The organism is Pseudomonas sp. RW3S2 (genome assembly GCF_014268955.1).
Taxonomy (GTDB): Bacteria; Pseudomonadota; Gammaproteobacteria; order Pseudomonadales; family Pseudomonadaceae; genus Aquipseudomonas; species Aquipseudomonas wayambapalatensis.
In genome coordinates, this window is sequence record NZ_JABWRM010000009.1 from 56,593 (window position 1) to 254,895 (window position 198,303).

Consider the following 198,303-nt stretch of genomic DNA (forward strand, 5'->3'; position numbering starts at 1 on the left):
CCGCGACGTTTGGGGAAACTGTCGAACCGCCCCTGCAGGTGGATGCTCTCGGTCGGGCACGACACGAAGTTGATACCCGACATCTTCAGCAGGCGGAACAGCTTGTAGCAGTAGGCGTTGTCGTAGGAGCCCATGGCCACGGTGTGGCTGGCGGTAACGCGCTCGCCCATGTTGCGCACCCGCGCCTCTTCGGCCAGCACTTCGAGGAAACGCGACTGCGGGTCGTCAGTCTCGTCGCAGTGCACGTCCACCAGGCAGCCGGTACGTTCGGCCAGGTCCATCAGGAACTTCACCGACGACACGCCCTGGTCACGGGTGTTCTCGAAGTGAGGGATGCCACCGACCACATCGGCGCCCAGAGCGACGGCTTCTGTCATCAGGGCGCGACCGTTGGCGTACGATTCGATCCCCTCCTGAGGGAAGGCGACGATCTGCAGGTCGACCAGGTGGCGGACCTCTTCACGCACCTCGACCATCGCCTTGAGCGCGACCAGCGTCGGGTCGGTGACATCGACGTGGGTGCGCACGTGCTGGATGCCGTGATCGACCAAGGCGCCGATGGTTTTCTTGGCACGGGCCTTGATGTCCTCGTGGGTGGTAATGGCCTTGCGCTCGGCCCAGCACTCGATCCCCTCGAACAGCGTGCCGCTCATGTTCCAGCGCGGCTCGCCGGCAGTCAGAGTGGCATCGAGGTGGATATGCGGTTCGATGAAGGGCGGGATCACCAGGTTCTGCGCCGCGTCGATGTCCTCGGCGTTGCCCAGTGCGATGGCCGCATCCTGGGGTTCGATGGCGGCAATGCGATCGCCCTCGAGCTCGATCCGGAACAGGCCGGTCTTGCCACGCAGGCGGGCGTTGATGATGTTCATGGGGTTACTCCTTGCCTTGGCTTTCGCTCATGCGCCAGATCAGCAGCGCGACGGAAGCGTTCATGCGGAAAAGCGTGTCATCGAGCGACTGTCCGCTCAACTGCTCGATGCGTTGAATACGCTGGATGATGGTGTTGCGGTGCACCCCCAGGCGTTGCGCGGCCTGGGCGCCGTTGCCGTTTTCCTTGAGCAGCACATCGAGGGTGTGCACCAGAGCGTAGGGATGCTTGCGCCCGGTCTCGATCAGCGGGCCGAGGGTCTGGGCAACGAAGTTGTCGATCAGCGAACGGTCGGTAATCCCCTGCAACAGGCGCAACACACCCAGTTCGCTGAAATCGCACAGGCCGGTTGCCGGGCGCATGTTCTGCGCCACTTCGAGGGCCTGGCGCGCTTCTCCCAGGGCCTGGCGGTAGTGGGCGCAGTCTTCGGCCAGGCACGATAGGCCCATGAACAGCGCCATCTCGCCGGTCACCTCGGACAGCTGCCGATACAAGGCTGCGAGCGCTGGGCGCAAATCTGGGGCGTCGGCCAACAGCAGCACGAAGAGGTCACCCGGCAATTGCGCCATGACCGCCCCGGCGACCGTGCGGCACCAGGCCTCCAGTTGTTCTTCGAGCGCCTGACGAGTGTTCTGCCACAGGCGCTCGGCCTGCTCCGGTCGATGCCGCTCGAACAGGCCATCGACTGCCGAGAGTCGCAGCGCGACCACACGGCGGGGCTCGTCCAGCGCCAGTTGCAGGTGTGCAGCCCGCTGGCGGGCAATGGCCAGGCTCGGGTAGTCGCCGGTCAACAGCTGGCCGAGGATGTCGTCACGCGAGCGCCGCACCTGCCCCATCTGCACCAGCGCCGTGCCGATCAGGTGGGTGACCACCACCATCTTCAAGGCGTAGGGCTGCTCGATCAGCGGCAGCCCCAGTTGCTCGGCACGCTCGACCACCGCCGCCGGAATATGCTGGATGAAGCTGCCGCCGGTGAGGATCACCAGGCCGGCAATACCGACAGCGTCGCCATCCTCCACCAGGCTCAGCAGGTTGGCCTCGCCACGCGGATGGTTGATACCGGTGACGAACACCAGCTCGCCCCCCATCACCCATTCGGCAATGCCTTCGTTCTCCGCCACATACGGCCAGCGCACCCGCCGCTGCAGGTTGCGTGCACCGGCTCGCACGGTCATCTCTTCGAGACCGGGCAGCCCCAGCAACTCATCGAGTGCCAGGCTCACGGCTTGGCCTGTGCCACGGGGCGCACGCGCGCACCGACTTCAAGCAGGACGATGTAGCACAGCGCCGAAGCACCGATACCCACCAGCGGGGCGACCCACGGCGAACTGTAGGCCAGCACCGCCCCCACTGCGTAGGCGAACAGACCGGCGCGGTTGTAGCGTGGCAGGCTGACCGAAGCCAGGGTCGGGTACTTGCCACGGTGGCGGTACCAGAAGTCGGCCATGATCACCCCGCCGACCGGCGGAATGATCGAGCCCAGCAGCACCAGGAACGGGATCAGCCATTCATACATGCCACCGATCGCCAGCACGATGCCCACGCCGGCCGCCACCAGCGTCGCAGTACGACGACGCTCGCTGCGCACCAGGTGGCAGGTCGCCGCGGCCACGTTGTAGATGGTCGGGCCCTGAATGGTCCAGAGGTTCAGGCACAGCATCACCACCGCCGCGAACGACAGGCCCTGCAGCATCATCACTTCGACGATGTCGGCCTGCTGGTAGACCATCGCGCACCAGGCGCCTGCCACTACCATCAGGCCGTTGCCCACCAGGAACGCCACCACGCTGGCCGTGACCGCCACCCGGCCACTGCGCGACAGGCGGGTCCAATTGGTGGCCTGGGTCGCGCCGCTGGCGAAAGTGCCGAAGACCATGGTCACCGCTGCCGAGAAGCTCATCGTCTCGTGCGGCACCACGGCCATCAGCCCTTCGAAGCCACCCACATAGCGGGTGGCGATGACCATCGAAATCACCAGCAGCACGAACATCAGCGGTACCGACAGCCGCGACAGCCAGTCCAGCCCTTTGAAGCCAATGATCGCGGTTATGCTGAAACCCAGCCCGAACAACACCATCAGGGGGATGGTCAGGCCTTCGGACAGCCCCAGCAGCTTGACCAGCACGATCGCCACCGTCGCCGTGCCCCAGGCGTACCAGCCCAGTTCCGCGAAGCCCAGCAGGAAATCGGAGAGCCGACTGCCCGACTCACCAAAACAGAAACGCCCCATCAGCACCGTGTTGAGGCCACTGCGCGAGGCGATGAAAGCCAGCGTTGCCGCATAGATCGCCAGCAAGGCGTTGCCGATGGTGGCGATCCACAGCATGTCGACGAAATTGAAGGCCATGCCCAGCTTGCCGCCAGCGAACATGGTGCCGGTGAAGAAGGTGAAGCTGAACAGGACCATGGCAATCGGCAGCAGGCCTTTGCGGGCGTGCTGGGGGGCTTCGATCAGGGGGAATTCGCCGGATGAGCTCATTTTTATAGTGTTCCAGTGTTAGGGGGTTGGCGCTGGCGGAGCAATAACTGGGCCGGATTCAGGGTAGACGATGATCAGGCTGGGAGTTGGGCTATAGCGATATCCATTCATGTGCTATGTGCACATAATTTATTGATTTCTGGAAAATTTTGTGGGCTTTATATCTCATTTTGACGCACGCGTGCACCTTTGGGTGGCGGACTTGCGCCAGCACGCCGGGGATTTCCAGCGCTTTGTGCCGACGAACACTCTGAGCATCACGGCTATCCTTCCTTGGCAGTACAATCATGGCCGCACCGCGCCAGGTCTCGGTGATACCTCTCGGTTCAGGACTTCTCCATGCCCTACCCCATCGAACAGAAACTTGTCGTCGGCGTTGCCTCCAGTGCGCTGTTCGACCTCGCTGAATCCGACGACATCTATCAAAGCGAAGGCGTCGAAGCCTATCGCCAGCATCATGAAGCGAACCTCGACAATCCGTTCCCCCGGGGCGTGGCCTTCCCGTTCATCCGCCGTTTCCTGAGCATCAACAAGGCCTTCCCCGGGCAACTGCCGGTGGAAGTGGTGCTGCTGTCGCGCAACTCGCCCGAAACCGGGCTGCGGGTCTTTCGCTCGATCACGCATTACGGTCTGGACATCACCCGCGCGGCATTCATGTCGGGCCGCTCGCCCTACGAATACATCCCGGCGTTCAACGCGTCGCTGTTTCTCAGCGCCAACGAAGAAGACGTGCAGCGCGCCATCGACGCCGACTATCCGGCCGGCCTGGTGCTGCCCACACGCATCTACGACGACGAGATCGACACCGAACTGCGCGTAGCCTTCGACTTCGACGGCGTGATCGCCGACGACGAAGCCGAGACGGTCTACAAGCAGCACAACAACCTCCACGACTTCCAGGCCCACGAGTTCGCCCGCAAGGCTATCCCGCATCAGCCGGGACCGCTGGCAGACCTGTACCGCAAGCTCTCGCACATCCGGACCCTGGAAGACCAGAAGCTTGCGCAAGACCCTGACTACAAGCGCATCCTGCGCATTGCCATCGTTACCGCGCGCAACGCACCGTCCCATGAGCGCGTGGTGACCACCTTGAAAAACTGGGGCGTTTCGCCAGATGAATCGTTCTTTCTGGGCGGGATGGAGAAGGGCCGCGTGCTGTCCATTCTCAAGCCGCACATGTTCTTCGATGACCAGCGCAGCCACCTGAGCTCGGCGGCGGGCAACCTGCCGATGGTTCATGTGCCGTTCGGGGTGGCCAACCGCAACGTCGCCAGCCAGCCTGCGCAGCTGGAGGTGATGACTCAGGGCACTGGCGAAGCTACGAGTGAACAGGCGACAGGCCGATAAAGGCCGCATGCCTAGCGCTTGTCCTGCAGCATTTGCCCACGTATTTGCTGCCAGCCCATTCGCCGGTCCGCCGCCTCTTGCCACTGCGCCCGTTGCGGCTCACGCTGCACGATTGGCAACAGCAGCGGCGGCAAGCGCTCCACCTGACTGCTGCGGGTGAAGATACACAGGCGGGTGTAGTCAGGCAGTTGGTGGAGCTTGGCCCCGAGCAGGCTGTGTGGACACAGCAACAGCAGGTCACCGAAGGCGAACAGCTGGTAGGCCCTGACCTGTACCTTGCCATCGTGACGCAGACGGCTGTGCCAGAGCAGCGGATCGATATCGGCCAGTGTCACCTGGCGATCGAGCACGTAGCGCTGGGAGAAACCCTGGCGTACTTCCAGGCTGCCGGCCACCGAATAGGTGATGCTCGACATCGCGCCCTTGGCGGTGGTGAGAAAGATCACGAAGAACAGCAAGGCGCCGCCGATGCCTGCGGCGACTTTGCGGTAGATATCGCCTTTGAACACGAAGTACAACATCGAAGGCAGCAGGCTCATCAGCAGCGTGAACAGTGAAAAGCCTGCCACGAACGACACCGCCGCCTCGTTATCCCGCCCGACGTAGGTGTCGATGATCAACAGCATCGACAACGAACTGGCGATGACGGCGAACACCAGGGTGAACGAAAGAAAGATCCCGAGAAACCAGCGATCGGCCTTGCCCTTGTTCTTCGGCGCCGCAAGAACGAACAACGACCTGAACGACCGGGAGAAGAACAGCGCGGCAAACGCCAGCAAGGTGGCTGCCGAGATCAACAGCACGGCAACGCCGGAGCCAAGCATTCGGTGGTAGAAGAAGCCGAGGACGATGAAGGCGGCGTAGCCCACCGCCAACGGAATCACCAGCCACAGCGCGACATGGCGGGTGAGCCAGCGCACCCTGCCGAACAGCGATACCGCCGTGCCGTAGAGCCACGACGAGCCCATCAGGATGATCAGGTGGGAGAACATCACCGCGACGACCACGAACATCCAGGCGGCGAGTGACGACTTGGAATCCAGCGCCGACATGAACAGGTCGGCGCGACCGATGGCGCGGGTATAGATGTAGAGGCTGAGGCTGCCGAGGAAGGTCCCGAAGAAGACCAGCGTCACGGTGAAGGGTGTCCAGTGCTCAAGCACACGCTTGAGATTCTTGCGAAATACCTGGGCGAAGGTCGGGCGCACACGATGTGCACGGGGAGTAGGTTGCGGGGTATTGCTCATTTCACTCGCCTGTCCATGGTCTGTAACACAAAGCCCGGGAATCTATCACGCCTGCGGGCGATAGTTCCCAGCTCGGGCCTCTGCGATGCACCCTGCATCCAATGCTGGGTTTGATAGCGCTCGCGACGAAAGCCCCTAGGTGTCACTCCCTTTATCGACCGCTACCTCCCCGCGAACGATCGCCAGTTGCCCGTCGATCATCGCCTTGCTCATGCCACTCAGGTAATACATGGCACGCATCAGGGGCTCGGCGTCGCGCGGCGTGTTGAGGGCGCGATGGGTGAGTTCGGTCACGCACCCCAGCATGCTCGAAACCTCCATCAGCGTTTCCTTTGGCGGCAGCCCGGGTATCGCCTGCACCCAGGCCAACCGCGGTGGGCGGCGGATGCGCGGTACTGCGCTGACCACTTTCAGGCCAGCGTTCCTGTTCGATTGATCGTCGTTATCCATGCGTCCCCCATCGAGAATCGGTAGCGCTTCCAGCGCTGGATTGAAAAGTGCCCGCCGCATCTCCCCCGCACGCCTGTAGCCCGACCCACGCGAACCCGGCGTGAGTCTCTGCCCGTAAGCTGAAAGCGTGAAGATGAAATGCGGCGGGCACGGGCAGATTAGAAGGCCAGACGGGCCTGCACAACAGCGCAACCCAGGGAAACGTGATCCCAAGAAATACCCTACGCGACAATAGGAAGTTTCACGATATTTGTGCACATTCGCCCCTTTCCACCTCGCTTATCTGATCTGTTCAGGCAACCGGAAACGGCTGGGCGATTGTCCGGCATGCTTGCTGAACGCCACGCTGAACGCGCTGGCCGAACCGTAGCCCACCCGCTCGGCGATCTCGGCGACAGACAACTGCCGGGCCCTGAGCAACTGCTTGGCGACCTCCATGCGCCAGGCCAGCAGATGCGCCATTGGCGCCACGCCCACCGTTCGCGTGAAGCGCTCGAAGAACGCCGAGCGGGAGAGCGCGGCAATGCTCGCCAACTGATCGACACTCCAAGGGTGATCGATACGTGCGTGCAACTGATTCAGCACCGGCGCCAGGCGCCCATCCGCCAGCCCCCGCAGCAACTCGACCGGGGCATTCTCGATCGCGACCAGGCGCATGGCTTCGATCAGCAACAACTCGACCAGGCGCGACAAGGCGAACTCGCTGCCTGGCTTCTGCTCCACGGACTCCTCGCTGACCATCTGCACCAACTGCGACAAGCGCACCGAGCTCCTGACATGCACGACGGTGGGCAGCAGGGCTATCAGTAACGCCGGATCGGTGTCGTCGAACGCGAAGGAGCCACCCAACGAGCACATGTCCGCTGGGCCTTGCGTCTGGCCATAGCGTACCTGTGAAACGTTGTGAAAATCACCCGATGGAACATCTGCCAGTCCTGGGCCTCCCACACTAACGCAGGGCGAAAGGCGCGCTGCCCATGAAGACCCGGAGGCATGTTCCGTATGAAAAAGATCCTGATGGTGCTGACATCCCACGACCAGCTCGGTAAAACCGGCAAGAAAACCGGCTTCTGGCTGGAGGAATTTGCCGCCCCTTACTACGTGTTCATCGACGCAGGCGCACAGATCACCCTCGCTTCACCCAAAGGCGGCCAACCACCGCTGGACCCGAAGAGCGACGAGCCCGACGCCCAGACCGACGCCACGCGCCGCTTCCAGCAAGACACAAAGGCGCAGATGGCCCTGGCCGACACAATTCCGTTGGGAGAGATCGACCCTTACGACTTCGACGCCGTGTTCTATCCAGGTGGTCATGGGCCGCTTTGGGACTTGGCCGAGGACACGGATTCGATCACCTTGCTCGAAGCCCTGTACGCCTCGAACAAACCCATCGCTGCGGTTTGTCATGCGCCGGGCGTGCTCAAGCAGGTCAAGGCGGCGGACGGCCAGCCGGTTGTGAAAGGCAAGCGCGTCACCGGTTTTACCAACAGCGAGGAAGAAGCTGTCGGGTTGACCGATGTGGTGCCGTTTCTGGTGGAGGATATGCTCAAGGACAACGGCGGTGAGTACTCAAAGGCAGCTGATTGGGCGAACTACGTGGTCGAAGATGGCCACCTGATTACCGGCCAGAATCCCGCTTCGTCCGAAGCAGCGGCGCAGGCGTTGCTCAAACGTCTGGCGCACGAGCCAGGCGCCTGAGACGAATGGCACAGGCGCGATCCGCTCCCGCAGATGACGATCCCTGTAGGAGCGGGCTCGTCCCGCGATCACCGGCAAAGCCGGTGCCGTCCCCCACAACCGATACAAACGGATTCACATCACCGCCACCCGGCGGCTGGCAACCCCACCCAGCATCGGTGACAATCGCCCCTCATGCCCAAGCCAGGACGCCCCGCATGCTCACCACCCTCGCCATCGGCAACTACCGCTCGATAAAGCACCTCGTCATGCCGCTAGGCCAACTCAACCTGGTGACTGGTGCAAACGGCAGCGGCAAATCCAACCTGTACAAAGCCCTACGCCTGCTGGCCGAAACCGCCCAAGGCGGCGTGATCGAAGCCCTCGCCCGCGAAGGCGGCCTCGACTCGACCTGGTGGGCCGGCCCGGAAACCAGCGCCCGCATGAAGCGCGGCGAAGTGCCCATTCAAGGCCAGCACCCGACCGACGTCAGACGCCTGCGCCTGGGCTTCGCCACCGAGGATTTCGGCTTCGCCATCTCCCTGGGCCTACCCATCCCGCTGCCCTACCCGAGCGCCTTCATGCTCGACCCCGAGATCAAGTGCGAAGCCATCTGGGGCGCCGGCGCCTACCGCCCCTCCTCCCTGCTGGTCGAACGCAAGAACGCCCTGGTACGTGCCCGCGAAGGCAACAGCTGGTCCGTGCTCGACCAGCATGCCGACAGCAGCGAAAGCTTCTTCAACATCGTCGGCCGCCCCCGCCAGGCCCCAGAGATCGGCGAGCTGCGCGCGTTCATCAACAGCTGGCGCTTCTACGATCACTTCCGCATCGACCGCGACGCCCCCTGTCGCCAGCCACAGCTAGGCACCCGCTCGCCCGTACTGCACCACGACGGCCGCAACCTCGCCTCGGCACTGCAGACCATCATCGAGATTGGTGACGTCGAAGACCTGGTTGCCGCGCTGGATGACGCATTTCCCGGCAGCCGCCTGGAGATCGATGCACCACCCGGCGGGCTGTTCAGCGTAAGGCTTCACCAGCACGGGCTGTTGCGCCCGCTGGGCGGGACGGAGCTGTCGGACGGCACCTTGCGTTACCTGTTGCTGGTCGCGGCCCTGCTGACGCCTCGACCACCGTCACTGATGGTGCTCAACGAACCGGAAACCAGCCTGCATGCCGACCTGCTGCCAGCGCTGGCGCGCTTGATCATCCGCGCCTCGCAACGCAGCCAGGTGTGGGTGGTGTCGCATAGCAGGCCGCTGATCGACGCGCTGACCGCGTGTGAGGGGTGCAATGTGCTGGAGCTTGAGAAGGATCAGGGGCAGACGCAGTTGCGTGGGGTCGGGTTGCTGGATGAGCCGCTGTGGCGGTGGGTGGATTGAGCCTTCGAAACACCACCGCTCCCAGTGCCGCTCTTCAACATTGCTAGCCCGCTCTCCAGACCATTGCACACCTGCTTCCCACGGGAAATCCGTGTTCATACTCTTCATTCAACAGTGTTGACAGCCTTTCATCGACGCATTGGTCGGATTCAATCTGAAAACCGAGACGAGCGTAGAATGGAGCATTCCACGGTACGTGTTTGAAAGTTGTGAGAGTCAGCGCATGCAGCTCATTGATCTCAACATAAGCCTGCGCCGCTTGAACGAGCTGTCGCCCTATGCCCTGCCCTTGCAGGGTGTGTCGAACGGAAAGTTCATGGATATGAAGGTCTGTACCGTAGATATCGGCACTGAGAAATCCTTGCGGACGATTTTCAGCATCGATGGCCACCCAGCACGTCGAGCGCTCGATGAGCTCAAGATGCCGTTCAACCGGCATAGGAGGAGAATCAGCGAGCCAGCTTAACCCTTCAAACACACGAAAGGCTTGCGCGGCAGAACGCTCGATTGAGAGTAAGAGGCTCGCATCCTCTGGCACAGCAACGCGGACAGTCGTAAACATAGCTACCCGAAATCTGGATCGCGGGATGAAAGCCTGGAGCCCCCTAGTATCAGCAAGGCTTTGACTATTTGCTGCGCCGCTTCGGAAGTGGCGCTGCCACTGGCGTTAGCATTCGATGCCAACGATCCATTGGGTCTTGGCCGCATTGCTGCGGTCCAGATCAGGGCGCCGCACGGCAGGCTGAGTGCAGCCCCGCGGTACGATATACGGCTGAGCGACCGCAGCCGCTTCGGCGAGCTCCATCGGCTTGCCATCGTCACGTTCGACGGTGATGAAGAACGGCTGGTAGAACGGAATGATGTAGGCGTCGAGGGTATAGCGCGCACCATTGGCCTCAAGGTTGGCGTGGTACTCATCGAAACGGGTCAGGCGACTGGTGTCGAGCTTGTCCTGCACCGCGCAACCGACCATGAAAAGCCCGAGCAAGGCACCGCCGCACAATGACATCGTGTTCATTACAACTCCTTTTGAGGTTTGCCCGGATGGACGCGCCGGGACATTAAAGGCGTGCGTGGTGGCCGTCAAGCGAGCGGCACTACTTGAGCAGCGGCATGTTAGGGATCACAATCACCGCGCTAAAAAAAGGATTAAGACAAAAGGATCATTGCCTTGAACAAGAAACAACGCGACGAACTCAGTAAGTATCTCAGCTATGTGCTACGCCATGCTCCGCACTCCATCGGCTTGACCCTGGACCGCGAAGGTTGGGCCGAGGTGGATACACTATTGCGTAATGCCGCTGAGCAAGGACGCAGTTTTGACCGCGCCGCCCTGCGCGACGTGGTTGAAACCAACGACAAGAAGCGCTTCACCCTTTCGGACGATGCGCGATATATCCGCGCCGCCCAAGGCCACAGCACGACTCAGGTCGCCCTCCAACATGTCGAAAAGACCCCACCCGCCCTGCTCTACCACGGAACCGCCAGCCGTTTCATGGCGTCCATCGAGGTACAGGGTCTGGTTGCCGGTTCTCGCCACCATGTGCACCTGAGTGAAGACCCAGAAACGGCGCTGGGCGTGGGTAGACGCTACGGAGAACCCGTATTGCTGGTGATAAATACATCGAAGATGCGCGAAGCCGGCGCGCGTTTCTACCAAGCGGACAATGGTGTGTGGTTGGTGAATGAGGTACCGGTGGGCTATTGGAGTCGAGGGTAGCAGGAGCGGTAAATGGCTTCACTCTGACAAAAAAGTTTCGAGGGAATGAAAAGCATCACGATTAATGGGATCAACTAAAGCCAGCTTACTCACATCCTATAACCCAGGCATCAGCAATTAAACTTCCGTAAAGTACATCATACTCGTCACCCCCTTGAAGCTTGTCCTGGCTCTTGCAGCATCCGAAAAACAATTCCCCTATCAACATGAACGCCACCTAGGCTAGCCCCTATGGCGGCGCCACATTTCATTCAAAATTATTAACAGTCGCGAATAAATGAGCAATGGCACACTCAGTACCAGCATTGCGTTCTGTGTGTGTATCTCCATAGGAACAAGGGTATCCACACGCTGACTCGCTGAAGCCTCAGAGAACACCTTTGCGGAAAGATGGCTCGTTATTTTCAGAACTCCTGAAATAACAACTTTCACTTGCACCATCCGACCATCAACCCTGAAACCATTTTCAAACAACTCTATATCGGATTCATTCAAGGGCAATTTGTACACGCTCGCCCCCAATAGTAAATCGCTTTGAGGCTCTGGATATTCGCCGTAGCCGGAGGCCTGCAGGCTCTGCAAATACTTCTCAATTGCCATAATTCCGCTCACTGCTCTAGCCCTTTTAAAAACTCGCGCAGTCCTTCTTTCGTTGCAGGGAAACTGAAGGAAAATTTTTCTCCTACTTTTCCCGCCCCCAGCGCGGCTCCCTCTTCCGATGCATAATAACCTCTGAGCGTGACAGTCTCCCCCCCTTTAGCTTGAGTGTAAGCTAAAAGCTCCTTAAGCGGCCCCACAAGCTCCGCAGCTCCATCGGAGCCATGACCTATAAAACCTTTCGATGTCCCAACAGCAAAATCGTCGAAAATAACTTCACCGGCCTTCAGAGTTACTTTTGGTGAATATATAGTTCCCACACCGTTAGCCGCATCAAATGAAATCTTCCCGAGGTCTTTAGCACCTGCACCGCTATCTCCAGCGCCCTCCGAATAAACGGCACCCGGATTCAGCTGATGCCCGGGAGTGACGTAGATCTCCCTCCCCGGCTGCCCATCAAGCTGATTGCCGCCTGTATGCGATGTGCTGGTCGGCTGCTCACCGCCAGCATAGCCCCCGCTGCCGGGATTCTGCTTACCCGCTTCGACCAGCAGACCGTCGTACTTCTTCAAACTCGGGTCAAGCACATGTATCGGCAAGCCGACGTTTTCAATGGCGACATCCACAATCAGCTTAACCATTTCGGCACGCTGATTCAGGTCGCGCACATTCGACTCGATCGAGTCAATGGCACTCGATACCGCCGCCTGCATCTCGGGCTGGCGCTCGGGAGGTAACTGAGTGGCAGTCAGCGTGGTCGCGAGTGCCCCCATCAGTACATAGCCGGCCCAAACGGCAGGGACGATGTTTTGCTGGCTTTGTTGCACAAGGTTGGCGCGATTCATCACGCTCAAGATGCCGAGCACTTTTTCCGGATCGTCTGCCCCGATGGCAGTCAGGCTTCGAGCGACGAGCTCAAAGTCCTGGGTCCGCTCGCCTGGTGCCACCTTGTCCAGAAGTGCATTGATGGTGGCGGCTCGGGTTTCCTCATTTCGGCTGCCGATCTGGCGGGTGAGTTCGCGTGCGACCAGCACACGATTAGCCTTGTCACTTCCCGCTCCAGTGCCTAGCACGGTCCCAACCACAAACAGGTCAGTGGCGGCCAGTACCGGCCTGATGACGTGGCCCTGGCCTTCGCGCTAAGCCTGCGCGTGCACGACAGCGCCGATCACCTCCGCAGGCTGGCGCGGCGCCTGGTCGACAAGGTCTGCCTCGAGCACCAGCCGAGCATGAAGCGCCTGGCCCGCGAGCCGGACGACGCGAAGGTGTTCGATGCCGCGCTCAAGATCATCAACCGGGTGTGCGACCTGCTGGAGTACGCCCCAGGCACCCGCTTTGTGCGCAATGGAGGCGATGATGGCTCTGACGCAGCAGCAGCGTGACGAAAAGCGCAGGGCCAAGGCCGAGCGCTTGCAGGAAGAAGACCTGCGCTTGAAGGTTCGACCAGGGACTAAACAGGCCCTGCTGTAACTGATGGAGTGGGCCGGGATCGAGGAACAGGGCGAGGCGATGACGCTGATGATTCATCACGTCGAAGCGCTTGGGCACTATGCACTGTTCAGGATCACGCGCCACGAAATCGAAGCTCACCGGAATGTGGCGCGCACCGAGTCGTTGCGGCTTTCGGCCAGGAAGCGAACAGGCCAGCACCTGCGAGCGATTTGCGGGTGGGCCGATGCTACCCACGGGCAGATCATCGAAGCGCTGGTTCACGGCATCCATGTCCTTGGCCGGCAGCACGCGACGAAGTTTCTGACCCCGCCGCGGCATGAGATCAGCATTTCGCCGCGCCTGGCCCTAGCCTTCGACCGGAAAAGCATGCTGATGATTCGGCATGATCCGGGCGACGAGATTATCGCACCTGGCTTAGTCCGCACTGTTGCCTTACAACTTGCCAGCGAAGATTCTGCCTATGACCGTGGCGTCCACAATGGGCGCGCTTTTCCCATGTGAACCGGGCAAGGCACAACTAGCCTCACTAAGCAACAACACCTGAGCTATCAACGACTACTTTTTGAGGGCGTCATCTAGGCGCAGTCTAGAGTCTGTAGAAAGCAAACTATATTGATGGAGACTTAAGAACCTCCCATCTTTGAATTCCACATCGCGCAAAGTCCCTTCAAGCTTGAATCCAAACTTCCTCAAAAGAGCGCAACTGGGCTCATTCTCCGGCTCAACATCTGCATGAATACGGTGCAAGCCCATTGTGTTGAATCCGTAGTCAATCATTGACGGCAGAGCCTCAGATAGTAGACCGCGACGCCAGTACTCCGGCATCAACCAGTACCCTATCTCTGCTTTTCGGTGGTCATGGCACACATTGTTAAAGCCGCAAGCCCCTATCAATGATTGGTTGTTGATTAGTGATATTCCCCACCATATGCCAGACCTCTCGGTGACGATTCGCTCAAACCACCGCATTTGCTCTTCAGTCTCGGCAAGGCTCGAATATGAAACACCATAGTGGGCGATCACTTGGGGGTTGGAAAGCGCCTTGTACACATCGCTTATGTGTGAAGGAAGTATCTTTCTAAGTGAAATTCTTCCTAACAAAAACTCGGGAAATACTGTGAGCACTTCGATAAGTCCGCTGACAATGTGTCGTTAAGTTAACACAGGCGCTGCCCATTTTTACCATCTAACCCATGCCGCATCCGGCCACGGAGGGCGGCGCATGCATGGAGTACCGCAATGCAAGTCGAGACCTCGACCGTCACCAAGCTGCTGATCACCGGCGCCGAAGGCCTGGACCCGATCAGCGTCTACCTCGAAGACTTCGAACCCTGCAAAGGCAAGATCACCGTCAGCTGCTACGACAAGACCTGGCACGCCTACTGGGGCGGCATGTGGGATGGCCTGACCATCGGCCAGTTCTTCTGCAAGCTGCACGACGCCTACATCATCGGCTACTTCGACCGGTCGCTGAGCTCTCGCCGGTTCAGCGCCGAGGCCCTGGCCGACAAAGCGCGGAAGGTGATCGTGCAAATGCGGCGTGACCGGGACGCAGAAGACGCCCGGAACATGCTCGACGAGGCCGAGGATGTTCGCCACACCAGCTCGCTTGATGAGTGCGGCGGCGCCCACCGCGAGTTCATGCACCGCGTGTTCGGTGACGACTGGTGGAACCTGCCGGCCGACGCCATGGACCCCAACCCGGACTGGGCCTACCTCTGCCGCATCATCGCGACAGTGCAGCTGGCCCTGGCCAAGCAGTACCCGATCGCCGCCTGACGCATCGATCAGGATTCATGACTTGAAGCACACCTTCGGTCGCCGACTGCGCGCCGCAGGCGTTACTGAAGAAGATCGGAAGTCACTGCTCGGGCACAAGAACGGCAGCATCACCAGCCACTATTCCGGCGCTGAGCTGGGCAAGCTGATTGAGGCTGCGAACATGGTATCAACAACTGACTCTCGCGGGCCGGTGTTGACGATCTTGAAGAGGAAAATCGGATGAAGTCCCGAAAAACTCCCCACACGCAGAAATGAAAAAGCCACCCTAAGGTGGCTAAGTCATTGGGATTATTGGTCGGGACGGAGTGATTCGAACACTCGACCCCTTGCACCCCATGCATGCCAAGCCAGCTAAAGGCATGATATCACAGCACTTTTCGGCGCGCTCGCTGCAACCGACCGTCCATAGGTGTCTGTGAGCATCCACAAGAGTCACGCATTTCTCACGCAGCTACGGCTGCCCATCCCGGCGTTCTGCCGACCGTTCCCCTTCCTTTATACAGCTACTCACAGAACAGGCCGAAAGCCCAGGCCTCCTCATGCTCGTTCAGAGCCCACAGCCTGCCTGCCTCGACGAACTCCAGCATCTCGGACAGTTCCTCATCGCCCACCTCACGACGCCTGCGCGCGGCGAGCGCCATTTCGGTCAGCACCGCAGCGCGCCCATCTGGGTCCACTATCAGCTCGAAGCTGTCATTGAGCTCGGCCACCCAGGCCTGCGGAAGCTCAGTTGCCATACTCACCCACCGCGCGGCACCACCACGACTGAGCGTACAGCACGCCGTCGATCTCCTCGACCCCGTTGATGTTGATGCCGAGCTGCGCCATTCCGTTGAGCTTTGCGTCGTGCAACCGAGGGATGATGTCGGGGCCGGGCGTCGGATTGAACACCCATGCCTGCGTGGCAACCCTGCCCAACGGTTCGCTTTGGTGGTCACCGATGTGGATATCGGCGCGCAGGGGTTGGATTTTCTTGAGCTGATCGGAAGGAATGGCCACGCCATTCACACGCCGCCGGACGATGAGGAAATACATGCTTCACCGAATACTGTATATGGATACAGTATTTGAGCATTGCATGCGCAGCCCGCGCCAGTACCGCCTGGCGGGCTATGCTTTGTGCTCGAGCAGGAGGGACGGGAAATGTGTGGACGGCTGACCCAATACCGGGGCATTCACGACTTCGTCGAAGTGCTCAGCATGCCGGATGTCTGGAGAAACAACGTCGGGGAGCATGCGCTGCAGCGGTACAACGTTGCGCCTACTACGCCCGTTGCTGTGCTGCGCGTTGATGAGGGAGGTCCGCGTGCGGACCTGGTGAGGTGGGGGTGGCGGCCGCACTGGGCGACCGATCGCGCCGCGCCGATCAACGCGCGCGTCGAGAAGGTGGCACACGGCCCGTTCTTCCGGGCCATCTGGCCACACCGTGCAATCACGCCCATCGACGGATGGTACGAGTGGGTTGATGAGGGCGGCCCGAAGAAACAGCCGTACTACATCCGGCGGCGCGACGGCCAGCCAGCGCTATGCGCCAGCATCGGCCAGTTCACCGGAAACGAGCACGACGGCTTCGTCATCATCACAGCCGACGCCCAGGGCGGGCTTGTTGACGTGCACGACCGCCGGCCAGTGGTGCTGGAGCCGGAACTGGCGCGAGAGTGGATTGCAGCCGAGATGCCCAGCGAGCACGCAGAACAGATGGTGCTGAACCTGGGGGAGCCGTCTGAGGCATTCGAGTGGTACAAGGTCAGCACAGCCGTAGGGAGCGTGCGGAACCAGGAGCCTGAGCTGATAGCGCCTCAGTGACGACTCAGCGGCGCTCGCCCCATGGCATCTGAGTGGTACTGATGAGCCGCCTTGATCTGCGATTCCAAGATCAGCCGCAAACGCTCCACCTCCTCCGCAGGCAGGCCGGTATCCTGCGCCTCAAGATAGTGCCTCATAGCCTCCTCAGCATCCTTGTAGACCTGATGGTCTGGCATCACGACTTCACGCTTGTCCTTCATGCTCGCCTCCCTGGCGGTCAGTGGATGATATGAGGTGCTTGCCGGTAGCGATGAGCTGATGCTCGGTCACCTGGCGGTAAAGCCGATCGGCCAATATTCGGTGCCGCTCGACATCCTCTGGGGGATCACCATCAGCCACGGCCTGCTGTAGGCGTCGATTGGCGTCGAGCGCTTGGCGAAGCAACTCTTCCCCTGCAGTAACCATTCCTTCAAGCGTTCGCTTCACTGACCTACCCCGATGGCTTTGTCAGGCCATTATAGGACGCTTCACAGGCCAGGCCGGCTATTCGGGCTTGGTCATAAGCTGCCGCCAGCTCTCCCGCTCGAGCATCAGCCCGTGCGAGCAGGTCGGAGAGCACCATTGCGGCGCGGGTGGCTGCCTTGCCTCGCTCGACAGCGGCGGTATCCGTGGGGGAGCAACTGACGGCGGCGGCGAGGTTTCTGGCTTCGTGGCGCAGCCGCTGGCCAGAAGCGTCAGCGCCAGCAGCATCGGTATCAGCAGTCGTTCGTTGTTCTTGAGCATGAGCCCTCGCCTCCTCTTGCGCCACGGCGCGCCGTTGTTCCTCTGCTCGAGCACCGCGCTCGCCCAGCACCTCAGCCAGGCGATCGCCGCTGTCTCGCTGCGCAGATCGTGCTGCAGCCTCGGCGCGCTCGACAGATCGCCCGTGCTCGTACACAAGCCAGTACGAGCCGACAACGGCTAGCAGAGCGATCACGCGTGCTCCCCAGCCGCTCACGCCAGTGCCCTACGCAGGCCCTCTGCGAAGATTGCAGGCGGGTATTCGTAGTTCGCGTTCTCGTGCTTGATGATCGCGTGCACCAGGCCGCCGAGGATCTTCTCGTCCTTGATGTTCTTGATCGGCTCGCTCGGCCCCAATCCACAGCGCTGGGCAACGGCGCGGACATAGGCGCTTGTGTCGTTCTCCACCTCCGGCGCCCAGCGCTTGATGATCGCCGTCACAGTGCGCAAACCGTGCTTGTTGTAATAGGTCTGCAGCAGCTTGCCCAGGGCGCGAATGCCGTTCTCCGGGGTGTCGAAGATGCAGAACCGACCGCCGGGCTCTTTCCCGATCTGGCCCACCCAGTTGTTTGCTGGACTGAAGTCGATGTTGCCAGGGTTGCGGTTGCGCACGCCCCGGGGCAGGGATTGGGTCATGGGTTTTCTCCAGGCAAAAAAATACCGCCATGCGGCGGTTGTCTGTCGGATGTGTAGATTTATGCCGGCGGCGCGGGCCAGTCGATGGTTTGCGGGTAGCCAGGCTGATCAGGCAGTCGATTGAGCGCCACACGGAAGCGCTTCCACTCTTTCAGCAGTGAAGCCTCTACCTCGGTCGCCTCCTCCAGATCGACCGCATCCTGCAGCGGCGCAATAGCGTCGTCGGCCAGCTTCCGTAGGCGCAAGGCTTCGACCTGAGCATGGGCCAGCACTTCGGCTGCTGCTTGGGCTGCCTTCATCTCGACGGTGATCATTTGCGTCCAGTCGATGTTCATTCCGCAATCCTCACATCGGTGCCGACTTGCTTGAGTTGATCTTTTGCAACAGCGTACTGTTCGCCTGTGGGGTTGTGAGTCATGATAAGTGCGCTATACGGCTCAGATTCGACCGCAGCTGCCGAACTCACCAGAATGTCGTAGATCGGAAGGGGCACGGCGCCATCGGCGGTCATGTACAGCGGCTGAGGGAACCTGGTGGACTCCGGCGCATTCGCCCCATGCGGAAGGCGAAGCGTGACGACGAGCTCACCCTCAATGCGCTCGGCTGGCCCACAGAACCAGTCAGACTTGATTGCCTCGCGCGGCAACGTGGCGCCATCGGTGAGCGGCGAGAAGTCGAAGATTTCACCATTTACCGTGAGCGTGTCGCCCTGCCGGGTGACTGTCAGGGCTTCATCCATGCGGACCGGGGAAAGAATGATTTTCATGATTAGAACTTCCTGCCGATGGCTATCCAGACGACGTTGAAAGCCTGCGCCGCTGCGTTGTTGCGGATGACTGCACCGATACTGCCTGCCAGCCGCGACGAGTAACCAATGATTCCGTAGTGATCGTTGGACGCCGTTGGCTGCGCGACTGCGCTGAAGCCATAGCTGTTGTCGAAGAACTGGACCGGGAAGGTGATGGTCTTACCGCTGTAGTCGCCGCTTGCAATCGCAGCCGTGGACATCGAACCCCATTGAATCAGGGTGCCGTCCGCATAGAGGGTATAGGCACCGTTCGAATTCTGCCCTCGCTCAATAATGGCAGTACCTCCCCCGCTGCCTACGCTACCCACCACATCAAAAATCGCCCCGTTTTTCAGGCCTAGTCCAGCACGTGCGGCCGCTGGTGTGTTGCCGCCAGTGCCTCCTTGAGCAACGCTGAGGGCGGTTGTCAGTCCGGTTATTGACGTGATGTCGCTGTTCGCGCCCCTGGTCGCCGCGCCAATGTTTACTCGAAGTTCAGCAACGTTGGCTGGCGTACCCAACATGGCCAATGTCCCGCCGAACTGGTCGACCAGTTGACGCAGCCGGTCAGCAGCTTCCTTGACGTACCCCTGCATCGGGGCCAGGCCGTAGGCCCCTGCGGCAACAGTTGCGCCCTGGTAGGCGGGCAAGATGCCCATCACCGTGGCACTGGCAATGTTGGCGACTTCGTACCATCGGCCATCAGGCCCCTGGAAGGCATCACCCACGCGGGCATTAAGTGAAAAGTTCGTGCCGGTACCGGTCACAGTCGTCTGCCCGGCGGTGATCGACACCGTTCCGGCTCTATACCAAGGCATGTTTTTTCCTTCAGAGTGGTTTCATCGGGCGCGAAGCGAACAACGTTCGGCCATTCGCGGTGATCGGGTTGATGCCCGAGAAGTTGTCGCAATACATCTGCAGTACAGAGCGATTGCCCGGCAGGAAGCCGCCAAAGTTCGCGCGGATCGGCTGCGTCGTGGCTGCAATGTTCACGCAAGAAAACAGCGCGTTCGCCAGCACGTAATCACCGAAGCTTCCGGTCCACGGCATTTGCTGGCTTGGTGCGTAATATCCGCCCGCCCCCGTTATCGGCGGTCCAGCGTTGACGAACTGGGTGGTGGCCGGTTGGCTGTTCAATAACGAAAGATTCGCTGTCGTGATGAACGTCCTATTGCCCGCAGCATCATGCACCGAAGCCCCATAATCTCCTGCTGGAGTGTTGGGCGTCATATAGCTCGCGCAGAACCAGCTGATCTGCATGTAGTCGTAGCCAGCGCTTCCGTGCGTGGCAGGCTGCGCATATTGCCGCAGACGAAACCCAGTCCAATTGCCTGGGCTGCCCTTCATCGAGAAGCTGCCGACCATCATGTAGTCTGCAGCGTTCAAGAAGATCAGTGGGCGTTCATAGGTGGTTACAGGTGCCGGGAAGGTGACATCTGCCCAACGAATCTCTTGTACTTGCATGCCGGGGCGCCAGTAGAACCCAATCTGGAAGGCTCCGCTGTAGCGAACCGAGAGGATACGGTTGATCGAGTCGATCTGGGTTCGCACGTTATCGTTGAACGCGCGAATCCCGTAGCTCCCGGCCGCCGAGAACGGCTCGCCGCCCTGGGAAAGGATCATCACCTGCCAGGTTAGATTCTGCGGCTGCCGAAGCTGCAACTGACCAGCGGAATACCAGGCTTGCGGGGACCACGTGTTTTCTCCCATGTCTTGAAGCGTGTCGACAACAACGAAGGATTGGGCCTGGATCTCAGGAATCGAGATGTACTGATCAAACGCCCCGTTTCCCGTGACCTGCATCATCTTCAGCGAGCGGATCGGCGTGACGGTCGTATCAAGTGAAACCGCTGCGGACGCATCCTTGGTCCGCAGGCCGTATTGCACAGCCATCAGGTTAGCCTCCCCGCCGCAACGCGCTCGACGCCGTTCGCGTCGTACACGTAGAGGCCGCCATTGTTGATGATCGTTTGGCCGTTTGCGTCCTGGCCGCGCAGGGTGAAAGCCCCTGTGACCATGTTCAGTTCGATCAACGGCAAGCCCTGGGCATTGACGGCCTGCGAGCGCAGGGTCATGCCAAGGATTATTTGCTGAATGAACGCCGTGTTGATGAACGCCTGGTTGATGAAGACCTGGCCGCCCTGAACAACGAACGGACTCGACAGAGTGCCGTTGATGCCGTTGACCACTGCGAAGCGATCTGCAGAGACAAGGAACTGGCTCTGCAAGCCTGCCGGCGTGTTCTCGATGCCGAGGCCAATGCCCGCCGCGACGTACTGCCCTTGGGAGTTGACCTGAAGTTTGACCTGCCATGATGCAGATGCCTTACCGTCCAAGGCTGCCTGAGCCTGGCTGACGGTCTGAACGGCTGCATTGGTCTCGCCCAGACTTGCTTCCAACGTCTCGGTCTTGCGCACGATCGCGGCTTCACGGGTCGCTGTTGCCTTCACCTCAGTGGCAAACGCTGCGGTCGAATCCCACTGCTGCAGCGCGCCAGCCAAGTCGCCGTCGGCGTTGTCGTCGCGGTACGACGCGCGCAAAGCTTGCAGGCTCTCGGCTGTAGCAGTGACCTTACCGCCAACCTCGGCGATGTTTGTCGTGTTGGTTGCCACCTGCTGAGCAAGGCCGTTCGCCGTCTCAACGGACTGCCCGACATCCACCCATAGGGCTGCGTTCGGCGGTGCATTCGCGCCCGAAGCATCGGCAGGCACCGGCACCTTGGCTTGGTAGATACGACCGTCAACGACGACCATCTGGTCTTTCGGATAGGCCTCGTCCTTGTTGTAGGCCTTGAGACCATCCAGGGCGTCGATCTGGTCTTGCAGTCCATCGATCTCATCATTGAGATCCTGGCCAAGCTGCGTGCGCTCTATCTTTCCTGCAAGAGCAGCAAGCTGCGTGCTCACGTCTGTCGAGGTTGATGCCGCGATTTTCAGGAACCCGCTCACCCCGTAGGCGTTCTTCGAGCGGATGAAGTAGTAGTAGTTAGTGAAGAAGGCCAGTCCGGTGTGAGTCAGGCTCAGGCCCTGCCCCAAGTACTCTGCCTGCGCCGCGGTTGCCTGCGGATCAAGGGTGAAGAAGTACTCGTATGTGCCACCGTTGAGGCCGTGCTGAACGTTGCTCGGCACCAGGTTGATGCTTTCGATTGTCGAGGTGACGGTGCAACCCTCGGGCACCGCTGGGCCGTTGATGTTGACCGTAATGCTCGCCTCGCCCGAGCGCGCTTGCGGCCCGAGAGCGGCAACACTCATCGTGTAGTTGCCCGACGGCAGGCCGGCCAGGGGCAACTGAAGCGTGGTCTCTGGCACCTGCTGGGCCTGCACGGCCACGCCGGCCTGGCGCACTGTCACTGCATAGCCAGTCACGATGCCGACCGGTGCATCCCAGCTCAGCACACCCTGAGTTACTTCGGCGGTATCGTCCACGGTCCAAGCCAAACCGGTCGGACTTCCCAGGCCTCCAGATGGCAGGTTGATGAATCCGATCGGGTTGTAGGGCTTGCCCACGGCGTCATCGAAAATAGCCGGGCCGTAGACCTGCAGGGACGCGGTGCAGCCCTCGCTCGTGCCCATGGACCAGCCGGTGACGATGAATTCGCCCAGGATGTTCAGCGATGGCAGGTTCGCGCGCACCGCGCGGCCCGGACGGCAGTTGTAGCCAAGCAGGTTGAGCGGGACGTTGATCACCCCGCCCGCGCGGCGTCGGCGTAGCTCGATATTGGCCAGGCGCTGGGCCTGGTACGGGTTGGTGACGTAGGAAAAGGTCAGCGTCTCCGCCGCCTCACCGCCATCCGCAACCACCCACTCTGCCACGCTGACTTCCGGGTAGTCGGTCTCGGTCCATGACTGGGTCGTGTCGGTGAAGGTGCCGCGGATCGTGTTGATGGCCGCGTCGTTCGTAGGCTCAGTGCTGCCGGTGATGGTGCCGATCACCATGTCCTCGGTGATCTCGAAGTCCCAAGGACCGTAGTAGGCGCCAGCCTGGAACATCCAGCGGCCGCCCACACGGATGACCTTGCCACCGCACGCCGCCTCCAGCTTCTGCAGCACGTTGGTACGCTGCTCGTCGGCGCCGATGACGCAGCTGCTGCGGTAGCGCGGGCTGGTGGTGCCGTCAGGATTGGCCACCGACTCATCGCACACGTTCGCGCCGCTGGCGAAGGTCTCGAACACGATCTCATCGTCCGGCACGCCGCAACGGGTGCGCAGGAACCACAGGATGTGCAGCGCGGTGTTCTCGCTGTACCCCGCCATGCCGGTGCGAGGGTCGTAGAGGTCATTACGCCCGCGCACGACAAAGCGCGCATCAGGAATGCCAGATGGGAATTTCTCGGCGTTGTACCGAAGGGACAGGCGCACGAACGACAGGCCGCGACCGATCTGCTCGTCCTTCCAGTCCGGGCAGTTGGCCTTGAGGAACGCATTCACCTGGGTTGGGTTCACCACCAGTTCATAGGTGGCGTCGGCTCCGTAGGTGTTGATGACCTCCTCGCCCAGGTAGATCTCCTCCAACGCGTCGACGGCACCCTCGCAGAGCACGTACACCAGGTGCAGCCACTCCCCGTCACGCTGCTCGCCTGCCTCCTCTTGCGCCCACACCAGAACCCCGCCGGTACTGACTTTTCCCAGGATGAAGCGCGCCGGGGCCTTGGACGAACGAACGGTCTGTGCTGAAGGCTCGTTGTCGCGCAGCGGCGACTTTGTGTTGAGCTTCTCCTGCTGCTCCGAGGCGTAGAACGCCAGACCCGCGCCGATCGCGGCACCGATCGGGCCGCCCTGAGCGAAGCCGATGACCGCACCTACGGCGATCTGTGCAATCTTCCTGACCCCGCCGCTCATTCAACTCTCCACACTGCTGTCGGTTCGCACACCACCCGCGCGGCGCCTTCTTCGGTCGCTGCCCAGAACTCACCCGCCCAGAACACGGCGATTGCCTTGCCTTGCGGGCCGTCGTACATGGCGATGTCGCCACGCTGGATGAACGCCGGCGCCACCCGGTTGAAGCACGCGTCCCAAGCCGCCTCAAGGCTGCCGTGGTTCTTCTTCAGCGCCCGCTTCGCCCCCGCCTCGGTCTTGTACTTGCCCCTGTACGCCGCCGCCGGATCAACCCCGCAGACCGCTACCGAGCAGTCAGCCGCGAACAAGCAGCAGTCGAATTCGCCCCATGAAAAAGGCCGCTCAGAGGCGGCCTTGATCACTTCGGTCAGACGTATCGTCCAGTCTCGATTGCGCATCGCTATTTCTCGTAGTTGAAGGTCGGCGCGTCCTTGCTGGAGCCCCAGTAGATCGGCCATTCGGACAGCTGAGCGACCGCGTAGAAGAAGCGGTCGCCCTGGTGCCGGGCGCGGTGGTTCTCATCGGTGAACCGCTCGGTTCCCGTGCGGCTCCACTCGGCCATGCGATCGACGATGGGCACCATGATCTTGTTGCCGTCCTCGCCATTGCCGGCGTAGGAGAAACTCGCCGCGTCCATGCGCCCGGAGAACAAGATGTCGACGGCGTAGTTGCCAGCCTCGTCGAACACCACGAACAGCAGCTTGCCCGAGCGCCCACGACAACCGCGGATGTTCGTCTCGGTGATGATGTAGCTGTCCAGGCCGTTCAGGCTCAGCTCCACGGACATGGGCGAGTTCGAATTGTCGCTCTCCTGCGACTGGCCGACCTCGCCGAACTGGCCGACACCCAGGTAAGTGATGCCGTCTATCACCAGGTCACCGGTGCCGGTGTGGGCGTACACCGGCCCGTCTTCGAAGTCCAACTGGCAGGCGTAAACCGTCAGGAAGCGGCCGGTTGCGATTATGTCGACCACGCTCTGGCTGAATGGAAACGATGAGGGCATCAGAAAGCCTCCCTGAACTGGTAGCTGCCGCTGGCCACGACCTGGCGCACGGTCATGGCCCAGGTGTCCTGGGTCATCCGCATCTCTGAGTAGGGGTTGAGGTACTCGATCGCAGCGCCTGCGGTCAGCGTTCGCCTGATCCGCTTGTTGAGCGGGACCACGGCCTGTCCCTGCGCATTCGCCGTAACCGGGCGCACCACCTCGAACATCTCGCCAGCCACCGTCAGGTAGTCGCCTGGGGCGAACACCTGAACACCCGGAGCAGCCCCTGCGACCAACATCGACCGCGATTGCGCCACGCCTGTGACCACAGTCAGACTCCCAACGCTGTTCGACCGCCGACGAGTGATCGCCGGCATGTTGAAGGTGCCGAACATCCCATCCAGATCACCAAGGAACGCCGAGAGCTGACGCTCCTGCGCCCTGGTGAGCAAGCCGAAGGTCAAGGTGCACTGCCAATACGCCCCAGGATGACCAACGATCTGTTGCGCGTTGGACAGCGAGGAAGTGAAGGCCCGGCTGTTGTTGACGATGCCCCACGTCATTTCGGACACGGGCAGGGATGCCGGCCATTCGAGTGCCATGCAGTGACTCCTTGATCTATCGGTTTCGGGCGATCAGCTGACGGGCCGGACCGTTGGTCTTCAGGTCACGCAGGACCAGGTTGTAACCGTCCTGGGCGCCCTTCTGTGCCGCCTGCTGGATGCGAGCCAGGGTCGCTTCGTCGGCGGTGCCTTGAACGCTGATGTGCTGAACAATCGATGGCAGACCTGCAGCGGAGGAAGGCGCACCTGGAGATGACGGCGCTGGCCCAGCAGCAGGCTCCACGTAGCCCCCGCTGGCGTACCCCTTCCTGTTCAGCTTGTCGAGGTGATCGCGCATGCCAGGCTGGCTAACGACTTCCTTGCGGACAACATACTCGCCGCCGTGCACGACACCCTTCGGCTCGAACTTGCCACCGTCGCCGGTGTAGCCGCCAGCCGCGAAGCCAGACCGCGAGATCGTCTCGCTGAACCCGGTCATGGTGCCGCTGCCGGCCGCTGCCGCGCCCCCTCCTCCGCCAAGGAATCCCAGCGCAGACCCCAGGAAGCCTGCCGCCGCCTGACGCACCTGAATACGGATCAGGTCGGCCACCACCTGGTCCGCGAAGTCCTTGAACGACAGCTTGCCGGTCTTCACGAAGTTGACCACGGCGTCTTCCATGTTGCCGAAGGCGTTGCTGAACAGGTTGCGAGTCTGCCCCGCCACGTCACGGGCACTGTCCATGTAATCCTGGAAGGCGCCGCGCGCACCGTTGCTCCAGTCAGCCTGTGCCTGGTCAATCTGCGCCCATCCCTCGCGCTGTGCGGCGACACGCTTCTGAAGGAACTCGCGCTCGATGTCGATCTGCGCCTGCAGATCCTGCCGCTGCTTCTCGCCCTGGGCGTTGGCCAACTCGGTCTGCAACTGCAGGATACGGTTGTTGGTGTCCTGCTCGATCCGCAGGCGCTCCTGCATCCGCGTAGCATCCTTCTGCCCCATGCCCACGGCGTCTGCCTGTGCGGCGTACTCCATGCGCTGGGTGGCCAGCTGTCGCTCCATCTGCGCCCGGTACTGCTCGGCCTGGGTCAGGCCCTGGGCGCCCTTGATCGCCGCCGCGTAGTTCGTCGAGGCCTGCGCCAGCGCCTTGCCGTACTCCTCCTGGCTGATCTTGCCCTTCTTGAAGGCCAGGTCCAGCTGTTGCTGTTCTTTGGTCAAGGCGCGGGCGGCCTGGGATGCAGGGTCGTACTGGGCGTAGAGGCGGGAGAAGGTGTTCTCGGCCTCGGCCACGCCACGGTTGTTCTCCCGAGCTGACTTTGGCCCATCCTTTTTGGCGTCTCGCTCCTTGATCTCGGCGATTTGCTTCTCGTACGCAGCCCGGGCCTTGGTGTATTCCGCTTGCTGCTTTTCACCAAACACGCCAACAGCAATCGCCTTCTCTCGATCCTTGTCCAGGTCTTTGATGGCGACATTTATGCGCTCCACCTGATCAAGGCTGGACTTGTATGACGATGCCAGCGAGTCGACAGCCCGGCGCCCATCCTCCTCAGCCCGACGACGCTTAGCCTCCTCCTCAAGCGTCCTCTGATTCACAGCTAGAATCTCGCGACGCTTCGCCAGTTCTTGCTCAATTTCGGCAATCCGGCCCCTGGTAGTATTGTCTTCTAAGCCGGTGTTCAAGATGCTTTTTCGGTAAGCCAAGTCCTGCTGCAAACGAGTAATAGCAGAGTTTTCGCTCTCTACGCTTTTACGGCCGATGCTGTCGAATGCGTCGATTACCTCGTTGGTTGCATCCTTGATGTTCAGCCAGCCGCGCTCAATACTGCCAAGATTCTCGCGAACTTTTGAGGTGCGCTCCCCCATTGCCTCTGCATAGGTTCGCTCCGCCAAGCTGGCGGCTCCAGTAGCGTTACCTTGATCAGCCAGGGCCTTTATCTGGGCGTACACCGACGCGGTCAGGAATCGATACTTCTCATCCAGTTCAACAATTCCGGCGACTGGGTCCTTGCCGAGCTTGATGAACTCAGCGACGGTATCCTCTACCGCTTTGCCGGTGATTCGCTGCATCTCGACCGCGGTCGTGGTGATCAGCTCCAGATTGCCGGCTGTGTTCGTGCCCGCGTAGGTCAACTGCGCCAAGGCAGCAGCAGCCTGGCCAAAAGTTCCAGTAACCTTATCCGCCGACTCGGCCAGCCCGATCAACTGCGCCTCTGAAGCCTTAGAGAAGTTTCCTGTCATGATCAGGCTGTTGCGCAAGGCATCCGATTGTTCAGATCCTCGGTAGTACGCAACACCCAGCGCACCCGCGGCGGCTGCAGCTACTGTGAACGGGTTGACCAGACCAAGGACATATCCACCGAGAGCCTTCGCTGCAGGGCCAATGCCGCCGAACATGTCTTTGAGCTGACCGCCTTGCTGAAGCAATACAGTCAGTGGTGCCTGGCCGCCCTGCAGGCTCACGGCGATGTCAGTGAACTGTGCGGGAACGCCGCGCAATGCTGCCTGATAGGCTTTGGCCGACATGCCAGCCTTGTTCATGCTGGCCGTGGACTCGCCAAGAGCATCACGCATGGTGTTTATGCGCTGCGTGTACTCGACAAAGGTGTCACTCTCTACCACCCCGGCCTTCTTGAATTTGGCCAGCTTTTCCTGCATGTCGTCCAGGCGGCCGAGAGCAGCAACGGTAGGGTTGATCTGCCCCAGCAGTTGAGAAAGCTCTTTCCGTTGATCATCCAGGCTACTGCTCACCCCATCAGCAGAGACTGCCGCTGCATCTCCCGCACGCTCCATGCGCTCAAGGGAGACAGTCAAGTCGTCAGCGTTGCGCTTAGCGCCCCGCGAGTCGATTGTTACCGCCAGACGGGATTCCTGCGCCATAGTATTCTCCGGGCAACAAAAAACCGCCCGGAGGCGGCTTTTAGGCATGTTCGCTGGTCAAAGTTCAGGCCATTAATTCACTGCTGAGTTTCGTACACCCAGCGATTGGTGGAAGGCTGTGGCTTTTTGAAAAGCACCTCCCAGTCTCGAGCCCAAGAAGGCATGTTTGAGACTTGAGCGATCCTCCATTTAGCACTTGAGTCTTTCCTCTCAAGCACATACTGGAACGCCTCTCCTTCCTCCTTGCGAGCTTTATCTTCCTCAGTAAGGACAGCTCCCTCATCCGGTGGTGTGGTATTCCGAATTCGGGCCATTACTACTGCGCGCGTGTCTGACTGCACGTCGACCTTGGTAATCTGCCGATCAAATGTGTCTGGTGTCCTGGAGCAATCTCGTCCGCTATAAATATCCGGAGTCGAGAGCTCTGACAGCTTCGCGAGATATGGCGCCTCAGTTTTCATGTAGCTCTTGCAGGCTTCGATGTACATTACCGCACCAGCGTCCTTCACACGCCACCATGACTTTACTGCTAGATCAGGGGAGTTCGTACTTATCTCGGTGCTTTCTATGCCACTGACCGCTTTTGCAAGACCGTCATCCTGCTGACCTTTTTCGAAACACCCAGAAATGGCCAGTGCCGCTACGGAAACTGCCAAATATCGCTTCATTACCACCCTCCTTGTCGATGAGGGAAATCTACCACCATCAACAGGAAGGGCCAAAAAAAACCGCGTTGGGCTGGGCTTCCGGTCGATGTAGGTGTCAGAGAGACCGCAACTCGGTGAGCGCCTTTGCGATGCAGTATGGAATGACAGCCCATGCCAGCCCCATAGCTGCAGCGGCGGCCTCCTGCGGCGCGCTAGTTGCCGCGTGCATCCCTGTGAAGCCGATGATCGCACCGATCAGCGACATAATGATGGTGACTACCCACATGAATTTTGCCACTTGCACTTTTCCTTTGCCGGTTCGGCCAATGCGGAACGCGTTGGGCCATGGTGAGGTGTTGAATCTAATGCCCACCTAGCGAAGCGTCAATTTGCCATCACGCAGCCTGTCCACCCATCCACCCTGGACGGAAAGCCAGTAGCAGGATTGGATCCAGGCGTAGTAGCGTTGTGCCTCCTCAATGCCAACGAAGAATCAACATGAGTCTGCTAGAAGATTTGAACGATGGTTTCGACATTCAACAGGGCCTGAATGCCGCAATGATCAACACTCTGGAAATTCTGACAATGATGGTTGTTGCAAAACTGCCAGCAGAAGATCGTGACGAGTTTGCAAGAATCATAGACTCTCTTGTCGACCATGAAGACTATACCGGCGACCTGACCGACCAGGGCAGACAAGCCTATAAGTCGGTGACAGAGCGCATATCCGCCCACGTCAGATTGACCAAGAAAATCTAAATCACCAAGCCCGATCCGTCGCCCGGAAAGCCCATGGATAGGAGACCAAATGTCAGATCAAAACGAATTGATTGCCCGGCTCGTTGCAGAGCTGAGCAGCCTAAAGGATGAGTTCCAGGCGTTGAAGGCAGGTAACGCGGCCGCTCTGGGAGCTATATCCGCTGCTTTACGTGAGATTCCTGGCTATTCACCACAGGTAATGGAGCAGATGCTGACTCACACGTTGAAGCACGGATGGCCGGTGTCTGGAATCCCCGATAACCAGGCTACAGAAACCGCGTTTTCGGCTCCGCTTCGGTTTCTCCTGAATGATCAGCAGGAGGCTCGATCGTTCTTCCGAGGTCAGTGATTTCGGGGAACGTAATCGTTCCTTTGCGCATATCAATACGCACACCATGAACCGAAACCATCACAAACGGTTCATGGCTTGCCTCTGTTGGCTGCTGCATGTCCCTCTCCTGCGGCCTGGCCGCGTCAGTCGTTGCTGTTCTGCTCCGCCCAGTTGGCGCGGAATTCTTCATCCAGGGCGAACAACACTGCCTCGAGCTCGTCTCGGTCAATGGCGCTCGGGTGCCGAGCCAGGTACTCGCTCACCATGCCTGCGGTGATCGGCGCCGGCGCGGCCATCATGCCGACGTACTGCCTTGACCTGCTGATCGCGTTGTAGGCGTAGAGCAGCTGGTCAGTGACCGGGTCAATCTCTGGGGCCTCCGGTACCGCGCCTACGCCGCTCAGTCGCTCGCGTTTCCAGCGCTTTTTCTCGTTCTCTTCGCCCGCCCAGTCGCGGCCCCATCGGTAGACGGCGAGGGCTTTCCCACCGATTCCTTGATGCGCTCCTCGACGCGGTTGGCGATATCGACGCCGGTGCGCAGGGCCAGGAAGTAGACGCTTGGCATCTGCTCGATCAGGGCCTTGCCCAGCTCCGGGGTGTACGGCGCCGGCTCGCCCGGGCGCTCGGCCACGTCGACACCCTGCCAGTCCTTGATCAGGTGGTGCGCCACCAGGTCCATGTATAGCTCGTCGTCCACCTCGATCTCGACCTGCGGGATCTGCGCGACACTGAACTGCTTGGTGCCGACGCCGGCCTGGGAGTCGATCGCCGCCAAGTGCCGGTTGATCAGCGCGCGGTGCGATCGGTATACGGGGTCGGCGGCGGAGCCGACCAGGATCTTGGCGCCCGGGGCGAACTCCACCCAGCGCTGGCCGTGGAGGTCCAGCTCGGGCTTGCGAGCAATGGTGAATCCCATGGTCTTCCTCTGCGGTAAAAGGCCCGACACGCACCGTATGGCGTGCCGGGCAATGATTACGCCGTGACGGTGATCGCCGCGGTGCCTTTCTTGGTGCCATCCACGGTGCTGGTTGCGGTGATGGTCGCACTGCCGGCGGCCACACCGGTCACGACGCCGGAGGCGCTGACAGTGGCCTTGGTCACATCGGAGCTGGACCAGGTAACGGTCTGGGTCGCGCCAGCCGGGGCTACGGTGGCAGCCAGATTGGTGGTCGCTGCCACTGCCACGCTGGCGGTCGATGGGGCCACGGTCACACCGGTAGGCGCAGGCGGTGCCGGACGGCGAGTGATGGTCGGCGACACGCGGCGGGCGGTGTAGGTCAGCTCCACTTGGATGATGTCGGTGGCGCCGCCATCCGGCCAGGACCCGCTGATCTCCATCTCCGGGATCAGGAAGTCGTAGGCGCCGTCGGCATTGCCCAGGGTGAACTCGAAGCTGATCGCGTCACCAGTCTGCTGCTTCTTCCACAGCTCATAGGCCGTCTTGGCCCAGCTCAGGGTGATGCTGCCCGACGGCGTGAAGGTGGTCGGGATGATGTTGCCGGCGAAGGGGTTGCCGTTACCGATGCAGCGCTGGGTCTGGACGGCGTTGTCGAACTGCAGGTTGAAGGTGTCGACGCAGACGTTGTTGTCGCCGACCTGCACCCCGTTCAGCTTGAGGCCGGAGACGTCCTTGAAGCCGTAGCGCCGCTGGAAGGCCTCGGCCACCGGCGTGAGGATGAAGTTGGTGTCGTCATCCTTGTCCTGCCAGCCGGTCGCGGCGAAGGTGGTGGTCACCTCGATCTCGCCGTCGTTCGGCACCTGGATGTTCATGGTGGCGACCTGGGCACCGGTGGCTTTGCCGGCGATGCCGACGTCCGCGGCGTAGTAGCCCAGGCTGAAGCTGATGCGGTCGTTACCCATGGTCAGGACGTTGTTGTCCCAGTCCTTGCCGAAGCAGGAGGCCATGAACTCGTCCAGCGCGCCGAAGCGCATCTTGGTGCCGATATCGCCTGCTACGTCCACGGTGGTCTGCGCGGTGCCCTGCGACATCCGGTCTTCGCCGATCTCGTTGTTCTCGGCAGTATTGTAGGTGGGCCCGACACCGAAGCTGGTCCGCGTCAGCACGTTCCAGGAGCCCGGTGGGGTGGTGCCTGGCGTGACTTCACGAATCCAGGCGGTTGCAACCTTGGCACCACTCGACATGGCGTGTTTCTCCTATCAATAGGCGTAAAAAAACCGCCATGGGCGGTGGGTGGCGGCCTCAGTAGGCCCGGTATGGAATGGACAGGTTGACCTGGTACCAGCCGTGACCATCGTCGCCGATAGTGCTGGCAGAGGCCGCGTAGCACTCGAATGGCCCGGTCGGGTCGCTGTAGAACTGGAAGTGCTCGACCAGAGCGTCGGCGGCCTTGGTGATGGCCAAGGTGCCCTTGTAGCTGGGCACGAACAGCTGAACGATGATGATGCCGGTACGGCGCACGCATGGACCGATGCCGATCTCCGGCGCGCTGGACAGCCCTGGCACATCCGCCAGCCTGGCCCAGATCGGCTTGCCGGCCGGGTCGAATGGCGCGCTGTTATTCGGGTAGTCCACTGCGTCAGCGGGAATACCTGCCCACTGCTGCATGCGCCCGATCACGATGGCGCGGATCTGTTCGAAGGTCATGAGCTGTACTTCTGCGCAACGCTATGGAATGAAACGCCGTAGATCCCGGCAGGGGCTTTCTTCGAGTGGCCATCTTCGAGCGGTACGGCGTATGGCAGATTGTTCTGTATGAACACCTGGGTAAACGGCGCCAATCCGCTCATGACCGACAACCCACGATCGAAGGTTTCGCCACTATCCGGGTCGACCGCGGCTGAAACTGTGTAGACCGGCGCGCCTATGCTGACGATGTTGTTGCCTCTGAACCTGCCGGTATCGACCGGAGAAGCCAGCAGAATAAGCTGAAGTATTTCAGCCGAGATCGTGCGCACACGTAGGGCTAGCTGATCCTCAACAACGCCAGCAAACAGGCTTGGCGGTGTGTTCCATCCCCTGCTCTTGGCCATGGCTACTTCCTCAGCTGCAATCGGTAGGTGGCTGAAGCCGGGTCGGGGCGCACCGATTTGACCAGGTAGACCACCTGCTTGGACCGGTCCATCAGATCGGGAGCGGTGATCTTGTGCCCCACATCCGGGGTATCAGTGACCTCGTTGGCAAGCGCAGTGAGGCGCAGGTCGCCGACCAAGATGTTCACGTTGTCGATCCGGCTATCTTCGTAGCGGGACAGCACACCACGGCCTGCGTATGTCACTGGCTGGGCGGTTGTGGTTTCGCTGACCGGATCCCACACGCCAGGCCCCATGTACTCGCCCGTGAAGGCCAGCACCGCGTCGGCAAGGTCCGTATTGAACGCCTCGGCCAGGTCGGCCTGCAGCTCATCGCGAAGTCCCATTTCAGCCCCTCACGATCTTGGTTTGGCCGCTTCCGGCCAGGTAATGCGCCAGCAACGCCAGGGCGAACGATTCGCCAGCGCTGATGGTGCGGGAGGATTCGGAGTAGGTTTTGCTGCTGGAAACCCCGTCAGCGTCGACCGACTTGCTCAGCACGCCGGTCTCCTTGCTGCCGTAGATGTTCCCTGCCGCAGCCTCCCGGGCAATCTCGGCGCCGGCCTGGATTACGTCGTCCGGTACCGGATCGAATTCAGGCAGGCCGAGATTGGTGAGCCAAGTGTTGGCCATCAGCACCGCCCGGGCCTTCTGGTCGTCGGGCGCCCAGGTCGACCCAAGCAGGGCGTCTACCTGCTCGACGGTGATGTAGATGGTCATTACTTGGCCTCGCCCAGCAGCTTCTGCAGGTCTTCCACGCTGGCATCAGTCGCGAACTGAACACCCTTTTCAGTCAGAGCGGCCTGCAGTTTGGTCTTCAGCTCGGCTTCTTCGGCTGCCTTCTTCTCGGCAGCAGACTTGCCAGCCTTCGAGCCTTTGGCCTCCTTCAGCGGCTCCGGGTGTTCATAGCCATCAGGCGCGAAGCGCGCATCGATGATCTTGTAGCCCTTCTGCCGCAGTTCGGCTTTACGCTCAGGGCTGACCGGGTGTTTCTCGTAAATCACTTTCTCGCTCATGGCGATCTCCTGGGGAATGCGCCCCGGAGGGCGCGGTACCTGTTACTTGGTAGCGTCACCGATGGTCAGCACGCCGGCCGAGGCCTTGATGCTGTTCGCCACCAGGTCCCAGTTGGTGCCGGTGGACAGCTCGGCGTTGGTCGGCGACTTGCCGCCGTTGGCGGTGTCCCAGGTGTAGCCCTTGAGGCCCAGGCCGAAGGTGTAGTCGGCCTGCATGGTGGTCTCGATACGCTCCTTGCCGTTGGAGGTCTCGATGTTGGTGATCAGGTCGGAACCATCCATTACCACCGCAGCGCCATCGGCCAGGCTGAGCACCTTCTGCTTGTTCGGGGTGCCAGCTTCATACAGCGCCGGGGCGTCGGTGATGATCACAGCCTTGCCCAAGATGTCGACCACCTGCACGCCGGAGAACTGGAACAGGCGCTCGGCGTTGGCGAGGTTCTGGCCGACCAGCTTGTGGTACATGGCGCCGGTCATGACCTGGGCCACCAGGCGCTGGGACGCGTCACCGAACAGCGCGTGGGCGTTGTTGATCGCGACGTAGGTCACGCCAGCGGTCGCCGAAACGTCGTTGGTGGCTCCCGGCTGGTTGCCGATAGCGCCGGCCAGGGCCGAGATGGCGGTGTTCAGCTGGTCCGCCATGATGGCTTCGGACAGGTTGCGGCTGATCACCTCCAGCGCTTCTTCCGGGTTCTTCTGGATCCAGGAGAGCTGGGAAGGCTCCCACAGGATCGGGCCGAAGCCACCGGCGATCTTCACCGAGTCGTACTGCTTCTGGGCCAGTGGGGTGGACGCCTGGGCGCCGTTGGCGGCGTAGCGGTCGACACGACGCTGGGCGCCGTGCAGCCCTGCCCAGAACGATTCCTGCAGGAAGTCGCCGTCGATGCCTTGGGTGGTCAGGCGGATGGCGCCGGCCGAGGATGCGTTGAACTTCTCGACGTCCTGGGCCAGGGTCTCGATGGTGGTGCGCTTGAGGTATTCGTTGAACACCTTCATGTTCGAAAGGGCCATTGGGCCTCCTTATTCGCTTGCGGTCAGGCCCTTGATAGCTTCCAGGCGCTCTGCCTTGGAGCCACCGAAGTTGCCCTTCGTGGTTTTGTGCTGGCCACCGCCGTTCGGCGCGCCGCCGCCATTGGCGCCGGAGCTCTTCAGGATGTGGTCGCGATGGGGGTACTGCGAGACGAGGGTTTCGAGCGCTTCGTTGAAGTCGGCCAGTTCACCCGGGCGAGCGCGGCTGAAGATCTTCTGGCCTTGGGTGTCGTAAGCGACGACCTTGCCTTCCTCGATCTTGAAGTTGCTGCCAAAGGCGGCCTGGACCATGTCAGCGGGAACAGCCATCTTCTCGGCGATGAACTGGGAGCGCGCGAAGCTGCCGCCGATCTTCTCGGCATACAGTTGCTGCTCGAAGGTCTGCGCCTTGCCGTTGGCTTCATCCAGCTGGGTTTGGAAGGCCTTGCTGATTTCGCCCTTCACCTTCTCGATCTCGCCGGCATCCACCAGCTTCTTGGCGTCGAGGTTGGCGACGATCTCCAGGGCTTTCTTGGCGGCCGCAGCATCTTCGATGCCTTCGAACGCCTTCGCAGTTTTCTCGAAGCTGTCCGCGCGCTCACGGTGCGACTTCGCCTCGGCATTCAGCCGGGTGATGGTGCTGCGAGTGCCGACCGCATCGAAGGCGACGTCCTTGCCGTCGTCATCGGTGTATACGGGCTTGCCATCTTCGATAACTGCGTACTGCTTGCCATCCACTTCAACGGTTTTGAGTTTCATCTCGTCTCTCTGGGCCATCCGGCCTGTTGGTGAGCCATCCGGCCCCAGGTCGCCCCGTCCATCCGAACCGCAGGCATGAAAAAGCCCCGCACTGGGCGAGGCTTTGCAATTGCGCGCCACGAAATGGCGCTTTGGTGTTTTGTGGTGCGGACTACAACAGTCGCTCCCGCAGCTCATCGAGCGTCAGGAACTTGCCCTTGTCGTTGTAGAAGTCCTGAAGCTTCAGCTTGTCATGGCGCAGCAGCTTCCCCCTCTCCGGGCCGAGGATCTCGTCCTGGCGGGCGGCAGGCTGGCGTGCGAGCCATTGCGCGTACGTGGTCTGCTGCGGCACCTGGCCGTCCATGCTCGCCCGGGTCGCCGCGTCGCTGATCCCCAGCGACAGAGCGCTCTTGAGGATCGGCAGCTTGGTCGAGCGGCAGCAGAAGTGGATACGGCCCGGTCCGGCTAGCCACGGCACCTTGTGCCCAATTGGCTTGTAGGTGCCCAACGTGTACGGCAGGCGGTCACGGATTCGACAGGTCGTCGATGTCCGGTTATCCAGCGTACTCAGCCATTCAACATGGCTGATGATGTCGCTGTTGGCCTCGAACGCCTTGTCGCTGGCCGTCTCTGCTGTGCTGGACACTGCCGACCGGACAACCGCCTCCACCTCCCGGCGAGACCTCTGCAGGATGCCGTCAGCGTACTTCTCGGCCTTGGTACCCATGATCTGCCGGACGATCTCCGGCGTCGTGCGGCCTTCAAGCACGCCAGAACGCACGGCATCGCGGATGGACGCAGCGCGGTCAGCCTCAATTCCGGCCATCCACTCGCTCAGTAGCCGCCCCTGGAACGGCCTTGCCAGCGCAATGGCGCGCACCTGACTGAACTGAGCCACGGCAACCGGGAATCGCGCCTGTACAAGCTCAGGAACAGCCGCTGTAAGCGCGCCAGCCTGGAAAGCGATCTCGTAGCTGGCTACGCCGTCGATGACGCCTGTGAGCGCCTGCTGCAGGCTAAAGAACGTCGATTGATTGATCCGCAGCACGGGCGCCAGGGCAGCATCGATCGCGGCAACGGACGCACCGGCATCCAGGCTGTCGATGGCAGCAATGAGCGCTGCCCTGAGTTCAGGGTCAGAACTGTTCAGGATCCTGATGATCGCCACGACCTGGCTGTTGCTCAGCCTGGAGAGATCAACTTCATGGCCGATCAGCTCGTCCAGTAGCTTCTCGTTGGCGGTCTTCATCACAGCGTACCGAGGGCCGGGCCCTGGGCCTCAATCTTCGCCAGTTCCTCTTCCCAGTCGTATTCGTCACTGATCACACCGCGCCGCTGCATCTCGGCGAACAGAGTCTCCTTGCTGATCATCCCGGCATTGGCCATGGATACCAGCGTCGGCAGCGACACCTCCGGCATGTAGTCGACATCGAAGTTTCCGCGCATCTCGACGGTTCCGCCGTCGCCGAGGCCGCGATAATCGGCCATGAACTGGAGCAGCTGCGCCAGACAGTCGGCGAAGTGGTGCGCCATGCGTGCCAGCGGGGAAAGCTCCTGCGCAGCTTCCTCCTCCGCCTGGGTAGCAGTCTTGGTGGCCGACTTATCCGGGGTCAGCAGCTTGGCCCCGGCCATGCGCATTTCACCGATCAGGTCTTGCAGCGCGGTCCGACCAGACTCAACGGCCTGGCCGGTGTGCTCGACGTACTTGAGGTCGCCATCCTTGGGCAGGTCGGTCAGTTGGCCAGTACCCACCTTGAACTCTGGCGGAACCACCTTCCCCTGATTGTCGTACTGTGTCTGGATGCCGATGCGCACCAGGATGGGCACGCGGATAACGTGGAGGATGTTGTCCTGGTCGCTCTGGCTCTGCCAGTGCTTCACGTTCAGGTGCGCCAGCTCAATCAGTGGCGGTTTGGCCGTCATGAAGCCGGTGCGGCCGGTGTAGAAGGTGACCCAAGGGATCGCGCCCAGGCTGTTGGTGCCCTTATCATACTGCTCCCAGGTACCTCCAGCTGCGGCCTGCTTGCCCCGTGCGGCCTTGGCCGACCTGCGATAGGTTCTCCAGGATCCAGGCTCCAGCACGCGAATCTGCTCGACGCACTTGGCGCCAAAGTCCCCGTCCTCCTCCTCGACCAACTCGATATAGCGGACCATGGTCAGCACGCCGCCCTTGGAGCGCCAGCCCAACACCTGCTCAGGCCTTACCAGCACGACGTAGGGGCGCACACCGGCGGCCTGCTCGTCAGCCTGGGTCTTCAGCTCACCCGCTGGCGGGTGATCGACGAAGGCATGGCACAGGCCATGGCTCAACCCCTCGGTGAAGAACCCGACCGACCAGGAGTTGAGGTCATTGCCGGCGTGGTCGATGTCCTTGGTCATCTCGACAATGGCCTCAGGCACATCGTCACCCACCTGCAGCGGCTCGGCGAACACGCGGGAGGTCATGTTGCCCACGGTCTCGGAGTACGCTGGCAGCAGGGTCGAGAGGCGCAGGCGCTCTTTGTAGGCCTCGTCGTCTTCGGCTGGGTACTGCGGCAGCAGGACCTTCCCCGCCGCCCGCATCGCCATGGTTCCGCCCATGAGTGGCGAGATCACGGCCCAGTAGGCGCGCATCGCGTCGACAGCGGGCAGCGTGATGCTCGGATTATCGCTCATGGTCACATTCTCAGGGATTGGCTTGTGGTCGTCGCCACGTTGATCGGGTATCGCTTGGCGATGAAGTAGCCGGCGGCGTCGTTCATGTGGTCATGGCCCTTCTTCGGGTCTTTGTCGGGTTCGCCATGCTTGTCGTAGGTCTGCCGCTCCAGGCAAAGCGTCAACTGTGGACACTGGTCCATGTTGACCTTCAATCGGCGCTCGCCGTAGCTGTTCAGCAGCATGGCATTGACCGAGTTCACCCGGTCTTTGACGCTCGGGTTCTGGGTATCCACGATCACCGTGAATCCGGCCTTGCGGAGCAAGGACAGGTCGGACTCGCTGGCGTTCTTGCTGCTGGTGTTCTGGCCGCTGGCGTCGGGATAGACCGCTATGCCGTGGCCCGGGAACCTGGCCTTGATCTTCTCGATCATCTCCGGCGTGTCGCGCACTGAGTGGAACTCATCCAGGGCCAGGGGCAGGCCATCGCGGACGACGTAGACCACCGCGGCCATCTTCATGACGTTGAAGTCCATGCCGATGTGCAGGGCCTCGCCCGGCTGTATACGCTCGCTGGTCCGGCTCTCGCTGCGGCTGAAGGTGTAGTAAACGACCCCGGCATAGTTCTCGAAGCTGGCTTCGTATTCTTGCCGGAACGTGCGCGGGTCCATCTTGCGGCGCGCTGCATCCAGCTCCTCAGCCGGAACATTACCGCCCTGCAGTGAGGTATAGAGCCAGCTCTTGTGGTCTGGCTCGCCGCCGGCCTGGCCGTCGCGGTATGTGTCGAAGCAGTGGTTGAAGCCCTTCGGAGTGCCGATTCGCAGCGCATGACCGCCCTTGCACTTGCCAACACCGGGCACGACGTATTCGCAGGTGGACAGCATCGGCCGCAGGACTTCTTCCCACGCTGCCCACTTGCAGTCCGCCCATTCATCCACCAGCACGAAGAACAGGCCGGAGCCGCGCAGGTCGTCGTAGTTCTCCAGACCCACACAGCGAATCAGGTGACCGCTCTTAAGCGTGATCAGCATGTCCGACTCGTTCGGCTTGCACTCCCGCCACTCTCGTGGGATGGCCTGCTTCAGTCGGCGCCAGAACACCCGACGGGCCTGCTTCTGCGTCGGGGCCGCGTACCAGATCTCGTCCTCAACGCTCACGCCCCACTCCGCAGCCAGTCGGGCCGCGCGACGCATCTCAGCCTTGCCGAGGAAGGTCTTGCCGAATCGCCGACCACAGACCGCATCCCGGAAGCGCGCATTACGCTGGAAGCCCCAGACGTAGATATTCGCCTGCTTGGGTGTCAGCTTGACCGGCGCCTCATAGGTAAGGGGTAGCGGGGACATTCTCGTCTGGCTCCAGCTTGTACTCAGCAACGGCGTGCTGCTGGTCCGCCTGGGAGCCCAGGGGCTTGTCGGGTTCGATCTTGCGGTTCACGTAGACGTCGCCAACCTCTTTGGCCGCTTGCTCCAGGATCTGGAGGGCCAGGCCATAGTTGCGCATGCCTTCGACCTTCTCGACCATCCTGCCCAGCGCCCGGAGGCGGTAGGCGCGGTTTGCGATCGGGATCTCTGCCGTCTCTTCACGAAAACGCGCTCGAGTATCTTCGAACAGGGTCACCCACCGCTTGGCCAGGTCCTTCCCAGAGCGCTTTGTGGGGTCGTGTGATTCGCACTGCTGCCGGGTCACCTCGATGCCGAATTCCTCTCGGACCGAGGCCGCAACTTGTGCTGGGGTATCGAAACAGGCCAAGGCCTGAACGATGAAGGCCTTCACCTCGCTGTTCAGGGCCGCCATAGGTTCAATTCCGTCTTAGGTCTGTCAAAGGTCAGGCAGACTTGAGCAGACAGGTTCCGCAGGCCCTCGAAATGTTGATCTTGGCCACCTCTGGCGGCCGGCTTGCAGCGTCGATCAGCTGCTGTACGTCGTGGCTGGCACCGTAACGCCTCACTACGCCGACGAACTCTTCGACGTCGTGGCCGCGAAGGTAGAGCTTGGGCATCCCGTCCTGCCTGAACTTGGGTGCGCCGAACTCATCGGTCGCTTGGGCGATGTGGTAGAGCTCGTGTTCGACCAGGGCGCAGAACTCAGCATCGGTGCACTGGGAGCAGTAGTCGGCGGCCAGGGTGATGAGGTAGTCCGGCTCCTCACCGAACCATTCCCGCATCTGCTGCTCTTGCCGAGCCTTCTGCCAGCCACCGGCCCGGAACATCAGCTGCTCGGCCTGGCCGAGAACCACGCGCCCCTGCTTGGCGAACCCAGTCGATGCCCACAGCACGCCGATGTTGGCGTCTATTAGATGGGCATGCTCCGGGTTATGAATGGTGCCGGTGTCGGCAAGGATCTCGCTCTGCACCCAATCCCACACACCGGTAGCCGGGCGTAGTGTGGGCCACATGGATTCGATCAGGTCTGCCGGTGGAAGTGGTCTAGCCAATGTGCTTAGCCTCCAGCCGCTTGTGGCGCCGACTATCAACATGAGGCAATCTTGCAGAGCACCATTGATCAGATAGGGAGTTCACTGATGCCATTTCCACCGAAGGAACGTGCTGCACTATTGGAACTCAAGGGCGTAGGCCCGACGGTCATCGTCAGACTTGAGCAGATGGGTATCGAATCATTAGCCGAACTGGGCAGAGCCGATGTTACCGACATCTTGGCGCGAGCATCTGCCGCATTGGGATCTACGTGCTGGAGAAATAGCCCTCAAGCAAGAGCAGCTATTACTGCCGCCGTCGATTTTGCGAAAGGTGCACTTAGCCAATAGCAGATCCTCACGTGATCACCATCCTGTGCGTCTCGGAATGAGCGTGGCCGTGCAGGATGGCAGCAGCAACCCCTGAGGAAGCCCAGCCTCCTTGGCAACATCAATCGCTTTCACCAGGGCAGCGTCGAGCTCTGCGACTGCGTGGGCGATATCCTTGCTTACCGGCAGCTCATGGCGAATGCGGGTGACGTTGCTCATGGATACTCCCGCGCCACGAAACGGCGCATGTCTATTTTGTGGCGCGCGACCTGCGCCTGGACTGATCGAACAACCTGGCCACATTGCCCTTCGAGCGCAGCGCCAGTATGAACAGGATTCCGAATATCAGGGTGCTGGGCAGTGATGTAGCCGGCCACTGCCCGTACAGCAGGATCGCGCCGATGATGCTCAGCCACTCCTGGCCGAACAGGGAGGCCAGGCAGAAGGCGCACAGGCTGGGCAGGAACTTGTAGCTCGAGCCTCCCCGCCGGTACATGAACGCGATGACGAAGCAGATACCGCCGCAGAACCCGGCGTGGGCCAGGGTGATGGTTTGGTCTAGGGTCATTGGCCCCCTCGCTTGGGGAACAGGCTGCCAATCGCTGCTGGCAGCTCGGTTACCCACTTCGGCAGTTTGCCGGTGTTGAACGACTCCAGAACGCTGATGCTCACCAGGACCGTGGCCAGGCCGCAGGCGAAGGCGGCAATGCCACTGGTCTTCGTCCAGGCCTGGGCCAGGATCTCAGCAGATCCGTAGTACCCGCCGATCCAGCCGACGAGCAAGTACCCGAGGCGCTGCCACAGGTTGATGTCCTTGGCCCAGAGGATGAAGAGCAGTGCGCCACCGAAGGCGCAGACAACAGCGTTGAGGTCGATCGTGGGGAGGCAGCTTGCGAGGGCAATGCCGCCCAACCCTACAACCGTGCAAGCTGCTGGGGTAGCGGCATCGGCCATGTTCAGTCCCTTAGTGTTTGTAGCGGAATGGCGCCGGACCGCGGGTGTCGAGGCCGGTGGCGAGCGCCCATAGCGCGAAAATGAGGATTCCAGCGCTCAGTGCGGCCGCCAGGAATGTGGCCCGGCGCTCTTGGGCCGAACCATCGGGCCTTTTGAGGCCCTGAATGATGAATACGCAGCCAAGGAAGACATTGGCGCTGATGTCGCGGTGTAGGGCGTAGCTGGCCAGGGCCAAGGCGAATGCCAGGAGGCTCCATGCAGTTGATGGCTTCATGCGCTTTCCTACCGGCAACAAAAAGCCCGACACGATGGCCGGGCTATGTTCGTCAATCCTCAACACGCGCAGGAATGACAGGATGAATAAATAATGTTGCATCGTTTCACGGGTGTCAAGCGGCATCTGCCATCAAAACGCCTTCCTCCTGAAGTATCTTGCTAGACGCGGCCAAGGCCTCGGCCACCATCTCGTCCAGCACCTTCTCGATGGCCTTCTTCCATCGCCAGTACGTAGTCCGGTTCAGGCCCTGGCCGTCCCAGGTATTGATGTCGTAGAACTCGGCCGGCAGCACGATCATGTCGGTGGAGCGCTTCACGTACTGCTCACGGCGCGCCTGACCGGCATCCTCGGGCATCTCGCCACCCGCCAGGTGCTTGACCACTCCAGCGTGCAACGAATCGAACTCAGCGCGCTCGCGGGCAGAACGGCTTGCCACCTCGTTGCCGGACTGCGCCTGCACGCCTTTCACCGGAGGGATGGCCCAGGCCGTCACCGCCTTGTAGCGGAACAGGTTCGGCGCCTGGGTGGCAATCAGCGGCACCAACTTGCCGATCGCCTCCACCTTCTTGGCCTTGTGGGTCGAGAACCTGGCCGTCAGCGCATTCCAGTGGCGAGGGATGAGCTTTCTGTGCAGGCGGGCGTGCACCCAGCAGTCCACCAGCATCGCCGCATCCTTCCCGGTGATCTCGCCCTTCAGCTTCGAGGCTTGGACCTTAGGTTCGAAGTCGCCGCCACCCACACCGCTCATGGTCTCTGCCGCAAGTGCACGGACCACTGCCGCCAACACGCTTTGATATTTCATCGTCCTTGCTCCTTCTTGCGGCGATTCGAGATGACCATGCCACGCACAAGCGCGTAGCCGGCGAAGATGACCATGGCCAGGATGAGCAGCTGGCCGCTGTCGGTTGGTGTCCAGCTCATGCTGCTGCCCCCTTCTGCGCTTCGATACGGACGCGCACGGCCCCGCCCTTTGTCGTTTCCTTGCTCACCCTGATCTGGGTGGCGAACACGTTGTCGTCGATGCCCAAGGCATCTGCCAGGCCGTCACGGCCAGCCTTGAACATCGCCAGCAGGTTGTCGTCGTCTCGGCGTCGGCGATCAGGCGGCACGAACTCGATCATGAGCAGCGCTTCACCCTCAGGCGCCTTGATACCTGCCTGCTTCGCAAGCAGGTGGCAGGCTGCCCGGTAGGACTTGGCCGCCCTGCTCTTCTTGCTCCAGTGGCCGCGCGAGTTCGGACTGCATGCGGCCGGTGGCCACGGTAGTGTCAGTTCCATCAGGCAGCCCCTTTCACGGTCAAAATGCCGGCCCGTATAAGGGCCTCATGAGTCTCAGCGATGGCCCGAGGCATGTCGGACCAGTCCACCTCGCCCTTCCCACGACCGTCGAGCACGTCATGGCAGGCGCTGCAGGCGTAGACCGCCACAGTGTCGAAGCCCTTCATGCCCATTCCCTTCTGCCCGCATGGCAGGTGGGCGAGCACGGTGGTTTCCGGGTTGAAGTTGCAGGTGCCAGGAATGCGGACGGTGCAGTCCTGGCCTCGGGCGCTTTCGCGGACCTTCTTGCTGACTACGCGCATGGCTCGGCCTCCTTGGCTTTCTGCTGCTCGGGCTCGAAGTCGCCGCGCAGGGGCATGAGGAATTGCTCTCTGCATGGCCCTTCGGAGGTCGTCACGCCGCGCTTGTCGGTGTACCGGCCCTCGGTCAGCCGAACGAGCCAGATACGGTTCTCCTCGACGTTGTCTACCCAGCCGCCAGCTTCCAGGAAAATCACCCGGTCATCGCCAAGGTATTCAATCAACTCCACCGTTTTGCCCAGCGTCTCGTATGCAGTGAGGGTGCCGACGATCAACGCAAGATCACCCGCCTTGAATTGATGTCTCATGCCGCTTCCTCGCTCAGCAGATCACTGAACACCACGCCCTGCGGCGCGAACTCGGCAACGATGCGGTCGGTGTACTGGCAGCCCTGGGCCCGGTCGAACAGGCGGGTCACCGGGAAGCCATCCGGCCCGAACATGGCGCACGGCCCCATCAGGCGCAGCTTCACCTCATACGGCAGGTGGATGAACGACTCCGCCCAGCCGGTGCGGAACTCAGCACAGCCAGCGCGCATGATCGGCACGCCGAAGTGCAGCTTGCAGTACCGGCGCACGTCTTCGATGTCGCCCATCTCGGTGCTCTTGGCGATTCGGTCGTACATCGCAAACCACAGGGCGTTCTGGTCAAGGGTGCGGTCCTTGCCTGGGCGCATGCTGACCACAACGAACTTGTTGTCGCGGAACAGGCGGGTGAGCATGGTTACGGCCTCGGACAGCTTGGCCTGGCTGTTAACGCTGATCTTCTCAGTCACGGTTCGCCTCCTTCACCCAGCGGCGCATGGACAGGTCGCAACCCATCGTGAGGCACACGCCATTGGCCATGCCACGGTGAGTGGCGCGCTGGCGGCAACCACAGCCGCAACGGCGGCGCGACTTCGAATCGACTGGCTCGTGGTAGTGGATCTGGCCAGGCAGGCCGCCGACCTGGCCCCAGCCATCCATGCCGCCACGCATTGCTGCGGAGCGGGCCGCAGGTGACATGCTGTTTAGGTTGGTCATGGCTTCACCTCACACTCAGGCCAGATCAACTGCGCCTCACGCAGCGCTCCGGCGTGATCCAGGCTCTGCTCCATCAGCACCATCTGGAAGGCCTTGGGGCCTACGATTACGGTCCATACGCGCTTCATGGAGTCACCTTCAGGCCTTGGGCCTCGATAGCAGCACGAAGCGATTCGCGCATGTCACGCTCCATGCTGGCCGGGTAGTCGTCGAACTTCGGAAGCTCCACCACCACGGCCTCGCGGCTGAGCCTCCACCCCTTTTGGAACGACTCCCAATCGGCCTGGGCCATCGGATCGATGTAGTTGTTTCCCTTCGGCGGCTGGCGGCGATGGTCGCGGGAGTTGGTGCGCTCGAAGGCTTCGCGCATTTCGCGCATCTTGTTGGTGTCCATCAGTGCTTCTCCTCAAAGCGGCAAACCAGCGCCTTGCCATCAACGTCAGCGCGAACCTGGCGCGCCTGATCCCGCTGGTAAAACGCCCCCATGGCAATTGCGCACATGATCCAGAACGCGACGAAGCAGATGATCGCCAACGGCTTCCAACCTTGGCTGGTATCCATCACACCCCCTCCCCGGCCGGCTGCCCGGCGCGCTTGATGTTTAACTTGGCCAGCAGGTGTGCGCGGCACGCGGCGGCGCTGGCTGGAATCTGTTGCAGGTCCAGCAGACGCGCCTGGCGTTGACTGGCGTACTCGTCGGCAAGCTGAGCGGCGCCCTTCTGGCTGTCGTGACCGATGCCGGTGGCGATGTCGCCCAGTGGCTCGCCGGCGACCAGCATGCGGATCGTGATGTCGTAGGCACGGGCGAACACCTTCTCGGCCCGCTCCACCTCCATCGATCCCAGGTTCTGTGCCTCACACTGCAGGGCTGCGTGGCGCACCGCTGCGTGCGACCAGACACGTGACCCTGCCCTGCTGGGGTGGAAGTTCTCCAGCGCCTCTGCCAGGGCCCTAGCAAGCGGCGGTATGCCCATCTCCTCCGGTGTCGGCTGGCACAGCTTGATGAACTTGCCGCTGCTCGGGGCGAAGTCGGTGCCCAGCACCCGGCACTTCTGGATGCCGAAGCGGATCTGCTCCAGGGTGTTGATTCCCGCGGCGACGAAGGACTTGATCCAGCTGCGCTTGGCAGCCTTCAGGGCCTCGTCATCCGGCCAGGCCTGCTTCCAAGCCGGGAAGATGGCCTGCAGCTCCTTGAACAGGGCGTTGACCACTTCGGTGGTGCCAGGGTCGAGCTGCTTGGCCGGGGCGTGCACCTCGGCGGGCAGGTTGCGGGCCGTGGCCATGATCTGCGTCACGCTGCGCAGTTTTGGTTGTGCGGTCATAAGCCCCCCAGGTCATCAGCCCAGCTGGTGTCGTTGAAGTCAGGGCCGCTGGCCTGGCGGCGGGATGCGAACGGGGCGACGCCTGCCGGCTGGGGCAGTTCGTCCTCCCAGCGCTTGCCGTTCAGCCAGGTGGCGGCGTGCGGGATGAACTGGCCGCCGTCCTTGGTCCATTCGGCCGATACGGTCCAGGCAGCCAAGGCCTTGGCCATCAGGTCCAACAGGTCGGCGGTGACCTTGATCTTGGCCCAGGCCTTCTTGGCGTCAGCCTTGCTCACCTTGCGCGGGTACAGCGACCAGAACCGCTCGAAGTCGACCAACTCGCTTTCGCGAGATTCAGTCCTTACTCCCTTCAGTCCTTGCTTACCTTCAATACTTACTAGTGTCGGATTTGCCGGATACGGCTGAGCCGGAAGCGGTTCAACCGGATACGGCAAAGCCGGAAGCGGTGTTTCCGACACGACGTAGTGGGTTTCGCCCAGCAAACCTGACTCGCCACGGTCCTGGCGGCGTTCGACGTAGCCGGCGGCGATCAGCTCCTGCAGCAGGCCGTACACACCATCGCGCCCGGTCGGTTTCGAGGACTTGGCGGTCTCATTGCGCAGGTGGGTCACGGATACGGCCCAGTGGTCAGGCTTGCCCAGCAGGAAGACCAGCAGGCCACGGGCAGCCCAGCTCAGGCGTCCGTCCTCGCTGATCGACTTGTTGAGCATGTAGAAGTTGGCCTCGGGGCGAGGTGCGCGGATGATGCTCATGCTGTGCGACTCCCTTGGCCACGAAAATCTACGGTCTTCGTGCCCTTCCAGCTGTTGCAGGGGGCACACAGGGTTTGCAGGTTTTCTTCCGTAGCTTCGCCGCCCTGCACCTCTGGAACGACGTGATCGGCACGCAGATCGGCCCGGCTACCGCAGCGCAGGCAGGCGTACCCGTCGCGCTCAAACACGGATAGCCGAACCCTCGGGCTGATCACCTTCTTCCGATAGGATGGTTTGGCGGGAGCGTCACCTTCGAAGGCCAGGATGAAGCGATCACGCCCCGCAACCTCGATCAGCCTCCGATCTTCAAGGCATTCAATGAGGCGCTTAACCTGGTCCTCTGGAATGCTGGTGTAGCGAGCGATAGAGGCGACACTGACGCTGGAGAACGGCTCCTGCGCGTTGTCGCAAATGCAGAGCAGCACGAACTTTTCGAGCGGATCGACCTCTTGCTGCCCCAGTGCCCACATCATGGATTGGACGCTCATTGGCCGCGCTCCTTGGCCATGACCGCATCTACAGCGGAGTCGTACTCGAATGCCGATTGAACGTCGAGGATCGCCCGCCCCAAGTCGGCGTGGGGGATATCGTCACGGATCGCGCGATATCGCTCGGCATCCTTGCGCAGGGCATCGTTCTCGACCTTGAGCTTTTCCGCTTCCTGGCGCGCAGACTGCACCGCTCGGAAATTCGGGTTCTCGTCTCGCCGCTCGATCTCCTCGATCAACCCCAGGATGGTGTGGCAGTGCATGTGCAACCAAAGCTCATCAGCAGCTTCGGCGTGCTCGTCCTCGCGTTCAGGCTGGTCCTCAAGCTCCGCAACCTTGCGTGCTAGCTTCTTCAGCAGCTTGATATCAATGCTCATGCTGCACCCCGCACGGCCTTGTCGTGGGTGTGCAGGCCGTCCCAGTTCTTCTTCATGGGCAGCTCGCCGGCCAGGTACAGCTCGTACAGGCGGACCGCGCCCTTGCGCAGGAGGATCGGCGTGTAGCTGATGAACGCCTCTTTCCCGTGCGGGGTGATCTCCTGTTGATGCTCGGTCATGTACTTGTCGCGGGCGTAGGCAGCCACACGGTAGCGGGTACCAGACTTGCTCTCGTTGTAGAGCCAGTTGCGGCGCTCGAGGAAATGGCCGACCTGCATCACGTTGACCCCATTCAGGCCCTTGCAGAACTGGACGTGGCTCATGCCTTCCTTGAACAGGTTCTCCAGGTGATCGATCTTCTTGGCCTGGGCCTCGACCTGGACGGTCAGCAGCACGCGGGCTTTCTCCGACTCCAGGGCCATCTGGAGGATTTCCAGCTTGCTGAGGTCGGCGGGCGCTGGCTTAGCTACCTGGGCCTCCAGCTGCTGCCAACGGTCCACCAGTGCAGCCGTGAATTCGGGCGACAACTGGGCGACGACCACGAAGCTGTCGCGCTTTCCGACCAGGTACTGCTTGATGCAAAGAGGACCAGGGCCCGGATTAGGGACTTCCTCAAATTGAGGGAGTCCAATGAGGCCTTTGGCGTGAAGGGATTCGATGGTCCGCCACACGTTGTCGTGGCGTTTTTGGGTGACCTCGGCAATTTCCCGAGACGACATCCGCGCCACAGAATCGTGCTTTGCGTTTTGTGGCGCGAGGGCCACGGTATTGCTTTGGGTGCTCAGGTGCATATATGATGACCTCACTCAAGTGTTACGAATGCAGTACAAGAAACCGGGCGGCCACCCGGTTTTTTTGCGCCTGCGTTTTCAGGTGTCACTTTTGAGGCCCTCTTTCGGGACCAATTGGACTACCTGTGCTTTGGGCCTGCCGAGACGACTCGGGCCACCCATGGCCAGGAACTCGATTGCTACCTCCTCAAGTACCTGGTCGATGCTCTGCCCCCGACTGAGGGCCCGAGCACTGATCTTTCTCTTCGCACCGTCACTCAGGTGCTCGTAGTCGATTTCAGCCACGTGACCTCCATAGGGCCTCTAGGCCGCGCTAGACTGCTTGTCGTCCTTGCTGAGCGCTTCGATGGCGCCGTTCTCGACCGCCCACTCGATCATTTCGTAGAGGTATGTGGCGTGCTGCATCTCTGCGCGCTCTGCTGCCCTGGCCAGGATTCGGTCCAGGGTCTTGTTGAAACGGACCTTCCGAGGCGTATCACGCTTGTGGGATTGGTCGGCGTACATACGGGTACTGCTCCTTATGCGGCTTCAGATGGGTAAAGGTCTGGGCGAAGCTCATGGCGCGAAACGCCAGTGGCTTTCTCGATAGGAAGTGCTTGGCGGGCCGGCACGCCTCTGGTTTTCCAATAGGAAACAGCCATAGGCGTAACGCCCAGCAGATCGGCAAGGGCTTTGCCCGAGCCGGCGGCATGGATTGCGCGTTCCAGAGGTGTGGGGTTCATAAACATTCCGCCTTGGGCGAGTAAACACAACTCAACGATACGTTTATTTTATAAACATAGCAAGAGCGGTAAACTTGGTGTTTATGACTACTCAACATTCAGGCGATCGCCTCCGGGCTCAGATGCAGCAGCAGCGCATCTCAAACACGGATCTGGCAGCCAAGCTCGACACCAAGCTGCAGAACATCAACAACTGGTTTTCGCGCGGAATCCCGGCCGGGAAGATGATGGCGGTTGCCCGCGCGCTCGGCGTACGCTATGAATGGCTTGAAACCGGCGAAGGAGCCGCCAAGGCGACGGACCCCACCGAACATCCCGATGCAGAGCCCATGAAGCTCTGGGATGACGAAACCCCCATGGAAGATGATGAGGTGGCCGTGCCATTTCTGCGTGAGGTCGAATTAGCGGCTGGTTCCGGCCGCTTTGCGATCGAGGAAAGCCAGACGGCGACCTTGCGGTTTGGAAAGCGAAGCCTGCGGAACAACGGGGTCCAGTATGAACACGCCAGGTGCGTGACAGTCCGCGGCAACAGCATGCTGCCGATACTGCGCGATGGCGCGACCGTGGGCGTAAACACGGGCCGAACCTCATTTGCCGACATCGTCGACGGCGACCTGTACGTGATCAACCACAATGGGCAGCTCCGAGTAAAGCAGCTGTACCGGCTGCCAAACGGGATCAGACTGCGCAGCTTCAACCGCGAAGAGCATCCGGACGAGGATTACACCTACCGGGAAATGCAGGATGAAAACATGGTGATCCTCGGCCACGTGTTTTGGTGGGGCATGTATGCCAGGTGAGGCTCCGGCGCCTGGCGCGCTGAGCCGGGCGTGCGGCTGGGCCTTCATTGCTGGCATCGTCATGCTGGCAGTAGAGCTGCTCTCCTACATGCTTGGCATCAGCACATCAGGGATGGTGTTCGCATCGGGCATGGCACTCCTGCTTGCCAGCGCTTTGGTTGGCGCATTCGCCGACCGCAGCAAGCCTAAGCTTGAGGACCTCGTGACCATTGGCATCGGGGTCTGCTTCTTCATCTGGCTCGCCTGGAAAGCATGAGATAGACCGCTCCACAAGCAAATAGCCCGCCCTGTGCGGGCTTTTTTGTGCCTGCCGAATAAACAAAAATAAACATTAGGTGTTGACGTGTTTATAAACATGGCGTTTACTGTGCACATCGAGGCGCTACTGAGGCCCTCGCCGAGGCCCTCAAGCCTCACCGCTCTTTAACAGCCAGCGCCATGCCCGACTACCCGGCCCAGCCGGTTAGGTCACTCCCGGCTCCATCGGTGGGAGGTCAGTAAACCGATGAACAAAACCGCACTTGCCTCTACCGGCGACCGGCGATCCGACAGGCCCGAAAGCCTGCCCACGCGCAGCTCACTGCGACGGCGGACGAGGTGTTGACCGAACTGAGTGAATGACCTGGTAAGCGGGTGCGGAGAAACACCAAGAGATTCACTGAAGCACCTGGGCGACCGGGTGCTTTGGGAATCCACTGGAGGAACACGACATGAACCGCAAGCAATTCCGCAAAGCCCGCGTCGCCGTGAAGTCCGACCGCATCAACAACACCTGCAACTGCCTCGTTCCCGGTTACGAGAAGGCGCTGATCCTTGAGCTGATGCACCGCGACCGCGCCTGACGATTTCACTGGCTGGCCTTGGCGACAGGGCCAGACGGAAAAAAACCGCCCTGGAGGGCAAGACGATGATGGGCCAATTTGAAGTGGTTGATATGTGGAACTACCACGCCGCCCAATACCAACCAACCCTGATTTGCCGCAGCTTCGACAGGGGCTGCGCCCACATCACCATTATGCGCCGCCTGTAAGGAGTGCTCTGCTATGGCTGTCTGCATGTACAGGGAGCATGAGCGACAGGAGCGCGAAGCCGCGCATGCCTCCTATCTTGCCGATCCCCAGTTCCCTGCTTTTCAGGCAGAGGCGAAAAAACGCGGCTACCGGAAGGCGACCATCAGCGAGGTCAACGCCAGCGCCGAGCGGGTGCAATGGGCGCCAGATCTGTACTGCTGGAAAGGCGGCCTCTGGGTCGTAGTCAATTAACCAACCCCTGCACCCACACGCCCCTTAACTGGGGGCTTTGACAGTAAATCCCTGACAGCCGGAAAGACGGCCCGATGCCCTGCTCCCCATCGCAGGCTGCATCGGTTCTGAATTCAATCTGGAGATATCCCGTGGACAAGGACTACTTGAACGCGTGCCTTTCCTATTGCCCCGAGACTGGGGAGCTGACCTGGCGCCAAAGACCGGTTGGTCACTTCGTCAGCGAGGCTGCTTGTAAGGCGTGGAACGCAAAACACGCTGGTCGACCAGCTGGATCTGAACGTACTAGGGTCGGGCGCTACCGTATTTGTAGCGTCAACCGGAAGCGCATTTTCGCTCACCGCTTGATCATGCTCATGCTCGGGCGGGATATCGACGGAAAAGAGGTTGATCACCTTAATGGAAACGGCCTGGACAACAGACTCTGCAACCTTCGCGTTGTTTCTCGCCGCGAGAACAACATGAACATCAGGAAGCAGGCTCGAAACTCCTCTGGCGTGACCGGCGTTCGCCTGCATCGCTGCGGCAATAGCTACGGCGCGTTCATCATCAGGCACTCCAAGCGCGAATGGCTTGGCAGCTTCGACAACATTTTCGACGCGGCAGCCGCAAGGAAATCCGCAGAGAACAGGTATGGGTTCGGGCCATCCCACGGCCTGGCTATGAACCAGTAACAGCATCCCGATCGCACTGAGCTGATCAGTGAGGCCGCTCCGCCATAAGCGGCCTGTTCTCTAGCCCTAATCCCGGCGGGTATCAGCAACGGGAATAGCACTGCTGCAACAGTGCGTACGGCGACCGCTGGTGGAACAGCGGTTCTGAATCACCTGCCTGCAGTGAGCCCAAAGCAGGCCCGATGTTCCCTTGGCGGGGTTCATCGGTCAGAACCATCCCAGCAACTGCCTTGCTGGTAGCGCCCGACCTGACTTGGTCGTGCCCGAATCCGCCTTGAACAAGCGGCCTTAGGGTTTGTTCCCGCCTGAGCAGCAGGCAGGACTGCCGATGGTTCTGACCGATGCCCCCCGCATCCCCTTCCCTTCACATTGACCGCATTGGCAGGCGCCAGGCCACCTTTCACGGTGGGTTTGGTCACCCGCGCCTGGCTCCTGGCCAATGCGGTTGCCGAGGATCACAAAATGCATCACTGCACCGATACCCAGGCCGTGTGCCGGGGCTGCGGCCTCAAGCTGCGTGGATCTCCTTCGTGGAAAGGCGGGCTGGCCTATCACCCCGACCCGAAAGGCGAAGTGCATAGCTGCCACTACGGTGGTTGGGTCTGCTCGCGGCGCTGTGACATCAAAGCCTGCGTCGAATTGGAAGGAACGATGCCCGGATGTGGCGGAGTGAACAGCTTCGAGCGCCTTTCGCCCTACGCCAAAGAGAGCATCAACCGCCATTGGCCGGAGGCAGCATGAGCGGCTGGATCAAGTGCTCTGAGCGCATGCCTGGGCTGCCCAGGGGTGGCGGAAAGGCCTGGGTAATCGCCTACACACCAGCTCGAAAAGCGCAAAGCGCCTTCAACGGCACCCGCTTCCTCTACTGGAATGGCATCGACTGGCGTTACGGCGATGGCTCGCGCTTCGAGCATCGCGTGACCCACTGGCAGCCACACCTCACTCCACCCACCGAGTAACCCACCACCTGGAGGCGACCATGGGCGACCCAATCAAGGCGCTGGCCAAGCGCGAGCGACGCATAGCGCGCATCACAGCTGAGCGTCTCGCTGAGTCCAGAGAGAAATCTGATCGTGCCGCCTACCGAGAATCTCAGGCAGGCGGCTCAGAAGATCTGATCCGAATCTCCGACATCCCTTACACGCCCTTTAAGGGCTGATCATTCTGGAGGCGACCATGGGCGCACTTCGAGCAGCACAGTTTGAGTACGACAACCGGATGCCGCCGGCGGTGAGCGATCAGGCCGGGGCCGCCGAGATCTGGATTCAGGACATGTTCCATCAGCTTCTGCGTGGCGCCGATGCGACGTTCCAGGTTGATAGCGAGATCCGCGGTGTCACCTACGAGCGCTTCGCCCAGGCCGTTGACGAGCACGCATCGCCAGGCATCACCAGTCCCAGCGCCGTGGGCAGACTGCTGCTGGCCGCACGGCGCCGCGACGCGAGCGATTCGCACAACGTGTACCACGAGGTTATGGCCGCGCCCTGCCCTGACGCAGTACTAGAGCGGCTGGCGCGCGATCTGCTGACGCCATTCGCCGCCGCCGGAGTACAGGCCCAGGCCTACGAGGCATGCGAGCCATGAGTCCGCACGTCTTGATTGATCAGCAGCTTGATGCCTTGGTGCACCCGGGTACGCCAATCAGCTACTCAACAATCATCAGCCATCAGCTGACGGAAATGCTCCGCGACGGACGCATCACCATCGAAGAGTTCAACCACTACTGCGGGCGCCTCAACAAGATCGTTGATGGGCGCAAGGAGGTTGCATGAATACGCCGATCTTCCCGTCGATAATCGACGACCAGGTGGCCGAGGCCGCTCAGGCCGTGCCCGACGATCGCATCCTGATGGTGTTCAAGGGCCTGACCCTGGAGGACGCCATGAATCAGGCGCGCATGGCTCACATCGAGAACCCGGCGGCTTGGTCTGGCCGGGCCTACCTCTGTGGCATTTGCACGCTGGCCTATGAGGTGCGGACATGAGCTACTCACGCACCGACTACTACGCCGAAGGCCTGTCAGAGGCATTGGATGAGCATGGCGTAACCGCAACCGCTGAGCAGATCCGCGCAATCGCAAGTGACATTGTTGGCTGGTCCGAGTGCATCGGCATGGCCTTCCATGTTCCGGCTGGAGATCCGCGCGACAGCGAGCTTGCCGAACTCCGCAAACAACTTGATCGCGAGCGAAACAAGGTTTCGTGCGGAGTATGCAAAGGCTCTGGTCTTTTGCGCTTTCAAGGCCCGTACCACGGATCAACATCCACCTGCCACAAATGCAATGGCGCAGGGAGGCACGACCCATGACCAGCTACCAGCACGCCCGACGCATGGTCATCTGGCGCGGCTCCTTCTCTGCCCTCTTCGCCTGTACCGCCTTCATGCTCGCCAGCGCACTGGCTGGCTCCATCACCAACTAGGACAACCACATGCCAATCGATCCTCGGGCAAACGCCCCCGAGCGCATTGCTGCACCTGCTCCGCTGCCTCACGTCAGCCGCAGAGCACTAAAACGCGTAAAGAACCCAATCCCCGCTCCATGCGAATGCCGCTATTGCGGCGATCAGGTTGATCTGGTCTGTAACTCGGAAATCTACAACGGGCGCAGCTACGGCGACTGGCCGTATGCCTATCTCTGCTCCGGCTGCTACGCCTATGTAGGCCTGCATCCTGATACAGACATTCCTCTCGGGACGCTGGCCGATAGCGCTCTGCGCGCCGTCCGTAATCGGTGCAAGGCTGTCTTCCACAAGCACATCACCGACACCGGCATGGGCCGCACGCAGGCTTATCGCTGGCTGGCTGAGCAGATGCAAATCGATGTCGGCGTCTGCCACTTCGGCTGGTTCGAGCAAGCCGACTGCGAGCGCGCTGAGGCCATCGTCAAGTCGTCCGTACCACAAACAGCCATGGCGATGGCGTTTGCCAAAGCAGCTTCCTGATTCACGTAGCCGAGCACGGCGGCCCTTCGGGATAACCGTACCCCTTCGGGAGCGTAAGCGGCGAGAGCGCGCACCCATCCACCGCAGCCAGGGCCTGGAGCGTACCTCCGTGCCTGGGTGACCTGGCATTCCCCTTTCAACTGACGGCGCCGGCCTGGCGCGAGGTTTTCCAATGTCCGCAGAACAGAAACTGATCGCGATCGAAGAGATCAGCGAGGCGAACGCCCCGGCCATCTACGTGGCCGGCGGCCTGCAGCAATTCATCGACCTGGTGAAGGCCGAGATCGAGGGCGAAGTTCCCGACCTCACCACTCGCAAGGGCCGCGAGCGGATCGCCAGCTTGGCCGCCAAGGTCAGCAAGTCGAAGACCGCTGTCGAGAAGCCGGGCCGCGACTACCTGCGCCGGCTCAAGGAAATGCCGAAGGTGGTCGAAGCCGAGCTGCGCGATTTCGTGACCAAGATGGACGCGCTGCGGGACGAGACGCGCCGACCGCTCACCGAGTGGGAGCAGGCAGAAGCCGCCCGTGTCGCCAAGCATGAGCAGGGCATTGCAGCAATCAAAGCGGAAGGCGCCGAACTCGGCCTGCTGACCTCCGAGGACCTTCTGGCCCGGATCGGAAGGGTTGAAGGCGTTGCCCTGGACGGCACCTGGGAAGAATTCACCGCTGAGGCCGGACAGGTGAAAGACCAAGTGTTATCCGTGCTTCGTGAAGCGCTGGAGGCCAGGCAGAAATATGACGCGGAGCAAGCCGAGCTGTCCCGCCTGCGCCGCGAAGCAGAAGAGCGCGCTGAGCAGGACCGCATCAGGCTGGCACAAGAGGCTGCTGTTGAGGCCGAGCGCCAGCGCGTGGCCCAGGAACAACAGGCCGCGCGCGATGCTGCAGCACGCCGCGAGCAGGAGCTGATCGAACAGGCCGCTGCGCGGGAGCGCGAAGCCGAGAACCAGCGCCTGCAGCTCAAGTTGCAGGCCGAGCAGGCCGAGCGCGCCCGTGTTCAGGCTGAGGCCGACCGCGTTGCCGCAGAGCAGCGTGCTGAGCAAGAGCGCCAGGCTGCCGTCCGCCGGGCTGAAGAAGCTGCCGAGCAGGCACGCCAGGAAGAACGCCGCCGCTCCGATGCCGCCGCCGCCGAGATCCTTCGCCAGCAAGAAGCCCGCGAGCGCGACAAGAACCACCGCCGCAACATCAACCGCGCCGCCCTGGACGCCTTCGTCGCCGGCGGCATGACCGAGGAATGCGCCAAGCAGGCCATCACGCTGATCGCTGAGCGCAAAATCCCGAACATCAATATTTCCTACTGAGGTAAGCCATGAGCCAGGCAGTAGCCATTATCTCGCAGGACATTTACGCTCAGCGGAATCAGTTCGCCAACGTGCTGACCGACCGCTCGCTGAACTTCGAGCGCGAGGCCGAATTCGCCATCCAGGTCATCACCTCGAGCGAGTACGCCACCAAGGTGGCCATGCAGAACCGGCAGTCGGTGGCCAACGCGATCACCAACATCGCCGCCATCGGCATCAGTCTGAACCCGGCCAAGAAGCAGGCATACCTGGTGCCGCGCGATGGCCGCATCTGCCTGGATATCAGCTACATCGGCTTGATGGACCTGGCCATGTCGACCGGTGCCATTCGCTGGGCGCAGGCCGAGTTGGTCTACGCCGCCGATGCGTTCAGCCTGAACGGCTTCGACAAGCCTCCGACCCATTCCTACAACCCGTTCGCCAAGGATCGCGGCGAAGTGATCGGCGTTTACGTGGTAGTCAAGACTGCAGATGGCGATTACCTGACCGAAACCATGAGCATCGAGGATGTGAACGCCATCCGTGACCGCTCCAGCGCATGGAAAGCTTGGGTCAGCAAGAACAAATCCTGCCCATGGGTCACTGACCCGGGCGAGATGGCCAAGAAGACCGTAGTGAAGCGCGGTTACAAGTACTGGCCGAAGACTGAGCGCCTGGAGCAGGCGATTCATCACTTGAACACAGACGGTGGCGAGGGGCTGGCCAGCGTGTCCGGCTCTGCACCCACCGACCCCGAGATGGTGAACAGCTGGATTGCACTGGCACAGAAGGCCGGCAGCCTGGAAGCATTGACCGATGTCTATCAGCAGGCAACCGCCGCCATGAAACAGGCAAAGGATGCTACCGGCCATGCTCGCTTCAAGGCCGAGGTCACCAAGCGTGCCGACGCTATCAAGGCAGAGACGGCGCCCATCGAAGGCGAATCTGAGGAGGTGTTAGATGGAGCAGCGTAGCGCTGAATGGTTCGCGGCACGCCTTGGGTGCGTGACCGCCAGCCGAGTGAAGGACGTTATGGCGAGCGGCCGAGGCGGCGCGCCGTCTGCCACCCGGAAAAACTACATGATGGAGCTTCTGTGCGAGCGCCTCACCGGCCAGTCTGGCGGCGCTGACCTTTCCCGCAATGCTGCCGTGCAGCGCGGCGTCGAGCTTGAACCGTTTGCCTGCATGGCCTACGAGGCCGACAAAGGCCTGATGGTGGTCGAAACCGGCCTGGTCATGCACCCGACGATTGCTGGCTTTGGTGCGTCACCAGATGGGCTGGTAGGCGACGATGGCGTGCTGGAGATTAAGTGCCCAAACACTGCGACCCACATCGCCACCATGCAGTCTGGGCGCCACGACCCGCAGTACGAGTGGCAGATGCTGGCCCAGATGGCCTGCACCGGCAGGGCCTGGGCAGACTTCGTCAGCTACGACGACCGCTTGCCTGAGCCGCTTCAGTACGTTTGCCACCGCTTCGAGCGCGACTTCAAGCGCATCCGCGAGATGGAGGCCGAGATCAAGGCGTTTATGGAAGAGCTCAGCGACCTGGAGAAGGAGATGCGCGAGCGAATGAAGGAGGCAGCATGAACCAATCAATCGACCTGGAGGCCGCACAAGCGGCCTTCTTTGCATCTGGCGGACAGATCGTCGTGCTGGAGGGGTTCCAGTACGTTCCCCACCGGCAGCGCCATCACCCTGAGCCGAAGCCAAAGCGGATCAGGCCAGTCAAGCAGGAGCGCGGCGGCGAGCGTAAAAGTCGCGCCATGGCTCGCACAGCTCAGATCGAAGAGCTCGCCAAGACCATGACCTGTGGCGAGGTCGCAAAGCTCCTTGGCGAAACCAAGACCGCCCTATGGGGCGTGGCGGCGCGAGGTGGATTCAGGTTCTTCAGCCCGCAGAGGCAGGCAAGGCCGGAGAAGGTGAAGGCTGAACCGAGCCAGCAGGATCGCGATATGGCAGAAAAGATCATCGCGTTGCGCGATGCGGGAAAATCTCGGTGCGCGGTTACCGTCGAGCTTGGGATCGGCAACTGCAGGCTCGTGCGACTGCTTGCGCTGTTCGATATCGACTTCCCGATCCGACGTGACAGGGGAAGACGATGAGCGATTGCGGCGAGCATCCCAGCGTCTACTACCTTGGCCGGGAATGTCGCCGCAACGGAGGCGGCAAACTGGCCAACCCATTCGCCTCTCACACGTTCCACGGCTCATGGTTCCTTGCCGGTTGGAACGACATGGACATGGAAATTGAGCAGAAAAATCCGAAGCGCGCTGCAAAGAACAAGGCGGCGTGAGCAGTTCAACCTACCGCCCAGCGGATTGAAGGAGGTGCCGTATGGCGATGTCTCAGAAGTACCGCGACGAGAAGCGCCGCGCCAAGGCCGCCAAGTTGCAGGAAGAAGACCTGCGCTTGAAGGTTCGACCAGGGACTAAGCAGGCCCTGCTGGAGCTGATGGAGTGGGCCGGTATCGAGGAACAGGGCGAGGCGATGACGCTGATGATTCATCACATCGAGGCGCTCGGGCATCACGCATTGCTCAGGATCGCGCGCCACGAAATCGAAGCTCACCGAAATGTGGCGCGAAATGAGCCGCTGCGGCTGTCAGCCAGGAAGCTAACCGGCCAGCACCTGCGGGCGATCTGCGGCTGGGCCGATGCCACCTACAGCCAGATGATCGAGGCGCTGATCCACGGCATCCACGCCCTGGGCAGGATGCACGCGGCGAAGTTTCTCACCCCGCCGCGACATGAAATCAGCATATCGCCCCGCTTGGCCCTGGCTTTCGACCGGAAGAGCATGCTGATGATTCAGCAGGATCCGGGGGATGAGATAATCACACCGTAACAGCAGCCTGCGACAGTAGTGCGAGCAAGGCTGTTCCGTTATCGTGGGGTGACATCCGCGACTCTCTGTAAAGCTGTTCCGCCGTAATCCCCCTGCTCTCGTCGTCAATGTCGAGCCCAATAATCATTAGCTTCAGGCAAAGCAATAGTAAGGATTCAGTCGAGAGCTTATGCTGGAGCATGGTCTCGGCTGTGAGGGTGTCAACATCAGCGTGAGCGAAGTACTTATTTCTGTACCCATCGATCTCAAGCGTTTCATAGATGGAGCGCGCATCTGAAGCGGCAGCCCTTCCGCTGTCGGACAACACCGTGGCGTACGTTTTTTCGATGTACGGCACGCTCAGATTCTTATTGCCCCGGCGATCGGCAGCAGGATCAAAGAAGGAGCAGACGTTCAAAACAATATTCTTCAGTAGCGAATACTGGAGAATCTTGAACGTTTCAGGGTACATCGATATGAAGATATCGGATTGAGGAGATGCGAATAACCGCGCAAAAAGCTCTATCTCACGACTTGTTGATACAGCCGAAGAAATAAATACCTCAACGTCCTTTCGCTTCACCGTGCGACTCCTTTTTCGGTCCGGCCCCATGCCGGTCACCCGTAATACCCCATCCCCAACCAAATTGCCACCATGCCGCCACCAGCACGGAGGGCGGCGCATGCATGGAGATCACCATGAGTACGTTCGCAGTGTTCGGCATGACCGCCTATGTTGCACTGGCAGAAGCCAGGAAGACGACCTCAACCAAGCGCCCCCCCCCCTAAAGCCTGGTGCGATGCCTGAGGAAATGAGCCAGGGCGAGTGGGCTCTCGCCGTTGAGAAGGCTGCCGCCAAGATCATGCGCGGCACCAAGGTGCGACAGCTAAGCCCCGTTTTTGACGCCCCGCAGTATGCCGAGCAGTTCGCCGCCCTTGCCCGCAAGACAGGGGTCTGCCGAGACCTTCGCGTGCGCGCCAAGTGCACGCTCACTGATAGCGAAGGCAATCCGATCATCAACAAGAAGACGAAGGCGCCTCGCATCGGGTGGGTCGACTACCTTCCCGAAATGACACCAAAAGTCGCATAGCCCAGGAGCACCCATGCCCATCACCTACGGAAGCGTCTGCAGCGGCATTGAAGCTGCGACCGTTGCCTGGCACCCGCTGGGCTGGCGTGCCGCGTGGTACGCCGAGATCGAGCCATTTCCCTGCGCGGTACTGGCTCACCACTACCCCACTACGCCGAATCAAGGCGACATGACCCGCCTGGCAGCCATGGTGCTGTCCGGCAAGATCCCGGCGCCTGAGGTCCTGGTCGGTGGCACGCCCTGCCAGGCCTTCAGCGTGGCAGGTATGCGGGAAGGCTTGGCCGATCCCCGCGGTGCCCTCACCATCAAATACGTGGAGCTGCTCGATGCAATTGACCATGTTCGAACCATGCGCGGCCAGCCCGAGGCCACCTGTCTCTGGGAAAACGTCCCCGGCGTCCTCTCCGACAAAGGCAACGCGTTCGGCTGCTTCCTCGGCGCCCTGGTGGGCGAATCCGAAGAACTCCAACCGCCAGGGGGCAAATGGAAGGACGCTGGTTGTGTGTATGGAACCACGCGAACAGTCGCATGGCGGGTTCTGGATGCCCAATATTTCGGCCTGGCCCAACGACGCCGCCGTGTGTTCGTTGTCGCAAGTGCTCGAGCAGGGTTCGATCCACTCGAAGTACTTTTTGAGCGCGAAGGCCTGCGCCGGGATACTCCGCCGCGCCGAGGCGAGGGGCAAGACGTTGCCTGCACCCTTGATGCACGCACTGATGGCGGTGGCTTCCCAGGAACAGACGGAGCCACCGGAGGGCATGTAGTTGCCCCGCCGGACTGGCCAAGGACCTTTGGGGGCGGATCTAACTGCCTGCAGACGGACGTCGCTACTGCACTAAGTGCCCACCCAGGCGGAACCCGAATGGATGCGGAGACTGAAACCTTCGTTGTGTCGGCGCCGCTCACAACAAACCCGTACGGTGATCACGAAAGCCGCGAGAGCCTGTTGGTGGTGGCTGGAACCCTGCAGGCCAACGGCAAGGCTGCCGGCAGCGCTACCCAGCAAGACGCGGAAAGCGGAATGCTGGTCGTGCATGGCACGCAAGATCCCGACGTGAGGTATGACCAGGCGCATACGCTAGGGCGCAACAACGGCATGGAGAACGCCTTGCTCGCCTTTAGCTGCAAGGATCACGGCGCAGATACTGGAGAGATCGCGCCGACGCTGCGCGCAATGGGCCACAGCGACAGCCACCCCAACTCTGGGGGTCAGGTGGCAGTACAAGGCCCCAGCGGCGTTCGCCGCCTCACCCCTAGAGAGTGCGAACGCCTCCAGGGCTTCCCTGATGACTACACGCTGATCCCCTATCGCGGTCGTGTCCGAGGCCTTTGCCCTGACGGCCCGCGCTACAAGGCGATCGGCAACAGCAAGGCCGTCCCCGTCGTGCGCTGGATCGGTCGGCGCATCGCCCAACAACTTCAACGTCTCGACTGAGGTATCCCATGCCCACAGAAAACCGATCCAGCAACACAGAGATGGTCAGCGTGCCGCGCGAGCAGCTACAGGCCTGGCAGAAACGCTTCTCGAAAGCACAGATATTCAAGGAGTCCAGTGAGGTGCAGGCACTCCTGGCCCAGCCAGCCCAGCACCAGGGCGAGCCGGTGGCGGTGCTGTATGCCAATGGCACCGTACTGACCAAGGCGGACTGCGGCGATGTCTTCGATATTTGCTGCAAGGTGGAAACTCCGCTATACACCCACGCCGACCCTGCCGACATTGAGCGGCTGCGCGAAGAGGTTGGAGGCCTTGAGCAAGTCGTAAAGCTGCAAGTTGAAGCGCTGAAGGGGTTGATCTTCGCGGCGCGGACAACCGGAGGCACTGCCGGGCCAGATCAGGGATTGGTTCAGGCGTGCGAGAAGGCCGAGCACGCAATATCGCTTGGCGGAATCGGGAAAGCGTACATGAGCGGCGCAGACGCCGCCCTATCCGCCAGTGCAGAGCCGGAAGGCCATTCGGAGGCTTGGCCTAAAGCAGGAAAGCGATGCTTGTGCCCTGCATGCTGCCGCCATCGTAAGGAGGCCGGAGAGCCAAGCGCGCCGGTTGAGCGCGATGAGCTGGTGAGCGAAGACGAATTGCGCGATATGGCCGCTATCGCTTGCCAGTCAGCACTGGCGCACGGCGTGAGCGAAGAGTGGTTCATGCAATTGGCCCGGAGTGTCGAGCAGCGAGCCCGCGCCGCCCTGGAGCGCAAGCCGTAACCCCACCCCGCTGTAACCCCTCTCCCCTCTATTCACTGCCGCGATATGGCGGCCAAGGAATCGACATGCTCGAAAGGACACCGATCAAGACGGAGGCCGAACTGTGCGCGGCCTTCATCCAGTCGATGAACAAGCAGGCCGATTGGACCTGCTACCCCGAAGCTGCGGGCTTCGACATCCTGGCCGTGCACACCAGCGGTCGACAGATCGGCGTCGAGGCGAAGATGAGCCTGAACGCCAAGGTGGCCGATCAGATCCTGCCGAAGGACTACGAGAACTTTTACGGCAGGCCCGGCCCAGACCATCGCCTGGTGATCGTCGGCAAGGCCAGCGATGCCAGCCACGGAATCTGCCGCATGCTGGGTCTGCTCGGGGTTCCTGTTGTGCTCCCCCGCTGGATGTCTCGGGGCGGCGACAAGTCAGGATGGGAATTCGATGTGCGCTGCGTGGACAACCGGGACTGGATGTCTTTCTTCGTCAACGAAGAGTACCTGCACCTGTTCGACTGGAACCCGGCAGAGCGATTCCGGGTGCCAATGGCGGTTGGTGCACACCAGGCCGGCGTCCCATCCCCGGTCAGCCTCACACCCTGGAAGGAAGCGGCGCTGCGGGTGATCGCCTTGATGCGCTCGCAGGGCTACATCGCAGCAAAGCAGATCCAAGAGCTCGGCATCAGTCCGACCGCCTGGACGCGACCGAAGGGTATCGACCCTGGCTGGCTCGATCGCGGCTCAGTGCGTGGCACCTGGATCGAAACCACGAACATGCCGCCGTTCGACAAGCAACACCCCGAGGCGTACGCCATCGTCGTCGCCGAACTGGCCGCCAAGGCCGACCCACAACTGGAGCTCACTGCATGACCCGCCTCGCCCTCTGCCTGCTGCTGGCCACCCTGACCGGCTGCGAATTCGAGGTCTGCATCGACGCCTCAGGCAAGAACTGCAGCCAGGCCAGCGCCAGCATCTGCGAGTTCAGCGCTGACACTCGGCGCCAGCTCTCCCCGCACGAAACCCAACCCGAACCTACACCCGCTGCCGCCCCGGCGGCCTGGATTGATGAGAGGTATCAGCTGTGAGCAAGACGAAAGATCGACTGCGTGCCGCGCTATCCGCAATGAGCCGTACGGGCAAGCGCGACCTGGTGCTTCACCTGTTCATGATCGTCTTCTGCCTGATCGTGCTCGGAATCGCTCTACCCTTTATCTGGCTGCTCCAGTTCTTGCCGGATTGGGCCTGGTACCCGCTTGGGCTCGCTCTTCTGATCTGGCTGCTTCTCGGGGACACAATCGCCGCTGAGTATCGAGCGTATCGAGGTGATCAGCAATGACCGACCTGATCGAAGTGAAGACCTCAGCCCTACACGGCGAGGCGCTGGGATGGGCAGTCGGTATCGCTGAAGGCCTTGACCTGATCCTTGAGCCGCCTCAGTACGGAAACCCGTGGCGAGTGTTCGCTCGGTACCAAGGCCATGCGACCGAGCGCACCAAACGCTTCAACCCGTGGGAAGACTGGGCGCTGGGCGGACGACTGATCGAGGAGCGCATGGTCAGCCTGCATTGCCCGCAGAGCACTGACGACGTTTGGGTCGGATGGGTGATCACCAACAAGGGGGAGTTTTGCCAGGCCGGTGACAGTGCCCTGATCGCCGGCTGCCGCGCAATTGTCTCCGCCACGCTCGGAGATACCGTCCAGGCGCCCAAGGAGTTGATGCCATGTTCTTGATCCCAATCGCCGCGCCACTGCTCATGGCCTACCTGATCGCAAGGGGGCCGCGATGACCCGAGAAGTGACAGAGCTGGATTTCCGCAGACCCGAATTCCGTGATGCCAAGGTTGAGGATTACGAATTCCGCGAAGACGGTGCGCTGGTCAGGAAAGACCGCTGGCAGACGGGAATGTGGCGGGTTGCATCGCTCGTCGGTTCATCGCGAGGCGGATTTGAGATCGACGACGTTGTCGAGAGCGTCCGCAAGCTTGCAGGCAATTGGTCCCCACCAGACCCTGATGAAGAACCAGGGCTGGAGCGGATCGACATTCGCCTGTCCTGCGGCAGCGTTCTTGCCAACTGCGAGCGCACCGGCCCATTCGCCTACCACTGGCCTTTTGGAAACATCACCTTCACCAGCAAAGACTTCGGCGCCGACATCACCGAGTGGCAAGAGTCAGCTGCGCCGAAAGCCTGACCCCTCCCCCAACAACTCAACTCACGCCCGCCCCGCGCGGGCATGGAGAGCTATTGCCATGATCATCGATGACGTGATGACCGACAAAATCACACTTCACGGCCTGGGGTTCGTACAGGTCCAGTTGCAGGGCGACCAGCGCCTGCATGTGTGGCACCCCGAGCTGCCACGTCGCAGCTGCTTCGAACACTCGGCCATCCACGACCACCGGTTCAGTTTCATCTCTCGTGTACTGGTGGGCGAGCAGATCAACCATCGATACACGCCACGGGAAGACGATAACGGCGAGTTCGTGCTGTACCTGCACGAAGGAAAGCGACAGGCCGGCGGCGGCAGGCCGTGGACGCCGGATGGTCGCGCGCAGATGGACCTGCAAGGGGTAGATCTGATCTACGCGGGCGGGCAGTACATGACCCCAGGCTACGACTATCACCGCACCGAGCCCGGAGGCGACGGTCGCGTGGCCACCGTCATGAAGAAGCTCTGCGAAGGCCAGGCCGGCGCCCACTCCACCTGCCGTTACGGCGTCCAGCCGGACACGGACTTCGATCGCTACCAATGGCCCGCCGCCCGACTCTGGGAAGTCGTGCGTGAAGTGCTGCTGACCTGACCACCAACCTGCCGCCACCGGCGGCGTGGAGACCATCCATGGCAAACGCCAGCGCGGCACCAGCCGCACGCATTCAGCCGCGCATCATCCGCGCCGGCGAAGCCCCGCATTACCTCGGCATGTGCCGATCCGAATTCAACAAGACCGTCAGGCCGCATGTGAGCGAATTCCCCATAGGAGAGCGCGGTATCGGCTTTGACCGCGAAGAACTGGACGCATGGGTGAACGACTACATCCAGGCCATGGCAATTGCGAAAGAAGGCGCTCAGGGACGACAATCACCCGGCAGCGAGCGCCCATCAGGAGATAAGGGATGGCGCGAAAGACAATCACAGGCCTTTCCCAAAGGAACGGCATCTGGCACATCGACAAGAGGATCAACGGCGAAAGACTTTACGAAAGCACTGGAACTTGTGACCGGGCGGAAGCGGAAAAGTACCTGATCCACCGGCTGGAGCAGATCCGGCAGCGCAAGGTGTACGGCGTTCGGCAGGTGCGAACCTTTCGGGAGGCGGCAACCAGGTACTTGCTCGAGCACAAGGACCAGCCGTCCATAAAGCTGACCGCCCTATGCTTGCAACAGCTGGACCCATACCTGGGCGATTTGCCGCTGACGCACATAGACGACCAGGCGCTGGCCCCGTTCATTCGGGACCGGCAGACGGACGAAGACTTGCCGAATGGGAAGGTGCGGAAGGCAGTCAGCAACAGGACGGTGAACATCGCGATTGAACGAGTAATTCGCGTGCTGTCGCTGGCTTGCCGGAAGTGGCGGGATGAAGAGCGCAGGCCCTGGCTCGACAGCATTCCGCTGCTGGCCAAGCTGGAGGAGAAGAGAGCCAGTCGAAAGCCATACCCGATGTCCTGGGATGAGCAATCGATTCTCTTCGGGGAGTTGCCGGACCACCTGCAGCGTATGGCCCTGTTCAAGGTGAACACGGGCTGCCGCGAGCAGGAGGTCTGCAAACTGAGGTGGGATTGGGAGATCTCGGTACCCGAACTGGGCACCACTGTTTTTCTGATACCTGCCGACTTCGGTGGCCGGCAAGAGAACTCAGGCGTGAAGAACCGGGACGAGCGCCTGGTGGTGCTTAACAGCGTGGCAAAGTCGATCATCGACGGGCAGCGAGGGATTAGCCGGGAATGGGTGTTCCCCTACAACGGCACCGGAATGCACAGGATGAATGACTCGGCCTGGAAGAAAGCGAGGGTGCGCGCGGCAAAGCTCTGGCAGGAGCAAAATCTGAGGCCGGCACACCCTGGGTTCGCTTCCATTCGCGTACATGATCTCAAACATACTTTCGGCAGGCGCCTGAAAGCAGCTGGTGTAACAGAGGAAGATCGGAAGTCGCTACTTGGCCACAAGAACGGCAGCGTGACCAGCCACTATTCTGGCGCGGAGCTGGGACAGTTGATAGAGGCGGCAAACAAAGTTTCAGCGACGGACTCGCGTGGGCCGGTGCTGACGATTCTGAAGAGGAGGCAGGCGTAAAAACCTGAGAAGTCACGCAAAAGTCACGCAAAGGAAAAAGGCCACCCCTTGCGGAAATGGCCTAAGTCCTTGGGATTATTGGTCGGGACGGAGTGATTCGAACACTCGACCCCTTGCACCCCATGCAAGTGCGCTACCGGGCTGCGCTACGCCCCGACTCTATTCTCAATACCGCTGAGAACGGTAAGAAATCTAACCTAACCTTTTGAATAATGGAAGCTTTTTTTTAAAAAAATCCACTCATCGCCAAGCAGGTCACTTCTTCAACACCACCAGCACATCCTCCAACTCCGCAATCATCTGCCGAATCAGCTGCTTGTACTGGGTCGTGTCATCCTTGGCCTCATCACTGGACATGCGCAAGCGCGCACCGCCGATGGTGAAGCCCTGGTCATACAGCAAGGCGCGGATCTGGCGGATCATCAACACGTCTTGACGCTGATAATACCGTCGGTTTCCGCGGCGCTTGACCGGGTTGAGCTGCGGGAACTCTTGTTCCCAGTAACGCAGCACATGCGGTTTTACCGCACAGAGCTCGCTGACTTCACCAATGGTGAAGTAGCGTTTGCCCGGAATGGGGGGCAGCTCGTCGTTATGGCTTGGTTCCAGCATAGGCCTCAACCCGGGCTTTCAGTTTCTGCCCTGGACGAAAGGTGACGACGCGCCGCGCGGTGATCGGGATCTCTTCCCCTGTCTTGGGGTTGCGGCCCGGCCGCTGGCGTTTGTCGCGAAGGTCGAAGTTGCCGAATCCGGACAACTTGACCTGCTCGTTCTCCTCAAGCGCGTGACGAATCTCTTCGAAAAACAACTCGACCAGCTCCTTGGCCTCGCGCTTGTTAAGCCCCAGCTCCTCGTACAGCCTTTCGGCCATCTCAGCTTTCGTCAGAGCACCCATGCCGTTATTTCCTTAACGTGGTGTTCAACCTTTGTTCGAGCGAGGTGAGGATATTTTGCAGGGTGGTGTTCACCTCATCGTCGTTAAGAGTGCGCGATGGATGCTGCCAGGTCAAGCCGACCGCGAGGCTTTTTCTATCAGGATCAATACCTTTACCCTGGTAGACATCAAACAGCCTGAGGTCTGTGAGCCATTCCCCTGCATTGTCACGAATTACTTCAAGCACGGCGCTCGACGCCACGTCACGCCCTGCGATCAACGCCAGGTCACGACGGGTTTCAGGGAACTTGGACAGTTCGCTGAATTTCGGCAAGCGGCCTTCGACTACTTCACCCAGCACCAGCTCGAAGACGAACACCGGACGTTCCAGGCCGAGGGTCTTGGCCAGCTCCGGGTGGATAGCGCCCAGGTAACCCACTTCCTTGCCGTCGCGCTCGATGCGGGCTGTCTGGCCGGGGTGCAGGGCTGGGTGCTTGCCTGCGCTGAAGGTAAAGTCGGCAAGCGCGCCGGAGTAACCCAGCAGGGCCTCCACGTCGGCCTTGACGTCGAAGAAGTCGACACTGTCACGGCCGTTGGCCCAGCCTTCCGGCAGGCGGCTGCCAGTGATCACGCCGGCGATCATCGGTTGCTGCTTGAGGTCGCCCAACTGGCCGACGAAGCGCAGGCCGCTTTCGAACAGGCGTACGCGGTCTTGCTGGCGGTTGAGGTTGTGCTGCATCGCCTTGACCAGGCCCGGCCACAGCGAGGCACGCATGGCGGCCATGTCGCTGGAGATGGGGTTGGCAAGCAGCAGTGGCTCGACACCCGGGGTGAACAGCTCGAACAGCTTCGGATCGATGAAGCTGTAGGTGATCGCTTCCTGATAGCCACGGGCAACCAGCAGACGACGCAAGGTCGGCAGTTCGCCGCGCGATTCCGAACGAGCCTTGGGGGCCAGGCGGGCTTGCGGGTAGCGGACCGGCAGGTTGTTGTAGCCGTACAGACGCGCCAGCTCTTCGATCAGGTCGACTTCGAGGCTGATGTCGAAGCGGTGGCTCGGGATCTCGACAGTCCACACCCCTGCCCCATTGGCGCTGGTTTTCAGCTCCAGGGCGTTGAGCAGTTGTTCGACCTGGGCCGGGGCCATGTCCATGCCGAGCATCTGGCTGACGCGTTCTGCGCGCAGGGTGACCGGGGCAACCTTGGGCAGGTGCTGCTCACTCACGGCTTCGACGATCGGGCCGGCTTCGCCGCCGACGATCTCGAGCACCAGGGCGGTAGCGCGCTCCATGGCTTCGCGAGCCAGTTGCGAGTCGACGCCGCGCTCGTAGCGGTGCGAGGCATCGGTGTGCAGGCCATAGGAGCGGGCCTTGCCAGCGACCGATACTGGCTCGAAGAAGGCGCTTTCCAGGAACAGGTCGCGGGTCTTCTCGGTGTTGACGCCGCTGTGTTCGCCACCCATGACGCCGGCGATGGCCAGGGCGCGAGTATGGTCGGCGATGACCAGGGTGTCGCTCCGCAGGGCGACTTCCTGACCATCGAGCAGGACGAGCTTCTCACCCTCCTCGGCCATGCGCACGCGGATGCCGCCGTTGATTTCAGCGAGGTCGAAGGCGTGCATAGGCTGGCCGAGTTCGAGCATCACGTAGTTGGTGATGTCGACGGCAGCGTCGATGCTGCGCACGTCGCTACGACGCAGGCGTTCGACCATCCACAGCGGGGTCGGCTTGCTCAGGTCGACGTTGCGGATGACACGGCCCAGGTAACGCGGGCAAGCAGCGGGGGCGCTGATTTCAACCGGGCGTACTTCGTCGTGGGCAGGCGCGACGGCCGGAACCACCGGACGGCTGACCGGGACGTCGTACAGTGCGCTGACATCGCGCGCCAGGCCCGCCACCGACAGACAGTCGCCGCGGTTGGGGGTCAGGCCGATTTCGATGCTAGCGTCGTCCAGATTGAGGTACTGGCGAATGTCTTCACCCACCGGTGCGTCGACTGCCAGCTCCAGAAGACCGTCGTTCTCTTCGCTGATCTGCAGCTCGGCGGCCGAGCACAGCATGCCGAAGGACTCGACACCGCGCAGCTTGGCCTTCTTGATCTTGAAGTCGCCGGGCAGTTCGGCGCCGATCATGGCAAACGGAATCTTGATGCCGGGACGTGCGTTGGGGGCGCCACAGACAACCTGGAAGGTTTCCTGGCCATTGCTGACCTGGCAGACGCGCAGCTTGTCGGCATCCGGGTGCTGTTCGGTGGCGAGGATCTCGCCCACCACGATGCCACTGAACTGGCCAGCCGCCGGGGTGACGCTGTCGACTTCCAGGCCGGCCATGGACAGGCGGGCGACCAGTTCGTCACGGGAGACTTGCGGGTTTACCCAACCGCGCAGCCACTGTTCACTGAATTTCATGCTGTTCTCCTGAAGATTGCGTCGAGGTGTGGCCTAGCGGAATTGCGCCAGGAACCGCAGGTCGTTGTCGAAGAACAGACGCAAATCGTTGACGCCATAGCGCAGCATGGCCAGGCGCTCGACACCCATGCCAAAGGCGAAGCCGGAGAATTCTTCCGGGTCGATACCGGACATGCGCAGTACGTTCGGGTGGACCATGCCGCAGCCCATCACTTCCAGCCAACCGGTCTGCTTGCACACGCGGCAGCCTTTGCCGGAGCACATCACGCACTCCATATCGACTTCGGCGGACGGCTCGGTGAAGGGGAAGAACGAAGGGCGGAAACGCACTGCCAGCTCTTTTTCGAAGAACACCCGCAGGAACTCTTCGATGGTGCCCTTGAGGTCGGCGAAGTTGATGTCGCGATCGACCAGCAGGCCTTCGATCTGGTGGAACATCGGCGAGTGGGTGATATCCGAGTCGCAGCGGTATACGCGGCCGGGGCAGACAATGCGGATCGGCGGCTGGGTGCTTTCCATGGTCCGCACCTGAACGGGCGAAGTATGGGTGCGCAGCAGCATGTTGGCATTGAAGTAGAAGGTGTCGTGCATCGCCCGGGCCGGGTGGTGGCCTGGGATGTTGAGCGCTTCGAAGTTGTGGTAGTCGTCTTCGACCTCTGGGCCTTCGGCGATGCCGTAGCCGATGTGGGTGAAGAACTGCTCGATGCGCTCGAGGGTACGGGTGATCGGGTGCAGGCCACCGGTGGCCTGGCCACGGCCTGGCAGGGTGACATCAATGCATTCGGCAGCCAGGCGAGCGTTCAGCTCAGCCTCTTCGAAGGCGGCCTTGCGTGCGTTGAGCACGTCAGTGACGCGTTCCTTGGCGTCGTTGATCAGCGCACCGACCTTGGGGCGCTCTTCGGCTGGCAGGTTGCCCAGGGTCTTCATCACCTGGGTCAGCTCGCCCTTCTTGCCGAGAAATTGGACCCGGATCTGTTCCAGGGTATTGATGTCTTCAGCGCGCTCCACGGCCTCTAGGGCTTGGGAGACCAGCGCGTCCAGGTTTTCCATGTACAGACTCCAGATACGAAAATAGGGGAAGAGCTTTGAAGGCTCTTCCCCTATCGATGACGTTTTACACCCACCGGCACAGGGTGCCGGCGGATGATTGTCGCGGGTACTTAAGCCAGGACGGCTTTAGCTTTCTCGACAATCGCAGCAAACGCCGCTTTTTCGTTCACTGCCAGGTCGGCCAGAACCTTGCGGTCGATTTCGATCGACGCCTTTTTCAGGCCAGCAATCAGACGGCTGTAGGACAGACCGTTGGTGCGGGCACCGGCGTTGATACGAGCGATCCACAGAGCGCGGAACTGACGCTTCTTCTGGCGACGGTCACGGTAGGCGTATTGGCCTGCCTTGATGACCGCTTGCTTGGCAACGCGGAATACGCGCGAGCGTGCACCGTAGTAGCCTTTAGCCAGTTTCAGAATTTTCTTGTGACGCTTACGAGCGATGACGCCACGCTTTACACGAGCCATGAGTAACTTCCTCTATCTTTGACCGAAATTAACGTACGCGCAGCATGCGCTCGACTTTTGCCACGTCAGACGGGTGCAGCAGGCTGGCACCGCGCAGTTGACGCTTACGCTTGGTCGACATTTTGGTCAGGATGTGGCTCTTGAAAGCGTGCTTGTGCTTGAAGCCGGAAGCGGTTTTCAGGAAACGCTTCGCAGCACCGCTCTTGGTTTTCATTTTTGGCATGTTGGAACTCCGCATTCGATAAAATTACACAATAATCATCAGGCCTGCCGTGCCCGGGAGATTACTTCTTCTTTTTGGGAGCGATGACCATCATAAGCTGGCGTCCTTCCATCTTAGGATGCTGTTCGACGGTCCCGTATTCGACGAGGTCGGTTTCGACCCGCTTCAACAGTTCCATACCCAGCTCCTGGTGGGCCATCTCACGGCCGCGGAATCTCAGAGAGATCTTGGCCTTGTCCCCATCGGTAAGGAAACGTACCAGGTTGCGTAGTTTTACCTGGTAATCCCCTTCTTCCGTCCCTGGACGAAACTTGATTTCTTTAATCTGGATCTGCTTCTGGTTCTTCTTCGCTTCGTTGGCCTGCTTCTTCTTCTCGAAGAGGTGCTTGCCGTAGTCCATCACCTTGCAAACAGGCGGGACAGCGTCAGCGGAGATTTCCACCAGATCCAGCTTCGCTTCATCAGCGATACGAAGCGCTTCATCAATCGAGACGATGCCAATCTGCTCGCCATCAGCGCCAATTAACCGAACCTCGCGTGCCGAGATATTCTCGTTGATCGGTGCCTTAGGTGCAGTTCGTTTATCGTTTCTCATTTCACGCTTAATAGTCATTACTCCGATTCTTGGCGACCACGCCGGGAAACCGCATGCGACAAGAGCTCAGCGAATTGCGCGACAGGCATGGAGCCCAGGTCTGCGCCTTCGCGAGTACGCACAGCGACGGTTTGCGTTTCGACTTCGCGGTCCCCTATAACCAAAAGGTACGGGACCCTCAGCAACGTATGCTCGCGGATTTTAAAGCCGATCTTCTCATTTCTCAAGTCGGACTTGGCACGGAAACCGCTTCCATTCAGCGTTTTTTCCACTTCGAGGGCGAAATCGGCCTGCTTGTCGGTGATATTCATGATCACCGCCTGGGTCGGCGCCAGCCACGCAGGGAACACACCAGCGTAGTGCTCGATCAGCATGCCGATGAAGCGCTCGAAGGAGCCGAGAATGGCGCGGTGCAGCATCACAGGACGCTTACGGGCGTTATCTTCGGCGATATAGCTGGCATCCAGACGCTCCGGAAGGTTCGGATCGTACTGCAGGGTACCGCACTGCCAGTTACGGCCGAGGCAGTCGCGCAGGGTGAACTCGATCTTCGGACCATAGAAGGCGCCCTCGCCCGGCTGGTATTCCCAGGCCAGGCCGGATTCGTTCAGGGCGTCGGCCAGCGCGCCTTCGGCGCGGTCCCACAGCTCTTCGGAACCGACACGCTTGGCCGGACGAGTGGACAGCTTCATGGCGACGTCGGTGAAGCCGAAGTCCTTGTACACGTCCAGGGTCAGCTTGATGAAATCAGCCGCTTCCTTTTTTACCTGCTCTTCGGTGCAGAAGATGTGCGCGTCGTCCTGCACGAAGCCGCGCACACGCATGATGCCGTGCAGGGCGCCGGACGGCTCGTTGCGGTGGCAGGCGCCGAATTCGGCCAGGCGCAGCGGCAGGTCACGGTATGACTTCAGGCCCTGGTTGAACACTTGCACGTGGCATGGGCAGTTCATCGGTTTTACCGCGTAGTCGCGGTTTTCCGACGAGGTGGTGAACATGTTCTCGGCATAGTTGGACCAGTGGCCGGAACGCTCCCAGAGGATGCGGTCGACGACCTGCGGGGTCTTGATCTCCTGGTAGCCATTCTCGCGCTGGACCTGGCGCATGTACTGCTCGAGTACCTGGTAGACGGTCCAGCCGTTGGCGTGCCAGAACACCATGCCCGGGGCTTCTTCCTGCAGGTGGAAGAGATCGAGCTGCTTGCCGATCTTGCGATGGTCGCGCTTTTCGGCCTCTTCGATGCGCTGGATATAGGCCGCCAGCTGCTTCTTGTCAGCCCAGGCGGTGCCATACACGCGCTGCAGCTGTTCGTTCTTGGCGTCGCCGCGCCAGTAGGCGCCAGACAGCTTGGTCAGCTTGAACGCCTTGAGGAAGCGGGTATTCGGCACGTGCGGGCCACGGCACATGTCGACGTATTCTTCGTGATAGTACAGGCCCATGGCCTGCTCGTCCGGCATGTCTTCGACCAGACGCAGCTTGTAGTCTTCGCCACGGGTGCTGAACACATCGATGACTTCGGCACGCGGGGTCATCTTCTTGATGACGTCGTAGTCCTTGTCGATCAGCTGGTGCATACGCTGTTCGATGGCAGTGAGGTCCTCGGGGGTGAAAGGACGCTCGTAGGCGATGTCGTAATAGAAGCCTTCGTCGATCACCGGGCCGATCACCATCTTGGCGGTCGGGTACAGCTGCTTCACCGCGTGGCCGATCAGGTGGGCGCACGAGTGACGGATGATCTCCAGTCCCTCTTCATCTTTGGGGGTGATGATCTGCAGGGTGGCGTCGTGTTCGATCAGGTCGCAGGCATCGACCAATTTGCCGTCGACCTTGCCGGCCAAGGTGGCCTTTGCCAGGCCTGCACCAATGGATGCGGCAACTTCAGCTACGGTTACGGCCTTGTCGAACGAACGTTGACTGCCATCGGGAAGAGTAATGGTGGGCATGGCGCCTCCTCTCCTAGTGGTGACCCCTACCAAAGGTCACGTGGGTTGGGATGAGCCAGTACAAGATCCGACCTGCCTTTCCCGGGGGAAAGCCTGCCTCACAGCGGCAGAAGCCTTTCGGCCTGTCAGGGGCGAACCAGAGTGACTGGAAAGATAACTTGCGCGCTGGACGTGAGCAGCTGCAAGCCGGGCATGCTAGCACGCGGCCTGCGCCTGACGCAGAAATATTTGGAATTTACGCCGGCGCGGTGAACTTGTACGGAAAAATTCCTATCAGACCCTCTGAAGCATCCTACTCTTGATGAGACCTAAACCAAGGAGTGTCTGGTTATGCGAGTTCAGTCTCTTCTGGCCGCGTGTGCCGCGAGCGTCCTGCTGCTGCCACTGGCCGCCAACGCAGGTAACTTCCCCGCCGGCAAGGAGCAGGCGTACATGTCTCAGTGCCAGCAAGTCGCGACCGGCCAGGGCGTGGACGCCGCGACGGCGAAGAAGCACTGCGATTGCGGCGCCCAAGCCATCAAAAAGAATTTCACCGACAAGGAGATCCAGGACCTCGACAGCAAGGACGGCGTCGACGCTGCGCTGATGCAGAAGGCTCAGACCGTAGTACAGGCCGCCTGCAAGCCAAAATGATGACCCGCCGAGCCGTACCGATCGCGCATTGTTTGCGCCAGATCAGTATCCGGCTAAGGTAAAGAGCGCTACATAAGCAGAATTAGACTATGATGTTGCCGGTGCTCCGTAGCCTCGGCCGCATTGCACCACTGAAAAACTAAATGTTCTGGAGATTCACCTCATGTCCAATCGCCAACAAGGCACCGTCAAATGGTTCAATGATGAGAAAGGCTACGGCTTCATCACCCCAGCAGGCGGCGGCGACGACCTGTTCGTACACTTCAAGGCCATCGAATCCGACGGCTTCAAGAGCCTGAAAGAAGGCCAGACTGTTTCCTTCGTAGCCGAAAAAGGCCAGAAGGGCATGCAGGCTGCTCAGGTTCGTCCGGAGTAATTCGGATACCGCAGTAAAAAAACCCGCCTTCACCGGCGGGTTTTTTATGGGCTCGAGCTACCTGGACAGGCCAGCCCTCACAGGCGATCAGCCACAGTTGGCGCGAATGACCTTGCCCTGCTCATCGACGTTCAGGTTCAAACGGTCGGAGCGGTATTCCAGGGTGACGACATCATGGGGCTTGAGGATCCGGGCGATCTGCGCGCCAGTTGCCTTGCGGGCCTGCTCCAGCAGCTCGGGCGTGCCCGGCTTGCCGACGGTGAAATCGGCGCCGCTGGCACTGCAACGGCCATCACCACCGGCGGGGGTCGCCGGCGCGGCGCTGCCGCCATCAGACGAGCCACCGGTGCTGCAACCAGCCAGGACGGCAGCCATCAGCAAGGTCGCCAGGGAAGCGCGGGTACGGAACATGAATCCTCCTAATCGATCTTGGGAACTGTCATATGCGACCGCTCCGCTTACAGTTTGTTGCAAAACCGCTCAAGTCTGCCTGATCTCGCCAGATGAGGCCAAAAGCAATCGTGACCGGATTTTGCACCGTGGCGATTGGTTAGGGCGAGCGGCCTGCTTATGCTTAAGTCGCAGCGCAACGGCTGCAAAGGCATGATTTACTTGGCAGACGTGGAGTGCGTCTCGCCTCCCCCGCGAACGCCAGGAGCCGGTGTTCGACCCCAGGCACCAGGCACAGTCGCGAGTACCCGCATGAACACCCACAGCATAGACGCCGACATCAAGGTCAAATGGGCCGAGGGCCAGAGTGCCTACAGCCCGGGCACTCCGGAAGAATTGTTGCTGATCGCCATCGACCTGCTGGTGCGCGATCGTGGCAGCGAGGCGGCGCGCAGCTTCATCGAACAGGTGTTCGAGCGCTACGCGCCGCACGACACTATTTCAATCGAGCCAGGCGCGCGCTGAGCAGGTCGAAGAAGCCCTGGGCGTCACCATTTTCGATCCACATCACGTTGGCCGGCTGCTTGAGCACGCCGTACCAGTCGGCGACAGTCTGGGCGAAGGTCGGGCCTTCGCGGCTGTCGACGGTCATGTGGATCTGCTTGCCACTGAACAGCTCGGGCTTGAGCAGGTAGGCGATGACGGTGGCGTCGTGTACCGGGCCACCGCTCATGCCGTACTTGTCCATGTCGTACTTGATGTAGGCGTTGAGGATGTCCACCACCTTCTTGCTGGCGTCGTTGCCGACAGCGGCGAGCTGCTTGAGACGTGCGTCGCTGGTGATGATCTTGTGGGTCACGTCCAGCGGCAGGTACGTCAGCTTGACGCCGCTGGCCAGCACCACTTCGGCAGCGTGCGGATCGGCGTAGAGGTTGAACTCGGCCACCGGGGTGATATTGCCGCCATTGAAGTGGGCGCCACCCATGATCACCACTTCCTTGATGCCCTTGACGATTTCCGGCTTCTGGATCAGCGCCAGGGCCAGGTTGGTCTGCGGGCCGAGCATGGCGATGGTGATGCTGTGGGGCTCGGCGGCATCGAGGGTGTCGACCAGATACTGCACGGCGTTGCCTTTGGCCAGAGGCTGCTTGGGCTCATGCACCGCGACACCCGTCAAGCCTTCCTCGCCATGGACATCGGCGGCGTAGATCGGCGCACGCACCAGTGGGCGCCCTGCCCCGGCGTATACCGGAATGTCTTCACGACCGGCCCATTCGCGCGCCAGGCGCGCGTTGCGGGAGGTCTTGTCGAGGCGCACATTGCCGGCGACGGTGGTGATGGCGCGGATCTTCAGCTCCTCGGGCGAAGCCATGGCCAGGAACAAGGCCACGACATCGTCGGCGCCGGGGTCAGTGTCGATGATCAGGTCACGCGGGGCGGCGAATGCACTGGCAGCAGCCATCGTGGACATAAGCACGACTCCTTGTAGCAAACGTTTGGCTTTGTTGATCAACATCCCGCTTCACTCCTTTGCTTTTATTGTTTGGTCTGTTTCAGAGGGCGCGTCACGCGATAGGCCGGCACATCCGCCGACTACCTCAGAACGTGACGCCCGCAATCAACGCAATATTGCTGTAGGGCTTGCATTCCCCCGTGCGAATCACCGCCCGCGCCCGTCGGCTCAGGGCCTTGAATTCATCATGGGGCATACGCTCGCGCTCACCGAGCAAGCCCAGTGCATGTTGCTCCTCGACACCCACCAGCCCAGGCGGTGCGGCACTGAAAATCTCGTCGGCCAACACATGCCGCTCCACCTGCATTTCGCTGAGCACCACGCGCAGAACGCTGGCAAAGTCCGGAATGCCCGGCGTCAATGCCAGGTCGATCAGCTCCACACCTGGCGGCACCGGCAGGCCGGCATCGCCGATCACCAGGATGTCGCCATGCCCCAGACCGGCAATGGTGCGCGAGAGGGCGATATTGAGCAGTGCGGTCTTCTTCATGGCGCCAACTCCTTGAGGAAGGGAATGGATGGCTGCGCCCCCGCGCGGGTGACCGAGATGGCCGCAGCCCGCTGGCCACGCACGATCGCCTCGCCCTCCTGCAGCCCGCAGGCAAGCCCCGCAGCGAAGCCGCCGACGAAGGTGTCGCCTGCCGCCGTAGTGTCCAGTGGCTTGACCTTGGTTGCCGGGAAATGACGGCTGCCGCCCTCACTGACGAACAGCGCCCCTTCGGCACCCAGGGTGACGATGACCTTGCTCGCACCCCATTCGCGCAGACGCTCGGCGGCGCAGCGAGCACTGTCGATATCGCTCACCGACAGGCCGGTCAAGGCCTCGGCCTCGCTCTCGTTGGGGATCAGGTAGTCGATATGGGCGAACCACTCCCGCGGCAGTGGGCCCGTTGCCGGGGCCGGGTTGAGGATGACCGTCTTGCCCAGCTCGCGACCGCGGGCCAGCGTCCACTCCACAGTGGCAGGCGGCACTTCGAGCTGGCAGATGATCACCTCGGCGTTGTGCAGCAACGCATCGAAGCGCTGCACCGACTCGGGGGTCAGCAGCCCATTGCCGCCCGGGATGATGACGATGGCGTTCTGGCTGGTGGCATCCACCACGATCAGCGCCACACCGCTGGATACGCCTGCACAGACGCTCACGGCCTGGCAATCGATCTTTTCTGCCTCCAGCGCCTGGCGCAATTGCTGGCCATAGGCGTCATCGCCTACATTGCCGACCATGGCCACGCTCGCCCCCAGGCGCGCGGCAGCAACGGCCTGATTGGCACCCTTGCCACCGGGTACGGTGAAGAAACTGTCGCCGGCGAGGGTTTCGCCGCCACGCGGCAGACGCTCGGCACGGGCCACCAGGTCCATGTTGAGGCTGCCGACCACTACGACCTTGGCATGCATGGGTCTTCCTTAGCGGTAATCATTGAACAGGTCCGGGCGCGGCCCGGTGGATTCGCGCAGCACGATACGCGGCGCGACGATACGTTGCTGCGCCGCATCGCGACGCGGTGTGGCGATGCGCGACAGCAGCAACTGCGCGGCGCTGTCGCCCAGCTCGCGGATCGACTGGCCGACAGTGGTCAGCGGCGGATACACATAGCGGCTCAGCTCGATGTCGTCGAAACCGATCACCGATAGCTGGCCAGGGACGTCGATATTGCGCTCGGCCGCAGCGCGCAACACGCCGAAACCGATCATGTCGTTGCCAGCGAAAATCGCCGTCGGCGGCTCATCCTCGAGCAACTGTGCGGCCGCTGCGTGGCCACCGGGGCTGGTAAAGTCGCTGTGCAGCACGCGATTGTCCGCCACGTTCAGCCCGGCCTCGGCCATGGCACGACGAAAACCGCTCACGCGCAGTTGGCTGACGCCGGTCTCGGCCGGGCCGCCGATGCAGGCGATGTCGGTATGGCCAAGTTCAAGCAGGTGGCGCGTGGCCAGATAGGCCCCCAGCTCGTGATCGATACGCACAAGGTCGGCATCGACGCCTTCCAAGGCCCGGTCGACGATGACCATTGGCGTGCGCACGGCAGCCAGGCTCTCGAGCAGGTCACGGTCCTCGCCCACCGAGGCGACGATCAGGCCATCGATGCGTTTTTCCAGCAGCACCCGCAGGTAGCTGCGCTGCTTCTTCGGATCATCGTCCGAGTTGCACAGGATCACGCAATAACCGTTGCGCTCGCAGCCGTCCTCGATACCGCGAGCCAGCTCGGCGAAGTAAGGGTTGACGCTGCTGGGCACCAGCAGGCCAATGGTCGCGGTGCTGCGCGCCTTGAGCGAGCGCGCCACGGCACTGGGCACGTAGTCCAGCTCGGCGATGGCGGCCTCGACCTTCAGGCGCACGTGTTCACTGACCGGGCGGGTCTTGTTCAGTACATGGGACACGGTGGTGTAGGAAATACCCGCCAGTGCCGCGACGTCTTTGATGGTTGCCATGGGTCAGTTCCGCCGGGTCGCGCGTCGGCTGCGGTAGGTGTCGAGGACCACGGCGATGACGATCACAGCGCCCGTGATGATACGCTTGGTTGGCTCGGAAGCGCCGATCTGCGCCAAGCCTGCGGCCAGCACGGAAATGATCAGCACACCGAAGAAGGTGCTGATGATCGAGCCTCGCCCACCCATCAGGCTGGTGCCGCCGATCACCACGGCGGCAATCACCTGCAACTCAAGGCCAGAACCGGCGTTCGGATCTGCAGCTTCAAGGCGCGAGATCTGGAACAGCGCGGCCAGCCCCGCCAGCAGGCCCATCAAGGCAAAGACCCCGATCTTGTACGGACGCGGATCGATACCTGCCAGGCGCACGGCCTCTTCATTGGTGCCGATGCCGATCAGGTAGCGACCGAACACCGTGCGGGTCAGTACCAGCTGGGCGAGGATGATCACCAGCAAGGCAATGATGAAGGCCGGAGAAATACCGAAAGCGATCGGGTTGGAGAACCAGGAGAACGCGTCGCCAATGTAGGCGGTGCGCGAATTGGTGAACTGGTAGGCCAGGCCACGGGCCATTTCCAGCACGCCAAGCGAGACGATGAACGACGGAATGCGCCAGGCCACGGTCACCGCGCCAGTGATGCTGCCGGCCAGGGCGGCAATGGCCATGCCCAACAGCGCGGCAGGCAATACGCTCCAGCCCCAGCCGAGGATGGCGACGCTGACGGTCGAGGCAGCCAGCGCAAGCACCGAACCGACTGACAGGTCGATGCCACCGATGATCAGCACGAAGGTCATGCCGACGGCCAGCACCATCAGGTCAGGGATCTGGTTGGCCAAGGTGCTGAAGGTGGCATAAGAGAGGAAGTGGCTGCTCAGGAACGAGAACAGCACGATCATCGCCAGCAAGGCACCGGCCAGCCCCAGGTAGGTGCCCAGGCCGAAATAGGTGCCGCTGCGGCGTACCGGCGTACCGGCGGAGTCGAGGGTGGGAGTCTTCATGCGTCCATCCTGGGAGCTGCGTCGTGCAGCAATGCGTCACGTTTCTGGTAACCGGCGAAGGCAGCGGCAAGGATCTGGTCCTGGCTCCAGCCATCACGGTCGAAGGTCTCGATCAGTTGGCCAGCGGAAAGCACGGCGATGCGGTCGCAGATCAGCATCAGCTCGCGCAGGTCGCTGGACACCACCACCAGGGCCTTGCCCTGGCGGGCGAGTTCGGCCAGCAACCCGTAGATATCGAACTTGGCGCCAACATCGATGCCGCGGGTGGGCTCATCGAACATCAGCACCTGGCAGTCGCGCTCCAACCAGCGACCGATCACCACCTTCTGCTGGTTGCCACCGGACAGCTCACCGACCGCCTGGGCGGGGCTCGCGCTGCGGATACGCATGGCGCTGATCTGCCGCTCGGCAAGCTGGCGCTCGGCGTGGGGGTCGAGCACTCCAGCGCGGGAGACCGCGCCGAGGTTACCCAAGGCGACGTTGGCGCTGATCGAGTGCGGCAACAACAGGCCTTCGCCCTTGCGGTCTTCAGTGATCAGGGCAATGCCGGCACGCACGGCAGCCTTGGGCGAATCGATGTTGACCGGTTGTAGCGGGCGCCCCAGCTGAATGCTGCCGCTGTCGGCGCGATCAGCACCATAGATCAGCCGCAACAACTCGGTACGCCCGGCGCCAATCAGCCCGGAAATACCGAAGATCTCCCCTGCCCTGACCTCGAACGACACATCGCGCACCTTGTCGCCACGGGTCATGTGCTCCACCTTGAGCAGCGGTGCGCCGATTTCGCGGCGACCAAGGTCGATGTGCTCGCCGACTTCGCGCCCCACCATCAGATTGACCAGTTCGTTGCTGCTGTAGCGAGCGATCGGCTCGGCGCACACCAGCTTGCCGTCGCGCAGCACGGCAATACGCTGCGATACGCGCTGCAGCTCTTCGAGCCGGTGCGAGATATAGACGATGGCCACACCCCGCTGACGCAGGCGCTCGATCTGCGTGAACAACAGCCCCACCTCGCGCGCAGTGAGCATCGCGGTGGGCTCGTCGAAGATCAGCACATGGCAGTCGCCGATCAGGTTGCGGGCGATTTCGACCATTTGCTGATGACCGATGCCCAGCTCGCCGACCGGGGTGTCCGGATCGATGGCGTCCAGCCCGACCTGGGCCATGGCCGCGGTCGCCAACTGGCGCAGGCGTTTCTGACTGATCCAGCCGGCATGGCTGGGCAGGTTGTCGAGAAACAGGTTCTCGGCAACAGTGAGCGTGGGCAGCAGGTTGAGTTCCTGCATCACCATGCGCACACCGAGGCGCTCGGCCTCGCTGCGACTGCCAGGGCTATAGGGCTGGCCGCGGTAGGTCATCTGCCCGGTGGTGGGGGTTTCCAGGCCACTGATGAGCTTGGACAAGGTGCTCTTGCCGGCGCCGTTCTCGCCGGTCAAAGCGAGCACCTCGCCGCCGCGCAGGTCTAGCGTGACATCACCGAGCACGGGCTGGGCGTACGTCTTGCCCAGGCCGGTGACACTGAGCACGGATTCATGGGCCGACATGGCCACCTCTCTCATGGAACGAGCTGCAACTGCTTGAACTGGCGCTGACTCTGCGTAAGCGGCGAACCACCACTGCCATCGGACTCAGCGCACTGTCAGCATCACTTGGTGATCAGTTCTACCGGTGTCTGGATGACATTGTCGGCATCGACATCAGGCTTCTCGCCCTTGACCATCTTCAGCGCCGCCTGGATACCGAACACAGCCTGCTGGCTGGCGGCCTGGTCGAGCGTGGCGAGCACGCGGCCATCCTTGAGCATCGGTTTGATGGCGTTGATGTTGTCGTAACCGACTACCTGCACCTGGCCAGTCTTGCCAGCGGCACGCACGGCCGAGACAGCGCCCAGGGCCATGCTGTCGTTACCCGCCAGCAGCGCCTTGAGGTCGGGGTATTCGTTGAGCATCGAGGCGGCAACGGCGTTGCCCTTGTCGATCTCCCAGTTGCCGGACTGCACCGAGACGATTTTCATCTGCGCGGCTTCCATCGCATCCTTGAAGCCGGCGGTGCGCTGCTGGGCGTTGGTGGTGGTCGGCACACCTTCGATGATGCCAACCTGATCGCCAGCCTTGAGCTTCTCTTTCGCCAGGTAGTCGCCGACCAGACGCGCGCCCTTGCGGTTGTCAGGGCCAACGAACGGCACGCTGATGCCTTTGCTCTTGAGCACTTCGGGGTCGAGACGGTTGTCGATGTTGACGACAGTGATGCCGGCATCCATGGCTTTCTTGATCACAGGGACCAAGGCCTTGGAGTCGGCCGGCGCGATGATCAGGGCGTTGGCGCCGGTGGCGATCATCTGCTCGACGATGCGGATCTGGTTGCCAGTGTCGGTTTCGTCCTTGATGCCGTTGGCGACCAGGTCGAATTCATTCGGATGTTCTTTCTGGTAGGCCTTGGCGCCATCTTCCATGGTGCGGAAGAATTCGTTGGCCAGCGATTTCATGACCAGTGCGACCTTGGGCTTGTCCTCGGCATGGGCCTGGGACAGCGGAATGGCGAGAGACAGGGAGGAGAGAACGGCAATAGCCAGCAGACGACCGGGGAACGGCAGCTTCATGGGATTAACTCCGAATCTTGTGATTTTTATCGGACCGCAAACGTTTGCGCTGCCTTACTATGGGAACAGGAACAGGTTTTGTCAAATGACTTTCCGGCGTTCCAGGCCCGGTCGTGCTACTCGGAGATTATCCGGCAAATAGTCGGAAAACCGAATAGCCCTTGTAGGGATTGTTCGGGTTTCCGAATAGCAAAACACCTGCCACCCTCTTCTTGGACAAGCCCATCCCTCCACTGGCAACGCCATGCTTGCGCTCTCCACACACGGATGGGAGCGGGCTTGCTCGCGAAAAATCCGACTCAACTCGTCCCGCACCTCGCGGCTACTGCACCCTTGGTACGGAACCTGCCTACAACCTGTTGCGAACAAACATCTCATTTGGAAGAGAGAAGAAAAAATAATGAACACCGCACTGAAAACCTTCGCGCCGGGCGCCCTCGCCCTGCTGCTTGCACTGCCGATGGCCGTTTCCGCCAAGGAAGCCGAACAACAGCAGAAGCTCGCCAATGTGGTCATCCTCGCCACCGGCGGCACCATTGCTGGCGCCGGCGCCAGCGCCGCCAACAGCGCGACCTACCAAGCTGCCAAGCTGGGCATCGACAAGCTGATTGCCGGCGTGCCGGAACTGGCCGACATTGCCAATGTGCGCGGCGAACAGGTGATGCAGATCGCCTCCGAGAGCATCAGCAACGACCACAGGTTTGACTGATACGGACGGACTGGCCTGTAGCCCATCAAACATGCGGGCTTGAGCGAAAAACCGCAATGTCCGTACCGTCCCAATTTATCTGCTCTGTGGACTACTGCCGGGCCCTACGGTCGAGCCGATCGTGTTCAGTTAGCCGCTAAACAAACATGCCATGCTGAACAAAAAGCGGCACAAAGCCGGAAAATACTCTGGCCTCATACAAACTTCACCGCACCAGAAGCTCTATCTCAGTCCGATAATCACTCGGCATCACGTGCGCGTTGCAGGAATTTTTGACGGACACGCTGATCGAATATAGCCACGTTGGATGGTCCTTCGAGGCCTTCAAGCTGGAAGCTTTTCTCCACTAAAACCTGTTGAAGATTCAGAACTTTAGACTGGGCCGCATCCCTTTCAGCGCTCAAGCCTAAGCAACGCGCACGCAGGGACTTATTTTCTGCTCTCGCGGATGCTAGCTGCGCACTCAGAGAACGATCTCTGCGTTCCAGAGTGGAACCGACATTTTCATTATGAAATTCAACTTCAGACACAAACGTGGGATAACGAGACCTTTTAAGCGCGGATGGATCCCGGCCCGCCTCTCGCGCTATATTGGCTAAAGTCGTAGCGGATTTTTTGTCAATCCTTAAAGCTTTACCTTCAACAAGTCGCTTAAACGCTTTTCTGTACTCATCTTCAGCACTTTCTTTCATTTTATCACTCCACCATGACGACGTTAATCAAACGCTGTGTAAAATTATGCTGCGCCAACAATGCATCCCTTCGAGGCCCATCCCCAGAAGCGGATTCCAATTGTGATTCCAGCCAGTTATTTACTCGCTTGACCACTGGCAAATTTTCCTTGGAAGCAAGACCTGAGACGCATTGATTACAAGCAAGCACATAATCCGCACTTCCGTATTCGCAAGGTTCCGTATTGAGGCAAACACCGAGTATGGTTTCCTTTACAACTGTTACTCCCTTTCGAGCTTGCGCGATTAACTGGTTCAAGCTCTTCTCCTCGAAAAAGCTGACCGCACGCTCTTTATGCAAAGGACTGATAAGAGAAACAAACTTCGGACCTCTTAGCTCTAGTGCTTTTTTGGCCATGCCCTCGTAGGCAGCGCTAATATATTCATCCCGGGCTTTCGAGCTAAACGCCAAACCTGAAGAGTTTCGACCGTAATACATAGACATCATTAGATACAGGTGTTTCAGTTGATACTGAAGGGATTGCGGAGATACCATTTGAGAAAGACAAGCATTGACCATGAGTGTTCTTCGGAACTGATGAAATCCAAAAGTCCAGGGTTTGCCTACAGCGTACCTCTCAACGTCCAAGTCAGGGTTAGCTTTCACAGCTTCATCAAAATCTTGATGGGTAATCAGCAACTCTTCACGCCCAAACAATGACGGACACTGCGAACCAATCATCGTTGCGCCTATATTCTTTCTTAAGCTAGTGGCGGTTACAACAGCTTCGGCGTGACCTTTGGACCAGGGCTCATATGCACGAAGTATCAAGTACGGATTATCGACCTCATCTTCATCATGACAAACGCCTAAGGCAATCGCCACCTTCATCCTCAATCGAGCAATGGATGCCATTGCCGTAACTACATCTAAGGTATCTATGCAAGTGATCCATCTTGCATCATCATCCTTGATAGTTTTGGTGGTCTCACCTCGCAAAAAAAATACTGAATTCCCCTCCAGCTCGACAGCATCAAAGCAATCGATCCTCAGGTTATTGATTTCTTCCCTCCGCATAGCAGTCAAGCTCGCAATGCAGGTAGCACCAATCAAAGTCACCGCATTAAAAAATGACGAAAGAGTGAGCAAGGTGATTTTTTCAGTTTTCCGCGACGCGCGAAACATCCACTTAGCCAATACATCCTTAACCCCATACCTCTCAGACACTTCCTCAAACGACCCACTATAGGTTCGTCCTTTAACACTAGCCATCTTTCGGGAAAAGGGACTCAATAATTTTTCTTCCCGCCCCCAGGTGGGATTATTGACTTGATAGGACCTCCAGACATAGTCAAACAAGCTTTCAAATGAGTCTGCTAGACTATTGTAATCCTTCATCAACTCCAACGACCGAGTCAAATGGAGATTGGAGATGCGCGAAGGTATGTAAGGCGTCTGTGTTGATGTATGCTTCCTGCTTGCACAAATCAACTCATATATCTGGGCAGGATTTAGGACTTTGAAACCGAGTAGGCCTTCATATTCATATATAGCACGAAATATAGAAACGTAATTTATCGCACTCTTAGAAATCTCTCCTATAAATTCTGAAACCAAATGAGGATACCTGAAAAACTCCGAAACAGAAATGTTTTTCGAGGAGCAAAACCTGAATATCCTCTTGACGTTATTATAACGGGACTGAAGGGTCGATGGCTCAATCTTCTCTGGCGTAACCCACATGATTAAAATCATAATCAAGCGGAACAGGTACGACTCTCCCTCGCACAACCAGCTAGGATTTTTATTCGTACTCTTCAATCCAAAACTGAACGCATAGACTTTCCCAAGCCATTCGTGCATCGGCCATCTATCATCACCAAATCTCGCTAGAATTACACCATTTTTATCGATACATACGGGAAAGTCATCTGGAGGAGGAAACACAGATAACTGGCTATTCAGAGAATTAATTGGAGGGTTCTCCATTCTCACATTCGAATCCATAAGCTCAACCATTAAATCGAACCTCTATTAAACCTCGGTAGCTTTCATGGAAATTTCTTTCCAGCATTCTAAACTCAGCTTCTTCTTTCCACGCCTTGCACTGCTCATCTTGGCTGGAAAAAGCCTCTATGATTTTATCGATACGATCCACAACAACCTTCTGAGGTGAGCTAATGATATCCATATTAATGGGAATTAACTTAAACTCAGAATATTTTAGATATCGAAAAGTCACTAACGACCAGATATAATCAAGTGACTTCTTGCCTTGATAGTAGACACAAAAGAGGCACCCTGTAGGATTCAAACAGTCAGGAGCAATCGGGCTACCCTCCAGCGGTTCGGCACTTCGAGGCGTGCACTCGCCATCAAGCACGGATTCCCTTGATAACTTTCTTTTAGAAAAAAAATTCGACCACTCACCAAATGCTATTTCTTGACTTGGAGCCGAATAGACCTCTACCAAGGTTCGCTTGGAGTGCTGAGCCTCACTCGCAACAAAATCAGGATCATGTGTTTCTCTAAGCATCCAGTTGACACGCGTTTTCCGCAAAGAATTTGCTGCCAAGCACTTTCTCTGAGCGCTTTTCATGAACTTACTAAAAGTCCCTTGCCTGTATTTCCCAGCCCGCTTACCCTCCCTGGAACGAAAAGGGAAAAGGTATTTAGGGCCATTAGGGTAAACCTCTCGCAAAAAGCGCAGATATTTTAGAAAGTGATCCTTATACTCAGCATAAACAATAATCTCAACATCACTTTGTTTCCTGGGCTTGTAAGCCTCTATTCTGCATCCACCTTCAATCGTTGTGCAGCGGTAATCTTCATACGGCAAATTATAAGCAGTTGAAACATTGAAACCTGTTTGGGACAGAAACAAGTTAAACTCTGCATGAACTCTCAAATTGACAATATCAGCGCGAGAACGAATATCACCAGCTACACGCCTCTTTTCCCTTTCGCGCTCCAACCTTCTCACTGCATTTGGACAGCGCGCAGATTCTTTACGGCCCTGAGCCTTATTTTTACGCCTGGCGGGATTGTGCAAAACACCCCAACACTCATAACTGCCTCCATCCGAAAAATTAACGGCTAATGGTAATTCACCGAAGCAGGATTCAGCGCTAAATGACTCAATCACATCCAACAGATCAGCACCAAATTGAAACCCTTCACTCGAGCTGCTCTTATCTACCTTTAAGCGACCTAGCAACCCCCTGCGCCTCAGCTCCGAATAATCAAAAGCCGACCTTACAATTCCAGGGGGAAGCTCCAATGCCCCATTGATGGAACTAAGGATACTCTTGTCTTGCGTGTACGCTGTTTCAGCGGAAATAGAGCAAACCCCTTTCAGAACTTGCTCCCAGCGGCCTTGACTATAGGACTCAAAGCACCGTACGATATTGTCCACCGACAGGTCCACACCTAACCTGTCATATTCAACATACAGCTGCCTCAAGCAATACACATCATCGAAAATGGTGCCTCGAACTTTATCCCTGAACTGTCTTTCAATATATCCATGAAACAGACTTACTAAATGCAACCTTTCCAGCCTTGGAAATCCTAGATCCCCAGCAGCTAACAATCTATTCATAGAGTTCTGATTGGCTGCCGCTCCTCCAACATAAAGCAGATAGCGGAAGCTTGTCATAGGCCTATTACCGGTCAGGTCACAGTGCTCAAAACCGAGTTCTTGCTCAGACTTAGTCAAAATCACCACTTCCTCCTCAGTTCCTCACACTTGCGAAAATACACACTCGACCATTTCGCTCGTTCTTTGTGATTTTGCACATACCGGATATATGTCATTGTAGTTTTTTCTGACTTGTGCAGCATTAACCCCCTTAGAACACCAATAACAGAATTAAGCTGAGCATTAGGCTGCTTGAGGTTCTCCACCACAAAGTTTGTTCCAAACGTCGCCCTAGTCTCATGAAATTTAAACCGAAGGGATACACCACGACAAAGCGCTACGGCTCTGACTCGTGAAATTTCATCATTTACTGTGCTACTGCGATCTTTGCCCGGCCTACAATAAGATCGGCCATTCTTATTGATGAAAATCAGATTCTCGGCTCCTTTTGTTTCCACTTTCGCAGCGCGCAGCAACCTTCTGGGGGATTTCACGTACGAGATGAGCATGTCGTAAACAACAGCTGGAACCGAAACCTCGCCAGTCACTCCACCCTTGGTAGCTACAGGTGCATATCTTACAGCCGGGCCCACCGATAATGAGTAATAGCTCCCATCCTCCGAAAGCTTCGCGTGTTTCAGTGTCAACAATTTTAAATCACAAATCGTACCCAGTCTCATTCCGGTATAAAATCCGAGAATTAGCATCAGGTATACTTCGGGCGAACAGTGTTCATATGCAATATCTAGCACAAGCGCTTGATTTTCATAACCAAGAGGAATTAAACCATCCTCCACTTTGAGCATACTGTCTTTACTGCCTCTGACCTTCAGTTGCTCTTTACTAACCGCCAACGTACGCTCCAAGCCCGAGATATTTGCGACTTGCGATACTTGAGTTACGTCCTCGAAGATATCAGGAGAAATCGTTAGCAGATGGTAATCCACTACTGCTTTGTATAATCTAATTACTGCTTTGCTTCGCCCTTTAGCAGAGCTTAAAGAAATATCTCCAGCTTTTCTTAGCGCCTGTAACTCGCTGTGATACTGGAATAAACAGCGACGATCCTGAATCAAGGGAAATGACAGCCATGAAATTTTTTCCCTCTCTAAAAAAGCCATGTAATGCCTTAAGCAGTAGGCTAAACTAACTAGTGTTGCCAAATCCATCCCGCCATGCACTACTTGCATGGTGAAAGTACTGAGCCAAAAATTACCAACATCCCATGGTGAGCCGTCCGACCAGTAAAGCTGCGGGAAGCCATAAATGACCTTATCTACACCCGAGGGGTCTTTATGAGCAATCTCGTTTACCTCGCCATCATTACAATAGACGACTGCCGGCTTGTAGTTAATGAATCTAACGACTGCCATTATTCTGCCCCGAGCATTAAGCGATGTCGAAAATAGAAGCATGTCCGTCAGCAACTGTCCAGCACTTGACCGATCAAGACTCGATTACAAAATCAACAAAAAACTGTCAAATCGACAATTAATTAACGGCATGTCAACGCAGCAAACTCGCACAAAAAATTAAGCACCCGAAAAACTTAGGATTTTTTTGTTCGACTATTTTTCAAACTTGAATTTCTTGTCACAGTGTCAATGGGGCTTACTCAATGACCGTCTGAAAAAAGCCAAAAAAATTTGTAACAAGCCCCTCCTCACTCCTGCATTAACTGCCAACCCTGGCTTGAAAACTGGCCCTGAGCAGTATCTCGAAGGGTACCGCCCTCCCTGGTTACTGACCTTTTCGGGCTAGGCGGTACTCGATTCGCCCAAGGTTGACGCACGGTAGTCATAGGCTGCCCGGCCAGAGCAAGTGAAAATCAAGCCTCCCATAGAGATAACAAGCGAGACTCTGAACCTCGCCGCTGAGCCATGCCATCAGAAAGCCACTTGTTGTAAGATCACCTGATGGTCTAAAACGGAGATCGGCTTAACCGGACCGCCCACGCCTCCCATCAGACCTTTGTCAAAGTGTGATTAAGGTTAAGCAGACGCTCGAAACGATTGCATACAAGGAGTTGATTGATGGTAAAAAGGTTAGTAGATGTGAAATTTGATGGGGAGTGGATAGATATCACTCCCTCGGAAGTAAGCTCTGCGATCAGAAATTACTACACTGTGATCATTGGGAAGAACGGCATCGGTAAAAGCCGGCTACTAGCAGATTTAGTTAGGGCAGGAAGCGTAAGACGCGACTTCAAAAGAATTATTGGAATTTCCACCAGCCCTTTTGATAAATTCCCTAGCGCTAAACGCCCAAGTTTGATTATAAGTCCCTCATACCGTTACGTTGGCATGCGCACTGAGAGCATTTACCAATCATCGTCTTCGGTATCGCTAATTTCTTCTGCTGCAAAGGGGCTGCTTGAAAAGCTATCAAAGACTGAAGGCAGCCATGATCTAAACGCGGTTTTTCAGTCTTTGCAATTTGAACCATCGGCAGATTTTTTACTGAAGCCTAGCTACTTGAGGTCGAAACGTAAAGAGTCTCAGGTGGCGCTCATTGAGGGTAGCAGCCTAGCAATAGAGCTACGCCGACTCGAACGTGAACATGACATTCACGTGGATGAAAGGTATTTCGAGCTTTTACAGAATCTATCGCTCGGTCGAAGGCTAGAGGTTCTCGATTCGATGGTGAAGGTCGGTGAGGTACTCACCTCAAAACGTGCCATTGAGTTGAATGCAAATTTCGCAGCGTCTACGCTTTCTGTTGACGGTCAACCTACGAGCACTTCCACCATACGAGCGATCTTGGTTCTTATGGAAGTGGGGCTGGTTCGCCTTATTGACCTTGTTCTGGAGAAACAAGGTTTTGGACAGCTTTCGCTAAAGAAGGCCAGCTCAGGCGAGCAATGCCTATTAGTACTCATTCTCGGCATCGCTGGTCACATCTGTGACGAGTCGTTAGTTTTGATAGATGAGCCGGAAATCAGTCTGCATCCAAGATGGCAGGAAGAATTTATGGAACTGTTGATAAATTCTTTCGCTGGGTACAGGGATTGCCAGTTTGTTATCGCCACTCATTCCCCTCAAATCATAGCTAGGCTCCGAGGTGAGGGCTGCTACATAGTGTCTCTTACTCGCGGCGAGCTTTATGACGCTACTGACTTCCACGACAAGTCAGCCGATTTCCAGCTGGCAGAGCTTTTTGATGCCCCTGGCATCATGAACGAGTACATCTCACGGCTGGCCTTCAACCTGCTGGCAAAGGTGAAGCACAGCAAATCCTTGGATGACACATCTCGTGACGACCTGAAAAGGCTGCTGAAATTCGACGAGCAGCTCGAAAGCAAAGATCCAGTGAAGGAGCTGATCCGCTCTGTTGCCATGCTGTGTGAAACCTATGCCGATGATCACTAATCCCGTGGTGTTAAGTGAGGCAGCTCTAGACCTAATTGAGGCGAAGAAACGCTCTGCTGATTTCTCGCACACCAGCTGGGGGGATGACGATCTACAGCCGGTACGCAGGGAGATCCGGGAGCATTACAGGAACGTGCAGCGCTTGGTGTGTGCTTACTGCCAAGGGCCTGTATGTACCCGTTCAGCCGCCGGATCTCCAATCGAACACATTGTGCCGAAATCCCAGCACTTGGCCTTCATGTTTGAGCCCAAAAACCTGTGTGTGGTGTGCGCAGACTGCAACGAGTACAAATCGAACCACGAAGCGCTTGTCGATCCGGTTTTGAGAGCGCCACGGGTCAATTACCCAGAGAACTCACAGCTGTATCGCATCGTGCATCCACACCTCGATACCTATGGCGAGCACATTGGGCGGTTCGAACGACTCTATGTGGACCTGACGGAAAAAGGCGGCTATACGATCTACGCTTGCAACCTCAACCGCTTCTACCGCCGGTTCGGGCGCTGTGACGAACTCGTCAATGATATCGCTCTTGTCCAGCAGGCTGAGCGATTTCATGAAGAGGGTGTGGTTGACTTGCAGTAGCGCCTCTAGCAATCGAAAAACCGCCGCACCTGGGTACTAGGGGCGGTTTTTCGGTTTTTTTGGTTGGCGCGCCTGCCTCACGTAGCGCCAAACTCAAGATCATACCTTTTCCAGCTGCCATTTAAGTTGACGGCGCGCCGTTGCGATGATGTCTGAGAATAAGAGAAGCCTCACATTCGGTTCGACATACTGCACGGGGAAATCAGTGGATCGCCGGCCACCGAGCAACAATACAGTTATCGGCTTTGCTGTGTATTTTGCAAACTCATGCCGATACCTTGTGGCCTGCTGGTAATCCTCATGGTTCAAGCCATGCGAGGGCCTCTTGAATTCTATGAGCAGGTACTCACCATTCAAATTTTCATTGAGCAGAAGGTCAGGTCGATCTGCACCAGATTTCCCCTGGTACTTGACACCTAAATACTCCTCGACCTGTTTCTTGAGCCCTTCATTGGAGCTGAACGCGGTGAATTCAGCTCCGATGACCCAGAGAGCCTTCTCGATAGCGCGGTGAACCGCGACTTCAAGGCAGGCCTTATTTTCTACCAGGCTTTCCAACCAGTCCAGGAAAGCCATTCGGGCTTTTGCCTGCTCCACGAGAATTGCCATATCCGCTAGGCCGAACTGCTCAAGCGCCTCAGCGACTGCTGCTACGTCTGCCTTCTTCGCTTCAGCCAGGTGCTCGATGACGGCTGCGTAGTCGGAGCGCTCAATGGCCTGAAGCACCACAAACGCGATTGCCTCCACCTTGTGTTCAGGCTCGTCGTAGTACTTGTCCAAGACCTTTTTGATGGCCTCCTCAGCAAATTGACGCTTGTGCTCAGGGAGCTTCGACATGCTCAGGTTCAGTGCCTTCTTCAACCTTGCGTGCGCAAGCTGCATCTCCTGGGCATGAGTTAGATGGAGCGCCTCCTTCACTGTCTGCTGGACGTATTCAGCGACCCGCTGGTAGCTTTCGCTGTTCTCGATCACGGAATCCCAGCCAGCCGTGATGTAGTCCCTCAGTCCATCAGCACTGATCTCACCGTAGAGTTTGCGCAGCAACTTAGGCGGTACATCGTCACATACATCCAGCCCAAAGAACCCCGGTTTACCAATGGCCTTACCATCGACGAGCAATGTGATCCCTGGCTCCCGTAAGCCTGTCTTTTTGTTGCTGATTGAAAACCTCAGCGCTACGTCACCCGCAGATGACAACGTCTCGGATTCTTCCTTATAGGTGCCTTCGAGATCATCAATGCCCAGAGGCTTTCCATTGATGATGATGGTGAATCCAGACTGCCGGCCATACTCCTTGATCAGCTCTTGTCTGAGCTGGACCGGATTCGGATAGCTCAGATCTTGCCGGAGATGCGTCAGCTGGATCGAGGTTCCATGATCGCCCTCTCCACAGCTCGACACCGCTATGTCGATGGGAAGATGCTCAATGTCAGCAGCCTGCTGGAGATTGTCGACGCTCAGTGTAAATGACGCAGACTGGCCGCGGGCGCGAGTGCTTAAGGTCATCACCGATGCAGCCATCAGCCCTGCAAACTTGCCGATGCCCTTTCGGCCTTTGATAACCCTTTGCTTTCCGAGAGTCCGCTCTCCCCGCCTCAAGCGGCAGTCGGATGCGATCTTCATGTACTGAGATTTTAGCTCGATCACAGTCATGCCATTGCCGTTATCGCTGACGGAGATGGGCTGATCGCTCAGTGGTTCTGGTAGGACGATAATCACTTCTTCTGCGTCGGCATCCCACGCGTTGTCTACCAGCTCCTTAAGAGCCTTTTCTGTCGACGAATACCCCTGCCCTAACAGCGTGGCCAGGCGCGCATCGACCTGGAAATTCGCTTGCTCCATGACTCATCCTTGGATCCAATCAAGGATGGCAATTTAATATTGCAAGGGGGCCGTGTCACTAGCCTTCGATCACCTTAGGGATTAGTACTGCTCTTCGGGGCAAAGCACTCCCGAAAAGGCCTACGATCTGCGACTCCAAGAAGCTGGTCGCAGATCTTCCTGACACCTCACTCCTGCCTCATGGCCACCTGATAGCCCGAAGATTCATCATCAGTCATACTTCAGTGAATAAATGGGCCAGCCGGTGGTAGCGATTGCGCCCACTCAAATTCACTCAACAATCATGTACGAAACGCAGTTCTTCTTGTCGCCAGCGCCTTTCTTCGGAACAGCTGTAGCGCCCCTAAGTCGACTTCATCTTCACACCCCATTACAACAAGCCAGCTCTTAACCATTCTCGTGAGCACGACCCGACTCATAGGTTTTTTCTTGAATCTCTCACTAGAAAATAATAATGCACCTGGCTTCAGAGACGCGAAAGCGATCCAATCAGTCACGTGCTTACCGAAATAAAGCTGGGGCTGATCAGTCCGGCACTTGCTCTTGCTGATCTCTGCAAAGTAGCAGTAATCCTGCCGAGTCTTCGAAACCTTCGCTGACACCAATTCATTGTAACGATAACCGTTGGCCAAGAGAGATAACAACGCCATTTGTTTCAAGTCACTTCTCTCATTTAAGTATGACGCCAGCCTAAGGCGTTGCTCACTAGTGAAAGCCTTGACGGCTGGCACGGCTTTTATTGACTGCGATTCCATAGCACTGACCTCGACATAGACATTCATCTAAAAGATCAACCAACCGATGAAAAACAGCAAGCTCTCAGCGCTAAAAAAAACACAAAAAACGAATGTAGAATGGCCTAGATAATGCTTGTGTTTATGACACTTACCAAACCAACAAAGATAAGCCAATAATATATATGACCCTCAAAAAACTGAACTGATGATGACAATCACAAAAACCACTACGGCCCCTCTCCTCACAGCTAAAATCCCGCTTGACGAATCAGCACAACTATAGTTGCATTATAGTCTGCATGGTACCAACCAAAAATTCGAGCGAGGAGCGTGAGAAATGAAAGAACAATTACCCCCACACCAAAATGAATTCACGGAAGCAGTCAAATCGATGATAGAGCGGAGAGAACATAGCGGACAGAAAATATCCAAATCACTGAGCCGCATGCTTAATCATTTGAACCCCTCTACTACGCTCTATTATTTATCGAGTACACCATTTGGTAGATGCCCGCATGACCCAGAGCATGAGAAGTCCTGAGTGGGGGCACCTCACATTTTGGATGTTGGAGATTCATAATGAGCACGCGAAGCGGGACCGGCTCGCCGACCCGCCTCACGCAGCCTATCTAGGGGGCGGTCTAGTGGTGACCTCGACAAGCCGACCCGACGCAGAGCAGTGTCGAACTAGTCCACACTCAGCGAGCGATCCAAGATTCCACGACGTCAGCGCCGTATTCTTGCTTCCACTGCTTGAGGAGGCGATGGTTACCACCTTTTGTCTCAATCACCTCACCATTGTTAGGATTTTTGTAGACCTTGACTTCTCGGGGCTTCCGCTGCGCGGCGTTAGACGCTGCTACAGTAGGCGCGCGGCGAGCAGCTTGAGGATCTAGAATATTGATGACGTCACGAAGGCTATAGCCATAGCTCGCCAGCAAATCACGAAGTTTTTCTTCAAACTCCATCTCCTTTTTCAAGCCGGCGTCATTTTTCAGATTTTCCAGCTCTGCAAGCTGGGCAGCCAAATTCCGCTCAAGTTCCCGAAACTCTGCGAGTCTAGACATCGAAACCGTTCCTTTTTGTGTGTGCTAAATCCGAATGGTAGTCGCTTTGCTCCCCTGCTGCACCTCCCTCTATTTTTGACATGAAGAGACTAAGGGCTCGCAGCATCACGAGACACCACATCACCTTCCGCCTTTTTCCGGAATAGGACTCAGCCTCTTCTTTGCAATTCTTTTACAGCTAGTCAAAAAGCAGAAACCCATGCAGCAGCTGGCCCTGAAGATGAACAGCCGTGGGGTTCTGCGCGCCGGAAAACCGAACAGGGACACGTTTGATTGTTCGATATTCCGGATAAGGGGATCGCTCTGTGACGCCCTTTCCCTCTGAAACTGCTCAGATATAGGGTCGTCTACAATTTCGATGCGCCAGGCAGACACTGGTACGAAACCTGCCTTGGAGTAGGCGCAACACAGCAACCAATCTCATCAGGAAGAGAGACAAAACAATGAATGCTGCTTTGAAAACCTTCGCACCCAGCGCATTGGCGCTGCTGCTTATCGTGCCAACCGCGGCTTCTGCTAAAGAAGCAGAAACCCAGCAGAAGCTGGCCAACGTGGTCATCCTCGCAACTGGCGGGACTATTGCCGGCGCCGGGGCCAGCGCTGCCAATAGCGCCACCTACCAAGCCGCCAAGCTTGGCGTCGACAAGCTCATCGCCGGTGTGCCGGAGCTAGCGGATCTCGCCAATGTGCGCGGCGAGCAGGTGATGCAAATTGCGTCCGAGAGCATTACGAATGTGGACTTGTTGAAGCTTGCTAAGCGGGTCTCTGAGCTAGCCGACAGCAACGATGTCGACGGCATCGTCATCACCCACGGCACTGACACCCTGGAAGAGACCGCTTACTTCCTCAACCTAGTCGAAAAAACCGAAAAACCGATCGTGGTGGTTGGCTCGATGCGTCCAGGTACTGCCATGTCCGCCGACGGCATGCTCAACCTCTACAACGCCGTGGCCGTAGCCAGCGACAAGCAGTCGCGTGGCAAAGGCGTATTGGTGACCATGAACGACGAGATTCAGTCTGGTCGCGACGTGAGCAAGTCCGTCAACATCAAGACTGAAGCCTTCAAGAGCGCCTGGGGCCCGATGGGCATGGTAGTAGAAGGTAAGTCGTACTGGTTCCGCCTCCCCGCCAAACGTCACACCACCCTGTCGGAGTTTGACATCAAGCAAATCAGCAGCCTGCCACAGGTGGATATTGCTTACAGCTATGGCAACGTCAGCGACACGGCCTACAAGGCTCTGGCACAGAGTGGCGCCAAAGCAATCATCCATGCAGGGACCGGCAATGGCTCAGTCTCGTCTCGGGTAGTGCCGGCTTTGCAGGAGTTGCACAAAAACGGTGTGCAGATCATTCGCTCGTCCCACGTAAACCAGGGTGGTTTCGTATTGCGCAACGCCGAGCAGCCAGACGACAAGTACGACTGGGTAGTGGCGCATGACTTAAACCCTCAGAAGGCGCGGATTCTCGCCATGGTCGCCATGACCAAGACCCAGGACAGCAAGGAGCTGCAACGCATCTTCTGGGAATACTGATTCATAACACGTGGGATTGATGCTCTCAGCTCTCAAAAACTGAGAGCATTTTGCTTTTTCAGCGCCGCACATATCTTCCTTTGGGTAGGAGAAAAGCGGAAAGCTAGAAGCAATGCTTGAGGGATGTATTTTTATTCAGGCACCTCACTCAAGCACTATCGACCCGGGCTGTGTGCCCCCGCCCCGCTAGCTTTCGATAATCGCGGTCCTACATGAAATCTGAAAAGAGATGGGGCTTAACCAGCCCAAGATTTTGCTTAAGCGCGCGATTTTCAGGATACTTTTTGAGCAGTCAAATTAGTCGAGATGTTTTCACACAGCCTGGGCCAATAGCGGTCCTCTAAGCCGCATGCTCTACTAGAAGGAAACTTTTGCTTCGCCAATAGCCAAAGACTCTGGCAAGTCAGAAGCGGGACTTATTCTCCTGCAAACAGTTTCCTCCATCGACGAGCAGCGTTGTTCCTGTGACGTAACTGGCCTCTGAAGAGGCAAGGAAGGCGACAGCAGCGGCAACTTCTTCGGGACGACCTGGTCGTCCAATTGGTACGTGAGCAGCGGCTGCCAATTCTTCAGGGGTGCTGGACGCAGTAGCAATCCAGCCGGGCGCAACCGTATTGACAGTAATGCCTTGTTGTGCCATCTCCAGTGCGAGGCTCATGCTCATACCCACCATCCCAGCTTTGGCGGCGCTGTAAGCGGATTCGCCTACGTTGCTGGCCACCGTACCCGTGGTTGAGCTGATATTGATCACTCTCCCGTACTTTTGTGCTTGCATCGCAGGTATTAGCTCGCGGGTCAGAAGAAAGGCGCTCGTCAAATTCCTGGCAAGCGACTGCTCCCACATAGGCAAACTCATATTTGCAAGCGCTGCGAAGGGCTCAGGGCTACCTTGGGCAGTCATGCCTGCGTTGTTAACAAGAATGTCTACGTGCCCCCAGATCTCCAGAGCCCATCGTGCCAGTCGCACGACCTGATCCTCATCCGTCAGATCTGCCACGCGGCCTTCAACATCAAAGCCAGCGGCGCGTAGCTCTGCTACTCGCGCATGGATACGAGAACTACTAGCGGTAATGATGAGCTTGATTCCTCCTTGGCCTAGACGACGGGCTATGGCGATACCTATCCCTTGTTCACTGCCCGCACCGCTGATCAAAGCGACTTGAGATGCCCGTTGTATCGACATGAAAACTCCGCCTGAGAAGGTCTGACGCGGGTTGAGTCTATGTCAAAAAACAAGGTTTTGCGGGCGAGTCTTGAGCTTCGTCTGCGGTTTCTACCAGGCACCGGCCTCTTGTAGGAAAGGTGACTCTATAAAGAGCTGCCTTGTGCACGCAAATTAAATAATGCAGGGCGCGATTCAGTAAGGCACATCAGACAAGGAGTACAGATGTACTCATTGCGATTCCTCGCAACGCCATTGTCAAAGGTTGAGGTCCCGCCCCAAGAGTTGCGGACAAAATTTATTTTATAGACTATAAATCCACGAAGCATCACGCTTTTCAACAAAACGATACGGAGTGGAGATGAACCGACCTTCCCGCGCTTTCTTGTGGACCACCCTGCTTGCTGGCCTAGCACTCAATGCGAGCGCATCCCAGCCCTCCGGAGAACATCTCCTAGACCAAGGGAAATGGGCACCAAACACCCGGCATGCAATCGAGCGCCTCATCGCCGCCAACAGCGTCCCCGTGAATACGCCGGAGTCGAAACGCCCGTATGCCTCCTTCGACTGGGATGATACGAGCATAATCAACGATGTTACCGACAAATTTTTCTTGTATCAGATCGACAATCTTGCCTTTAAGCTGACTCCCGATGAATTTCGGAAGGTGCTGATCACCAACATTCCAAGCAAGCCAGGCGACACCATTGCTCACTCCAGCGATGGTCATCCTCTTGCATTCGGTGCGCTCACAAACGATCTCGGCAATGACTATGAGTTTCTGTATCAGAACTACATCAGTAAGCCCGCCGGACAGCGCGACGCCGCGATCTTCAGCACGGACGAGTTCAGGGACTTCAAGACGAAGCTGTATTTCCTGTTCCAGGCCATCATCGACACCCATGGCGCCAAAGTGGCTTACCCCTGGGAGGTCTTCTTCTGTAGCAACATGACTGAACAGGATGTTGAGGACCTTGCCCTTAGCTCTGTCCGCCATAGCCTTCAAGCTGGCATCGTCAAAACCACTCTCGAAAGCCCTCACTCAAGACCAGGCAAGACTGGCGTGGTCAAAGTCAGCTACGTGGAAGGCATGCGGGTTGTTCCAGAAATCGCTGACCTGATGCACACCCTTCAACGCAATGGGATCGATGTCTTCGTTGTGTCCGCGGGCTTTGAGCCGCTCGTGAAGGTTATCGCGACGAGACCGGAATTCGGCTACAACATTCCTTCTAATCAGGTCTACGGTCTAAGGCTCGAAACCTCAGCGGCCGGCAAATACCTTGCCCAAGCCAAGAAAGGGCATCCAATTTCCTATCGCGAAGGCAAACCGGAAGTCATTCGCAAATACATCGCGCCGAGGCGAGAGGGCCGCGATCCGATATTTGTAGCCGGAGACAGCAACTCCGATTTCGGAAATTTCAGCATGCTTCCAGGGGTGTCTCTTGGCTTAATCGTGAATCATCTGAGCACTGGCGATTTCGGCCGGGTCTCAACTGAAGCGGCAAAAACACTGGGTCGCCCGGACGCTCGGTGGGTCTTGCAAGGCGTCGACGAGAACATTGGCTTGTGGAGCCCGACAGAGTCCACCACCAAAGTAGGCGACACCCAAGCCTACCTAGTCTCTCCCAAATAGTCTCAGAGGGCCGATCTCACAAGAGATCGGCCCAGCCATACGTCCTCATATGAAGTCGGGTCCTCAAAAAACCCTCTTGAATTTCGAGAAATTTGAGTCCACCATGGATTTATAGTACACGCAAAGCAGAGCACGTTCATGCCCTCGTCCGAAATCTATGTTCTCCCTTCGTTTTCTCCCGGCGCTAGCCACCAGCTCGTCAAGCATAGTTTCGGTGAGCCAGGCAGAGGCCGTAGCGCGTATCTTCAGGCGGCGACGCACGCAGATGAGCATCCAGGACTGTTGGTTCTCCAGCACTTGATGGAGCTGCTGATCGAGCTAGAACAACGCGGTGAGATCGTCGGCCACATCGAAATCGTTCCGTATGCGAACCCTATTGGCCTTGGCCAGCAACTCTTTGGGCAGATGCCAGGGCGATACAACATGGCTAACGGTGAAAATTTCAACCGTAGCTTTCCTGATATCACCGAGAAGGTCCGGCACATCCTTAAAGAGCGCCCTCCTACTCCAAACGATACACACAAGCTGAAGGAAATTTTTGCCGAGGCCTTTGAAGACATCGCGGTAGATGGCGCAGTCGATGCAGGTAAGGCCTGGCTGCTCAAGCAAGCCCTTAAGCATGACATCCTGATCGATCTGCACTGTGACACCTCTAGCATCCTTCACATTTACTCCAACTGGAACCAACAGGAGCGAGCGTTAGCCCTGGCTGCTGCCACCCATGTGGATGCCGTGTTCTTGGAAGATGAAGCTGGTGGGTTCCCGTTGGACGAGGCGTATGCAAAGGCATGGAAGGAGGCTCACCACCTCGGCCTTGTGGATACACAGCACCTGGGCTTTTCAGCAACGCTGGAGTTGCGGGGCCAAATTGACGTTGATGACGAGATGGCGGCGGTAGACGCGGCAGGAATCATTGAGTTTTTGAAGCATGAGGGAGTGATTGCCGGCGGCTGTAATTTGGCAAACGCTGAGCCCGCAAAAATCTATCCTCTTGAGGGCGTAACCCATCTCAAGTCTCCTGCTACCGGCGTTGTGGCATGGAAAAAAAAGCCGGGAGATCCGGTCGCCGAAGGTGAGCTTATCGCCGAGGTTGTCCCAATCGACCTCACTCCTGGTTCCTCTAGAATCCCAGTACTCAGCAACCTCAAAGGCATTCTCGTCGCACGCCACCATGTAAAGCTGACTCGCCAAGGACAAAAACTAGGCATGTTGGCTGGCACCACCCCACTAGCACACCGGCGTACCGGCAAGCTAATGGGTATATAAGAAAAACGCTGATTCACCTTTACTGCCTTGACCCATCGAGCGTAATGCTCACAAACAATAACTATACAGAGGTAAGGTTCATGAACAATAAACAGCGCTTGATTGCGGGGTTTGTTATCGGCTTGAGTTTCTCCATGGCGCATGCCGCAGAGAAAGAGTTGAAGATAGGTATTGAAGCTGCCTACCCTCCATTTGCCTATAAACAACCCAATGGCGAGCTGGCCGGGTTCGATTACGACATAGGCAACGCTCTCTGCAAGCAGATGCAGGTCAAGTGCAGGTGGATCGAGCAGGAATATGATGGACTAATCCCATCGCTTAAGGTTAGAAAAATTGACGCAATTCTTGCTTCACTTTCGATTACAGAGGATCGGAAAAAGTCAGTGGATTTTACGAACCGATACTATCGAAGCGCAGCTCGCCTGGTAATGAAAGAAGGGGCCAAGGTGAGTGACAACTTGGAGGGGCTGGCTGGAAAACGTATCGGGGTCCAGCGCTCCAGTATTCATGATCGGTTCGCCAGTCAAATGTTTGAAGCCAAAGGCGCCGAAATCGTGCGCTACACATCGCAGAATGAGATCTACCTCGACCTGCAAGCTAACCGCCTGGATGGGACATTGGCGGACGATGTAATTCTAGATCAGACTTTTTTGAAGAAACCCGTTGGTGCAGGATTCAGCTTTGTCGGCCCGACCTTTACCGACCCAAAATATTTTGGGGATGGTATCGGAATCGCGGTGCGTAAAGGTGACGACGCTTTGGCGCAATCATTCAACAAGGCGCTTAGTGAGATCCGCGAAAACGGTACTTACAAGGAGATTAACGCAAAGTATTTCGACTTCGATGTTTACGGAGAAGAATAACTTTAGGCTCCCAGTGAATTGAACCTCCACGCACCTTCCTGCGACTAGAAAACTAGGAAAACGGCCAATTCCAGGAAGGAGTGCCGTTCGAATACCTGAGAGACTTGAAACATGCATGAAAACCTAAGCTCGCTCGCCATTTATAGCGACCACGAAGTAAAGGCCCTGAGCCCCAGCATTGATGCGATCGGCGCAATGCGCAAAATGTTCGCTTCGCTCGCTAACGGAACAGCACTTCAGCCACCGCAGCAGCAGATCGGGCTCGCTAACGGCGGTGATTTCATCAATTATCTCGGCGTCCTAAACGAGGAGCAGGTCTACGGCTTGAAGACCTCTCCATATATCCCAACTCAGAATAAGCCTATCGTGACCGCTTGGACCATGCTGATGTCCAGCAAAAGCGGCCTACCTATCATGCTGACAGATGCTGGGTACCTTACGATTCAGCGCACAGCAGCCACAACTGCGCTAGCGGTCGAGCACCTTGCAAAAAAAGACGCCAAACGACTAGCGATCATAGGCACTGGACCGATAGCGCTGGCCCACCTGAAATATGCTCGCAGTCTAAGGGAATGGGAACGGATCTCGATTTTTTCGCCAAACCTTGGCGCGATGGATGAAGCATCACGCCAAGAAATTGAGAGATTGGATGAGCGTGTGCTGCTCTGCGAGCTTCAGTCGAAAGCTCTGGTAAAAGCCGACGTTATTCTCCTTTGCACCTCCTCAGCAAAGCCCGTCATCGAGCTGAGCCAGCTGGGTAATACGGCGCTGATCACTTCGATCAGCACCAATGCTCCCAAGGCTCACGAGGTTAGTCCGAGCGACCTGAAAAAGATGGACGTTTACTGCGACTATCGCAAGACCACGCCTGACACTGCCGGCGAAATGATCATCGCACGAGAGAATTCTCAGTGGGATGCAAGCATGCTTGCCGGTGACCTATCCGAACTCGTTTTGGGGAAAGCGAAGCTGCCTGATTACAAGCGCAACGTGTTTTTCCGCTCGGTCGGATTAGGCCTGGAAGATGTCGCCATCGCCATGGAGCTGTATTCCCTGCACCAGCAGCAGGCCGCCTCCGCAACCTAAACACAGGACGCTACACATCACTGCGGTGCCAAGCACCGCAGTCTCAACAAGCTGTAGAATATTGTGGCCGGATCGCCGAATATTCACTTATTCAGATGGGGATGGCAGCAGGCAAAGGTGCTTGCAGAACCAACACATCCCTCACCAAGATCAACAAGGACCCCCAACGTCGCTATGAGCAGCTTGGAAAACTATAAGGTCATCGCAGACGGCATCGCTACTCTGCTCTTCCCACATGCCGAGGTCATCATCCATGAGGTGAAGACTCAAACCGTCGTTCATATCGCGAACAATTTTTCCAAGCGAAAGCTAGGAGATGATTCTGCGCTTGACGAGCTTCCAGGTGATATAGCTGAAGTGACCAGCCTGGGCCCGTACGAAAAGCTCAACTGGAATGGCCAAAACATTCGCTCGATCACCAGCGTTCTTAAGAACGCCCGCGGCGAGGCTGAGTTTTTGCTATGCATCAACCTAAACTTTTCTGTTCTGGAGCAGGCGCGAGCTGCGCTTGACGCATTCTTCCAGGTTAGTCGCTTGATTCCTCAACCAGATGCTCTGTTCAAGGACGACTGGCAGGAGCGCATCAATACCTTCCTCCACGCCTGGCTCAACGAGCGCCAGCTGTCGTTGAACACGCTTAACATGAAGACTAAGCGCGCCCTCGTCGAAGCGCTTTACACAGAGGGGGCATTTGATGGCCGTAGCGGCGCAGACTACGTTGCCAACGTTCTCAACATGGGACGAGCCACGGTCTACAAGTACCTTAGAGCGTTGAGAGAGGAAGCTTAAATAGCTCCGCTACAACCACTCCAGCAGGACGTTTTTTTGCTTTGCATACCTCCTCGTTTGAGGAGCGGTCGTTGGCCCGCTGGATCGTGCGGGCCTATTGCTAGCCTGTCACAACGCCCCGTAAGAGACGCACTACCCTTCTTCATGCTGGTTTGCAGAACGAGAATTAGCTGACCGCGCACTCTTGCCAAGGCTCTCAGCGATCCGCAGTAAAAAGTCCCTGTCCCGATCAACCAGCGAGTTGAAGATCGCCAACAGCTCCTTAGCCTCGCGGCTCAGCTCCTCTTGTGGGACAGACTGCCGACGCCCAGTCAGAACATAGTGCACGTCTACCCCGAACTCCTGAGCTTTGTAGAGGTACAGGCCCCCAGGGTCTCTACCGTCATTTTCATAGAGAGTCTGGGTTCTCCGGGAAACACCCAGCATCTTCGAAAACTCCATCTGACTGAGACCAAATCGCAGACGCTCCTCACGCAATCTCAAGCCGACAGAACGTGGTAACTCACTTAAATGTTCCATTTCTAGTCCACTGCCACGGTCAAAGATTTACGACGCAGACGCGGCAGTCGAAGCTCACTGATCAGCATGCCCGAGATGATCATCACCGCCCCAATGATGTTCATGACCGTGAACCTGTCTCCTGCAAGCAGATAGCCAAAGAGCGCCCCAAAAATGGGCTCGCAGATCAGCAGCAATGCCACCTTCTGGGCAGAAAGCACCGCCTGAGCACGGGTCTGAACGAAGTAGGCCAGGGCCGTACCAAACACCGCTACCACCAAAGTAACTGTTAGAGATGGTGCTGTATCCGGAACCGAAAACTCCCCCGCCACAACGCTCCAGACCAACGACAACAAGCCAACAACAAGGAGCTGAATGAACGCGAGCACCAACGAGGATGAGCTGAATTTGATCTTGGCCAGAACCACGATGTGTATGGCGAAGAAGATGGCGCAGCCGAGGATAAGCAGATCACCTGAGTGGATTGCGTAACCATTGAGGCTTAGCAGAGCCAGGCCAACCAAAGCTACTAAGGCACCCAGCGCCTGCTTCAACGAAAGCCTTTCAGCATTAATCAAGAATAGGAAGAATGGGGTAAGTACTACCGAAAGCCCCGTGATGAAACCAGCATTGGAAGGGGTCGTTTGACCCAGCCCACTCGTTTGAAAAGCGAAAGCGATGAACAAGACAACGCCGGCTATCGAACCGGCAAGCCAGTCTTTAGCGGTGAGCGCCTGCAACCGTCGCCAAGCAAATGGAAGCAGTGCGACAGCCCCCAACAGAAAAATCCAAGCATTCAGCGCCGAAGCGCTCATGCTATGCAGATTCTGCTGCTTCGCAACGAAACTCCACCCCCAAATCGCAGTAATCCCAATCAGCGCCGCGGTCCACGTCTTGTTCGAATTCACATAAACCTCAGTTGCCTGGCTCTTCAAGAAGCGCGGATGATAACCAGATTATGTCAATCCATTCCACAGTAGATATCCAGTCCACGATGTCTTACGACGCTCAATTCCCTCCTATCTCACAGCATCGTAGAGACATCTCAAGCGGCGAACCGCACCTTCCACCTCAGCATCCCTAATGCCTCCATAGCCAAGAACCAGCAGGTTATCGTCACCAGCCCGCGGATCCAACGCGTACGACCCGCGCAATGTGAGCCCATGATCGACCGCCGCGTTGATCATTTTTCTCGCCGTACCCTCCGGACCGATTTTCACTGCCAGGTGCAAACCGGCCTGGCCCGGAGAGTATTGAATGTCCCCACCAAAATAGGCGTCGAGAGCAGATTGCAGACGAGAGCGGCGCTGGGCATAGACTGCTCGCATTCGCCGGATGTGTGTGGCGAAATGGCCCTCCAAGATGAAATCGGCCATCGCGGCTTGAAGCGTCAGAAATCCAGGTCGGTAAAGCTGGGTCATCCCTTTGCTGAAGGCATCTGCCAATGCCTCTGGAACGACAAGGTAGCTCAACCGCAAACCGGGAAATGTCACCTTGCTGAAGGTCCCAAGGTAAATCACTCGATTCTTGTTACCCAAACCCTGCATAGAGGGCAAAGGATCAATGTCATAACGAAACTCGCTGTCGTAATCATCCTCAATCAACCATAAGTTTTGCGCCTCTGCGAAAGACAGCCAGTCACGCCGACGCTGCAAGGTCATGATGCTCCCCGTGGGGTATTGATGGGATGGCGTGACGAATGCTAGACGTGAGCCCTCCGCCACACCCGCCTCAGGTATGCGGGCCCCCTCTAAATCAAGGTGAAGTGGGCGACATTCAAGGCCTGCGGCCGAGAGCACGACTGGGGCCCCCCAATGGCATGGGCTTTCAATCAGAGCTGCATCACCAGGGTCCGTTAACAGCTTTGCAATCAGGTCGAGCGACTGATGGGTCCCCATAGTGATGATCACCTGTTGAGGGCTGCATCTCACTGCTCTCGATGTGTACAGATAGGCACTGAGGGCGTCCCGCAACGGCCTATATCCGCCGTGCTCAACATACCCGGTGAGTTCGGCATGGTTCCGTTTCAGATAGCGATTCTGAAGACGCCGCCAGATGTGAAATGGAAAGAATTCTGTATCAGCAACACCTGGAACAAATGCCCCTCCTGCCTTGGCAAGCCCTGTAACACGGCGTGTGATTTCAGCACCGCGACTGGAGAGTAGGCGATCAGCTTCCAAAGACTCGTCAGTACCGGGGTCACGATGGAAGGTCCGCGGCAGCGTATCTGCCACGTAAGTACCACTCCCCGATTTTGAGTAGAGATAGCCCTCTGTGGTGAGCCGCTCATAGACAAGCGATGTAGTCACCCTGGAAATCTTTAGGTGCTCAGCCAAGGCGCGTGTAGAGGGCATACGGGCGTCGACCGGCAGGTGTCCCTGAAGGATCGCCTCCCGGATCCCTTCGTAGATTTGCCGCTGAAGACTGATACCACTTTGGCGATCCAGCGAGCCAAGCAGCAAGTCGTGTAGCAATACCGCCATTTTGGTCTCACCACTCTCACCTCAAACGGACACGATCATAAAGCCGTTTCCTGCGGCAGTCAGCCTCGTCTTCCGCTCCAAGCGGCCTTATCAGCTACACAATTACGGCCGTAACGGATAGATCCATCCTTTGGACTCTGACCACTCTTCAGCCTGGGCCCTTCAAGGAGGGTCTTTCCAGGCGTGCCTGAGCGAGCATAGAAACCTGGTTACATAGACTTATTGTCTATTATGGACATTTGGGATATAAATATACCTAGAATCTCCTGCCCAATCAGCTATGGCCAATCAGTGAGAGTGCTGGCGCAAGCGCCACCTCGGCACAACCGCGCGCTCATCAAGGTGATGGGATGTTCCTGATGCAAACAGATTGAGTCCGCGAGACGTTTACGTACCTCCAGCCTGAGAGAGATCCATGACAAGAAAACTTCATCAGCCCTTGGGCGGCAATGAGATGCCCCGCTTTGGTGGCATCGCAACCATGCTTCGCCTGCCGCACATTCAATCCCCTGAGCAATTGAAGGAGCTGGACGCAGCTTTCGTTGGCGTACCTTTGGACATCGGTACATCACTGCGTTCGGGAACACGATTCGGCCCGCGATCGATTCGCGCAGAATCCGTGATGATCCGCCCGTACAACATGGCAACAGGGGCAGCTCCGTTCGATTCGCTGAACGTAGCGGACATCGGTGATGTAGCAATCAACACCTTCAACTTGAAAGAAGCGGTGCGGATCATCGAAGAGTCTTACGACCGAATCGTGGGTCATGGAATCCTCCCACTCACCTTGGGCGGGGATCACACAATCACTCTGCCCATTCTGCGCGCGCTCCACAAAAAGCACGGAAAGATTGGTCTCGTTCACATTGATGCTCATGCCGACGTCAACGACGAAATGTTCGGCGAGAAGATCGCTCATGGCACAACCTTCCGCCGCGCGGCTGAGGAAGGGCTCTTGGATTGCAACCGTGTTGTGCAGATTGGCCTTAGAGCACAGGGCTATACCGCAGACGACTTCAACTGGAGCCGCAATCAGGGCTTCCGGGTGGTTCAGGCCGAAGAGTGCTGGCACAAGTCCCTTGAACCTCTTATGGCCGAGGTACGCGAGAAGGTTGGTGGTGGGCCGGTCTATCTGTCCTTCGATATCGACGGGATCGATCCTGCTTGGGCACCCGGCACAGGCACTCCAGAAATTGGCGGCCTGACAACCATTCAAGCGATTGAAATTATCCGCGGCTGTGACGGCCTCGATCTTATCGGTTGCGACGTCGTCGAAGTCTCCCCGCCCTACGACACCACCGGCAACACCTCCCTTCTGGGAGCAAACCTACTCTACGAAATGCTCTGCGTACTACCGGGCGTTATTCGCCGCTAAGCACAAAGGGAGGCTCTGCCTCCCTTTTGTGTAGGAGATCGTGCCATGTACAAAAAAACAGACCTGGCGAGGACTAGCCGGATGGCTGCAAGTGCAGCGATCAACTAGCGCAATTCGTCAGCTCCACTTGGAACTGCCCGGCCAAAGCTATATCAGGCCGCCAGCTTCATTGTTCATGGCCGCCATCCCCTATTGGTTACGTCTAGCCACGTTACTAGAGCCTGCGGAAGTGCATGGCCTTAAAGGCCCCTAGGCCTACCCCGCCAAGCACTAATTCCATCCGGCGAAAAGCGATGATCGCAAGACAAATCAACCTGTCTTGACTTCAACCTACAAGCAAAAAATTTACATCCTTCAGCCAATGACCACTTTCGACAGGAGTACATATGACCGTACATGATTGGCAAAAAATGGCACTAGCATTGAACATCGAAGGACGAGCCTTCATCGATGGTGAATACCGAGATGCCCTGAACGGCGAGGTCTTCGACTGCCTAAGTCCAATTGACGGACGCCTGCTTTGCCAAGTTGCGAGTTGCGACGATGCCGATGCAGAGATGGCAGTCAGTGCTGCCCGCCAAGCTTTTGAACGTGGCGAATGGAGTCGCATGGCGCCAGCGGAGCGTAAGAAGGTGCTGCTGCGTCTTGCGCAACTCATGGAAGCGCATACCGAAGAATTGGCACTGCTCGAAACACTGGACATGGGAAAGCCCATCAGTGATTCGCTGAGCTTGGACGTACCTGGCTCTTACGAATGTGTTGCGTGGACAGCCGAAGCGATCGATAAGGTGTATGGAGAAGTCGCTCCGGTTCCAGAGAACCAGCTTGGTCTGATCACGAGAGAGGCGGCCGGTGTAGTCGCCGCAATCGTACCGTGGAACTTTCCACTGCAAATGGCCTGCTGGAAGATCGCGCCAGCGCTCGCACTTGGCAACTCGGTCATCCTGAAGCCTTCTGAGAAATCCCCGCTGACCGCAATCCGCATTGCCGCTTTGGCCAAGGAAGCGGGTATTCCAAGTGGTGTTTTCAACGTGGTTCCCGGTTTTGGCCACACCATCGGCAACGCCCTCGCCATCCACAATGATGTTGATGTCTTGGCCTTTACCGGCTCGACCACGATTGCCAAAAAGCTTCTGGAAGCCTCAGGCAAATCGAACATGAAGCGGGTTTGGTTGGAAGCCGGCGGGAAGAGTCCACATCTGGTTTTCGCCGATGCAGATCTAGATCGCGCAGCGGAGGCAGTCGCAGCGGGTATCGCATTCAATCAGGGTGAGGTTTGCACTGCTGGGTCCCGGTTGCTGGTCGATGAATCGATCAAGGAGGCGCTGCTGGACAAAATTTCGAGCGCCATGACCGCCTGGCAACCAGGTAACCCGCTGGATCCTTCGACGCGAGTCGGTGCAATTGTCGACCGCCAGCAAATGGAGAAAATCCTGGAGTACGTGGAGATCGGCAAACAAGAAGGCGCCAAGCTGCGTGAAGGCGGATGCCAAGTTCTATGCGAGAGTGGTGGCACCTACGTTAGCCCCGCCATTTTTGAGGCAGCCAATGGAGATATGCGTGTCGCTCGCGAGGAAATCTTCGGCCCCGTTCTCAGCGTCATCTCCTTCAATGATGAAGCACAGGCCGTCTCCATCGCCAACGACTCTGAATACGGACTCGCCGCAGGCATCTGGACGCGCGATCTCGCCCGAGCACACCGTGTTTCGCGGGCACTGCGTGCCGGGAGTGTATGGGTCAACCAATACGACGCAGGTGACATGACCGCTCCCTTCGGCGGTTACAAACAATCAGGTAACGGTCGTGATCGCTCTCTGCACGCTTTCGATAAGTACAGCGAATTGAAGGCGACCTGGATCAGCCTCGACTAATCCCGAAGTTTACAACTGAGCCCCTCAAGGTGGCCGCCAGCTGCCTCGGGGGCCGCTCACCCACGAAAATGTAAGCGTCCGGCGAACTCACCTACCGCCGACGAAACAAGCCCGGAATTGTGATCAGCCCGTGACCGAAGCATAAGGTATCGCAGCCGCCTTACCGCAGAACCAGTCTCTTCGATCCTGATGCGGCTATCCCCCTCCCCCGAACGCCGTTCAATGACCAGGGGTACGCAAGGCCTGCAATCAGATCGGCCACATACGCGTCGATGGGGTCCTGTAGCCAATGGGTAAATTCCCTTCAAGCACCCACGCATGAATGAGCCGATGTAACTGACGCGGTGAAGTCGCCTTGCCACTGCGTGTGAGTTGACTGACAAGCAAATCGGCAAAACCGGCCGTACTAAGTGGACTCAAATATGGTCTTGATCTGGCCTTATACCTTGCATCCCCTAACCGGTAATGTCTGCTGCTCTCTGACCGACTCGCGGTCAGGCCGAGATCAGTGGAGTCATCATGAAAATCGTGAGCCAAGATCGATGGTTCGAGCTGCAACACATTGCCGACGGTATTAGCCTGATCCACGAACCTTGGATCAAGCCTTTCTATCGATGCAACATGTGGTATGTCCTGGGGCGGGACAAAGGCGCACTAATCGACAGCGGATCAGGGCTGGTAAGCCTGCGCGAACAGATACCTCTGCTCACCGAGCGCCCCGTATGCGCTATCGCTAGCCATACTCACTTCGATCATATCGCCGGCCATCACGAATTCATTGAGCGAGTGGTCCATCGCAATGAAGCTCATGTGTTAGCCCACCCCAATCCCGACAACACATTGGCCAGGCAATTTGTCGGCGATGAGATGTTCGATGCCCACCCAGAGTGTTCGTTGTGCTACGCCGAATATCGCGTCAACGCTGCGCCCGCGACTCGAATAATCGAGGAGGGTGACGTGATCGATCTCGGAAACCGGGTCCTTGAAGTGCTACACACCCCCGGCCACTCTCCGGGAGGCATCAGCTTGTGGGAGCGCTCCACGCAAACGCTATTCAGCGGCGACGTGATCTATGACGGCCCTCTGATCGAAGATGCTTACCACAGTAATTTAGACGACTACCTCATGAGCCTGGAGCGGCTTCTAAAGCTGCCGGTCACGACGGTGCACGGTGGCCATTTCCCGAGCTTTTCCGGCAGTCGGCTCAAGACATTGATAGGTCAGTGGCTGGAAAGTCATCGCTAGTTAGCCCTCCCGTGCAAAGTGGACTTATAACATGCTCGTTTCTGGCTATATGTGATACCGCCATTCTGCCCTATCGTCGATCTCATGTTGACGGGTACATCACCCGCTATCGATGCCACCGACAGAGTGATTGTTCAGTGACGATTCAAACAAACCCAGCATTGGATCATGTCCTCACAGCCGCCAGCGCCCATGCCTCTGACGAGCAAGCCTGCGCGATCGCCAAGCTGCACTATGGCCTGAGTGCTTGCGCTTCGTTACTCGCTGGCGAGCGAGACCTCAATTTCCACCTGCGATGCGACGACGACCGTCAGTTTCTGCTCAAGATTTCCAATCCGGCAGAAGACCCAAACGTCACCGACTTCCAGAACAAGGCATTGCTCCACATTCAGCACACTGCCCCTGAGCTGCCTGTCCAACGAATCCACCCGACCACTACTGGTCTTCATCAAGTGTTCGTAAACCTCGATGGCCAAACCGTTCTGGTACGTCTGTTCTCGTTCGTTGTAGGAACACCACTGAACAAGGTCGAGCATCCGAGCCAGAAACTTCGCAGTGGGCTGGGCGAGCATCTGGCTCGACTCGGGATAGCCCTGCGTGGCTTTTTCCATCCCGCTGCCGGCCATGAGCTGCTCTGGGACATCAAGCATTCGTCGCGCTTGAAGGGGTTGGTCGAGCACATCGAGAATGTCGAAGATCGCCAGCTTGCAGAGCACTTCCTCGATAACTTCGAGCAGTATGCCCTGCCACATCTCAAACGCTTGCGCGCTCAGGTTATTCACAACGACCTTAACTTTCATAATGTCATCGTCGACGACCACAACGCAGAAGTCATTCGGAACATCCTCGACTTCGGCGACATGGTCCACGCCCCACTGATCAACGATCTAGCAGTTGCAGCATCCTACCAGTTGGGTCAGACGGGCGATCCGCTGGACCAGGCCATTGCATTCATCCAGGCCTACCACACGGTTTGCCCACTTGAAGAAATTGAGCAGGAAATACTCTTTGACCTGATTGCCGCACGCTTGGTGATGACCGTCGTCATCACCAATTGGCGCGCCTCGATGTACCCCGAAAACAGTGCCTACATCCTACGCAACGCGCCACTGGCGTGGAGCGCACTGCGCAGATTCAGACAGGTTCCACGTGAGGCTGCACAACAGAAAATTCGTCAAATCTGCGCTCAGGAGGCACAGCAATGACCATGGTTAACGGATTCACCGCAGCGGATGCCGAGCGCCTGCCTGCGTCAGAACGTGAACTGGTGGCCCGCCGAGAGCGTGCATTAGGCCCTGCCTACCGCCTGTTCTACGAACGCCCTTTGCACATTGTCAGAGGCGATGGCGTCTGGCTCTATGATGCCGAGGGCAAACGTTACCTGGATGCGTACAACAACGTCGCATCGGTCGGGCATTGCAACCCCCATGTGGTCAAGGCGATCTGTGATCAGGCGCACGTGCTCAATACCCACACCCGGTACATTCACGAAGGCATTCTCGATTACGCCGAGAAGCTGTTGGCGACGTTTCCTGCCGAACTGAATCACGTAATGTTTACTTGCACAGGCAGCGAAGCAAACGATCTGGCGCTGCGGATTGCCCGGCAATACACCGGTGGTACCGGCGTGATCGTGACTCAACTCGCATACCACGGAATCACTGAGCAGATTGCAGCGACATCACCTTCACTTGGCGCCGGTGTGCCTCTCGGCCAGTGCGTGCGTACCGTGCGAGCCCCTGATGCTTATCGCTTAGGTGCAGAAAATGTCTCACGGATTTTTGCCGAAGACGTGCGCAGAGCAATCGACGACATGCGCAGTGCAGGCATCAAGCCTGCGGCCCTGCTGTTTGATGGGATCTTTGCAAGCGACGGTGTGCTATCCGATCCCGCTGGCTTCGCCAAGGAGGCAGTCGAACTTGCACAGTCCGAAGGCCTTCTGTACATCGCCGACGAAGTGCAATCAGGCTTTGGCAGGACCGGCTCCAGCATGTGGGGCTTCCAACGCCACGGAGTAAAACCTGACATCGTCACCATGGGTAAACCCATGGGCAATGGCCAGCCGATTGCGGCAGCAGTGATGCGCACCGAAGTTGTCGAAGAGTTCGGTCGCACGGCGCGCTACTTCAATACCTTCGGCGGTAACCCAGTGTCGTGTGCCGCTGGCAACGCGGTGCTGGAAGTCATCGAGAACGAAGGACTGTTGGAAAACTGCGCAAATGTTGGCGCCTACCTCAAAGCCGGTATTGCAGAACTCGCCTTGCGCTACCCCGTAATCGGTGATGTACGCGGCAGCGGTCTGTTCATCGGTGTAGAGCTGGTGACAGACCGTGCCAGCAAAGCACCCGCAGCGAAGGCGACGACGCAAGTTGTAAACGGCTTGCGCAATAGAGGTGTACTGATCAGTTCCGCCGGCCCCATGGAGAACATCCTGAAGGTACGCCCACAACTGATCTTCCAGCGTGAGCACGCCGACCTGTTCATCGAAACGCTGGAGCATGTTCTGCGCGAACTGCCTTAAACCAACTTCCCTGAGGAACACTCGCGATGACCAAGACTTTTCATCAACCGCTCAGCGGTAACGAGATGCCACGCTTTGGAGGCATCGCCACCATGCTGCGCCTCCCACATTTTCCAACCCCCGAGGGCTTGGATGTAGCATTCATCGGTGTGCCACTAGATATCGGCACATCCTTGCGGGCAGGCACCCGCTTCGGCCCACGCTCGATTCGCGCAGAATCGGTGATGATCCGCCCCTACAACATGGCCACAGGTGCAGCGCCCTTCGACTCTTTGAGCATCGCTGATATCGGTGACGTGGCGATCAACACGTTCAACCTTCCAGCCGCCGTGAAAATCATCGAAGAGGCATACCACGGCTACCTGGAGCACGACATCATTCCGATGACGCTGGGCGGCGACCACACCATCACCCTGCCCATTCTCCGTGCCATCCACAGAAAGCATGGCAAGGTCGGCCTGGTGCACATCGACGCGCATGCCGACGTCAACGACGAGCAGTTCGGTGAAAAGCTAGCCCACGGCACTACCTTCCGCAGAGCGGTGGAAGAAGGCCTACTTGATTGCGATCGCGTGGTGCAGATCGGCCTGCGTGCCCAAGGCTACACCGCCGAAGACTTCAACTGGTGCCGCAAACAGGGCTTTCGCGTGGTTCAGGCCGAGGAATGCTGGCACAAATCACTGACGCCGCTGATGGAGGAAGTCCGAGCAAAAGTCGGCGGTGGGCCGGTCTACCTGTCCTTCGACATTGACGGCATCGACCCTGCGTGGGCGCCAGGTACAGGCACTCCAGAAATCGGCGGCCTTACCACTATCCAGGCCATGGAAATTATTCGTGGCTGCAACGGTTTGGACTTGGTCGGCTGTGACGTTGTGGAAGTCTCGCCGCCGTACGATCTGACTGGCAACACGTCTCTTCTGGGAGCCAACCTGCTCTACGAAATGCTTTGTGTACTGCCAGGCGTAATCCGTCGGTAGTCCATGCCGGGGAGCGTTACGCCCCCCCTTTTCAATCGGGAAACCCATGCCATGTACAAGAATAAAAGGCACGTAATGTTCGACCTGACACCTCAGTGCTGGATGTTTTCACGCCCGCGTTTGAAGGCAAAACCTTTTTGACACTGCCTTTTTGACCGCAAGACGCCGAGCGGCCACAGAGCCGTAAGCGCGTCTGTACAAACATCTGCCCTTACACTTTGAGGTGACCTATGTCGCATCAACAGGATAGTCACGTCTCGCTGACCCAGATCGAGACCTTTGGTGTTGAACGCATTCCCGATCATGAGCGATGCGCTACGCCGTTTGACCTCTTCCGAATGATTTTCGGCGGAGCCAATACTTTTGCAACTTGCATGCTGGGTGCATTTCCAGTTCTGTTCGGTTTGTCCTTCTGGGCTGGGGCTGCATCCATCGTAATCGGCGTATTACTAGGCTCGATAATTCTATCGCCAGTGTCACTGCTTGGGCCGATCAATGGTACCAACAACGCAGTTTCCTCCGGCGCACACTTTGGTGTTCACGGTCGTGTCGTGGGTTCGTTCCTGGCCCTACTGGTCGCGATCGCGTTTTTCTCAATCGGTGTCTGGAGCGCCGGCGATGCACTGTTAGGCGCACTCCATCGAATGATTGGCCTGCCGGAATCGGATTGGGTACTGGCCACCATCTATGCCTTCTTTGCATTTCTGGTGCTGGTGATCTGCATCTATGGCTTCCAGTTCATGCTGTGGGTCAACAAGATCGCGGTCTGGAGCGCAACAATCCTGTTCTTCGTCGGCATCTTTGCCTTCAAGGACACCTTCAATGCGGACTTCGCCGGGACCGTCTCGTTGGTGCATCCTGACACCTTCTGGCCAGCCTTCATCGGTTCTACTTTGTTGGCTATGAGCAACCCGATCTCGTTCGGCGCCTCCATTGGTGACTGGGCGCGCTACATTCCCGACACCACCCCAAAGTACCGCATCATCGGTGCAACCATCCTCGCTCAACTAGCAACACTGTCACCCTTCCTGTTCGGCCTGGCCACAGCTTGCATCGTCGCGGAGCACGCGCCGCAGTACATGGCAGACAACAACTATATCGGAGGGCTGCTGGCCGTAGCCCCTGGCTGGTACTTCCTGCCGCTGGCCATGATTGCCTTCATCGGTGGTTTCTCCACCGGCACGGCCTCCCTGTATGGCGTTGGCCTCGACATGTCTAGCCTGGTGCCGAACATTTTCACCCGCGCCAAAGCCACGTTGGTGATTGGCCTTGTGGCGGTAGCGTTCATCTTCGTCGGCCGCTTTGGCTTCAACCTTGTACAGAGCGTTTCGACCTTTGCCGTGCTGATCGTCACCTGTACTACGCCATGGATGGTTGTCCTGGGCCTAGGGCTGATCGTGCGTAGGGGCTTCTATCACGCTGACGACTTGCAAGTATTCACCCGAGGACTTCGCGGCGGTGCTTACTGGTTCCACAACGGCTGGAACTGGCGCGGCCTGGGCGCCTGGATTCCAAGCGCAATCATTGGACTGTGCTTCGTCAACATCCCCGGTCAGTTCGTAGGACCGCTGGCAGGCCTGGCCGGCGATATCGATATCAGCCTGCCAGTGTCGTTGCTGCTTTCGGCGGCTCTCTACTGGACATTGCTGATGTTTTTCCCCGAACCCTCCGTCGTGTATGGCCCGAAAGGCCCCTTTGGCCTGCCATCACCGGACGTCCTGAGTCCGAATGCTCAAAAAACAATAATGCGCCATATCGGTCGCTGAAAAGCCTGCATCTTCAAGTCTGCCCAGATCTCCCGGTGCCGACACGGCACCGGGCTTACGAACTCAGAGGAAAAATCCATGCGCAAAATCCTTCTTGCCTTGTCCATGTTCGCGATTGTCAGTGGCTTTGGCAGCGCTTACGCCAATGAGATGTTGAAACCAGATTTCATCGCAGATGGTGAATTCAAGGTCTGTTCGGACCCATCCTTTCCGCCCCTGGAGTTTTTCGAGAAGGCCGGCGACAAAGACCCCATCGGGTTCGATGCCGATATGGTGCGAGCCCTGGCAAAGCATTGGGACGTCCGCCCAGGTTTCTTCGTAACCGAGTTTACCGGACTGCTCCCAGGGCTTGAGGCCAATCGCTGCGATGCCGTGATCAGCGGGACCTTGATCACTCCAGAACGGACGCAGAAGCTGAAGGCGGTTGGCTATCTGGCGACATCCAATGTGGTGATCGGGTCGAGCAAGTCGACCTTGAAAATGACCAGTCTTGAGGATCTCAGTGGCCAGGTCGTGGCGATCCAGTCCGGTACCAATAACGTCAAGATCATGAGTGAGCTGAACAACCGCCTGGCTGCTGCCGGCAAACCTCAGGCCACCGTCCAGACCTATCCCAAACAAAGCGATGCCATCCAGCAGTTGCTGCTGGGCCGCGCAGCCGCGTCAATCTCTCAAGCGACCGAATACGCCTACCGCGACCTGTTGAACCCAGGCCAGTTACAAACCCTGTACACCTTCCCGGAAAAGCAGATTTTCGGCGTCTACATCCGGCCGATCGAAGGCAACGTCAAAGCGCTGGAACAAGCCCTGGCAGCGCTACGCAGCCAAGGTGAGATGAAGACCATCGCCGAAAAATGGAAATTGCCCAGCGTCAACGTGGAGCAACTGAACCCGTAACTTCGGCGAAGAGAGGTATTGACCATGCATTTCGACTTCGATGTTTTTATCAGCGCTCTGACCTCTTACGCGTTCTTCAAGGGCGCGTGCATCACCCTAGCGCTGGCCTTGTTGTCACATTCGGTGGGGATCGCCCTATCGATCCCAGCCGCGCTGGCACTGGACGGTCCGCCGACAGTCTGGCGGACGGCGCTGCGCTCGGTACTTAGCGTTTTCCGTGGGGCGCCTACGCTGCTGCAACTGCTGTTCGTGTGGAACGCCCTGCCGCAGTTCTTTCCCGTTTTGCAGCAGGCGTGGTTCACCCCATTCATCGCGGCCTGGATCGCCCTGAGCGTGAATGAGGCGGCGTACCAAGTTGAGATCAACCGGGCGGCACTCAAAGCGATTGATCCGGGGCAATACAGCGCCGGTCATGCGCTGGGGCTTTCGCGCTGGCACACGCTGCGCCATGTGATTCTGCCGCAAGCGGCGCGCATCGGTATTCCGCCGACCGCCAACGAGTTCATCACCCTGCTGAAAATCACCTCGCTGGCCTCGGTGATTTCCCTGCAAGAGCTGATGGCGGTCACTTCACAGACGGTCTCCACCACGTTCCAGTTCTCGGAGTACTACGCGGTGGCCTTGGTCTATTACCTGGTCATGGTCTACACGCTGAGCGGCTTGCAAGCTCGCCTGGAACGGCGCATGGCCTGGGATGCACCCACCGAAGCGATAACTCGCGTGAGCTTTGTTCAACGCACCATGGCTCGCCTACGGCGCGCATGAGGATGACAGCATGAGCGAAATGATCCTGCTCCACCAAGTCAACAAACGGTATGGCGACTTCCATGTCCTCCAGGACATCGAAATGACTGTGCAACCGGGTGAGAAGATCGTCATTTGCGGGCCCTCCGGCTCAGGCAAGTCGACCCTAATCCGCTGTATCAATCGGTTGGCACCGCACGACAGCGGGACGATCATCGTCGAGGGTCACGACATCAGCAAAAGCCGGGGCAGCCAATTCGCCCGACGCGAAGTAGGCATGGTCTTCCAGAACTTCAACCTGTTCCCGCACATGTCGGTGCTCGACAACTGCACCTTGGCGCCGATGAAAGTCCGCGGCCTGTCGCGTGATGCCGCAGAAGCACTGGCCCAGGGTTACCTGAACCGTGTCCATATCGGTACCCATGCACACAAGAAGCCGTGCCAACTGTCCGGTGGCCAGCAACAACGCGTAGCTATCGCCCGGGCATTGTGCATGAGTCCTAAGGTGATGCTGTTCGACGAACCGACTTCCGCGCTGGATCCGGAAATGGTCGGTGAGGTGCTGGACGTGATGACCGGTCTAGCGAAGGACGGTATGACCATGTTGTGCGTAACGCACGAAATGGACTTCGCTCGCAAGGTAGCTGATCGAGTGGTGTTCATGGACGCTGGCCGGATCGTTGAAACCGCCCCTCCAAAAACCTTTTTTGAAGCCCCGCAAAGCCCACGCGCTCGCGCATTCCTGTCGCAAATACACCACTGACCCTAGCCCGTTGCGGCTGTTTTCCAAGCGGAGATTCAAATGACCACCTGTGCGGAGTATTTGGTTAATCAATTGCAGGCCTGGAGCGTCGACACTGTATTCGGCATACCCGGGGTGCACACCATCGGTCTATATCGCGGCCTGCCAAAAAGCAGCATTCGCCATGTGACCCCACGCCATGAGCAAGGCATCGGCTTCATGGCCGACGGCTACGCCCGAGTAACTGGAAAACCTGGCGTGTGCTTCTGCATTACCGGCCCAGGCATGACTAACATCGCCACAGCATTGGGCCAGGCCTACGCAGACTCAATTCCTATTCTGGTGATTTCCAGCGTCAACGAGCGCAGCCGATTGGGATTAGGCAATGGCTACCTGCATGAGCTGCCAAGTCAGCGCAATCTGATCGCGGGTGTTACCGCGTTCAGTCATACCGTGCTGAGCCTCGAACAATTACCCCAGGTTCTGTTGCAAGCCTTCAGCCTGTTCAGAAGCGGCCGCCCGCAGCCGGTGCATATCGAGATCCCTCTGGACCTGATAGAACTCGACGCCAGCCACCTGCCGATTCTCGAACTGCCCCGCCAAGGCCGCTTGGCCCCCGATCCCGAGCTGATCAGCGCAGCGGCCAAGCTGTTGCTCAGCGCGGAGCGACCGCTGCTGCTAATTGGGGGCGGCTGCCAGGCATCATTCGAGAAAGTCCGCCTACTGGCAGCTGCCCTCGATGCGCCTACTGCTTGCACGATCAATGCTAAGGGCGTCCTGCCCAACGGCCATCCATTGGCACTAGGCAGCAACCAGTCACTAGACCCCGTGCGCAGGCTTGCCGCCGAAGCCGACGTGATTCTCGCAATCGGCACCGAACTGGCAGAAACCGACTATGACGTGGTCTTCAACGGCGGTTTCAAGCTAAATGGAAAGATCATCCGTATCGACGTCGATCCGACTCAGCTCAATCGCAACTACGTGCCGAGCATCGCGCTGCCGGCAGATGCCGAGCTGGCCATCGATGCGCTGCTCAAGCACTTGCCGGTCCGTACCCTGAGCCACGAAAGCGTTGGCGCCCAGCGCGCAGCAGCTGTGCGCGAAGAAATTCTCCAAGATCTACAGGGCTGGGCGGATTACACACACCTGTTCGACGTGATCAACCAGGCTCTCCCCGATGCGCGCTACGTTGGCGACTCGACCCAGACCGTCTACAGCGGCAACCACTTGGTCGAGCTAGACGGCCCGCGTCGCTGGTTCAATGCCTCTACAGGCTACGGCACGCTGGGTTATGCATTGCCTGCTGCCATCGGCGCCAAGATTGCCGACCCGCAATCGCCAGTGGTCTGTCTGATTGGCGATGGCGGCCTGCAATTCACATTGGGCGAAATGAGCAGCGCCATCGAAGCCGATGCCCCCATCATCGTTCTGCTTTGGAACAACAACGGATATGGCGAAATCAAGACCGCGATGGAGCGCCGAGACGTCCAACCACTGGGTGTGGATATTTACACCCCAGAGTTCAAAGCCATCGCCCAGGGCTTCGGCTGGAAGGCTGTTCGTGCCAGCGATCACCAGGACCTCTCTAGCTTGTTGGTCGAGGCCGCACAAAGTCGCGTGCCGACCCTTATTGAAGTCTGTGAAGCCGCACCATTCGCCACCGCGCAGTAAGTCGAGCATCGTTGCTGAAAATAGGAGTTCAAATGTCGTTAAGTGAATGGCAACGCAAAGCTACCGAATTGAAATTTGAAGGCCGTGCATTCATCGACGGTAGATACTTGGATGCCGTCGGAGGCCAGCAATTTGCCTGTCACAGTCCTGTCGATGGCCGCTTGTTGACCCAGGTCGCCAGCTGCGATCAGGCTGATGTCGAGATCGCTGTAGTAGCTGCCCGTCGTGCCTTTAACAGCGGTGAGTGGAGTCAGTTGGCGCCAGCCGAGCGCAAGAGAATCTTGCAACGCTTCGCTCGACTGATAGAGGCATGCGTCGAGGAGCTGGCACTACTGGAAACGCTGGATATGGGCAAACCCATCAGTGACTCCCTGGCCCTGGATATACCCGGCTCCTGGGAGTGTATCGATTGGACCGCCGAAGCCATTGACAAGGTCTACGGTGAGGTTGCGCCGGTCCCCACCAACCAACTCGGCCTGATAACCCGCGAGGCGGCGGGCGTGGTTGCCGCCATCGTGCCTTGGAATTTTCCGCTTCAGATGGCGTGCTGGAAAATTGCACCGGCGCTGGCCATGGGCAACTCGGTGATTCTCAAACCCTCGGAGAAGTCGCCGCTGACCGCCATTCGTATCGCCGCCTTGGCCAAGCAGGCGGGTATCCCGGATGGTGTGTTCAACGTGCTGCCAGGCTTTGGTCACAGCGTCGGCAAAGCACTTTCCTTGCACCAGGATATCGACGTGCTGGCGTTTACCGGCTCCACTGGCGTGGCCAAGGTACTGCTTGAAGCCGCAGGCCAGTCCAACATGAAGCGTGTTTGGCTAGAAGCCGGCGGCAAGAGCCCACACATCGTCTTCGCCGATGCCGACCTGGACCGTGCCGCCGAGGCCGTCGCTGCCGGCATCGCCTTCAACCAAGGCGAAGTGTGTACCGCAGGCTCTCGCCTGCTGGTGGACGCATCGGTCAAGGATCAATTGCTGGCGAAAGTGCATCAGGCACTGCAAGCCTGGCAACCGGGCCACCCGCTGGATCCGCAGACCCGCGTCGGCGCCATCGTCGATCATCAGCAAATGGAAAAGATCCTCGAATACGTGCAGATCGGCAAGAATGAAGGCGCACAGTTGAGCTGCGGCGGTGTCCAGACCATGGCCGAAACAGGCGGTACCTACGTGATGCCGACCATCTTCGACGGTGTGAGCAGTGCGATGCGCATATCCCGCGAGGCAATCTTCGGGCCGGTGCTGAGCGTGCTGACCTTTGCCCATGAAAGCGAAGCGATTGCGATCGCCAACGACAGCGAATACGGCCTCGCAGCAGGCTTGTGGACGACTCATCTCGGACGAGCGCATCGGGTCGCTAAAGCGCTCCGAGCAGGTAGCGTATGGGTCAACCAATACGATGCCGGCGACATGACCGCGCCCTTTGGCGGCTTCAAGCAATCGGGTAATGGCCGTGACAAGTCGCTGCATGCGTTCGACAAGTACAGTGAACTCAAGGCCATCTGGATCAACCTCGACTAGCTAAACCGCTCTATTCTCGCAATCCCATCACGATGACCTCCGGAGCGTTCGTCGAACGCTCCGGGGTGATGAGTACACCCATAATCTAACGCCGGAAAGATCATCTATGGACATGAAGCTCGAAGGTCTGCGGGCCGTGATAGGTGGCGGCAGCTCAGGGCTTGGGCTGGCCTCAGCCAAAGCACTCGCGGCTGAAGGTGTGCAGGTCTGCCTGGTCGCACGTGACGAGGTAAAGCTGCGGCAGGCGGTCGACCAGATTCGTGAGAGTGGCGGCGTCGCGGTCAGTGTAGCGGCTGACCTTTACGATGTAGATGCCATTCAGGCGACCGTCGATGCCATTCACGCGGCAATGGGCACGCCAAATATTTTGCTGCTGAACAATGGGGGGCCTCCACCAGCAGCAGCGGCCGCCTTCGATGCAGCCCTCTGGCGCAGGGAAGTCGAAGGCCAAATGTTGTCATCCATTGCCATGGCGAACGCTTTTGTACCGCAGATGAAAGCGCAAGGCTTCGGCCGAGTCGTGTTGATTGCCTCCACTAGCGTAGTCGAGCCCATTCCGGGCTTGGCTCTGTCGAATAGCCTTAGAGCAGGGTTGGCCAACTGGGCAAAGACTTTGGCCAATGAACTGGCGGCCTTCGGCATCACGGTGAATACACTGCTCCCCGGATCGTTCGACACTGCACGTACGCGCGACCTGCTAACCCGAGCTGCCATCGAATCTGGCCGCGCTCTTGCTGCACTGGAGGCGGAAGAAAGTCTACAAATTCCAATGCGTCGCTATGGCGCCCCGGAGGAGCTAGGCGCTCTGGTTGCGTTTCTAAGCAGCCCACTGGCGGGATACATCACCGGCGTACGCATTGCAATTGATGGAGGCCTTTGCAGGACGGCCTGAGCCCGATGGCGTTAGTGGATGGGATATGGCTGCGCAGTAATCCAGCAAACGAACCAGCCGAGTGGCCGAGTGCCCATGGCGTATCTGGTTTTCGACCAGGTTGTCGTCGATGGGCACACACCTGCACATGGTTTTCAGAAGGATCGGGCTCCAATTGCGTCCTTCTTCCCTCTCTCACATCAAAGCCTGAAACCGGACACAAGCTCGCGGAGGCTCTCAACCTGCTGCTGTAGCCGCGCGCAAGCATCAAGCGTTTCACGGAGATTCTCGACGCCCTTCCTGTTCAGTAGATCCAGTTCAGTCGTATCGGAACTGATCAAATCAGCGACCGTACTCTGCTCCTCAGTCGCAGCTGCAACAGAATGGTTGATGCCATCGATCTCACCGACAATCGTGGTGATGCTCCCAAGGCGGACCCCGGCCTTCTGCGCGATGTCGATGCTTTCTTTTCCGTAATGCTGACTGTCCTGCATTTGACCAACCGAACGCTGCGCCTCCTCCTGTAACTCCTCAATGAGTTGTTGCACCTGGCGAGCAGATTGCTGTGTGCGGTGCGCAAGACTGCGAACCTCATCGGCAACGACAGCGAAGCCGCGTCCGGCCTCACCAGCTCTTGCAGCCTCAATTGCAGCATTGAGAGCCAGCAAATTTGTCTGCTGGGAGATACCCGTGATCACATCGAGTATCTGCCCGATACCAGCTGTCTTGGCATGGAGCGAATCGATGCTGTTACCAGAGGCGCCAATCAGCTGGGTCAAATGATCAATCGCTGTGATCGTGTCCGTCAGTACTGCATAACCAGACGTTGCCTGGTCGCGAGCACTGACCGTTCGTTGAGACGCAAGCGCTGCATTCTGAGCAATATCCTGTGTAGCAGCACCTAGCTGTTGGATTGCTGTCACAACGCTGCTTGTCCGGGTACTTTGCTCCGATGAGCTACTGAGCGAGGCTTCCGACGCCTGCGTCACCGCACGCACACCTTGATCTACTGCCTTCGTAGCGCTGGCCACCTGCTGCATAGACTCATGCACCCTGCCCACAAATCGGTTGAACGATTGAGCTAATGCGCCGAACTCATCATTGCTTCGGTTAGCCAACCTCACCGTCAGGTCACCCTCCCCTTGAGCGATATCGTGCATGGCATTACTCATTGTGCGCAGGGGCTGTAGCAGCCTCTGGACCAGCGCCCCCAGCAGAGCGATCACAACGAGAACCGCCAAAAACAGTGTGATGAATGTGACCCTTCGGGAAGCCTCTATCGGCGCATACGCTTTCTGTTTATCGACGACCAACCCAATGCGCCAATCGAGTGATGGAAGGCCTCTGACAGGGATAAACATCAATAGCTCTTTGCCTCCCGATACCTCCTGGAGACGATCCAGCAATGACGGTTGAGCCCCAGGGACAACATCGTCGAGACGACGCATGGACATAGAGGGGTCTGGGTGCACTAGCACTTTCCCGTCACCGCTCACCAGGAAGGCATACCCCATACCTTTGAGATCGGCCGCATTGATGATGTCTACAACACTTTTGAGCGCGACATCGGCTCCTGCGACAGCCAGAACCTGGCCTCGAACCTGGACCTTGTCCACGATCGATACCAGTAGCTCTCGCGTAATACTGTCTGCATAGGGCTCCGTGATAGCCACACCAGATGCTGCCATGCCCAGTTCGTACCAAGGTCGTGACCGCGGATCGTAGCCAGCAGGCATCGGGTCATCCGGAAACGTCACGAATGCACCGTCCTGCCAACCCACGAACGTGGCTATGAAGGTTTGCTTCATTGACTGCAATGAAAGATATGGCGCCACGGCCTGAGAATGAGGGGAAAGAGCAGCTGCCTGGGCGAGGTTCTCTACCAACAATGTCCTGCCCGCTATCCAATGCGAGATGCTTGAGGCGGAATCCGACCCTACTGCCTGAAGGAACTGTTGAACGCTTTTACGGATTTCATCGCGCTGTCTAGATTCGCTGATGACGGCGAACGATGAAAACACAACGAGCACGATCGCCGATGCCGCGAGCACGATTTTGTGCCCGAACCTGAGATGTAAGCCCATACCTTAGGATCCGATAAGAATGCGGAAACGTTGCCGTCGGCGGGCATCTTGAGCTACCCGATACGGGCAACGGAGATTTTGTTGTTCTTGTCTTCACGACCGAGGCAGTGATCGCCTACCGATTACTGCCCCAGCAAGACCGTCAGGCTGGCAAAGCTGCAACGATCGAGATTTCCACGAGAATGCCAGGCTCGCACATTTTCGCTTCGACAGTTGCACGCGCAGGGCCCTTACCGGCAGGCACCCATTGATCCCAGACATCATTCATGCCGCCGAAATGAGCGTCGATGTCCTTCAGATAAATAGTCGCGGACAGGACGTGATTCTTGTCGGTCCCAGCCTCATCCAGCAGTCGCTCGATATTTTGCAGCGTTTCCCGGGTTTGCTGCGCGATGCCTGCTTGGAAGTCATTCGCAACCTCGCCGGACAGATAGACGGTGCCTTGGTGCTTCACCACCAAGCTCATGCGCTTGTCGGTGTGCAGGCGTTCAATACCCATTCGTGTCATTCCTTATCTTGTTGATCTAGCTCGATTTCATGAGACCAGCCCAGCGTCAGCTGTGGTGAAGGTGAGAACAGCCACCGCCGGGGGTAGCCACTTTTTACCTTCAAATGGAATTATTGTCTACCTTGGACTTTTAGGATATAAATGAACCCACAACAACGATCAACGCGTCAGGCCATGGCCGATAGCGGGCCGACTGAGCAACCTGGCGCTCCAGCAGCAGCTCAAGCGTGAGAAAACAAGAATGACAAGTCCCCTCGAACGTCCTCCTCGTAAGAATGAATTCCGAAAGGATATGCAGACTCGTCACCTGGTCATGTTGGCCATCGGTGGCACCATCGGTACCGGGTTGTTTCTTGCTTCCGGTTTTACCGTCGGTCAAGCAGGGCCTTTAGGTGCAGTCATCGCATATGTCATTTGCGCGGTGATGGTCTATTGCGTCATGTGCTGTCTAGGTGAACTCGCCGTGCACATGCCGGAAACAGGCTCCTTCAGTGCGTACACCACACGGTTCGTAGGTCCTGCTTCGGGCTACGCGGTTGCTTGGTTGTATTGGTTGAGTTGGGCAACTGCCATTGGCTCGGAACTGCTGGGAGCAGGCGTATTGATGGAACGATGGTTGCCCGGAGTTCCCGTCTGGGCCTGGGCGGCAATGTTCGGAGTGGTGATCACGGTCAACAATCTGTCCTCGGTGAGGGCCTACGCTGAAACAGAGTTCTGGCTGTCCCTGATCAAGGTCATCACGGTAATCGTCTTCATTGTCGTAGGTGGTCTGGCGATCAGTGGCGTGATCTCCGGCGGCGACCCGCAGACGACAGGCCTGGCGAACTTCACTAGGGAAGGCTGGTTCCCAACTGGCTTCAGCTCCATCGGGCTCGTGCTACTGGCTGTGGCATTCGGTTTTGCGGGCACCGAGGTGATCGGCATTGCTGCTGGCGAAACGGCAAACCCACAGCGCACCATCCCTCGTGCACTGAATGGAACTGTATTGAGGCTGGTGCTTTTCTTCATCGGGACCATCCTAGTCATCTGCATGATGCTACCGCGAGAGCAGGCTGGCGTATCCGAGAGCCCGTTCGTCGTGGTGTTCAGCAAAATTGGCATCCCCTACGCAGCTGACATCATGAATTTCGTAATCATCACTGCGCTTGTATCGGCTGCAAACTCTGGCCTCTACGCCGCTGCGCGCATGCTGTGGACACTCGGTGATCAAGGCCAACTGCCCCGCAGCTTTGCCCGACTGAACCGACGCGGCACTCCTACAACTGCAATTCTTTTCAGCATGGTTGGCGGAATCGCGGCACTGATGAGTAGCGTATGGGCAGCTGAGACGGTCTATCTGGTGCTGGTATCTATCGGCGGATTCGCAATCGTCGCGGTGTGGGTCAGCATCGCTGTCTGCCAAATCCTATTCCGTCGAGACCACATCCGCCGCGGGGGCAAGGTCGAAGACCTGAGTTACCGCGTGCGCTGGTACCCGGTTGTCCCTGTAATCGCCCTGATCTCTTGCTTGGGAGCATGCATCGGGATCGGCTTTGACCCTGAGCAGCGCATCGCGTTGTACGTGAGCCTGCCTTTCATTGCCCTTTGTTACGGTGGTTATTACGCCACTCAGCTGTACAAGAACTGGTTTGCAGCCAAGCACAACACACGCTCGTTGAGCGACGCCCGCGACACAGTGTCCTGAACCCCCAACCATCCCTGAAAATCATAAGAGCACACTATGAAGATTAAAGAGTTCGGCGTAGAAATCTGGATGAACGCCTACGAAACCAAGTGCAAATACAACTTGGCCGAAACCTGCGTCGAGTCCATCACCATCGAGCAATTGCTGGATTTTGCCGGCAAGAAAGAAACCATCCTTTCTGAACTGCTTCCGATGAAAATGACTTATGGCGCAATCGAAGGCTCCGACCGTCTGCGCAACGTTGTTGCATCGCTCTACGACAACCAGTCGCCCGAGAATGTCATCATCACTCACGGGGCAATAGGCGCGAACGCTCTGGTGCATGAGACACTGGTCGAGCCTGGCGATCATGTCATTTCGGTTGGACCTACCTACCAGCAGCACTACTCCATTCCGGAAAGCTACGGCGCCGACGTCTCGATTCTGCGCTTGCGCGAAGAAAATGCATTCCTGCCCGACTTGGAAGAACTCCGTGGCATGGTTCGCAAGAACACCAAATTGATCGCACTCAATAATCCTAACAACCCTACAGGCTCGTTGATGGATCGCGCGATGCTTGAACAGATCGTCGAGGTCGCACGTTCGGTTGACGCTTGGCTACTTTGCGATGAGGTATACCGCGGGACTGACCAAGTGGGAAATGGCTACACAGTATCCATCGCTGACCTGTACGAGAAAGGAATCAGCACCGCGAGCATGTCCAAGGCATATTCGCTCGCTGGCCTGCGCCTGGGCTGGATCGTTGGCCCCGTAGAGTTGATCCACGCCGTTTCGATTCACCGAGACTACAACACCATCAGTGTTGGCATGCTGGATGACCACTTTGCCTGCATCGCACTGGAGAACCGTGACAAGATCCTCGCTCGTAACCATGCTCTCACCCGTACGAACCTGGAGATTCTTGACGCCTGGGTTGCAGACGAGCCGAAGGTTTCATACGTCAAACCCAAGTCCGGCACCACTGCCCTGCTAAAGATCGATGCTGATATCTCTTCTCGTGATTTCTGCGTCCGCTTGCTGGATGCCAAAGGCGTGATGTTCACTCCAGGTAGTGCGCTCGATATCGAAGGCTATGTACGGATTGGGTATGCAAACAACACTGAGGTGTTGAAAGAAGGCTTGGAAAAGGTTTCTGAATTCCTACGCGAGTTGCGCTGATCCAGATGAGGGCCCGGATAACCTCCGGGCTTTCATTCATCCTTACGACCCCATTTCACTTTGCGCCGCCCAAGCTTTAGGTGTCGCTTCATCAAGATTGCTCGCTCTTGCGCCTGCCCCTACAACTTGATGGCGTGCCAACGAGTTGGCTTGTCAATTTATTTGTTGACAATCATCTTTTACCATCAAGAAAATACGCTTAATTTTACCGGAATCAAGCAAAGTAGAGCGCAAAAATGAGTAAGCCCACTTTCTCCTTGTCACCCACATTTCTTGGCGTCAGACGCACGGATATCGATGCAGACTACGTGATCGCGGGTGTGCCGCTCGATATCGCCACCGTCAATAGAGGCGGCGCCCGAGAAGCACCCTCAGCGATACGGCGCGCCAGCCGGATGCTAGCAGATGGCGGACATCCTGAAACGGGCTTCGATCCGCTGAACCTCGCTCTCGCAGACGCAGGCGATTTTAACATCGCATTGGGTGAGGTTGTTCAAAGTCTCGAACTCATCGAGGCCCAGGCACACCCAATCAAGCATTTGATTGCTCTGGGCGGAGACCATGGCATTAGTCTGGCGCTCCTCAGAGCGCTAAAGAAGAGGCTTGGCAAACCTGTACGAATAATACATTTCGATGCCCATGTTGATACTTGGCCTGACAGTTTCGGACAGAAGTACGGTCACGGCTCTGTATTCTATAATGCAATCCAAGAAGATCTGGTGGATGCTCATCATTTTGTGCAAGTTGGAATTCGCTCGCCGGTACAGCCCGAAGTACTTCGCTGGACCCTAGAGCAGGGGGTTACCATCCTTTCAGCGCAGACTGTTCACGAGATAGGTACAAGCGCTGTCGTGGAACGGATCCGCCAAAGTATGGGCACACACGAGCCTGTATATCTGAGCTTCGATATTGACGCGCTTGACCCATCATATGCGCCAGGCACGGGCACCCCTGAGGTTGGCGGCTTGGCTTCATGGCAAGTTCAGGCGATTCTACGAGGGCTCAGAGGGTTGAACTTCGTCGGGATGGATATGGTTGAAGTAGCACCTCCCTATGATCATGCTGAACTAACTTCTTTGGCGGCGGCAACGATAATCTGGGAGTACCTATGCTTGCAAGGCCCCGTTGTCGATGCAGTTTCCGAGCAATGAAAAATTCAAGCTCATGACTGCGCGCAACACGATAACAGCCCAGAAAAGGAGCCCTCTTAAATAAGCAACCTAGCAATTCCTCTTGAAGACGCCAGCTTTTAATTGCAATAGCGACCGCTCCTTGTGTGCACTATTGCTTTTAATATCTTTTTGACGCGCAGCTAGCCCTCTTCATCAGACAGTACATAATCTGGAGCATCTCACCCGCATACCTCGCGGCCGTAGCTTCGTACATATTAATCGTTTCACCCGTCCCTTGAAGCCCCATCAGTTGTATCTGCATTGCCGTGAGCGAATGCAGGCCAAGGGTCAGCCGAATGGACGCTTCAGAGGCTGAGCCGAGCAAAATAGCGCGCCACGCAGGCAACGTGTCCTTTTTTGTAAGGCGCCTAAAATCGTGCCAGGCCGACTTTTTAAATTTCAGCTACTAACTATAAAACCCTCAGCCTTATAAGGTTTATGGTCAACTATAGATGATTATAGGTTCGACTTTGCCTTGCGCTACCGCACTACGCATGGACCCGGAAAGCGAGCCCTCAGCGCCTGACGGATTAGGGGTGCCCGCCTCAGTCAATCAGCTTTTTGATCAGGTCGGCCGTGGTATTCACACCGTACTTTTTGAGAAGGCTTGCCCTGTGAATGTCGACGGTACGGGGGCTAATTCCCAGCTCCCTCCCGATTTCCTTGCTGGTTCCTCCACCGATGACCAGAGCTGCGACATCCCGCTCTCTCTTCGTGAGTGACGCGGCCACCTGATTGTCTCGGTCAGATGGCGACAAATCAACGAACGCCCAAGCTGCAAGCTCGTATGGATCCTCTCGGTTGAAAGCGTATCCACGGACCGTGACCCAAAAGTGCGTACCATCTACTCGGCGCATGATGCGGTCATCGGTGAAAACCACCTGGCGGGCAAGCAGTGGCTCAATTCGCCTTCCAGCGCTCTCGAAATCCTTTTCTTCTGGGTACAACACAGCAAACGACTGGTCGACGATATCCTCACGCCCTGCCCGGAACAGCTCTAGCGCGCGCTCATTACACTCAACCATGATCCTATTCTTGGCCACGATTACAGCCACGGGAAGATGAACAAACAGCTCACCGTACTCGATCTCTGTCTGTAATAGTTTCATTTTGGTGCCCTGGTGTCCTTCCTAAGCGAAACACGCACGATTTTGGACCAAATCGCCAACGGAATCCTCCACGATTACCTAGGTAATCGTTACCTATAGACCTACGTTATCCCAGTTTCTATAGTTTTGTCATTACATAAGCAAGACGGGAAATTAGAGATGAGCCTGCATAACGATTCCATCGTAGTGGACGGACTGGTTGTGTCCAAATGGAGCGAAGACGTATTTAGAGACATGAGAAAAGGTGGCCTCACGGCTGCAAACTGTACCGTATCTATCTGGGAGGACTTCCTTGGTACGTTAGATAACATCATTGACTTCAAGAAACTTATAGATGCGAACTCTGACCTTGTAACACTGGTTCGAAACACAGCAGAAATCCATGAAGCCAAAGCCAAGGGAAAAACCGGGCTTATCATGGGTTTTCAGAACAGCCATTGCTTTGAGGATCGCATTGAATATGTAAGCGTATTCAAAGAGCTAGGGGTCGGGATCTCCCAGCTCACCTATAACACCCAGAACTTAATAGGGACGGGGTGTTATGAGCGTGATGGAGGCCTCTCCGGTTTCGGCCATGAGATCGTTGCGGAGATGAACCGTGTAGGGATTTTGGTAGACCTTTCACACGTCGGACCTCTTACCTCTGACGAGGCCATTCGTGCGTCTTCAAAGCCCGTCTGCTACTCGCACTGCCTTCCCTCTGGGCTCAAAGAACACCCCCGCAACAAGTCCGACGAGCAGCTGAAATTCATCGCTGACCGCGGAGGGTTCGTCGGAGTGACTATGTTCCCGCCGTTCCTGAAGCGAGGAATCGAAGCCACAGTGGATGACTACGTTGAGGCTATTCAATACACCCTAAACGTCGTTGGCGAGGATGCAGTGGGAATCGGCACTGATTTCACACAAGGCTATGACAAGGGATTTTTCGACTGGATCACTCACGACAAGGGATCCTATAGGAAGCTCACCAATTTCGGCCCGATTTTGAACCCACTGGGTATTCGCACCCTCGGCGAATATCCGAACCTAACAGAAGCCATGCAAGCAGCTGGGATGAAGGACCGGGTGATTCAAAAGGTATTGGGAGAAAACTGGCTTCGCCTTCTGGACGACGTATGGAGCGTTTGACAGCCCCTTAACCTGATCGAGGCACTACAATGTATAATCAACAGCCTTACCTATCAGAGCGTGTCGAAACCGTGACCGCTTCGCCAATCGACGAGAATGCGCTATATCGCAAAGTAATCTGGCGCTTGGTTCCTTTTTTACTGATTTGCTACGTCATCGCTTACCTTGACCGCATTAATGTCGGCTTCGCTAAATTGCAAATGCAAGACGCGCTCGGGTTCAGTGATGCGGTTTACGGCTTAGGTGCGGGAATATTTTTCGTCGGCTATTTCCTTTTCGAGGTCCCGAGCAATTTACTCTTGCAGAAAATCGGAGCCAAAAAGACCGTAACGAGAATCATGGTTTGTTGGGGCGTAGTGGGATGTATGATGGCATTCGTCACAACGCCTATTCAATTCTATGTTTTGCGGTTCCTACTCGGGGTGTTCGAAGCCGGATTTTTCCCAGGCATCGTTTACTATCTTGGCTGCTGGTTTCCTGAAGCTCGCCGTGGTCAGGTTTTGGGCATGTTCATGGTGGGAATTCCTGTTGCGGGGTTACTGGGTGGACCTGTCTCGGGTTGGGCCATGCAGAGCCTCGACCTGGTGGCACAAATGCAAGGCTGGCAATGGCTTTTCATCGTTGAGGCACTACCAGCCATAGTTCTAGGCGTCATCGCTTTCCTCGTACTGGACGATAGCATCGACAAGGCGGGCTGGCTGAGCATACCAGAGAAGCGGGTACTTCTGGACGCGCTATCCAAGGACTCAAAAACAAACACCAATCACGCAGCTTCGCTGCGCCAACTACTACGTAGCAAGAAACTGTACACCCTGAGCTTCTCCTACTTCGCGTTTATCTGTGGCACCTACGCAGTCAGCTTCTGGCTACCGACCATGCTCAAGGTCGGCGGAGCCGTGACACCGGCTGAAATTGGGTGGCTCTCGGCAATTCCCTATACCGCAACCGTGGCTGTGATGGTCCTTCTATGCCGACATTCGGACTCTAGTAGCGAGCGGCGCTGGCACACCGCCGTACCCGCAGTTTTCGGAGCATTCGCTTTAGCTTTGCTGCCGGCGGCTGGTACCAATCTAGTTGCAGTGGTGGCCCTCCTCACGATGGCCACCGCCGGAATCGTGTCGACTATGCCACTCTTCTGGTCCTTAGCCTCTGACGCATACGCTGGACGCCCCAATGCAGCTGCTGCAATTGCACTCATCAACAGCCTGGGGCTGATCGGCGGATTTGCCAGCCCAGCAGTAATGGGCTGGATCAAATCCAGCACCGGCTCATTGAATAGCGGCCTTTATCTGGTGACCGCAGTCATCCTCTTGGGGGCAACTGCGGTACTTCTGTCGAGAAAATAGTCTTCCTCCGCCCTTCTCCACAGGCACCCATCAGGCCAATTGCGTTCTGATGGGTAGCCTTGCATCCCCTCAGTTAGCTCAATCGCGCTGACCCTTTCACAACCTCTAACGATTCCGTGAGGCCCTGGGAGGCCCAATCGACTGATTTTGTGAAGCGCACGAGATTTCGTGGCACGCAAAATCAAGTGAATGGCATTCTGGATCAAGCACCCAACCGGTCGGTAGGCGCTTAATTCACGGCAGCACACAGCTGCGCAGCTCACTCCTTGAATAAATCCAAATAGCGGACGAGCCATGATCTCCATCGAAACACCCACTTACTACTCAGCCACAAAGAAATACGACCTGAGCTATCCGACTCTTGAGCACGATATCGAGGCAGATGTCGTGGTGATCGGAGGTGGTTTTTCAGGGATCAATACTGCCTTAGAACTTTCTGAGCAGGGCATCACGAACATCGTCGTATTAGAGGCCCGATACCTAGGTTTCGGTGGTACGGGCCGTAACGGCGGGCAGATCATGGCTGGTATCGGCCATGATCTGGAAAAGATAAAAAGCAGCGTTGGAGACGAGGGGGTGCGCGAGATTTTCGAAATCAGCGAGCTTGGCGCGGGCATCATTAAAGATCGCATCGCCCGATATGAGATCGATGCCGACTTCTGTAACGGCTACGGCTACATGGGCTTCAACGCCCGCCAGGCAAAAACGCTTCGAACCTGGGAGAAAGATTTCAAGGCCATTAATCAGAAGGATGAAATCCGCTTCCTCTCCGGTAATGAGGTTCAGCAAATCATAGGCTCTGACGCCTACTCAAGCGCCCTTCTTCACATGGGCGGCGGACATGTCCACTCGTTGAATCTCCTACTCGGCGAAGCCAAGGCGCTCACAAGCTACGGGGCCAGAATCTTTGAGCACAGCCCCGCACTGGAGGTGATCTATGGCGATAGGATCAGGGTTCGTACAGGACGCGGCTCTGTCACCGCGAGCAAGCTGCTTTGGGCTTGTGACAGCTTCCTCAACAAACTAGAGCCAGAGTTGCACGCCAAGACCATCAATACGTACGCATTCCAGTTAATGACTGAGCCGCTCCCAGACGAACTGATCCAACGCATCAGCCCGATCCGCGGTGCGTACAGTGACATTCGCCCAGTGATCGACTACTACCGTGTTACGCGGGAAAACCGACTGCTGTTTGGTGCGGCGACGCCGTTCATTGAGCGGATTCCGGGGGATTTGAAGGCCTGGAATCGCAACCTGATGCTCAAAATTTTCCCTTATCTGAAAGATGTCCGAATCGACCTAGCATGGGGTGGCCCAATGGCCACCAGCGCCAACCTTTTCCCTCAGATAGGTACGCTTAGCGGCCGCCCAAACGCATTCTATGTGCAGGGTTACTCAGGTTTTGGCGTCACCCCCAGCCACATAGTCTGCAAAATTCTTGCTGAAGGGATGAATGCAGGCTCGTCCCGATACGGCCTACTCAGCTCTATAAAACATTCACAGATCGTAGGCAAGGATCGTATCCGACCTTTGCTGCTCACCATAGGCAAAACCGCTCACCAGATATCCGGCTTCTTCAACGGCCGTCGCTGAAATTCGTAGCCTAAATAGGAATGATCGTTATGACTCTCACCGCTGTACAAAAGAACGTAGATATCTCCGAGCTGGCGCCTTGGGGCACCGTTGCTGATCTCGGCTCCGTCATCTTGGAAGGTGAAGCCAAGGCATTTGGCAAGATGACCCACGGGGAGCCGACTGATGCCGTCAGCAGCGCCTATTTCGGGCTAACCCGCGGCAAATTCAGGATGACCTACCCTTTCAACGAGCATGCAGTTGTAGTCACAGGGTCAGTGCAGCTTACTGACGAGTCTACTGGCAAGGTAACTCGCTTCGATGTTGGCGACACTTGGTTCGTTCAAAAGGGCACACCGGTTCTTTGGGAGGTCCTTACCGATACCTTCGTGAAGCACTATCTCGCTGTCGCCTAAGCTTCCCGTCTGCGCAACCGGCCAGCGAGGTCGGTTGCGTTTGTGAGCTGAGAGCCATCCGCTGACACCTCAGCGTCATCTCGCGATGATCACTCCTTAGCCTCCTCCCCACCACATAGTCGTTTTGCATCTGCGCTCGCGTTCCGCAGGAAAGATGAGTTACGACAACTTCCTCGGTCCTCACGAGCCAGAACAGTCATTTCGGCCGCCTGACCATTAGTGGCCCATGCCTCCGCCTCTAGCTTGAACATCTATGGAGGCACGCGTGACTGTAATTCTCAGGCTGGTTCATTTCAGCTCACTCAGAAGGCGGAATGGGCTAGACCACATGCCATCATGATGGTTAACATGTTACTGAAGAACCCCATTTTGGGCTCCCTGGGTAACTGGAGTTCTCAGGAAGGGCGAAGAGGACCTCCGCCTCTTCACGGTTTTATGACAAAAGCCAAAGAATTCAGTGGCTTGCCCTTATGGAAAAGCGGTGGCCTATAAATTGCACACCAGCAGATGCCGGCCTTAGTCGCCCATCTGAACACAAGAACAGGTGCACCATGAATCAACACTCGACTCTCAATGATCGCTTGCAAGGGGCTATCGGTTACCAACTGTGGGAGTCGACACTAGCTGAGCAGTGCGGGGCCTTTCATCCTGAGCCACCCCGCCACGACGGTATCGAGAGCTTCGAAGGTGCTATCCTCCCGGCGCACATGACAGTGCCCGGCTATGCAGGCGCGAAGATCGGCACCAACTGCCCCCACATTCATCGTAATGTGAGGGATATCAAGCGCGATGGACACGATTTCTTTTACATCGTGCATCAAGTAGCCGGTAATGCCACTATGGATCATTGTGGGACCCAAAGCATTCTCAACCCAGGTGATTTGGTTTTACTGGATAGCTCACGACCAAGCGACTTTTATTTTTCAGGAATGTCGGAACAAATATCGATTTTGATACCCAGGCACAAAATCGAACATATCGCTAGCTCAAAAATCTCTCTCAACCAGAAAATACCCTCAACGTCCCGGGCAGGCGCAGTCGCCGGCTTCATCATGAATCAGTTTTTTAATGAAGCAGTTGAATCTGAAGATTTTGATGCTGTAATGGATGCCTTGTTGAATCTTATTCGCCCAAGTCTGACCTCTTCCGAGGATAAGTCTTGCAGCTATAATGAAAAGCTCCTGAAATCTCATTTTGAAAGGGCTCAACGATGCATTGAGGCCCAGCTTGCTAACTTTGAACTGACGCCGGAGATGATCGCATCTGACCTGGGCACATCGAAGCGCACGCTTCATCGTATCTTTGCCCAACATGGACTCTCAATTAGCAAATATATCTTGGACAGAAGACTAGACAAGTGTGCTTCTGAATTTGAGTCAGCCAATGATATTCAGAAAATTTCAGCTGTTGCCTTCGCCTGGGGATTTAACGACGTCAGCCACTTCTCTAGAGCCTTCAAATCAAGATTTGGAGTATCTCCACGAGGCTTTAGGAGCAAGGGGCAGTTCCAAGAAATCTCTACAAACTAAGATTTTTCCTGGACTGACGACGTTACCTCTAGGGGGCTGATACCCCCTAGAATCCAGTAACAAAATTCAATTAGGCCGCACCATCTTTGGCATGCGGTAACGCTGCTTGGCTGCACTCCAGCGTCTATACGAAAATTCGACATCTGTACATGCAGCGATTTTCTTTATCGACTGTATAATTTTTCTATGATCTCGAATACCCACCCTGGAGATCATGTGATACAAAAGACTCCAACCAATCAACGCATCATCCCAATCAACATGCTCCCCCAAGATGGAAAAAATATATGCTGGGATTTTTGCACTAGGATTTTCATCAAGAAATCTTACAGCATGATTTGAAACGGAATTTCCCCCAGACCCACACGCAGAAATAGAAATAGCCAACTGCCCCTCGTATGCCGAGTTCATGAGAAGGGGAGTCAAATCCTGAAGCAATTCACCCCATTTCACCTCATCCCCTCCAATAGCTACACAGCCTGTGTTGCCATGGGATGAAATGTGTAAAAAAATAGGGATGTTACCTTCAAAAATATCATGATTTGAATCTGACGAAGCAAGGAATTTAATTACATCTTTAAATTCCATTCTTGATTTCACCACAAATGAAATGGCTTCATGCCCCATGAGCTTGCAAGTTGCCTCCAGCGCCCTCGCCTCGGACCGCCCCGCAAATAGATCAATAGGATTAGGACTTTCAATTATTGCGACCCTTATCTTCGGCAAAACATTCTTCCCCTGAAAACCATGCAGCCAAGTCAAAAATCAAAACATATCTGCGTATCACCCTTTCGATAGCTTGGGAGATAATTAGACCCATAGAACTTGAAATTCTCTATGCCGAACGGCAAAAGCTCATCATGGTCGTGCGCGGCGAGACATTATACATTCTAGTAAATGGCCCCGCGCAAATGATCGCCGCGATCTCCGGACGCAGAGGTCTGATTCTAGCTCAGTCTTGACCTGGCTAGTCACGGGCTATGACGTTACTGTCATCAAATTAGATACAAGGCTTGAGCTGAGAAATGACTTTGCATCAGAAAGCTCAAATGCGTGCATAAAAAAGACCGGCATTCTTTCGAATGCCGGTCAAGCTGAGGTACCAAAGGTGAGTGGCCTCAGAAGATATGAACTGTATCGACCTACACCTCGTTCAGGACACGACCGAGGTTGGCGTAGATCTGCGGATTGCGCCACTTGTGCCAGCCGGCCAAGCACATACCGGCAATCGCTACCAGGAGCATCCCGACAGGAATCAGCGAGTTGAAGATCGACTCACCACCAGTGAGCAACGACATGTTGTTGATGATCAAGACCACACCGTAAGCAAGGGCTAGCGCACTCACCGCAGGGGCAATCAAGCGCTTCCAAATGCTGACCCCCATCGAGTCCTTGCGGAAGTAGCGAATAACCGCGATCGAAGCCAGACATTGCACGGCCAGGATTCCGATCGTTGCCGGAGCGCTACCCAATGGGAGTACCTGGGTAATCGGATCGGCACCTGCGGCACCGAAGATGACCAGAAGGGTCAGGCAAATGACGGTCTGGAGCGTGCTAGCAACATACGGGGTCTGATGCTTCTTATGGGTCACGGCCAGTATGCTAGGCAGGATCCGCTCACGTCCCATCGAGAAGAGGTAACGGGATAGCGAATTGTGGAAGCTGAGCAACACTGCAAACAGGCTAGTGATCAGCAAAATGTTGATGGCATCAGCGAGTGCAACGCCAACCAGTTTGGTCGACAACTGGAACCACACTCCACCTGGATCCTGCGTGATCGTATCGATGGCGACCGATGGACCGATTGCAACCAGCAACAGCCAAGAAGACACTGCATAGAAGAGCATGATCAAAATCAGAGCAGTAAAGGTTGCCCGCGGTAGGGTCTTGGCAGGGTCGCGAGCTTCTTCTGCATAAATCGCAGTTGTCTCAAAGCCCATGAACGCACCACCGACGAATACCAGTGCGGCACCCAGTCCGGTAGCAAAGACATTTGTCGGCTCAAAGGAAACCATACTGAAGCCTTCAGGCCCACCACCGTGCCCAACAACTGCGATGTCAAATATTACAATGACAACCAGCTCCGCGAGCATCAACAAGGCAAGGAATCGCCCATTGAACTCGACATTACGGGTACCAAACAGTTGAACCAGGATTGCATAGCCTATGCTTGCGACCCACCACTCAAGATTGATGCCTAAACGATGGAACGCCTCAGAGGTGAAGAACCCGATAAGACCATAGCACGCGATCTGCATGCCAGCATAAGCAACGATGGCCAAAAACGCAGAAGCAGCTCCCATCGGACGGCCGAGCCCGGTGGCAACATAAGCATAGAACGCGCCTGCGTTCCGGATGTGTCGCCCCATAGCGACAAAACCGACCGCAAAGAGCAGATAAACTGCGCCCACCACTAGGAAAACTCCGGGCAGGCCAACACCATTCCCCATTAAAATGGCTGTAGGAACAACCCCGATTAGGCCGGTCAATGGCCCATTTGTAGCGAGAACAAAGAATACGATGTTCCACATCCCTAGCGCGTTTTTCCGCAACGCTCCAGCTGGAGTAGATGTCTGCTCCATGATTACGCCCTCGTAAACGTGAAATTGTAATTGTCGTTTAAGGCGCCGAAGGCCTGAGATTGAACCCCTCTATGCATGCAAGGGGTATCACAGGCATCCGGACTTGGCACTACTAATAGAGAGTGATCACTCTTCGAACGATTTCGGATAATGCGTTTCGTTGAGCAAGGTTGCTTTGGAACCGAAAGTCATGTGCAGCAATTGCGCAGGCTTGGGGTCCCAGCAGAAGAAGCGCCCTATTGACCGCATCTGCTTGAGATCGACAACGACGACTGATTCAACCGGCATCACGGTTTCGGTCCAGAAAAGCACATATAGATCATCAGCCACGTCGTAGTAAGCGCACTTCTCGACGTCTGCGATGCCCTTCTCGGCACCGTTAACGCAATTCCAGGCCATCGTTTCTGCGCTGAAGTAAACGTGCTCATACCAATCATCTTCGCTGTAGCGGTAGAGGACGCGCTTCCCTGCCAGGCTGGACGATTTTCTGATGGGTGAGCCACCAGGCATGCCATCGACGACCGCCGCAGCAAAGCCGGTCTGAGTGCGTTTTTCACCAGCCTGCTCATGGAAGGAGGAAACGGCAGCGAGGATATCGCCGGTCTCGACTTTCCAGATCAGGGTTGCAGATTCCTGGTGAGCAGGCTTAAGAAATTCTACAAAAAGGATGCCTGGCCGGACCTCAATAGCTTCGTAGATTTCAGTGGCACTGAGGCCAGTCCCTTCGCCTTCCAGGATTTTCCAGCTCAGAGCGGTAGCGCTTTCGAATCGGTGCTCGATCAGCCATCCATTTTCGAAACGAATGTTAACCGTTTTCCCAGAGAGAAAGTCAGTGCTTACGTATTTGTGCCCTTCGAAGCCTTCGGCCATCTCTCCGAGCGTTGGCCAATCCGCAGTCGGGATGTACGCCTGGGCCTTCATTTCTTCTTCAATCTGGTAGGTCACAGATGTTTCCTCGTTACGATTTCGGCTGTGCCGAGACGCCTCCATCATAGGAACGCAATTCCGGACATGTCTTGGCTATCAGCGCCAAGTGTTGCCTCAGGGTGTCAACCTCATCACCGCTCGGCGCATGCGCGAGGTGGCGACTCTCAAGCACACAAGGCTAACCATCAAGCAAGTGAAATTTTGGCACTGTGAGGCTAGTGCTTGACTCCTACGGTCAAGATGGACGCGTATTTTCAGAGATAGCCTTCGGTCAACACACGAGGAGTTGTGTCTCGCTCTCGAAGAACTCTAATAAATGCAGCAGAGGTAGCGTTGATGAAACTTGTACACCGCAGTAAATTGTCGTTGCGTATTGCATTAGCGTGTGCAGCACCCGCCCTGTCAATAATCTCATCAACAGCGCAAAGCCTACCGCTGTATAGCGACGACGCGACAACGATCGACGCAAAGCTCGCTGCATCGTTTGGTATATTCACTAGCCGGGAAAGTTATGCGCAAAACCCCGAACAAACAAAGGGGTCTGTCTCTTGGCAAGAAGCTGTTTTCCAATATGGCCTCGATATCAAACACAAAACCGAAAATCTTGGTAGCACGTACGCAGCGTTGAACTGGGTTTCTAGCGCCACATTTGGAGATGGTGACGCAGCTGGTTGGTCTGTCGGAGATGAGCGGACTACCAAAATTGAAGACGCCTACGCAGGATGGAAGTCGGGGAATCTAGCCCCTATGCTGGGCGAGGATGGCATTGAGGTATCCTTTGGGCGGCAGAATATCGTGGTTGGTGATGGCTTCATTGTCTCGGGTGATGCTCTCGATTTCGGTAAAGGCTTATTGGACGGTCGCCTGAATCGCGGGGGAGCCTACTACCTGACCGGGCGCAAAAATTTCGACGAAACGGCAGTACTACGCCTAGGCGGCTCACAGGGCCTGCGCGGGGATCTGATGTGGCTCAAATCAGATAACAGGGCGCAAGCTTCACCAGAGACTGTCGTTGCCACCCTCGAAAACGTAACAGAGAAAGGCACCGTTGGCTTGACCGCGCTGAAGGTAGTGGACACCGATAAGGAGTTCGCCGATATCCTCTATCCCGAACGCAAGGATATGAAGATTTACAGCGTGCGCGCTAAAGGGGATGCGGGTGTTCCAGGGCTGTTCTTGGCCGGTGAGTATGCAAAGGAGCATAAAACCACGACGGATGAGAACGCCTGGTATCTTGAAGCAGGCTGGACCTTCAACGACGTACAATTCACTCCCAAGGTCAACTACCGCTACAGCCGCTTCTCTGAAGCCTACGACCCGCTGTTCTATGGTAACGGCCGAGAGCTGGGCACCTGGTTCCAAGGCGAAGTTGCAGGCAACTACGCCGGCCCGTTCAACTCCAACTCGACGATCCAGCAGGTCGGGTTGAAGCTTGCGCTGACCCCAACCTTCAACGCAGGCGCCCTTCTCTACAAGTTCGATACCCTCAACAAAGATGTCTTGGACCTCTCTGGTAAAGAGCTGGACATCTATGGCGAATGGACTGTTAACGAACACCTGCTCGTATTGCCGCTTGTTGGCTTCTACAAGCCGGATAACAGTGCCGAAAATGGTGGAAGCCAGCTCGGTAGCGATCGAACCAACGTCTACGCCCAACTACTGTTCGTTACCAATTTCTGATCCTAGAAGCGCGCCGAGGCAAGGCGCGCTTTCCTCTAGCAGCCCCGCATTTCGACGATCAAAGGTCACCATCAGCGGGGCTGCCCATCGTGAGATAGCCCCCTTATGCTTAGCTCGATGTCCATTCGCCTGAAAATTGTGCTCCTATCAGGCCTCTGTCTTCTGGTCATGATGAGCCTCACAGCGGGCATGAACATCTACCAGAACAGCAGTAGCAATCGTCTGATCAGTATTGAGAGTCGGAAGATGCTCACCAAGAGCGCAGAGGCTCAGCTACAGGCTCAAGCTGCTGAGCAAGCACTTGAGTTGCAGAGAACCTTTCACTCAAGCTTGCAACTGATGCAGTCCCTGGTGGATCAGGCTAATGACCTACGATCAATGGCTGAAAGCCGTGGATTGAGCGCCAGTGTTCTCCGCGAAGAGCTGGATCGGCAGCTTAGAACGGCCTTCGATCACAACCCAGACGTAGTCGGCATATGGCTCGCTTACGAACCCAATGCTCTCGATGGCAAAGACCGCGACTTCATTGGTGACGCGGAGCGCGCCTCCAACGAGTCAGGTCGATTCGGTAGGGTTTTCAACCGCGGCAATGGTCAGTCAGTGAAATTGATTTTCACAGAGAGCGACCTCAGCAAGACTGACCTAAGCCTCAGCGGCGCCCCGTACAATAGCTGGTATACGTGCCCCCGGGACTCCCAAGCCGCGTGCCTAATGGATCCATACTCCGATACGGTTGCCGGTAAGCGTTTGCTCATGACAACCCTTTCAATGCCAGTGATCTTTCAAGGCAAGGTTCTGGGTGTAATCGGTGTAGACATTGCTCTTGACACAATCCAAGCGACTATCAACAAGGCACAAAGCGAAATTTTTGCTGGGGCCGGCCGCATAGTTGTCACCTCCACGAGCGGTGTAATTGCTGGATTCAGCTCAGACCAGAGCAAGGTAGGCGAGCCTATAAACGAGGTATTGGGCACAGACAGCCGTACTGTGCTGGAGGGTTTGGCGCAGCAGGACACACAGATAACCTCTGAGCACGGCACAATCCGCGCGATTCATCCGGTACAGCCCTTCCCAGGAGGCAAGAATTGGGGGGTCACTATCGAACTACCCCAGCAGGTGCTGCTTGCCGATTCCGACAGGCTTCAAGAATTGCTAGATCAGGTCCAAATCGAAGGCGTGTCTAAAACGGTACTGGTTGCATTAATCACTGCGGCTCTCGGCCTACTTCTGATCTGGCTTACCGCTACTGGCCTCACGCGGCCGATTAACAACGTGGCAGCCATGCTCAAAGATATTGCCAGTGGCGACGGTGACCTGACCCGGCGACTGGCCTATAGCAAGAAAGACGAACTGGGCAACCTGGTTGGATGGTTCAACCGCTTTCTTGAAAAACTTCAGCCCACTATTGCCAACATCAAGCAGAGCATCACTGATGCTCGTGGCACTGCCGACCAGTCCGCCGAAATCGCTCGTCAAACCAGTTCAGGCATGCAGGTCCAGTTCCGCGAGGTGGATCAGGTTGCCACCGCAGCCAACGAGATGAGCGCCACAGCTCATGATGTTGCGAATAGCGCATCTAACGCAGCACAAGCAGCGATCGCTGCTGATACGGCCGCTAAAGACGGAATCACCATCATCGATCGCAGCACCCGAGATATCAGTGCATTAGCGGCCGAAGTGAGTAAGGCCGTAGTCGAGGTCGAGGCCTTGGCATTGAGCAGCAATGAGATCGGTTCTGTGCTGGAGGTGATCCGCAGTATTGCTGAGCAGACAAACCTTCTAGCGTTGAACGCTGCAATCGAGGCAGCACGCGCAGGTGAAAGCGGAAGAGGTTTCGCGGTGGTCGCGGACGAGGTCCGTAGCTTGGCACGGCGAACTCAAGACTCTGTCGAGGAAATCCGCGGCGTAATTGAGCGTATACAGGGCGCCACGCGTGGCGTTGTTGCATCCATGCACTCCAGTCAAGTCCAGGCACAGACGAATGCCTCGCAAATCCAACAGGCAGCCCAAGCGCTGGCGAAGATAGGTGAGGCCATCACGCTTATCGGCGACATGAATCTTCAAATCGCAAGCGCCGCCGAGGAACAGAGCGCGGTAGCGGAAGAGGTGAATCGCAATGTGTCTGCGATACGTACCGTGACTGAAACGCTGACCGAACAAGCTAATGAGTCGGCTCACATTAGCAGTCAGCTCAACTCGCTCGCGAGTCATCAAAAGCAGCTCATGGACCAATTCAAGGTCTGATTCAGCAGGTGTCAAAGCTAACATTGGCACCGTAAGTCATGCTCCTGACAGCCTCAGTCAAGATAGATGAGGCTGCCCAGAGTACCGTCAAGGATTATTCCGCCAGCTTTACGGCTACTGCCGTTCTGCCTCATTGATGGAGCCTGCCCGAATGAGCGATGTCACCCTTCTGCCTAGCGTTAACAGTTTCCTTGCACGTGACCATGGTCACTACATCAATGGCGGTTACTCCCCCAGCTCCACGTCCGCAAAAATAAAGGTCATCAACCCTGCTAACAGCGAAGCTATTGCACAAGTAAGCGAAGGTAGTCAGGCTGATGTCGACCAGGCGGTTTTGAGTGCTCAAGCAGGTTTCAAGATCTGGTCGAAAACCAGTCCAGCAGCGAGGGCAGCTGTACTGTTCAAGCTTGCAGATCTTTTAGAGCAAAACAGAGAAGAGTTGGCTCAGCTTGAGACAGTACAATCTGGCAAGATCATCCAGATTTCGCGGGCATTCGAGGTCGACCAAGCAGCTCATTTCCTTCGTTACTACGCAGGATGGGCGACTAAGATCAACGGTGAAACCATCACGCCTTCCCTGCCCTCCTTTGCCGGCGAGCGTTACACCGCCTTCACTTTGCGTGAACCTGTGGGCGTTGTCGTTGGGATTGTGCCGTGGAACTTCTCCACCATGATCGCTATATGGAAGCTTGCATCCGCTCTAACCACAGGTTGCAGCATCATCATCAAGCCTAGTGAATTCACTCCTCTCACAATCCTGCGCATCGCTGAGCTGGCAACACAGGCCGGTCTGCCAGCTGGTGCCCTCAACGTAGTAACAGGCAGCGGCCTGTCCGGGAAGGCTCTCATTGACCACCACGGCACAAACAAGGTGTCGTTCACTGGCTCGGTCCCAACGGGTATTGCGGTAGGCAAGAGCGCAATGGAAGCCAAGCTGACACGCGCCACCTTAGAGTTGGGCGGCAAGAACTCCGTCGGGTTCCTGCGTGATGTGGAACTCGACAAGGCCGCAGATGGCATTATCGAGGCTGGCTTCCTGCACTCCGGCCAGATTTGCGCTGCGGCTGAACGCTTCTTCGCGCATCGCTCTCAGATCGAACCACTTATGGAAAAACTGGCACAACGTCTGGCGACCCTAAAGATTGGTTCCCCCCTGGATGAGTCGACCCAATTCGGCCCCGTTACCAACAAGCAGCATCAGCAAAAGCTTGAGGCGTTCTTCAAAACCGCCCGGAACGAAAGCAACACCATCGTGTTCGGTGGCAACGCTATTGACGGCCCAGGTTGCTATGTAGAACCGACCATCATCCTTGCGAACTCGGCCAAAGACACCTTGCTGAATGAAGAAACCTTCGGCCCCATCGCTACGTTCCTTCCTTACGACACCGAGGAGGAACTGCTTCACCTGATGAACGACACTCCGTACGGTTTGAGCGCGAGCATTTGGACCAATGATCTCTCCAAGGCGTTGCGCTTGGTGCCAGAGATCGAGGCGGGAACAGTTTGGGTAAATATGCATACCATGCTGGATCCGGCAGTGCCGTTTGGCGGAGTCAAGGCTTCGGGCATCGGCCGTGAGTTTGGTGCTGCGTTCATTGATGACTACACCGAGCTGAAGTCCGTGATGATTCGCTACTGATACTCAGTATGTGACACCAGACCCCGGCTTGGCGTATGCAGGCTTCGATCAAAGCACCGTCGGCCAACAAATCCCGATCCGGGTCGAAGGTGGCGTGATGGTAAACGCAACGGTTGAAGCGCTCCCCTTCTTCGATCCTGACAACAAGCGACAGGAGCTTTAATGATGAGCAATCTCCAGCTAGTACGGAGTGCGAGCAGCACGGCAGTCCCCCCCGTCGCCTTGCAGGACCTCACGGAATTTCCGCGAGTTGGATTTCGCGGTGCGGATGCGGCTGAGTACCTGAGAGGCCGCGGCTTCGATTTGCCAGAAATCCCCAACCGAGCGCTGGCTCAGCAGGATGGGACAGTCGTGGCGCGCTTATCGCAAACGGAGAATTTCATTCTTGGATGTGGCAGCGATGTGGGTCAACGCGTTGCGGATGAGGAAGCAACCTAGGAACTCGACCACCGTGCAAACTACCTCTTACCACGGGAGGATAGCCACGCCTGGTTCGAATTGAGCGGCCCGGCAATCGAGCAAGTGATGGCCAAGGTTTGCGGCGTCGATCTTCGATCAACGTCCTTCAGCGAAGGTCAGGTGGCTCAGACTTCAGCAGCTCGCATCAATGTGATTGTGATTCGATCGAAGCGGGATGACATGTCGTGTTATCACTTGCTGTTCGACCGAGCTTCGCGCGACTACTTCCACGGCGCAATTTTGGATGCTATGCAGGAGTTCCGACCCGGCTAGCAAAGTACAAGTACATTATTGCTCCGCCTCTGTGGCGTACCGTTGGAACGTACGCCACTTCCTCTTGAGCGCGCTCGCTGCGACAACCGAAGTTCGCTAGATATTTGTGGCCAGTCAGGGCTCATCACAATCGTATAGGTTGTCACGCCTGACGCGGCCCCTGCTTCCAGATGTAGTCATCCCCTCTCTCTAGTCTGGCTCGTCCATAAGAGTGAAAACGTAGCCTAAGCCGTACCCCCATTAGCGGTCCGCAATCCCCTCTGCCACAGTGCCCAGCAATTGAGGCAAAGGCGTGATGCGGTTCTTATCGCGTCGTCTGTGAGATATAGCTGATAAAGAGGCGGAACAGCTCAGAGTGGCTGGAAATCTCCAGCCGTTGATAGAGGTTGTGCTTGTGGACTTTTACCGTTCCCTCAGAAAGGCCGAGCTGACGGGCGATGGAGGTGCTGCTATGGCCTTGAAGCAGTAGCTTGGCTATGTATCGCTGGGCCTCGGTCAGTTGGCCGAGTGCACCGACGAACGCACTCTCCAGCTTGCTGTCCACATCAGTGGCTTCTACAGCGTAGGGCAATTGGCGACCATGTTGCTCCAGCGCGGCACGGATCAGCGGCGTGAGTTGTTGCAAATAAACGACTTCGTTGTCACTGAAGGAGCCATGCTCTTGAGCTTTCATAAAGCTGAATACGAGCGCGGCGCGTGCCTGCAAATGAACGATATAACTTATCTCGTCTATCTTTGTGCCGTGAGTGGATGACACACAGGGATGGATGTCAGGCGAGATGGCGAAGCCGGAAGAAAAAAAACTATCCGGAGCAAGCTCAGCCATTCTCCATAGCCCACCAGGATGGCGGTTCATACTAGCAACGTAGAAGGGATCGAGCAGGTAACCACCTCGGCTATAAGCATCAAGCGTGCGTGAGGAAATTTGTCCGTTATAGCCGTTATAAAGCAGTACCGCTGGTTGGTCGAAGCGAAATAGGTAGAGGCAGCTCATATCGAAACTGACCATGCCATCCAGTAGCGTACAGACACACTGTCCAAGATTGCCGCCGCCGATGGCTGCGATCAACTTCGCCACAACGTTAGCATCTTGGGCGTCCATCACAATTCTCCTATTCGACGGCGCCTTGAGGGTATTGCTCTCGCACCACTTGGCGAAAGCGGCCAATCCGTCTCGGCGAGACTCTCCAAATTCTGAAGAGCCGACCCTCCTATACTATCGCAGTCAAACGTAGAGAATCCACGATCAAAAAAGCCTAACTCGAGCGAAATCCGGGGCTTCTTCTCCATGTGACGGACAGTATGCGACCATGAGTTCCTGCATCCGCTTTCGTCGATTCTGGGGAGCCGCGAATGACAAAATCTGGGCTACGAAGGGGAAAATTACGCATTTCATAGGCAGTAACCGTGTTTGTGACTGGTAGTCGAGTGGCATGATTCTCGACGAACAGCCATTCTAGAGTTACCAAGACTGAGTTATGCCGAGAGTTCGCAACGACCTAGGAGATCGGCATCCTTGCCGCATGCTGATTGGAAACATATTGCGTGACCACGAATATTAACGGCCTGGCGAAGCTCATCCGAAACGCCAGGTCTTTATGGACACTATGCTACCACCCTAGAGCACAACAGCATTTCCGAGAAACAAAGGCCATCTTAGGTACCATCTGAGCCGTCTGATCATGCATTCTTGAATGGCCTGACGGAGGCGACGATCGATGGTTTGTTTTCGAACGGCGTCAAATGCAGCTGTTTGTTACGATTGACGAGATAGTACAACACACCCGGAACGACAAGAGCAGGTAGCCACGAGATATCAGTACCAACGAGATTTGCGATAGGGCCTTTATAGAAGGAAAGCTCCATGAAAGGTATCTGTACAATTACGGCAAGAGCGTAAATGCACAGCGTACTCCAGTTGACTTTGCCGTAGATTCCATTGACATCATACATCGCGAGAACGCTATAACGGCCCTTGCGAATCCAGTAGTAATCCGCGAGATTAATTGCACTCCATGGCACCAGCACATAAACCTGACCGATAAGAATATCACTAAAGTACGCACTGAAATTATATTGAGCGGCTATGGCGATCCAAGTCACAATAACGGCCACGATAGCCATTATGAGAAACTTGGTCAACTTCCCGATTCGAGCAGTACCTTTGAAGCCGGTAAAAATGGTTGTAGTGGACATGTACGAACTGTACAAATTCATCACATTCCACTCAAGCACTCCGATAATAATCACTAAATAAGCGATCTGCTCGTAGCCGGGAAACAGCTTTGCAATGGCGCTACCTGGGTCAGAGATAACATCTAAGGCTGCTGTAGCCATGATCGCGCCCAGCAGCATTACAACTGAGGACCCCACTACAATGCCCAAATAGCTGTACCAAAAGGTCGAACGCGTAGCAGTGCTGGTTGGGAGATAGCGCGAATAATCAGCTACGTACGGCCCCGCGCCGAGAGTCCAAGAAGCGGCTTGGGTGACTACTAGGCAAAAGATGGCAAACTTGAAAGCACCACCTGTCAACTGCCACGCGCCGCTTGGCAAGCCGTGTTGAAGCACGGTATAGGCCGCTAGCGCGAAAATGATGCTCGAAATCGCGCTCATCCAAACACCAATACGGTGAATCAGTTCATATCCCACATACCCTACGATTAGGGTGAGTGCACCGAACAGGATGATTGCATTATTGTCAGAGACCGGCACAACTGCCTTGATTGAATCCCGCATGACTACTCCGTTCGCCGCCGTGAACAGAATATAAGCGAGCACTACAATAGCAAGGGGCAAGCCAGCGCCAACCACGCCGAATTGCGCTCGACTCTGAATCATTTGCGGGATTCCCAGGTGCGGGCCTTGCGCGGAGTGTGCCGCCATGAAGATCGAGCCAATCAGGTTTCCCAAGATTAGACCTACCACTGTCCAGCCGAGATTAAGCCCAGCCACCACACCGAGTGCTCCGATTACCATTGTGGTGACCTGCATGTTAGCGCTGCACCAGATAGTAAAGAGTCGCTTTGGCGATCCATAACGTTCATTCTCAGGAATGAATTCTACACTTCTACTTTCGATCTCCATTATTTGTTCCTTCTTGCCGGGTATTGTAAATTTTTTTTGGCAGTACAGGTTTTTAAGAGCCGCGCTTTGTTATGATTAAACTTGTGCCCGGGCTCCGAGCATTTAAGCCGCGGTGTAACCGTTATCGACGAATAAATGCGTGCCATTCACAAAACTGGAGCCATCACTGGCGAGGAATAATGCAGCGTTAGCAACTTCTGTAGGATCGCACATACGTCCCTGCATATCCTTAAGAACGGCGTCGGAAATAACGGTACCATGCTCACGTAGCAAGTCCAGTTCACGCCGCCCATGCGCCGTACCGATGAAACCTGGACAGATAGCATTACTGCGGATATTGCGCTCTCTAAATTCAACTGAAATGGCACGCGCGAACATGTGGCAAGCACCCTTTGAGGTGCAGTACAAGACTTCCATAGGAGTACCCACCACCCCAGAGATAGAAGAGGTGCAAATTACGCTGCCGCCCCCCGCGGCGATCATGCCCGGCAGAACCGCACGAGTTACGAGAAACATGCTCTTAACGTTGATTGCCATCAGTCGATCCCAGTCATGTTCGCGGGTTTCTAGAAACGGCCCGACATGAATGGTACCCGCATGATTCATCAGTACGGTGATTGCTCCAAAGTGCCGCTCGACGTTCGCTACTGCGGTCTGTACTTGCTCGCCATTTGATACGTCCGTGGCTACGAAATAGGCGCTCCCACCCTCAGCATTGATGCGATCGGCCACGTACGCCCCATCACTGCTCGGTAGGTCGAGGATAGCTACCTTAGCTCCTTCACGAGCAAACAGCTCGGATGCGGCGAGACCACAGCCTCCTGCACCGCCCGTGATCAGAGCGACTTTTCCTGCCAGACGTCCCATTACGCTTCCTCCAGATTTATCAATCATCGAATCGATAGAAGGAAAGGTAGGGATGGGTGGTGAGGACGTCCATATGCCAAACGGTATACGAGATCCATGTGATTGTTTTTTAAGTGTTTTTTCACATCCTGGTATGAGAAACATCCTCTCGCACACAGCCACAACTATCCAGGTTGTCGAAAAAAGCACCCCAGAATTTTCGTCTCGATTGCCGTATATACCCCCTCCTACGTGCCCCTAGGGCAATTGGGACTTTCGGCAAGACTTGTCCGACAAAGGGGTAGCGGCAATTGTGATCTGAACCAGCGACCAGGACACCGCTGCTGCACCTTTAGGATCATGGCTGATCAGGAGTCAAACCATGCGTTTGGCGCTGCTAGATAATGATTCGAGCGAGCATAGACAAGACATTTCCATGTCGATTGGCGCCTAATCTCGTAGCTCCATCCTGATTGAGATGTGGCTTCCTGTTCTGGCGCCTTATGCAAAGATGGCGCCGCTAAGGTGAATCCGATGGATAAAAGAACAATATATACAAATGGTAGAATCTATACTGGCAATCCTGCTCAACCATGGGCAGACACCCTCGTCATCCAAAACGGGCGACTTTTAGCCGTCGGTTTTGCGTCAGATCTGCAACGAGTAACCCAAGGATATGCGGCAATTAACCTCAAACAAAAAATGGTAATGCCTGGAATTCACGATGCTCATATCCATTTACTGCTTAGCGGGCTGAAGTTTGGATTTGAGTGCCGCATCCGACCAAACGCGAATAGCAAGCAACTTATCGAAGACATCTGCAATTGCCGAAAATGCAAAAGCGGTACGCTTAGCAGCTGGGTCATTGCTGGCGAATACAATCCGTTCGCAATAGAAAAAGGCCACCTTGACAGGAAGCTGTTGGATGAGCACTTCCCCGACCGACCGGTTTTCATATCCGATTACACCATCCACAATGCACTGGTGAACTCCAAAGCGCTGGAGATCGCGGGCTTGAACAGCGATGTAACGGACCCTAATGGGGGCCACTTCGTCAGACGCGAAGGAAGCAGTGAACTCACTGGAGAACTGGTCGAGCGAGCGCGATGGGCCGTAAGCGCCGCTATTCCCGAGTACTCATCGGATATCTACGAGGATGCACTTCGCTGGTCGGTTAGCATGGCCCATCGATACGGCATCACTTCCGTTCAGGAAGCGTCTGCGTCACTGCCTGAGCTAAAGGCACTGAGGGCCCTAGACTCAGTGGATGAACTCAACCTGCACGTTGCTGCACACCTGGTGTGGCAAGAAGTCACCTTCTCGGGTGGTGCCTCGCTTGAGCAACAGGACGACCTCATATCTAGGCACAGGGAGCATCTGACGCAGCATGTCGACACTCGCTTTGTGAAGTGCTGGCTGGATGGAGCGCCGCTTCCCCCTCATTTCACTGAATCTCGAATAGACAACGAAAATAAAGTCGATCTCTCCAAAATCGTCATCAGCGAAGATGATCTGACTGCCGCTCTGATCAGACTTGACCGGGATGGTCTGACGATGAAGATGCATTGCGCTGGAGAGGGTGCTGCGCGCGTCGCGCTCAATGCCGTAGAACGCATGCGTGAACAAAACGGAAATCAGGGCCCGTTCCACGAAATTGCGCATGCAGGCTTCATTCATGTGGACGACAGAGGTCGACTGGCTGCGTTGCGGGTTGTTGCTGAGATGTCGCCAGCGCTGTGGCACAACACCTCCCCGGAATTCAAATCCCTCAGCACCGGCTTCAAATTTAACACGATGCACCGACTCGGAACTCAAGTAACGGTAGGGTCGGATTGGATAATTACTGAAAACCCTAATCTATTCCCTGCCCTCCAAGGAATGTTGCTGCGTGGCGAAGAAAGTGTGGATTTGGAGACTGCGCTATTCATGATGACACTAGCAGGTGCGAAAGCTGTTGGTAAACAAGATCAATTTGGCTCCCTGGAAGTAGGAAAATCTGCTGACTTTATTGTGCTAGATCGCAATCTCTTCGAAATCGAAAAAAATGAAGTTGGCGACACTCAGGTCCTGCTCACCGTTTTCAAAGGTAAAGCCGTTTATTCGGCAGATGCAGGCTTTCAATGAAAATTAAAAATTCGGTCCCTCTGGGAGTCATTGAAAAATACAACCGGCATTGCACGCACTTTAATTCCGGCAAGGTCGATGAGCTTCTTGCGGACTTTTTTACGACCGATGCCTTCTGGAGCGGCGCCGGACTTCCGGAACGGCGCGGTCACGAACAACTCCGGGAGATGTTCATTGAAGTTATCAGCGCACAGACGGTCGCTCATAGTCATGGCGAAAGTGCCTTCAGCGAGACCACAGGATGGGACTGCCGAAACTGGCATGTCACCCCCATGGACAGCATGGCTCAACCTTGGACATTTAGGGCCCTGTTTTACTGGACGTGTATAGGTGAACAGTGGCTGTGCGAAGCCGTCATGTGCTACCCCTTGGAGGCATGAGGTTTACAATGATCAATTCATCCATCCCGATTGTCATCGTCACCGGTTTTCTGGGCGCCGGAAAAACTACTTTTCTACGCTCCTTAATCGAAGCTGGTGAACTGAGTAAAACTTTGTTCATCGTCAATGAAATAGGCGAAGTAGGTCTCGATCAGCAGCTACTTCAAGCATCTGGGGCTAAAGACCCCATACTATTATCAGGTGGTTGCTTGTGCTGCGAAATGAAAAATGACCTCGGCTACACACTGAGAGATTTGTACCTAAAATGGCCTGACAAAGCCAATCCACCCATTGACAAGATAGTGATTGAAACATCCGGCCTTGCAAGCCCTGCTTCCGCCATCCTCCAACTGGCTCAAGACCACTGGTTAAGGGATCGCTTCCGACTGTCACAAATTATAGGAGTAATTGACAGCGAATTTGGCCTAGAGACACTGAAAACCAATGAGCTTGCCGTAGATCAGGTCATCTATTCCGACACTGTATTTCTGAGCAAACAAGACAAAGTCAACGCTGAACAATCCGCGCATCTTACCGAGTGCATTCTAAGAATAAACCCACGCATCAAGATCAAAGGAGTTAATGGCAAGGATATCAAATCAGCAGATTACTACTTTATGTCACCCGCTAGGACTGACACCATGCGGCAAGTCAGCAATCCGTCAGTCGATCATCTTCTGGAATATAGCACTACCAATATTTCAATGCCAGACGCCATCCCCTGGAAGTCTCTCGCCAGCGCATTGGATGAGTTGAGCCATACTTACCAAAATGATCTACTGCGTGTGAAAGGTGTGGTTTACATCAAGGAGCTGATCACCCCGATTGTTATACATGGTGTGCGCGGTACATTTATGCAGCCGGAGGTACTTGCGATGAAAGATCATACTCATGCGAGTCTGACCTTGATCAGCGCTGGAACCCATGCAAACTTCATAGCTGAACACCTAAGCCGACAATTGCTCGCTTAAGCTCTAACACCCTCGGCGGGTGCACGCCGCTTTAAAAGCAAACTTTAACTTATAAAAAGAATACTGATATGACTCCGCCTGCGATAGATCTTTTTTAATCGCACAGTCCTGTCAGCTTTAGCGCCACCCCAACTTATCACGCAGACTTGCGTGCATGCCTAAATCAATTACAAACAAAGGCTAAGACAATGCGCAACCTCATCACCTGTTTTATTGCAATAATTGCATCTTTCAACACGTTTGCAGCCGACATGAATGCCAGAGATTTCATAGCGGCGCCTGACGGAACCGTGTTAAGCGCCTACTATCTATCCTACTCGCACTCGACAAATTTTCGAGGCGATGGCGACACATATAAAAATGCCAAGGCCACAGTCACGGCCTTCGCTTTCCGACAGGTTCTGTATACAGACCTATGCGGTGTCATCTGCACTCCACAGTTTGTCATTCCTTACGTCGACATTGACAGCCGATCGCCAGGTCAAATGGGAAGCGGGTCTGGAAGTGGGGTGGGCGACCCTCAAATTGGCGGCACACTATTTTTGATCAATAACCCAAACACCCAGACCTACAGCGGCTTCATGACGCTGCTGACGGTACCTGTTGGCGAGTACCACTCACAAAGTCCAGATGTCTCCCCCGGAGGAAACAGATGGGTGCTTGATCTTCTATATAACTTCACACAGGGCCTGGGCGAGCGCTGGGTCGTAGAAGCCGACTTAGAGGCTTTGCTATTTGGAAAAAACAACGATTACTACGGCGAATCACTAGAGCAAAAACCAGTGTTCCGACTCCAGACCTTTCTGTCGTATGCATTTACCGACAACACCTATGGCGCACTTCGGTTTATACAGGGGCAAGGCGGAGAGGCTCGGTTCGATGGTGCAACCCTTTCCGATACTGAGCAGAAGTACACCCAACTGGGCGTAGAGATTGGACACAAGCTCGATCAAAAAAACCAGTTCATGCTCGCGTTAACCAAAGACTTGGACTCAAGCAACACATTCCAGGGCGCCCAAGCACTGCTTCGTTTCGTCCATGTATACTGAGCTGAGCGAATATCATAATGACTATAAACAGCACAACCAGGCAGCATGCAGACTCTGAGATTTCTTCAGTAAATCTTCGCTTGACTGCAATTATCGTACTGGCTTCTTTTCTTCCCCTTGTCATGATGACAGCGCCGGCCTTCACTGCTCAGTTTTCCAGACAACTCGAATTAAATCCTGCGCAGATCGGCAGCTTGTTCATGGCGGAACTGGGTGCGATGAGTCTTGCCACCCTACCGGCACTTTTCTGGATCAAGCGCGTAAACCTTCGTACTGCGGCGGTTGTTTCAAGCTTGATATTTTTGACTGGAAACCTGTTATCTGCCACTGAGCCTGGCTACAGCTACCTGCTGCCTCTGCGCTTCTTTACGGCGCTCGGAGGCGGTTCACTCATGATCATTTGCATGAGTACCGCCGCAACGCTCCCCAACCCCGCTAAGGCTTATGGGCTCTGGGTTCTCGGGCAACTGCTCGTGGGCGCGATAGGCATCCAGGTATTGCCAGGTTTATTCGATCGATTTGGGTTGGCTGTTGGATACCTTCTGATGGCATCCCTGATGGTAGCTACGTTGAAGCTGACCAAAGCATTCCCAAGAGCGTTATCTCCGGTCCATACAACGACCCAATCCCTAGCCCACAAAGGGAGTGTCATCCTAGGACTGCTTGCAGTTTTCGTGTTTGACTTGAGCATAAGCGGCGTCTGGACATTCATTGGAAGCATCGCCGCCGCCAGCGATATCTCCATCCAAAGCAGCAGCTCCATCCTCGCGGTAGCTACGCTTATGGGGGTTGCAGGTGCCGGAGTTGCTTCGCTGACAGGCAGCCGCCCTTCAAGGATGCCTATGACGGTAGCGGGCTATGTTGCCCTTGTCACCTCTGTGCTGCTACTGCTCGATAAGCCTGACCTGTTGCGCTTCGCCTTTGCGGCCTTGGCATTCAAGTTCACCTGGACCTTCGTTCTTCCTCTGGTGATGGCTTGCATTGCGGACCTCGACCCCTCCGGCCGCTTGATGAATATCACCAATCTGGTCGTAGGCGGCGGTTTGGCACTGGGCCCTGCTTTAGCCGGCCAACTGATCCAGTCACAGGGCGCCTACACACTCACCCTCCTTGGCTCAGCTGCTCTGTGCTCAGTCTCGTTGGCGCTGGTGCTTTTGAGCCGAGCGTCGCGATCAGTCTCAACGTGACAACCTGAAGCGAAAGCCACCTCAGTAAGGCGCCAAGGCTCCACCTTGGCGCCACTCCTTGGCAGGCATGCCAAATCGCTTGCGGAACTCTCTGGAGAAGTGCGTATTGCTATTGAAACCACAGTGATACGCCACTTCACTAATCGTGAAATGCCTGAATGCTGGCTCCCGCAACATTTTCCTGCTTAGATCCAAACGCCGCTCCCTGATGTACTTCGCAGGGGAGCTGTCGATTTGCTTCATGACGGTATACAAATGTCGACAGCTCACACCTAACACCAAGGCGATTAGCTCAGGTGTCAGCTCAGGATCTCGCAGCCGGCTGTCGATTTCTCGGACCGCTGAGGCCAGAAGCATAGAGTTAGAGGCCGAAGCCTGTTTATTTCCAGTTGACAGATATGACGTAAAAGCTGTCTGGCAAGTCGCCAACAGCATTTCTGCAAGGAAATCGCTATCCAGCTCTTGAGAAGATGCTCCGTTAGTAAAAATCGATTCCATCAACTCATGAATGATTTGACTGCTCCCAGAGTCTGGTAGCGCCCTACCAGACATCATTTTCGCACAGGGGAAGCGCCGATCAAATTTTGATCTGGGAATTATCAGCGAGGTAAAGGTTGCTGACTTCTGGCAGAAAAAGTCATATTCGAATGCAGTATCGAGGAAAAAAATTTCACCATCTTTCAGGTCGATCGCTCGGCTATTGACATTAAGACTTGCCTTGCCTGAGGTCTTGACCGTCACCGCATAGGGTGCTGAACCGGTATGGTCAGCCTGATGCCGGATCAAATGAGGCGAGACTTCAGACCGAGTCAGCTTCAAGGCACCTATGGATTGAGTACTGAACTGCCCCTTAAAGCGTCGATTATCATCGAGCGTATGTAGCTCTACTTTCCAAAGCAAACCTTGCATCGTGGAGTGGATTGCGGGCAGTTCTTTCTCGGCAAAACAGGATTCCAACGTCAGCCTTTCCATACTCCCCTCCTGAGCCAGGCGGCAATTCGGCACCGCCTGGCGATGCTCATCTACGAAGCTGACTCATCAAGCTTGTGCCAATGAACGTGTAGACCGAAACTTAATCCCCAGATAGCTCAACGCAGACCCTATACCCGCAGCAGCGATAACCATGCACATCGGTCGTGGTGAGTCATGAGCCAGGCCTCCAACCCAGGCACTGAATGCGGCACCCAGTGCGAATTGGGTCGCGACCGCCAGCCCTGCCGCGGCTCCCGCGTTTTCAGGAAAGCGTTTAAGCAAACTGGCAACACAATTCGCCCCCAACAGCCCTGTGACACTGACATACAGAATTACAAAGCCAACAATACTCCAGAGACTCATCGATTCGCTGCTGCTTAACACGATCAGGCCCACCGCGGAGACTCCTGCAAACGTCGCCCCGACGCCCAGCATACGTATAGCGCCGAGTCGACTGACCAGGCGGGCATTGGCCACGGTCATGATAATGACGCCACCAATATTCAAAGCGAACAACCAACCGTAGCCATGGGGTGAGACGCCAAAATATCCGATATAAACGTAAGGCGACGCAGTAATGAAGGCAAACATCCCACCAAATGAAAGACCCATGCACAAAATGTAAGAGATCGCAGTCGGGTCGGTAGCGATGCGCCAGTAACCCAGTAACGCTGCTGCGACAGACTGGCTCCGTTTATCGGGATGATGCGTCTCGGAAATGCTGAAAATACAGGCGAGCAGACAAACGGCTGCAAATACAAACAGCCCCACAAAAATTACACGCCATCCATCAATGAGCATCAGAAAACTGCCTGCAAGTGGAGCCACGAGCGTCGCTAGCATGGTGACCAGATGCATGAGGGATAGGGTTTTGGCGGCGTCGCCGAGGGAGAACAGGTCTCTGACGATAGCACGTGCCAGCACGGACGCTACGGCCCCGCCGAGCGCCTGAAAGAAGCGCCAGACGATAAGTTGCTCTACGGAACTCGCCAGCATGCAGCCTACCGAAGCAACCAGATACAGAGCCATCCCTCCAAGCAGCAATGGCTTTCGCCCGTAACGATCCGAAAGCGGGCCGTAGAAGAGCATGCCAATGCAAAGCCCTGCCAAGAAGACACCGATGGTCATCTGCACACTCGCAGCGCTAGCGTTCAAATCGTCTGCTATGGAGGGCAAGCTAGGCAGGTACGTGTCAATAGATAGCGGTGCAAACGCCACTAGGGCAGCCAGCAAAATGATCAGGCGTCGCGGGTTGTCCAGCATATGTGCTCCACAGCGATTTCAAAGGGCGAGAAAAACGATAACATCTTAACGTTATGTCGCGCACCTTCTCTCTGCGAGCACGTTGTTCCTAGGGCTCTATCTTCTTCAAGTCGTTCAACAAGGCAATGAGCTGGTCCATTTTTTCTTGGCCAAATTGGGCATGGATCTTCTGGTAGTTTCTCTCCATGTCTCCACTCATGGCAGCAAAAAGAGCCTGCCCCCGCTCAGTGAGACTGACGAAAACCCTCCGCTGATCCTGCTGTGATTTTTGACGCAGAACGACACCATCACGCTCCAGTCGGCTGAGCACACCGGTCATGCTGGGTTTCAGAATGCACGCTTGGTGTGCCAACTGATGGCTTTCAAGTTCACCCTGCTGGCTAAGAATACGAATGACCCGCCATTGCTGTTCAGTGAGGTCATGCTCATTCAGTGACGGCCTGAAAAATGCCATTGCGGCCTCTCTTGCTTGCAGGAGAGTCAGAGTGAGAGAAGGTCTAGGTTTAGCCATGATCAAACCACGTCAAATGAGCGAAACGGCAGCTTATTAGTATGCCTGTATAGGTGCAAGAAAGGCCAAGCTCTGTCGCATCACCATTAAAGCCTTGGGATGCATCGCAGAGGTTGCTTGAGCCAATCCTATGAAAAGTACAATTTCTCCCACGAAAACCTCATTCTCCAGGGAGGGGTTAGCTGCGACCATCTGGGTACAACAATCAAGATGACCGGAGCGCTTGAGCCGTGTCCAGATCAGCTCAGTCCAGAATGTCGTTGCCGGTAATCTCCCGGCGTGAGGTTAGCGTACCGTTGGAAAAACCGGCTGAAGTAGGCCGGATCTTTGAAACCCAGCTGGTAACAGACCTCATTCGCGGAGCTGCCACTGAAAAGCAGCAGCCTTTTGGCTTCCTGCATGAGCCGCTCCTGGATGAGTCGCTTCGATGGAAGGTCTGCGATTCGACGACATACATCGTTCAGCCTTGGCTCTGTGACTCCAATACCAGCTGCATACCTAGAAAGCGGCCAATGCTCACGGTAATGAGCTTCAATCAGCTCATTGAATCGGTGAAAAATCTTGAGATCCTCACGTCGTGCCGGCGTCGCCTTCACAGAGTTGGAGCACAGCCTAAGCAGGCTGATCATGATCAATCTCGTCAGATTTTCCAAAGCCGCACCGCGGCCTGGTCGTTGATCAGCGATTTCATTACTCAGCTCTTCAAACATCAGCTCAACACGCCTCGCTTCAGCCGCATAAGCCGACGAAAGGCCGGTCAGGGCAACACATGCCGGCGCCACCTGGAGACCAGAAGACACGAGGCTGCCATCTGCCTCAATCAGCTGCCATACCAGTTGCTGGCGAACCGTCAACACGTGCCCGTCGCTGTCCTGCTCAGTGACGAAGGAATGCGCGACCGTCGGGGGCGTAAGGAAGAACATCGGGCCGGACTCGATGTACTGCTGATCATCGAGATACACACGGACGGTACCCGTTTTCACGTAGTGAACCTGGAAGAACCGATCATGCCGATGGACAGGCATGTTCCTGCCAAAAAATCCGGCGAGATTGCCCAGTCGGTCGTAGTGAACCTCGCTATCGCTGTAGCGTTGGTCGTACACCTGGCCGATGTTGATATTCGGTATTGGCTGGCGATCAGTCATCGATTTCTACTCGTTTTTCTTGTCGTTGCAATTGGCCGCTACGCCCATGGTGCACCTGTGTCAGAGGAAGCGCTATGGCATGAATGCTTGACGGTCGTTAACATCTTAAATATAACGTTAACACATTAACGAGTTTTGTAGGGCTCTCGCTGCCCTACCCCTGCCAGGAGAAAAGCATGAGCCTTGCCCTGCATGACGCTGCAACCGGCACCTTGTTTGGCGTTGCGCTGAACTACACCGGTCTGCTGAAAAAACGTCTCGCCGAGTTTGAGCAACCGCCCTACAAACAAGCCCCGGTCAAGCCGGTGCTGTTCATCAAAACCCCCAACACTCGTAACGCTCATGGCGCCGAAGTGGTTCAGCCCGCTGGCGAGCGCTTGCAACCAGGCCCAGCGCTGGGTGTGGTTATTGGCAAGGACGCCAGCCGAGTGAGCGCCGCTGAGGCGCTGAACTATGTGGCCGGTTACACCATCGTCAACGAGTTCAGTCTGCCTGAAGACAGCTACTACCGCCCGGCTGTGAAGGCCAAGTGCCGCGATGGTTTCTGTGCCATTGGCCCAGAGCTGGTACCAGTTGCGGCCATTGCAGACCCACACCAACTGACAATCAAGCTCTCTGTGAACGGCAAGGTTGTGCAAGAGAACACCACTGCCAATCTGGTACGGGGCGTCCCACAACTGATCGCTGAACTGAGCGAGTTTATGACCTTGCACGAAGGCGACGTGCTGATCACCGGTACGCCTGAAGGGCGCGTCGACGTTCAGCCTGGAGACTTTGTCGAAGTCGAAATAAACGGCCTCGGCCGTCTGGCTAACAACATCGTGGCTGAATCAGAGGACCAAGCATGAAACACGCTCGCATCCGTTATGAGGGCAGCGTTCATGCTGTCACCGTTGAGGCCAACAATGCGGTTCGCCTTAGCGATGGCCGTCTAGTTGCTGAAGAAAACGTTGAGTGGCTTCCGCCAGCCAACGGCAGTATGTTCGCCCTGGGTCTGAACTACGCCGACCACGCCCGCGAACTGGCCTTCGCCCCGCCTACCGAGCCGCTGGCGTTCATCAAGTCGCCAGGCACCTACACCGGCCACGATCAGATCACATGGCGCCCGGACAACGTCGAGTACATGCACTACGAGTGCGAACTGGTCGCGGTTATCGGCAAGCCTGCAAAGAACGTCAAGCGTGAGAACGCTCTGGAATATGTCGCCGGCTACACAGTGTGTAACGACTATGCCATCCGTGACTTTCTTGAGAACTACTACCGCCCCAACCTGCGGGTGAAGAACCGCGACGCCACCACTCCGGTCGGCCCGTGGATCGTCGATGCCGCTGATGTGCCGGACGTGAGCAACCTGAAGCTTCGCACCTGGATCAACGGTGAGCTGAAGCAAGAAGGCACCACCGCGGACATGATTTTCGACATCCCACACCTGATCGAATACTTCTCCAGCTTTATGACCCTGCAACCGGGCGACATGATCGCCACCGGTACGCCAGAAGGCCTGGCTGACGTGGTGCCGGGCGATGAAGTGGTGGTGGAAGTAGAAGGCGTCGGTCGCCTGGTCAATCGAATCGTCAGCGAAGCTGACTTCTTCAAAAACAAAAAACTCGCTGAGGCTTAACTCGCATGATCAAGCATTGGATTAACGGCCGTGAGGTCGAGAGCAAAGACACCTTCGTCAACTACAACCCAGCCACCGGCGAAGCCATCGGCGAAGTTGCCAGTGGTGGAGCTGAGGAAGTCGCCCAGGCCGTGGCCGCAGCCAAGGAAGCCTTCCCGAAATGGGCCAACACCCCTGCCAAGGAACGCGCCCGCCTGATGCGCAAGCTGGGTGAACTGATCGACCAGAACGTGCCGAAGCTTGCCGAGCTGGAGACCCTCGACACTGGCCTGCCGATTCACCAGACCAAGAACGTGCTGATCCCGCGCGCCTCGCACAACTTCGACTTCTTCGCCGAAGTCTGCACGCGCATGGACGGCCACACCTACCCGGTCGACGACCAAATGCTCAACTACACCCTGTACCAGCCGGTCGGTGTGTGTGGTCTGGTGAGCCCATGGAACGTGCCGTTCATGACCGCCACCTGGAAGACCGCGCCATGCCTGGCCTTGGGCAACACTGCGGTACTGAAGATGAGCGAGCTGTCGCCGCTGACCGCTAATGAGCTGGGTCGTCTGGCCGTAGAGGCAGGCATCCCCAATGGCGTGTTGAACGTCATCCAGGGTTACGGTGCCACCGCTGGCGACGCCCTGGTACGTCATCCGGACGTACGCGCTATCTCCTTCACCGGCGGCACTGCCACCGGCAAGAAGATCATGCAAACCGCCGGCCTTAAAAAGTACTCCATGGAGTTGGGCGGCAAGTCGCCAGTACTGATTTTCGAAGACGCAGACCTGGAACGCGCCCTGGACGCCGCGCTGTTCACCATCTTCTCGCTGAACGGTGAGCGTTGCACTGCTGGCAGCCGGATCTTCATCCAAGAGAGCGTGTACCCGCAGTTTGTTGCCGAATTCGCCGCTCGCGCCAAGCGCCTGATCGTCGGTGACCCGACCGACCCGAAAACTCAGGTTGGCTCGATGATCACTCAGGCTCACTACGACAAGGTCACCGGCTATATCCGTATCGGTATTGAAGAAGGCGCCACCCTTCTCGCAGGTGGTCTGGATCGTCCGACCAACCTGCCGGCTCATCTCTCTAAGGGCCAGTTCATCCAGCCGACTGTGTTCGCTGACGTGAACAACAAGATGCGCATCGCTCAGGAAGAAATCTTCGGCCCAGTGGTCTGCCTGATCCCGTTCAAAGACGAAGCTGAAGCCCTACAACTGGCGAACGACACTGAGTACGGCCTGGCCTCGTACATCTGGACTCAGGACATTGGTAAGGCTCATCGCCTGGCCCGTGGCATCGAGGCAGGCATGGTGTTCATCAACAGCCAGAACGTTCGCGATCTGCGCCAACCGTTCGGTGGCGTCAAAGGCTCAGGTACTGGCCGCGAAGGTGGCCAGTACAGCTTTGAAGTATTCGCCGAGATCAAGAACGTCTGCATCTCTATGGGTAGCCATCACATTCCTCGCTGGGGTGTGTGACCTTTTTCCCAACGCACCGGGTCGCCTGCTGCTCTGACGACCGCCAGGCTCACCCGGTGCCGCGGGATCCACAAGAATAAGGAGTTTTGTCATGGGCAAAGTGGCACTTGCAGCCAAAATCACCCACGTACCCTCCATGTATCTGTCCGAGCTGCCGGGCCCGCGACAAGGGTTCCGTCAAGCCGCAATCGACGGGCACTACGAGATCAGTCGACGCTGCCGTGAGCTGGGCGTGGACACCATCGTGGTGTTCGACACCCACTGGCTGGTCAATGCCAACTACCACATTCTCTGCGGCGATCACTTCGAGGGAGTCTATACCTCAAACGAGTTGCCGCACTTCATCAGCAATATGGAATATGGGTTCCCTGGAAACAAGGAACTGGGACTGATTCTGGCTGAGGAATGCAACCGCTTCAACGTTGAAACAATGGCGCATCACGCTACAACGCTAGGCCCGGAATACGGGACTCTGGTGCCAATGCGTTATATGAACAAAGACAACCACTTCAAGGTGATTTCGGTTTCGGCACTGTGCACCTCGCACTACCTCGCTGATAGCGCCCGTCTTGGCTGGGCCATGCGCAAGGCGGTAGAAGATCACTACGACGGTACCGTGGCGTTCTTGGCCAGCGGCTCGCTGTCCCATCGTTTCGCGCAGAACGGCCAGGCACCTGACTTTGCCACCAAGGTCTGGAGCCCGTTCCTGGAGACCCTGGACCACCGCGTGGTGAACATGTGGGAGAACGCCGAATGGGATGCCTTCTGCGGGATGCTCCCAGAGTACGCCGCCAAAGGCCACGGTGAAGGCTTTATGCATGACACCGCCATGCTGCTCGGTGTTCTCGGCTGGTCGAAATACGATGGCAAGGCGGAAGTGGTGACGCCCTACTTCGGCTCGTCGGGAACCGGCCAGATCAACGCGATCTTCCCTGTCACCCCTCAGGACGGCTCTGCCATCCCTGGCGCGCAGGCCTCCAATCCAGCCTCTGTGGTTTCCACCAGCCGCCTTTAACCTACCCGTCCGCAGCTGGCTCTCCTGCTAATGGCCAGCTGCGCTTAGCCGAGGATGCCCGTCATGCCACATTTGGTTCTGCTCTACACCCCCGACCTGGAGTCCGACGCCGACATTCCAGGTCTCTGCCGCGCCTTGGCAGACACCATGCTCGAACAGCGCGATGCCAGTGGCAAAGCCGTGTTCCCAACTGGCGGCACTCGTGTGCTGGCCTATCCTGCCGCGCATTGCGCAGTGGCCGACGGCAAAGGGGAGTATGGATTCCTGTACGCCAACCTGCGCATGGGCGCAGGCCGTAGTTCTGATGTTCACAAGGCAGTGGGGGACAACTTGCTGGCGGTACTCAAAACCCGTCTGGATCCTTTGCTGCAACAGCGCCCGGTCGGCATCACCTTACAGATCGACCAAAGCACCGCCCAAGTCTACGACGCCAAACACAGCACCTTGCACCCGCTGTTCAATCGCTAGCGCTTTTGAATCAAACACTCTCCTGACTCATTTCAAAATAAGTACAAGAACATGAGCACACTTGACCAAGCCTCGCACAGCGAGACGAAAATTGAACGGGCCGACTCGACCCACTGGGCAGTCACATGGCGGCTGATGCCGTTGCTGCTGGTGTGCTACCTGTTCGCCCACCTGGACCGCATCAACATCGGCTTCGCCAAGATGCAGATGAGCCAGGACCTGCACTTGTCGGACACGGTCTACGGCCTGGGTGCCGGGCTGTTCTTCATCGCCTATGCACTGTTCGGCGTCCCCAGCAACCTGATGCTCGACCGCGTTGGCCCACGCCGCTGGATTGCCTGCCTGATGGTGGTGTGGGGGCTGTTGTCGACCAGCATGCTGCTGATCGAAAGCAGCAGCGCGTTCTACCTGTTGCGCTTTGCCCTGGGCGCGGCCGAGGCCGGGTTCTTCCCAGGCATCCTGGTGTACCTCAACCGCTGGTACCCGGCCGGGCGGCGCGCCCAGGTCACTGCGCTGTTCGCCATAGCCGTGCCCTTGGCCGGAGTCGTCGGCGGGCCGGTTTCCGGGGCCATTCTGGCGTTCATGCACGATACCGCCGGGCTTCGTGGCTGGCAGTGGATGTTCCTGCTTGAAGGCGCGCCAGTAGTTCTGCTAGGCCTAGTAGTACTGGCCGTGTTGCCAGAGCACTTCGAGCGCGTGACCTGGTTGAGCGTGCAGCAAAAAGCCACGCTGCGCACCCAGTTTGGTGTGGAAGAACAACGCAAGCCAATGACCTCGTTCAGCGCCATTTTCGCAAGCCCAGCGCTGTGGCTGCTGGTGGCGGTCTATTGCGCAGTGATGCTGGCAGTCAACACGCTTGCTTTCTGGATGCCAAGCCTGATTCACGGTACAGGGATTGCCAGTGACGCCACCGTCGGATTACTCAGCGCTGTGCCGTACCTGGCCGGATGTCTGTTCATGCTTGCGTGCGGCCGTTCTAGCGACCGCAGGCGTGAACGACGCTGGCACCTGTGCGTGCCGCTGCTGATGTCTGCCGTCGGGATCACCATTGCAGCCCTCGCACCCGAGCAGCCACTTCCAGTACTGACCGGCTTGATTTTGGCCGGAATGGGGGCAAGTGCCGCACTGCCGATGTTCTGGCAGCTTCCGCCTGCGTTTCTTAATGCGCGCACTCAAGCCGCGGGCATTGCCTTGATCAGCTCATTGGGCAGCATCGCCTCGTTCGCTACCCCCTACTTCATTGGCTGGGTGCGTGACACAACCCACAGTCCGAGCCTGGCCCTGTACGTACTTTCCATTTTCATCGCCATAGGCGCCCTGCTGGTGCTGCGCACCCAAGCCGCCATCGTCAATCCTTGAATCAAGAGACTTTAACCATGTTAGACAATGCTTTCATTCAACAAGCCGCCGAACGCCTTGACCAGGCTGAGCGCAGCCGCGAGCAAGTGCGCCAGTTCTCGCTGGACCAACCGGCAATCACCATCGAGGACGCCTACGCAATCCAGCGCGCCTGGGTGGCAAAAAAGATTGCCGCCGGCCGCAAGCTGGTGGGCCACAAGATCGGCCTGACCTCCCGTGCGATGCAGGTATCGTCGAACATCACCGAACCTGACTATGGCGCCCTGCTTGACGACATGCTGTTTGACGAAGGCAGCGACATTCCCTTCGAGCGCTTCATCGTGCCACGCGTTGAAGTGGAGCTGGCGTTCATCCTCGGCAAACCGCTGAAGGGCCCCAACGTCACTGTGTTCGACGTGCTGGACGCCACCGAATGGGTAATCCCGGCACTGGAAATCATCGACGCGCGCATCCAGCAGGTCGATCCGCAAACCCAGGCCACCCGCAAGGTGTTCGACACCATTTCCGACAACGCGGCCAATGCCGGCGTGGTCATGGGAGGCCGCGCCGTGCGTCCTACCGAGATCGACCTGCGTAAGGTGCCGGCGGTGCTCTACCGCAATGGAGTGATCGAGGAGTCCGGGGTCAGCGCCGCCGTGCTCAACCACCCAGCCAAAGGCGTTGCCTGGCTGGCCAACAAGCTGGCCCCGTACGACGTGACCTTGCAACCCGGCCAGATCATCCTTGGTGGCTCTTTCACCCGCCCGGTCGCTGCGCGCCCTGGCGACACCTTCCACGTCGACTACGACATGCTCGGCTCAATCGCCTGCCGCTTTGTTTGAGGACCTGACCATGGAGATGCCCATCAATCACTTCAAGCAACGCCTGCGCAATGGTAAGCCGCAGATCGGCCTGTGGCTCGGCCTGGCAGATGCCTACTGCGCAGAGCTGGCCGCCAATGCCGGTTTCGACTGGCTGCTGATCGACGGCGAACACGCGCCCAACGATCTGCGCGGCATGCTTTCACAGTTGCAGGCGGTGGCGCCCTACTCTAGCCAGGCGGTGATTCGTCCAGTGATTGGCGACACTGCACTCATCAAACAGGTTCTGGATCTCGGCGCACAGACTCTTCTTGTGCCAATGGTGGAAAGCGCGGAGCAGGCACGGCAGTTGGTGAGAGCCGTTCACTATCCCCCAAGTGGCATTCGTGGTGTAGGGAGTGCGCTAGCTCGTGCGTCTCGTTGGAATAGCATCCCGGGCTATCTGGATCTCGCGGACGAGCAAATGTGCCTGCTGGTGCAGATTGAAAACAAGGAAGGTCTGGCAAACCTGGACGAGATTCTTTCTGTAGAGGGCGTAGATGGCGTTTTCATTGGGCCAGCTGACTTAAGCGCAGCTTTAGGTCATCGCGGAAATCCTGGTCATCCAGAAGTCCAGGCGATCATCGAGGATGCAATCGTAAGAATCGGCAAGGCAGGCAAGGCTGCCGGGATTCTCAGTGCGGATGAAAAACTGGCTCGACGCTACATTGAGCTAGGTGCAGCGTTTGTTGCAGTAGGCGTGGATACCACTGTACTGATGCGTGGCTTGCAAACGCTTGCGAGCAAGTTCAAAGAGCTGCCAACGCTCGACAGCACTGCTGGTGGTGTTTACTGATACCCATCAGGAGCAGGCAAGGCGTAATCTCGCCTTGCCTGCCCTTTTCGGACACCCGGTAAGGATTGATTTTCGGACTGGAAACATAGGCCAGCTGCATCGTTAACTTCATTCGCCCGACGACAGAGCCAACCCTCTCCAGCACATTCACATCTTGCGCTGTCAGCGCTTCAGATGCTTAAGATCATTCAAAAGCCCCAGCAATACTTCTAGCTTTTCCTCGCCCAACTGATCTTGCAGGCGCAGGTAGCTATCGTTCATGCGGGCACTCATGCTATCGAAGCACTCCAAGCCAGCCACAGTCAGGTCAACCAATACGATCCGCTGGTCGTGATGAACCTTCCGCTTCACCACGAGCCCCGCATTCTGCATGCGTGAGACAACCCCCGTCATGCTTGGGCCGAGAATGCAGGCTAAATCTGCCAATTTCAGAATCTCGATTGGCCCCTGCTCATGCAGAATTCTTATCACCCTCCACTGCTGTTCGGTCAGCCCATGCTCCTTCAATGAAGGGCGGAAAAATCGCATGGCAACCTCTCTGGCCTGGAGCAAATTTAGGGTCAGCGATGGCCGGAACTTAATCATGAAGGCATCCATTTAGAACCAATCAACGGCGTCTCGCAGCTACGCAACGCGCAGTTCACGGTCCAAAAAAACGGCGCCTGAGCGCCGTTTTGTACTTAGCTAGAGGTCAAGTCCGGATGACTGCCTTGAGTACTTCCTTAAAGGTTTCAACCTGCTCCTTGCTGAACTGGCCGAATACCTTTTCCTGCTGCTCACCTGCGATCGTCCAAAGCGCCTCTGTTTCATCGACACCTTTAACGGTAAGCCGCACACATTCGCCAGCATCTTCCACTAGGCCTTTGCGTTTCAGGTTTGCGACGGCCTCGTCGATCTCTCGGGCAGGCATTGCGACTTCACGCTGCAAATCTGTGAGACTGAGACCGGCGTCATTCTCAAGGACCATGAGCATCCGCGCTTCACTGGTACGCAGTCCGGTCGAGAGCTGGCGAGGCTGGTAGCTCGCCTGATACGCACGCAGCGCTTGGGTCATGAGGTAGTAGAGGTTGTGGCTCAAACGCCCCTGGAAATTGCTGCTAGGCGGCTGCCCTTCTTCGCGCTTTGTCATACGGGTGTGCGGCAGCACCATGGAGTAGGCGCCTTGATGGTAGAGCAGCGGCGCTCGGCCTAGGTCATCGAAGGCCAATACCTTTCCGACCAGAATCCAGTGATCACCACCATCCAGCTTCTGGTATTTCTCGCAATGGAAGCGCGCTGAGCAGTCCTCGAACACCGGGGCTCCGCCGACGCCCGCTTCATATTCGATATCAGCGAAACGGTCATCCTTCGGCCGAGCAAAGTTGTTGGAGAGGTCGATCTGATCAGCTGCCAGAACGTTTACAGCAAAATGCGTCGCCGATTCAAAAACGTCGTTGCTACCGGATCGTTTGTCGATGCTCCACAGAATCAGCGGCGGGTCCAACGACACCGAGTTGAAGCTATTGGCGGTAACCCCCACTTGGCGGCCATCAGCATCGCGAGCCGTAATCACGGTTACGCCAGTGGCAAAGTTACCCAGGGCGCGACGGAACGCGCGCGCGTCAAACTCAAAATCTACGTTTTCAGATGCCATGCAAGACTCCCGAGCAGGCCGCTAGTAGCCTGCTCTCATTGTTTTTATGGGTCAGTAGAGTCGCGAAGATGCTTCAGACCATCGAAGGATCGGGCTCCAAGCCCATCAGTTCGCGACCGAGGATCTGCGCGCAGACGTCATAATCCGAGTACGCATGAGCCCCAGTCATATGGGAGTCACGGAAGAGGCGCTGCATCTCGTTGCTTTCAAACCAAGCCCCACCGCCGGCTGCTTCCATCAAGCGATCGACCGCCTGGATGCACATTTTGGTAGCGTAGCCTTGGTTGGTTCGCCAGAACGCCAGCGTACCGCGGTCAGGATATTCATGACGCTCGCTGTAGTCGGCGATCTCATTCCAGCTCTTCTCAAGCAGAGCGCGAGCAGCGGCTACCTGATGAGTAGACTCAGCCAAACGCATCAAGGCAGGCGTAGCAGCGCCAACCGCAGCGCCGGTGTATGCACGCACCCGATTCTTGGTCTTCTCACGGAATACCTCCAGCATGCGCTCAGCAACGCCCAAGCTGATTGTAGAAAAGCCGCTTGCGAAGTAAGGGCGGTAAGGTGCATAGAAAATTTTGCTGTCTGGGTAGAGACCGAACCCAGCCGACTTACCTTCCATCATGTCCTTTGCCTTCTGGATACGATGCTCAGGCACAAAGGCGTTCTCGACGATGAGGGTTTTGCTACCACTGCCACGCATGCCAATGGCAAACCAGTCGTCACGAATTTCGTAGTCACTACGCGGCAAAACGGCGAAGCAATAGTCCTGGGTACCTTCGGCGTTCTTACGCCGGAATCCCAAGATCGCCCACTCAGCGTGATCGCATCCAGAACTCCAACCCATTTCACCGCTAAAGGTCACTCCACCCTCTACTTCTTCCGTACGGCCGAAGGGGGCAATACTGCTGCTGGCAGTCGCGTCAGGATTGGTTCCCCACGCCTCCTCCTGAAGCTTGGCGGGGAACATCGCCATTTGGTGCGAATGGGTGCAAAGCAGGCTCATCGCCCAAGCAGTGCTTGCGCAAGAACCTGCAAGGACAGCGATACATTCCGCGAATTCAGGAAGCGAGATTTCCATGCCGCCAAATTTTTTTGGCAAGAAGGCTCGGTGCATACCGATGCCCTTTAGCAAGGCGATGTTCTCGGCCGGCACGCAACGGTCTTTCTCCGCCTGCGGAGCATTGGCCGCGATGGTAGGCAGGACGGACTTCAGATCTTCCAGCAGCGGATTGGGCTTTTTCATGGATGGTCTCTTTATTATTGGGAAATTATTACCCGGCAGCTGGTGCCCGCCCATGTAGGTGCGTAAGCCAACTCAGCTCGCCTTATGCTCGATGACCAATCCAGTATGTGACGCCACCTTCCCGACTGAAATGCACGTTACGAGCGGAAAATTGTACTTTTCATGGGAAATATTCGGTTCCTGTCGCAGCCCCCTGAAGGTTTCGTTAACATTTGAACAAAGCAGTGGATTCGGGCCCCCTAAGCTAGATCAGTGAGATTTTGGCCTCGAAGCTCGATCTGCGCACAACCTACCGTATGACGGAAGCACGCCTGTGACCTTGCGCCTGACCGTAATTGATCAAACACCCATCCATGAAAATTGCACCTCGGTAACCGCGCCCTCGACATCAGTAGATCTCGCAATCGAATGCGAAAAATTGGGCTATCACCGCTATTGGTTGGCTGAGCACCACAACAGTATCCAGTTCGCAGGAGCCGCTCCTGAGGTTTTGATAACTCGAATTGCGAGCGCCACCAATCGGATGCGGATCGGCAGCGGTGGCGTGATGCTCACTCATTACAGCCCTTACAAAGTCGCCGAGACCTTTTCATTGCTAGGAGGATTGTTCCCAGGACGTATCGATCTAGGAATCGGACGCGCACCTGGAGGAAATCACCTCAGCTCTGCGGCGTTGGCGGCGCCAGGAACTCTCACTCATGAGGATCGCTTTCCTCAGCAGGCGGCCGAACTCTGCGCCTTCATCCGGAGTAGCTTTCCAACTGATCACCCGTATTCAGCGCTGGCGATCCCATCTGAAGCGTCAACCATGCCCTCACTGTGGATGCTCGGGTCTGGTGGCGGAAGTTCGGATCTGGCCGGCCAACTGGGAATGGGGTTGGCGCTAGCGAAGTTCATTGCTCCCCGGTTTTGCTCACCCGCCTTTTTCAAGTATCACGCCGACGTCTACCAGAAGGCCGGCCATGGGGCGTCCCCTCCTCGACTCCTCGCCTTGGCGGTAATTTGCGCGCAGACAGACGAAGAAGCGCGTTTTATAGCCGGTACCGCTGTGCACCGAAAAATGATGGCGGCGGGGGCTCCACGGGAGCGTCTTCTGTCCCCTTCTGAGGTTAGGACGCGTTACCAGAAAATGACCCAACTAGAGCGCTTAGAATTCGATGCCACGCTTGGCGACATGGTGGTTGGATCACCCGAAAACTGCCATAAAAAAATCCAGGAACTGGCTCATGCTTTCGGCAGCGACGAAGTTGGAATCGTGACCGTGACGCATAGCCTAGATGATCGAATTCGGAGCTACCGTCTACTTGCGACCGCGAATGGTTCATGTGCCAGGTGAGCCCACATCGCCACGGCACTGACGCAGCGTCATTTGCTAGCGACAATACGTATTCACTCGTCGACGAGGTACAACAGAATGACTGTTTGGTTGAGGCAGCAACCGACGATTACGCTCGACCTAGCCATCCAAGGGATGCAAGCCGCTATCGAGCAAGCGCAACTATTGAGCGTTAAAGTCAGCCTAATCATCGTTGACGCTGGTGGCATGACAATTCTTATGTGCCATATGGACGGGGCGCCACGCCCATCCCAAGCTATCGCTTTGAATAAAGCGCTAACCGCCGTTGGGTTCGCCAGTTCCACGTCAGAGTGGACAGATCGCCTGCAAGGCTGCTCTGCGGCTGTACAAACTGGACTTCCTCTTCAACCAGGCATAGCCCTGTTTGGCGGCGGCGAACCCTTTCTGGTCAATGGGCAAGTCGTTGGCGCCATCGGGGTGTCTGGATCAAGTGAGGCGAATGACGTCTTCTGCGCCAAAGCAGCAGCACAGCGCATCGGTGATCTTGTGTTTGTGAACGTGACCTGAGTTCATGCTTGAGTGAGATGCAGAGGTGCATAACCGCCTCCGCATCCAGCTGAAACAGTTCGCGACACAAGAGGATCAAGCCCCCGCAATCAGATATCCGGTTAGATCCTTGGTCATCGATTCTTGGCCGTCGCAGCTTGGCTCGCCCATACATACAGACCACTGAAGGCCTCTATCCGTCGCCGGTAACCATCATCGTTTCCATAAATCAGCTCGACAGTCAGACTGTCGATCACCGCCATGTAGGCCTCCACCAGCCAGTGCTCGAACTCAGCTGAAAGATGCTGACGCTCAGCCACGCAGACTTTCGTGAAGCAGCCTCGGAGCACTCTCAAATAGACGTCGTAGCCCGACATAACCGTTTGTCGAAGCGCATGAGGCGGGTAGAACGCTGCCCTCAACAGAAATCGCAGTGAGTCATTTTGCGTGTATCGATCGCGGAGTTGAGACCAGTATCCTTCGCCTGGTACAACGCTCGCCCCCTCTCTGTTGGCAAAATGAGCACGCACGTAGCCGATTTCCGCATCCAGAGCTATCTCCAGTGCAGTGACGTAGAGAGCATCTTTGCTTTCGAAATGAGCGTAAAGCGAAGCCTTCTTGAGCCCAGCCAACACGGCAATATCATTCATGGAGGCCGCGTCGTAACCGCGCTCAGCAAAATGGTTGAGTGCAAGCTGGGCAATGCGCCCAGCCGTTGCGCTCAGATCTTTATACGTCATGCAGCCTCCGCTCAGTGTTCCGCGAGATTGTAAGTCTCAGAAGCCGAACTAGGTACGCTTATCTTGGTAAGGAGGCATACGACGAAAGCGCTGGCAGCAAGTAGGCCCACCCAAGCCACTGGCCCGTATTCCAGTACCAGGCCGGCAACCGGTGTGGCGGTAGAGGAAATTGAAAGCTGGAATGCGCCCAAGAGTGCCGCTGTTGAACCCAACGCTTTCTCCTGCGATGACATTACCAGCGACATCAGTGTTGACTCAGCAACACCCAGACCAAAAAGTGCGATAGCCATCCCTGTCACCACTCCCGTCAGCCCCACACCTAAAGCGGCTGATCCTAGGGAAATCGTCGCACCTATCGCCATGCATGTAACCCCCAGCATGGACAATTTACCCAGACCTAGGCTGCTCACCATTCTACCGGCGACCATCGCACCGAAGATGATCGTTACACCAGTAGCGCCAAACAGCAGTCCGAATTGCTGAGTACTCAAACCGTAGCTTTCCTGGTACACCAACGTTGCACCGCCAATGTAGGCGAACAGAAAAAAGAATACGGACGACACCGCCAGGGCTGGCATCAAAAATTTCCGATCTTTAGCAATCGCCATGTACGTTTTAAACGCCGCGCCAATGCTCAATGGTGCTCGCTTGTTAGGAGCCAGCGTCTCAGGAAGCGCGAACCAGCTGTTGATCAACACAGCGATTCCGAGAGCCGCCAGCACCAGCATCACTGCCCGCCATCCAAAATGCGCATCCACGAAACCACCCGCAGCGGGGGCAAGGATTGGTGCCACTCCCTCGATGGTCATCAACATGGCAAACAGTTTGGTGGCAGCCACCCCAGTGCTGATGTCACGGACCATGCTCATGGTGACCACGAGTGTCATTGCGCTCCCCAACCCCTGGACAAATCTGAACCCGATCAGAATTTCCAACGACGAGGCCCAAGCAGCGCCAAGGGCGCACGCGGTGAAAATGGCAAGGCCAGCAAGAAGAGGCTTGCGTCGACCATATGCATCAACGATAGGCCCAAAAAGGAGCTGACCCGCCCCCATGGCTAACAAGAAGACGGTAAGCGTTAACTGCACGCTCGCAAAACTCGTCTCAAATTCGCGTGAGATTTCAGGAAGGCTCGACAAGTACATGTCGACTGCTGATGGCCCCAAGGCTCCGATCAAACCTACCGCTACTGCGATGCGAACGGGCACCGGGCAGATTACAGATCCACTCATATAAATGCTCCAGCATTAAAACTACCGACCGGTCGGTCGTGATGCTGGGCGATCCTATTTTCATCAAATTTCATAGTCAAGGAATCTGTCGAAGCATCCTCCGGATTTTGTAACCTAATGATGTAATAGCCTGGGAGAACTGCTCGTTAAGCCTTTTGAGGCAGCTAACCTTCTGTAAAGAATCCAGCTTTGCAGTTGGTCTGCCTTTTGGCACGCAAGCGCAAACGACGGTCACTGTGAGTCATGTATCAGCTGCGCAGCCTGTGTAGTAATCAACGTGCCTCCAACCTTTCCCAGGAAGCCTGTCGATGGCTAATAACGAAAATAACCCCTCCCATCTCTCCAAAACGCTTCGGTGGACTGACGCATTCGCGCTCTCCATGGCGGTCTCTGGTTCTATTTTTGCTTCATTTGGATTCGCGCTCGGCGCCCTAGGCCCTATCGGCGCCTTGGTTTTGTGGGTCGGCTCCGCTGCAATTGGAGCATGCCAAAACTGGATATTTCTTGAAGTCACTGCGATGTATCCCGACAAGCCGGGCGGCATCGCCATGATCGCAACGGAGGGTTGGAAGCGCCGTTGCACGCTGGTTGGTCCCATCGCATCCTTCGGTTATTGGATGGGCTGGTCGGCGGTCCTTGCGATTGTAGGCGTCAGTGCTGGCTCACTGATTCAAGCGCAGTGGTTTGCTGATCAAACGTGGGGCTATCAGCTCGGCTCTGTAAGCATCGGTCTGGCACAGTTCATCGGCGCCGGCCTGATCCTGGTGTTCTGGCAATTCAACCGTCTCGGCGTTCAGATGGCGGCTTCCGTTTCGAAATATATGGGCGTGCTACTGCTGATCCCCATCTTGGTCTTAGCGTTCGCCCCTCTTTACAGCGATGCTTGGAGTTTTTCCCACTTCCAGACTGCTTGGGATCGCCTGCCTGCCACCGACTGGACTACTGGCCGTACCGCTCTGATGTGGCTCTTCCTCATAGCATGGAGTGCTTACGGGACAGAAATGTGTGCTGCATTCGGACCCGAGTACCGTAGCAAGCGTGATATGCGCATGGCGCTCATCACATCCGGACTATATACCGTCGCGGCTTTCGCAGCGGTGGCGTTCAGCCTTGGCGGCTTGGCCGACCAGCAGGCGGCCATCGACAACCCAAATGGTTTCTTTATCGGAGCTTTCGACGCGATTCTTGGCAATGAGTACAGCAGCTTCTTCGTCGGCACCCTATTGGTAGGCCTATTCATGGGCCTCAATGCATCCCTTGCCGATGGTTCACGAGCGCTGTACGGGATGGCGTTAGACGGTTTAACTATTCGCCAGTTGGGCATACTGAACAAGCATCAAGTGCCAGGGCGGTGCATGACCGTAGCCGTGATACTGAACATTGGGATGATTTTCCTCCTCTCGTCTCCTCTAGCCATTTTGGTCACCGCCAACATTGGATACGTTGCGTCCATTTTCTTCGCCCTCAGTGGCTTCTTGTGGCTGCGAAAGGATGCAGCCCATCTGGAGAGACCAGTGAAGCTTGGCCAGGGTTGGATACCAGTTGCTTGGGCGCTGAGCCTGTTGACCGGACTAATCGTATTGGTAGGTGCGGCATCTACTGAACTAGTAGGTTACGGGGGCACAAAGGAATTGCTGATGGGTATCGGTATCCTTCTGCTCTCGGTAGTTCTCTATGGCGTGCGGAAATTGCAAGATCGCCAGCAACCCAACGGCCCGACATCACATAATAGCTTTTGATCTAAGCGGTAAAGGTGACGCGGACCCAGCGAGGACCCGTGTAGCCTGGAAGGCAGGCTAAATATCTTCGTGCCTGCGTAGGGGAGGAATTGCAGAGACCAGATGCCCAATGTGGATCAGCGCCGCCCGGATCTTCGCCGGCTCACTGATGGTCAGGAATTGCAGCATCAGTCCATCGAGAGCCGCGAAGATCGCGATCGCGGCCTCGTTAGCCGTGTCCAGCCCCTTATCCTTCAGCGCCTGCTCCACCGTGCTCATGTAGCTCGAATACAGTTTTTCAACCAGGCTGCGCATTTCTGTGCTACGCCGAGACTCCAGCAGCATCTCGAACTGAAACAGTTGCAGTTCTGGTTCCCGCGAGGCGGAGGCAATGAGAGAGTCGGCAAACGCTTCGTCGAAGTCCGTAATTCTTTCCAGCCCAGATTCACGGATCGATCGCTCAATAGCCCATTCCATGGTAGCTGCTAACAGCCCCTCAATCGAGCCGAAGTGATGGGTAACCAGCGTGTGGTTCACTCGCGCGCGCCCCGCAATCGCGCGATAGGTCACACCGCGTAAACCCTTTTCCGCTACCACATCGATCGCCGCAGCCATCAATGCCTCACGACCTTCCCCATACGGCAATCGACTAGCTTGCTCCGTCATATCAACACTCGCTACAGATCCTAATTCAAGCCGTACCAAGCAAGTGCTTGGGGCGAACCATGCGCAACTCAAGCCGCGATCAGACCGCCGATGGTCGCACAAAACCTAATGCCGGAGCACGTAGGTCGCTCTCACCACCGAAGGCAGTTGGAGGCTTCCTACTCGGGTAGGACGAATTCTGGCCAAAATACCATTGACGGTAAAACTAAACAAACGTAGAGTTTTGACTTAGCAGCGTGCAACGTCCGCTGTCACTGCGGTTATCTACCCAGGCAGCAGCACCTCTAATCCATAACAACAAGGCATAAAAATCATGGCTTTGGCATCTACGCAAGATTTCGTACCAGAAGATCAGTGGCCGTCGGTATCGGTAATGCTGGACGGCTTCGGTAAGCAAACACTCCCAGCATCCTCCGCACTCGCAGGCACTATTCTTCAGGTCGGTGATGAACCTGATGAGTCCGTTGAGTACGTCTTCAAAGATCAGGAGTCGTTAACCTGGTCTGCCGGCAAGGGTGCAGATCACAAGAGCGGCACCGCTCAGTACAAAGCGATTGAAGCTCGCCCCGGAATTTTCATTATCGACTTCGTACGCGGCGCGGGATTGGCTGCTGAGAACGTGACCATCATCCTCGATCAGAATACTGGAGCCGTGACCACGGGCCTTTCGCGCTTCGTGGAAGTCGCAGGCAAAACTAGAGCGGTCACAGATTTCACCTTTGCAAATATCAACGGTGAAGAGATAAAACACGAGCGCTCCGATGGCTTGGTTGGCAAGCGCATCTTCTATCGCTATAGCGACATCGAAACCTACGAGCATATTTACCTGAACCTGGGAACATTCACTTGGCACTGCCTGCGCGGCGGAGAGGTGGGTCTGGCCGATACAGACCACTGTAAAGCCTGGAAAGTCGCAGAAGACCTGTACATCTTCTTCTGGACTGAAAAAGTGATGACTGTGGAAGCCGTCCTGCTGATCGACCTGAAACAAGAGCGATCGATTGGCCGCATGTATGGCTGGGATGACACTCTGAATAGCTTGCTTGTGCTGCCATTCAACTCCCGCCTCAGCGTAATGAACACCACCGTTTATCCTGACGATCACTCCAAAGGCTAAATGAAGGGGGGGTGATGCGGTTCGCTCCCCCCCTGCGGCCTTGGTGCCAACAGGTTCAATGAGGTGGTGACGCAGCAAAGCGCTCTCGCCGCCTCCTCCGGTTCAGAAAGCTCAGGAGGTTTGAATCTTGGATATGCATTTAAGTGGTCGAGTGGTTCTGGTTACTGGAGGCGCTTCGGGCATAGGCCTTGCCTGCGTGCGAGCTATGGTCGATGAGGGCGCGAAAGTACTAATAGCCGATCGAAACGTCGTTGGCGCAAAGATAGCTGGGAAGCTCAGTCAAGAAGGGCACGCCGTGGCGTTTTTTCAGGCTGACATAACATCAGAAACCGACATCCAAAATGCTGTTGTTTACGCTGAGAGTATCTTTGGCCAGCTGGACTCGCTGATCGGATGCGCAGGAATCTCTGGCCCTGTTGGAAGCACCTCGATCGAGATCACTGCGGACGATTGGGATAGGGTGATGGCGATTAATGTCAGAGGCAATTTCCTGGCAGCCAAACACAGCCTCCACTTACTAAGTAAAAGCGAGATTGGCAGCATCGTTTTCCTCGCCTCTGACTCCGCACTGGTCGCTGTTGAGGGGATGGTTCCCTACTGTGCATCAAAAGGGGCAGTACTGATGCTCACAAAGGCCTTGTCTGTAGACCACCCGACCGTACGAATCAATTGTCTCTGCCCCGGCGTAGTAGACACTCCGATGTCGCGAGCCGACCTGGGCCGCCCAGATGGTTTTGAGGGTACTGGCCTACCCGTTATGCAGGCCGAGCAGCTCGCTCGTCACGTGGTCTTTCTAGCATCACCCGTAAGCGCCCCTATCAACGGTACCAGCGTAGTAGCCGACTTCGGATACCTAGCTCGCTCTGCTCTCCCGCCGCTCAAATTCGTTTGAGCGGTCTTCCCTGAGCGGCCGGCAATCACCGAGCACCTTGAGGATTAAAAATGACGAAACGCCCAATAGCAATTGTCACAGGTGGAGGTACAGGCATTGGAGCGGCTACTGCAAAAGCACTCCGTTCAGATGGATGGGACGTAGTGATCTGCGGTCGACGCCTAGCCCCGCTCCAATCCGTGGCCGACGAGACAGGGGCCTTCGCTCTGGTAGCGGACGCGTCGTCAGAAGAGAATCTAGCTCATCTTGTTAATACGACCATTGGAAAATTTGGCGGTCTGAACGGCCTTGTTCTAAACGCTGGAATTGTCAGAGCAGGCCCTGTTGGGGCGCTTTCGGATGGCGACTGGGATGACATGGTACGCACCAATCTAACTGGCCCATTCAAGCTCCTACGTGCTGCAATGCCCCACCTGATCAACTCTCGCGGTGCCATCGTTGGCGTCGGATCTGTCGCGGCACTCAGAGCTACCGGCGAAATCCCTGGCTACAACGCGACGAAAGCCGGTCTCAACATGCTGCTACAGTCAGTCGCGGTTGATTACGGCCCTCAAGGCGTACGAGCCAACACAGTCTGTCCTGGGTGGGTGCGAACCGAAATGGCTAACATGGAGATTCAGGAATATGGCGCTTCGCTCGGTTTGGACCGTGAACAAGCCTATGCCCGCGCAACCTCCTTCGTTCCATCACGTCGGCCAGCAACAGCATCAGAGGTTGCAGACGTGATTGCGTGGTTGCTATCCCCAAAAGCCTCATACGTTAATGCAGCCGTCATACCCGTTGATGGCGGGATGATAGCCGGGGATCCAGGTTCGATTGCGCTCGACCCTCGCATCAACTTCAGCAGTTTCTAGAGAACGTGAGGGCGCCTGGAAAGCGCCCTTTCAAATTTCAGCATGGCCGACAGGGTCATTTACCGACCCAAGACTCGACTTCTTGAGCGCCGTACTCCTGCTTCCATTGCTTCTGAAGTTTGTGGTTTCCACCTTTGGTCTCAATCAGCTCGCCGTTGTGCGGATTACGGTAAACCTTCACATTCCGAGCCTTACGAGTGACCTTTGCTGGCGCGGCTGCTGGGGTGCGGCGTACAGCTTGTGGGTCCAAGATATTAATCACATCGCGGAGGCTGAACCCATATTTCTCCAGCAGGTCTCGAAGCTTCTTCTCGAAATCGATCTCGCGCTTCAGCGACTCATCATTCTTCATGGATTCAAGCTCAGCCAGCTGGGCAGCCAGCATTTGCTCAAGCTTCCGGTATTCGGCCAATCTCGACATGGTGACATTCCTTATGTATGTGGGATGCTGCACCCAGCACGCAGGAATTTTACAGCTCAACGGGTTACAAACAAGTTTGACGCACTGATGGGGCCGCGGGTTACACCCGCTCATATGAAGAGTGCCTCACCGAGCATAAAACGCGCGTTCAACGTCCAGGACTCGCCAAGGATGGCTCTGCCCATCCCGGTCTACCCAGTGTGCCGTTGGTCCAAATTCATTCAGAGCTTCTGCCCTTTCTAACAACAAGGCACAATATTTTTCATAATTCTGAAAATTATTAAGCACAGCGCTTACATATTTTCCGCTCAACTTAAAACCGAATTCTGGATTTTTCTTGGCGATCACAGAATCAATAACTCCGCATGTGCTGGGTGATATGAATGCAAGGATTTTCGATGCGAACGCGAATTTTATCTGTGGCAAGGTGCACAGCACACGTATCGCCTCTCCATATCGAGCGGAGTCAACGAGTGTGATTGCTTCGCGTATCAATCGAACGGCTTGATGGGGTGGTAGGTCAACCAGGCCACGTCGTCTGATGTTCACACCCTTGCGGATAAAGCTCGAACCGTTGATGGCTGTCTGAACTTTGGGTAAAGCACGATTGTGGTTTGCGATGCCGTTGGAGGTTGCGTAATGCCCCCAGTACAGCACACTGAGATAGCCGAGCACGGATTGCTCGTCCTGCGGGGAACGCAACAATTGGTGGTGATATGCGTCCAGCTTTGACGAGGTATTGAACTCTATACAACTGTGCTGGCCGATGGTGCCGGTTAGCGCAACAAAAGGATAGGAATACGCTTCACGGTGTTCTTTGAACTTCATCGAAGCCCCCTCTCGATATGGAGGAGGCACTATGCCATACAGGGAGCTGCTTGTGGCCGATACCTACCTTTTGCAGCAGCATGGTCAATTGTGGGCCCTTCAATCCGATTGGCGTCGCACCTCAATTTCGACGATGTGGCGAGGCGTTCGCCCGTGTCGGGGATCGCCATTGGCGATCGCGACGATACGCTCATGTTCGTCGCCAGCCCACAGACCGACTAGGTCGTACAGGAAAAAGTCCGCGTAAGAGCAACTTGCATCCCGTACCTGAATCGCCACTACAGAGGCTTTGCTTGTATGTAGCTGGGTCAGGTTCCTAACGAGGCGGGCGGGAGCAACCCAGAGTGTGGGGCGCGGTGAGGCCGGCGTCGCAAACAGATAATAAGAGTGCTCTGACTGCGTTAGCATATCCTCGCATTGCCCGAGGTTGATGCCTATCGTCGAACTGAAGCCCTTTCCCGAGCCAGTGCCGCTACGCTTTTTCACCTGTACAAGAGTGGCGCGCTGGATCACCGTTTTGCCCTCGTCCACGATCCGTGTCAGGAACAGCACATCGGCCCCTAGAGGAGCCCCCGCGGCCGTGCGTGCCCCTTCCTCTCGCTTGCTGGGCTGACGCAAACTCACAGACAGGCTTGGATACTTACCCCGCGTCGTCATTGAGAGCTGGTGCAACTGGTCGCTCGCGTTGCTCACTGCCTCACGCGTCAGAGCCAGTAGGCGTGCCGTATGGGCCTCCTCATCCTCCCCCCAAACCGCAGGATACTCGCGGCAAAACTCTTCCTCGACCTGGCTGAGCGCGCTATGGATTACACGCTCCACAGACGGGTCACCCAGCCATGTTCGTGCGCCGACGCTGGGCATCGCAGTGGAACTCTCACTCTGGCTTACCGGCGCCTCCAGATTTAGTGCTCCCCGACTTGACCGCACCAGCCCCATGGCCCTCAGCTGCACATGCCTAGGCCCAGCGCTAGCGAGGCGATTCGAAAAAGCCAGATGCTCCTCGTCATCCAACAATTGCAGAAGTACTGGCTCAACCTCGGCGAACGCCGCCTGCTCAAGCCAAAGGCAGGCGAATTTGAGAAGCCCCTGGGCCAGCTCTGGATCACCCTTCACCTGGTCGAGAAGATCCTGCCGCCAGGCCTCGCGGGCGGCTGGACCCAGTTGGCTCCAAAACGTTTCTCTGCCCCATACCGCGGATGTCAATTCTCTAATGCTTGCGGCCACGCGTTGCTGACCGGATCGGGCGGGGACCCCAATCTCGCACCAGAGCGCAGCAAGCACAATATCCGAGGGTATGTTTTCTCCCAACAATGAAGCTAGCGTTGAACAGGCTTTGGCAACGTTATTCTTGAAATCGTCTTTTTTCACTGTCTTCGGACGGGCCTGCCAATGCAGAAGCAACTTTCGCACATCATCCGCTGCGAGCTTACGGCAGTGCTGAATCAGCCGAGAAAAGTTCGTCGAGTCCGCTCGATCAAGCACCCGCTCGCACGCCCACCGAGATTCCTGGACCTTTGATGAGTTCGCATACAGCGAGAAAACGAGATTAGCGACCTCGCTGCTTGAATTGTCGACATATTTTTCCAGGTGGTCGCACACATACTGCCAATGCTTCTCGACCAACTGCTCGAAGGCCCATCCGTTCTGACCGTGACGGGGAACGACTAGTTGGAGACCTTTAGCGCAATCATCCTTGGACGTATTGGCCACCAGCGCCGCCATCATTTCCCGATCATCCAGAAAGCGAGACCGGTAGGATGAAATGCCATCAAGTAGCCAACTCACCCATGTCGCAGAGGGTGAGATCTCCGCCAGGACGGTTTCACGCAACGCTCGGGGGGAGCCCTGTAACACATCATCTCTGAAGGCCTCTCCGGCGCCATCATAAGCATGCATGTCCAATATAGAAGATGAACCTCTGATCCCAATGGTCCCATGCCCGAGGATTGTGAGGGTCAGTGCTATAGGCCCCTTCTGTGCTGCGTGCTCGAATTTGATCGCAAAGCTCTCACGATCTGATAACGAACTCCATAGCCAGTTGGACATATCGCTCGGTATCTCAGTAGACAAGTGGGCGTAGTCCAGCTGAAGTACGCAATCGCGAACCTCAAAGTAGCGTTCCAGTTGTTCGACCAGCGGCGGAGCCCAATCTGTCAGCGGGATGCAGGCAACTGACAGTTCATTGTCTAAGAAAATCTTCACGCTCAAAGCGTTCTCCCTTTCACTCGCGGCTGGTGTAGATTGGCTGGAAGAAAGGATTCTACTCAGAGACCGCAAGCAGCGCGAATGGACGCCTTCAGCAGATAGCTGCGCTTGAGACTTCTTGATATCGAGATGGTGATGCGTTGGGTGCTTACCGAGGCTCAACCTGCCCCTAGTCAGTGCGCCTTCCTCGGATGAGAAGCCAGTGCATCGAGCTGGTAGTCGTTTAGAGCTTGAAACTGCGACTCGGCAATCTGACGCAACCGTTCGATCTCTTCCGAGGAGGAGCCAGAGGCAACCGCGCTGTGATACCGCCTCATCGCGTCCACAGCGTCGGTGTACATTGGGTGGTCAGGGTAAAGAGGCGGTGCTTTTTTTGCCATGTCGTCATAATCCATCAGTGAATGAGCGACTTAAGCGTGCCGTCTTTCAAAAGCTGAAAATCAACGAGCGCCTGGTAGAGCGAATCCGCCAACAGGTAAAGGCGTTGCACCTCATCCCCTGGAAAGCCCGCAGCCTCCGCTTCAGGAGCAAGCCTGAGCGAATCAAGTGCTTGCTGTATGAGCGGCTCGCCCGCTTCAGCCAAGCCGTTGATGGTACGCTTCACAGCCAAAATGCCCCAGTCTTTTCGATCATCAGTATAGTCCGCCAGGATCGAAGCATGAGCAGATCGCAGCCCTACAGCTCTGCTCAGGCTTTGTTGAGTTGTACTGATGTTATCGGCAGAGCCCCGTATTGGTCAGCCTTCAGGCTTGAAGGCACAATTGCTATGCCAGTGCACCATCACCGGTAATGTATTACCCATCAATCCAATCCAATCCTGCATAGCGGGGCGCATCATTCAGTCCCATCAGGAGTAACATCAAGCCCATCCTAACCTCTGCGGTCATAAAACCTACCACATCCCCTGTTACCGCCCGTAATCTTAAAGTATAGTCAGCCACCCTTCTAGCGTACACCTGAAAACCAATTAATAATTAACCCCATATTATTAAACTCACAAAAACACCATCAAACGCTGACACTCAATCATAACGCCAAGCATTTTTATTATCACAAAAACCATCGAATTTTTTGAGATATTCATCTTCGGGACATGCTCTTTACCCAGACTCTAACATACAACAGGCAAACCCTCTCACATAACACGCAGGAAAACGCTTCAGCTCCATGACAAACTGCCAACGCCCGGGTACAATACTACTCTGCGGAGCACCCTTCGCGTCAACTTCGTGAATTCCTACCTTTCAACAAGGATGTCGTCGTGAAGATCAAAGAGTCGAACAGCCTGCCATTCATCGAGCGCCCCGATCTCTCTCCTTTTCTAATCCATTTAACTAAAAACACTAAAGCTGAGGATGGATACTCTGCTTTCGACAACTTGGTGAGCATATTAAAGACCGGAAAAATATGGGGCAGCACCAAGGAAAAGGGTTTCATTAAGGGCCCCAACAAGGCAGCGTGTTTCATGGACGTCCCATTTTCAGCATTGAAGTACATACTAAATTCAAGCAATACAAAAGTTGATAGCCCACGCTACGAGCCATACGGCATCATAGTCTCAAAGACTTTTGCATATAGGAACGGATGCAGGCCCGTCATGTACCTTTCTAATGAAGAGCTTCGTAAAATTAGCATCCCAAATGAAGAACTCTGGAGAGTTGTGCGTCTAGAAGGAGTAGATGGAGAAGGAATAAATTGGGTACATGAAAGAGAGTGGCGAAGGAAAGGAAATTTCTCCTTACCAACGGACCCTCACACGGTATTAGTAAAAAATATCTCTGAAGCGAAAAAGCTGCGAAGGATACTTCACGAAGAACGCGAAGATTTCAAATCCTTCCCTTCCTCAATCATGCCACTCACAATACTATGCCAGGGACTACCATATATGACGGAATAACTGCCCCCCTAAAGCGCGACCGGGAAGATTGTGGCGAGCATTCCAATAGCAACTCCCTGAACTAAGCATAAGGCTATTAATCAATGAAAGAGCTATCCAACGCAATCCATATAGCAAACCTTTGGGATGCACAAATAAAAATAGATGCGATTGACATACCAAATTGCTTCCAAGATGACGAGGCTTTTTCGCAAGCCCTTTTCAGAGGAAACCTAGCGCAAGATGAAAGCCGTGTAATTAGTGCCCACCTCAAAGCGATCAAAACTCAGCTAAAGAAAGTATTAAACCCCGCCTACGAACTATTCAAAGAAGATGCAGTTCATTTAGAGTTTTGTAAAGGCATAACCACATTCGACCAAATCACCAAATCCATAAAGCTAAAGGGCGGAACTCAGGGCGACAACTACATCGCAAGCCAAAACCTCTATCTATCAGCAATCTCTTCATTTCGCAAGTTTATCCCAAATTTTTATCAAGGGGATCTAGAGCTGTCTCTGGCTCCATTAAAGCTACGGCTTGCCGTCGAGATCTATTTTAAAAATATGATTGGCTTTATAGATGCGAAAACGGAATGCCTGTCAGGTAGAAGGAAAGGAGAGATCAAACCGTATCCGCTATCCATAGCGGATCTATTGAACTTTTTCTCTCATAGAAGATACAAAAAATACGCCAAAATTCCAATGAGCATCGCAATTATTAAGGATATAAATTACTGGTCAAACAACTTAGTCCATACTGGCGTCATTAGCTTCCCATGGCAAACCATGACTGCATTCGACCTACTGAAGCCTCTTTTCTATACGGCAAAAGAAAATGGCGATAGGCACCTCGAAGGTTTTAATTATCTAGATCGTAGTTTTAAGCAGGAAGACCTGACACATGACTTGAATGTCTTCCTGTCTCGCCACAACAATAAAGTTGAAGTCACTTGCCTAAAAAGGACCGACCGTCCGTTAGAGGGTACGTACTATTACCCAGACACTATTATTCCCGCCCAAGTAGCTAGTTAAATAATATTAACATGAACTAAAATCGTATGAAGAAAGTACCAGCTAGCACTTTCCCGCATAGGCAATGTACGAATTCCCGAGAAACCAATCGCCCCCCTCGGAGGGCGGTCGACGTGCCTTGGGGGTTTGCACGGGTGCGGCGTGGCGAGATATGCCCCGGCGCTTTGGCCGGTGACGATGTATCAACCCTTGCTACAGGAGTATTTATATGATGTCGAACGCTGAAAATAGCTATCACGATCAGTGCTGGCAACGCCAAGAAGCGAGGTCAGCACAGCGGAGGCTGACCTCGCCCGCTCAATACAATGGAGGTTGCTTGCTCGCTTGCACCGGGGCCTCTCCCTTCAAAGCAAGCGCAGCGCTAACTGCCTCTTGAGCTATGGCCGCTAAGTCAACCGGCATTGATCGAAGCTGAAGTTGATTCATCGCCTCAAGAGTTTCCACTACAACTCGGACAAGGTTGGGATCGTAATCATCTCGGTTTGCTTCCTCATGTATGCCCTTGTTCAAATAAAGCCAAATATTTGAGGGCGCAGGTACGCCTAGGATAGAGCCAAAACCCTGTACTAACGCAGGCTTATCTTGATGAACAAATGTACGTGCATCATCAAGCCGCTTCTTGATAGCTTCGCATAAATTCCGCAATGCTGGCTCCGCACCACGCCCCGCTATAGGAATGGTCAACTGACCTAGATCGTGCTTGCCAAGCCATTTCCAAACCCTGTCAGTGAGCACCTCAAGATTTTGCCTAGATGCGCCAAGAGCATTCCGCCAATCCCCCATTTCCAGCGCGGCCCGTGCTTGGGCCAGGTAATTGAATGAATGCTCGTTTCCTTTCACCCGAGGGCGGTGATCCCCGATATGAGGCATGAAGTAGTAAGCAGTCCACTGGCCAACTCCAACATGGTTTTGCAGGTCCTTGATAAACTCACTACTATGACATGTCACGATAATTTGAGTTCTTGCGAAGCGTACGCTTTGGAAAATCGCCTCACGGATGCCTTCACGATGCTCCGTGTCAATTGCATTAATAGCATCGTCGAATATTATACATGGAGCTTCAACGTGCAGCGCCTTCGCTAGCAAAATAGCGACTCCCAGGCACCTTACATGGCCTTCGCTAAGGACGTGCAAGGCATCCACATTGGTATTGGGCGCTGCGCGGAAAGCCAGTTCTATACGACTATCCTCATCTAGAGGCAAATGAAGAGCAGCAAGCTTGTCTCCGTCATGATCCCGTTGATTGAATTCGTTATAGATCTCCAACGCGGTAGTGTTGAGCCCCGCAATGAGAGTGCCTGGCAGCTCGGCCCGGAACTGCCTGAGCAAACGCAAAAAATCATCGTAGGCCACCTTGATCCGCTTCTCTACTACAACCTCAGCGGCTTCTCGCTCCACTTCTTGAATAAGTTCTGCGTTCGCCTGATCGAAGCCAGCAATCGTCTGTCTAGCGTCTCTAACTTGGCGCGCTAACTCCATACGTCGGACTTGGAAGCCGGCTATAGCTTGGCTCGCCTGTATGAGTCTCCCCCGCTCTTCAGCCAGTTGCGCTCGGCTAGCAAGCAGAAGGTTCGTCTGCCCGTCTATCCTTTCGCAGTCTCTCGCCATATCAAGTAGTTTTTCTGCCATCGACTGAGACCCATTTGCTTTAACGAAGCTGTCATGCCACCAGGGCCTGGAGTGATCAATACCAGGCGCAAAGAGATAGAGCACACGCTCGTCTTGGCTATCGGCACTGGCTCCGACTCGCTGCGCAAAATGAGTAAGCAGGGATTCTAAAGCCCTAGAGGCATTCTCCCAGATACGCCGACTGCCCACCAGTTCACCCTGTAAGTCCGCAAGCTCGCGTAGCCGAGTAAGTCCCTCCCGGGCGTCTGTGTACGGATTGCGCATAGCACGATAATCACCATTGATCGGCGTGCCGCAGGCTGGGCAGTTATCAGGGTTCGTAGACTGAAGATCCAGTACAGCCTTATAGAGCGCCTGGAACGAAGTTTCGCCAGTCTTAGCTGTAAGTCGCCTCGTGATGTCTTGAAGCCGAATTTGCTGGTTCTCCGCTGCCTGGTAGGCATCAAATAGAGCAGCACTACTGACTCCGTACAGGCTAGGTGTTGGTGCGTCCAGCTGTGTATTTAGGTACTGAAGGCGACCTGGATTCTGATCACTTCCGACTAGCGCAAGAAGGCCTGCGTATGTAAGCCCCTCCGAAAAAGTACTTGCATAAGCAGCCTCATCGATTTGAATCGCCTGAAATGCTTGAGCCTCACCGCCTACCGTTTGGTGGTCACGTTCCAGAGCGCCTCGTCGCGTCACCAATTCCTGCTGCCGAGTTGGGATGAGCCGCAACTGGGCATCCATTGACTCATTAAAATTAGATACGAAGTCATGGAACTGCTGCATACCAAACAGCGATGCTATGAGGTCTTTCTTCTCGCCAGCTGTCTTCGCAGCGATGCGGGAAAAACTGTCGATTCGGTTCTTCTCGATGAAACAGAACCGATGGGCCTCCGAATCCACCTGCACTTGAGAGGACACCCCCGCGCCGCTTCGGACTTCCAACACTGGCGCCGCGAATCGGCCCTCATGCAGATTGGCAAAGTAGCGCTGTGCCGGAATGCGCTTAGCTGAAGCTTCGTCTACAGAACCCAGCAAAGCCAGTTCGAGCGCCTCACATAGGCTTGTTTTCCCACTGCCATTAGGGCCGTAGAACATTGTAATGCGCTTAGGAAAGTTGAAGGTTTCAGGTGCCCTGAAACCTCTGAAAGGCCCTACAGTCAAGCTATTCAATGCACTCCACGACCACGCACCGGTCCGCGTGACATTAGTGAATGCTGGTGGAGCTGCACTGGTTGCCAGCATTGACTCTCTGGCAAGCAGGGCTAAGGTGACTGAGCGCCTGCTCTGACTGCGGGAGCTGGCGGACACTGCCTCAAAATTGCCCTCGATCAGGTTAGCGAGCCGCCGCGTGTCTTCGGTTGCACCGCGCTCCGGGTCATGTAGCCATGCGACAAACTGCTGATAATCGTGTCGAGCGGAACTCATACTGTCCTCCCCATCGGCTATAACCTCGTCAACATGTATAGCCGCGAATCCACACAACCGCCCGCCCCAAGGTCGGCGGGCGCGACCAGTCACGATGACTTCATTGCGCAGCTACGCTAGGTCGCGATCGAAGCTTCCATGAGACGGGCCGCTGATCCTGTCAATGGCCTGGAATTTTCGATATTGTGGTCCACCAAAATTCGTAACTCATCGCAGGTAATCTATCAGTGTTAGCAGTCTTGACCGCCATTATCGCGGCAGCTTCCGCATTACTCGGCGCAGGCTTAGCATCTAGGGCACAGATACGTGCGGCGCGTGAAACTCAAGCGGCACAGTTTCATCTCGAATCTCTCAAAATTGAAGCCGCTACTGACGAAAAGCGGCGCACAGAGATGCTTCTTAACTATGCGGAAGCACACAAAGCTCTGAGTTTCATATGTCGCGAGTATTCGCTTACCTCGCTAGACATCATGGAAAACGCTAAAACCAGCAAGCTTGAGTATGACAAGCGATATCTCGAAAGCTGCCAACGCCTAGACAGCGCCAGAGCAACAATCGAAATATATTTTAACGACGCCTATAGCCTTACAGAAGAAATCTATGGCCAAATGAATATCTTCTGGGGGAATTTCACTGAAGTCACATCCCTCCTTGAGAACGACGAACCCTATGAAAAATATAAAAACTTCCATGAAAAAGCGGCTCAGGCCTCGCTAAGAATTTCAGAATTATCTGCGAAATGCAAAGCCGCAATCAAATCAAAAGCCCAACAGGGGATTCGGTAGCTACAACTGATAGGACATCGTTATCATCGCCGCTACACTTACAAGTCATCAGCATAGTAACCCCACTCTGCAATCATCTCGTCTATTGCCGAAGATATTCTTGACTCCGCCATCAATTCCATTGGCGTAAAGCTGAGACTCACAGCTACCGCCATGGCAAATGGGTCCAACTCGCAAGGCCTGAATGGCCATACCTGGATATTCATTACTGTCTTATCAAAGGGCTCACACCAATCAAATTTATCGACGACATCATTCATTTCAAGCCAATCCTGCATAGAGATAGCATAGGTTCTCCGGCTCCCATCAGCAATCATGGTATGCAGGCTCAGATAGGACTCACCCGCGATCATCAGCCCTGGATGGCTGAAGCATCGAACGCTGTAGGACATTAGTCTTGGAGATGAAACCACGCTCCGCACCCGCTGAAAATCTACCCTACCTCGTTCAAACTCCCAATCGAACCTCTTACGGAGAAAGCACTCAAGCTCAGGGTGGTTGGCCATCACCGTGTGAGAGTGATAGAGGGCCTGGAGCTTCACAGCGCCACCCCGCTCTCCAACCGTCGAATCAGTGTGTAGACCTCATTACACCCCTCAGTCGAAGCGAGAAGTTCAAGTGGGCGTCGATCACCGAGTCCGAGGCACTGCTGATTTACCCAGCTTACTGAGCTACCCTTGAAGAACCAAAGCAAGAGCGCTACGCATTTCACGTAGCTATCTATATAGCCGCTCTTGCTACTGAGAAGTGAGTTGGGCTCACATTTTTCATGATGCAAGTTACAACGGGCACGAAGCCATCCTTGCTGCTCACCAACGCGGCCTTGAGCCCCGCAGACCTCACAAACAAACCCCGAGACCAGCTCAGCAATATCGAGAAGCTGATCAACAACCTCGTCGCCGCCGCGGTGATACACACGCAGCAATCCGAATTTCTCTTTGACTTGGGTAATCTCGATCTTCAATCGCTCCAACTCTGCGTAGCGCTCGACGACCTGAAGGTTTGCTGAAATAAGGTCCAGCCAGCCATTCATGCATTCGAAGGAAAAATCTTCTTCAGCGGCTCGCGGGTTGCCGAAGAGGCTCGAATATCGGGATACGAGTCCTAACTCCAGAGGACGATACATTTAACTGTCCCCCTTAGACCACATGGTCTTAGCTGAGATCTCCGAAAGCTCAGAAGGATAAACTCTGCCATCGGTTAGCTCATATACGTACTTGGGCCCAATCAATCTGATCTCTTTCACCTCCTCCATGAGCCAAGTGTCGCTTCCGTTTAGCCATGGCGGAGAAACCAGCTGGATGCTTCTGATGAAAGCTTCCGGGGCATCCCTGGTCGCTAAGGCCAGCACATAGGGTGCGATCGGTATCATCATCTGCTGCCGGCAGACGACCGCCTCGTCGGCTGTCTCATATGTGACGTAAAACCATTCGTTGTTTGCTGTCTGGGAGATGTATGCCCACTGATGGGTGCCCTCCTCAGGGACGAAGTAGATGCTGGGTTGCAGCCGTGCTTGGTCGTTGGTTTCGAACATATTATTGACCCTATGGTGACCGGGATGAGGGACCTTCTTGGAGAGCCATGAGATCGCCACCACCCCAAAAGCCCGCCCAGCAGGAAAAATAAGCAGAAAAACGCAAAAAAACCCTACAACCGGAATTATAGTTCCTGTTCCTTCGCCAGCGCAACGTGTTGAATACTCGCTTTTAGGCGATTGCGGCATGGACTATAACGAAGCCTTTGGGAGCGTTTTCCGCTCACTGCGCCTCATGAGAGGTCTCACACAGGAGGCTTTTCAGCCCTCTGCAACAGAGCGCTACATTCGCAATATCGAGAAGGCAAAGCAGACACCGACCATCGAAATGGTCCGTGATCTCTGTGATGTTCTGCGTGTAAGCCCAATGACTTTGTTGGCAATAGTTGAAGCGAAACACACCGGCCAAAATTCGGAGGCTTTGATGAAAGCCGCGACTTTGGAACTAAGAAGCCTCAAAAAAACCTCAGGTATTTAATTAATATTATTGACCCCATCTGAATCTTTAGTCGTCCACCAGTTCGACACGCAACCGCACATACATAAAACTCTCCCCATGGGCAGCTAAACGAACTGGGCAAATTTTTTTGCCTCTTCAAAGAGCACGCATCTAAACTTATTTAGCGTGCGAGCCAGGCTGCCGACAGGGCTGATTCATGACGCACAAATTTATATATACGTCACTTTACCCCCAGCGTACCCCCTCCTTCGCAAAGATTCGACAATAGCGTGGCCATCATCTGCTTTTAGCGCCAGCTCCACCAGCTTAGCTAGCGTGCTGTCGACATCAATTTCTCCTTCTAAGTCTGAGAAAAACTCACCTTGCGAGAACTGAAAACTCTTGATTCTGAGTTTAGATGAAACGACCATCAAAAACGCACATACATCTTCTACGCACTCAGCGCCAAATAAAAATCCCGACACCTAAACCTCCTTTTAATTACTTTCTTCTAAATTATATTAATTTGACAACCCACAAAATCGAAACACATCGGAGACAATTAGTCCACCCTAGAAATCGATAACTGACCACCAACCTTTTAACAGGCTTCTTATTCAGCAATTCAAATACCAACCTCAAGCTTCTTATCTCACTCCGTGCAGTCTCTTTAGGGAAATCTTTGCGAAACGTGATTCAAGCTGTCCGTCCGCAGAGACTGGCACTGAGGTGTCCGTTGCGTGTGACAGACCTGTGAACGACGACCTGCTCAAGCTGGCCAAACGCGTCGCGGAACTGGCCGACAGCAAGGACGTCGACGGTATCGTCATTACCCACGGCACCGACACCCTGGAAGAGACTGCCTACTTCCTCAATCTGGTCGAGAAGACCGACAAGCCGATCGTGGTCGTCGGTTCCATGCGCCCGGGCACAGCGATGTCTGCCGACGGCATGCTCAACCTGTACAACGCGGTGGCTGTGGCTGGCGACAAGCAGTCGCGCGGCAAGGGCGTGCTGGTGACCATGAACGACGAGATCCAGTCCGGTCGCGATGTCAGCAAGTCGGTGAACATCAAGACCGAAGCCTTCAAGAGCGCCTGGGGCCCGATGGGCATGGTGGTGGAGGGCAAGTCCTACTGGTTCCGCCTGCCAGCCAAGCGCCACACCACTAACTCCGAGTTCGACATCAAGCAGATCAGCAGCCTGCCACAGGTGGACATCGCCTATGGCTACGGCAACGTGACCGACACCGCGTACAAAGCCCTGGCCCAGGGCGGTGCCAAGGCGATCATCCATGCTGGCACCGGCAATGGTTCGGTGTCGTCGCGCGTGGTGCCGGCACTGCAAGAACTGCGCAAGGACGGCGTACAGATCATTCGCTCCTCGCACGTCAACCAGGGCGGTTTCGTGCTGCGTAACGCCGAGCAGCCGGACGACAAGAACGACTGGGTCGTGGCCCATGACCTGAACCCGCAGAAAGCGCGGATCCTGGCCATGGTGGCCATGACCAAGACCCAGGACAGCAAGGAGCTGCAGCGGATCTTCTGGGAATATTGATCCAGCCATGAGCAAGGCTGCAGGTATGACGGCCCGGCTCACGATGTAAAGAGTAAAGCTGCCGCGATCTCTCCCTAGAGGTTGCGGCAGCCTCATCCTTCGGGGCGGCCTACTCGTGCCAGCCCCTCCAAGCGCCATAGATGCTTTTTGCCTGACACGCTGTTGCGAAAAAACTGACAGTGAAATACTGTACGCACATACAGCAAAACAAGGAAAGCTCCATGGCCAGCCCCGCCGCAGCGCCCAGCAGTTATGAACAACTCGGCGTACGCATCCAGAAGATCATCAACAGCCCCACCGCCCAGCGCAGCCGAGCAGCGCTGATCTTCCGCCTGGAGCACGAGTCCCCCGATGACTGGGAAACGCTGCTCGAGGAAATTGCCGAGAACGACAACGTCACCCTCGCCCATCGCGACGATGGCGGTATTCAGATCTTCTGGACCATCCCCAAAGAAGACTGATCCTTTCCCCGCCCCCTCTTCCACCGAAAGATGATTTGCGCTCGCCCATGAAAAAACTGCTGTCTGCCGTAGCCCTGCTCCTGTCCGTCGCCACTCCAGCGCTCGCCAACCCTCCCGCCACCTTTGCCGAAGCCAAGGTCGTGGCCAAACAGAAGATCTATCTCGACCAGGCCAGCAGCGCCATGGGTGAGCTCTACTGCGGCTGCAAATGGACATGGGTGGGCAAGTCCGGGGGGCGTATCGACCCCGCCTCCTGCGGCCTGCAAGCCCGAAAGCAACAGACCCGCGCCGACCGTACCGAATGGGAACACATCGTGCCGGCCTGGACCCTGGGCCATCAACGCCAGTGCTGGAAGAACGGCGGCCGCGAGCATTGCGCCGACGACGACCCGGTATTTCGCGCCATGGAAGCCGACCTGTTCAACCTGTACCCGGCGGTGGGCGAGGTGAATGGCGATCGCAGCAACTTCAACTATGGCATGGCCTCGGGTGTGGGGCAGCAGTACGGCCAGTGCAAGACCCGCGTCGATTTCAACCAGCGCGCTGCCGAGCCGCGCGATGAAGTCAAGGGCCTGGTCGCCCGCACCACCTTCTATATGTTCGATCGCTATGGCCTGAACATGTCGCGCCAGCAGCAACAACTGCTCATGGCCTGGGACAAGCAGTACCCGGTCACCGCCTGGGAGCGCGAGCGCGACCGCCGTATCGCCGGCATCATGGGGCACGCCAACCCGTTCGTGAGCGGCGAGCGACGCTGGACAGCCGGCTACAAGACCGTCGGCGACGGTGTTGTCAGCAGCCTTGCCGACAAACCTACCAAGGCCGCACCTCAGCCTACCCTGGCCAAGGTCAGCGTGACGGGTGCGATCATCGGCAACCAGAACAGCCACCTCTACCATTTGCCCAGCGGCTGCCCTGGCTACAATCAGGTGTCAGCCAAGAACCAGGTCAGCTTCGAGTCCGAGTCGCAAGCCCAGGCCGCCGGTTACCGCAAGGCCGGCAACTGCCGCTGACCCTCATGCCACCGGGGCGCGGGAGGTCCGCTCGACGGGCAGCGACACGAACTGGCTGACGTCATCCAGGCGCTGCAACTGCTCGCTGCTGAGTTTCACCTCAAGGGCCGCCAGGTTCGACTGTAACTGCACCAGCGAACGCGGCCCGATCAGCGGCAGCGTGTCGTGACTGGCAGCCCAGGCGATCGCTACCTGATCTGCCGGGACGCCATGCTCCTGTGCCACGTCCAGCAGCGCATCGAGGATCGCGCTGCGCTGCGGCGAATTCTCCGGCTGGAACACTTTGCCGCCCAGGCCCTGGGCGCGCCCCGACTCGCCCTGGCGGTACTTGCCGGTCAGCATGCCGCCACCCAAGGGCGAGAAAGTCATCATGCCCAAACCCAATGCCCGACAGGTCGGCAACAGGTCAAGCTCGCATTCGCGGCGCACCAGGCTGTGTTCGAACTGCGCAGCCGCGATGGGTACGGCGCGAGAAAGCTGGGCATAGGTGGCCGCGTGAGCCACACGCCAGGCGGGGAAGTTGGAAAGGCCGACATACAGCACCTTGCCTGATCGCGAGAGGTCTTCCAGGCCACGCAGCAGCTCTTCGGTCGGGGTCACATGATCGGGGAAGTGAGCCCAGTACAGATCGATACGGTCCGTGTTCAAACGCTTGAGGCTGGCCTCCAGGGAGGTGACCATGGCCTTGCGGCTATTGCCGGTGGTCAGCACCCCCGCGGCGGGCGACGCACCCTGGGTGAACTTGGTCGACAGCACCACCTCATCGCGGCGCCCCGCCAGCAAGCGCCCCAGATGTGTTTCAGATTCGCCGAACTGATAGATGTCCGCCGTGTCGATGAGGTTGCCGCCCGCCTCCAGGTAGGTGTCGAACATCGCCTTGCACGCCTCGGGGTCGGCGCCATGGCCCCACGCGGTGCCAAAGTTGCCTGTACCCAATGCCAGCTGGGACAGTCGTAATCCGGTCTTGCCAAAGGGTGTGTAACGCATGAATGCTCCTGAACTGATGAATACCGTTCCAACAGCCGCCAGGAATGATCGCTCCCGGTTGACAGAACATTTGCATATACAAATGTTGCAGGTACAATATTTCACATGAACACACCAATCAAGCCCTCCGGCTGCACAAATCTCAAACTGCGCCAGTTGACGCGCATGGTCACCCGTCACTACGACCAGCACCTGGCTGCCATAGGCCTGAAGAACACCCAGTACGCCCTGCTGTCCCACGTGCTGCGGCTCGGCCCGTTGCGCCCGGGCGAATTGGCCAAGGCCATGCAGATGGAGCCTTCGACCCTGACGCGCAACATGCAACCGTTGGTAGCTCAGGGCTGGCTGACGATTTCGGCAGGCGGCGACGCGCGCAGCCGTGCGGTGCAGATCACCGAGGCAGGGATAGATAAACGCGAAGAAGGTAATCAGGCGTGGCAGGCGGCACAGGATTCATTACAGGATGCGCTGGGGCTGGAACGCATCAGCGCGCTGCATGTACTGATGGATGCGTGCATGACCACGCTCAATGATCCGGAGGCTGAAGCTCCCCCCCTGTAGAATCGGCCCCGTAGCGTAACCAGGCGCTCCTGCGAAGGGCGTGGTGCCATCACGCCAGTGCCAGCAGATAGGCGCTGGCCTCACGATAACGACTCAACCGGGCGATGTCCGCGGGCCCCGGACACAGGATTCGCGAGAGGTCACTATTGTCGGCGAGGTCAGCCAGCTTCACCTCGCGCGCCAGCGGGTCACTGCCCAGGCGCACGACGAAATCCTCGTAGCGCTCACCCTCACGCCGACTCAACGCCAACAGCGCCGCCAGGATCTTCAGGGTGAAGCCTTCACGAGCCAGGTCTGACAGGGTCAGCGGCGTATCCTCCAGCACATCGTGAAGCACCGCGACGATCCGCTGCTCGGGCGTCGAGACCCGCTCCATCACCCGTAGCGGATGCAGGATATAAGCCGCGCCCCCCTTGTCGAATTGCCCTTCATGGGCCCTGGTCGCCACTACGATCGCTCGTTCCAGGTTGGACATGCTCCCTCTCCCCACTCAACCCTCTGGGTACCGACGATGCCCGATGGCAGGCGCATCGGCAAATACACCGTCACCTGAAGCATAGTCGGAAAAATACCGTTCGAGTTCAAAGCCCTGGCGCCAATGAATGTTCAGCGCCAGATCCTTGTCATCACAGGCATGCACACCACAATGCCTGCAACCTTTGCATGAGGGAGAAGCCGTCAGCGCTTGGCGCCATGCTGGATGACGATCGAGTCGGTACCCAGGCGCGCCATGACATCAGCCTTGCGTGCATCCGCTTCGCCCTTTGTAGGGAACGGCCCCATCAGCACCACAGGTTTGCCGTCGCGGTATTCGACCCAGGAGGGAATGCCCTTCTCGATCAGGCGAGCGGTCATGTCGGTGAGTGCGCCCATATTGGGCCCCTGCACCACCTCGACATCCCAGCCTTCCGGGGCCGGCTCGCCAGCCAGGGCATCGGCACGACGCTGCAACTCAGCACCGCCGCAGATCTCACGGATGCGTAGGTTGTTGCCGCTGTCGTCGACCAGGATTTCGTATTGGCCATCGTGCTTGATTGCCACATAGCTGCGATAGGCTTCGAACTGGCCGGCGTCGTCCTTGCCGCGGACCTGGCCGCAGATGGAGCCCTGGGTGTCGATCCGCACGTTGGCGAACTTGGCCGTCTTGGGGTTGTGCAGGTGTTCGGCCACCTGCTTGTGCACACCCTCGACCTCGTTTTCACAGCCCGCCAGGGCCAGCACCGCCATTACCACCGCCAGTTTGCGCACGCGTTCATCTCCCGATTCGAAGGGCCGGATTCTAGCATGGCGGGTCGGGAGCGCCGACGGCCAGGCTGTCGCAGGGCGTGTCACGCCCAGGCCGGTGTTTCCTGAGGCGAATGCAAAAAGGGCGATCCTTTTGGATCGCCCTTTTTGTCGATTTGGTAGGCACAATTGGACTCGAACCAACGACCCCCACCATGTCAAGGTGGTGCTCTAACCAACTGAGCTATGTGCCTGTCGTGTGGTGCGCATATTAGTGATCGATCGCACACCTGTAAAGCGTTTTTTCTCAAAAAAATCAAAAACTTTGCAGACCGGATCAAAGCCCGGACGCAAAAAAGGGCGATCCTTGCGGATCGCCCTTTTTGTCGATTTGGTAGGCACAATTGGACTCGAACCAACGACCCCCACCATGTCAAGGTGGTGCTCT

Annotated in this window: 222 protein-coding genes, 2 tRNA genes and 6 pseudogenes (1 of these 230 only partly in view); 104 read left to right on the forward strand and 126 right to left on the reverse strand. The window is 56.9% G+C overall.

Annotated features, from left to right (window positions below):
- The 3 genes in view from codA to codB are tightly spaced (at most 4 nt apart) and all read right to left on the reverse strand, a layout consistent with a single transcriptional unit that may run on beyond the window.
- Positions 1-869 carry the 5' portion of a cytosine deaminase gene (codA, locus tag HU748_RS14350; RefSeq protein ID WP_186720776.1) on the reverse strand. 373 nt of this gene lie to the left of the window's left edge, so 869 of the gene's 1,242 nt are visible here — the first part of the coding sequence; it begins with the start codon at positions 867-869; the stop codon falls past the left edge of the window.
- A gap of 4 nt (positions 870-873) precedes the next feature.
- Entirely contained in the window at positions 874-2,091 is a 1,218-nt protein-coding gene (locus HU748_RS14355; protein ID WP_186669127.1) for a PucR family transcriptional regulator, read from the reverse strand.
- Positions 2,088-3,347 carry a cytosine permease gene (gene codB, locus HU748_RS14360; RefSeq protein WP_186720777.1) on the reverse strand — a complete coding sequence of 420 codons (1,260 nt, stop codon included), beginning with the start codon at positions 3,345-3,347 and terminating at the stop codon, positions 2,088-2,090. Before codB ends, HU748_RS14355 begins: the two co-directional genes overlap by 4 nt.
- A gap of 339 nt (positions 3,348-3,686) precedes the next feature.
- Here codB and HU748_RS14365 point away from each other — a divergent pair, with 339 nt between their 5' ends.
- The gene (locus HU748_RS14365; protein ID WP_186720778.1) at positions 3,687-4,694 is read left to right on the forward strand and encodes a 5'-nucleotidase; all 1,008 of its coding nucleotides are present in this window, start codon (positions 3,687-3,689) and stop codon (positions 4,692-4,694) included.
- An 11-nt stretch (positions 4,695-4,705) separates the two neighbouring features.
- Here HU748_RS14365 and HU748_RS14370 read toward each other — a convergent pair whose 3' ends face one another.
- The 3 genes from HU748_RS14370 to HU748_RS14380 form a co-directional block, all read right to left on the reverse strand.
- Positions 4,706-5,941, reverse strand: a complete 1,236-nt coding sequence (locus HU748_RS14370; protein WP_186720780.1) for a hypothetical protein — start codon at positions 5,939-5,941, stop codon at positions 4,706-4,708.
- A 135-nt stretch (positions 5,942-6,076) separates the two neighbouring features.
- On the reverse strand, positions 6,077-6,391 hold the full coding sequence (locus HU748_RS14375) for a DUF3077 domain-containing protein (RefSeq protein ID WP_186669119.1): 315 nt from the start codon (positions 6,389-6,391) through the stop codon (positions 6,077-6,079).
- A 279-nt stretch (positions 6,392-6,670) separates the two neighbouring features.
- Complete coding sequence (locus HU748_RS14380) at positions 6,671-7,426, reverse strand: AraC family transcriptional regulator (protein WP_346655471.1); 756 nt, start codon at positions 7,424-7,426, stop codon at positions 6,671-6,673.
- On the opposite strand from HU748_RS14380, the gene HU748_RS14385 reads away from it, so the two are divergent.
- Together HU748_RS14385 and HU748_RS14390 are read left to right on the forward strand one after the other, a co-directional pair.
- The gene (locus HU748_RS14385) at positions 7,394-8,089 is read left to right on the forward strand and encodes a type 1 glutamine amidotransferase domain-containing protein (protein ID WP_186720783.1); all 696 of its coding nucleotides are present in this window, start codon (positions 7,394-7,396) and stop codon (positions 8,087-8,089) included. The two genes, HU748_RS14380 and HU748_RS14385, sit on opposite strands and share 33 nt — an antisense overlap.
- A 197-nt stretch (positions 8,090-8,286) precedes the next feature.
- The gene (locus HU748_RS14390) at positions 8,287-9,450 is read left to right on the forward strand and encodes an AAA family ATPase (protein ID WP_186669116.1); all 1,164 of its coding nucleotides are present in this window, start codon (positions 8,287-8,289) and stop codon (positions 9,448-9,450) included.
- Between the two features lie 43 nt (positions 9,451-9,493).
- Here the strand turns inward: HU748_RS14390 and HU748_RS14395 are convergent, their stop codons facing one another.
- Both HU748_RS14395 and HU748_RS14400 read right to left on the reverse strand, forming a co-directional pair.
- Positions 9,494-10,012: a GNAT family N-acetyltransferase gene (locus tag HU748_RS14395; protein ID WP_186720784.1), complete on the reverse strand. Its 519-nt coding sequence runs from the start codon at positions 10,010-10,012 to the stop codon at positions 9,494-9,496.
- A gap of 105 nt (positions 10,013-10,117) precedes the next feature.
- Positions 10,118-10,468 carry a hypothetical protein gene (locus tag HU748_RS14400; RefSeq protein ID WP_186710127.1) on the reverse strand — a complete coding sequence of 117 codons (351 nt, stop codon included), beginning with the start codon at positions 10,466-10,468 and terminating at the stop codon, positions 10,118-10,120.
- 153 nt (positions 10,469-10,621) lie between these two features.
- Here HU748_RS14400 and HU748_RS14405 point away from each other — a divergent pair, with 153 nt between their 5' ends.
- Entirely contained in the window at positions 10,622-11,170 is a 549-nt protein-coding gene (locus tag HU748_RS14405; protein ID WP_186720786.1) for an RNA 2'-phosphotransferase, read from the forward strand.
- Between the two features lie 222 nt (positions 11,171-11,392).
- On the opposite strand, the gene HU748_RS14410 is transcribed toward HU748_RS14405, so the two are convergent.
- Together HU748_RS14410 and HU748_RS14415 are read right to left on the reverse strand one after the other, a co-directional pair.
- Positions 11,393-11,770 carry a hypothetical protein gene (locus tag HU748_RS14410; protein WP_186720788.1) on the reverse strand — a complete coding sequence of 126 codons (378 nt, stop codon included), beginning with the start codon at positions 11,768-11,770 and terminating at the stop codon, positions 11,393-11,395.
- 8 nt (positions 11,771-11,778) lie between these two features.
- Positions 11,779-12,801, reverse strand: coding sequence for a hypothetical protein (locus HU748_RS14415; RefSeq protein ID WP_186720790.1), 1,023 nt, complete (start codon positions 12,799-12,801; stop codon positions 11,779-11,781).
- 87 nt (positions 12,802-12,888) lie between these two features.
- Between HU748_RS14415 and HU748_RS14420 the strand changes: the two genes are divergently transcribed.
- Both HU748_RS14420 and HU748_RS14425 read left to right on the forward strand, forming a co-directional pair.
- Entirely contained in the window at positions 12,889-13,149 is a 261-nt protein-coding gene (locus tag HU748_RS14420) for a hypothetical protein (protein ID WP_186720792.1), read from the forward strand.
- A pseudogene (locus HU748_RS14425) lies at positions 13,124-13,720 on the forward strand (hypothetical protein). Before HU748_RS14420 ends, HU748_RS14425 begins: the two are co-directional and overlap by 26 nt.
- A 54-nt stretch (positions 13,721-13,774) precedes the next feature.
- On the opposite strand, the gene HU748_RS14430 reads toward HU748_RS14425, so the two are convergent.
- Positions 13,775-14,344, reverse strand: coding sequence for a GNAT family protein (locus HU748_RS14430; RefSeq protein WP_186669103.1), 570 nt, complete (start codon positions 14,342-14,344; stop codon positions 13,775-13,777).
- A 114-nt stretch (positions 14,345-14,458) separates the two neighbouring features.
- On the opposite strand from HU748_RS14430, the gene HU748_RS14435 reads away from it, so the two are divergent.
- On the forward strand, positions 14,459-14,998 hold the full coding sequence (locus tag HU748_RS14435) for a hypothetical protein (RefSeq protein ID WP_186720794.1): 540 nt from the start codon (positions 14,459-14,461) through the stop codon (positions 14,996-14,998).
- A 1-nt stretch (position 14,999) separates the two neighbouring features.
- Positions 15,000-15,224 (forward strand): annotated as a pseudogene (locus tag HU748_RS14440) (site-specific integrase); the annotation flags it as partial.
- A 280-nt stretch (positions 15,225-15,504) separates the two neighbouring features.
- Here the strand turns inward: HU748_RS14440 and HU748_RS14445 are convergent.
- Entirely contained in the window at positions 15,505-15,738 is a 234-nt protein-coding gene (locus HU748_RS14445; protein WP_186720796.1) for a hypothetical protein, read from the reverse strand.
- Positions 15,728-16,036, reverse strand: a complete 309-nt coding sequence (locus HU748_RS14450; protein ID WP_186720798.1) for a hypothetical protein — start codon at positions 16,034-16,036, stop codon at positions 15,728-15,730. Before HU748_RS14450 ends, HU748_RS14445 begins: the two co-directional genes overlap by 11 nt.
- A gap of 108 nt (positions 16,037-16,144) precedes the next feature.
- Between HU748_RS14450 and HU748_RS14455 the strand changes: the two genes are divergently transcribed.
- A complete protein-coding gene (locus HU748_RS14455) occupies positions 16,145-16,807 on the forward strand; it encodes an SOS response-associated peptidase (protein WP_186720800.1) in 663 nt (220 codons plus the stop codon).
- Here HU748_RS14455 and HU748_RS14460 read toward each other — a convergent pair.
- The 14 genes from HU748_RS14460 to HU748_RS14525 all read right to left on the reverse strand — a co-directional run bounded on the left by HU748_RS14460 (position 16,801) and on the right by HU748_RS14525 (position 29,129).
- Positions 16,801-17,007, reverse strand: coding sequence for a hypothetical protein (locus HU748_RS14460; RefSeq protein WP_186720802.1), 207 nt, complete (start codon positions 17,005-17,007; stop codon positions 16,801-16,803). The two genes, HU748_RS14455 and HU748_RS14460, sit on opposite strands and share 7 nt — an antisense overlap.
- Positions 17,008-17,237: 230 nt before the next feature.
- The gene (locus tag HU748_RS14465; protein WP_186720804.1) at positions 17,238-17,744 is read right to left on the reverse strand and encodes a DUF2514 family protein; all 507 of its coding nucleotides are present in this window, start codon (positions 17,742-17,744) and stop codon (positions 17,238-17,240) included.
- Complete coding sequence (locus HU748_RS14470; protein WP_186720806.1) at positions 17,741-18,163, reverse strand: structural protein; 423 nt, start codon at positions 18,161-18,163, stop codon at positions 17,741-17,743. Before HU748_RS14470 ends, HU748_RS14465 begins: the two co-directional genes overlap by 4 nt.
- 59 nt (positions 18,164-18,222) lie before the next feature.
- The gene (locus HU748_RS14475) at positions 18,223-18,498 is read right to left on the reverse strand and encodes a tail fiber assembly protein (RefSeq protein ID WP_186720808.1); all 276 of its coding nucleotides are present in this window, start codon (positions 18,496-18,498) and stop codon (positions 18,223-18,225) included.
- On the reverse strand, positions 18,495-18,929 hold the full coding sequence (locus tag HU748_RS14480) for a hypothetical protein (protein WP_186720810.1): 435 nt from the start codon (positions 18,927-18,929) through the stop codon (positions 18,495-18,497). The genes HU748_RS14475 and HU748_RS14480 overlap by 4 nt, the downstream gene beginning before the upstream one ends.
- A 2-nt stretch (positions 18,930-18,931) precedes the next feature.
- Positions 18,932-19,744: a hypothetical protein gene (locus HU748_RS14485; protein WP_186720812.1), complete on the reverse strand. Its 813-nt coding sequence runs from the start codon at positions 19,742-19,744 to the stop codon at positions 18,932-18,934.
- 34 nt (positions 19,745-19,778) lie between these two features.
- Positions 19,779-20,843, reverse strand: coding sequence for a hypothetical protein (locus HU748_RS14490; protein WP_186720815.1), 1,065 nt, complete (start codon positions 20,841-20,843; stop codon positions 19,779-19,781).
- Positions 20,843-23,788: a DUF1983 domain-containing protein gene (locus HU748_RS14495; RefSeq protein ID WP_186720817.1), complete on the reverse strand. Its 2,946-nt coding sequence runs from the start codon at positions 23,786-23,788 to the stop codon at positions 20,843-20,845. The genes HU748_RS14490 and HU748_RS14495 overlap by 1 nt, the downstream gene beginning before the upstream one ends.
- Positions 23,785-24,183 carry a hypothetical protein gene (locus HU748_RS14500; protein WP_186720819.1) on the reverse strand — a complete coding sequence of 133 codons (399 nt, stop codon included), beginning with the start codon at positions 24,181-24,183 and terminating at the stop codon, positions 23,785-23,787. The genes HU748_RS14495 and HU748_RS14500 overlap by 4 nt, the downstream gene beginning before the upstream one ends.
- Before the next feature lie 2 nt (positions 24,184-24,185).
- A complete protein-coding gene (locus tag HU748_RS14505; protein WP_151924361.1) occupies positions 24,186-24,788 on the reverse strand; it encodes a hypothetical protein in 603 nt (200 codons plus the stop codon).
- Positions 24,788-25,372, reverse strand: coding sequence for a hypothetical protein (locus HU748_RS14510; RefSeq protein ID WP_186720821.1), 585 nt, complete (start codon positions 25,370-25,372; stop codon positions 24,788-24,790). The genes HU748_RS14505 and HU748_RS14510 overlap by 1 nt, the downstream gene beginning before the upstream one ends.
- Before the next feature lie 16 nt (positions 25,373-25,388).
- Positions 25,389-28,184 carry a phage tail tape measure protein gene (locus HU748_RS14515; protein WP_186720823.1) on the reverse strand — a complete coding sequence of 932 codons (2,796 nt, stop codon included), beginning with the start codon at positions 28,182-28,184 and terminating at the stop codon, positions 25,389-25,391.
- Between the two features lie 77 nt (positions 28,185-28,261).
- Positions 28,262-28,852: a hypothetical protein gene (locus HU748_RS14520; protein ID WP_186720825.1), complete on the reverse strand. Its 591-nt coding sequence runs from the start codon at positions 28,850-28,852 to the stop codon at positions 28,262-28,264.
- A 94-nt stretch (positions 28,853-28,946) separates the two neighbouring features.
- On the reverse strand, positions 28,947-29,129 hold the full coding sequence (locus tag HU748_RS14525; protein ID WP_186721020.1) for a hypothetical protein: 183 nt from the start codon (positions 29,127-29,129) through the stop codon (positions 28,947-28,949).
- Positions 29,130-29,329: 200 nt separating this feature from the next.
- Between HU748_RS14525 and HU748_RS14530 the strand changes: the two genes are divergently transcribed.
- Positions 29,330-29,590 (forward strand): hypothetical protein, encoded by a 261-nt coding sequence (locus tag HU748_RS14530; RefSeq protein WP_186720827.1) that lies wholly within the window; start codon positions 29,330-29,332, stop codon positions 29,588-29,590.
- A gap of 49 nt (positions 29,591-29,639) precedes the next feature.
- Positions 29,640-29,939, forward strand: coding sequence for a hypothetical protein (locus tag HU748_RS14535; protein WP_186720829.1), 300 nt, complete (start codon positions 29,640-29,642; stop codon positions 29,937-29,939).
- A 125-nt stretch (positions 29,940-30,064) separates the two neighbouring features.
- Here HU748_RS14535 and HU748_RS26305 read toward each other — a convergent pair whose 3' ends face one another.
- The 15 genes from HU748_RS26305 to HU748_RS14610 form a co-directional block, all read right to left on the reverse strand.
- Positions 30,065-30,220: a hypothetical protein gene (locus HU748_RS26305; RefSeq protein WP_202885229.1), complete on the reverse strand. Its 156-nt coding sequence runs from the start codon at positions 30,218-30,220 to the stop codon at positions 30,065-30,067.
- A 101-nt stretch (positions 30,221-30,321) separates the two neighbouring features.
- Positions 30,322-30,837, reverse strand: a complete 516-nt coding sequence (locus tag HU748_RS14545; RefSeq protein ID WP_238343363.1) for a hypothetical protein — start codon at positions 30,835-30,837, stop codon at positions 30,322-30,324.
- 56 nt (positions 30,838-30,893) lie between these two features.
- On the reverse strand, positions 30,894-32,063 hold the full coding sequence (locus HU748_RS14550; RefSeq protein WP_186720831.1) for a phage tail tube protein: 1,170 nt from the start codon (positions 32,061-32,063) through the stop codon (positions 30,894-30,896).
- Positions 32,064-32,121: 58 nt separating this feature from the next.
- On the reverse strand, positions 32,122-32,526 hold the full coding sequence (locus HU748_RS14555; RefSeq protein ID WP_186720832.1) for a phage tail terminator-like protein: 405 nt from the start codon (positions 32,524-32,526) through the stop codon (positions 32,122-32,124).
- Positions 32,523-32,912: an HK97 gp10 family phage protein gene (locus tag HU748_RS14560; protein WP_186720833.1), complete on the reverse strand. Its 390-nt coding sequence runs from the start codon at positions 32,910-32,912 to the stop codon at positions 32,523-32,525. Before HU748_RS14560 ends, HU748_RS14555 begins: the two co-directional genes overlap by 4 nt.
- Before the next feature lie 2 nt (positions 32,913-32,914).
- Positions 32,915-33,298 (reverse strand): glutamate 5-kinase, encoded by a 384-nt coding sequence (locus tag HU748_RS14565; RefSeq protein ID WP_186720834.1) that lies wholly within the window; start codon positions 33,296-33,298, stop codon positions 32,915-32,917.
- A gap of 1 nt (position 33,299) precedes the next feature.
- Positions 33,300-33,671, reverse strand: coding sequence for a hypothetical protein (locus HU748_RS14570; protein ID WP_186720835.1), 372 nt, complete (start codon positions 33,669-33,671; stop codon positions 33,300-33,302).
- On the reverse strand, positions 33,671-33,967 hold the full coding sequence (locus HU748_RS14575) for a hypothetical protein (protein WP_186720836.1): 297 nt from the start codon (positions 33,965-33,967) through the stop codon (positions 33,671-33,673). Before HU748_RS14575 ends, HU748_RS14570 begins: the two co-directional genes overlap by 1 nt.
- A 42-nt stretch (positions 33,968-34,009) precedes the next feature.
- On the reverse strand, positions 34,010-34,978 hold the full coding sequence (locus HU748_RS14580) for a major capsid protein (RefSeq protein ID WP_186668968.1): 969 nt from the start codon (positions 34,976-34,978) through the stop codon (positions 34,010-34,012).
- 9 nt (positions 34,979-34,987) lie between these two features.
- Positions 34,988-35,734, reverse strand: coding sequence for a DUF6651 domain-containing protein (locus HU748_RS14585; RefSeq protein ID WP_186720838.1), 747 nt, complete (start codon positions 35,732-35,734; stop codon positions 34,988-34,990).
- 151 nt (positions 35,735-35,885) lie between these two features.
- Entirely contained in the window at positions 35,886-36,962 is a 1,077-nt protein-coding gene (locus HU748_RS14590; protein WP_186720839.1) for a hypothetical protein, read from the reverse strand.
- Positions 36,962-38,368, reverse strand: coding sequence for a DUF4055 domain-containing protein (locus HU748_RS14595; protein ID WP_186720841.1), 1,407 nt, complete (start codon positions 38,366-38,368; stop codon positions 36,962-36,964). Before HU748_RS14595 ends, HU748_RS14590 begins: the two co-directional genes overlap by 1 nt.
- Before the next feature lie 2 nt (positions 38,369-38,370).
- Positions 38,371-39,690 carry a terminase gene (locus tag HU748_RS14600; protein WP_186720843.1) on the reverse strand — a complete coding sequence of 440 codons (1,320 nt, stop codon included), beginning with the start codon at positions 39,688-39,690 and terminating at the stop codon, positions 38,371-38,373.
- On the reverse strand, positions 39,665-40,141 hold the full coding sequence (locus HU748_RS14605) for a DUF2280 domain-containing protein (RefSeq protein WP_186720845.1): 477 nt from the start codon (positions 40,139-40,141) through the stop codon (positions 39,665-39,667). Before HU748_RS14605 ends, HU748_RS14600 begins: the two co-directional genes overlap by 26 nt.
- A gap of 31 nt (positions 40,142-40,172) precedes the next feature.
- Positions 40,173-40,742: a putative metallopeptidase gene (locus HU748_RS14610; RefSeq protein WP_238343364.1), complete on the reverse strand. Its 570-nt coding sequence runs from the start codon at positions 40,740-40,742 to the stop codon at positions 40,173-40,175.
- Positions 40,743-40,868: 126 nt separating this feature from the next.
- Here HU748_RS14610 and HU748_RS14615 point away from each other — a divergent pair, with 126 nt between their 5' ends.
- Positions 40,869-41,111: a helix-hairpin-helix domain-containing protein gene (locus HU748_RS14615; RefSeq protein ID WP_186720848.1), complete on the forward strand. Its 243-nt coding sequence runs from the start codon at positions 40,869-40,871 to the stop codon at positions 41,109-41,111.
- Between the two features lie 7 nt (positions 41,112-41,118).
- Here HU748_RS14615 and HU748_RS14620 read toward each other — a convergent pair.
- From HU748_RS14620 to HU748_RS14710, 21 genes and pseudogenes are all read right to left on the reverse strand, one after another.
- Positions 41,119-41,309, reverse strand: a pseudogene (locus HU748_RS14620) (hypothetical protein).
- A 31-nt stretch (positions 41,310-41,340) separates the two neighbouring features.
- On the reverse strand, positions 41,341-41,658 hold the full coding sequence (locus tag HU748_RS14625) for a phage holin family protein (RefSeq protein ID WP_186720850.1): 318 nt from the start codon (positions 41,656-41,658) through the stop codon (positions 41,341-41,343).
- On the reverse strand, positions 41,655-42,044 hold the full coding sequence (locus tag HU748_RS14630; protein ID WP_046854952.1) for a putative holin: 390 nt from the start codon (positions 42,042-42,044) through the stop codon (positions 41,655-41,657). The genes HU748_RS14625 and HU748_RS14630 overlap by 4 nt, the downstream gene beginning before the upstream one ends.
- A gap of 10 nt (positions 42,045-42,054) precedes the next feature.
- A complete protein-coding gene (locus HU748_RS14635) occupies positions 42,055-42,444 on the reverse strand; it encodes a hypothetical protein (protein ID WP_186720852.1) in 390 nt (129 codons plus the stop codon).
- On the reverse strand, positions 42,434-43,123 hold the full coding sequence (locus HU748_RS14640; RefSeq protein WP_186720853.1) for a hypothetical protein: 690 nt from the start codon (positions 43,121-43,123) through the stop codon (positions 42,434-42,436). Before HU748_RS14640 ends, HU748_RS14635 begins: the two co-directional genes overlap by 11 nt.
- Positions 43,120-43,242, reverse strand: coding sequence for a hypothetical protein (locus tag HU748_RS26615; RefSeq protein ID WP_272979741.1), 123 nt, complete (start codon positions 43,240-43,242; stop codon positions 43,120-43,122). The genes HU748_RS14640 and HU748_RS26615 overlap by 4 nt, the downstream gene beginning before the upstream one ends.
- Positions 43,239-43,601 (reverse strand): endodeoxyribonuclease RusA, encoded by a 363-nt coding sequence (locus HU748_RS14645; protein ID WP_186721005.1) that lies wholly within the window; start codon positions 43,599-43,601, stop codon positions 43,239-43,241. The genes HU748_RS26615 and HU748_RS14645 overlap by 4 nt, the downstream gene beginning before the upstream one ends.
- Positions 43,598-43,900 carry a nuclease domain-containing protein gene (locus HU748_RS14650; RefSeq protein ID WP_060709503.1) on the reverse strand — a complete coding sequence of 101 codons (303 nt, stop codon included), beginning with the start codon at positions 43,898-43,900 and terminating at the stop codon, positions 43,598-43,600. The genes HU748_RS14645 and HU748_RS14650 overlap by 4 nt, the downstream gene beginning before the upstream one ends.
- Positions 43,891-44,205, reverse strand: coding sequence for a hypothetical protein (locus HU748_RS14655; RefSeq protein WP_186720854.1), 315 nt, complete (start codon positions 44,203-44,205; stop codon positions 43,891-43,893). Before HU748_RS14655 ends, HU748_RS14650 begins: the two co-directional genes overlap by 10 nt.
- Positions 44,202-44,672, reverse strand: a complete 471-nt coding sequence (locus HU748_RS14660; RefSeq protein ID WP_186720855.1) for a hypothetical protein — start codon at positions 44,670-44,672, stop codon at positions 44,202-44,204. The genes HU748_RS14655 and HU748_RS14660 overlap by 4 nt, the downstream gene beginning before the upstream one ends.
- Positions 44,665-44,919 carry a hypothetical protein gene (locus tag HU748_RS14665; RefSeq protein WP_186720856.1) on the reverse strand — a complete coding sequence of 85 codons (255 nt, stop codon included), beginning with the start codon at positions 44,917-44,919 and terminating at the stop codon, positions 44,665-44,667. Before HU748_RS14665 ends, HU748_RS14660 begins: the two co-directional genes overlap by 8 nt.
- Positions 44,916-45,047 carry a hypothetical protein gene (locus HU748_RS26620; RefSeq protein ID WP_272979742.1) on the reverse strand — a complete coding sequence of 44 codons (132 nt, stop codon included), beginning with the start codon at positions 45,045-45,047 and terminating at the stop codon, positions 44,916-44,918. Before HU748_RS26620 ends, HU748_RS14665 begins: the two co-directional genes overlap by 4 nt.
- The gene (locus tag HU748_RS14670; RefSeq protein ID WP_186720857.1) at positions 45,044-45,313 is read right to left on the reverse strand and encodes a hypothetical protein; all 270 of its coding nucleotides are present in this window, start codon (positions 45,311-45,313) and stop codon (positions 45,044-45,046) included. The genes HU748_RS26620 and HU748_RS14670 overlap by 4 nt, the downstream gene beginning before the upstream one ends.
- Positions 45,313-45,480 carry a hypothetical protein gene (locus HU748_RS14675; protein ID WP_186720859.1) on the reverse strand — a complete coding sequence of 56 codons (168 nt, stop codon included), beginning with the start codon at positions 45,478-45,480 and terminating at the stop codon, positions 45,313-45,315. The genes HU748_RS14670 and HU748_RS14675 overlap by 1 nt, the downstream gene beginning before the upstream one ends.
- Positions 45,480-46,241 (reverse strand): replication protein P, encoded by a 762-nt coding sequence (locus HU748_RS14680; protein WP_186720860.1) that lies wholly within the window; start codon positions 46,239-46,241, stop codon positions 45,480-45,482. The genes HU748_RS14675 and HU748_RS14680 overlap by 1 nt, the downstream gene beginning before the upstream one ends.
- Entirely contained in the window at positions 46,238-46,993 is a 756-nt protein-coding gene (locus HU748_RS14685; protein ID WP_186720862.1) for a hypothetical protein, read from the reverse strand. The genes HU748_RS14680 and HU748_RS14685 overlap by 4 nt, the downstream gene beginning before the upstream one ends.
- The gene (locus tag HU748_RS14690) at positions 46,990-47,481 is read right to left on the reverse strand and encodes an HNH endonuclease (RefSeq protein ID WP_238343365.1); all 492 of its coding nucleotides are present in this window, start codon (positions 47,479-47,481) and stop codon (positions 46,990-46,992) included. The genes HU748_RS14685 and HU748_RS14690 overlap by 4 nt, the downstream gene beginning before the upstream one ends.
- A complete protein-coding gene (locus HU748_RS14695) occupies positions 47,478-47,858 on the reverse strand; it encodes a hypothetical protein (RefSeq protein WP_186720864.1) in 381 nt (126 codons plus the stop codon). Before HU748_RS14695 ends, HU748_RS14690 begins: the two co-directional genes overlap by 4 nt.
- A complete protein-coding gene (locus HU748_RS14700; RefSeq protein WP_238343366.1) occupies positions 47,855-48,577 on the reverse strand; it encodes a Rha family transcriptional regulator in 723 nt (240 codons plus the stop codon). Before HU748_RS14700 ends, HU748_RS14695 begins: the two co-directional genes overlap by 4 nt.
- Positions 48,578-48,952: 375 nt before the next feature.
- Positions 48,953-49,153 carry a hypothetical protein gene (locus HU748_RS14705; protein ID WP_060476701.1) on the reverse strand — a complete coding sequence of 67 codons (201 nt, stop codon included), beginning with the start codon at positions 49,151-49,153 and terminating at the stop codon, positions 48,953-48,955.
- Between the two features lie 14 nt (positions 49,154-49,167).
- Entirely contained in the window at positions 49,168-49,377 is a 210-nt protein-coding gene (locus HU748_RS14710; RefSeq protein WP_169740510.1) for a YdaS family helix-turn-helix protein, read from the reverse strand.
- Positions 49,378-49,454: 77 nt separating this feature from the next.
- On the opposite strand from HU748_RS14710, the gene HU748_RS14715 reads away from it, so the two are divergent.
- From HU748_RS14715 to HU748_RS14800, 19 genes are all read left to right on the forward strand, one after another.
- Entirely contained in the window at positions 49,455-50,171 is a 717-nt protein-coding gene (locus tag HU748_RS14715) for a helix-turn-helix transcriptional regulator (protein ID WP_186721007.1), read from the forward strand.
- 61 nt (positions 50,172-50,232) lie between these two features.
- Positions 50,233-50,427: a hypothetical protein gene (locus HU748_RS14720; protein WP_186720867.1), complete on the forward strand. Its 195-nt coding sequence runs from the start codon at positions 50,233-50,235 to the stop codon at positions 50,425-50,427.
- Between the two features lie 454 nt (positions 50,428-50,881).
- Entirely contained in the window at positions 50,882-51,013 is a 132-nt protein-coding gene (locus HU748_RS26625; RefSeq protein ID WP_272979743.1) for a hypothetical protein, read from the forward strand.
- A gap of 201 nt (positions 51,014-51,214) precedes the next feature.
- Positions 51,215-51,433 carry a hypothetical protein gene (locus HU748_RS14725; protein ID WP_186720868.1) on the forward strand — a complete coding sequence of 73 codons (219 nt, stop codon included), beginning with the start codon at positions 51,215-51,217 and terminating at the stop codon, positions 51,431-51,433.
- Between the two features lie 131 nt (positions 51,434-51,564).
- Positions 51,565-52,107, forward strand: a complete 543-nt coding sequence (locus HU748_RS26630) for an HNH endonuclease signature motif containing protein (RefSeq protein WP_186720869.1) — start codon at positions 51,565-51,567, stop codon at positions 52,105-52,107.
- Between the two features lie 462 nt (positions 52,108-52,569).
- The gene (locus tag HU748_RS14735) at positions 52,570-52,848 is read left to right on the forward strand and encodes a hypothetical protein (RefSeq protein ID WP_186720870.1); all 279 of its coding nucleotides are present in this window, start codon (positions 52,570-52,572) and stop codon (positions 52,846-52,848) included.
- Entirely contained in the window at positions 52,845-53,066 is a 222-nt protein-coding gene (locus HU748_RS14740; RefSeq protein ID WP_186720871.1) for a DUF551 domain-containing protein, read from the forward strand. The genes HU748_RS14735 and HU748_RS14740 overlap by 4 nt, the downstream gene beginning before the upstream one ends.
- 20 nt (positions 53,067-53,086) lie before the next feature.
- Positions 53,087-53,266, forward strand: a complete 180-nt coding sequence (locus HU748_RS14745) for a hypothetical protein (protein WP_186720872.1) — start codon at positions 53,087-53,089, stop codon at positions 53,264-53,266.
- Positions 53,267-53,283: 17 nt separating this feature from the next.
- Complete coding sequence (locus HU748_RS14750) at positions 53,284-53,691, forward strand: hypothetical protein (protein WP_186720874.1); 408 nt, start codon at positions 53,284-53,286, stop codon at positions 53,689-53,691.
- Entirely contained in the window at positions 53,688-53,879 is a 192-nt protein-coding gene (locus HU748_RS14755) for a hypothetical protein (protein ID WP_186720876.1), read from the forward strand. The genes HU748_RS14750 and HU748_RS14755 overlap by 4 nt, the downstream gene beginning before the upstream one ends.
- Positions 53,876-54,091, forward strand: coding sequence for a hypothetical protein (locus HU748_RS14760; RefSeq protein ID WP_186720878.1), 216 nt, complete (start codon positions 53,876-53,878; stop codon positions 54,089-54,091). Before HU748_RS14755 ends, HU748_RS14760 begins: the two co-directional genes overlap by 4 nt.
- A complete protein-coding gene (locus tag HU748_RS14765; RefSeq protein ID WP_186720879.1) occupies positions 54,088-54,414 on the forward strand; it encodes a hypothetical protein in 327 nt (108 codons plus the stop codon). Before HU748_RS14760 ends, HU748_RS14765 begins: the two co-directional genes overlap by 4 nt.
- 122 nt (positions 54,415-54,536) lie before the next feature.
- The gene (locus tag HU748_RS14770; protein ID WP_186720880.1) at positions 54,537-55,049 is read left to right on the forward strand and encodes a zinc-finger-containing protein; all 513 of its coding nucleotides are present in this window, start codon (positions 54,537-54,539) and stop codon (positions 55,047-55,049) included.
- A 172-nt stretch (positions 55,050-55,221) separates the two neighbouring features.
- Positions 55,222-56,346, forward strand: coding sequence for a hypothetical protein (locus tag HU748_RS14775; protein ID WP_186720881.1), 1,125 nt, complete (start codon positions 55,222-55,224; stop codon positions 56,344-56,346).
- 8 nt (positions 56,347-56,354) lie between these two features.
- Positions 56,355-57,299, forward strand: a complete 945-nt coding sequence (locus HU748_RS14780) for a RecT family recombinase (protein WP_186720882.1) — start codon at positions 56,355-56,357, stop codon at positions 57,297-57,299.
- A complete protein-coding gene (locus HU748_RS14785; protein ID WP_186720883.1) occupies positions 57,286-57,915 on the forward strand; it encodes a lambda exonuclease family protein in 630 nt (209 codons plus the stop codon). The genes HU748_RS14780 and HU748_RS14785 overlap by 14 nt, the downstream gene beginning before the upstream one ends.
- Positions 57,912-58,430 (forward strand): hypothetical protein, encoded by a 519-nt coding sequence (locus HU748_RS14790; RefSeq protein ID WP_186720884.1) that lies wholly within the window; start codon positions 57,912-57,914, stop codon positions 58,428-58,430. Before HU748_RS14785 ends, HU748_RS14790 begins: the two co-directional genes overlap by 4 nt.
- Complete coding sequence (locus HU748_RS14795; protein ID WP_186720886.1) at positions 58,427-58,621, forward strand: hypothetical protein; 195 nt, start codon at positions 58,427-58,429, stop codon at positions 58,619-58,621. The genes HU748_RS14790 and HU748_RS14795 overlap by 4 nt, the downstream gene beginning before the upstream one ends.
- A gap of 41 nt (positions 58,622-58,662) precedes the next feature.
- Positions 58,663-59,172: a hypothetical protein gene (locus tag HU748_RS14800; RefSeq protein WP_186720887.1), complete on the forward strand. Its 510-nt coding sequence runs from the start codon at positions 58,663-58,665 to the stop codon at positions 59,170-59,172.
- On the opposite strand, the gene HU748_RS14805 is transcribed toward HU748_RS14800, so the two are convergent.
- Positions 59,162-59,734 carry a hypothetical protein gene (locus HU748_RS14805; protein ID WP_186720888.1) on the reverse strand — a complete coding sequence of 191 codons (573 nt, stop codon included), beginning with the start codon at positions 59,732-59,734 and terminating at the stop codon, positions 59,162-59,164. The two genes, HU748_RS14800 and HU748_RS14805, sit on opposite strands and share 11 nt — an antisense overlap.
- Before the next feature lie 217 nt (positions 59,735-59,951).
- On the opposite strand from HU748_RS14805, the gene HU748_RS14810 reads away from it, so the two are divergent.
- The 11 genes from HU748_RS14810 (at position 59,952) to HU748_RS14855 (ending at position 66,724) form a co-directional block, all read left to right on the forward strand.
- On the forward strand, positions 59,952-60,242 hold the full coding sequence (locus HU748_RS14810) for a hypothetical protein (RefSeq protein WP_238343367.1): 291 nt from the start codon (positions 59,952-59,954) through the stop codon (positions 60,240-60,242).
- 13 nt (positions 60,243-60,255) lie between these two features.
- Positions 60,256-61,677: a DNA cytosine methyltransferase gene (locus tag HU748_RS14815; protein ID WP_186720889.1), complete on the forward strand. Its 1,422-nt coding sequence runs from the start codon at positions 60,256-60,258 to the stop codon at positions 61,675-61,677.
- 8 nt (positions 61,678-61,685) lie between these two features.
- Positions 61,686-62,441 carry a hypothetical protein gene (locus HU748_RS14820; RefSeq protein WP_186720890.1) on the forward strand — a complete coding sequence of 252 codons (756 nt, stop codon included), beginning with the start codon at positions 61,686-61,688 and terminating at the stop codon, positions 62,439-62,441.
- Positions 62,442-62,506: 65 nt separating this feature from the next.
- Positions 62,507-63,301, forward strand: a complete 795-nt coding sequence (locus HU748_RS14825) for a hypothetical protein (protein WP_186720891.1) — start codon at positions 62,507-62,509, stop codon at positions 63,299-63,301.
- Complete coding sequence (locus HU748_RS14830; protein ID WP_186720892.1) at positions 63,298-63,516, forward strand: hypothetical protein; 219 nt, start codon at positions 63,298-63,300, stop codon at positions 63,514-63,516. Before HU748_RS14825 ends, HU748_RS14830 begins: the two co-directional genes overlap by 4 nt.
- The gene (locus HU748_RS14835) at positions 63,513-63,767 is read left to right on the forward strand and encodes a hypothetical protein (protein WP_186720893.1); all 255 of its coding nucleotides are present in this window, start codon (positions 63,513-63,515) and stop codon (positions 63,765-63,767) included. The genes HU748_RS14830 and HU748_RS14835 overlap by 4 nt, the downstream gene beginning before the upstream one ends.
- Positions 63,764-64,162: a DUF2591 domain-containing protein gene (locus HU748_RS14840; RefSeq protein WP_186720895.1), complete on the forward strand. Its 399-nt coding sequence runs from the start codon at positions 63,764-63,766 to the stop codon at positions 64,160-64,162. Before HU748_RS14835 ends, HU748_RS14840 begins: the two co-directional genes overlap by 4 nt.
- 52 nt (positions 64,163-64,214) lie before the next feature.
- Positions 64,215-64,622 carry a hypothetical protein gene (locus HU748_RS14845; protein ID WP_186720897.1) on the forward strand — a complete coding sequence of 136 codons (408 nt, stop codon included), beginning with the start codon at positions 64,215-64,217 and terminating at the stop codon, positions 64,620-64,622.
- A 58-nt stretch (positions 64,623-64,680) separates the two neighbouring features.
- Positions 64,681-65,232, forward strand: coding sequence for a hypothetical protein (locus HU748_RS14850; protein ID WP_186720899.1), 552 nt, complete (start codon positions 64,681-64,683; stop codon positions 65,230-65,232).
- 38 nt (positions 65,233-65,270) lie between these two features.
- Positions 65,271-65,675, forward strand: a complete 405-nt coding sequence (locus tag HU748_RS26730; protein WP_346655472.1) for a hypothetical protein — start codon at positions 65,271-65,273, stop codon at positions 65,673-65,675.
- The gene (locus HU748_RS14855; RefSeq protein WP_346655474.1) at positions 65,561-66,724 is read left to right on the forward strand and encodes a tyrosine-type recombinase/integrase; all 1,164 of its coding nucleotides are present in this window, start codon (positions 65,561-65,563) and stop codon (positions 66,722-66,724) included. The genes HU748_RS26730 and HU748_RS14855 overlap by 115 nt, the downstream gene beginning before the upstream one ends.
- A gap of 79 nt (positions 66,725-66,803) precedes the next feature.
- Here the strand turns inward: HU748_RS14855 and HU748_RS14860 are convergent.
- From HU748_RS14860 to thrS, 9 genes are all read right to left on the reverse strand, one after another.
- A tRNA-Pro gene (locus HU748_RS14860) sits at positions 66,804-66,880 on the reverse strand.
- 99 nt (positions 66,881-66,979) lie between these two features.
- Positions 66,980-67,336 (reverse strand): MerR family transcriptional regulator, encoded by a 357-nt coding sequence (locus HU748_RS14865; RefSeq protein WP_054892048.1) that lies wholly within the window; start codon positions 67,334-67,336, stop codon positions 66,980-66,982.
- Complete coding sequence (ihfA, locus tag HU748_RS14870; protein WP_003250679.1) at positions 67,317-67,619, reverse strand: integration host factor subunit alpha; 303 nt, start codon at positions 67,617-67,619, stop codon at positions 67,317-67,319. Before ihfA ends, HU748_RS14865 begins: the two co-directional genes overlap by 20 nt.
- Before the next feature lie 4 nt (positions 67,620-67,623).
- Positions 67,624-70,005 (reverse strand): phenylalanine--tRNA ligase subunit beta, encoded by a 2,382-nt coding sequence (gene pheT / locus HU748_RS14875; RefSeq protein WP_186720902.1) that lies wholly within the window; start codon positions 70,003-70,005, stop codon positions 67,624-67,626.
- A gap of 33 nt (positions 70,006-70,038) precedes the next feature.
- On the reverse strand, positions 70,039-71,055 hold the full coding sequence (gene pheS, locus HU748_RS14880; RefSeq protein ID WP_054892050.1) for a phenylalanine--tRNA ligase subunit alpha: 1,017 nt from the start codon (positions 71,053-71,055) through the stop codon (positions 70,039-70,041).
- A gap of 110 nt (positions 71,056-71,165) precedes the next feature.
- Positions 71,166-71,522: a 50S ribosomal protein L20 gene (gene rplT / locus HU748_RS14885; RefSeq protein WP_003250671.1), complete on the reverse strand. Its 357-nt coding sequence runs from the start codon at positions 71,520-71,522 to the stop codon at positions 71,166-71,168.
- 28 nt (positions 71,523-71,550) lie between these two features.
- The gene (gene rpmI / locus HU748_RS14890; RefSeq protein ID WP_003250667.1) at positions 71,551-71,745 is read right to left on the reverse strand and encodes a 50S ribosomal protein L35; all 195 of its coding nucleotides are present in this window, start codon (positions 71,743-71,745) and stop codon (positions 71,551-71,553) included.
- Positions 71,746-71,806: 61 nt separating this feature from the next.
- Positions 71,807-72,358, reverse strand: a complete 552-nt coding sequence (infC, locus tag HU748_RS14895) for a translation initiation factor IF-3 (protein ID WP_172964767.1) — start codon at positions 72,356-72,358, stop codon at positions 71,807-71,809.
- The gene (gene thrS, locus HU748_RS14900) at positions 72,358-74,280 is read right to left on the reverse strand and encodes a threonine--tRNA ligase (protein WP_186720904.1); all 1,923 of its coding nucleotides are present in this window, start codon (positions 74,278-74,280) and stop codon (positions 72,358-72,360) included. Before thrS ends, infC begins: the two co-directional genes overlap by 1 nt.
- Positions 74,281-74,610: 330 nt before the next feature.
- Between thrS and HU748_RS14905 the strand changes: the two genes are divergently transcribed.
- Both HU748_RS14905 and HU748_RS14910 read left to right on the forward strand, forming a co-directional pair.
- Positions 74,611-74,913, forward strand: coding sequence for a hypothetical protein (locus tag HU748_RS14905; protein WP_186669096.1), 303 nt, complete (start codon positions 74,611-74,613; stop codon positions 74,911-74,913).
- A 163-nt stretch (positions 74,914-75,076) separates the two neighbouring features.
- A complete protein-coding gene (locus HU748_RS14910; RefSeq protein WP_012313861.1) occupies positions 75,077-75,289 on the forward strand; it encodes a cold-shock protein in 213 nt (70 codons plus the stop codon).
- Between the two features lie 87 nt (positions 75,290-75,376).
- On the opposite strand, the gene HU748_RS14915 is transcribed toward HU748_RS14910, so the two are convergent.
- Positions 75,377-75,700 (reverse strand): I78 family peptidase inhibitor, encoded by a 324-nt coding sequence (locus tag HU748_RS14915; protein WP_186669093.1) that lies wholly within the window; start codon positions 75,698-75,700, stop codon positions 75,377-75,379.
- A 291-nt stretch (positions 75,701-75,991) separates the two neighbouring features.
- On the opposite strand from HU748_RS14915, the gene HU748_RS14920 reads away from it, so the two are divergent.
- A complete protein-coding gene (locus tag HU748_RS14920; RefSeq protein WP_186669091.1) occupies positions 75,992-76,204 on the forward strand; it encodes a hypothetical protein in 213 nt (70 codons plus the stop codon).
- On the opposite strand, the gene HU748_RS14925 is transcribed toward HU748_RS14920, so the two are convergent.
- The 7 genes from HU748_RS14925 to HU748_RS14955 all read right to left on the reverse strand — a co-directional run bounded on the left by HU748_RS14925 (position 76,176) and on the right by HU748_RS14955 (position 83,214).
- The gene (locus HU748_RS14925) at positions 76,176-77,141 is read right to left on the reverse strand and encodes a nucleoside hydrolase (protein ID WP_186669157.1); all 966 of its coding nucleotides are present in this window, start codon (positions 77,139-77,141) and stop codon (positions 76,176-76,178) included. The two genes, HU748_RS14920 and HU748_RS14925, sit on opposite strands and share 29 nt — an antisense overlap.
- 136 nt (positions 77,142-77,277) lie before the next feature.
- Complete coding sequence (gene rbsD / locus HU748_RS14930) at positions 77,278-77,682, reverse strand: D-ribose pyranase (protein WP_186720906.1); 405 nt, start codon at positions 77,680-77,682, stop codon at positions 77,278-77,280.
- Entirely contained in the window at positions 77,679-78,587 is a 909-nt protein-coding gene (gene rbsK, locus HU748_RS14935; RefSeq protein ID WP_186669087.1) for a ribokinase, read from the reverse strand. The genes rbsD and rbsK overlap by 4 nt, the downstream gene beginning before the upstream one ends.
- Positions 78,588-78,596: 9 nt before the next feature.
- On the reverse strand, positions 78,597-79,619 hold the full coding sequence (locus tag HU748_RS14940) for a LacI family DNA-binding transcriptional regulator (RefSeq protein ID WP_186669085.1): 1,023 nt from the start codon (positions 79,617-79,619) through the stop codon (positions 78,597-78,599).
- A 3-nt stretch (positions 79,620-79,622) separates the two neighbouring features.
- Positions 79,623-80,615 (reverse strand): ABC transporter permease, encoded by a 993-nt coding sequence (locus HU748_RS14945; protein ID WP_186720907.1) that lies wholly within the window; start codon positions 80,613-80,615, stop codon positions 79,623-79,625.
- Positions 80,612-82,165, reverse strand: coding sequence for an ATP-binding cassette domain-containing protein (locus tag HU748_RS14950; RefSeq protein ID WP_186721009.1), 1,554 nt, complete (start codon positions 82,163-82,165; stop codon positions 80,612-80,614). Before HU748_RS14950 ends, HU748_RS14945 begins: the two co-directional genes overlap by 4 nt.
- Positions 82,166-82,260: 95 nt before the next feature.
- Entirely contained in the window at positions 82,261-83,214 is a 954-nt protein-coding gene (locus tag HU748_RS14955) for a sugar ABC transporter substrate-binding protein (RefSeq protein WP_186669081.1), read from the reverse strand.
- 400 nt (positions 83,215-83,614) lie between these two features.
- On the opposite strand from HU748_RS14955, the pseudogene HU748_RS14960 reads away from it, so the two are divergent.
- A pseudogene (locus tag HU748_RS14960) lies at positions 83,615-83,911 on the forward strand (asparaginase domain-containing protein); the annotation flags it as partial.
- A gap of 251 nt (positions 83,912-84,162) precedes the next feature.
- Here the strand turns inward: HU748_RS14960 and HU748_RS14965 are convergent.
- Genes HU748_RS14965 through HU748_RS14980 form a run of 4 tightly spaced genes read right to left on the reverse strand, consistent with a single transcriptional unit; the run spans position 84,163 to position 89,608 of the window.
- A complete protein-coding gene (locus HU748_RS14965) occupies positions 84,163-84,615 on the reverse strand; it encodes a hypothetical protein (RefSeq protein ID WP_186720908.1) in 453 nt (150 codons plus the stop codon).
- Between the two features lie 4 nt (positions 84,616-84,619).
- Positions 84,620-86,614 carry a hypothetical protein gene (locus HU748_RS14970; RefSeq protein ID WP_186720909.1) on the reverse strand — a complete coding sequence of 665 codons (1,995 nt, stop codon included), beginning with the start codon at positions 86,612-86,614 and terminating at the stop codon, positions 84,620-84,622.
- On the reverse strand, positions 86,607-88,319 hold the full coding sequence (locus HU748_RS14975; protein WP_186720910.1) for a site-specific integrase: 1,713 nt from the start codon (positions 88,317-88,319) through the stop codon (positions 86,607-86,609). The genes HU748_RS14970 and HU748_RS14975 overlap by 8 nt, the downstream gene beginning before the upstream one ends.
- A complete protein-coding gene (locus tag HU748_RS14980; RefSeq protein WP_186720911.1) occupies positions 88,316-89,608 on the reverse strand; it encodes a site-specific integrase in 1,293 nt (430 codons plus the stop codon). Before HU748_RS14980 ends, HU748_RS14975 begins: the two co-directional genes overlap by 4 nt.
- Before the next feature lie 660 nt (positions 89,609-90,268).
- On the opposite strand from HU748_RS14980, the gene HU748_RS14985 reads away from it, so the two are divergent.
- Positions 90,269-91,603, forward strand: coding sequence for an ATP-binding protein (locus HU748_RS14985; RefSeq protein ID WP_186720913.1), 1,335 nt, complete (start codon positions 90,269-90,271; stop codon positions 91,601-91,603).
- Positions 91,593-92,189, forward strand: a complete 597-nt coding sequence (locus HU748_RS14990) for an HNH endonuclease (RefSeq protein WP_225917444.1) — start codon at positions 91,593-91,595, stop codon at positions 92,187-92,189. Before HU748_RS14985 ends, HU748_RS14990 begins: the two co-directional genes overlap by 11 nt.
- 99 nt (positions 92,190-92,288) lie before the next feature.
- Here the strand turns inward: HU748_RS14990 and HU748_RS14995 are convergent, their stop codons facing one another.
- The 3 genes from HU748_RS14995 to HU748_RS15005 form a co-directional block, all read right to left on the reverse strand.
- Complete coding sequence (locus tag HU748_RS14995; RefSeq protein ID WP_186720917.1) at positions 92,289-94,031, reverse strand: ATP-binding protein; 1,743 nt, start codon at positions 94,029-94,031, stop codon at positions 92,289-92,291.
- Between the two features lie 281 nt (positions 94,032-94,312).
- Positions 94,313-94,813 carry a hypothetical protein gene (locus tag HU748_RS15000; protein ID WP_186478171.1) on the reverse strand — a complete coding sequence of 167 codons (501 nt, stop codon included), beginning with the start codon at positions 94,811-94,813 and terminating at the stop codon, positions 94,313-94,315.
- Between the two features lie 653 nt (positions 94,814-95,466).
- Positions 95,467-95,835 (reverse strand): histone-like nucleoid-structuring protein, MvaT/MvaU family, encoded by a 369-nt coding sequence (locus tag HU748_RS15005; protein WP_186478170.1) that lies wholly within the window; start codon positions 95,833-95,835, stop codon positions 95,467-95,469.
- Positions 95,836-96,278: 443 nt separating this feature from the next.
- On the opposite strand from HU748_RS15005, the gene HU748_RS15010 reads away from it, so the two are divergent.
- Positions 96,279-97,367, forward strand: a complete 1,089-nt coding sequence (locus HU748_RS15010) for an asparaginase (RefSeq protein ID WP_186478169.1) — start codon at positions 96,279-96,281, stop codon at positions 97,365-97,367.
- 403 nt (positions 97,368-97,770) lie between these two features.
- On the opposite strand, the gene HU748_RS15015 is transcribed toward HU748_RS15010, so the two are convergent.
- The gene (locus HU748_RS15015; RefSeq protein WP_186478168.1) at positions 97,771-98,550 is read right to left on the reverse strand and encodes an SDR family oxidoreductase; all 780 of its coding nucleotides are present in this window, start codon (positions 98,548-98,550) and stop codon (positions 97,771-97,773) included.
- A 340-nt stretch (positions 98,551-98,890) separates the two neighbouring features.
- Between HU748_RS15015 and HU748_RS15020 the strand changes: the two genes are divergently transcribed.
- The 5 genes from HU748_RS15020 (at position 98,891) to HU748_RS15040 (ending at position 104,166) form a co-directional block, all read left to right on the forward strand.
- Positions 98,891-100,162: an HAD-IB family phosphatase gene (locus tag HU748_RS15020; RefSeq protein WP_186478167.1), complete on the forward strand. Its 1,272-nt coding sequence runs from the start codon at positions 98,891-98,893 to the stop codon at positions 100,160-100,162.
- 138 nt (positions 100,163-100,300) lie between these two features.
- Entirely contained in the window at positions 100,301-101,428 is a 1,128-nt protein-coding gene (locus HU748_RS15025) for a succinylglutamate desuccinylase/aspartoacylase family protein (protein WP_186596278.1), read from the forward strand.
- An 80-nt stretch (positions 101,429-101,508) separates the two neighbouring features.
- On the forward strand, positions 101,509-102,291 hold the full coding sequence (locus HU748_RS15030; RefSeq protein ID WP_186596279.1) for an ABC transporter substrate-binding protein: 783 nt from the start codon (positions 101,509-101,511) through the stop codon (positions 102,289-102,291).
- 111 nt (positions 102,292-102,402) lie between these two features.
- A complete protein-coding gene (locus HU748_RS15035) occupies positions 102,403-103,377 on the forward strand; it encodes an ornithine cyclodeaminase family protein (RefSeq protein ID WP_186720920.1) in 975 nt (324 codons plus the stop codon).
- 174 nt (positions 103,378-103,551) lie between these two features.
- The gene (locus HU748_RS15040; protein ID WP_186596283.1) at positions 103,552-104,166 is read left to right on the forward strand and encodes a PAS domain-containing protein; all 615 of its coding nucleotides are present in this window, start codon (positions 103,552-103,554) and stop codon (positions 104,164-104,166) included.
- Positions 104,167-104,687: 521 nt separating this feature from the next.
- On the opposite strand, the gene HU748_RS15050 is transcribed toward HU748_RS15040, so the two are convergent.
- Both HU748_RS15050 and HU748_RS15055 read right to left on the reverse strand, forming a co-directional pair.
- Positions 104,688-105,572, reverse strand: a complete 885-nt coding sequence (locus HU748_RS15050; protein ID WP_186720922.1) for a DMT family transporter — start codon at positions 105,570-105,572, stop codon at positions 104,688-104,690.
- Between the two features lie 111 nt (positions 105,573-105,683).
- Positions 105,684-107,147, reverse strand: coding sequence for a PLP-dependent aminotransferase family protein (locus HU748_RS15055; protein ID WP_186720924.1), 1,464 nt, complete (start codon positions 107,145-107,147; stop codon positions 105,684-105,686).
- A gap of 415 nt (positions 107,148-107,562) precedes the next feature.
- On the opposite strand from HU748_RS15055, the gene speB (HU748_RS15060) reads away from it, so the two are divergent.
- The 13 genes from speB (HU748_RS15060) (at position 107,563) to HU748_RS15120 (ending at position 123,365) form a co-directional block, all read left to right on the forward strand.
- Positions 107,563-108,522 (forward strand): agmatinase, encoded by a 960-nt coding sequence (gene speB, locus HU748_RS15060; protein WP_186478155.1) that lies wholly within the window; start codon positions 107,563-107,565, stop codon positions 108,520-108,522.
- A 386-nt stretch (positions 108,523-108,908) separates the two neighbouring features.
- Positions 108,909-110,393 carry an aldehyde dehydrogenase gene (locus HU748_RS15065; protein WP_186596291.1) on the forward strand — a complete coding sequence of 495 codons (1,485 nt, stop codon included), beginning with the start codon at positions 108,909-108,911 and terminating at the stop codon, positions 110,391-110,393.
- 519 nt (positions 110,394-110,912) lie between these two features.
- On the forward strand, positions 110,913-111,638 hold the full coding sequence (locus HU748_RS15070) for an MBL fold metallo-hydrolase (protein WP_186720927.1): 726 nt from the start codon (positions 110,913-110,915) through the stop codon (positions 111,636-111,638).
- Positions 111,639-111,775: 137 nt separating this feature from the next.
- Entirely contained in the window at positions 111,776-112,843 is a 1,068-nt protein-coding gene (locus HU748_RS15075; RefSeq protein ID WP_346655473.1) for a phosphotransferase, read from the forward strand.
- Positions 112,840-114,159, forward strand: coding sequence for an aspartate aminotransferase family protein (locus HU748_RS15080; RefSeq protein ID WP_186720929.1), 1,320 nt, complete (start codon positions 112,840-112,842; stop codon positions 114,157-114,159). Before HU748_RS15075 ends, HU748_RS15080 begins: the two co-directional genes overlap by 4 nt.
- Positions 114,160-114,185: 26 nt before the next feature.
- Complete coding sequence (gene speB / locus HU748_RS15085; RefSeq protein WP_186478150.1) at positions 114,186-115,136, forward strand: agmatinase; 951 nt, start codon at positions 114,186-114,188, stop codon at positions 115,134-115,136.
- Between the two features lie 230 nt (positions 115,137-115,366).
- On the forward strand, positions 115,367-116,902 hold the full coding sequence (locus tag HU748_RS15090) for a cytosine permease (protein WP_186596301.1): 1,536 nt from the start codon (positions 115,367-115,369) through the stop codon (positions 116,900-116,902).
- 78 nt (positions 116,903-116,980) lie between these two features.
- The gene (locus HU748_RS15095) at positions 116,981-117,799 is read left to right on the forward strand and encodes a transporter substrate-binding domain-containing protein (protein WP_186720931.1); all 819 of its coding nucleotides are present in this window, start codon (positions 116,981-116,983) and stop codon (positions 117,797-117,799) included.
- 24 nt (positions 117,800-117,823) lie between these two features.
- Complete coding sequence (locus tag HU748_RS15100; RefSeq protein WP_186478147.1) at positions 117,824-118,564, forward strand: amino acid ABC transporter permease; 741 nt, start codon at positions 117,824-117,826, stop codon at positions 118,562-118,564.
- Positions 118,565-118,574: 10 nt separating this feature from the next.
- The gene (locus HU748_RS15105; RefSeq protein ID WP_272979745.1) at positions 118,575-119,306 is read left to right on the forward strand and encodes an amino acid ABC transporter ATP-binding protein; all 732 of its coding nucleotides are present in this window, start codon (positions 118,575-118,577) and stop codon (positions 119,304-119,306) included.
- A gap of 39 nt (positions 119,307-119,345) precedes the next feature.
- The gene (locus HU748_RS15110) at positions 119,346-120,956 is read left to right on the forward strand and encodes a 5-guanidino-2-oxopentanoate decarboxylase (RefSeq protein WP_186596305.1); all 1,611 of its coding nucleotides are present in this window, start codon (positions 119,346-119,348) and stop codon (positions 120,954-120,956) included.
- 32 nt (positions 120,957-120,988) lie between these two features.
- Complete coding sequence (locus HU748_RS15115) at positions 120,989-122,473, forward strand: aldehyde dehydrogenase (protein WP_186721015.1); 1,485 nt, start codon at positions 120,989-120,991, stop codon at positions 122,471-122,473.
- 106 nt (positions 122,474-122,579) lie between these two features.
- Positions 122,580-123,365 carry an SDR family oxidoreductase gene (locus HU748_RS15120; RefSeq protein WP_186720933.1) on the forward strand — a complete coding sequence of 262 codons (786 nt, stop codon included), beginning with the start codon at positions 122,580-122,582 and terminating at the stop codon, positions 123,363-123,365.
- Positions 123,366-123,544: 179 nt separating this feature from the next.
- Here the strand turns inward: HU748_RS15120 and HU748_RS15125 are convergent, their stop codons facing one another.
- Both HU748_RS15125 and HU748_RS15130 read right to left on the reverse strand, forming a co-directional pair.
- Positions 123,545-125,428, reverse strand: coding sequence for a methyl-accepting chemotaxis protein (locus HU748_RS15125; protein ID WP_186720935.1), 1,884 nt, complete (start codon positions 125,426-125,428; stop codon positions 123,545-123,547).
- Between the two features lie 142 nt (positions 125,429-125,570).
- Positions 125,571-125,927 (reverse strand): RidA family protein, encoded by a 357-nt coding sequence (locus tag HU748_RS15130; RefSeq protein ID WP_186478142.1) that lies wholly within the window; start codon positions 125,925-125,927, stop codon positions 125,571-125,573.
- Positions 125,928-126,228: 301 nt separating this feature from the next.
- Between HU748_RS15130 and HU748_RS15135 the strand changes: the two genes are divergently transcribed.
- The 3 genes from HU748_RS15135 to speB (HU748_RS15145) all read left to right on the forward strand — a co-directional run bounded on the left by HU748_RS15135 (position 126,229) and on the right by speB (HU748_RS15145) (position 129,929).
- Positions 126,229-127,620, forward strand: a complete 1,392-nt coding sequence (locus HU748_RS15135) for an amino acid permease (protein WP_186720936.1) — start codon at positions 126,229-126,231, stop codon at positions 127,618-127,620.
- A 36-nt stretch (positions 127,621-127,656) separates the two neighbouring features.
- Positions 127,657-128,778 carry an aminotransferase gene (locus HU748_RS15140; protein WP_186478140.1) on the forward strand — a complete coding sequence of 374 codons (1,122 nt, stop codon included), beginning with the start codon at positions 127,657-127,659 and terminating at the stop codon, positions 128,776-128,778.
- 236 nt (positions 128,779-129,014) lie between these two features.
- Entirely contained in the window at positions 129,015-129,929 is a 915-nt protein-coding gene (speB, locus tag HU748_RS15145; RefSeq protein ID WP_186596315.1) for an agmatinase, read from the forward strand.
- A 566-nt stretch (positions 129,930-130,495) separates the two neighbouring features.
- Here the strand turns inward: speB (HU748_RS15145) and HU748_RS15150 are convergent.
- A complete protein-coding gene (locus HU748_RS15150; RefSeq protein WP_186720937.1) occupies positions 130,496-131,059 on the reverse strand; it encodes a PAS and helix-turn-helix domain-containing protein in 564 nt (187 codons plus the stop codon).
- 159 nt (positions 131,060-131,218) lie between these two features.
- On the opposite strand from HU748_RS15150, the gene HU748_RS15155 reads away from it, so the two are divergent.
- From HU748_RS15155 to feaR, 5 genes are all read left to right on the forward strand, one after another.
- The gene (locus HU748_RS15155) at positions 131,219-132,187 is read left to right on the forward strand and encodes a dipeptidase (RefSeq protein ID WP_186720938.1); all 969 of its coding nucleotides are present in this window, start codon (positions 131,219-131,221) and stop codon (positions 132,185-132,187) included.
- Positions 132,188-132,216: 29 nt separating this feature from the next.
- Positions 132,217-133,533, forward strand: coding sequence for an MFS transporter (locus tag HU748_RS15160; protein ID WP_186720939.1), 1,317 nt, complete (start codon positions 132,217-132,219; stop codon positions 133,531-133,533).
- Positions 133,534-133,827: 294 nt separating this feature from the next.
- Positions 133,828-135,126: an FAD-binding oxidoreductase gene (locus HU748_RS15165; RefSeq protein ID WP_186720940.1), complete on the forward strand. Its 1,299-nt coding sequence runs from the start codon at positions 133,828-133,830 to the stop codon at positions 135,124-135,126.
- Between the two features lie 29 nt (positions 135,127-135,155).
- Complete coding sequence (locus HU748_RS15170; RefSeq protein ID WP_186478134.1) at positions 135,156-135,521, forward strand: cupin domain-containing protein; 366 nt, start codon at positions 135,156-135,158, stop codon at positions 135,519-135,521.
- Positions 135,522-136,072: 551 nt separating this feature from the next.
- Positions 136,073-137,050 carry a transcriptional regulator FeaR gene (feaR, locus tag HU748_RS15175; protein ID WP_186596325.1) on the forward strand — a complete coding sequence of 326 codons (978 nt, stop codon included), beginning with the start codon at positions 136,073-136,075 and terminating at the stop codon, positions 137,048-137,050.
- A 66-nt stretch (positions 137,051-137,116) separates the two neighbouring features.
- On the opposite strand, the gene HU748_RS15180 is transcribed toward feaR, so the two are convergent.
- The 3 genes from HU748_RS15180 to HU748_RS15190 all read right to left on the reverse strand — a co-directional run bounded on the left by HU748_RS15180 (position 137,117) and on the right by HU748_RS15190 (position 140,577).
- The gene (locus HU748_RS15180) at positions 137,117-137,812 is read right to left on the reverse strand and encodes a hypothetical protein (protein ID WP_186720942.1); all 696 of its coding nucleotides are present in this window, start codon (positions 137,810-137,812) and stop codon (positions 137,117-137,119) included.
- Positions 137,813-138,192: 380 nt separating this feature from the next.
- Positions 138,193-139,632: an APC family permease gene (locus HU748_RS15185; RefSeq protein ID WP_186478131.1), complete on the reverse strand. Its 1,440-nt coding sequence runs from the start codon at positions 139,630-139,632 to the stop codon at positions 138,193-138,195.
- 126 nt (positions 139,633-139,758) lie between these two features.
- Positions 139,759-140,577, reverse strand: coding sequence for a MoaF C-terminal domain-containing protein (locus HU748_RS15190; RefSeq protein WP_186478130.1), 819 nt, complete (start codon positions 140,575-140,577; stop codon positions 139,759-139,761).
- A 348-nt stretch (positions 140,578-140,925) separates the two neighbouring features.
- On the opposite strand from HU748_RS15190, the gene HU748_RS15195 reads away from it, so the two are divergent.
- The 4 genes and pseudogenes from HU748_RS15195 (at position 140,926) to HU748_RS15210 (ending at position 146,854) form a co-directional block, all read left to right on the forward strand.
- Positions 140,926-142,239 carry a hypothetical protein gene (locus HU748_RS15195; RefSeq protein ID WP_186721017.1) on the forward strand — a complete coding sequence of 438 codons (1,314 nt, stop codon included), beginning with the start codon at positions 140,926-140,928 and terminating at the stop codon, positions 142,237-142,239.
- Positions 142,240-142,344: 105 nt separating this feature from the next.
- Entirely contained in the window at positions 142,345-144,483 is a 2,139-nt protein-coding gene (locus HU748_RS15200; protein ID WP_186720944.1) for a methyl-accepting chemotaxis protein, read from the forward strand.
- Positions 144,484-144,634: 151 nt separating this feature from the next.
- On the forward strand, positions 144,635-146,122 hold the full coding sequence (locus HU748_RS15205) for an aldehyde dehydrogenase family protein (RefSeq protein ID WP_186596333.1): 1,488 nt from the start codon (positions 144,635-144,637) through the stop codon (positions 146,120-146,122).
- Between the two features lie 165 nt (positions 146,123-146,287).
- Positions 146,288-146,854: pseudogene (locus tag HU748_RS15210) on the forward strand (sarcosine oxidase).
- Between the two features lie 304 nt (positions 146,855-147,158).
- Here the strand turns inward: HU748_RS15210 and HU748_RS15215 are convergent.
- From HU748_RS15215 to HU748_RS15225, 3 genes are all read right to left on the reverse strand, one after another.
- The gene (locus HU748_RS15215) at positions 147,159-147,956 is read right to left on the reverse strand and encodes a helix-turn-helix transcriptional regulator (protein WP_186720945.1); all 798 of its coding nucleotides are present in this window, start codon (positions 147,954-147,956) and stop codon (positions 147,159-147,161) included.
- Positions 147,957-148,534: 578 nt separating this feature from the next.
- Complete coding sequence (locus tag HU748_RS15220) at positions 148,535-149,941, reverse strand: cytosine permease (protein ID WP_186720946.1); 1,407 nt, start codon at positions 149,939-149,941, stop codon at positions 148,535-148,537.
- A 102-nt stretch (positions 149,942-150,043) separates the two neighbouring features.
- Positions 150,044-150,808 (reverse strand): SDR family oxidoreductase, encoded by a 765-nt coding sequence (locus HU748_RS15225; RefSeq protein ID WP_186720947.1) that lies wholly within the window; start codon positions 150,806-150,808, stop codon positions 150,044-150,046.
- 513 nt (positions 150,809-151,321) lie between these two features.
- Between HU748_RS15225 and HU748_RS15230 the strand changes: the two genes are divergently transcribed.
- The gene (locus HU748_RS15230) at positions 151,322-152,911 is read left to right on the forward strand and encodes an amidohydrolase family protein (protein ID WP_186720948.1); all 1,590 of its coding nucleotides are present in this window, start codon (positions 151,322-151,324) and stop codon (positions 152,909-152,911) included.
- Here the strand turns inward: HU748_RS15230 and HU748_RS15235 are convergent.
- Positions 152,905-153,123 (reverse strand): hypothetical protein, encoded by a 219-nt coding sequence (locus tag HU748_RS15235; protein ID WP_186720949.1) that lies wholly within the window; start codon positions 153,121-153,123, stop codon positions 152,905-152,907. The two genes, HU748_RS15230 and HU748_RS15235, sit on opposite strands and share 7 nt — an antisense overlap.
- A gap of 176 nt (positions 153,124-153,299) precedes the next feature.
- On the opposite strand from HU748_RS15235, the gene HU748_RS15240 reads away from it, so the two are divergent.
- The 3 genes from HU748_RS15240 (at position 153,300) to HU748_RS15250 (ending at position 156,498) form a co-directional block, all read left to right on the forward strand.
- Positions 153,300-154,262 carry a CobW family GTP-binding protein gene (locus HU748_RS15240; RefSeq protein WP_186720950.1) on the forward strand — a complete coding sequence of 321 codons (963 nt, stop codon included), beginning with the start codon at positions 153,300-153,302 and terminating at the stop codon, positions 154,260-154,262.
- A 188-nt stretch (positions 154,263-154,450) separates the two neighbouring features.
- Complete coding sequence (locus HU748_RS15245) at positions 154,451-155,311, forward strand: transporter (protein ID WP_186596341.1); 861 nt, start codon at positions 154,451-154,453, stop codon at positions 155,309-155,311.
- 80 nt (positions 155,312-155,391) lie between these two features.
- On the forward strand, positions 155,392-156,498 hold the full coding sequence (locus HU748_RS15250) for an MFS transporter (RefSeq protein WP_238343369.1): 1,107 nt from the start codon (positions 155,392-155,394) through the stop codon (positions 156,496-156,498).
- Between the two features lie 21 nt (positions 156,499-156,519).
- On the opposite strand, the gene HU748_RS15255 is transcribed toward HU748_RS15250, so the two are convergent.
- The 4 genes from HU748_RS15255 to hpaA form a co-directional block, all read right to left on the reverse strand.
- Entirely contained in the window at positions 156,520-157,470 is a 951-nt protein-coding gene (locus HU748_RS15255) for a helix-turn-helix domain-containing protein (protein ID WP_186720954.1), read from the reverse strand.
- Positions 157,471-157,536: 66 nt separating this feature from the next.
- Positions 157,537-158,733, reverse strand: a complete 1,197-nt coding sequence (locus HU748_RS15260) for a Bcr/CflA family multidrug efflux MFS transporter (protein WP_186720955.1) — start codon at positions 158,731-158,733, stop codon at positions 157,537-157,539.
- An 88-nt stretch (positions 158,734-158,821) separates the two neighbouring features.
- Entirely contained in the window at positions 158,822-159,244 is a 423-nt protein-coding gene (gene hpaR, locus HU748_RS15265) for a homoprotocatechuate degradation operon regulator HpaR (RefSeq protein WP_174369502.1), read from the reverse strand.
- Between the two features lie 239 nt (positions 159,245-159,483).
- The gene (gene hpaA, locus HU748_RS15270) at positions 159,484-160,389 is read right to left on the reverse strand and encodes a 4-hydroxyphenylacetate catabolism regulatory protein HpaA (protein ID WP_186478107.1); all 906 of its coding nucleotides are present in this window, start codon (positions 160,387-160,389) and stop codon (positions 159,484-159,486) included.
- 176 nt (positions 160,390-160,565) lie between these two features.
- Here hpaA and HU748_RS15275 point away from each other — a divergent pair, with 176 nt between their 5' ends.
- The 8 genes from HU748_RS15275 to hpaI all read left to right on the forward strand — a co-directional run bounded on the left by HU748_RS15275 (position 160,566) and on the right by hpaI (position 167,953).
- Positions 160,566-161,237, forward strand: a complete 672-nt coding sequence (locus tag HU748_RS15275) for a fumarylacetoacetate hydrolase family protein (protein ID WP_186720957.1) — start codon at positions 160,566-160,568, stop codon at positions 161,235-161,237.
- The gene (locus HU748_RS15280) at positions 161,234-162,010 is read left to right on the forward strand and encodes a fumarylacetoacetate hydrolase family protein (protein ID WP_174369499.1); all 777 of its coding nucleotides are present in this window, start codon (positions 161,234-161,236) and stop codon (positions 162,008-162,010) included. The genes HU748_RS15275 and HU748_RS15280 overlap by 4 nt, the downstream gene beginning before the upstream one ends.
- Before the next feature lie 5 nt (positions 162,011-162,015).
- The gene (hpaE, locus tag HU748_RS15285) at positions 162,016-163,476 is read left to right on the forward strand and encodes a 5-carboxymethyl-2-hydroxymuconate semialdehyde dehydrogenase (protein ID WP_186478105.1); all 1,461 of its coding nucleotides are present in this window, start codon (positions 162,016-162,018) and stop codon (positions 163,474-163,476) included.
- 91 nt (positions 163,477-163,567) lie between these two features.
- Positions 163,568-164,491, forward strand: a complete 924-nt coding sequence (hpaD, locus tag HU748_RS15290) for a 3,4-dihydroxyphenylacetate 2,3-dioxygenase (protein WP_186720959.1) — start codon at positions 163,568-163,570, stop codon at positions 164,489-164,491.
- Positions 164,492-164,554: 63 nt separating this feature from the next.
- Complete coding sequence (locus HU748_RS15295) at positions 164,555-164,959, forward strand: 5-carboxymethyl-2-hydroxymuconate isomerase (protein WP_186478103.1); 405 nt, start codon at positions 164,555-164,557, stop codon at positions 164,957-164,959.
- A gap of 51 nt (positions 164,960-165,010) precedes the next feature.
- Positions 165,011-166,318 (forward strand): MFS transporter, encoded by a 1,308-nt coding sequence (locus HU748_RS15300; protein ID WP_186720961.1) that lies wholly within the window; start codon positions 165,011-165,013, stop codon positions 166,316-166,318.
- Positions 166,319-166,335: 17 nt separating this feature from the next.
- Entirely contained in the window at positions 166,336-167,139 is an 804-nt protein-coding gene (hpaH, locus tag HU748_RS15305; RefSeq protein WP_186478101.1) for a 2-oxo-hept-4-ene-1,7-dioate hydratase, read from the forward strand.
- A 10-nt stretch (positions 167,140-167,149) separates the two neighbouring features.
- Positions 167,150-167,953 (forward strand): 4-hydroxy-2-oxoheptanedioate aldolase, encoded by an 804-nt coding sequence (hpaI, locus tag HU748_RS15310; protein ID WP_186478100.1) that lies wholly within the window; start codon positions 167,150-167,152, stop codon positions 167,951-167,953.
- A 162-nt stretch (positions 167,954-168,115) separates the two neighbouring features.
- On the opposite strand, the gene hpaR (HU748_RS15315) is transcribed toward hpaI, so the two are convergent.
- From hpaR (HU748_RS15315) to HU748_RS15325, 3 genes are all read right to left on the reverse strand, one after another.
- Positions 168,116-168,538 (reverse strand): homoprotocatechuate degradation operon regulator HpaR, encoded by a 423-nt coding sequence (gene hpaR, locus HU748_RS15315; RefSeq protein ID WP_186478099.1) that lies wholly within the window; start codon positions 168,536-168,538, stop codon positions 168,116-168,118.
- 106 nt (positions 168,539-168,644) lie between these two features.
- Positions 168,645-169,586, reverse strand: a complete 942-nt coding sequence (locus tag HU748_RS15320; protein WP_186478098.1) for a p-hydroxyphenylacetate 3-hydroxylase reductase component — start codon at positions 169,584-169,586, stop codon at positions 168,645-168,647.
- 73 nt (positions 169,587-169,659) lie between these two features.
- Positions 169,660-170,829, reverse strand: coding sequence for a p-hydroxyphenylacetate 3-hydroxylase oxygenase component (locus HU748_RS15325; RefSeq protein WP_186478097.1), 1,170 nt, complete (start codon positions 170,827-170,829; stop codon positions 169,660-169,662).
- A gap of 313 nt (positions 170,830-171,142) precedes the next feature.
- On the opposite strand from HU748_RS15325, the gene HU748_RS15330 reads away from it, so the two are divergent.
- Together HU748_RS15330 and HU748_RS15335 are read left to right on the forward strand one after the other, a co-directional pair.
- Entirely contained in the window at positions 171,143-172,165 is a 1,023-nt protein-coding gene (locus HU748_RS15330) for an MsnO8 family LLM class oxidoreductase (protein WP_186720963.1), read from the forward strand.
- Between the two features lie 78 nt (positions 172,166-172,243).
- Complete coding sequence (locus tag HU748_RS15335; RefSeq protein ID WP_186720965.1) at positions 172,244-172,693, forward strand: heme-binding protein; 450 nt, start codon at positions 172,244-172,246, stop codon at positions 172,691-172,693.
- A gap of 113 nt (positions 172,694-172,806) precedes the next feature.
- On the opposite strand, the gene HU748_RS15340 is transcribed toward HU748_RS15335, so the two are convergent.
- Entirely contained in the window at positions 172,807-173,412 is a 606-nt protein-coding gene (locus HU748_RS15340; protein ID WP_186478094.1) for a TetR/AcrR family transcriptional regulator, read from the reverse strand.
- Positions 173,413-173,423: 11 nt separating this feature from the next.
- Positions 173,424-174,644, reverse strand: coding sequence for a multidrug effflux MFS transporter (locus HU748_RS15345; protein WP_186720967.1), 1,221 nt, complete (start codon positions 174,642-174,644; stop codon positions 173,424-173,426).
- A gap of 308 nt (positions 174,645-174,952) precedes the next feature.
- Here HU748_RS15345 and HU748_RS15350 point away from each other — a divergent pair, with 308 nt between their 5' ends.
- Positions 174,953-176,383, forward strand: coding sequence for an APC family permease (locus HU748_RS15350; RefSeq protein WP_186720969.1), 1,431 nt, complete (start codon positions 174,953-174,955; stop codon positions 176,381-176,383).
- Between the two features lie 57 nt (positions 176,384-176,440).
- Here HU748_RS15350 and HU748_RS15355 read toward each other — a convergent pair whose 3' ends face one another.
- Entirely contained in the window at positions 176,441-177,028 is a 588-nt protein-coding gene (locus tag HU748_RS15355) for a TetR family transcriptional regulator (RefSeq protein WP_186478091.1), read from the reverse strand.
- Between the two features lie 313 nt (positions 177,029-177,341).
- On the opposite strand from HU748_RS15355, the gene HU748_RS15360 reads away from it, so the two are divergent.
- Positions 177,342-178,145 (forward strand): MoaF C-terminal domain-containing protein, encoded by an 804-nt coding sequence (locus HU748_RS15360; RefSeq protein ID WP_186478090.1) that lies wholly within the window; start codon positions 177,342-177,344, stop codon positions 178,143-178,145.
- A 133-nt stretch (positions 178,146-178,278) separates the two neighbouring features.
- A complete protein-coding gene (locus HU748_RS15365) occupies positions 178,279-179,037 on the forward strand; it encodes an SDR family oxidoreductase (protein ID WP_238343379.1) in 759 nt (252 codons plus the stop codon).
- A gap of 909 nt (positions 179,038-179,946) precedes the next feature.
- Here HU748_RS15365 and HU748_RS15375 read toward each other — a convergent pair.
- The 5 genes from HU748_RS15375 to HU748_RS15395 form a co-directional block, all read right to left on the reverse strand.
- Entirely contained in the window at positions 179,947-180,312 is a 366-nt protein-coding gene (locus HU748_RS15375) for a histone-like nucleoid-structuring protein, MvaT/MvaU family (protein WP_186478087.1), read from the reverse strand.
- 126 nt (positions 180,313-180,438) lie between these two features.
- Complete coding sequence (locus HU748_RS15380; RefSeq protein ID WP_186720975.1) at positions 180,439-181,140, reverse strand: hypothetical protein; 702 nt, start codon at positions 181,138-181,140, stop codon at positions 180,439-180,441.
- A 99-nt stretch (positions 181,141-181,239) separates the two neighbouring features.
- A complete protein-coding gene (locus HU748_RS15385) occupies positions 181,240-183,348 on the reverse strand; it encodes a hypothetical protein (protein ID WP_202885230.1) in 2,109 nt (702 codons plus the stop codon).
- Positions 183,349-183,518: 170 nt separating this feature from the next.
- Positions 183,519-183,725, reverse strand: coding sequence for a hypothetical protein (locus HU748_RS15390; RefSeq protein WP_186720977.1), 207 nt, complete (start codon positions 183,723-183,725; stop codon positions 183,519-183,521).
- 14 nt (positions 183,726-183,739) lie between these two features.
- Positions 183,740-183,949 (reverse strand): hypothetical protein, encoded by a 210-nt coding sequence (locus tag HU748_RS15395; RefSeq protein ID WP_186720979.1) that lies wholly within the window; start codon positions 183,947-183,949, stop codon positions 183,740-183,742.
- A gap of 657 nt (positions 183,950-184,606) precedes the next feature.
- On the opposite strand from HU748_RS15395, the gene HU748_RS15400 reads away from it, so the two are divergent.
- Together HU748_RS15400 and HU748_RS15405 are read left to right on the forward strand one after the other, a co-directional pair.
- Positions 184,607-185,242 (forward strand): DUF2971 domain-containing protein, encoded by a 636-nt coding sequence (locus HU748_RS15400; RefSeq protein WP_186720981.1) that lies wholly within the window; start codon positions 184,607-184,609, stop codon positions 185,240-185,242.
- An 83-nt stretch (positions 185,243-185,325) separates the two neighbouring features.
- On the forward strand, positions 185,326-186,252 hold the full coding sequence (locus tag HU748_RS15405) for a hypothetical protein (RefSeq protein WP_186720983.1): 927 nt from the start codon (positions 185,326-185,328) through the stop codon (positions 186,250-186,252).
- A 297-nt stretch (positions 186,253-186,549) separates the two neighbouring features.
- Here the strand turns inward: HU748_RS15405 and HU748_RS15410 are convergent, their stop codons facing one another.
- On the reverse strand, positions 186,550-189,039 hold the full coding sequence (locus HU748_RS15410) for an AAA family ATPase (RefSeq protein ID WP_238343370.1): 2,490 nt from the start codon (positions 189,037-189,039) through the stop codon (positions 186,550-186,552).
- Positions 189,040-189,521: 482 nt separating this feature from the next.
- Between HU748_RS15410 and HU748_RS15415 the strand changes: the two genes are divergently transcribed.
- Positions 189,522-190,079, forward strand: coding sequence for a hypothetical protein (locus HU748_RS15415; RefSeq protein WP_186720988.1), 558 nt, complete (start codon positions 189,522-189,524; stop codon positions 190,077-190,079).
- A gap of 38 nt (positions 190,080-190,117) precedes the next feature.
- Here the strand turns inward: HU748_RS15415 and HU748_RS15420 are convergent, their stop codons facing one another.
- The 3 genes from HU748_RS15420 to HU748_RS15430 form a co-directional block, all read right to left on the reverse strand.
- A complete protein-coding gene (locus tag HU748_RS15420) occupies positions 190,118-190,339 on the reverse strand; it encodes a hypothetical protein (protein WP_186720990.1) in 222 nt (73 codons plus the stop codon).
- A 278-nt stretch (positions 190,340-190,617) separates the two neighbouring features.
- On the reverse strand, positions 190,618-191,205 hold the full coding sequence (locus tag HU748_RS15425) for an antitoxin Xre/MbcA/ParS toxin-binding domain-containing protein (RefSeq protein WP_186720992.1): 588 nt from the start codon (positions 191,203-191,205) through the stop codon (positions 190,618-190,620).
- The gene (locus HU748_RS15430) at positions 191,206-191,613 is read right to left on the reverse strand and encodes a hypothetical protein (RefSeq protein ID WP_186720994.1); all 408 of its coding nucleotides are present in this window, start codon (positions 191,611-191,613) and stop codon (positions 191,206-191,208) included.
- Between the two features lie 37 nt (positions 191,614-191,650).
- Between HU748_RS15430 and HU748_RS15435 the strand changes: the two genes are divergently transcribed.
- Positions 191,651-192,091: a helix-turn-helix transcriptional regulator gene (locus HU748_RS15435; RefSeq protein WP_238343371.1), complete on the forward strand. Its 441-nt coding sequence runs from the start codon at positions 191,651-191,653 to the stop codon at positions 192,089-192,091.
- 191 nt (positions 192,092-192,282) lie between these two features.
- Here the strand turns inward: HU748_RS15435 and HU748_RS15440 are convergent, their stop codons facing one another.
- Positions 192,283-192,537, reverse strand: coding sequence for a hypothetical protein (locus HU748_RS15440; RefSeq protein ID WP_186720996.1), 255 nt, complete (start codon positions 192,535-192,537; stop codon positions 192,283-192,285).
- A gap of 271 nt (positions 192,538-192,808) precedes the next feature.
- Between HU748_RS15440 and HU748_RS15445 the strand changes: the two are divergent.
- The 3 genes and pseudogenes from HU748_RS15445 to HU748_RS15455 all read left to right on the forward strand — a co-directional run.
- Positions 192,809-193,609 (forward strand): annotated as a pseudogene (locus HU748_RS15445) (asparaginase domain-containing protein); the annotation flags it as partial.
- Positions 193,610-193,830: 221 nt separating this feature from the next.
- A complete protein-coding gene (locus HU748_RS15450; RefSeq protein WP_186669077.1) occupies positions 193,831-194,070 on the forward strand; it encodes a DUF1654 domain-containing protein in 240 nt (79 codons plus the stop codon).
- A gap of 47 nt (positions 194,071-194,117) precedes the next feature.
- Positions 194,118-195,083, forward strand: a complete 966-nt coding sequence (locus tag HU748_RS15455; RefSeq protein WP_186669075.1) for an endonuclease — start codon at positions 194,118-194,120, stop codon at positions 195,081-195,083.
- A gap of 3 nt (positions 195,084-195,086) precedes the next feature.
- Here the strand turns inward: HU748_RS15455 and HU748_RS15460 are convergent, their stop codons facing one another.
- Entirely contained in the window at positions 195,087-196,070 is a 984-nt protein-coding gene (locus tag HU748_RS15460) for an aldo/keto reductase (RefSeq protein ID WP_186720998.1), read from the reverse strand.
- 105 nt (positions 196,071-196,175) lie between these two features.
- On the opposite strand from HU748_RS15460, the gene HU748_RS15465 reads away from it, so the two are divergent.
- Positions 196,176-196,631, forward strand: a complete 456-nt coding sequence (locus HU748_RS15465) for a MarR family winged helix-turn-helix transcriptional regulator (protein ID WP_186721000.1) — start codon at positions 196,176-196,178, stop codon at positions 196,629-196,631.
- A 49-nt stretch (positions 196,632-196,680) separates the two neighbouring features.
- Here the strand turns inward: HU748_RS15465 and HU748_RS15470 are convergent, their stop codons facing one another.
- From HU748_RS15470 to HU748_RS26460, 4 genes are all read right to left on the reverse strand, one after another.
- Positions 196,681-197,106 (reverse strand): GTP pyrophosphokinase, encoded by a 426-nt coding sequence (locus HU748_RS15470; RefSeq protein ID WP_186669069.1) that lies wholly within the window; start codon positions 197,104-197,106, stop codon positions 196,681-196,683.
- A gap of 203 nt (positions 197,107-197,309) precedes the next feature.
- Entirely contained in the window at positions 197,310-197,879 is a 570-nt protein-coding gene (locus tag HU748_RS15475) for an SPOR domain-containing protein (protein ID WP_186669068.1), read from the reverse strand.
- 153 nt (positions 197,880-198,032) lie between these two features.
- Positions 198,033-198,109 (reverse strand) — tRNA-Val (locus tag HU748_RS15480).
- On the reverse strand, positions 198,087-198,303 hold a 217-nt coding region (locus HU748_RS26460; RefSeq protein ID WP_238343372.1), incomplete at its 5' end, for a hypothetical protein. The genes HU748_RS26460 and HU748_RS15480, both read right to left, overlap by 23 nt.

What these genes read in the sequence shown, in the direction of transcription:
- codB (WP_186720777.1), bottom strand. Translation starts at nt 3,347, where the DNA reads ATGAGCTCATCCGGCGAATTCCCCCTGATCGAAGCCCCCCAGCACGCC.
- HU748_RS14365 (WP_186720778.1), top strand. Translation starts at nt 3,687, where the DNA reads ATGCCCTACCCCATCGAACAGAAACTTGTCGTCGGCGTTGCCTCCAGT.
- HU748_RS14370 (WP_186720780.1), bottom strand. Translation starts at nt 5,941, where the DNA reads ATGAGCAATACCCCGCAACCTACTCCCCGTGCACATCGTGTGCGCCCG.
- HU748_RS14375 (WP_186669119.1), bottom strand. Translation starts at nt 6,391, where the DNA reads ATGGATAACGACGATCAATCGAACAGGAACGCTGGCCTGAAAGTGGTC.
- HU748_RS14385 (WP_186720783.1), top strand. Translation starts at nt 7,394, where the DNA reads ATGAAAAAGATCCTGATGGTGCTGACATCCCACGACCAGCTCGGTAAA.
- HU748_RS14390 (WP_186669116.1), top strand. Translation starts at nt 8,287, where the DNA reads ATGCTCACCACCCTCGCCATCGGCAACTACCGCTCGATAAAGCACCTC.
- HU748_RS14395 (WP_186720784.1), bottom strand. Translation starts at nt 10,012, where the DNA reads ATGTTTACGACTGTCCGCGTTGCTGTGCCAGAGGATGCGAGCCTCTTA.
- HU748_RS14400 (WP_186710127.1), bottom strand. Translation starts at nt 10,468, where the DNA reads ATGAACACGATGTCATTGTGCGGCGGTGCCTTGCTCGGGCTTTTCATG.
- HU748_RS14410 (WP_186720788.1), bottom strand. Translation starts at nt 11,770, where the DNA reads ATGGCAATTGAGAAGTATTTGCAGAGCCTGCAGGCCTCCGGCTACGGC.
- HU748_RS14435 (WP_186720794.1), top strand. Translation starts at nt 14,459, where the DNA reads ATGCAAGTCGAGACCTCGACCGTCACCAAGCTGCTGATCACCGGCGCC.
- HU748_RS14445 (WP_186720796.1), bottom strand. Translation starts at nt 15,738, where the DNA reads ATGGCAACTGAGCTTCCGCAGGCCTGGGTGGCCGAGCTCAATGACAGC.
- HU748_RS14450 (WP_186720798.1), bottom strand. Translation starts at nt 16,036, where the DNA reads ATGTATTTCCTCATCGTCCGGCGGCGTGTGAATGGCGTGGCCATTCCT.
- HU748_RS14455 (WP_186720800.1), top strand. Translation starts at nt 16,145, where the DNA reads ATGTGTGGACGGCTGACCCAATACCGGGGCATTCACGACTTCGTCGAA.
- HU748_RS14460 (WP_186720802.1), bottom strand. Translation starts at nt 17,007, where the DNA reads ATGAAGGACAAGCGTGAAGTCGTGATGCCAGACCATCAGGTCTACAAG.
- HU748_RS14470 (WP_186720806.1), bottom strand. Translation starts at nt 18,163, where the DNA reads ATGACCCAATCCCTGCCCCGGGGCGTGCGCAACCGCAACCCTGGCAAC.
- HU748_RS14475 (WP_186720808.1), bottom strand. Translation starts at nt 18,498, where the DNA reads ATGAACATCGACTGGACGCAAATGATCACCGTCGAGATGAAGGCAGCC.
- HU748_RS14480 (WP_186720810.1), bottom strand. Translation starts at nt 18,929, where the DNA reads ATGAAAATCATTCTTTCCCCGGTCCGCATGGATGAAGCCCTGACAGTC.
- HU748_RS14490 (WP_186720815.1), bottom strand. Translation starts at nt 20,843, where the DNA reads ATGGCTGTGCAATACGGCCTGCGGACCAAGGATGCGTCCGCAGCGGTT.
- HU748_RS14495 (WP_186720817.1), bottom strand. Translation starts at nt 23,788, where the DNA reads ATGAGCGGCGGGGTCAGGAAGATTGCACAGATCGCCGTAGGTGCGGTC.
- HU748_RS14500 (WP_186720819.1), bottom strand. Translation starts at nt 24,183, where the DNA reads ATGCGCAATCGAGACTGGACGATACGTCTGACCGAAGTGATCAAGGCC.
- HU748_RS14505 (WP_151924361.1), bottom strand. Translation starts at nt 24,788, where the DNA reads ATGCCCTCATCGTTTCCATTCAGCCAGAGCGTGGTCGACATAATCGCA.
- HU748_RS14510 (WP_186720821.1), bottom strand. Translation starts at nt 25,372, where the DNA reads ATGGCACTCGAATGGCCGGCATCCCTGCCCGTGTCCGAAATGACGTGG.
- HU748_RS14515 (WP_186720823.1), bottom strand. Translation starts at nt 28,184, where the DNA reads ATGGCGCAGGAATCCCGTCTGGCGGTAACAATCGACTCGCGGGGCGCT.
- HU748_RS14520 (WP_186720825.1), bottom strand. Translation starts at nt 28,852, where the DNA reads ATGAAGCGATATTTGGCAGTTTCCGTAGCGGCACTGGCCATTTCTGGG.
- HU748_RS14530 (WP_186720827.1), top strand. Translation starts at nt 29,330, where the DNA reads ATGAGTCTGCTAGAAGATTTGAACGATGGTTTCGACATTCAACAGGGC.
- HU748_RS14535 (WP_186720829.1), top strand. Translation starts at nt 29,640, where the DNA reads ATGTCAGATCAAAACGAATTGATTGCCCGGCTCGTTGCAGAGCTGAGC.
- HU748_RS26305 (WP_202885229.1), bottom strand. Translation starts at nt 30,220, where the DNA reads ATGATGGCCGCGCCGGCGCCGATCACCGCAGGCATGGTGAGCGAGTAC.
- HU748_RS14545 (WP_238343363.1), bottom strand. Translation starts at nt 30,837, where the DNA reads ATGGGATTCACCATTGCTCGCAAGCCCGAGCTGGACCTCCACGGCCAG.
- HU748_RS14550 (WP_186720831.1), bottom strand. Translation starts at nt 32,063, where the DNA reads ATGTCGAGTGGTGCCAAGGTTGCAACCGCCTGGATTCGTGAAGTCACG.
- HU748_RS14555 (WP_186720832.1), bottom strand. Translation starts at nt 32,526, where the DNA reads ATGACCTTCGAACAGATCCGCGCCATCGTGATCGGGCGCATGCAGCAG.
- HU748_RS14560 (WP_186720833.1), bottom strand. Translation starts at nt 32,912, where the DNA reads ATGGCCAAGAGCAGGGGATGGAACACACCGCCAAGCCTGTTTGCTGGC.
- HU748_RS14565 (WP_186720834.1), bottom strand. Translation starts at nt 33,298, where the DNA reads ATGGGACTTCGCGATGAGCTGCAGGCCGACCTGGCCGAGGCGTTCAAT.
- HU748_RS14570 (WP_186720835.1), bottom strand. Translation starts at nt 33,671, where the DNA reads ATGACCATCTACATCACCGTCGAGCAGGTAGACGCCCTGCTTGGGTCG.
- HU748_RS14575 (WP_186720836.1), bottom strand. Translation starts at nt 33,967, where the DNA reads ATGAGCGAGAAAGTGATTTACGAGAAACACCCGGTCAGCCCTGAGCGT.
- HU748_RS14580 (WP_186668968.1), bottom strand. Translation starts at nt 34,978, where the DNA reads ATGGCCCTTTCGAACATGAAGGTGTTCAACGAATACCTCAAGCGCACC.
- HU748_RS14585 (WP_186720838.1), bottom strand. Translation starts at nt 35,734, where the DNA reads ATGAAACTCAAAACCGTTGAAGTGGATGGCAAGCAGTACGCAGTTATC.
- HU748_RS14590 (WP_186720839.1), bottom strand. Translation starts at nt 36,962, where the DNA reads ATGAAGACCGCCAACGAGAAGCTACTGGACGAGCTGATCGGCCATGAA.
- HU748_RS14595 (WP_186720841.1), bottom strand. Translation starts at nt 38,368, where the DNA reads ATGAGCGATAATCCGAGCATCACGCTGCCCGCTGTCGACGCGATGCGC.
- HU748_RS14600 (WP_186720843.1), bottom strand. Translation starts at nt 39,690, where the DNA reads ATGTCCCCGCTACCCCTTACCTATGAGGCGCCGGTCAAGCTGACACCC.
- HU748_RS14605 (WP_186720845.1), bottom strand. Translation starts at nt 40,141, where the DNA reads ATGGCGGCCCTGAACAGCGAGGTGAAGGCCTTCATCGTTCAGGCCTTG.
- HU748_RS14610 (WP_238343364.1), bottom strand. Translation starts at nt 40,742, where the DNA reads ATGTGGCCCACACTACGCCCGGCTACCGGTGTGTGGGATTGGGTGCAG.
- HU748_RS14615 (WP_186720848.1), top strand. Translation starts at nt 40,869, where the DNA reads ATGCCATTTCCACCGAAGGAACGTGCTGCACTATTGGAACTCAAGGGC.
- HU748_RS14625 (WP_186720850.1), bottom strand. Translation starts at nt 41,658, where the DNA reads ATGACCCTAGACCAAACCATCACCCTGGCCCACGCCGGGTTCTGCGGC.
- HU748_RS14630 (WP_046854952.1), bottom strand. Translation starts at nt 42,044, where the DNA reads ATGGCCGATGCCGCTACCCCAGCAGCTTGCACGGTTGTAGGGTTGGGC.
- HU748_RS14635 (WP_186720852.1), bottom strand. Translation starts at nt 42,444, where the DNA reads ATGCCGCTTGACACCCGTGAAACGATGCAACATTATTTATTCATCCTG.
- HU748_RS14640 (WP_186720853.1), bottom strand. Translation starts at nt 43,123, where the DNA reads ATGAAATATCAAAGCGTGTTGGCGGCAGTGGTCCGTGCACTTGCGGCA.
- HU748_RS26615 (WP_272979741.1), bottom strand. Translation starts at nt 43,242, where the DNA reads ATGAGCTGGACACCAACCGACAGCGGCCAGCTGCTCATCCTGGCCATG.
- HU748_RS14650 (WP_060709503.1), bottom strand. Translation starts at nt 43,900, where the DNA reads ATGCGCGTAGTCAGCAAGAAGGTCCGCGAAAGCGCCCGAGGCCAGGAC.
- HU748_RS14655 (WP_186720854.1), bottom strand. Translation starts at nt 44,205, where the DNA reads ATGAGACATCAATTCAAGGCGGGTGATCTTGCGTTGATCGTCGGCACC.
- HU748_RS14665 (WP_186720856.1), bottom strand. Translation starts at nt 44,919, where the DNA reads ATGACCAACCTAAACAGCATGTCACCTGCGGCCCGCTCCGCAGCAATG.
- HU748_RS26620 (WP_272979742.1), bottom strand. Translation starts at nt 45,047, where the DNA reads ATGAAGCGCGTATGGACCGTAATCGTAGGCCCCAAGGCCTTCCAGATG.
- HU748_RS14670 (WP_186720857.1), bottom strand. Translation starts at nt 45,313, where the DNA reads ATGGACACCAACAAGATGCGCGAAATGCGCGAAGCCTTCGAGCGCACC.
- HU748_RS14675 (WP_186720859.1), bottom strand. Translation starts at nt 45,480, where the DNA reads ATGGATACCAGCCAAGGTTGGAAGCCGTTGGCGATCATCTGCTTCGTC.
- HU748_RS14680 (WP_186720860.1), bottom strand. Translation starts at nt 46,241, where the DNA reads ATGACCGCACAACCAAAACTGCGCAGCGTGACGCAGATCATGGCCACG.
- HU748_RS14685 (WP_186720862.1), bottom strand. Translation starts at nt 46,993, where the DNA reads ATGAGCATCATCCGCGCACCTCGCCCCGAGGCCAACTTCTACATGCTC.
- HU748_RS14690 (WP_238343365.1), bottom strand. Translation starts at nt 47,481, where the DNA reads ATGAGCGTCCAATCCATGATGTGGGCACTGGGGCAGCAAGAGGTCGAT.
- HU748_RS14695 (WP_186720864.1), bottom strand. Translation starts at nt 47,858, where the DNA reads ATGAGCATTGATATCAAGCTGCTGAAGAAGCTAGCACGCAAGGTTGCG.
- HU748_RS14700 (WP_238343366.1), bottom strand. Translation starts at nt 48,577, where the DNA reads ATGTCGTCTCGGGAAATTGCCGAGGTCACCCAAAAACGCCACGACAAC.
- HU748_RS14705 (WP_060476701.1), bottom strand. Translation starts at nt 49,153, where the DNA reads ATGTACGCCGACCAATCCCACAAGCGTGATACGCCTCGGAAGGTCCGT.
- HU748_RS14710 (WP_169740510.1), bottom strand. Translation starts at nt 49,377, where the DNA reads ATGTTTATGAACCCCACACCTCTGGAACGCGCAATCCATGCCGCCGGC.
- HU748_RS14715 (WP_186721007.1), top strand. Translation starts at nt 49,455, where the DNA reads ATGACTACTCAACATTCAGGCGATCGCCTCCGGGCTCAGATGCAGCAG.
- HU748_RS14720 (WP_186720867.1), top strand. Translation starts at nt 50,233, where the DNA reads ATGCTGGCAGTAGAGCTGCTCTCCTACATGCTTGGCATCAGCACATCA.
- HU748_RS26625 (WP_272979743.1), top strand. Translation starts at nt 50,882, where the DNA reads ATGAACCGCAAGCAATTCCGCAAAGCCCGCGTCGCCGTGAAGTCCGAC.
- HU748_RS14725 (WP_186720868.1), top strand. Translation starts at nt 51,215, where the DNA reads ATGGCTGTCTGCATGTACAGGGAGCATGAGCGACAGGAGCGCGAAGCC.
- HU748_RS14735 (WP_186720870.1), top strand. Translation starts at nt 52,570, where the DNA reads ATGCATCACTGCACCGATACCCAGGCCGTGTGCCGGGGCTGCGGCCTC.
- HU748_RS14740 (WP_186720871.1), top strand. Translation starts at nt 52,845, where the DNA reads ATGAGCGGCTGGATCAAGTGCTCTGAGCGCATGCCTGGGCTGCCCAGG.
- HU748_RS14745 (WP_186720872.1), top strand. Translation starts at nt 53,087, where the DNA reads ATGGGCGACCCAATCAAGGCGCTGGCCAAGCGCGAGCGACGCATAGCG.
- HU748_RS14750 (WP_186720874.1), top strand. Translation starts at nt 53,284, where the DNA reads ATGGGCGCACTTCGAGCAGCACAGTTTGAGTACGACAACCGGATGCCG.
- HU748_RS14755 (WP_186720876.1), top strand. Translation starts at nt 53,688, where the DNA reads ATGAGTCCGCACGTCTTGATTGATCAGCAGCTTGATGCCTTGGTGCAC.
- HU748_RS14760 (WP_186720878.1), top strand. Translation starts at nt 53,876, where the DNA reads ATGAATACGCCGATCTTCCCGTCGATAATCGACGACCAGGTGGCCGAG.
- HU748_RS14765 (WP_186720879.1), top strand. Translation starts at nt 54,088, where the DNA reads ATGAGCTACTCACGCACCGACTACTACGCCGAAGGCCTGTCAGAGGCA.
- HU748_RS14770 (WP_186720880.1), top strand. Translation starts at nt 54,537, where the DNA reads ATGCCAATCGATCCTCGGGCAAACGCCCCCGAGCGCATTGCTGCACCT.
- HU748_RS14775 (WP_186720881.1), top strand. Translation starts at nt 55,222, where the DNA reads ATGTCCGCAGAACAGAAACTGATCGCGATCGAAGAGATCAGCGAGGCG.
- HU748_RS14780 (WP_186720882.1), top strand. Translation starts at nt 56,355, where the DNA reads ATGAGCCAGGCAGTAGCCATTATCTCGCAGGACATTTACGCTCAGCGG.
- HU748_RS14785 (WP_186720883.1), top strand. Translation starts at nt 57,286, where the DNA reads ATGGAGCAGCGTAGCGCTGAATGGTTCGCGGCACGCCTTGGGTGCGTG.
- HU748_RS14790 (WP_186720884.1), top strand. Translation starts at nt 57,912, where the DNA reads ATGAACCAATCAATCGACCTGGAGGCCGCACAAGCGGCCTTCTTTGCA.
- HU748_RS14795 (WP_186720886.1), top strand. Translation starts at nt 58,427, where the DNA reads ATGAGCGATTGCGGCGAGCATCCCAGCGTCTACTACCTTGGCCGGGAA.
- HU748_RS14800 (WP_186720887.1), top strand. Translation starts at nt 58,663, where the DNA reads ATGGCGATGTCTCAGAAGTACCGCGACGAGAAGCGCCGCGCCAAGGCC.
- HU748_RS14810 (WP_238343367.1), top strand. Translation starts at nt 59,952, where the DNA reads ATGCCTGAGGAAATGAGCCAGGGCGAGTGGGCTCTCGCCGTTGAGAAG.
- HU748_RS14815 (WP_186720889.1), top strand. Translation starts at nt 60,256, where the DNA reads ATGCCCATCACCTACGGAAGCGTCTGCAGCGGCATTGAAGCTGCGACC.
- HU748_RS14820 (WP_186720890.1), top strand. Translation starts at nt 61,686, where the DNA reads ATGCCCACAGAAAACCGATCCAGCAACACAGAGATGGTCAGCGTGCCG.
- HU748_RS14825 (WP_186720891.1), top strand. Translation starts at nt 62,507, where the DNA reads ATGCTCGAAAGGACACCGATCAAGACGGAGGCCGAACTGTGCGCGGCC.
- HU748_RS14830 (WP_186720892.1), top strand. Translation starts at nt 63,298, where the DNA reads ATGACCCGCCTCGCCCTCTGCCTGCTGCTGGCCACCCTGACCGGCTGC.
- HU748_RS14840 (WP_186720895.1), top strand. Translation starts at nt 63,764, where the DNA reads ATGACCGACCTGATCGAAGTGAAGACCTCAGCCCTACACGGCGAGGCG.
- HU748_RS14845 (WP_186720897.1), top strand. Translation starts at nt 64,215, where the DNA reads ATGACCCGAGAAGTGACAGAGCTGGATTTCCGCAGACCCGAATTCCGT.
- HU748_RS14850 (WP_186720899.1), top strand. Translation starts at nt 64,681, where the DNA reads ATGATCATCGATGACGTGATGACCGACAAAATCACACTTCACGGCCTG.
- HU748_RS26730 (WP_346655472.1), top strand. Translation starts at nt 65,271, where the DNA reads ATGGCAAACGCCAGCGCGGCACCAGCCGCACGCATTCAGCCGCGCATC.
- HU748_RS14865 (WP_054892048.1), bottom strand. Translation starts at nt 67,336, where the DNA reads ATGCTGGAACCAAGCCATAACGACGAGCTGCCCCCCATTCCGGGCAAA.
- ihfA (WP_003250679.1), bottom strand. Translation starts at nt 67,619, where the DNA reads ATGGGTGCTCTGACGAAAGCTGAGATGGCCGAAAGGCTGTACGAGGAG.
- pheT (WP_186720902.1), bottom strand. Translation starts at nt 70,005, where the DNA reads ATGAAATTCAGTGAACAGTGGCTGCGCGGTTGGGTAAACCCGCAAGTC.
- pheS (WP_054892050.1), bottom strand. Translation starts at nt 71,055, where the DNA reads ATGGAAAACCTGGACGCGCTGGTCTCCCAAGCCCTAGAGGCCGTGGAG.
- rplT (WP_003250671.1), bottom strand. Translation starts at nt 71,522, where the DNA reads ATGGCTCGTGTAAAGCGTGGCGTCATCGCTCGTAAGCGTCACAAGAAA.
- rpmI (WP_003250667.1), bottom strand. Translation starts at nt 71,745, where the DNA reads ATGCCAAAAATGAAAACCAAGAGCGGTGCTGCGAAGCGTTTCCTGAAA.
- infC (WP_172964767.1), bottom strand. Translation starts at nt 72,358, where the DNA reads ATGACTATTAAGCGTGAAATGAGAAACGATAAACGAACTGCACCTAAG.
- thrS (WP_186720904.1), bottom strand. Translation starts at nt 74,280, where the DNA reads ATGCCCACCATTACTCTTCCCGATGGCAGTCAACGTTCGTTCGACAAG.
- HU748_RS14905 (WP_186669096.1), top strand. Translation starts at nt 74,611, where the DNA reads ATGCGAGTTCAGTCTCTTCTGGCCGCGTGTGCCGCGAGCGTCCTGCTG.
- HU748_RS14910 (WP_012313861.1), top strand. Translation starts at nt 75,077, where the DNA reads ATGTCCAATCGCCAACAAGGCACCGTCAAATGGTTCAATGATGAGAAA.
- HU748_RS14915 (WP_186669093.1), bottom strand. Translation starts at nt 75,700, where the DNA reads ATGTTCCGTACCCGCGCTTCCCTGGCGACCTTGCTGATGGCTGCCGTC.
- HU748_RS14920 (WP_186669091.1), top strand. Translation starts at nt 75,992, where the DNA reads ATGAACACCCACAGCATAGACGCCGACATCAAGGTCAAATGGGCCGAG.
- HU748_RS14925 (WP_186669157.1), bottom strand. Translation starts at nt 77,141, where the DNA reads ATGGCTGCTGCCAGTGCATTCGCCGCCCCGCGTGACCTGATCATCGAC.
- rbsD (WP_186720906.1), bottom strand. Translation starts at nt 77,682, where the DNA reads ATGAAGAAGACCGCACTGCTCAATATCGCCCTCTCGCGCACCATTGCC.
- rbsK (WP_186669087.1), bottom strand. Translation starts at nt 78,587, where the DNA reads ATGCATGCCAAGGTCGTAGTGGTCGGCAGCCTCAACATGGACCTGGTG.
- HU748_RS14940 (WP_186669085.1), bottom strand. Translation starts at nt 79,619, where the DNA reads ATGGCAACCATCAAAGACGTCGCGGCACTGGCGGGTATTTCCTACACC.
- HU748_RS14945 (WP_186720907.1), bottom strand. Translation starts at nt 80,615, where the DNA reads ATGAAGACTCCCACCCTCGACTCCGCCGGTACGCCGGTACGCCGCAGC.
- HU748_RS14955 (WP_186669081.1), bottom strand. Translation starts at nt 83,214, where the DNA reads ATGAAGCTGCCGTTCCCCGGTCGTCTGCTGGCTATTGCCGTTCTCTCC.
- HU748_RS14965 (WP_186720908.1), bottom strand. Translation starts at nt 84,615, where the DNA reads ATGAAAGAAAGTGCTGAAGATGAGTACAGAAAAGCGTTTAAGCGACTT.
- HU748_RS14970 (WP_186720909.1), bottom strand. Translation starts at nt 86,614, where the DNA reads ATGGTTGAGCTTATGGATTCGAATGTGAGAATGGAGAACCCTCCAATT.
- HU748_RS14980 (WP_186720911.1), bottom strand. Translation starts at nt 89,608, where the DNA reads ATGGCAGTCGTTAGATTCATTAACTACAAGCCGGCAGTCGTCTATTGT.
- HU748_RS14985 (WP_186720913.1), top strand. Translation starts at nt 90,269, where the DNA reads ATGGTAAAAAGGTTAGTAGATGTGAAATTTGATGGGGAGTGGATAGAT.
- HU748_RS14990 (WP_225917444.1), top strand. Translation starts at nt 91,593, where the DNA reads ATGATCACTAATCCCGTGGTGTTAAGTGAGGCAGCTCTAGACCTAATT.
- HU748_RS14995 (WP_186720917.1), bottom strand. Translation starts at nt 94,031, where the DNA reads ATGGAGCAAGCGAATTTCCAGGTCGATGCGCGCCTGGCCACGCTGTTA.
- HU748_RS15000 (WP_186478171.1), bottom strand. Translation starts at nt 94,813, where the DNA reads ATGAATGTCTATGTCGAGGTCAGTGCTATGGAATCGCAGTCAATAAAA.
- HU748_RS15005 (WP_186478170.1), bottom strand. Translation starts at nt 95,835, where the DNA reads ATGTCTAGACTCGCAGAGTTTCGGGAACTTGAGCGGAATTTGGCTGCC.
- HU748_RS15010 (WP_186478169.1), top strand. Translation starts at nt 96,279, where the DNA reads ATGAATGCTGCTTTGAAAACCTTCGCACCCAGCGCATTGGCGCTGCTG.
- HU748_RS15015 (WP_186478168.1), bottom strand. Translation starts at nt 98,550, where the DNA reads ATGTCGATACAACGGGCATCTCAAGTCGCTTTGATCAGCGGTGCGGGC.
- HU748_RS15020 (WP_186478167.1), top strand. Translation starts at nt 98,891, where the DNA reads ATGAACCGACCTTCCCGCGCTTTCTTGTGGACCACCCTGCTTGCTGGC.
- HU748_RS15025 (WP_186596278.1), top strand. Translation starts at nt 100,301, where the DNA reads ATGCCCTCGTCCGAAATCTATGTTCTCCCTTCGTTTTCTCCCGGCGCT.
- HU748_RS15030 (WP_186596279.1), top strand. Translation starts at nt 101,509, where the DNA reads ATGAACAATAAACAGCGCTTGATTGCGGGGTTTGTTATCGGCTTGAGT.
- HU748_RS15035 (WP_186720920.1), top strand. Translation starts at nt 102,403, where the DNA reads ATGCATGAAAACCTAAGCTCGCTCGCCATTTATAGCGACCACGAAGTA.
- HU748_RS15040 (WP_186596283.1), top strand. Translation starts at nt 103,552, where the DNA reads ATGAGCAGCTTGGAAAACTATAAGGTCATCGCAGACGGCATCGCTACT.
- HU748_RS15055 (WP_186720924.1), bottom strand. Translation starts at nt 107,147, where the DNA reads ATGGCGGTATTGCTACACGACTTGCTGCTTGGCTCGCTGGATCGCCAA.
- speB (WP_186478155.1), top strand. Translation starts at nt 107,563, where the DNA reads ATGACAAGAAAACTTCATCAGCCCTTGGGCGGCAATGAGATGCCCCGC.
- HU748_RS15065 (WP_186596291.1), top strand. Translation starts at nt 108,909, where the DNA reads ATGACCGTACATGATTGGCAAAAAATGGCACTAGCATTGAACATCGAA.
- HU748_RS15070 (WP_186720927.1), top strand. Translation starts at nt 110,913, where the DNA reads ATGAAAATCGTGAGCCAAGATCGATGGTTCGAGCTGCAACACATTGCC.
- HU748_RS15080 (WP_186720929.1), top strand. Translation starts at nt 112,840, where the DNA reads ATGACCATGGTTAACGGATTCACCGCAGCGGATGCCGAGCGCCTGCCT.
- speB (WP_186478150.1), top strand. Translation starts at nt 114,186, where the DNA reads ATGACCAAGACTTTTCATCAACCGCTCAGCGGTAACGAGATGCCACGC.
- HU748_RS15090 (WP_186596301.1), top strand. Translation starts at nt 115,367, where the DNA reads ATGTCGCATCAACAGGATAGTCACGTCTCGCTGACCCAGATCGAGACC.
- HU748_RS15095 (WP_186720931.1), top strand. Translation starts at nt 116,981, where the DNA reads ATGCGCAAAATCCTTCTTGCCTTGTCCATGTTCGCGATTGTCAGTGGC.
- HU748_RS15100 (WP_186478147.1), top strand. Translation starts at nt 117,824, where the DNA reads ATGCATTTCGACTTCGATGTTTTTATCAGCGCTCTGACCTCTTACGCG.
- HU748_RS15105 (WP_272979745.1), top strand. Translation starts at nt 118,575, where the DNA reads ATGAGCGAAATGATCCTGCTCCACCAAGTCAACAAACGGTATGGCGAC.
- HU748_RS15110 (WP_186596305.1), top strand. Translation starts at nt 119,346, where the DNA reads ATGACCACCTGTGCGGAGTATTTGGTTAATCAATTGCAGGCCTGGAGC.
- HU748_RS15115 (WP_186721015.1), top strand. Translation starts at nt 120,989, where the DNA reads ATGTCGTTAAGTGAATGGCAACGCAAAGCTACCGAATTGAAATTTGAA.
- HU748_RS15120 (WP_186720933.1), top strand. Translation starts at nt 122,580, where the DNA reads ATGGACATGAAGCTCGAAGGTCTGCGGGCCGTGATAGGTGGCGGCAGC.
- HU748_RS15125 (WP_186720935.1), bottom strand. Translation starts at nt 125,428, where the DNA reads ATGGGCTTACATCTCAGGTTCGGGCACAAAATCGTGCTCGCGGCATCG.
- HU748_RS15130 (WP_186478142.1), bottom strand. Translation starts at nt 125,927, where the DNA reads ATGGGTATTGAACGCCTGCACACCGACAAGCGCATGAGCTTGGTGGTG.
- HU748_RS15135 (WP_186720936.1), top strand. Translation starts at nt 126,229, where the DNA reads ATGCAGACTCGTCACCTGGTCATGTTGGCCATCGGTGGCACCATCGGT.
- HU748_RS15140 (WP_186478140.1), top strand. Translation starts at nt 127,657, where the DNA reads ATGAAGATTAAAGAGTTCGGCGTAGAAATCTGGATGAACGCCTACGAA.
- speB (WP_186596315.1), top strand. Translation starts at nt 129,015, where the DNA reads ATGAGTAAGCCCACTTTCTCCTTGTCACCCACATTTCTTGGCGTCAGA.
- HU748_RS15150 (WP_186720937.1), bottom strand. Translation starts at nt 131,059, where the DNA reads ATGAAACTATTACAGACAGAGATCGAGTACGGTGAGCTGTTTGTTCAT.
- HU748_RS15155 (WP_186720938.1), top strand. Translation starts at nt 131,219, where the DNA reads ATGAGCCTGCATAACGATTCCATCGTAGTGGACGGACTGGTTGTGTCC.
- HU748_RS15160 (WP_186720939.1), top strand. Translation starts at nt 132,217, where the DNA reads ATGTATAATCAACAGCCTTACCTATCAGAGCGTGTCGAAACCGTGACC.
- HU748_RS15165 (WP_186720940.1), top strand. Translation starts at nt 133,828, where the DNA reads ATGATCTCCATCGAAACACCCACTTACTACTCAGCCACAAAGAAATAC.
- HU748_RS15170 (WP_186478134.1), top strand. Translation starts at nt 135,156, where the DNA reads ATGACTCTCACCGCTGTACAAAAGAACGTAGATATCTCCGAGCTGGCG.
- feaR (WP_186596325.1), top strand. Translation starts at nt 136,073, where the DNA reads ATGAATCAACACTCGACTCTCAATGATCGCTTGCAAGGGGCTATCGGT.
- HU748_RS15185 (WP_186478131.1), bottom strand. Translation starts at nt 139,632, where the DNA reads ATGGAGCAGACATCTACTCCAGCTGGAGCGTTGCGGAAAAACGCGCTA.
- HU748_RS15200 (WP_186720944.1), top strand. Translation starts at nt 142,345, where the DNA reads ATGCTTAGCTCGATGTCCATTCGCCTGAAAATTGTGCTCCTATCAGGC.
- HU748_RS15205 (WP_186596333.1), top strand. Translation starts at nt 144,635, where the DNA reads ATGAGCGATGTCACCCTTCTGCCTAGCGTTAACAGTTTCCTTGCACGT.
- HU748_RS15215 (WP_186720945.1), bottom strand. Translation starts at nt 147,956, where the DNA reads ATGGACGCCCAAGATGCTAACGTTGTGGCGAAGTTGATCGCAGCCATC.
- HU748_RS15220 (WP_186720946.1), bottom strand. Translation starts at nt 149,941, where the DNA reads ATGGAGATCGAAAGTAGAAGTGTAGAATTCATTCCTGAGAATGAACGT.
- HU748_RS15225 (WP_186720947.1), bottom strand. Translation starts at nt 150,808, where the DNA reads ATGGGACGTCTGGCAGGAAAAGTCGCTCTGATCACGGGCGGTGCAGGA.
- HU748_RS15230 (WP_186720948.1), top strand. Translation starts at nt 151,322, where the DNA reads ATGGATAAAAGAACAATATATACAAATGGTAGAATCTATACTGGCAAT.
- HU748_RS15235 (WP_186720949.1), bottom strand. Translation starts at nt 153,123, where the DNA reads ATGACTATGAGCGACCGTCTGTGCGCTGATAACTTCAATGAACATCTC.
- HU748_RS15240 (WP_186720950.1), top strand. Translation starts at nt 153,300, where the DNA reads ATGATCAATTCATCCATCCCGATTGTCATCGTCACCGGTTTTCTGGGC.
- HU748_RS15245 (WP_186596341.1), top strand. Translation starts at nt 154,451, where the DNA reads ATGCGCAACCTCATCACCTGTTTTATTGCAATAATTGCATCTTTCAAC.
- HU748_RS15255 (WP_186720954.1), bottom strand. Translation starts at nt 157,470, where the DNA reads ATGGAAAGGCTGACGTTGGAATCCTGTTTTGCCGAGAAAGAACTGCCC.
- HU748_RS15260 (WP_186720955.1), bottom strand. Translation starts at nt 158,733, where the DNA reads ATGCTGGACAACCCGCGACGCCTGATCATTTTGCTGGCTGCCCTAGTG.
- hpaR (WP_174369502.1), bottom strand. Translation starts at nt 159,244, where the DNA reads ATGGCTAAACCTAGACCTTCTCTCACTCTGACTCTCCTGCAAGCAAGA.
- hpaA (WP_186478107.1), bottom strand. Translation starts at nt 160,389, where the DNA reads ATGACTGATCGCCAGCCAATACCGAATATCAACATCGGCCAGGTGTAC.
- HU748_RS15275 (WP_186720957.1), top strand. Translation starts at nt 160,566, where the DNA reads ATGAGCCTTGCCCTGCATGACGCTGCAACCGGCACCTTGTTTGGCGTT.
- HU748_RS15280 (WP_174369499.1), top strand. Translation starts at nt 161,234, where the DNA reads ATGAAACACGCTCGCATCCGTTATGAGGGCAGCGTTCATGCTGTCACC.
- hpaE (WP_186478105.1), top strand. Translation starts at nt 162,016, where the DNA reads ATGATCAAGCATTGGATTAACGGCCGTGAGGTCGAGAGCAAAGACACC.
- hpaD (WP_186720959.1), top strand. Translation starts at nt 163,568, where the DNA reads ATGGGCAAAGTGGCACTTGCAGCCAAAATCACCCACGTACCCTCCATG.
- HU748_RS15295 (WP_186478103.1), top strand. Translation starts at nt 164,555, where the DNA reads ATGCCACATTTGGTTCTGCTCTACACCCCCGACCTGGAGTCCGACGCC.
- HU748_RS15300 (WP_186720961.1), top strand. Translation starts at nt 165,011, where the DNA reads ATGAGCACACTTGACCAAGCCTCGCACAGCGAGACGAAAATTGAACGG.
- hpaH (WP_186478101.1), top strand. Translation starts at nt 166,336, where the DNA reads ATGTTAGACAATGCTTTCATTCAACAAGCCGCCGAACGCCTTGACCAG.
- hpaI (WP_186478100.1), top strand. Translation starts at nt 167,150, where the DNA reads ATGGAGATGCCCATCAATCACTTCAAGCAACGCCTGCGCAATGGTAAG.
- hpaR (WP_186478099.1), bottom strand. Translation starts at nt 168,538, where the DNA reads ATGATTAAGTTCCGGCCATCGCTGACCCTAAATTTGCTCCAGGCCAGA.
- HU748_RS15320 (WP_186478098.1), bottom strand. Translation starts at nt 169,586, where the DNA reads ATGGCATCTGAAAACGTAGATTTTGAGTTTGACGCGCGCGCGTTCCGT.
- HU748_RS15325 (WP_186478097.1), bottom strand. Translation starts at nt 170,829, where the DNA reads ATGAAAAAGCCCAATCCGCTGCTGGAAGATCTGAAGTCCGTCCTGCCT.
- HU748_RS15335 (WP_186720965.1), top strand. Translation starts at nt 172,244, where the DNA reads ATGACTGTTTGGTTGAGGCAGCAACCGACGATTACGCTCGACCTAGCC.
- HU748_RS15340 (WP_186478094.1), bottom strand. Translation starts at nt 173,412, where the DNA reads ATGACGTATAAAGATCTGAGCGCAACGGCTGGGCGCATTGCCCAGCTT.
- HU748_RS15345 (WP_186720967.1), bottom strand. Translation starts at nt 174,644, where the DNA reads ATGAGTGGATCTGTAATCTGCCCGGTGCCCGTTCGCATCGCAGTAGCG.
- HU748_RS15350 (WP_186720969.1), top strand. Translation starts at nt 174,953, where the DNA reads ATGGCTAATAACGAAAATAACCCCTCCCATCTCTCCAAAACGCTTCGG.
- HU748_RS15355 (WP_186478091.1), bottom strand. Translation starts at nt 177,028, where the DNA reads ATGACGGAGCAAGCTAGTCGATTGCCGTATGGGGAAGGTCGTGAGGCA.
- HU748_RS15360 (WP_186478090.1), top strand. Translation starts at nt 177,342, where the DNA reads ATGGCTTTGGCATCTACGCAAGATTTCGTACCAGAAGATCAGTGGCCG.
- HU748_RS15365 (WP_238343379.1), top strand. Translation starts at nt 178,279, where the DNA reads ATGCATTTAAGTGGTCGAGTGGTTCTGGTTACTGGAGGCGCTTCGGGC.
- HU748_RS15375 (WP_186478087.1), bottom strand. Translation starts at nt 180,312, where the DNA reads ATGTCGAGATTGGCCGAATACCGGAAGCTTGAGCAAATGCTGGCTGCC.
- HU748_RS15380 (WP_186720975.1), bottom strand. Translation starts at nt 181,140, where the DNA reads ATGAAGTTCAAAGAACACCGTGAAGCGTATTCCTATCCTTTTGTTGCG.
- HU748_RS15390 (WP_186720977.1), bottom strand. Translation starts at nt 183,725, where the DNA reads ATGGCAAAAAAAGCACCGCCTCTTTACCCTGACCACCCAATGTACACC.
- HU748_RS15405 (WP_186720983.1), top strand. Translation starts at nt 185,326, where the DNA reads ATGAAAGAGCTATCCAACGCAATCCATATAGCAAACCTTTGGGATGCA.
- HU748_RS15420 (WP_186720990.1), bottom strand. Translation starts at nt 190,339, where the DNA reads ATGAATGATGTCGTCGATAAATTTGATTGGTGTGAGCCCTTTGATAAG.
- HU748_RS15425 (WP_186720992.1), bottom strand. Translation starts at nt 191,205, where the DNA reads ATGTATCGTCCTCTGGAGTTAGGACTCGTATCCCGATATTCGAGCCTC.
- HU748_RS15430 (WP_186720994.1), bottom strand. Translation starts at nt 191,613, where the DNA reads ATGTTCGAAACCAACGACCAAGCACGGCTGCAACCCAGCATCTACTTC.
- HU748_RS15450 (WP_186669077.1), top strand. Translation starts at nt 193,831, where the DNA reads ATGGCCAGCCCCGCCGCAGCGCCCAGCAGTTATGAACAACTCGGCGTA.
- HU748_RS15455 (WP_186669075.1), top strand. Translation starts at nt 194,118, where the DNA reads ATGAAAAAACTGCTGTCTGCCGTAGCCCTGCTCCTGTCCGTCGCCACT.
- HU748_RS15460 (WP_186720998.1), bottom strand. Translation starts at nt 196,070, where the DNA reads ATGCGTTACACACCCTTTGGCAAGACCGGATTACGACTGTCCCAGCTG.
- HU748_RS15465 (WP_186721000.1), top strand. Translation starts at nt 196,176, where the DNA reads ATGAACACACCAATCAAGCCCTCCGGCTGCACAAATCTCAAACTGCGC.
- HU748_RS15470 (WP_186669069.1), bottom strand. Translation starts at nt 197,106, where the DNA reads ATGTCCAACCTGGAACGAGCGATCGTAGTGGCGACCAGGGCCCATGAA.